Origin of the sequence: Acinetobacter sp. 18QD2AZ41W (assembly GCF_009829025.1) — a bacterium.
Classification (GTDB): domain Bacteria; phylum Pseudomonadota; class Gammaproteobacteria; order Pseudomonadales; family Moraxellaceae; genus Acinetobacter; species Acinetobacter pseudolwoffii.
In genome coordinates, this window is record NZ_WURP01000004.1 from 56,197 (window position 1) to 272,145 (window position 215,949).

A 215,949-nucleotide genomic window follows, 5' to 3' on the forward strand; every position below is an offset into this window, starting at 1 on the left:
ACAGGCGCAAGCCCTTGCCGGCGCTGTATTGGCCTATGCCGAAAATATTGAAGACCCATCTGTACTTTTACCTGTGGTTGAGCTGATCGCGCATAAACACGTGAGCTTAAACATTCAAGCGCCAGACTATAATATTGTGGGTGAAAACCTGCTGCATTCTATTAGTGAAGTATTAAGCATCCCGATGGAAGATCCATTAATTGATGCTTGGGCTACAGCTTATGGTCAATTGGCTGACTTGTTCATCAGCACTGAAAAAACGATCTATGAGCAGCATCAGCAAACCAAAGGTAGCTGGTTAGGCTGGCGCAATTTCAAAATTGCCCAAAAAGTAGTGGAAAGTGACGAGATTACTTCAATCTATCTACAACCGGTCGATGGTGGCGATTTACCGAAATATGAAGCCGGTCAATATATTTCAGTTCGTGTATTCGTAGAAGAACTTGGCTTAAAACAGCCGCGTCAATATACGCTTTCAACCAGCCCTCAAGCAGACTATTTGCGTATTTCAGTTAAACGTGAACCGGGCAATGGCACAGATCAAGTTGCAGGTTGGGTGTCTAACACTCTACATGGTTTGCCGGAAGGTTCAGAAATTGAAGTATCTGCACCAACAGGTAACTTCTACCTGATCGATCCAGCTAAACGTAATGTGTTTATCAGTGGTGGTGTTGGCCTGACGCCAATGATCGCGATGCTGAACCAGCTGGTGACTCTGGATATGCCACAACCTGTGACCTTTATCCATGCTTGCCGTAGCAAACAGGTTCATGCGATGCACCAGCATATTCATGACCTGAAAGCAAAATATCCGCGCTTAAGCACCCTTACTGCTTATGAATTTCCACATCAAGCTGACAAACTGGGTGAGGATTATGATGTAGCAGGTCGTCTGGATCTGAGTTCAGTTGATGCAGCGCTGTTACCAGTCAATGCCGATTACTACCTTTGCGGCCCAATGCCATTTATGGCAGAACAGCAAAAAGCACTCGTTGCCCGCGGTATTCCTGCTGAAAATATTCATAGTGAAGCATTTGGTACAGGTGGGGTTCACCACTAAGCCCTCGCTTCAAGCTGAATAGGTGGGGCTAGTCTGGTTATGCTAGACTAGCCTTTATCTATTTAATTCTTAAAGATATTAGTGCGATCATGCAATTAAACAAATTTACCGACTATGCTTTGCGTATTTTAATGTACATCTCCCAGCCGCGAGATACGCCGTATACGATTGCGGAAATTGCGCGAGATTTGTATGTGTCACAAAATCATTTAATGAAGATTGTGCATTTCATGTCGAAACAAGACTGGATTATTGCCACACGCGGTAAAGGCGGCGGCATCCGCTTAAATCCTACTACACTAAATCTAAAACTCGGTGAGATCGTGCGTAGCTTGCAGGGTGAAAATCATGTGATTGTCGAATGTAATACCCCACCCTGCGTACTGCGTAGCAATTGTGGTTTAAAAGGTATTCTCGACCATGCGCTGGAACAGTTTTACCAAAGCCTGAACCAATATATGCTGGCCGATGTGCTCACCCCATCTAACCAATCTCATTTTAGTACTGTTTCTCCAATCGGTTTAATTAACCTGATGGATTAAGTTGCAATAGCATTGCAAAGCAAAGTTCGCTTGCCTGTGCGACTTCCTTTATAATGTTTCTTTGTAGATCATTTATTGAAGTTGAGTTATGCACCACAGCAGAGGAAAATCCAAAAACAGTAAGACAGCCCATGCACCCAAGCAAAAGATCAGCTACGAGAAAAAAGTTGATTCTGCTATTACTGAATATTCTGTGCGCTCACTCAACTGGCTACGCAAAGCCGAATTTTTAATGAGTGCACCAAAACTCAGTCTTTGTGTAGAAGATACAGGCTATGAAATTGCTTTTGCCGGTCGCTCCAATGCCGGTAAATCCAGTGCGATTAATGCCCTGACCAACCAGAAACAGTTGGCACGTGCATCAAAAAGACCCGGCCGCACCCAGATGATTAACTTTTTTAGCTTGGGTAATCCAGATCAGCGTCTGGTCGATTTACCAGGCTATGGCTATGCTGCCGTACCAGAGGCGATGAAAATTGTTTGGCAAAAAGAACTGGAAAATTATCTGATTCATCGCAAAAGCTTACAGGGCTTGGTGCTGTTAATGGATATTCGTCATCCGCTACAACACTTTGATGTGATGATGCTGGAATGGGCTTATTCACGTCATTTGTTTGTGCATGTTCTTTTAACCAAATCAGATAAGCTGAATCGTGGCCCTGCCTCTAAAGCGCTTCAGGAAGTCAAAGCTGCATTGAAAAAAATGAAACTGGACTTCTCGATTCAATTGTTCTCCTCCATGAACAAAGAGGGACTTGAAGAACTGGCCAGCGTCATGGGCGGCCGTCTGAATTTCACTTTAGATCAATCAACTCAATTTGATTTGGACAGTATTCCGGAAGTATCGGCTCATGATCTAAATCAATTCGATGAACCAGTTGAACTCGACTCTGGGTCTGATGCAACTGCTATTGGTGAGGTTTCACCGCATGACTTAAATGAAGCTGAAGAACCGCTTGAATTACTTGAGCAGGATCAGTCAGAACTTAAAGCAGCAGATGAGCTAAACCAGAATAAACGCTCAGCTGAATAATCAAATGACAAAATATTTGATTGATTGATTTAAATTAAAAACCTCCGTTATGCCGCATAACGGAGGTTTTTTTCTAAGGTGATTTTCACCATATCAAGCTGGTCAAGTGATAGCAGCGCCGGATTGATCAGATTTACCTGTTTTTACATGAAGACTGCATTGTTTACTTAGTGATTAAATCCTGATTCATATTAGAATAAATCTTGATCAGCCTTAGATCAGGAACCCATTATGAAACCATCTATCTCTGTGATTACGCTGGCTGTTCAGGACATAGAGCAATCATTGCAATTTTATTGTGAGGGTTTAGGCTTTAAAAGCGACGGAATTATGGGGCAGGAATTTGAATATGGTGCGGTGGCGTTTATTCAACTGCAATCCGGTCTTAAGCTTGCCTTATGGCCGCAGCGCAGCCTTCAGCAAGATACCGGTCTTGAATTGAGCCCGATCTGCCCAACCCAAATGGCGCTGGGACATAATGTCTATAGTCCATTAGAGGTTGACCAGATCATGGTACTGGCTGAACGTGCGGGCGCTAAAATTATCAAAGCTGCACACACCACCTTTTATGGCGGATATGCTGGTTATTTTCAGGATCCCAATGGTCATCTCTGGGAAATTGTCTGGAATCCGGACTTAGATAAAGATTAAACCGGCGCTTCAGGTTCACGGGTATGCCGGTCTACCACCACACTGATCATCATATCGCCCTGCACATTCACCACGGTACGTACCGTATCCAGTAAACGGTCGATCGGCAATAAAATCGCAATCGCCTCGGCAGGCAATCCCACAGATTGCAACACCATAATCATGGTGACCATGCCAGCGCTTGGAATCCCAGGTGCGCCTAAGGATGCAATCATTGCCGTGGCACAGACCACCAGCTGTTGCCCTAAACTCAGATCCAGCCCCATTAAATTGGCAATAAACAAGGCGGCGGCTGCCTCATAAAGAGCTGTGCCATCCATATTCAGCTGTGTTCCCAGTGGAATCACAAAACCTGCCGTATGCGGACGTACGCCCAGATTTTCCTGCGCACATTTCATTGACAGTGGCATGGTGGCCGAACTGGAACTGGTGGCAAATGCGGTAATTAAAGCAGCGCGTGTGCCTTTAAAGAACGTGATCGGATCCATCTTGCCAAAAATCCACAGCAATAAAGGCAATACCACGATGCCATGGAAAATGGTGGTTCCGGTGACCACGGCCGCAAATTCAGCCAGACGACTGAGTACCGAAATATCCTCAGTCGCGATCAGCTTGGCCAATAAAGCAAAAATACCGAAAGGTGCCAGTTTCATCACCCAGCCAATCATCAACATCATGATTTCAAAAAACTGGTGACTCAACTTGCGCACGGTACGGAATTTATCTCCGCCTGCGACCAGTGCCACACCGACAAACAAGGCAAAGACCACCACTGCCAGGACATTGCCATCTGAAAATGCCTTAAACGGATTGATCAGGGTATTTTGGATAAAATTGGTAAAGAAAGAAGATGGCGTTAAGGTGTCCGGAGTCTGATGCTGCGCCATGGCATCCTGGAACATCAGTACATCGACACCCTTGCCGACATCAAACAGATGTGCACAGGCCAGACCTAAAATGAGTGCCAAAGTCGTTGTGGTCACACAGCACATCAGGGTGATTTTCCAGGTGCGATTCAGTTGTCCGCCTGCCTGTAGATTAGATACCCCGACCACAATCGACGTAAAAATTAGCGGAACCAACAGCATTTTTAATAAGCCGATAAAAACACTGCTGACGATGCCGATGCCGTATAAACTGACATCAAAAAATGAGGTCTGCGGAAATATTGTGAGTAAAAATCCAAACAGCACCCCCAATACGGCGGCAATTAAAATTTGCGTATTTAAGCTCATCTTTTCATGCATTTTAATATAGATCTTAAGCGGCACTATGCCATGCCGATTCTACAGAATCGAGTAATATTTTATAAACGCGTGCCTAGAACAAGATCTCAAATAATGATTGTTCTGCGGATTAAAAACAAAAAAACCGAATCTGGGATTCGGCTTTTTGAGCAAAAAATATAAAAATTATTGGGTTTCGATTTCACGTAAGCGGATCAGCCCTTCCTGCGTGGTACTACAGACCAGTTCGCCATTCTGCCACATCCGTCCAAAATTCAGACCACGCGAACTGGCACTCTGGGTGGCATCCATGTCATATAGCATCCATTCATCGGCACGAAATGGCTTATGGAAGTACATGGCATGGTCAATACTGGCACATTGCAGGCTTGGCGAAATATAGCTCAGACCATGTGGACGCAGTGCCGTGGTCATCAAGGTAAAGTCTGAATAGAAAGCAGCGATCGCCTGATGCAAGGAGATCTGATCGACTTCTGCAGCAATACGGTCATGCGTACGGATATAGTGCGCATAAGACGGTGCTTCAGGTTGAGGCTGGAATGGATTTTGCGGATTGACCGGACGAATTTCCACATGACGATCACGAGTGAAAGATGCACGGACATTTTCCGGAATAAACTCAATCATTTGTTTGATCAGTTCTGCTTCATTTTTCAGGCTTTCTGCCGGTGGATATTCAGGCTCTGAAATCTGGTAATTTAGCCCTTCTTCCTGATGTGCAAAAGACACCATACACATAAAAATAGTGCGACCATGCTGAATCGCACGTACTTGACGGCTGACAAAGCTCTTGCCGTCACGGATACGATCCACTTCATAAATAATCGGTGCGTTGACATCTCCGCCAAACAGAAAATAGGCATGTAACGAGTGTGCCGGACGGTCTGTGGTATAAGACGCAGCGCGGAGTGCCTGCCCTAAAACCTGCCCACCAAACACGCGCTTGCCCACCAGATTACGGCTGATTCCCCGAAAAATGTTTTCTTCTAACTTTTCCAAGCTGAGCAGCTCGACCAGTTCCTGTGTTAAGGCATTCATAAGCAACCTACGTAATATTGGAGATATCCCAAAAATGGAAAAACAGATCTAAATAATTAATCTGGAATATTCTGCCACAAAATCAGACCGAAACTCTAAAGATTGCATGACTGTTCTGTCATACTGATGTCATAAGTGACTAGGAAAAGCATCTGCTTTCACGCTAAAATTAGAGCACTTCTGTTGAAGTTGTTAAAAAAAGATATATGGTTTCGCTTTGGAAACCCGCAAAAATAAATCCCCTCAGAAGTCCTGTGGTTTTGGTCAGTAAAATTAGGAGCAGCTATGTCCAAGAATGGCTTTGGTCAAATGTATCGCAAGCTTTCAAGTAAGCTACTTGATCTTGTGGTTACCCCTCATGTTCTTGGGGAAGTACCAAGTGAAGTGACAGCTCCTGAACCTGATCAGACTGCAACAGAATCGCGAAAGCTGGTCTGCTACGTTTTACAGAACCATTCGCGTAGTAATGCGCTGGTCGTCGATGCAGAAACCCGCCGTTTAAAGTTGCCAGCTGCGCTCGATCCAATGCAACTGGGCAATAGTAAGGAAAAAGCTTCGCTGCTGTTTTTACAGCATCATGATGAAAATAACCTGCTCAGCTCACCGCCGCATGCGTTTCCGCCGCGCCTGTTACGCCTGATTGAAATCCTGGAACAACATCCTGAGCTGGATATCGAACTGGTACCAGTCACGGTGCTTTGGGGACGTGAACCTGAAAAAGAAGATTCCTGGTTCAAACTGCTATTTACCGATACCTGGTCTACGCCAAGCCGGGTCAAGCAACTGGTCAATATCGGTCTGCATGGCCGTCAGTCTTATTTAGAGTTTCACGAACCCCAGTCTTTACGTGCCATGATTGAGCATGCCAAAGAAACGCATCCAAATTCAGCGCCAGCAACTTATATTGTTAGCACTTTAAATGATTATCTGGATGGTCAGCGCGAAGTGATTCTCGGGCCCGACCTGTCCGATCGCCGTAATGTCATGCACAGTCTCATCAAATCGCCAGATGTACAGGCTGCGATTCGCAATGACAGTATTCGCAGTAAAATCTCGATGCTGGAATCTGAACGTCGTGCCATTGGTTATCTGAACGAAATTGTTTCCGATTATTCTCATTCGACTGTACGTTTTGCCGATAAAGCCCTGACCCGTTTATGGACACAGCTCTATGACGGCGTGGAAGTGCATAATTTCAGTACCGTGCGTGAACTGGCCAAAGATTATGAGATTGTCTATACCCCATGTCACCGCAGTCACATCGACTATTTGTTATTGTCTTATGTGATCTATCGTCGTGGCTTGATGGTGCCGTATATCGCTGCAGGCGATAACCTGAACATGCCTTTTGTCGGGCAGATTTTACGTGGTGGCGGTGCCTTCTTTATCCGCCGTACTTTCCGTGGCAATGCGCTCTATACCACAGTCTTTAAAGAATATTTATATAGCGTTCTGTCACGCAATACCCCACTGGAATACTTTATCGAAGGTGGTCGTTCACGTACTGGTCGTTTGCTACCACCTAAAACTGGGATGCTGGCGATGACCGTGCATGGTCATTTACGCGGCAAGGCCAAACCAATTGTCTTTGTACCGACCTATATCGGTTATGAACGCCTGATGGAAGGCGGCACTTATGTCGGTGAGATGAGCGGCAAGCCGAAAGAAGCCGAATCTATTTTTGGTATTGTCAAAACCCTGCGCAAAATTGAACGCATTTTCGGTAAAGTGCATCTGAATTTTGGTGAGCCGGTATTTCTGGATGACATCCTGAAACAGCATGGCGCAGAAAATATTAAAATTGAAAAGAACGATGATCCAATTCCACAAGCAGTTTCTGATGCAGTAAACAGCTCTGCGCAAGCGATTCTGGAAAATATCAACCGTGCAGTGGTGATCAATCCGGTATCGCTATTATCGTTGATCCTGCTGGCGACACCGAAACATACGCTGGATGAAGAAATCTGTATCAAGCAGCTGGATACTTATCGTACCCTGCTGGCGGCATTACCTTATGATGAGCGGATGGAAGTTACCCCGCTTTCAGGCAAAGAAATTATTGCCTATGCGATGAAGCTAAAACTGATCAAACGGGTAAAACATGTGCTGGGCGATATCATTGCCATTGAAGATAATCAGGCAGTTTTGCTGACTTATTTCCGCAACAATATCGTGCACTCCTTTGTGCTTCCGTCATTGATTGCAGCACTGGCTGAACACAATGGAACGATTCGCCGTGATGATGTCGTCAACATCAGCAGCACCCTGTACCCATTCCTAAAAGCAGAGCTGTTTTTAAAATGGCGTGAAGATGAGATTCAGGATCAAGTCAATGCGCATATTGATAACTTGATTTCTGCCAAACTGATCACGCAAGATGGTGAAAATCTGCTTGCTCCGGCACCCAATACTGAAGTCCATCATCAGCTCGAAGTTCTGGCTGCACCAGTGACTCAAAGTCTGGAACGTTATTACATGACTTTGGCACTGATTACCCAACGTGGTTCAGGCAATATTTCGACCCGTCAGGTTGAAGAATTGAGCTATCTGGTTGGTCAGCGTTTATCAGTTCTATACGAATTCAACTCGCCAGAATTCTTCGACAAAGCCCTGTTCCAGAGCTTTATTAAAGTCTTAACCCAAAAAGGTTATCTGTGTACCAATGACGACAATGCCATTGTTTTTGATGAGCAGCTGACCAACGTAGCGCAATATGCAGATCTGGTACTGGATGAAGTGAAATTACAGATGCTGCATCACATCACCGCCTTTACCGATGAAGAACTCAAAGAAGCACTTGATGCAGTTGCGGCTGAACAAGCCAAGAAACGTGCCAAGCGCAAAAAGAAGTAAAGCTTTTATTCTCTCTCCTTTCAGGAGATGGGAAGCACTGCTTCATAAGGGGGATGAGGGGGAATTTAAAATCCTTCCCCTTCTCCCCAGCTCTCTCCTACAAGGAACGGGAATTTAATCCTCCCTTTTTAAAGGGAGGTTAGGAGGGATTACTTTTCCTCATTAGTTCCAAATAATCCTCAAAACAATCTGTATGCTTTAATTCAAATCCTGTTTTTTGCATCCGAGTGGCATAGAGCTTTTTACCGGTGACCTGCTTGTTCTCAACTTCGAGTAAAGGCAGCCCCATCTGCTGCTGAAACCATTGCAAGACTTCATGTAAAAGCTGTGGCTGGTTATTGCTCATAATATAAGAAGACTCAGGATGTTCCACGTGAATCATCTGTGACAAGAAACGTGATAAATCTTCGATATGAATCCGGTTTGACCAGTGCAGATTTGGATAGCTGGTCGTAGATACTGCCATTTTTTGTAAGCGCTCTACCGATGTTCCATAAATCCCACTTGGGCGAATAATTGTACATTGCTCAGGATAAGCCGCTAAATAGGCCTGCTCCATCTGATACAGGATTTCTCCTTGTGCATCATTGGGCTGTAGAAGCGTTTCATCATTGACGTTTTCTCCAGCATTTTGCCCATAGACCCGTGTCGATGACACCACCACAATCCGTTGCACTGGATGCTGCTTCAAGGCAGTCACAATCGGCTGCACAGAATCCAGATAGGTCTGTTGATAACCATCGACAGCACTTTGTTTTGGGCTAAGCAATACATAGACCCAATCAATCGGTGTGACTGTCGTTAAATTCAGTTTATGCACATCTTGAATCAGATGAGTTGCAAAGGAATCTGTTTTGGGACTTGAGCTAATTGTGCTAATTTGATGACCTTGCTCAAATAGTTGTTTAGCAACACGCCGGGATGTTTTACCATAACCGATAAATAGAATATGCATTGAGCACCGAATCACGAATCTGGTTGAGGGGACATGGCTGCAGTCCATCAGTTACAAGGCGTTGGCAATGCCGCCGCTGCATTACTTGAAAAATTAAATATCTTCAATACTGATGATTTGCTTTTTCATCTACCACGTGACTATGAAGACCGTAGCACGATCATTCCCATGAATCAATTGAGCGTGGGGCGTAGCTATTTGCTCGAAGGTATCGTCAAAGGTGTGGATTTCCCGCCGGGTAAACGCAAGTCCATGGCTGTATTACTGGATGATGACTGCGGTAAAGTCACTTTGCGTTTTTATCATATTTATAAAGGCATCACCGATCGCTGCAAGCTCGGTCACCGTTTAAGAATTTTTGGTGAAGTCCGGGTCGGTGCGCGCGGTCTGGAAATGTATCATCCCGAACTGCAAGTCATTACTGAGGACACACCTTTACCTCAAACCCAGCTCACGGCGATTTACCCTGCGACTGAAGGCCTGACCCAACCCAAAATACGGGATTATATTCAGCAGGCCTTGGCTCAATACAGCGACCATCTGCCTGAACTACTGCCAGCAAAATTTAGCAATGGTTATGCACTGAAACAGGCACTGGAATATATCCATCACCCGCCAGTCAATGCCAATATGCTGCAACTAGCACAAGGCTCACATCCTGCACAGCAGCGCCTGATCTTTGAAGAACTGGTAGCGCATCAGATCAGTTTATTGACACGTCGGGCCTTTATTCAGCAAGTCGAAGCGCCTTCATTTGCGCCCAGTCAGACCTATGCCAAACAGCTCTTAGCCAGTCTGGCTTTTGAAATGACCGGTGCGCAAAAACGTGTATCCAGAGAAATCGTGCAGGATTTAAAAAGCAATAAACCGATGTTGCGTCTGGTGCAAGGCGATGTCGGCGCGGGTAAAACCCTGGTGGCTGGTGTCGCAGCTTGCCATGCACTGGAAGAAGGCTGGCAAGTTGCATTGATGGCACCGACCGAGATTCTGGCCGAGCAGCATTATCTGAATTTTAAACGCTGGTTTGAGCCTTTGGGCTTAAATGTGGCCTGGCTTTCCGGCAAGCAAAAAGGTAAAGCTCGCGCCGCAGCGGAACAGGTGATTCGGGATGGCAGCGCCCATCTGGTGATCGGAACGCATGCCCTGTTTCAGGAAAATGTCGAGTTTGCCAAACTGGGTCTGGTGATTATTGATGAACAGCACCGCTTTGGTGTGGATCAGCGCCTTGCACTCAGAAATAAAGGGCTAGATGGTATGTCTCCGCATCAACTGGTGATGACTGCGACTCCGATTCCCCGCACACTGGCCATGTCTGCCTATGGTGATCTGGATACCTCGGTGATTGACGAGCTGCCGCCGGGCCGTACCCCGATTCAGACCGTGACCATTCCATTAGATCGACGCGAAGAAGTCTTGCAACGGATTGCCAGCAACTGTGCTGAAGGTAAGCAGGCATATTGGGTGTGTACACTGGTAGAACAGTCCGAAACCCTGGATGCTCAGGCCGCAGAAGCGACCTTTGCCGAAATTCGCGAGCGCTTTCCTGCGCTGAATATCGGACTGGTACATGGCAAGATGAAAGCCGATGAAAAACAGGCGGTAATGCAGCAGTTTAAAAATAATGAATTACAGCTCCTGATTGCCACCACCGTGATCGAAGTCGGCGTCGATGTACCCAATGCCTCCATTATGGTGATTGAAAATGCCGAGCGTTTAGGCCTGTCACAGCTACATCAGCTACGTGGTCGGGTTGGCCGTGGTGCCAAAGCCAGTTTCTGCGCCCTGCTATACAAGCATCCACTATCGCAAAACGGTCAGGAACGCTTAAGAATCATGCGTGAAACCAATGATGGTTTTATGATTGCCGAGAAAGATCTGGAATTGCGTGGGCCGGGTGAATTACTGGGGACTAAACAAACCGGCGATATGAATTTCCGCGTGGCCAAACTTGAACGCGATGATCACCTGCTCAATCAGGCACATTATGTGGCGCAGCAAATTTTAAAAGATTATCCAGATCAGGCTGAGGCGTTATTACAACGCTGGCTACCGGAAGCACCGCGTTATGCCTATGTTTAAATTACTGGCACAGGGAATCTCCAAGCTGAATACGCTTCAGCCCTGCCAGTTGTGTCAGACTGATTATCAGAGCATTTATTCAGTCTGTCAGGATTGCTGGCAGCAGTTGCCGTGGATACATCAAACCATTCAGCGTCAGGAAATGCAGTTTCAGATTGCCTGCGATTATGCCTACCCAATGGATCGGTTGATTCAGCTGTTTAAATATGAACAGAAGCTGCATCTGCAAAATTTACTGGCCGGTACGCTGTTGAGTTTAGAGCTACCCAAAGTCAGTGCAATAGTCCCGATGCCGATCTCGACTGAACGCCTGGCCGAACGCGGTTATAATCAATCTCTGGTGCTGGCCAAGCATGTGGCGAAAAAATTGAATGTTCCCATCTGGCAACCTGTTAGCCGGCTGAAACAGCATTCACAAAAAGGCTTAAGCCGTCTGGAAAGAATCGAAGATATCCAGTCGCAATTTCAGATCAGTACACCGTCTAATATTCGTTACCGACGCGTACTGATTATTGATGATGTGGTGACAACCGGCAGTTCGATTCGGGCACTGAGCCAAACACTTGAACAATTGGGTTGTCAAAAAATTTATGCAGCCTGTCTGGCAGGCGCGCAAATCTAAAATTTAAGCTTGGGCGAGCAAATGTGACTTCACCCACGGAATCACAATTTCAGTCGTTAAGGGCGCCAGCAAGACCTCTTTTTCATCCAGATCAACCCATTTCATTTCAGCGATTTCTGCTTCAATTTTAGGTGCTTGATCGAGCCTTACCCAATAGACATAACTCACCAGTTGATGATCAGGTTCATTGGCAGTCTGGGTTTCAAAACGGCCAATGAATTGCTGAATCTGGGCTTGTGTGCCAATTTCTTCCTGAATTTCACGCAACATGGTGGCTTCCGGGGTTTCATTTGGCTCCAGCTTGCCACCGACCTGCATAAAGCAGGATGTTCCTTGCTTGCGAACCACCAGCAGTTGCTGCGCTTCATTTAAAATAATGGCTGCAGCCACCGTAATCACTTTCATTTATTTTCTACAATTGCGTATTCTAGATAACTTATTTTACAAGGTCGGTCTGATCAACCATACCCCATTTGGCTTCAGGCGGCTGATAACTTTCGAATTGGCGCAAAATATCGTCCAGATCATCACTGATAATCAACGCCTCAGTGAAACGTGATTTAGTAAAACCCTTCTCCGTGGTCATACGGATGAATTTAATCAGGTCATCATAAAAACCATCGGTATTGAGAAAAGCACAAGGCTTCTGATGAATTCCCAATTGTGCCCAGGTCCATTGTTCAGAAATCTCTTCCAGTGTTCCTGCACCACCGGGAATGGCAATAAATCCCTGAGCCAGTTCCGACATCCGGGTTTTACGCTCATGCATATTATCCACCACATACAGCTCGGTAATATGTGGATGTGCCAGCTCACGATTGACCAGCTGTCTTGGAATTACGCCAATCACCTTACCGCCCGCCGCCAAGGCACTATCAGCCACAATACCCATTAAGCCAGAACGACCTCCTCCATAAACCAGCGTTTGCTGTCGTGCCGCCAGAGTCTGACCGACTTTTTCGGCAACCTGCGTATAAAGAGGATCCGAGCCAAGCGCTGAACCACAAAAAATTGCGATAGAATTCATCATTTCATCCTCTAATTGACGCCATATTGTACGAAATCGCGGCAAGCGCGCTTTTTACCAAAATAACTGCTTAATATCAGTGTTTTTATTCAATTCCTTGTCTAAAATACACCCATTCCAATTCACATACTGCGCCCGGGAGAAAAGACAGCATGCTTGAAGCCTTTTACGCCACAGAGCGCGGTAGCTTAGAAGATATCACGATTAATGGTGATTTCGACCTGCATCCAGATTTAGTCTGGCTTGATCTGATTGCGCCTTCACAGGAAGAGCAGCAATGGATTCTAGATGCCTACGAGCAAAACTTACCGACCTTAAAATCGCTGGAAGATATTTCCTCGAGTGCCCGATTTTACCGTGATGATGACGGTATTTTGCATATCAGCACCTATTTTTTAACCAAGAATAAAAACTATCAGGTCGAAAACGAACACGAAGATGAATCCAGTATGTTGGCAACAGTACAAACCGTTGCATTCATTCTGCACAAGGATCGTCTGTTTACTTTGCGTGGTGAAAAACTGGTGGCTTTTCGCGCCTTTCGTGCTCGCGCGCGCCGCAATGATTATGAAATCGATTATAAAGATCCGACCTGGATTTTATTGGGCTTACTCGAAGCCAAGCTGGATGAGCTGGCCGATATTCTGGAAGATGTGCATAAAGATTTAGAGAAATATTCAACTGAAGTGTTGAATAACCGCCATCGTGAACAGATTCTGGATCTGGATGACATGATTACCCGCTTGGCGCAACTTGAAGATATGTTGGGTAAAGCGCAACTGTGTTTAATCGATTTACGCCGCGTCCTGACCTTCCTGTCGCGTCCACGCGCCTTGGGCAGTCATATTTATGATGCGGATATTCGAGAACTGAGTGAAGATGTGCGCTCGCTGGTCGAGCATGATGCTTTCTTGTTCCAGAAAGTACGTTTCCTGCTCGATACCACGTCCGGATTCATTAACACTGAGCAGAACGATACCATTCGTCGATTCTCGATTCTGCCGAGTATGCTTGCGCCACCAATGCTGATTGCCAGTATTTACGGTATGAACACCGAAGTGCTGCCCTTTGCACAAGGCACCATGAGTTTCATCATGGTCAGTATTATTTTAATTGGCTTCCTGATTGGCCCATTGATTTACTTTAGATGGAAGAAGTGGATCTAGAATCCCTCCTAACCTCCCTTTTGAAAAGGGAGAGATGTTTCCTGTCAGGGAGAGGTTTTTTTATTAGATATCCCTTTCTAAATCCCACTTGCTCTTTAGATTTAAAGCGAAGTGCAAGAAATGCCTGTATTTAATTCATATCTATTTACTCCCTCCTCAACTTCTCTTTAAAAAGTGAAGAAAATTCCCCTCCTTTTCCAAAGGAGGGGTTAGGGGAGGATTTTTAAAAACCCTCTCTCTAACTCTCTCCCTCAGGGAGAGAGGACGTGCAATCCATATTTAGATCTATTTGATTTTAATTATTTCTTAAAATTTAATCATAATAAAAAAAGCACCTTTCGATGCTTTTTTTTATTTACTGAATGATCTGTAAATCATCCTGTAAATGACAGGCCTGAATGATATTCATCATTTTAGCAGGGACAGCTTTAAACTGTAGTCCTTGCGCTTGAGGCGTCTGGCGCAACCAGCGCACCAATACTGCCAAAGCCAAAGTACTGCCACTTTCAAGCCCAGCCAGATTAACCACAAGTGGAAACTTGCTTTGTGACTGGATCACACGCAGACCATTTAAGTAATAGTCCTGTGCATTGTCATAGTCAATCTTGCCTGAAACCTGTAGTTCCTGATCATTGAATGTAATCACGGCTCACCTGTTTGATTATTTCTTGTCGATTGCAGCTTCTGCATCCGGTTTAAAGTTAGCAATTGCTTTATCAATATTACCGCCATTACGTTTTACCGTCGCAGCAAACTGGTTACGGAACTGCAAACCCAGGTCAATACCCGATACGTTGATATTGCGGATTTTCCATTGTGAACCCTTGTCCACCAGCTGGAATGCTACTGGAATTTTCTCGCCCTTGTTATTAAAGTCGATGGTCACGACAGGGTTTTTGCTGTTGCTGGCCTTGTAAGGACGCACGCTATAAGTCTGATTACTGAACTTGGCAAAGGCAGAACCATAGTTTTCAATTAAGGTTTCACGGAAATTCTTTTCAAACTGCGCACGCTGTGCCGCCGTACTATATTGGTTCGTGGCATATGTGCCCATCACAATACGTGTGAAAGATTGAGAATCAATATACGGATCCAGATTCTGGCGCACAATGCTTTTGACCAAAGCTGGATTTGATTGCAGTTTTGCATTGTCAGCTTTGAGGCGCTCAATTAAACCATCTGCTACTTTTTTAATAAAAGCAGGTGGTGCTTCAGACGGTGCAGCAAACACTGTACCAGCAACCATTGTTGAAAGAATGCTTACTGCAAGCGTTTGTTTTACTAAAGTCTTCACTGAATTCTCCTCAATCTATTATTCAACAAATGCAGGTTCTGCATCTGTTGTTTCTGAAACTGTCGTCTGTTCCGATGTAGTTTCTTGACTATCTGACGATTTGCCAGCACCACCGGTAATAAATTTCGTCACCAAATCTTCAATTTCCATAGTGCCTTGGGTATTGGCAATCTGATCGCCGCGTTGCAAATAGCTCAGACCACCACCTGGAATAATTTTCAGGTACTTTTCACCCAATAAGCCATTGGTCGCTACCATAATATAAGCATCTTCATCAATATTGGTGATGGATTTCATGTTAGCTAACAGTTGTTTTTCCATGTCTTTTTGTTGCGCAGGTGTCGCTGCTTCATAGTCCGAGCTGTAGCGTAACTCGTCCAGAGCTTCCTCTTGAACTTGCTTTAATTGTTCAGCATTAAACGAGGTCAATGAGCCATCTAGGGTCATATGTACGGTTGCCAGACGCGTTACAGGATCCAGGGTAATCTCATCGACCTGTCCCACTTTCACCCCGCTTAAAGCGACTTTGGCACGTGGCTTGATGCCATTCACATTTTCAAAAGTTGCCGTCATTTTATAGCTGTCGGAAATATTGCTGCCGACCAGACCACTGACACGCATCGCTAAAAAGAATAAGGCAATACCAAATAAAATAACAAAAATACCAACGGCCAGCTCACTAGTACGTGATTTCATTAAACACCTCCGAACATGACCGCAGTCAACACAAAATCAAAGCCTAAAACGCACAGTGAAGAATAGACGACTGTACGCGTTGTAGAAGTTGCAATACCTTCCGATGTTGGTACACAGGCATAGCCTTGATATACCGCAATCCAGGTACACATTAATGCGAATACAAAACTTTTAATAATAGTGCCATTCAAGACATCTTTATAGAATTGCACGCTGCTTTCCATGCCGCTCCAATAAGCGCCTTCATCAGCCCCCAAAAAGTCTACACCGACCATTTTGCCGCCCATAATTCCGACTGCGGCAAAGATCACCGAAAGCATAGGCAAGCTGAAAATCCCCGCCCAGAGACGTGGCGAAATCACCCGTTTTAAGGGATCCACCCCGATCATTTCCATACTGGACAATTGTTCAGTGGCTTTCATCAGACCAATTTCTGCGGTCAAAGCCGAACCGGCACGTCCTGCAAACAGCAAAGCCGCGACCACAGGTGCTAATTCACGCAGCAAGGTCAACGCCACCGCTGTACCAAGCATGGATTCACTGCCAAAGGTCGACAGAATACTGAACATCTGCAAGCCAAGCACGGCACCAATAAACAGACCAGAAACCACAATAATCAGCAGGGACAATACCCCGACCCGATACATCTGATAAACAAATAGTCTTAGCCCCAACCAGGTCGGCATGGAAAATAAGATCTGCAACAGCATCAGGGTTGCGACCCCAATCCCCAGTACACGTTCAATAACGCGTCTACCTAATGCGGTAATTGCATTCATGAACGTACCTCATCACTTAAATAAGCCCGGTGACTAAACTGATAATCGACTGGACCTTCCACCGAACCCGTCAGGAATTGCTGCACAAAAGTTGAAGGATGCACTTTTAGCTCTGCCGGTGTCCCCTCGCCCTGGATCTTGCCTTCTGCCACAATATAAATGTAATCAGCAATGGATAAGGTTTCTGTCACATCATGCGAGACAATAATCGTGGTCAGATCTAGTGCTTCACGCAATGAACGGATCAGGCGAGTCAATACCCCCATCACAATCGGATCTTGTCCGGCAAAGGGTTCATCGTACATGATCAGTTCAGGGTCCAGCGCAATCGCCCGGGCTAAAGCCACACGTCGGTTCATACCACCAGACAGTTCCGATGGCATCATTTGCTCTGCACCGCGCAAGCCGACGGATTCCAGTTTCAATGCCACGATTTCCTTAATTAGATGTTCTGGCAGTTTGGTATGGGCCCGAATTGGAAACGCGACATTTTCATACACGCTCATATCGGTAAACAAAGCACCGCTCTGAAATAGCATACCCATCCGTGCACGTGCTGAAAAAAGTTCGGAACGTGACATCGAGGCAATATCTTTGCCATCCAATAAGATCTGACCATGCTCAGGCGTCAGCTGCCCACCGATCAATCTTAATAAGGTAGTTTTACCAGTTCCGGATGGCCCCATAATGGCGGTAATCTGCCCACGACGAATATTTAAACTCACGTCGTCATAAATCACGCGCTCGCCTCGTTTGAAGCTCAAATTCTTGACTTCAATCAAAGACTGAGTATCTCGCGCTGTTTGATTTTTCATAGCTGAGTTTATTCCTGCATTTTTTCAGCATGCATACTATAAAGGAACGAAGTTCAAAATGTTAGCAGTTGAAAAAGGTGGGTGAATATCATAAAAAGATGACAATAATTGATTATTTCGTGTTTTTTATAATAAAAATATGTACTTAGGCTTAAAATGACTAGATTGATTAATTAAAAACACTGTATAAATAATAGATAATATTACATAAAATCAAAGTCAATGCGATATATGGCATATGCACCTCTATCAATTGAGATCGAGCAGCTAAACTTTTCATATTAATAATTATCATAACCCTGACAAAATATGAATTAGTAGACATTTTACGTTAAAAAGCAAAAAACTCAATGCATAAAAAAACCGGTATTTCTACCGGTTTTTTTATCTTCATCTAGCGACTCTATTAGTCGTTAAATTTACGACGTGGACGATCTTCACCACCGAACGAACGTTCACCACGTGGTTTGTCATCAAAGTTGCGACGTACTGGACGATCACCGAAATCACGTTTTGGACGATCATCACCGAATGAACGCGCTGGACGATCACCGAAACCACCTTCACGACGTGGAGCAGGACGATCACCAAAATCACGTTTTGGACGATCACCATAACCGCCTTCACGAGCTGGCTTGTAATCTACACGGTTGCCACGGTTGTCATCATTAGAGCGAGGACGGTCACCAAAACCACCTTCACGACGCGGAGCTGGACGATCACCGAAGTCACGCTTTGGACGGTCATCAAACGAACGTTGTGGACGGTCGCCAAAACCACCTTCACGACGCGGAGCTGGACGATCACCGAAGTCACGCTTTGGACGGTCATCGAACGAACGTTGTGGACGGTCGCCAAAACCACCTTCACGACGTGGCGCTGGACGATCACCGAAGTCACGACGTGGACGATCTTCGCCAAATGCCGGACGTTCGCCACGTGGTTTGTCATCGAAGCTACGACGTGGACGATCATCACCGCCTTCACGACGTTTGAAGTTGCTTTCGCCTTCAAAACGACGACCGCCACCGAAACCACCACGACCGCCATCACGACGACCGCCGTCACGGCCACGACCACGACCAGCGCCATCACGGCTACCACGTGCAGGAGGTGGAGATGGCTCAAGACCTTCAATTTCAGATACATTTAGACGCGCATCAAGGAAGTCTTCTAAAGCACGGATCTTGCCACGCTCACGGTAAGTTGCAAGTGTAATGGCTTTACCAGTACGACCGGCACGACCTGTACGACCAATACGGTGTACATAGTCTTCGTTCTTCATTGGAAGACCGAAGTTAATTACGTGTGAAATGGTTGGTACGTCAAGACCACGAGCAGCAACGTCAGTTGCAACTAAGATCTTCGCACGACCTTCACGGATGCTGCGTAAACGGCGGTTACGTACAGTTTGTGGCATAGCACCGTGTAGCGCTACAACTGATAGGCCTGCTTCAGCAAGTTCTTCAGCCAGCATATCTGTGTCTTCTTGAGTTGACGCAAATACAACTGCTTGATCAACGTCTTCTTCGTTCAACCAGTGAGTAAGAAGTTTTTTCTTGTGCTCGAAACCGTCAGTCCAATGCAAAGTCTGAGTAATATCAGTATTTGTAGAGTGACCAGTTTCAATCGAAATACGCAGTGGATCATTCATCATGCGTTCTGCAAGTGTAATGATACGTGGTGCAAACGTCGCAGAGAACATTAGAGTTTGTTTACGGTTTGCAGCCAACTCACCAATTGCTTCTAAGTCTTCAGAGAAACCGAGGTCAAGCATACGGTCAGCTTCATCGACGATTAACGCATCAACTTTATCAAGTTTGATTTGACGGCGATTCACCAAGTCAAGTAGACGACCTGGAGTTGCGACAACAACTTGCGCGCCTTTTAACTGTTGAATTTGCTTACCGAAAGGCATACCGCCCATGATTGCAGCAATACGAACACCTTTCATATGACGTACAAATGCAATTGCGTCTTGACATACCTGTTGTGCCAATTCACGAGTCGGTGAAATCACCAGAATATTCGGTTGAGTAACCGCTTTCATACGGTCTTTAAATGGTACTAATGTATCTTGGCTTGCCAACGCATTTAAGGTAGGAAGCAAGAAAGCAGCAGTTTTACCAGAACCTGTTTGGCTTGACACAAGAAGGTCTTTACCTTCAAGTGCAGCTGGAATCGCTTGTTCTTGTACAGGAGTTGGAGTAGTAAAGCCTAAAGCATCGAGAGCCTGGGTTAGAGATTCGTCGAGGGAAAAATCAGCAAAAGTTTTGCTCATAGAGAGTGTTCACCCTGAAGTGGGTGCTCCATTAAATAAATTACAATATGGACATCGGCAAAAAGCGGCACAGCAAATAGAGCTGAAAAATTTAGGATTCAGCAGCGATCCGAATAACGACGATGTGGATATAACGCACGTATATGATTACGGCCGCAAACCTGAAGGAATCGCTTAAGCGATTGGGGCGCGAAGGATATGTCCTCTCTATGGACAGAACGCGCATACAATGATTAGAAGATAGTGTTCAGGTAAAGAACGGAAAATTAAGTGCGTGGCAAGATTATAGCAGAATAATCAACAATGTCATTAAGTTTTCAAATAAATTTTCTTTATTTGTGATTTATATATGAATTTCATAGACTTAAATATGAATATAAAATGTAACGACTGGTATAAAAAGGCAATTTTTGCCAATTCACTTGATAGTTCCCGTATTCATGTGCGTTAAAAAACAGGCTTCTCCTCCCTGTTAACTATTTCACTGCTGCAAAAAAGGCATCCCGAAGGATGCCTTTTCTGAAAATTAGATATATTTCATCTAAACCCGATTATTTTGCTGCTTCACCCCAAGCAGGAACAACTGCTTGCATTAAAGGTTTAAGCATTTTCATTGAACAAGCCAAAACTTGACCATTTTCCATAGAGTCGCTACCACCACGTGCATCAACTACAGTACCGCCTGCTTCTTTCACGATCAATTCGCCCGCTGCGATATCCCAAGATTTTAAACCAAGTTCGAAGTAAGCATCAAAACGGCCTGCAGCAACATAGGCTAAATCCAATGCCGCAGAACCTGAACGACGATATTGCGCGCCAGCTTCAGTCACGTTTAACAAACTTTGAAAATGGTTCTTGGCATAAGATACAACTTCGCCATTACGTTTAGCACGGTAAGCGTGACCAACAGCCATAAAGGTATTTTCCAGACTGTCTTTGACATTCACACGAATACGACGCTGGTTCATCATGGCACCACGACCACGACTGGCAGAGAATAGCTCATCTTTCACCGGGTCATAAATCACCCCGTGTTGAGTAATGCCTTTGTGCTGAACTGCGATAGAGATACAGAAATGCGGGAAACCGTTAATGAAGTTTAAAGTACCATCCAGTGGATCGATCACCCAACACCAATCGGCGTCGTGACCATTACCTTCCTGATAGCCAAACTCTTCACCAAGGAAACTGTGATTTTTATAGCTTTTACGTAGGGTATCGATGGTCAACTGCTCCAAATAACGATCTACACGCGTTACTGGACCATCAATTCCTTTTTCTTCGACTTGTAGATCGAGTTTATGACGATTCTGATGCGCTTTTAAAAGCTCTTGACCAACTAACTGAGCCGCACGCGCAGCCATCACCACCATAGGTTCCATTGAACACCCACTACAAATTTAAAGAAACTGATAAAGAATAATGCATAAAAGCCCCGATATCTTAGCAAATATCAGGGCTTTTTTGGAGAAAATGTGTCTAAAATTTTTAAGAACTTATGACAAAACGCTTTGCCCCAAGGCTGACCAGGCTTGATTCATTGATTTTTCAATACCTTGCGCATCCAATCCGGCCTGCTGCAACATTTGTGCATGCGTGGCCTGAGCCATAAACGTGTCGTCTAAACCAAGATTCAGCAGCGGTTTCACAATCTGTGCTTCTGCCAGATATTCATTCACAGCACTACCCGCACCGCCCATCACGGCATGTTCTTCTACTGTCACAAACAGACTGGTGCTTGATGCCAGATCATCCAGCATTTGCGTATCAAGAGGTTTGATAAAACGCATGTTCACAACACGCACACCAATCTCATGTTTCACTGCAAAGGCTTCAGCGGCGTCGACTGCGGCCTGTACCCGGCTGCCAAAAGCCAGCACAGAAATATATTCGTCACACTGCGCATTAAAGCTGGCGACAATTTCCGCCTGACCGATTGGAATTTCAAGCATCTTTTGCTGGATATCCACCCCTAAGCCATTACCACGTGGATAACGCACAGCTGCCGGCCCAGGATATAAATACGCAGTATGCAGCATTTGACGACATTCATTTTCGTCTTTTGGTGCCATGATCACGATATTCGGGATCGTCCGCATATAGGCATAGTCATAGGCACCGGCATGGGTCGGGCCATCTTCACCGACCAGACCAGCACGATCAATACCGAAGGTCACATCCAGATTTTGTAAGGCCACATCGTGTACCAGCTGGTCATAACCACGTTGCAGGAAGGTCGAATAAATTGCCACGACCGGCTTTAAGCCTTCACAGGCCATGCCCGCAGCCAGCGTCACGGCATGCTGCTCTGCAATCGCGACATCGAAAAAACGTTCCGGATATTCTTTGGCAAACTGCACCATACCTGAGCCTTCGCACATGGCCGGTGTAATCGCGAGCAAGCGCGAGTCCTGTGCTGCTTCATCGCAGAGCCACTGTCCAAATACATCCGAATATTTCGGTGCAGTCTTGGCAGCGGTAATGGCATTAAGCTTGCTAATCGCGTGATATTTGATTTGATCCGATTCGGCCGGCGCAAAGCCCTTGCCCTTTTTAGTATAGATATGAATCAGACGTGGGCCTGTACGCTTTTTCAGCGCTTTAAATACATGCACCAGTTGTTTGACATCATGACCGTCATAAGGGCCGAAATAGTCAAAGCCGATGGCTTTAAACAGGTTATCTGCGGCATCAGTCGCGGCACAGTGCAAGCGTGAGTTATACAGCCACTCCGGATGCGGCTGTACGTAAGCTTCACCTTCCTCGGTAATATTAACGAATTCACCGCGCTCCCAGATCGCCGCCAGATGCTTGGCAAAACCGCCAGTACTGCAAGAAATCGACATGTCATTGTCGTTCAGCACCACCATCAGATCGGCATTGTGCGCAACGGCATCGTTCAAGGCTTCAAAGGCCATACCCGCCGTCATGGCGCCATCGCCAATAATCGATACCACTTCACATGGCTTGTTCTGGTAGCGACGTGCCAAGGCCATGCCCAGACCAGCAGAAATTGCCGTCGAAGAATGCCCTACCCCAAAGGTATCAAATTCAGATTCTTCACGTGCTGGAAAGGCTGCCAGACCATCTTTGGCTCGGATAGTAGTGAGCTGTTCACGACGGCCGGTCAATGCCTTATGCGGATAGGCCTGATGCCCCACATCCCAGATCAGACGGTCATGTGGAGTATTGAAGCAATAGTGCAGAGCCACCGTAAGTTCAATAACACCGAGGTTGGCACCAAAATGTCCACCACTTTGCCCGGCAGCATACAAAATGAATTGACGTAACTCATCTGCCACTTGCGCTAGCTGGCTTTGCTCGAGTAAACGTAGTTGCTCAGGATGATTGATCGTATCCAGCAACGGTGTTACAGGGCGTTGAGTAGGGATTTCTGTATACAGCATATTATGGCAAAGCCTTCTAAAGCCTGGCAAATCTAAAGCTAGGTCAATGGGGAGTACCCGATCATATAGCTGAATTGTAGCAGCTTCAATTCAGCTACGCTTCTAGCGATGCAATATTAAACAATGATCTCATCGGGGTGAAAAAATCGCAGGCTACGATTATCCTGAATAATCTTACTATTTATCAACTATTATCGTCTGCTTTCTACAAAAAAGAAAATCTAATACAGAATTTCGACTTTGCAATTCTACCAATGTTCAATCATTACGCTATACTTTAGCCACTTTCAGGATTTAACGGGTTCAGCTGTGCCAATCGAATTTGTCGCAACGTCAAGATTACCTACCGCTCACGGTGAATTTAAAATTACTGTATTTCAAGACCCTAAGACTGGCGAAGAACATGTCGCGCTATCTAAAGGACTTGAAGAAGTTTCTGACGAGCCAGTCGTGGTTCGTGTACATTCTGAATGTTTAACCGGTGATGCCTTTGCTTCACTGAAATGTGACTGTGGCCCGCAATTGCAGGCGACTTTAAAGCTGATCAATGAGTTAGGTCGCGGGGCGATTCTGTATTTGCGTCAGGAAGGACGCGGTATTGGCCTGACCAACAAGATTCGTGCCTATGCCCTGCAAGATCAGGGACATGATACGGTCGATGCCAATTTAATGCTGAACCTGCCGGCTGATGCACGTCAATATGACATGTGCAGCATTATGCTGGATCATTTGCAGGTCAAAGCGGTACGTCTGGTGACCAACAATCCTTTAAAAATTGAAGCTTTAAAAGCCCAAGGGATTAATGTGGTCGATCGGGTGCCCCTCACCGTCGGCTTAAATCCGTTTAATGAGCAATATCTCAAAACCAAACATGAACGTATGGCGCATCTTTATCAGAAGGATGATTTTTAAATCCTCCCCTTAATAAATCCCTCCAAACCTCCCTTTCTTGCGCTTCGACTTAAAGCAATGCTTAAGTCTTGCTCAGGGAGGCTTTTCCTTCTTTCAAAAAAAGGAGAAAACTCCCTCCTTTCTTAAAGGAGGGTTGGGATGGATTAAGTGTTAAATCGTCATCGAAAAAATCCGGTTCTCCGGCATGCGTCGCTTTAAACGTAAATCAAAAGCCATACAAATATTACGTACAAATGGTTTCCCTTTCTCCAAAATCGTGACTGATGAGTCTGTCATTTGAATCAAACCATCCTGTGCCATTTCTTTAAGCTGTTCCACCACCTGATCGATTTCAGGGAAAAATAGCTCGGGTTTTTCCCATGAGGTACTAAAGCTGCACATCAAATTCAGAATATGCTGACGAATAATCAAATCTTCCTGATTTAAGACATGTCCTTTAAATACCGGAATTTCATTGCGAGCTAAACAGGCATAATATTCTTCAATAGTTTTCACATTCTGGGCAAAGCTGTACCAGCTATCACTGATCGAAGAAATTCCTAAACCGATCATCACTTGAGTTTTAGAGGCGGTGTATCCCATAAAATTGCGGTGTAATGTTCCAGCTTGAAAGGACTGGTACATGCCATCTGTATCTAAAGCAAAATGATCCATGCCAATTTCATGATAGCCATGCGCCAGCAGTTTCTTTTTGGCCGCTTCATAACATTCACGTTTGATTGCATCTTTGGGTACATCAGCATCTTTAAAACCGCGCTGGCCATTGCCTTTAATCCAAGGCACATGTGCATAGCTATATAAAGCCAAACGATCCGGCAGAAGTGAATTGGTTTGCTCAATGGTATTTAAGACATCGTCCAGATGCTGAAAAGGCAGGCCAAACACCAGATCATGCGAAATCGACTCATAGCCAATTTCACGCGCCCATTCGGTTACCTGTTTGACATGTTCATAGGGCTGAATCCGGTGAATGGCTTTTTGCACGGTTTCATTATAATCCTGCACCCCATAACTGACCCGGCGAAAGCCCAGATCATACAAGCCTTGTAAATGCTCACGCGTGGTATTGTTCGGATGCCCTTCAAAACTGAATTCATGCACAGGCGCTATGTCTGCTTTGGCCAAAATACCTTGAATCAGTTGAGTCAAATGCTCAACAGAAAAGAAAGTCGGTGTTCCCCCGCCTAAATGAATTTCTTTAATGACCGGCTTATCTTTCAGCAACTCACAATACAAATCCCATTCTTTCAGCACTGCCTGAATATAGGGCTGTTCCATTTCATGTTTTTTCGTGACTCGCTTATGACACCCGCAAAAAGTGCACAGGCTTTCGCAAAATGGCAGATGGATATACAGGCTGATGCCTTCACTTTGATTGGATTCAGTAAAGGATTTTTTCAGCGTTTGCTTCCATTGTTCCAGTGAGAAATTCTGCTCTTCCCAATATGGAACGGTCGGATAACTGGTATAGCGGGGACCGGGAACATTATATTTTTGAATCAGGGAATTGACCTGTACCGACATGACACCCACCTATTACCATCGAGAAATGCTCAAACCCATGAGCGCTTGCAAGTTATTGTGCGGAGCTTGAAAAAAGAATTCAACCTAGCCATTTGGTCGGATTTAATACCCCATTCTGTCCATCAATACTCAAATTTAAAGCCTGGTTCAATCCACTACATTGCTAAATAGACCTTAATCTTTGACTGATTTTATGCTTTGATGTAGCTAGTTTTTTATTTCCCTACGAGGCTCTGATGCAGCATCCTACATCTGCGGATATTCAACGCGTTCGTGAATTTCTCCTCGACTTGCAGGCACGGATTTGTGCAGCACTGGAACAACAGGAGCGTGCTGGCGGCGGTACGGCCGAATTTATCATTGATGACTGGGAACGTCCTGAAGGTGGTGGTGGCCGTTCGCGTGTCTTGCAAAATGGTACCGTGATTGAGAAAGGCGGGGTGATGTTCTCCCATATCAATATTTCCAAACTGCCCGCTTCAGCCACTGAACGCCATCCCAATATTGCCGGTGCCAAGGCGCAAGCGATGGGTGTATCGCTGGTCATCCATCCGAAAAATCCGAATGTACCAACCTCACACGCCAACGTGCGTTTATTCGTTGCAGAAAAAGAAGGGCAAGATCCAATCTGGTGGTTTGGTGGCGGTTTCGACCTGACGCCGTTCTATCCAAATGATGAAGATGTCCTTTCGTGGCATCAGACGGCGCATGATCTGTGTGCGCCATTTGGTGAAGAGATTTATCCTGAACATAAACAATGGTGTGATGATTATTTCTATTTAAAACATCGTGATGAACAGCGTGGTGTCGGCGGGTTATTCTTTGATGATCTGAATCAGTGGGATTTTGATACCTGTTTCCAGTATATACAGGCCGTAGGCAATGGTTATCTAGAGGCGATTCTGCCGATTTTCCAGCGTAATCAGGATAAGCCTTATACCGAAGCACAACGCGAGTTCCAGTTGTATCGTCGTGGCCGTTATGTCGAATACAATCTGGTTTATGACCGCGGTACGCTATTTGGTTTGCAGACCGGCGGCCGAATTGAATCAATCTTGGTGAGCTTGCCTCCGCTGACCGGCTGGTCCTATCGTCCTGAATGGGATGAAGGCTCGCCGGAAAAGCGTTTGACCGATTACTATCTGAAACCCCATGACTGGCTCACAGAATTAAAATCAACTGCAATGAAATGATACAAACAGCCCTCAAATAGAGGGCTGTTTTAATCCATTATTCCTCTATACTGCTGCAGAGTAATCCCTGATTTGGTCGCGGCATCCTATCGCTACATCGATCACAATCCATTAGATGTCTAGTGAGAATAACAATGCATCATCTTCAATTAAATCTTCCTGTTTTTGCCTTTTGGCTTTTTCTGGCTCTCGCCATCAGTGCGATGAGTACCGCCGTTTTGAGTCATAATCTGCTTCTGGATGGCGCGGCTATTCTGGTGAGTATCCTGACTGTGGTCGGAGCTGTGCTTAGTATGGCGCTGGTATTTGCAGAACATATTATGGACATCTGCAGTTCCTAAACCGCACTTCCAGCCCCCTTATTTAAAACAGCGCAGGCTTTAGTCCCTGCGCTTTTTCACGTATATTGATGCTCATTTCAGCACATGGACATTGTGAAATGAGCAAACAATTTGCCGTGATTGGTAATCCGATTGAACAGTCACGCTCTCCAGAATTGCATCATGCTTTTGCAGCAAAAACCGGAATTGATCTAAATTACAGCAAACGTCTGGCTCCACTGGATGGCTTTGAGGCCAATATTCAGGAGTTTTTTGCCCATGGCGGAATCGGGATGAATGTCACCGTGCCGTTTAAAGAGCAGGCTTTTGCCCAGTGTCAGGTGCTCAGTGAGCGAGCCAAAATTGCCAAGGCAGTGAATACCCTGTGGATGAAAAATGGTATTTTGCATGGCGATAATACTGATGGTCAAGGTCTGGTCGATGCGATTCGTGCACTCAACTGGCCGCTGGAAAATACCAACATCCTGATTATCGGTGCAGGCGGCGCAACCCGTGGCGTGATCTATCCTCTCGCCCAGGCAGGCGCAAAAAAAATTGTGATTGCCAATCGCACCTTGGCACGCGCTGAACAACTGGTTGCGGATCTGCAGGATGCTGTAGCGCAGCTCGAATTACAGGCTATTTCACTAGAACATCTTGCAGGTGAGTTTGATCTGGTGATCAATGCCACTTCAGCCAGTCTCAGCGGTGATGCTTTGCTGCTTCCAGAAGCCTTACAGTTTAACTATGCCTATGAAATGGCCTATGGCAAGCCTTCCTCCTTCCTTGATCAGGCCAAAGCACGTGCTGTGCCAACATCTGAAGGCTTTGGCATGCTGGTCGGTCAGGCACTGGAATCTTTTTCTATCTGGAATGGCATCAAACCAGATTTAAAAGATTTTCTATAAATATCCAGTTATTTTGACCAGAGAATTCGGGTTGTAACAACAATCCGAATTGATCTTAACTCCATTATTAAAGACTAAAAATTCAGCTACTGGATTTAATGACATTTTTAACTTGAATTTTTTATTGATAACAATTGAGTACAATTCATACAAAAGTAGCACTAGACAATCTGGTGTTCAATTCATTAAAGTCCAATCAGATAAGAAGTTTTCAACCTTTCTGTACGCTGACAGCCAGAAGATGAAATCATCCGATTTTATTGGTTGGCTCTAAGACTCGATTCGCTTTTCTGACATTTTTATTTGCTTGCCTTATCAATGTTTTTTTATCTCAAATATGAATAATCAAAGAATCGATACAGATAATCCAAAACTATTTTAATCAGGATTAAACGCATGCCAGCATATAAAGCCCCTTTACACGACATTCGCTTCCTTATGAATGAAGTGCTCGATTACCCTGCGCACTACCAGAATTTGTCGAATGGTGAATATGCCGATACCGACACGGTAGACATGATCTTGGAAGGTGCAGCAGATTTCTGTGAAAATGTACTTTCACCTCTGAATGAAAGCGGTGATGCTGAAGGCTGTCATTTTGAAAATGGCGAAGTGAAAACGCCTAAGGGCTTTAAAGACGCTTATGATCAGTTCGTCCAAGGTGGCTGGCAAGGTCTGTCTTATCCTGAAGAGTTTGGTGGTCAAAACCTGCCAATGTCTTTAAACCTGATCAAATCAGAAATGATGGGAACTGCAAACTGGTCATTCCAGATGTATCCGGGTTTAAGCGTGGGCTGTATCAATACCATTATCCAGTACGGCACCGATGAGCAGAAGAATACCTATCTGCCGCATCTGGTTGCGGGTACTTGGGCTGGCACCATGTGTCTGACTGAGCCGCAATGTGGTACTGACTTGGGTCAGGTTAAAACCAAAGCCGAGCCGCAAGAAGATGGCACGTATGCCATTTCAGGAACCAAAATCTTTATTTCCGCAGGCGAGCACGATCTCACTGAAAATATCGTACATATCGTGCTGGCGCGCCTTCCGGATGCACCGCAAGGTACTAAAGGCATTTCACTGTTTATCGTACCGAAATTTATTGCTGCTGCCGATGGTGGCATCGGTGAGCGCAATCCAGTCAATTGCGGTTCGATTGAACATAAAATGGGGATTCGCGCCTCAGCAACAGCCGTGCTGAATTTCGACAAGGCCACGGGTTACTTGATTGGTGAACCGAATAAAGGCTTGCATGCCATGTTCACCTTCATGAACACTGCGCGTATTGGCACTGCGATTCAAGGCATCTGTCATGCGGAGTTATCCTTCCAAGGTGCTCTGCCGTATGCCAAAGAACGTATGTCGATGCGTGCCCTGTCTGGCAAAAAAGATCCGGAAAAAGTGGCGGATGCCATCATTCATCATGCCGATGTACGCCGTATGCTGTTGACGCAAAAAGCCATTGCCGAAGGTGGCCGTGCCATGATTTATCATGCTGCGCAAATTGCCGACAACATGAATGATGCTTTATTGCGTGGCGATACCGCTGCCTTTGAACAGCATGATGATCACTTAGGTTTCTATACCCCGATTCTAAAAGGCTTCCTGACTGAAATGGGCTATGAAGCATCGAATCACGGTATGCAAGTCTTTGGTGGTCATGGCTATATCAAAGAATGGGGCATGGAACAGATCGTGCGTGACTCACGTATTTCTACCCTTTACGAAGGAACGACAGGTGTACAGGCACTCGATCTGATCGGTCGTAAAGTACTGTTAACCTCGAAAGGCAAAGTGATTCGTGATTATACCGCTGAAATCCTGAAATTTTGTGGTCAGCATGCGCGTAATAAATATATGCGCCGCTTTGCTTGGGATCTCACCAAGCTATGTGCCCAGTGGAATGCATTAACTGTTCGAATCATGCTGGCAGCCCGTAAAGACCGCGACATCGTCTCTTCTGCTTCAGTCGATTTCCTGATGTTCTCGGGCTATGTGATGATGGCATACTTCTGGGCGCAGCAAGCCGCAGTTGCCTCAGCCAAACTGGCTTCTGGCGATGGCGCAGAAGTACCTGAGTTCTATAAAGCAAAAATCAAAACCGCTGATTTCTATTTCGAACGTATTCTGCCTCGTACCCAAGGTCATGCTGAAGCGATGGTGAATCCATCCAAAACTATGACCGCACTGGCACCAGAGCACTTTAGTTTTGATTACTAAGCTGTAAATTGAATTACAAAGAGCGCTTCGGCGCTCTTTTTATTGAGAGCTACCCTTTTAAACCCTAAAAACACTGGCCTGAATACAAAATATACAGGTTTAATTTTATATTTTTCAATAGCCTAATAAATTAGATAAATAAAACGCTTGTATATCTCAAAATAAGCGGTATGATAATCCCAACTAGAAAAATTCTTGTTTTGGTTAGTTTCTTTTAAGTATCGCAGTTTTAGTCATAAACCTTCGTATTACAGATCAAAAAGCTCCATCCTTTTTATTTTTCAAAGTTACAGTTAGTCATCTGAAATTTTGGCTATAAATTCATACGATTCAATAGGTTACATTATGTCTAATACAGTTAACGGTACAGTAAAATGGTTCAACGAAACTAAAGGTTTCGGTTTCATTCAACAAGAATCAGGTCCAGACGTTTTTGCTCATTTCAGCGAAATCACTGGTTCAGGTTTCAAAACTTTAGTTGAAGGCCAAAAGGTTTCTTTCAGCGTAGCTCAAGGTCAAAAAGGCCCTACAGCTGTAAATATCGTTGCTCTATAATTTAGAAGCAAGATATTGAAAAAAAGCACTCTTAGAGTGCTTTTTTTGTGCTTATAATTTCTCTTATTCAACTCTAGCTTTTAAAGCTTATTTGTTTGATTTAAAAACCGGTGTGCTCTATGCCAAGCTAAAAATTCCTGATCTGGTAAAATCTGCACAATAAAACCCCCCCATATAGATTTATGAAGGTCTTTGAAAAATGTTCAGAAAATAAAAATCAGTTAAAGAAATTCTTCCAGTACCGAATTTAAGAAGATATGCCCCTGCTCGGTACATGCAAGCCGGTTTCGGTCATCGATCATTAATTTTCTTTTACGTAAAGAGCTTAATAAATCTTGTAAAGTATCCAAACTTTGACCAGTACGCTCGATATAAAATTTAGCCTCTACGCCCTGATTTAAGCGTAGCGCATTCATCATAAACTCAAATGGCATCTCTTCAGCTTCAATACGCTTAAACTGCAAATGTTCAGCAGGTACTTTGGCTAAGTAATCCTTAGGTAAGCGGGTTTTCTGGAAACGATATACGCCATCAGGTTGAGTCACTTTGCCATGTGCACCCGCACCAATCGCCAGATAATCGCCGAATTGCCAATAATTCAGGTTATGCGCTGAAGGTAGTTCTTTACGCCAGGCAGAAACTTCATAATTGATAAAGCCTTGAGCTTTGAGATAAATTTCGCCCTGCTCCTGAATCTCTTCAAGTACATCATCTACCGGTAGAATAGGTTGGGTACGGAAAAATACCGTATTCGGTTCAATCGTCAGCTGATACCAGGAAATATGTGTCGCGCCATTTTCTACCGCAAGTTTTAAATCATGCAAGGCCTGATCTAAAGTCTGCTCAGGCAAGCCATGCATTAAATCGACATTAATTCGTTGAAAGCCTGCTTCACGCGCCAATCCAATCGCAGAAATCGCATCTTCATTGCTGTGAATCCGACCCAAGCGTTTAAGATGGTCAGTATTAAAACTCTGCACCCCAATCGACAAACGGTTAATGCCGGCCTGCAAATAACCTGCAAATGGGTCATGCTCTACCGTACCAGGATTTGCTTCCAGCGTAATTTCACAGCCTTCTGCAAAGGGAATAATGGCTTGCAACTGATCAAATAGCCATTGATAACCTTGAGCAGAAATCAGCGACGGCGTACCGCCACCAATAAATACAGTATGAATCTGGCGGCCTTGGGCAAAATCGACCTGCGTTTTAAAATCCTCAACCAAGGCATGTAAATATTCCTGTTCTAGTTCCAGTGATAATTCACCATCAGGAACAGCATGCGAATTAAAGTCACAATACGGACATTTGCGCACGCACCATGGCATATGAATATATAAAGACAATGGGATAACAGCAGGATTCAATTCAGCCAAAGAACTACTCAAAAACGACTACAAGATATAGCTGAATTTTAACATGACTCGACAGCAACACTGCTAAAATTAAAATGATCACCGGGTTATATCTAAAAACTCAAATAGAATTAGACAGTTAAAATTATGAAAATATCTTCTCAACTGATTATTTTACTTCCTTTAGTCTTTGCAATTGGTGTTTTGCTGACGCTTCAAACCGCAATTAACACGCAACTGAAAGAATATTTATATTCTCCTATGCAAGCTGCATTTTTTTCCTTTTTGATTGGTACAATAGTGCTCGCTGTGATTGTACTTTTTCAGTCCAATCCCAAACCCGGTGTACAGGAATTAATGAATGTTCCCTGGTATTTATGGCTTGGGGGCATCGTGGGTGTCTACGCGATTAGTATGAGCATTTATGCAGCCCCCAAACTTGGCTTTCTGGTGCTTAGCGGCCTGATTATTTTTGGTCAGATGGCCATGTCGATGCTGGTCGATCATCTGGGTTTATTGGGCAACGAAAAAATGCCGATTAACTGGCAACGTCTTTTAGGCGGCGGAGTAATTTTTATTGGTGTGCTTCTCACTTTACAACGCTAAACCCCTCTATTTAAGCACATGATCACGATGAGTAATTTTTGTGTCGAATGTTACACCGGTTACGACCTTTGGTTTTGAATTAAAAAAACTGTTTCATCTGATGTTACCTATTCTGGTAACCCAATTTTCCCAAGCAGGTTTGGGCCTGATTGATACCATTATGGCAGGTCATCTGTCTGCGACCGATCTTGCAGCAATTGCAGTCGGGGTGGGTCTATGGATTCCGGTGATGCTGCTGTTTAGCGGTATCATGATTGCCACGACACCCTTGGTGGCTGAAGCGAATGGCGCACGTACCCCTGAAAAAATTGCCACCATTGCCCGTCAGTCACTTTGGGTGGCCCTGATTCTGGGGATTATTGCTGGCCTGATTTTGCAGCTGTTGCCAGCGACTTTACCAATCTTAGGTGTACCGGAAAGCTTGCAGCCCAAAGCCGGTTTATTCCTGCATGCAATTGGTTTTGGTATGCCGGCAGTGACTATGTATGCCGCTTTACGTGGCTATTCAGAAGCGATTGGTCATCCACGTCCGGTGACCGTCATCAGCCTATTGGCACTGGTGTTGCTGGTTCCACTGAACTATGTATTTATGTATGGAATTGGCCCTGTTCCAGCCTTGGGTAGTGCCGGCTGTGGTTTTGCTACGGCAATTTTACAGTGGTTAATGGTCATTACTCTGGCACTGTATATTTTTAAGAATAAAGCCTATCAACGCACCCAGCCGTTTACTCATTGGGAAAAAATCAACCCGGAATGGATGAAACGCATCTTGCAGCTTGGCCTGCCGATCGGACTGGCGATTTTCTTTGAGGTTAGTATTTTTAGTACTGCGGCGATCGTGCTCAGCCCTTTGGGAGAAACCATTGTTGCGGCGCATCAGATTGCCATTTCAGTGACCTCACAGCTATTTATGATTCCAATGTCACTGGCGATTGCCCTGACCATTCGGGTCGGCACCTATTATGGCGAGCAGAACTGGCAGGCAATGCGTAAAGTGCAATATCTCGGCCTGATTACGGCCACTATTCTGGCAATCCTGACCATGATTTTGCTTTGGGCGTTCCGTAATGAAATCGTGGCGCTCTACACCTCGGATATGATCGTGACCCAAATCGCGGTCTATCTGATTCTGTTTGCGATTGCTTATCAACTGATGGATGGCTGGCAGATCAGTGCAGCAGGTTGTCTGCGTGGGATGCAGGACACCAAAGGCCCTATGTGGATCACCATGCTGGCTTACTGGGTGATTGCCTTCCCGGTCGGGGTGTATTTGTCCCGCTTTACCGACATGGGCGCAGCCGGTGTCTGGGTTGGCCTGATTGTGGGTCTGAGTGTGGCCTGTGTACTTTTATTAGCTCGTTTATATGGCAACAATAAACGTTTAAGTCTCGACCACTCAATGCGTTCAGCCGATTAATTCAAGCTGGAAAATGCGCTGCGATTCAGGATCCAGTGCATTTTTTAATCCTTTGGAAATCTCTGATTCGTCTATCACATCTTTGATCAGCAGCGGCTCTACAATCACCTCCGTGCCATTAAAGCGCATGGTGGGTGAATCATCTAGCTTAGATTATGTATTTAAGGTTTAAGTGATACGCCCACAAAAATGCACATCATCTTGAGCAATAAAATATCGATAGACTTTCATTGAATTTTCTTCATTACTGCGAGTTGTTTTATTTATACTTTTGGGACTAAAACAACCTTTAGTATGATTACGCAGCCTGACCTAAAACAATGATGTATTCAGGAATCTTGTTTTGGTTTAAGTACAGGGAAGGAAGAAAAATCTTCTGATAAATCAAAGATCATGCACTAAAGATGGAGAAGTTAAAGAAAATCACAACACAACCTCTACAATTAAATCTAGGCAATTGAATCTTTGTCACCTATGATCAAATACATCAAATAATTGTTGGTTTCAAGGAATCTCGCATGGCAAAAACGGCTAGCACACCCGGTCGTCGCTTTATGAAACTTGCCGGAATGACCGCAAGTATTGCAGGTAAAACCCTATCCAATTCAATTAAAAATTTAACTGCCGACGAAGAGCAAAAAAATACTGCGCGCAGCAAATTATTTCAGGATATTGGTATACAAATCGCGGATACCTTGGGAGAAATGAAAGGCGCGGTCATGAAAGTTGGTCAGATCGCCTCGCAATATAAAGATATTTTTCCACCCGAAGTTGCCAAAGCCATTGCCAAATTGCAACGTCAGGCACCGCCCATGCCATTTAAGGACATTCAGGCGCAAATTGAAAAGGAACTCGGCAAACCTTTACAGCAATTATTCCAACAGTTTGATGAACAGCCTTTTGCCGCTGCATCGATTGGTCAGGTACATAAAGCCACTTTACCCAATGGCCAGCAAGTGGTGGTCAAGGTGCAGTATCCGGGGGTCGATGAAGCCTGTGAAAGTGACCTGAAACAGGTACGTCTGGCGCTCCGTATGATGGGCGTTTTAAAGATTGACCGTAAACTTCAGGATCAGTTATTTAAAGAAATTCAGCATAGTCTGGACAATGAGCTCAACTATGAAATTGAAGCTCAGAACCTGGAAGTTGCCCGCGCTTTCCATGAGTCACTGGATCATAAAATTGTGATTCCACAGGTTTTTCATGAATATTCTTCACGGCATATTCTAACCTTGAGTCAGGAAATGGGAGAAAGTATTGAAACCGCCAGCACCTGGCCACAGGAAACCCGCAATGCCTTAGGGCGCCGTCTGCTGCGTGCGATTGGTCAGGAAATTTTTTATCTGAAACGCTTTCACTGTGACCCGCATCCGGGCAACTTTGCCTTTCGTGAAGATGGCTCTGTGATTGTTTATGATTATGGTGGCGTTAAGACTCTTTCGACTGAAGTGATTGGGCATTTCCGGGAACTTATTCATGCCGCACGCGAGAAGAATATTCCCGTGATCGAGCAACAGTTAGATGCGCTGCATTCCTTGACTGAAACCGGAAAATTCCCGACTGAATTGTATGAACAATGGCTGGAAGTTCTGATGCGTCCACTGGTCACCCATTATGATTTTGCTGAAAACTCGGCCCATCATGATGGCATGGAGTTGCTCAAACCTTCTCTAAAATATTGGGATGTGTTTAAGCCATCTCCAGATACGCTCATGGTGAACCGGACGATTTCAGGACAATACTGGAACCTGATTCATTTAAAAGTTCATGATGATCTGAGTGATGTATTTGAAGAACTGGTGCCGAGTCGAGGTTAATTTTGACCCCAAAGGCTTACACGCTGTAACTCTAGATAACTTGAAGTATTAAATGTTACATTATAACATTTCATTAAGAATCATGAGGGAATTATATATGCGTCCAGATATTCATCCAGCGTATCGTGAAGTGTTATTTCATGACACCAATGCCGATACTTATTTTGTGATTGGCAGCACAATGAACTCTAGCCAGACTAAAGAATATGAGGGGAAAACATATCCTTATGTCACGCTTGATATTTCAAGTGCTTCTCATCCCTTCTATACTGGCGAGCAGCGTCAAACCAGCAATGAAGGTCGCGTGGCAAGCTTTAATAAACGTTTTGGCCGCTTTAAACGTGGCTAAAACTAAAAACCGTCGATTATCTTGATCTTCAAATCGTGGTTTATGTCAGGAAATAACCTCCAGTTTCCTGACTTTTTTATGTCTGTTTCAGCTTTGAGCCAAAGCCAGTGAAGTCAAGTAAAAACCCAGCGCCAGAACGATAATTCCAACAATTACACTCGACAGCGCATACAATAGAGCTAAACCTACGGCGCCATGTTTCAAGAGCTGAAAGCTTTCCAGACCAAAACTGGAAAATGTGGTAAATCCGCCCAGTATCCCCACCATTAAAAACAGACGTGCTTCCTGTTGCAGCATTGGATATTTTTGGCTACAGGCAAAAAAGATCCCTGCACATAAGCAGCCCAGAATATTGACCCACCAGGTCGGCCAAGGAAATTGCATCTGTGGTTTTAGCAACCAGAGCCCTGCTGCATACCGTAAACTGGCACCCACTGCCCCGCCGATTGCCACCCAAAGCCAGCCCATATACGTTCCTATTCTATTTATTGATCCAGTTGATTTGATCCGAAATTTCAAATTAATTATGAATCATTTTCATGATTATCTTGAACTGAAAACCTATTAAATACCATGGAACTTCGCAAGAAAATTGCTATATTCATCGCATCGAATTTTTATTGATTGCAAAGGGAAAACAGCATGGCACAAGATTTATTGGCACAATTGGCCGCAGGTGAGGCAAAATTTGCAGATGTGATTGCCTATATCGAAGCGCGTTATACCCATACCCCGACTGCATTTAAAAATGGCCAGCAGAGCAATGCGACCACTGAAAACCAAGGCAGCGCCAAAGTTTTTGCCTTTGCACGACTCAATGGGCTGGATCAGGCCCAAACCTTAAGCCTGTTTGCCGAGCACTATGCAGCTGTACAAGCGACGCCTCAAGCCAGCGATCATCAGAATATCCGCCAGTTTATGCAAAATGGCTGGGATGGCATTGCATTTGAAGGTCAGGCTTTAACTGCTAAATAAGCAGTTTATCAGTATAAAAAACCGCTCATAAGAGCGGTTTTTTATAGGCATCTAAATAGCAAATTTTAATTTAGCTTTTCCCAACCTGTTCAATCCACTGAATTGAACTGACACGGAATACCTCACAGGCGCCATCACCGGTATCCGTCGGGGTCAATGAAGAAGTCCAGACCAGATCTTTATCACGCACTTCAACCAGCTCACCCTGCATACGCACCAGATCGCCACGTTTTACCTTTTTAATGGCCTTGGCAATTTCAGGATTGGCCGGAATGATATGCATATTGGACACCATCTGCTTGGCTTGTTCTACCGGCACGGGCACCCGATCCATTTTCCAGTTCAGATAACGGTCATATTGATTGACACTAATATGTCGGGCAATTTCAGGTTCAGCAAACAGGCCCCAACTCACCGCATAATCAATCGGAGAGAATTTGGCCTGCGGATCAGCGCTATAGACTTTGGAACCCAAAATACGGAAATCACCTTTAAAAGGCTGCAAGACGGAAATCGACTGTCCTTTGACCACAGGTGGCAAACCTTTGGCAATATTGTGATCGACCGAGCTATAGCTGGAAATAGGCAGCAACAAACCGGCCAACAAAGCATAATGTTTAAAGTGTTTGAACATCATTTTTAATCTAATCCTAATCGAGTTGATCAAACGTTTTAAGGATATCTTCCTTGATCTTACGTATTTTTTAATGAATAAACAGTTGAACTTGGTAACAAACTGGGTGTATTTAGTCAGCTTGGGCATTCCCGAATATTGTATTTTTCAGTTAAGCTAAAATACATTCAGATTAAATTAAAATAACCCAAATGCTGTATCAACTTTATCAACAACACATCTTTCCGCACCTTTTAAATCAGGTGATGCAAACGCCGTCCTTGATGGATTTACGCCGTGAATTGCTTTTGAACATTTCTGGTGAAGTACTGGAAATTGGTTTTGGTACAGGGCTGAATCTGCCTTTCTATCAAGAAGTAGATCTGGTCTATGCCGTAGAACCCAATCCGGCCATTTTCAAGCTGGCAGAACCGCGCATCCAGCAGGCTGCTTTTCAGGTTGAATATATTCAGGCCAGCGCAGAAGCATTGCCTTTTGCAGAACATAGTCTAGAACATGTGATCTCGACCTGGACACTGTGTAGTATTGCTGACCTCGGCCAAAGTTTGCGTGAGATTTATCGGGTGCTACAACCGGGTGGTTACTTGCATGTGGTCGAACATGTGCTGAATCGACAAAATTTAAATATCCAGCGCCTGCAGCATTTACTCACCCCGATTCAGAAGAAAGTCGCAGATGGCTGTCATTTAAACCGGGATATTGAAACTGCCTTACTGGAAACTGGTTTTGAAATTGAAGAATTGAATTATATCAATGCCGCAGGGATTCCGAAGATTGGCCAGCGTATGCTGCTGGCTCGACTGCGTAAACCGCAAGGCTAATTTATTTTCGTTTTGCCGTTAATGTTGCTGCAACTGAGTCACACGCAGCAACTGACAATGGGCATGATATTCCGAGCCTGTACCCACCTGAAATTCCTGTCCCGTGCTTCCTGAATGTACTGTGACCAGATCACCGCTGAGTGTAATCTTCTGCCCTGATTTTAGCCTGCGAATCTGATTGGCAATTTTCTCGTTGGCAGCGATCAGACTAAAATGCCGGATATGCGTGCTGAGAAATTCAGCTTCAGCCTGGCTGATTTGTTCCTCGATTTGATAACAGCGTTTTGCTTGATCAAATGCTAATGTTGCCTGCATGGCTGGCAGTGACTGGCTGAGCAACAGCACATCGATATTACTGACATAGGCCAGATCATTAAAATGTCCAACCATAGGGCTGGCCTGATGCAAGACACGACGATTCGGTTTAACGAAACGTTTATCATGCACAGTAAATGTAGCTGAAATGGGTTGAATCGGCTCTACCGAAAAGTTTTTCAAGACACCTCGTTCTTCCAGATGTGGGATCGCACGAAAAAACTCATTCCAGACCCACAGTCCCAGCATAAACAGCAGCGCAGTGATCAGTAATTTCTGCATAATTTCTTATTCTTTCCTTGGTTGTGCTCAATCATCGAAATCAATCCGGATGGTTTCAAAACGCACCCGCCCTTCCTGAACTGCACGGGCAATGGCTTGCTGGCCTTTGGTCAGACGTGCTCCGCCACTTTTAATGTCAATCAAAACCACTTCAATATCTTCAGCGTCGCCTTCGCCATCACGAAAATCGGTATAGCCATCAAAGACCACATAATCCACCGGATCACCCAGAAACTTAGCATCACTCGGCAGATATTGAAATTCCGGCATGATCGGCGCGAGCTGTTCCGCCATTTTTCCTTTGAGAACGGCACGGCTGGTATTCACGCTGCGTTTTTGCGCGGCAATGAGGGACTGCTGATGCTCCAGTTCCAGCTCGGCAATATATTGCTCATATTCGGCCTTGATCCGTCCATTACGCGTCTGACTTAAAATAATAGTGGTCAATACCACCCCGATACATGTGCCAATCAGCATGGCCATCCATATGGACATTCAATCTTCCTAATTTGCCTGATTTTTATAGCATCGCATTCGACTGAAGTTGAGGACTTCGGCCATTTGCATACTTGAAAAGAATGATATGCTAGGCCGGAACAGAATAAAATCACCTTGAGTCATGAAAACAATTTTAGTTGCGAATCAGAAAGGCGGTTGTGGTAAGACCATGACAGCTATTAGTTTGGCGTCAGCACTCGCACAAAAGGGTTATAAGGTGGCATTGGCCGATGCCGACAACCAGAAATCAACTTTGCAATGGCTCAAGCATCGTCCGGCACAGGCAGCACAGATCCAAAGTCTGGACTGGCGCAATAGCAAGTCCATTGGTGATGCACCGAAGCAGATCGAATACCTGATTATTGATGCACCAGGTGCTTTGACCGATGATCATGCCGAACAGCTGATCAGTGAAGCACATGCGATTATCATCCCGATCCAGCCTTCTTTTTTTGATATCGATTCGACCCGCCGTTTTCTCAAACATTTGCAGGACATCAAACGCATCCGTAAGGGCAAGGTTGAAATTTTACTTTTGGCCAATCGCACCAAAGCAAATGCAGCCAGCAATCAGGACATACAGCAGTTTTTTGACAAGATCGACCAGCAGCCGGTGGCCTGGATTTCAGAACGTGCACCTTATAGCCGTCTGGCTATGGAAGGTCTGTCAGTCTTTGATAAACCTCAAAAAATCTATCGGGAATTACAGGATCAATGGCAACCGGTGCTGAATGCCATTATCGATGATCCCAGTCAGTGGTTTTAAGCCAGTCCGCTGAATCCTAACACTGCTTTGGGAAAATAATCACGCTACTTACCAAGCCGTCATTTTCGATCGCTTTTTTTTCAGTTAATATGCCTGAACACGACCTAAAAAATGAGCCATTAAATTCAGTGCAACAGTACGCGCCTACATTACAAAAAGTCTTATTATTTGGATTGTTCTTTATCCTGATTTTTTTGAGTTTTCATATACTCAAATATTTCATCATCCCTGTAGTTTGGGCAGCGATTATCGCCTATATGACTTGGCCCTTGTATCAGTCGGTGTTACGCATGTGCGGCAATCGGCCAACGCTGAGTGCAACCGTGATGATTCTGGCCGTGATTCTGGTGTTTGGTCTGCCATTTATCTTCGCCATTTTTATGTTGCAGCATGAAGGTCGTAATCTGTATTTTGAATTGCAGCGACAGGTCTTTTCCGGTCATCTGGATGTACCGGATTTTATTCGTGGCCTTCCGATTGTCGGCAAGGAAATTAGCCGAACTTTAAATGAAATCAATACCGATCCAAACAGTATCGCGCTATCGATCTCGAGCTGGATTCAAGGTCATCTGAATTACGGCAAAGTGGTATTGAATGAAGTCAGTAAAAATATCTTTAAATTGTGTTTTGCGATACTTTCGCTGTTCTTTTTCTACCGTGATGGTCAGACCATTTTAAATCAGGTGCGTAAAGCTTTTGAGATGGTGGTCGGGCCACGTGTACATCATTATTTTTCTACCATTTCTGCCACTACACGTGCGGTGGTCTATGGCGTTGGTTTGACTGCAATTGCCCAGTCTTTATTGGCAGGTCTGAGTTATTTTGTCGCGGGTGTACCGAATCCGATGGTCTTGACCATTGTGACCTTTATTTTCGCCCTGATTCCTTTCGGCCCACCAGTGGCTTATAGTGCAGTATCACTGTGGCTCTTTTCACAGGGACAGACGATTGAGGCGATTGGGGTGATGGCTTGGGGCGTCTGTATTGTCAGTACGGCCGACAACGTAATTCGTCCACTGGTGATTTCTGGCGCAACACAAATTCCATTCCTGTTGATTATGTTTGGTGTTCTGGGCGGTATTGCCAGTTTTGGTCTGGTCGGCGTCTTCATTGGTCCAGTGATTCTTGCAGTCTTGCTGGCAATTTGGCGTGAATGGTTACATGAAAGTAATTTGAATGAACCCTTAATGATGCCTAAAGCCACCATGGCATATGACATCGATCCACAGACCGAAGACACACCGCCCAAAGCACCTTAAAGCACAGATTGAATCGACTTAAACAAAACAAAACATTTAAGTACTGATTCTATATAGAGCTTCTGATCTTGCTCTGTTTCAATAGATTTACAAAACAGAATAAAGATCAGGATGCCAATACCATGTCTTCATTGTTTAAAATTACCACACTTTGTGCGCTCAGTGCTGCACTTTTCACAGGTTGCGCCTCGACTTCTCCATCGAATGAACTGGTCAAAGCCGTGACTGTAAATGCAGTAACCGCTGAGGGGGTAGGTCAAGAGATTGGCACCGTATTACTCAGTGACAGTCCAGCCGGTCTGGTGATACGTACCAACCTGAAACAGCTCCCTGCCGGTGAGCGAGGTTTCCATATTCACGAAAATGGTTCATGTGCACCCGCCATGAAAGATGGCAAGATGGGTGCAGCACTGGCTGCCGGTAGTCATTACAATCCGAACCAGTCACCCAATCATGGTACGCCGGTGACCGGTCACCTCGGTGATTTGCCTGCATTAAAAGTCAATACTGACGGTACTGCCCGTGTCACCCTGCTTGCACCACGTTTGAAACTGGCAGATCTTCAGGGTCGTGCCATTATGGTTCATGCCGGCGGCGACAACTATTCTGACAACCCCTTACCATTAGGTGGTGGTGGTGACCGCATTGCATGCGGTGTGATCTAAACAGATTAGTGTAGATATAAAAAGAAAAAGACGGGCAATCTGCTCGTCTTTTTTCATGAAATTTTCTTTAGAGTTGGTATCTAAATAACTTTTTTGCTCTTGAAATAGATCAGTTTATTGTCGGAAAACTTAAAGTTTTTTTGCAGTTATGCCATCAATAATAGTATCGTGAAACTAAATAACCCACTGCTTTACTCGGTTATAACTCATTATAAATATTGAATATATTTTTATTTTTAAGATTTAATCTTCAATTTATATTGGGTACACTCAGGGTTAATTTAATTAAATCAGTATGTCTTATGAACATCAAAACTTTACGTCTGGTCGGTTTGTTTGAAGGGATTTCATTTCTGCTACTTTTATTTATCGCGATGCCCGTGAAATACATGATGGATAATCCGATCTTAGTGAAATATGTTGGTATGGGGCATGGCGTACTATTTGTGCTGTTTTTAGTGGTGTTATTTGCGGTCTGTGAAAAGCAAAAATGGTCGCTCAGCATGTTTTTGATGGGCCTGATCGCTTCAATTTTGCCATTTGGGCCATTTTTGTTTGATCTGAAATTAAAGAAACTAGAGCAGCCAGTCGCTGAGCTTCAATAGATATTAAAATCCTCTCTCCCTCTGAGAGAAAGTTAGAGAGAGGATATAGCCTTCCTTTATAAAAGGAGGAGCTTTAAAACTCCCCTCTCACCTTCCGCTCAGAAATAATCTGCTTTAAGCTCAGACGCGGCAAAGTAAACCACAATGCAATCAAAATGAAAGAGGCGATGCAATAGGCCCAAATGTCATAGGCTTCATAAGCCATTCGAACTGCTTCAATCACCACAAAAAAGCTCAGCATCAGGATAATCGAAACCGTAGCAGCCACCGTACCTTTGGACACTTCAGAAGACATCAGTGCAAAACGGTACAGCACCGAGAAACTTACGCCTTCACCAAGGCTGATACAGGTGGTGCCGATAATCAGGCAATGCACAAAATAATCTGGAATAAACAGACCGAGTATTAATAAGCCTGTACCAAACAGCATCAATGGCACACCCAAGAGTACAGTTTTCCCCAGCGGCATTTTATCGATGATTTTTAGCAAAACCAGATTACCGATAATCAAGCCGCCCAAAACCGGAAACTGCGCCAGACCATATTGCACGCTGCTGAATCCAAACTGCTCGACCAGAATTACAGGCGATAAGGCAATCCATAACATCAACGGCAGGCTGACCAAGGGCAAGGCCGCGGTCATAATTACAAAACGTTTATTTTTTAAAACCTGTTTAAAGTCATCCAGAATATAGCTAAACGGCTGCTTCGGAACACTGACTTTCAGGTTTGGCATTTTGGCTTTCAGACCAAACCAGCTTAAAAATGATAGAAATGCAATGCCGATAAAGCCCCAATGCCAGGAGATATGATCGATCATAAAGGCACCCAGCACCGGCCCGAGCAATGGCGCCAGTAAAGAAACATTGGCCATCAGTGCCATGACTTTAATGGCATCGCGTTCTTCAAAGCTTTCCTGAATGGCGGCATAACCTACGGCGGTAATAAAGGACAGTCCAAAGCCTTGTAAAAAGCGCAGGAATAAAAAGCTTTCGATATTGGGTGTCAATAAAATGGCCAAACAGCTAATTGTGAAAAATGCCACGCCGCCCAAGAGTACGGTTTTACGTCCAAGACGATCGGACAATGGCCCCAAAATCGCTGCAACAAATGCCCCACCCAACAGGAAAAAGGACATGGAGGATGGCGCCCATGAACTGCTTACCCCAAAATCACGGGTAATCGATAGCATGGCTGGTTGGATCAGGTCATTACAGATATAGACGGAAAATTCAAACAGAACCAGTGCCAGCGGGAACATGAGTGTGGCACGGGTCAGTTTTTGGGTTTGGATGTTTTGCATGGGAGTTTTTATTGTCACCCTGCTCGTTTAAGCAGGCTAAACTTTGTCTAAAATAGAAAGAGGAAATTTTAGCAGAGTCCTGTTTTTAAGTCCGTTCTCTTTTTTAATGACCTACTCAAAACAAATCAATGGAGGATACATTATTCATCTATATTCTAATAATTTATAAAAATCAAATAGACTCTACTGAGTTCCACTCTTGAAACCATTTTTCTTTTCTAGGATTTTCAAAATGAAGAATTTGTTCTACTAAGTCTATAATTAGTTGATCAATATCTTTTGCTATCGAAGATCCTAACTTTATTTTTGAAATACTTCCACTTTTTAATGGGTCACTACAGTCTAATCTAGAGTAATGATAGTTAGCCCTATCCATGATAAATTTATCAATATAATTAACATGTCCTTCTGTTGAAAAATGGTCTTGAGGAAAAAATTTTACTAAGCTCAGCCAACAGAATCTTAAAAACCAGATTAAGTCTTCATTACCTTTCATCATATTAAGAGCAATTTCGCTATCCCAATTGATATGACAGTTTAAATACACCTCTTTTCAAGTCAGGTAAAGAAAAAATAAAATTTTGATCTGCCTCTAATTCACTATCTTTCTCACGATACAATAATTTTTCTCGTAGGATTTTTTCTGATTTTCTTTTATCGTAATTGGTATAAAACCTATTTAGATAGAATAATAAGAGTGAAGCTAAAAATCCTCCAATCACGCCAATTGTAGCGGCTAATATATTTGAGTCCATCAACTCCCCCCTCTTCCCAAAAGCAAAAAGCGCATCACTAAGATACGCTTTTAACCAAATTCTGACTAAAGATCAAACACTATTATGGGCAGGCTGCTTTCTGGAAGTTTCTGGTATTTGAACCACGTGCACACTGATATAACTTTTCAGCATTCTGCATTTTCCAGCTTTTCTGTTCTTTTTTGAAATGATAAATGGTCTGAACTGATTTGACCGAATCATCCAACAAACCTGTTTCAGTCACTTTCACCTGCCCAACGGTGGGTGACTCCACATTATTAAAAAACTGACGAATCTCGACTGTTGCCAGTTCATTACGTAAATCAGGCCTCATTTTAAGTACCTGATCCAAAGGTGTATCCGAAGAAGACTGCACTTTTGCAATCACCTGCTGGGTAGTGGTACAACCCGACATCATCATACCCAGACCTAAAGCTGTAACCGCTAATAACCGTAACATATCGTTTAACCCAGATTATCCTTATTATACAAATTTATCATGCCGCGCTTTTCAGCTTAACGCTATTTAGACTATGTAACCCCATTTACACAGCATTGACATCCTCACCTCCCTGAAACGGAGGTGATTCCTACTACTAGACGCTTATGCCCAAGCGCAAGTATGTTCTTAGCTGCGTTTTCGTCCCTGTTATTGGAACTTCCGCATTCACACTCCCATACTCTTATTCGCAAATCTGCTCTACCTTTCGGACTGCTAGAAGTGATCTCACCACAGCACGAACAGATTTGGGTTGTGAATCTCTCACTTACTTCTTCAAACATTGCCCCTGCGTTCTCGCATTTATACTTGAGCATTGTTTTGAATGCTGAAAAACCTGTATCTAAAACAGATTTTGCCATTTTAGTTTTTACAAGTTTACCCGCACTCAGATCGCCAACAACAATCAGTGCATTCTCTCTCACAAGCATGGTGCTTGCCTTATGCAAATAGTCTTTACGACAATTAGCAATTTTAGCGTGTAATGCACGTACACGTTTTTTATTCTTGGCTCGTTGAGCAATACCTAATTTCTGTTCATATTTCCGATAGAACTTAGGATTTGAAATTACAGTACCATCAGAACAGGTGGCAACGTCTTTTAAACCGAGATCAATACCAATCGCTTTAGTTGCAGTAGGTTTATTTTGCTTAGATGAATCCACTACAAGGCATACATACCACCGTCCACGACTATCCTCAACGAATGAGCCTGTTCTCACGCTGTATTTACTTAATCCGTAACTATCCCATAACTTAAATTGATGCTTGCCGTACTGAACATATCCATCAGCGTATTTGATGGCTACTTTCTTGAAAGGAATCCAACCAAGTGATCTTCTCGCTGATTTCTTATTGCTCACACGCCATTTCAGCTTTGCTTTCTTGAACTGTTTTCTTCGAGTGATTAATTCTTCTGTAACAGCCTGAATGGTTTGGCTATGTAGATTGCATTCTTTCGATGCGCCTTTGGTGTATTTGGCAACATCATAAGCTGATAGAAATTCACCTTTTCTTTTTAGATGCTTAAACCCTAAATCATTGACATAATTCCAAACAAAGTTCACCTCAGATGCTAATTGATCTAGCACCTTGCAATGTTTGTCTTTTATGCGTAATTTAAGTGTTTTCATGTGGTTATATTAACAATTTTTTCTCTATACCCTATGTTGGGCAATTCTTAAAACGACATTTTATGTCGTGTCGCTTATATCTCTGCTCTGAAGGACAGAGTTTTACGCTTCATTTGATAAAAAAAGCGCAACTTGCGATGCGCTTTTGTAAACTTTTAAAATCCGACCGATTAAAGATCGAAGAGTTTACCCGGGTTCATGATGCCATTTGGATCAAACACTTTTTTCAGGGCTTTCATATATTCAATTTCTTCCGCCGAACGCGAATATTCAAGATATGGCTTCTTGGTCATGCCCACACCATGTTCCGCAGAAATTGAACCGTCATATTTTTTCACGGTATCAAAAACATACTTGTTTACTACCTGACATTTAGCGAAGAATTCATCCTTGCTTAAATCCGCTGGTTTCAAGATGTTCAAATGCAAGTTACCGTCACCGATATGACCGAACCAGCAAATTTCAAAGTCTGGATAGTTCTCTGCAACAATTGCATCAATTTCTTTAATGAACGCTGGAACATGCGTAATTAGAACTGAGATGTCATTTTTATATGGAATAAACGGCGCGATAGATTCAGAAATGTCTTCACGTAAACGCCATAAGCTTTCCACCTGATCCAGGCTTTGGCTCATTACGCCGTCCAGTACCCAACCTTGTTCCATACAATGCTCGAAGATTTTCATCGCCTTGTCCATAATCGGCTCAAACGGCGCTTCAAACTCAAGCAATACATAGAATGGGCATTCAGTTTCAAATGGACGTTGCACGTGACCATGTGCCAACACTTTTTGCATTGCCAGTTCACCAAAGAACTCAAATGCGGTTAAATCAATTTTCGCCTGGAAGGCATGCAATAACGGCATGATTGCATCAAAATCAGGTACACCCAGAACCATCACTTGCAGGTCTTGTGGTTGACGCTCAAGTTTGATTTCCGCTTCAGTCACCAGACCCAGCGTCCCTTCACCACCGATGAATAAATGTTGTAGTGCATAACCAGTTGCATTCTTGATCATGCCTTTGTTTAGACGCAGTACATCACCCTTACCCGTCACCACAGTCAGGCCAAGCACCCAGTTACGGGTCATGCCGTATTTAATCACTTTGATGCCGCCAGCATTGGTCCCGATGTTACCGCCAATTTGCGATGAACCAGCAGACGCAAAATCAACCGGATAGTACATGCCCTGCTCTTCAGCATAGTTCTGCAACTGTTCAGTCACCACGCCTGCCTGCACGCGAACCATCCGGTCTGCCGGGAAGAATTCCAGAATCTGGTTCATCTTGTCCATGCTCACCACAATCTCGCCATTGGCTGCAACTGCACCTGCAGACAGACCCGTACGACCGCCTGATGGGGTGACTGCAACATTAAACTGGTTTGCCAATTTTACGATGTCTTGAACCTGTTCAGTCGTCGAAGGAAAAACGATGACCGATGGGTTTGGATCAAAGTGTTTCGTATGATCACGACCCCAATTCTGGAGGCTGTCCGTATCGGTTTTAATACGGTTTTCACCCAAAATTGCCGTCAATTGGGTCAATAACTCAGGGGTTAAAGCGACTGGAGCATTCATCGTTTGCAGACCTAGCATGATTTAAACAAGAGAGACTTCGCTGGTTTATTTGCATATTTTTTAGGCATAAAAGCCTGTATACAAATCAGGCGAAACATGATGATTAAAGCACCAAAAATGGCAGCTTAAACAGCATGGCGCAATATTATAAGCTATTTTTTGGGGTTTCCCGCGAAAAATGACAATTTTGATAATATACCTTTGAAAATACAGATTTAATTCAACCAGAATTATAAGCATTGATCATATATCTGCTCAAAATACCTGAGGTGACTGTCATCAAGGAAATGTATAACCGCCCTTTTCCTGTGCTATTATACCGCGACTAAATTTGGCCTTTGTAGCGGAGCCGTAATGAGCCAACATCTATCTCTACCTAAAGATAAAATCCGTTTTCTATTGTTAGAAGGCGTTCACCAGAACGCAATCGATACATTGAATGCAGCTGGATATACCAACATCGATTATCGTAAAACAGCGCTCGAAGGCGAAGCGTTGAAAGAAGCGATTAAAGATGCTCACTTCGTCGGTATTCGTTCCCGTACTCAACTGACTGAAGAAGTATTTGAAGCTGCGAACAAACTGATTGCAGTAGGTTGTTTCTGTATCGGGACCAACCAGGTGAACCTTGATGCTGCGATGCGTCGCGGTATTCCGGTATTTAACGCCCCTTACTCAAATACCCGTTCGGTTGCTGAACTGGTATTGGCAGAAACTATTCTTCTTCTGCGCCGTGTACCTGAAAAATCAACAGATACACATGCAGGTGGCTGGAACAAATCGGCTGTCGGTTCATTCGAAACACGTGGTAAAACTTTAGGTATCGTAGGTTACGGTTCAATCGGTTCACAACTTTCTGTACTGGCGGAAAGCTTGGGTATGAAAGTAACCTATTATGATGCGGTGACCAAGTTACCTTTAGGTAATGCACGTCAGGTCGGCTCTATGGGCGAATTACTTGCCAATGCAGACGTAGTAACGTTACACGTTCCAGATCTGCCATCTACCCGTAATTTCTTTGGCAAAGAACAGTTTGCGCAAATGAAAGAAGGTTCAATCTTCCTGAATGCGGCACGTGGTACATGTGTCGTAATTGAAGATCTGGCAGATGCGATCAAGTCTGGTCACATTGCGGGTGCTGCGGTCGACGTATTCCCGAAAGAGCCGAAAGCCAATGGTGAAGAATTCGTTTCTCCACTACGTAACCTGCCAAACGTGATTCTGACTCCACACGTGGGTGGTTCGACCATGGAAGCGCAAGCCAACATTGGTCTGGAAGTAGCTGAGAAATTCGTGGCTTACTCTGATAAAGGTATGACTTTATCTGCAGTAAACTTCCCGGAAATTGCACTGCCATTGACTGAAGGTAAACACCGTTTACTGCACATTCATAAAAACATGCCGGGCGTTCTTTCTAAGATCAACAACCTGTTTGCTGAACACGGTATTAACATCTCTGGCCAGTCTTTAATGACCAAAGGTGATGTCGGTTACCTGGTGATGGACGTAGACGCGACTGCATCTAAAGAAGCACTCGATACCCTACATGAAGTTGAAGGAACAATCCGCGTACGCGTACTGTTCTAATTTAACGATATGCAAAAACCACAGCTTTCGGGCTGTGGTTTTTTGTTTTTTAAGGTTTTTATTTTTCAGCCTTTACTGTTCTTCCGCTCTTCGAGAAATCGAAACCTATTAAGTTATGCTGAATTTTAAAATTGCACCTATTGTACAAGCGCCACTGATTCTCCTGATCGCGATGATCAGTATGCAAAGCAGTGGCTCCTTTGCCAAATATCTGTTCGGTCAGTTTCCCATTCTGACCGTTTCAGCCATGCGTCTGCTTTTGGGTGCTGTAATTTTGGCATTGATTTTTAAAATTTGGCAAATTCATTTCAGACAGATCAAGTGGCCGGCCATTCTCAGTTATGGTCTGGCCCTGGCAGGTATGAACCTGCTGTTTTATCTGTCGATTGATCGCTTGCCGCTGGGCATTGCGGTTGCTTTTGAATTCATTGGCCCTTTAAGTGTGGCGCTGTTTTATGCGCGGCAAAAATTTGATTTTGTCTGGGTCGGATTGGCGATTTTAGGCCTGATTCTGCTGTTTCCCTTTGATCAGGCTGCACAGCCACTTGATCCGGTCGGGATTCTATTTGCCCTAAGTGCGGGTGCCTGTTGGGCGCTATACATCGTCGCTGGGCAAAAGCCTTCCGGGGTTTCCGGCAACCATACCGTGTGCTTGGGCATGTTGGTCGGGATGCTGGTACTGATGCCAATTGCACTTTTTGCTGGCATTCCTGCGCATACCATTGAACCCATCAGCCTGTTATATTTCATGGCTCTGGCTGTGCTGGCCAGCGCCCTGCCTTTTACCCTGGAAATGATTGCCCTGCGAAATTTAACCGCCTTGAGTTTTGGTACTTTGATGAGTCTGGAACCTGCAATCGCAGCACTCTCTGGTTTTATCTTCTTGGGTGAAACTTTATTGTGGACACAATGGCTGGCACTGACCACGATTATTAGTGCTTCAATTGGCTGTACGGTGACCAGTCAAAGACGAAAACATTGAATAAAAATAAAGGCGCTTAAGCGCCTTTATTTAAAATACCTTTATTAGAATCATTTTAACGTGGTGTTGCGTCTTTAATCGCCGTATTTAATACAGTGGCTGCTGTCACATTATAGCCATCACATGCAAAAGCAAGCTGATCATAAGTGTATTCTGTCCATTTGATCATTAAAGGACTGGCATCATTTTCCTTTAATTTGTCTAAAGCCACTTTTCGTGATTGGGCAACATAATCGTTGTGATCAATATGTTCTCCATGTTCCGAGAACGCACTGTTATAAATTCCTCCTTGATATTCGATCGCACCAAAATATTTGTAATATTGCATAGCAGTATCTTTATATTCTGCCTTTTTATATTTCAAGCCAGCCATGGTTTCATCTAGAATAATTTTTGCCAGCTCCTGGACAGACGTTTGTGCCTGCCAATCAGCCAGCGTGCGATAGTCAGTTTTTGTTTCCGGATCAAATTCAATATATTCTTCTTCCGGATGTTCAGCCTGAAGACGGAAACATTTAGATCCATTCGGGAATGTGCGCGCCTTCTGCAAATCAATAAAATTGGCTGCAAACTCATTATAATATTTACGGTCAGCGGCTGTCGTATTATCACTATTAAATAACACTCTGGTTGCAGCATCCTCATACATTTTCACCACAGCAATATTGGTACGTTCAGTTAATGCTTTTCCTGACAGGTCGTACCACTCTATATGCCGATGATTACTGATGTTGTTCTCCGGTAGGGTCACAGGACGACTCTTAAATTGAGTGGTCGTATTTTCCAGTACTTTTTCCAGCTTATAGCCGAATGCTGTACGGGTCCGATCTGCAGGGAACACCCCTTTAGCGGTGACATAAGTCGGGAACACCATGTTCTCCTCAATATTATATTCAGTATCCACGACACTGTTATCATCCGCATATAATATGCCGTCAGTAATTTTATTTTTATGACTGGCCAATAGAAGTTTTTTCGACTCCATGTCTGCTGCATCAGCATTCGGCAAGTTGAACTGATAGTTGTAGAATTCCGACACTGTGTCTGATGCTCCATCACCCGGGGTTCCAGGATTGTTCGGATTACCTGGATTGGTCGGAGCCGGTTGGCTAGGGACTGGTGTATTATTATCCGAATTATCAGAGCTACCACATGCTGCAAGCATACAGCCCAAAATGGCGCAAGAAAGTATTCGTAATTTCATTATTATCTACCTTATTATTTTCATTGTTATTTTAATGCTGCCCCGAATTGGGATCTAAGATATTTTAATAAATATAAAAATAAGATCAAATTAAAAATTGATTAATTTGTAACCACACCTGAGGTAAGTTTAATTTTGAATTTAAAACTTCACATATTTGATTGAGCTAAAGTGTAAATTGATTATCTCCAAACTTAAGTTGCATTCACAAAATATTGCTCTGGCCTACTCAGCAAAAATCAACCAGTTTGCTATAATTTCATTTCTTTCTATTTCTCATTTTCACCCGCTCTGGGTAGAAGCTGCTTCCATGCCAAACGCCCAACTTCTTGCCGTATTCTTCATGGTCTTGTCCATGACTTCGTACCAGATCAGTGCATCTTTTGCCAAACAGCTGTTTAGTGTACTGGATCCGATTACTGTCACCATTTTAAGACTCTGTTTTGCTGCAATCATTGTCTGCGTCATGTTCCGCTCTTGGAAAATAATTTCACGTTTGCCTTTTTTAAAATGGCGGGATTTACTCTGCTATAGCGCGGCTTTAGGGGTCATGAATATTTTATTCTATCTGTCACTTGGTCGTTTACCGCAGGGCATTGCGGTAGGTCTGGAGTTTATTGGCCCTTTGGGCCTGGCTTTGCTTTCGATTAAACATCGCAGCGATTATATCTGGGTATTACTGGCTATTTTGGGCATCGCGCTGATGGTGCCGTGGGGACAAGCTGCCAATCATCAGTTTGACCTGGTTGGTGCTGCCTGTGCCTTGGGGGCAGGTTTCTGCTGGGCGCTGTATATTTTCTTTGGCCAACGTGTAGTTCAGCAGAATATCGGCATGCATGCACTGACCATTGCCATCAGTATTTCAGCATTGTGTCTGCTGCCGATCGGGCTCTACAACAACGCGCCCGCATTGATTGATACACAACATTGGGGCAAGGCCATTGTGATTGCAATTCTGGCCACCGCGATTCCTTATGCCCTCGATTTAAAAGCCTTACAGCATTTAAACAAAATGAGTTATGGCACCCTGTCCAGCCTCTCTCCGGCTTTAGCAGCTTTGACCGGTTTTCTGTTATTGGGTGAGAAAATCACGGTACTGCAAGCGGTCGCTCTGGTGTGTATTATGCTGGCCTCTGTCGGTGTGACAGTACGTGCCGCGCGTCAAGGAGCTGCAGAGCGGAGTGCATAAAGCCTGATTGGGATCTGGGCAACTGACTCAATATTTTCATTCATTCTTGTGCTTTCTTCATTTGGAAGAAATACCTCAAAGAAATGAATCCGGATAAAAAGATGGCTGTAGCGCCATCTTTTTTATTTATTTGATGTGAAGTTAAAATTTAGCTTTGTACCAGCATATCTTTTTTCATGTCTTTATAACGTTGATATTCAGTCTTGTACTGCGCTGCTAAAGCGGTCTTTTGCTCTTCACCGAGAATTTTTCCTGCTTGCTGGAAGAAACCATGTTCCTCTTCTTTTAAGTGGTGATGCACTTTTTCGGAAAGCTTTTTGGCAATTGCAATCCAGCCCGGATTACTCAATTCTGTTGCAGTCAGCTCTTCAATCATCTCGTCCATTTCATGATGTTCAGCCAAGGCATGCCGAGTAATATTCAAGCCCGAATCAGTCATCATCAGGGGGATATAGAAATAACGGTCTTCAGCCGCTTCATGGGCAAATAATTCATTCTTGAGTTGTTTGAACAGCTCACGACGTTCTGCTGTATCCCCTGAAGTTTGTAGTAATTTTTCTGCAAGATCACGCTGAATTTCATGACTTTCTCTTAATGCTTCAAAAATGGTGGTCATCTAATTTTTCTCCTATTTTCGCCCTGCCTTTTTACATCATAGAAAGAAAATGGCATGGGTTCAGGAGGTTTTATAAGTACAAATTGTATAAAAAACTTTAATATTGAGAATGGTTTACATCTATTCTTATATAAAGAACATCTGATAGGCCATCCGGCAAATCAGTAAACTGAGCAGAATCAGGAATAAAATCCGGATAAAGCCACTGCCATATTTAAAGGCTAATTTGACACCCAGCAAGGAACCACAGATATTGGCCACCGCCATCATCGCCCCGACCATAAATAGCACATTGCCGCTAGGAATAAAGAAAGTTAACGCTGCCAGATTGGTGGTGAAATTGGCAATTTTAGATAAAGCTGAAGCATGTAAAAAATCGACACTTAAATAACGAATGAAAAAGAAAATAAAGAAACTGCCCGTACCCGGCCCGAAAATTCCGTCATAAAATCCGATGGCCAGACTGCCCAAAACTGCCAATACCAACATTTTTTTGGTGAGCTTTTGCTGAACATGCACCTGACCAAACTGCTTTTTCATCACGGTATAAATCGCGATGACAATCAGCATGATCAATACAAAAGGTTTGAGGATTTCGACCGGAATCAAGGTGACACTGGCCGCGCCAATAAACGAGCTGATGAAACTGCAAGCTGCAATCACGCCCAAGAGCAACCACGGCAGTTTTACCTGACGCAAATAGGAAAATGCCGCAGAGCCAGTACCAAAAATCGAGGCCAGTTTGTTGGTACCAAATACGGTAGCCGGCTGTAAATGCGGCAGACTGCCCATAATTGCCGGAATCTGGATCAGACCACCACCGCCTACAGCAGCATCAATTGCCCCTGCAAAAAATGCAAAGACAATCAGGCTGATGATGATCTCAATATCCATATTTCAGACCTTGCTTAGAGGTTTAAGACGCGTTTTGGCACCAGTCGTTTTTTATCACTAATTTCCGCCAGGCCTAAACATTTTTCACCATCAAAAACCAAGACCTGTTCAGCTGCATCGTGCTCGATATTACTTTCCATGCCACGGCTAAAATATTCTGCCCGCCCTTCTGGCACTTGGATTTGCGGGAAATGTTGCACCGGTGCATAAGCCGGCAACAACAACCTATCACGCTCGTCTTCATTCAAGCTTTCCAGATATTCAATGGTATAACTCGGGATCAAATCAAAATGACCGGTTTTAATGCGGTGTAAATAGGTCAGATGACCGTAAGTACCCAAGGCTTTGGCAATATCTTCACCGAGTACCCGGATATAAGTCCCTTTAGAGCAGGTAATATCCAGCGTGATGCTATTTTCAGTAAAGGATAAAAGCTCAATGGCCAGAATGCTAATCGGGCGCGCTTCACGTTCAATCTCGATGCCCTTACGTGCCAGTTCGTATAAAGGACGACCTTCTTTTTTCAGCGCCGAATACATCGGTGGCACTTGCTGGATATCACCGATAAACTGTGTCAAGGTTTCTTGAATCAACGCTTCCGAAAGTTCAGGAACCGCTTTTTCTAATAAGACTTCGCCTTCGACATCGCCGGTGGTGGTGCTATGTCCAAGAAAGACCGTCGTTTGATAACGCTTGACTGAATCTAATAAATAATGCGAAAACTTGGTCGCCTCACCTAAACATATCGGCAATAAACCCGAGGCCAGAGGATCCAGTGCCCCGGTATGGCCTGCTTTTTGCGCACGATACAACCAGCGAACTTTTTGCAATGCAGCATTAGAACTAATGCCCAAGGGTTTATTCAAAAGGAAGACACCACTAAGATGACGACGCTGAATTTTAGGAGATGATGCTTTCATGGCAAAAAATCAGACATTTTATAAATTGGCGCCATGGTAAGACCCTGTGCGATGATTTACAACTTTTCTATGGTATCTGATGATTTTTATGGCATATTGAGCCGAATCAAAACTCTAAAAATAATGAAACCGAAAAAACAGGTGCATAGGATATGCAGAAATACAAGATATGGATCATTCTGGCTCTGGTGGTGCTGTGCTTTATCACCCTGATGCTCTGGTTATCTCCTCAGAATGAATCACAGACAGAGACTATTGGCCAATCATCTCTTAGTGAACGCCGCGGCGAACCTGCCGCATTAAGTATGACCAGCCCTGCCAATGCAGCATTTTCCAGTGCCAGCCAGCAAGATACCGAAATCAATTGCCAGATGCAGCTGGATGCGAGTAACCGTCTGACCGTCAATGAACAGACTCGAAACTGTTTTGAATATTTTATTACCCAGTTTGGTGAAAAAAATCTGGCACAGATTCAACAGGATTTTAAAACTTACATTCGCCAGAATCATAAAGAACCCGCTCTCTCACAGATTCTGGATTTATGGGATCGCTATATTCAGTATCGTCAAGGTTTAGGCCAACTGACTGCACCGACAGGCCTCGATCAGGAAGATCCGGCCTATTACCGCAGCATCTATAGCAGCACCCAGAATTTGCGTAAACAATATTTTTCTAATTATGAAATTGAAGGTTTATTTGGTACCGAAGACACCTATCATGAATATACGCTTGACCGTATGGCCGTGCTGGCAGACAACAGCTTAAGCGAGTCTGAAAAAGCCCAGAAGCTCAAAAATCTGTTTGAACAATTACCACAAGACTGGCAGGAAAATCTGGAACAACTGAATAAACTCGAAGATTTACGCAAACTCAGCGCAGACATTAAAGCGCGTGGTGGCTCAAATGCAGAGATTCGTCAAATGCGATTAAACCTGGTCGGCCCTGAAGCTACGCAACGTCTGGAGCAACTGGATGGCGAACGTGCCAGCTGGAAATCCAGTGTCACGACGTATCTCAATGAACGGGATAGCATCATGCAAAGTGGCATGAGTGACAGCGCCAAACAGCAAGCCGTCGAGAAGCTGCGCCAGCAACGTTTTCAACAGCCGAATGACCAGCTGCGGGTCGAAACCTTTGAACAGATTCATGATCAAGGCGGCAAGTTGCCCTTTGCGAATTAAGCCTAAAAGCCATCACCTGTTGATGGCTTTTTTTATGATCCTCATATCGAAAGCTTTATGCCTTCATATCTCCCGCCCTAACTTTGTTTCTAAATATTTCTTGTTTACACAAAATAACCTCAATGAGTGTTTTGTATTTCAACAACTTAAAATTTAAATACAGCCGTAAATAAAACATATTCTTACAATGTAAATCTCTTCTCTCTGTCGTGTCCTAAAATGACATGGTTTTAGCGCGTTGAAGTGAAAAAATACCGCTACTCAAAAGAAAAATTGCTCAGCCATAGAAGGCCAAAACTGTATGGTCCAAAGTCTGATTTTGTGGCTTACAACACTCTAGAAAAGCAATGATTGCTTGAATAACGATAAAATTAAAAAGGGATGCTTATGCGTACTTTCAGCAAGACAGCACAGTTACTGACTGTGACTTTAGCAACAACTCTGGGATTAAGCTTTTCTGCACAGGCCCATGCCGCGGCAAGTGCGACACAGGTCATTGAAAAGGCCAGATCTGATTATGCCAAAACCAAATATCCTATTCTGATGGTACATGGCTGGCTAGGCTGGTCACGTATTGGCACCGACAGCATCGGGCTGGATTACTGGTATCAGATTCTGCCGGATATGGCACGCAATGGTTCTACCGTCTTTGCTGCCCAGTTGTCTCCGGCAAATAAAACAGCACATCGCGGTGAACAGCTGATCAGCCAGGTTGAAGATGTGATAGCAATCACCGGCAAACACAAAGTCAACCTGATTGGTCACTCTCATGGCGGGCCAACCGTGCTCTATGTCGCTGCCACTAAACCAGAATATCTGGCATCGATTACAGGCGTTGCTGGTACCTATCATGGTTCTAAAGTTGCTGACGATATTCAAAGCAATAGTTTAAGCCGCACCGCGTTTAATATTTTAGGTGACTATATTGTGGGACCTTTAATTGCACTCGCTCAGCTTAAACCTGAATTAGAAATCGATTTTGATGCATCCATGAAATCATTAACCCAAACAGAATCAAAAAACTTTAATGCAACTGTTGCAAAAGAAGCAGTCAAAGACGGCGTTTTAGCAGCAACTGAGAACTGTAATAAAAACCTCAAACCTAAAGATTCTAAAGGTATTTATTACTATTCATGGACAGGTGTAGCACAAGCCACCAATGCCTTAGACATCGATACGATTTTAATGCAGCTGGGCCCACTGTCTTATGGCAATAAAGATAATGATGGCATGGTGGCACGTTGTAGTGCGTATATGGGTAAAGTCATTAATGACAATTACAAACTGAATCATACCGATCTTGCCAATATGATGTTTGGCTTGAAAGGCCTATTTGCTCCAGATCCGGTGACGCTATACCGTCAGCATGCAAATCGCTTAAAGCTGCAAGGTTTATAAGTGGCGCTTGCCTTTATCAGGACTGATAAAGGCTTTGCTATATAACCGGTCATCATTTTCCGGATGACGGAGATAAAATAATGAAGATTATAAACCTGGTCGTCAGTCTATTCATTGGATTCAGCTGTTCCCTAGCTTATGCCAAGCAGAGTGCACTGCTGGAATACACTCCCAAATTCACTATATCCAGCTACGCCAAAACCCATTATCCGCTCATTTTTGTCCATGGCTTCGGTCTGGGCTTTAACCGGATTGGAACCGACAATCTCGGTTTAGATTATTGGTATCAGATCCCGCAAGATTTAGCCCGTCATGGTGCCCGGGTATTTTCCGCGGAATTATCTGCGGTTGCATCCAATGAACTGCGTGGTGAACAGTTGTTGCTACAAATTGATGAAGTTCTCGCTCTGACGGGTAAAGCTAAAGTCAATCTGATCGGACATAGTCAAGGTGGACCCACCATTCAATATATCGAAGCTGTTGCACCTGCCAAAGTGGCTTCACTGACCGCAATTGCAGGCGCAATGAAAGGCACACCTGTTTTTGTCAATGCCAGCCAGACACCTTTACTAGAACCGCTGATTCATGCCATTGGAACAATTCTGGGCTACAGCATGAATCTGGTAACAGCAAATCAATATCCGGTAAATATCACAGCGGCCTTAAGTGCCATGCATCCTGAAGACATTCGAGCCTTCAATATAAAATACGGTTCTGCTGCGATTCCTAAAGACTGTCAGACCCAAGGCATAAAGATCACAGCCAATGGCATTCATCATTACTCCTGGATGGGCAACCGGCAAACCACCAATCCTCTGGATATCATTGAATCGACTATTGTCAGTTTAGGCGGGACTTTCTTAAAAGGTGAAGCCAACGATGGCGCTCTACCTTTATGTAGTGGACGTTATGGTCAGATCATTCGTCAGGACTATGCCCACAATCATTTCGATGAAGTGAACCAGTTTTTCGGCATTTTAGGGCCTTTTGCCCAAGCCCCGATTGCACTCTATCGCCAACATGCCAACCGGCTCAAACTGCAAGGCTTATAAATCATTTACTGTTATCCATCAATCATAATTTTTAAATACAGCAACTTAAAACCTAACTCGCCCGTTTCGGATGGGTCATTTGGCAAAGCAGGATAAGAATCATCCTGTCAAAACAACAAAAATGAGGAAAATATATGAAATACGGCTTATTCATCACCAGTCTGCTGCTGGCTGGCACATGTGTCACGGCTCAGGCATCCACTCAAGCCAGTCAGGTCACAGCGAAAGCCAGCTCACACTATGCCAAGACCCAATATCCCATCGTGTTTGCACACGGGATGGCAGGCTTTATCCGGGTCGGTACAGATCAGTTTGGTCTGGATTACTGGTATCAGATTTTACCGGATCTGGCCCGCAATGGTGGCAATGTCTGGGCGACCCGAGTATCACCGTTTAACTCATCAGAAATTCGTGGTGAACAACTCTTAGAACAAGTGAAGGAAATTCGGGCGATTACAGGCGCATCTAAAGTCAATCTGATTGGTCATTCTCATGGTGGTCCCACGATTCGTTATGTCGCTGGTGTAGCGCCTCAACTGGTCGCCTCTCTGACTGCGGTCGGTGCGCCGCATAAAGGCTCACCAGTTGCAGATCTGATTCTTCAGGCAGAAGATACGCCACTACAAGGCCCTTTGGTCGGTGGGATTAATCTGGTGTCTAAAGCCATCACCTGGGCCCAAGGACTGGATCCAAACAGCTTCCCGCATGATTCTCTTGCAGGTGGTCGCAGTCTGACACTGGCAGGATCGGCACAATTTAATCAGAAATATCCGTTGGGAATGTCAAGTACGACCTGTGGCGAAGGTGCATATAAACAGAATAATATTTATAACTATTCATTTACCGGCACCGGCACAGTCACCAACATTCTCGATCCTGACTCTGCTTTGAAAGTCACCAGCCTGCTGATTGATGGTGGCAAGGACAATGATGGTCTGGTCTCTCGCTGTAGTGCCAAATTTGGTAAAACCATTCGTGATAACTACAACTGGAATCATCTGGATGAAGTCAATATGGTCTTGGGCCTGAAAAGCATCTTTGCCCCTGACCCAGTCGATGTGTATCGTCAACATGCCAATCGATTGAAACTGCAAGGCTTATAGTTCTTATATCAATATTAGGATATAAAAAATGCGCCCAAAGGCGCATTTTTAAACTCGAGATAAAACTTAACTTGAGCCTAAACTTAAGAAGCTTTAACTTTACGAGCTGGTAATTTTTCACGGATACGTGCAGCTTTACCAGACAATTCGCGTAGGTAGTAAAGTTTAGCGCGACGAACATCACCACGACGTTTCACTTCAACTTTAGCTACGATTGGAGAGTGAGTTTGGAATACACGCTCAACACCAACACCGCTAGAAATTTTACGTACTGTGAACGCAGAGTTCAAACCACGGTTTTTCTTCGCAATTACAACACCTTCAAAAGCCTGAAGACGCTCACGGTCGCCCTCTTTAACTTTTACAGAAACAATCACTGTATCACCTGGTGCGAAAGCAGGGATGTCTTGTTTCAATTGTGCATTTTCAATTACTTGAACTAAAGGATGCTTACCGCTCATGGGGTATCTCCAATAATGCGAGTCAGAAGAGGTCTGATCATCGCGGGGGCTAGAGGCTAAAGCGCATAGACCCGATTATCTTTCCCTTTAAAGTTGACCATCTCAACTTTAAAGAGCCTATTAAAGAATACTTAAACTCAATTTAAGTACCGTTTTCGAAGACAGCACCAATTTCTCAGCAATGTCTTACAAATCTTTCAGCCATTTTTTTTGCTGCTTGGTCAATTCTACTTGTTCGACCAGTTCAGGTCGACGTTCAAGTGTTCGCTGATAACGCTGCAAAAACCGCCATTTTTCAATGTTTGCATGATGACCTGATTTAAGTACCTCAGGCACATCCAAACCTTCAAACTGGTCAGGCTTGGTATATTGTGGGCAGTCTAACAGACCATCCACAAAGGAGTCTTGCACATGGGATTGTTCATCAGACATCGCCCCCGGAAGCCTCCGGATAATACTGTCTAATAAAACCATCGCTGGCAGTTCACCACCCGACAAAACATAATCACCAATTGACCATTCCTGATCAACATATTGCTGGATCAAACGTTCATCGACCCCCTCATAACGCCCACACAGTACAATCAATCCGTCATATTGAACGAAGTCTTGTACTGCAGTTTCGTTTAAGGTTTTTCCTTGCGGTGACATATACACCACAGGAACCTGAACTGCGCCTGCTTCATTTGCAAGCTCTTTGGCACGGTGGATTGCTTGTGCCAAAGGCTCCGCCATCATCACCATACCCGGACCACCACCGAATGGACGTTCATCCACCCGTTTGTAGTTGCCCGTCGCAAAATCGCGAGGATTAATGCAATGAATTTGCATCAAATCACGTTTTGCTGCGCGCCCGCTAATACCGTAGGCTGTAATCGCTTCAAACATTTCAGGAAAAAGCGTAATGACTGCAAAAAACATCGCAGACTCCCTTATTTCCAAAAAGTGTTAGTAGTCTACGCCCCAATTGACGTAAATACGACCAGCTTCAAGATCAACGCGTTGTACCACATCTTTATGCCATGGAATCATGCGCTCTTCGCCATCGATACTGTCGGCAGTTGCGCGAACCACCATCACATCATTGGCACCTGTTTCAAACAGTTCAAAAATTTGACCGAGATTCACTTCTTGATCCTCATCATTCAGACCTAACACTGTTAGACCCTTTAAATCAGACCAATAATATTCATCTACACCCGCTTGAGGTAGTTGCGATTTAGCAATCCAGACATTGGTGCCAACCAGTTGGTCTGCCCCAGTGCGATCACTCACACCTTTAAGCGAAACAACCAGGCCTTTACCATGTGGTTTCCAACGTTTTACATCGACAATTTGCCAACCTGCTTTGGTCTCAATGTACCAAGGCAGATAGTCAAATATGTTACTCATGGGTTCTGTATTGGAATAGACCCAGAGCCACCCATTTAATCCATATGCTGAACGTAGCTGTCCAATCTGAATACGATCTTCGGGAACATTCTGTGTTGGTATCATGGGCAATCTACTACCATATTAAACAGCAGTTGCAGCTTTTTTAGCTTGAGCAGCTAAAGAAGCAACGCGATCTGAAGGTTGAGCACCTTGAGAAACCCAGTGAGCAAAACGGTCAGCATCTAAACGAAGTTTTTCTGCTTTACCTTGAGCTGTCGGGTTGAAGAAACCGATACGTTCGATGAAACGACCGTCACGTGCATTGCGGCTATCAGTTACAACGATTTGATAGAACGGACGTTTTTTAGCACCACCGCGAGTAAGACGAATAACAACCATGATAGAACCTTATAGTTTTTACGGATTATCCCTGCACCGACCATCGATACATTTCAAACCCCTTTCATAGAGGGCAACATTTTACGCGAAGTTTTCTCTGAATGAAAGATCAAAAAGTGTTTAGGTAGAATTTTGGGTTTAGTTAGCGGCCGTCCCAGTTAGAGGTGGCTGAGGGAGTACAGGCTGTGCCGCCATTCTGATCTGAACCTTTGGTCCAGCAACGCTGTCCACGATGATTTAAAACAAGATGACCATCTGTACTTTGTGCACCTGTTGGCGTTGCTGTTAAAGTCCAAGTTCCCAAACCTTGATTAGATAATGCTATTGTATACAGTGCAATTCCCGTTGAAGGAAGTTGATTGGTAGCACCAATATCAGCTAAAGTTACGAAACTACCATCTGCTTTTTCAAAACTAAAACGAGCGATTTTATATTTCTGTAATTTACTAGCGATATCCACCATTGCACTTTGTGCATCAATCCTTTTCGCTTTACGCACATAGTCTTGGTAAGATGGGTAAGCAATTGCTGCTAAGATTGCAATAATAGCAACAACAATCATCAACTCAATCAGTGTAAATCCAGAGATTTTTTTTCTTACCATTCTTCTCTCCCGGTTACTAGTGTCCCACAACCAGTAAAACTCACATTCGCTTCGGTTTTATTTTTACAGCGAAGCCCCCCACTGCTCATCAAAAAAGTATAGTTTTTATTTGCAGTATGCTCTGCACGAATGACCCAATTTTGTCCGCTAGCTGAGCTAGCAGTTAATAATGGATTTAAAGCACTTCCATCTCTAATATCAAAGCTATACCCTTGAACTGAATTTGAACTTAAATTAAAACCTAAATAGTTAAAGTTCCTAGATTTCCATTTTTCAAGTTCACTGGCAATACGCTGCACTTCCTGTTGAGCCTGTGCAGCGTTCGCTTTACGAACGTACCCTTGATAACTTGGAATAGTGATTGCTGCAAAAATTGCAACAATCACTATCACTACCATCAGTTCAATTAAAGTAAAAGCTTTTTGGGTAGATAAAACAATTTTCATATCAACCTCTTACCTAATTAAACTATTTTTTTCGTACCAGCGTTGAGGAATTAAGCACATTTGGGTAGCTTGGCCAACGCCACCCGCACCAGTAGTAGTAACTAAAATTCGCCCGCCAGTATTGGCACAGTAGTTTGAGCTACTCGCTACTTTATCTTCATCGTCGGTACTACCGTTACCATCGTCACCATCGTCACCATCGTCACCATCGTTACATTCATCGCCTTCACACTTATTATCATTACCTGTTGTAATATTTTGAATCCCTATACCAATTGGCTTACCTCTGCTTCCTCCAGATTTACATTGTCCATAAGGTAAACAGAATGTAGTTAGAAAGCTTTCACCTTTTACCCCTGCCCCACAATCGCCAGATATACCAGGTTTACTACTATCAAATGTCGACACATATAAACGGTAGTTCATGGCCAAAGGTGTTCCAAACACTTTCTCACTTTGTAATTTATAATCATTACAACCTTTTTTTGTACCATCGCTACCAGCCACACAGTTATTAAATTGATAATACCAACCATTGGTAGAATACTGGGCAACTGGTGTCGTATCACTATAACGGTTATCTTCTGTTAATAGGACCAAATCTTTGATATTTTTAGTATTTAGACTACTTGTTGTATATAATTCTTTACGTGCTACATCTTTATCATAAAGATTATAAATTGCATCATACCTAACTCCCGTTGTACCTACGGTATAGTCTTGTAAAGGTTGACTACGGTTACCACTACCTATAGAAATGACTGCGAATGTTTTACCTTTTTCATTGTAGATTGAAAAACTTGGCATATCGTAAAAACGCGGGCGTTTACCGCTACTTGTTTCTGTATTTAGATCAAGGATACGTTGTACTCTTTTACCAAATACTCCAAGTGTCGTAGCTTTATTATTTAAATCCACACGAAAAACCTGACCGCCTAAATCACCAAAATATAAGTGGTCGACCAAATCATCTCCATCACGATCTACAGTACGAATTTCACTGACCACACTATATTTCAAGTTAGCATCTTTTAAACCGATTGTACCGCTACTGGTGCTTGTATCACTGGTCGTTGCATTAGCATTTGCCCACCAGAGTAAGTCTCCTGCTTTCCCTGTTCCTGTCCCCGTTTCGTTCTCGGCCCTAAACATAAATATGCCTGCACCTTTTTTGCTGTCGGTCTGGTCATAAGTATCAGTTTCGTAACCTCTATCATACCCCCCCCCTACAAACATCACTAGCGTACGTTTACCACCCCAATTTACATAAGCAACACTTGGTTTAGACCAACTTTCTCCCATACAACCAAGTGGATTACTATTACTACATGTTCCTGTCGGGTTTATATGAAAATTCAACTTAGGAGCATCTATATTTTGTAAATCCAGAGAGTAATAACTGCGCCCCCCCATACGTAGACCACCAAATGCAAGTTGCTTGCCTTTTTGATTTGTGCCTTTACCTGAACCTACAGTTAAATTACCAGAACTATCAATCACATATTCGGTATGCACAGTCCAAGGCCCATCTATACCATAATAAAGATGATTAACTCCCCCACTAGTTAATGTGTAATCTGTAAAACCTTTATATTGATTATCAACCATTTCATTTGGCACAAATGCAAACTTTTCTTGTCCAGTCTTGGCATCCACAACATGTAATAACCCTTGTGTTGTGCCAAACAATACATAATCTTCACGATTCGTTGAACCAATTTTTTTTGTTGTAGTGTTATAAGAGACTTTACCTTTATTGGTTACTAGTACAGGAAGAGAATGCATAATCGCACCTACCTGACGAAGTTCTGGTGCTGATGCCAAGGAAGTTGTCGTAATTGCATCAGGATGTGTTGCATCAACTCTATACCCCAATAAACTCATAAGATAACCACGATCAGGATCATCTTGATAAGTGGGATCCGTAAGATAATCCAAATTGACAGTACGTAATGTACTATTACTGCTTGTAAATGTCGCTGCTGTACCAGTTCCTGTACCTACGCGATTGGTGAGTAATTTACGTTGTAAAACATTATCTTCTGTACGCAGTTGCAGTTGTGACCACATACCACCTTTAGCAGCGAACTTTTTACTTCCAATCGTATTTTCATCAGCGTCCGCAATGGTCGTATTAGTATCTATACCATATGACCAAAAATCATAAACAGCGGATGTTAATTTACCGCTGGTGTCATAAGTAGGTAAAATCAATCGACCACGACTATCGTGAACATCTTGACTATCTTTACCTTTTAATTTCCCAGATGAACCTACAGTATATTTTTTTAAGTTACCCAACCAAAGACTATAGTTTTTATCAGGGGTAGGCTGGAACTGTTGATAATAAGCATCATCCTGTAAAACTACAGGATTAAGTGCATCTTTAGGAATAGTGGGTGAACCTGTGGTTACCGATGGAATCCCAGTACCCAAATTATCAATAAAATGATTTACACTCTTGACAATATCCTCTGAGTTACTACCTGAATACCACCCCCCTTCACCGATAATTCCCCAATATGCTGATTCCTCGACAGATGTTAAATCCGTTCTTTTTATCACATTACCATTAGTATCTCTTTTAAGGGTTCCATTTGGATTTTTTTGCAAAAATGGCTTAAGATTTTCTTCCTGTGATTCATCAGCTTTATAAGATGGTACATTATTGAAATCTTTTCCAAACCCTACGATTGCTGTCTTAAACTTCAGTTTCATTGGATTTTTATTAGGATCTAACAGAGTCGTTGCCATAGCCTGTACACAAGCATATGTACCATCCGCTGTAGTTGCCCCACAATTAAAAGCACTATTATCAATAGCATTTCTCATTAATGCTCGTGAACTACTATCATTGGATGCAGCACCATCCGTTAAAATATAAATTCCCTGTCCACTACATTTTTTTATATCGTCTTCTTGAGTTAATGATGCTGGTGCACGATACCGCCCTGAAGCATCGACTTTAGTTTCTTTAGCTGAATACTTAAATCCACTTCCAGTAATATCTGTTGTAGCCCAACCTTTAAAGCATTTGCCATCATACTTTGTATAACCACTACTACTTGAAGTCCTGGCTTTATTATCACTAGTTCTAATATAGTACGTACAATTTTCTAGAGTATATTCCTCAGGTACTTCCATTGGGTTAGTCGTATTCTCTGCACTAAATTTAGTACATTGATTACTGCTCCATTCAGTACACTCTCGATAATAAGTTGTCCCTGACCGAGTACTTTCAAAATAATAGATTCTATTGTCACCTGAACTGCTTTGAGTATTTTTTCCCATCATATATGCGATAGTTTCTGCATAGGAACGAGCTGTAGGAGTTGCACCTTTAGGCTCTAACTTCTTAACTGCATCTATAAGAATTTCCCTATGTTTTTTTGTGGTTGTACTATCGATTTGAACATCTGTATCCAACCGTCGTGCAGGTACCAGCACTGACCCTGTATCATAATAACCAGAACGTTGATTAAGCGTAATACGTTTGCCATCATTAGCCCCCAATGTCGACAATCCAATCACCTTATCATCAGATAACCGGGCGATTCCTTTACCTGGATTACCATGTAACAAATCCATCATGCCATCTTTAACTCGAGTAATACGATCATCTGCTACCCACTTACTGCTTTGCTCACACCATTGGCGACGATAAGATGGACCACCTGATATGACTGCCTGCACTAAATTTTTAGCTGTCATGGAGGAACTTAGCTCACAAGCAGCTCGAGCCGTATCGGTTGTTTCATGCTCATTTGTCATACTTCCAGAAATATCAATCATGAACATCAAAGTGATCGTACCTGACTTCGCTTCCTGATAAATATCAATATCACTGGCCCGAGTGATACTTGTCGCTATCATGCTGGTACAAACTGCTGCAATACCAGTCACAAGCAATTTCTGACCATAGGATTTTTTTTCTCTATTTTGAATTTGCTTCATCTTGCTATTCCCCATTTTATATAAAGTCTTGCGCAATCAAATATTCAGTGACTTGCGAGGTAAACGGTATATTCAAATTTGCCAAACAGTCTGTCACACTCTGTCTAAACTCAGAGTCAGAATCTACTGGTGTACCAGAAGGTATCGTGACTTCACTCATATGCTCACTTAAACATGTATCTATATCACTTGAACTAGCAGCACTTAATGTAGGCATAATTGAGACAGCAAATACTTTGACAGGTTTATTCTTTTCAAACTTCACTCCTTTTTCATCGGTGCCATATTGCATACCGTAAAAAGGATCATTATCTGACTGACTTGAAAATTTCACAGCGACTTGTGTCATGACTGCACGACGACCACTGGTAAAGAAGTTACTTGTTGTAGCAGCAACACTACAATAACCATCATTGCCTAATAAGTTGTTAGTAGGTTTCGTTTTAGTTTCTTCCCACGCCATTAAGCTGGCACGATTAATATCAAAAAAATCTGTTTGTTCTCCCAAAAAGCAAAAGACCAATTCTTTATCTTTATTGATTGCACCATTAATATAACCAAACATGCCGCTAGAGCTTAAACTCTGAATCAAATTTGCTTCCCTCTCGACATTAAAAAATGCTGCATCAGAGTTCTGCATTAATAACTGTTGTGCCTGGCTATTGGTTGCTACACGCAAAGAGATTAAGCCTTGTCTTATTGCTAATGTCCCAATGATAGTTATTGCCAATAGCATAATCATGACAACAATAAGCGTTGCCCCACGTTGTGATGAATAAAATTTCATTACCGCTCTCCAAACGTGTTACGCAATGCTATTGTCTGAGAAATAACCTCTCGAACATATTTTGGAGCATTTGCTACAGGTGTTTTTAGCTTGACATTCTGATCTAGTACTTGAAAAGCTTGATCATCTGAAACCATTGCATCCCCTCCAACAGACTGATTAGAACGCACCAATGCACCAAGTTGTAATGATAAAATACGGGGACGTGATCCTGCTGTAATATCCATATACTCATTGATAGACATATAACGATAGCTATTATTATTTTGTACACCTAGTTGAACTCTGAAATGGTCAACACGCTTCATAATGATTTGACCCGCACTTGCACCAAAATTTGCTGCACCCAAAACTTGAGATGGCGCTCCCCCTTCTACGCGCGTTACTCCAGTTTCTGCTAAAGCATAAAAGCCTGCTTCACAGGCTAAAGCCAAAGGCTGATTTGGTTCATTACCTGCATTTGTATCTGTTCTTAAAAAATAACGCTGTACCACCATTTGCCGACCAAAGGGCCTATTGCCGCCAGGGTTTTCTACTGGAAATCTTAGCTCTTGCCCTTCACAATCAAATCCTCCCACCCAATCATCATCATCCGTAGCAGGTGTCGTTTTATCATCCAAAATATATTGTGGTGTAAATTGAATGGTGAGTTGATCACTTAATATATCTGTACCTGTAGCATTCCCTTCTTCATCTTCACCAATTTGCTGTACATTAGACACTCCCGTCCATGCAGGTGCAGTTCCTGCTGTCATTCCATGACTTCTAGATAACACGTTTATACCTGCACTCCCTCCCTCAATTGTTTTATAGAGGTTACTTAAGGGAACAGCTGCAACAGCTGGCGTGGTAGGATTTGCTGGCACAGCAGGTGTTTGTGTCGCATTAACAGATGAAGTTAAAACTATTCCACCATATTCAGTTTCATCATTTACTTGGGCTGTTGTTGTATTTAAATTCGTTGACCGAATATCTTTCACAATATAGTTCAAACCAAAGTTGCCATTGTCCTGCAAGTCAGACATACCTGTTTGTAAAACATAACTTTTCTGCCCTGTAAGAAACAACATTGTGGCAGCGGCAGCAATTACTAAACCTAATGCAAGCGAAATCATTAACTCAAGCAATGTAAAGCCCGAGGCATAGCCCCATTGAGTACGTTCCGACAAAGTTTGCACATGCAATAAAGAGCGCTTAGTACCCTTATGTAAGGAGACGGTATTTAATGAGTACAGTTTAGTCATTAATACAACTCCATAATCAAACAAGTTGAGGTAGGGTTATAAGCTGTACTATTGGTGCAATCACCCTCCCCCTCCCCATCTGTGGCAGACGTATCATTCCACGCAACATAAACACAATTACGACCATCATTATTTCCCTGACAATCGATCACATTCATGGTCATTCCCACTGACCTTGCTTGAGTAGTTACTTGTGCCACATCAAAATCTGCAAGTTCTAATGGTGTACAATTTTCCGTAAAACAATCTCTAGTCGAAGACATCTGCCCATCTGGATCACCCATTTCTTGCATATAAGTACCAATAACCCCACGATTCACCCGGATTCGCTCACCCAAGTCTCTTGCAATATTAATAGCTTGAACACGATAGCTACTCTCTGCACTTGCTTCTACTGCACGATATTGCAAGGCCACAAAACCCAAAACACCGATTGCTAAAACCAACATTGCAACCAATACTTCTATTAAACCTACGCCATGTTGATAACTTGATTTTTTCATTAACATGTACCTTCCGTCACTTGTAATATACCCATTAAAGAGAGGCTAATATTTTTAGATTTATTACCACCACTTTCATTACAAATAATAAATGGCTGACCGCTAATATTTGTAGCAAAGTCTCTTACCCCTCCATTCAACTGAAAAGTAATTATGGTTGGAGAACTCGTTTTTAATATTGCCTCACCTTGAGGCGACCAATTCAGCTGAGTTGGCGTATCTGCATTTAGGGAGTTCAATACAACCACAACTTCTCTTCGTTCTAATACTGCTTTAGAGCGAGCATTATTTAATTGCCCAATTAATTCCTGAGTACTTCTATTTAAATTCTGTTTTTGTAATAAATCCCCAAAAGAGGGAGCAGCCATCGTCGCAATAATCGCCAACACTGCAATCGTCACCATCAACTCAATTAACGTAAATCCCTTATTCTTTTTCATCCCGCCCCCAAAGCAACAAAACTTTACCCTATTAAAAATAATATCTCACTTAATTACAAAACATACACACAACAGATAAAAGGTATAAAAAAACAGATAATTGCCAAAAAGCAATTATCTGTCAATTCCTAAAAAATTCAGAATGTTAAGTGCTTAACACTTTAGGCTTGAGTTACCGGAATACGTAACTCTTTGGGTAAACTAAATGTAATATTCTCTTCACGACCATCCAGCTCTTTAGATGCTTGGGCACCCCAATCCTGTAAACGCTGAATGACTTGTTTAATCAGAATTTCTGGTGCAGAGGCTCCGGCGGTTACTCCAATCTGGGCATTTTCTTCAAACCATTCCTGTTTGAGTTCATCTGCATTATCAACCAGATAAGCCGCTTTACCCATACGTTCTGCCAACTCACGCAGACGGTTGGAGTTTGATGAATTTGGCGAACCCACGACAAGCACCACATCACAACGCTCAGCCAGATCTCGTACTGCATCCTGGCGGTTTTGGGTGGCATAGCAAATATCATCTTTACGTGGTCCCTGAATCAGCGGGAATTTTTGGCGTAAAGCATCAATCACTTTTGCGGTATCATCAATCGACAAGGTTGTTTGAGTGACAAAAGCCACTTTTTCAGGATGATGCACAGTTAAGGCAGCAACATCGTCTTCATCTTCGACCAGATAAATTTCACCACCATTTTTCTTGTCATACTGACCCATGGTACCTTCGACTTCAGGGTGACCTTCATGACCAATCAGAATGGCTTCTACGCCTTCACGGGCATATTTGGTCACTTCGATATGCACCTTGGTCACCAACGGACAGGTCGCATCAAAAACCTTTAAACCACGGCGTTCGGCTTCAAGCTGTACCGCTTTTGAAACCCCATGTGCGCTAAAAATCACAATATTGTCATCGGGCACTTCATCGAGTTCATCAACAAAGATCGCACCGCGCTGACGCAGGTCATCGACTACAAATTTGTTATGTACCACTTCATGCCGTACATAAATCGGCGGATTAAAGCATTCTAGGGCACGGTTCACGATCGCAATGGCACGATCTACACCAGCACAAAAACCACGTGGGTTGGCTAAAACAATTTCCATAGAATCCTCAATACTCACACCATTTTTAGCGGTTCAATTGAAATAAATGTAAAACAATCGACTGGTAACTATTTAGTTTAAAGCCGGTCTACTCTAAAATAGAGAAGATATTTTATCATATCAGGAAAAATATCATGTCGGGTCTCTTGTTTGTCGTTTCTGCAGCGTCTGGAACAGGCAAAACATCCCTTGTTAAAGCCCTACTTGAGCGTGTCAATAACCTTCACGTTTCTGTGTCCCATACCACACGCGGTCAACGACCTGGCGAACTCGATGGCGTACACTATCATTTCTCCCAGAAAGACGATTTTTTAAATCTGGTCAATGAAGGTGGTTTTATTGAATACGCAGAAGTATTCGGTAATTACTACGGTACCGCGCAGGCGACTGTTAAAGAACAATTGGCCAAAGGCCATGATGTGCTGCTGGAAATTGACTGGCAAGGTGCACAACAAGTCCGTCGACTTTTTCCTGAATCTCAACAAATTTTTATCTTGCCACCAAGTCAGTTTGACCTGCGTGAACGTCTGTCTAACCGGGGTACCGACACAGTTGATGTGATTGAACATCGTCTGAGCTGTGCAGTGGAAGATATGCAGCAATATAGCAACTTTGACTATATTATTATCAATGATGACTTTAACAAGGCACTGCATGATCTCGAAGCGGTCATTATCGCCAACCGTTTAACCTTGTCGCAGCAAGCCAACCGTCATGAAAAACTGATTCAGCAACTGATCACACCCACTGAACAGTGATTAAAACTTGAGTCTATAGGCAAAGCCTTTTATACTGTGCAGTCTGTTAAAATTTATTATTCAAACGAGAATTCTTATGGCACGCGTCACCGTTGAAGATTGTTTAGACCATGTAGACAACCGCTTTGAGCTTGTACTAGTGGCAAGCAAGCGCGCGCGTCAATTGGCACGTCAAGGTATTGAACCAACTGTAGAATGGGACAATGACAAACCGACTGTTGTTGCTTTACGTGAAATCGCTGCAGGTCATGTATCCAAAGATATTTTGAAACAACGTGATCAGGACTATCAAACATCAAGTCTGGACCTTGCACTTTCTGCAAATAATCTAAACTTAGACGGTTTTTCTTTCCAATAAGATATCGTCACAAAAAAAGCCTAGTTTTAAACTAGGCTTTTTTTGTTATGTGACTTTTATATTTATGCCAGAACGGTTATAACATAAGGGTTAGCTATCGAACTTGAATCCGCTTTCTATTTGTTAAAGTAAAAAATTGGCAAGCGCTACAATTCATATTTATCAAAGCTTTCATGGTTTTATTTGTAAGAAACTCAGTTTTAAAGGTGTTTTATGCCAGGCCCACAGGTCAGTCAAGCCAAGCAACAGTTAGAGATGATGATCGACGCGTATTTAAATGAACGTGATGTCGAACGTGTGCTTGCGGCCTGTGATTATGCAGATATCGCGCATGACGGAATTGTGCGTAAAAGTGGTGAACCCTATATCCTGCATCCGATTGCGGTGAGCTGTATCTTGGCGCATATGCGTCTGGACACTGAAACCCTCATGGCTGCTTTATTGCATGATGTGATTGAAGATACCGACTTCAACAAGGATGATATCAGCGAGACTTTTGGTTTTACCGTGGCCGAGCTGGTCGATGGCGTGACCAAACTGAGTCATTCCAGCGATAAAGAATATAATAAAGCCGCGTCATTCCGAAAAATCCTGCAAGCCACCTTACAGGATCCACGTGTCATTATTGTGAAACTGGCCGACCGCTATCACAACATGACCACTTTGGAGGCGCTACGCCCGGACAAACGTGCGCGTATCGCCCGCGAAACCTTTGAAATTTTTGTGCCGATGGCACGTATTGTCGGCATGAATGAAATGGCCGACAATCTGGAACATCTGTGTTATCAGAATCTTGATCTGGACATGTATAACAACGTTCAGGCAGCGCTATTAGAAACCAAGCCAAAACGTTGTGAATATCAGGCGATCTGGGAACAAAAGCTGAATGACCTCTTAGAAGACTATAAAATTGAAGGTCGAATCAAAAAGAAAAATAACAATATTGAGCTGTTACGCCACTTTGTTAAAAATGATATTGACCTGCAAGAGCTGACCCATAGTCATGCCTTTGAAATTATTTTACAAAGCATTGCAGATTGTGACCGTCTGGCAGAAATTCTGACTCAAAGCTTTAAAATTCAAAGCTATGAAGATCATATTCGCCGTCCATTACCCGGTGGCAACCAGTCCTTGATGATGCGTTTAAAAGGTGAAAAAACCACGTTGTCGCTCACCATTCAAACCGAACTGATGCGTAAAGCCGCACGTTTTGGTGTGGTACTGGGTGAAAATGCCCCCCAAGCCTGTCGTTCTGCAATTCAGGCCTCGATGCAAAATCTAAACGTGTTGGTCGATGGTGAATGTGCCAAAACCACCTTTAGTGAATTACTGGATTATCTGCATCAGGAAAAAATTTGGGTATATACCCCGCATGGGCATTTACACGAATTGCCACAAGGTGCAACAGCGGTTGATTTTGCTTATGCGGCCAGCCTGTTCTTGGGTAACCATGCCATCGGGGCGAAAATTAACAATGAGACCAAACCACTCTCTACCCCGCTAGTCAGCGGCCAGGTGGTCGAAATCATTACCGATGTCCTGGCAACCCCCAACCCGGACTGGCTCAGTTTTATTAACACCCAGAAAGCCCGCCGAGCCATTCAGAATATCTTGCGCGATCAGGATCTGGACGAACAGCGTCTGGTGGGTCAACAGGCACTGAATCGTGCCCTAAAACTGTTTCATCGTTCGATCCGGGATCTGACCGAAGCGGACTGGAAAAACCTGCTGGAATGGCGCCATATTGCGACTCAAGAGCAGCTGTTTGAGCAGATTGCAGTCGGTGACTTATTGCCGCAACTGGTGGCCAATCATTTATTTGCCCAAGACCAGCATCAAAATATTGCCAGCTCAGGGCGCCTGATTCAGGGCACTGAAGGTGTAGATGTCAAATATGCACATTGCTGTAATCCGGTGCTGGGCGATCCGATTCAAGGTCATTTGACTCGTCGCGGCCTGATTGTGCACCGTTCACGCTGTCATAACCTGCTGCATGAACAGCATCAGCACCCTGAAAATATCATGCCCTTGCAGTGGACTGCCGACGATCTGGACGATATCAGCTTTAGCGCCTATCTCAGCATTGATCTGGCCATGGATGATGAGCAGATTTCTGACCTGATTTATCAATGTCGTAAAGCACATTCAGGGGTAGAGATGGTACGCACCCAGGATGAGCAAACCTATGTCAATATCGTGGTGCATAACCGCAAACAGATTGCCCAGATCATCCGGGACCTGCGTATGTATTTCGGTTTTCCAAGAATTACCCGTCTGACCCGGCCCGTCATTCTGAGCGAAGCATCTAAAGCGAGTTAATCATTTAAAACGATAATGCTGTTGTCGGCTGGATTGATCGAATATGATGTATGTTGATGATAAAAGGAGAAATTAATGTCCCGCCAAGTGATCCATACTGAAAATGCCCCTGCTGCGATTGGCACCTATTCGCAAGCCATTTTAGTCGGTGATACCTTATATCTATCTGGTCAAATTGGCTTAGATCCTTATAGTATGGAATTGGTTGAAGGCATTGAGGCACAGATTCGCCGTGTATTCGATAATTTAAAAGCCGTCTGCGAAGCGGCCGGTGGCTCTCTGGCAGACATCGCCAAACTGAATATTTATCTGACTGATTTATCGCACTTCCAGCTGGTGAACCAGATTATGGGTGAATATTTTGCCCAGCCTTATCCAGCACGTGCAGCACTCGGTGTTGCCAGCCTGCCAAAAGATGCTCTGGTCGAGATGGATGGCATTGTTATCATTCAGCAATAATTTTTAAAATTTATGTAACACCTAAGCTTCTATATTTCGTTTGCAATCATGAATCACTCAAGCAAAAACCCGAGCAATAATCGGATTTTTGCTTGAGTGATATTTTTTTATCTAAATCACCAATCACAATAAAAGCTATTTCAAATGATTTTTATTGACAAACGATAACAATTATCAATAATATTACTTATCTTATTTAAACACTGTGGTTGTGTCCTATGTACGTTTGTTTATGCCGTGGCATTACAGATCAAGACATTAAAGATGCTATTGCAAATGGCGCTGAAACGTATCGTGATGTGCGCGATATCTTGGACTTGGGAACCTGCTGTGGCCGCTGTGCACCAGAAGCCCGTATGATCATCAGTGATGAAGTTTCACAAATTGCGGCCCGTTTGGCTGTGGCCGCCTAAACCGAATAAAGATAATCATAAATCAATGATCTCAGATCATTCCTCCTCCCCCGCCTCTGACTCTGGCGGGTTTTTATTGCCGTTGATCTAAGCCTGGATCGATTTGATTGCGATTTTCATTTGCTGTTCCATAAATTACTCGCCATTGCCCCCTGACTTGCTTTAATATCATCATTAGAGCGCTTTCTTAGAAAGATAAAACAGGTTCAAATGGAGTTATGTGATGAAAGGCAATCGTGATGTGATTAATCAGCTCAATCAGGTGTTGTATCACCACCTAACTGCAATTAACCAGTATTTCCTGCATTCACGCATGTTTAATGACTGGGGCATTGAGAAACTGGGCTCGGCAGAATATAAAGAATCGATTGTGCAGATGAAGCATGCCGATAAAATTATTGAACGGATTTTATTTTTAGAAGGTCTGCCGAATCTGCAACATCTGGGCAAACTGTATATCGGCCAGCATACTCAAGAAGTGCTGCATTGTGATGTACGTAAAGTTAAAGAAAACATTGAGACCATTCAGAAAGCTGTGGCACTGGCTGAAACTGAAATGGATTATGTGACCCGTGATCTGGTACAGGAAATTCTGGAAAAAGAAGAAAATTATCTGGACTGGACCACGACGCAAATCGATCTGATTGAAAGTGTGGGTATCGAAAACTATATTCAAAGTCAGCTCTAAGCTTCGATTGAAAATCAAAAAGCCAGCAGATGCTGGCTTTTTTGTACTTATTAGCGCGGCATATCCCGAGTCACCTCTGCATAGCTGAGTTCAGTTTTCTGAATCGTATTTAAACGCTGAAGTTGATGCTGTGCTTCATCTACATAGCCGTTATAAGCCAATAAACGAATATATTTTAAAAAGTTGTATTTAGTTGGATAGCTCACCACCAGCTTTTCATATTGATGAATTTCATCTTCGCTCATCTTGCGATAAGGATTGACCCGAATCCAGGCAATCCGGTGATTAAATTCAGTCAACAGATAAATCGGCTTTTCATTAGTGATTTTTTCTGGCTGCATTTCATAGCGAATACTTTGTCCGAGTTTTGGCACCGCAACATCATAATCCCGGTAAATCACGAGCAATAAGATCAATCCAAGGCTGAAAGTCCGTTTCATCCATATCGAAGGCAAGGTAATGGTTTTAATTTTTGGATTCTGTGCCAAAATCGTCCCCAGAATAAAACCGACTGGTAACAGGAAATAGGCATAATGCTGTGGAAACTCAAACATGGCATGTGTCACAAATGCCCCAATCATCAAGATCCCGATGACAGACTCTGGAGTATTGACCCAGCGTTGTAGCTGATAACCCAAATAACCGAAATAGGCCAGAAATGGTAAACCAATGAGCAGTCCATTCCAGAGTAAAAAGTCCAGAATAAAATTATGCGCGCTACGAATCCAGACTGGACCTTGCACGGTATCGCTAATCGAGACAAAAGCGACACTGGTCTGATACCAGCCATAGCCCCACCATGGCTGTGACTGAATGGCGGCAAGCATTTGTTGCCAGATCGCGAGGCGTGACATATCACCGGTGGCACGCGATACCACATCACGGCTTTGCACGACATCCGCATCTATCGCTTGGGCAGCGAGCTGACTGAGTAATGGAAAAGCTACGATACAAGCAATAAAGAAGATGAACCAAGTGATGCTGTAATACCATTTTAGGCGAATAATCCCTTTATATTGATAGAACGCCAGATACAGTATGATCGCGATGGCAGCCACCCAAGCAGTACGCGACTGACTTAAAGCCACTCCCATAACAATCACTGCAGCGCAGGCAAATAGCCACTTGGTCTGGATTTTTTTCTTTTCATATAAGTAAAGGCAGCTCATCAAAGCCATGACCAAGAAAGTCGCCATATTATTCGGCTGGGCAAAGTTGGCATAAGGCCGCTGTGTACCACTGATATTCACCATGCCTGGCAGTACAGAATCTAAATTAGACCACTGACACAGCGCAATTAAACCCGTAATCGTCCCTGAAGCTAAAAATACATAACTCAAGTTGGTAAAGGTTTCTTCCCGATTATAGTTTCCGGTTGAAAGGTGATAACCGAGCACACTCCCCAGCCAAAAGCTAAAGACAAAAATAAAGCCCATCATGGCGATGCTAAAGAAAAATACTTGCCCCATAAGAAATTGAATTACGGGGATACAAGCAAGCATTAACAATGGCAGACTGATCGCAGGGATTTTAAGTTTTTCTTTTAAGCAAATTGCAGCTAACGCAAATAGCGCAAAAAAGGCATATAGCTCACCCGTATAAGTGACCCAGGGGCGATAGTGCACAGGCATAAGCCATGCAAGGGAGATCAGGATTGCTGCGATGAGGGCGAGCGTGAATTTCATGGAAATATCAGGCAGTAGAAGTTTGGCACATGATAAACAAAAAGCTGGTAATTTTGTAATTTCAACTTAAACTCTATTGATTTTTAATTCATCTCATTCTGCTCAACGGTATAAGCATTTAACGCATAAAAACTGACAATTTTTGTCAAATAGTTACATAAATTTACTTATACATTTTTTATATTTTTAAACTATTAAACAATCTATTGATTTCATAAGAAATTATTGGGTAATATAACTTGGCACACTTTGTGCAAACTATAAATTAGCTTACAAAGCTTATAAATAAATTAACAAAACATTTGTGGAGAATGTTATGAACGCTCAAAAAGGCTTTACGCTTATTGAATTAATGATTGTTGTTGCAATTATCGGCATTCTTGCTGCGATTGCGATTCCGCAATATCAAAAATATACAGCTCGTTCACAAATTACGGCTGCCTTAGCTGAAATTAGTCCAGCTAAAACTCAATTTGAACTTGCATTATCTGAAGGCAATGCTACGTCAATGGCTACTCCGGGTGCCTTAGGTCTACAAAATTCTACCAAAAATTGTTCAACAATCGCTGTTACTGCTACAGGCACTACTGGCACAATTACATGTACACTAGATGGATCTGCAACAATCAAAGGTGGTGAGTTAACTCTTGTACGTAGTGCAGATGTAGCAGCAGATGCATCAGGTAATGGAGCTAATATTGCTGGATGGGCTTGTACTATTAAAAACGCTGGTTCACCTGCGTCTACTATCAACTCAGGAATTGCTCCTAAAGGTTGTACAGTATCCTAATAAGAACTAAACATAGGCAAGGGCTATTTTAGCCCTTGTTTTATATATATATGTATAAATATATAAGCATCATCAGTTTAATCTTATTAGTTTTAGCTTGGGTATATCCATATCATTATGCTCCATGGTTTGTGGCTGAAAATGAATTTTTTATATTATTAATACCTTGCCTTCTACTCTTACCGTTCATAAGAAAGAAAGAATTTAAGATTAATGAATTTTTTATTTTCCCTTTAATCTTATTTTTTTTCTCCTTTATACAATATCTATTATTGGACTCCTATTTTCTAGAAGACTTTATTTTAGTAATCATTTATTTATTTTTTATTATATTAATACTAATAATTAGCGAAATCTACAAAAAGAAAGAATACATTATTCTAATATTAAAAACAATTATTTTTTTATGCTTAATCAATTCTATAATTATTATATTTCAATATTTTAATATTAATAGTATTTTTATTCTCGAACATACAGGCATTAATCGTTATTATGGAAATATTGGACAACCAAATCATTTATCCACATTTTTCATGATGGGAATAGCTTCAAGTATACTACTATTTAATAAAAAAATAATTAAAATACAATTATTATATATTATCTCCGTATATTTAATATTCTTTGTTTTTCTGACAGGTTCAAGAACAGGAATTCTTACATTATTATTCTTAGCTTTTTTAGGATTTATTTTCAAGAATAAACAAAGTATTAACTTTAACATGACTTTTTTTGGAACTTTAATTCTAATATATTTTTTATGTAATTACTTTTTTTCAAAAAACTCTAGAAATTCTGTAAAAAACTTCAGTGAAACAATAAATGATTCAAGATTAACATTATGGAGCGATAGTATTAGCTCAATTTTAGTCAATCCATGGGTCGGTTATGGTATAAATGGAGTTAGAACATCAAGATTATTTGGAAATCTAAATTTTAAAACACCTTACGTATCCTCTCATAATATATTTTTAGACTTATTTTTATGGTTCGGGGTTATTGGTGGGATAATTCTTAGTTTTTACTTAATCATTTTTTTTATAAAGGTAATTAAAGATAAGATCTATGGTTATGAAATACTGCTATTTTTAACACCATTTATCATACACTCTTTACTTGAATACCCATTCAGATATTTATATTTTTTAATATTTGTTATACCAGCATTATCCTTATCTAAAAATTTTAAAATCTATCAGATCAGAAGTTTTACTTTCCTCATTTTATTTTTAATTTACACTATTTCAATATCTATTTTCTACCTTGAATTTAAAAAATATTCACGCGAGGCATTGTTTGCGCAATCTCAAAAATGTGAGATTTCTGAAAATTTGGAAGCTCCCATCTTAATGGATTTAATGTATAATTATTCTAAGTTATATTGTAACACATTAACTGAGCCTGAAATGAGAGAAGTAATATATCGTTATGCTTATCCAATTCATATTCAATACTATATACAAAATGGTTTTTATGATAAAAATTTAAATAAAGTTTATCAAATCAATTTAAAAAAATAAGCATCTAGTATACTCTATGCTTATTTTCTATGTATACGACTATATAAAGAAGTTACTCAGTTTAAAATAAATAGATAACAAAATTCACCTATTTAGACTCTTTCATCAATTCTGACCATATAGTCCGTTAACAGTAAGCTTTCTGCCTCAACTCAAACTTTTCCAGCAATAGAGAATTACACTTTTCCAGCAATTTTTAATAGTCTCCCTTTAATTGCTTATCATCAGTTTTTAACCGCCTTGCTCTCGCTTTTAGCTTTTTCAACCCACTGTGAAGGCGAAAGCACATTTTGTCCCACTTACTGTGCATCCAGCTCAAGCTTCTACCAGTGCCGCTAGCGGCTCTTCTTAATCGAACCCCGCTTACGTCCAGCCTGAAGTGCCACAGCATCCTTATTAATTTAAATGATTTAAAAATTATCACCCCAGAATAATCGGTTTATTCCCTAATTCATTTTCCAAATCATCTATTTTCCGATCATAGTACTGATCTAATACTTCTCCAATCTGCTTCACCCCTTCAATGACACCTTCTTTAAACTTCTGCTGAGCCAGATTTTGAATGATGTTTTGACAGATTTCATCCCAGACCTGCTGGGTTGTCGCATTCTTAATTCCCCGATCAATCACAATTTCAACCTTGTGCTCGCACAGATTCAAATAGAGTAATACCCCACTATTATATTCAGTATCCCAAACCCCAATTTCAGCAAATAACTGTCGGGCACGACAGAGTGTATCTTGATAATAGGCAGATCGTGAAGGTAGACAGCCTTCAATCACCACCTGAATCTCCCCCACATGTCCATGCTCGGCTTCTTCCACCGCCACTGCAATCGCATGCTGATCCTGCTTGGAGAAAAAACGCTTGGTTGCCGGCATATAAAAGAAATGCTTGAGCCAGCGCTTAAAGCTCGGCTGCGCATGCTCTTCCAGCTTCGGCCGCGTGACAATTTCTGTCGTATCTGTCGTTGTTACCATGAGCCTGATGCTCCTCCCCCACCAAATCCACCACCGCCACCGCCGAAGCCGCCGCCGCCAAAACCACCACGACCACTACCGCCACGGCCACCACCTGCCATAAAGGCATGTAAAATCAGCTGCGCAAGCGAGGTGACCAGTAAGAAGAATACCCCGGCACCTATCATTAAGCTGGCGATTAAACCCATGCCGTTGACCAGACCGGCAGCTGTACCTGCAACTGCGGCAGTTGCAGCACTGAGTTTTCTGCCAAAAATCATGGAACCGACGACACCAGCCACAATAATAAACAGTACGCTACTGAACGTCGCCTTACTGGCTTTTTGTGCCTGATAAGCCTGTTCCTGACGCTCTTTTAGTTCATCAGCTGCCTGTGCTGCAATTTCAGGATCAAGATTTAAAATCCGTTCTATTTCAGCCAGTCCTGAGTCGATCCCCTGCGCATATTGAGCCTGTTTAAAATACGGCGTGATCTTGTCATTGATAATCCGGCCTGCCACGATGTCCGGCAGCACTCCTTCCAGACCATAACCGGTCAGGATCTGAATACGGCGATCATTAATGGCAATGGTCATCAATAAACCATTATCGCGTTTGGCTGAACCGAGCTGCCAGGCATCAGCCACGCGCATGGAATAATCAAAAATATCTTCCTGTCCCGTGGTCGGAATAATCACGACACCAATCTGGCCTTTACCGGCATTATGCAAGTTTAAAATGCGTTGATTAATCGCCTGTTTTTCAGCTGGACTAAGTAAATTCGTCTGATCAATCACCGGTTCATTCAGACTGGGTAAATCACGCTGAATCTGGCCTTCAACCATATCATTGACAATTTGTGGCTGCGGGACTGAGTCTACTTCAGTATCCGTTTGGGCTGTTTGAGAATTAGTCACAGCCGGCTTTTGTAATATTTCGCGCGCCACAATGACTTCTTCAGTATCCGTAGCTGTGGCGGTTTCTGCTGATACAGGCACTACCATCCCCATGGCCAACATGAGGAGCAACCCGGCACAGTATTTCAGCAGCATCTCAGACATCTGATTTCTCGCTTATTTACAAGTCAGTCATTATTCAAAGGAAACCGTTGGAGCTTTTTGGGCACTTTGCTCGGCACTAAAGTTTGGTTTTGTGTCCATACCAATCACTTTTGCGGTCATCACTTGCGGGAATTGACGCGCATAAGAGTTAAAATCCTGAACCGTGGTGATATAACGGTTACGTGCCACGGCGATTCTATTTTCAGTGCCTTCCAGTTGCACTTGTAAATCACGGAACTGCTCGTTGGCTTTCAGGTCTGGATAATTTTCAGTGACGGCCAAAAGACGCGACAAGGCACTAGTCATTTGTGACTGCGCTTCCTGATAACGCTGGAATAATTCAGGATCTTCCAGCACTTCTCGATCCACTTTTAAACCGGCGACATTGGCACGTGCCTGAGTCACTTCGGTTAATACCTGCTCTTCATGTGCGGCATAGCCTTTGACCACGTTGACCAGATTCGGTACCAAGTCGGCACGGCGCTGATACTGGTTTTGCACTTCAGACCATGAAGCAGTGACCGCCTCATCTTTCACCTGCAAAGTGTTATAGCCACATCCTGTGAGGGTCAAGGTACTGGCCAGCATCAGGGTTATTAAAGATTGTTTTAATAGACGCATGATGTTTATCCTCAATTATTTATTGATATTTATTTAATAAATTTGATTTTAAACAGTATTTTCTAAAGTTTTGTTACTTTTTATAATCTTTTTAATGCTTCACACTTTAAAATTAAAAATTATCGAAGATGAAAAAAACCCGCCGTAGCGGGTGTTCTTGAATGATTTGAGTTTATTCTTAACAGTTAAACATCCAGATAATCCAGAATTCCTTCTGCGGCCTGACGGCCTTCCCAGATCGCAGTAACCACCAGGTCAGAACCGCGCACCATGTCACCACCGGCAAAGATTTTTGGATTTGAAGTCTGGAACTTATATTGCTGCTGTTCAGCAGCAATAACACGCCCCGAACCATCCAGATTAATCTCGACATCGGTGAACCAATCTGCTGGACTAGTACGGAAACCGAAAGCAAGCAGGACTGCATCCGCCGGAAGAATTTCTTCTGAACCCGGAATCGGCTCTGGACTACGGCGACCACGGCTATCTGGCTCACCTAGCTGAGTAGTAATAAATTTCACGCCAGTCACTTTGCCATTTTCACCGACAATCTCGATTGGCTGACGGTTGAATTGAAATTCCACCCCTTCTTCACGCGCATTTTGTACTTCACGGCGTGAACCCGGCATGTTTTCTTCATCACGACGGTAAGCACAAGTGACTGTCTCAGCACCTTGACGAATCGAGGTCCGGTTACAATCCATCGCTGTATCACCACCGCCCAGCACAATGACTTTTTTGCCTTGTACGCTGATGTATTCAGCTGGCTCTTTTTCCCAGCCTTGGGTGCGGTTGACGTTGGCAATCAGGAAATCTAGCGCGTCATACACACCCTCCAGATCTTCACCGGCAAAACCACCTTTCATATAGGTATAGGTGCCCATGCCCATGAATACCGCATCATAATCGGCAAGTAACTGGTCAATCGTGACATCGGTGCCAATTTCAGTATTGAGACGGAATTCCACGCCCATGCCGGTGAAAATTTCACGGCGGCGTTTCATTACATCTTTTTCCATTTTAAATTCTGGAATACCAAATGTTAAAAGACCACCAATTTCCGGACGTTTGTCAAACACGACGGGTTTTACGCCGGCACGAACCAGAATATCCGCACAGCCAAGTCCGGCAGGACCTGCACCAATGATCGCGACTTTTTTATTGGTCCACTTCACATTGGACATATCCGGACGCCAGCCCAAAGCAAAGGCGGTGTCATTGATATATTTTTCAGCATTGCCAATGGTGACTGCACCGAAACCGTCGTTCAGGGTACAAGCCCCTTCACATAAACGGTCTTGCGGACAAACACGGCCACAGACTTCCGGCAAGGTATTGGTCTGGTGACACAGTTCCGCTGCCTGAAACAAACGTCCTTCAGCCACCAGTTTCAACCAGTTCGGAATGTAGTTATGTACCGGACATTTCCATTCGCAATACGGGTTACCACAACCGAGACAACGATGGGTCTGGTTCGCAGCAATTTCCGCAGTAAACGGTTTATAAATTTCCACAAATTCTGCTTTGCGGACATCAAGCTCTTTTTTCTCTGGATCTTGGCGTGCGACATCCAGAAATTGAAAGTCATTACTCAGGCGTTCTGCCATGTCTCTCTCCGTGGCTAGATGTAAGGGGTTCACAGTTGCCTTACATCTGGCTTTATATCTGTTCGTCGTGGAATTATTGTGGATCAGCTTGAGTTGTTTTTAACAGCGTTTGCAAGTTGGCTGCTTTCGGTTTTACCAACCAGAACTTGCGGCTGTAGAAATCAAACTCGTGGCGGATCTTGTACGCCCAAGCACTACCGGTTTCTTTAATATGTTCATCCAGGATACGGCCCAGGAAGGCTTTGTGCTCTTCCATCGCTTCGGTGGAAATACGATTCAGCTCAATCAGTTCGTGGTTATAATGATCAACGAAGTCATTATCCAGATCAAGTACATAAGCAAAACCACCAGTCATACCCGCACCGAAGTTGTGGCCTACTTTACCCAGCACAGTCACAATACCGCCGGTCATATATTCACAGCAGTGATCACCTGCGCCTTCAATCACGGCAAATGCACCCGAGTTACGCACCGCGAAACGCTCGCCTGCTGTACCCGCTGCATATAACTTACCGCCAGTCGCACCGTACAAACAGGTATTACCAATAATCGCGGTATTTTGCGTCTGGAATGGCGAACCTTTTGGCGGGAAGATCGAGATGCGACCACCGGCCATACCTTTACCGACATAGTCATTGGCATCACCTTCCAGACTGATATGCAGACCACCGGCATTCCAGACACCCAGCGACTGACCCGCAGTACCATTCAGATGGACTTTCACCGGATGGGCTTCCATGCTCAGGTTGCCATAACGTTTAGCAATTTCACCAGACAGGCGTGCACCAATCGAACGGTCACAGTTACCAATCGAGAAGTGATACTCACCGCCAGTTCCCGCTTCAATCGCAGGCAGAATCTCATCCACCATTTTCTCTGCCAGAATGCCTTTATCAAATGGTGCATTGCCTTGTACTTCGCAGTACTGTGCTTTACCTTCTGCAGCAGGATGTGATTCCAGTAATTTGCTTAAATCAAGATGTGCATGCTTGGCAGTTTCGCCTGGCAAGACTTCCAGCAGATCCGTACGGCCAATCAGGTCTTTCAGACTCGATACACCAAGTGCTGCCAGCCATTCACGGGTTTCTTCAGCAATAAAGGTGAAGAAGTTGATCAACATTTGTGGCTCGCCAATATAATGCTCTTGACGTAAATGGTCTTGCTGAGTTGCCACACCGGTTGCACAGTTATTCAGGTGACAGATACGCAGGTATTTACAACCCAAGGCAATCATTGGGGTTGAACCAAAGCCAAAGCTTTCTGCACCCAAAATTGCTGCTTTGACAACATCCAGACCGGTTTTCAGACCACCATCTGTCTGTACGCGAACTTTACCACGCAGGTCATTCACACGAAGGGCCTGATGCGCTTCAGAAAGACCCAGTTCCCACGGTGAACCTGCATGATGAATTGAAGAAAGTGGAGAAGCCGCTGTCCCGCCATCATAACCAGAAATGGTAATGAAATCGGCATACGCTTTCGCTACACCTGCCGCAATCGTACCGACACCCGGTTCAGAAACCAGCTTAACTGACACCATCGCCTGTGGGTTAACCTGTTTTAAATCAAAGATCAACTGTGATAAATCTTCAATTGAATAGATGTCATGATGCGGAGGTGGCGAAATCAGGGTAACGCCCGGCACAGAGTAACGTAAACGGGCAATGAGACCATTCACTTTACCACCCGGCAACTGACCACCTTCACCTGGTTTTGCACCTTGCGCGACTTTAATCTGGAGAACTTCTGCTGATGTTAAATAAGCAGGCGTTACACCAAAACGGCCCGATGCAATTTGTTTGATTTTCGAGTTACGGATGGTGCCATAACGCGCTGGATCTTCACCGCCCTCACCTGAATTTGAACGACCGCCAATTGTATTCATGGCAATCGCAATCGCTTCGTGTGCTTCAGGTGACAATGCGCCCAAAGACATACCCGCAGAGTCAAAGCGAGGCAGGATCTCTTCCACAGATTCCACTTGTTCGACTGGAATCGAGTTGTCTGTTTTCAGTTTAAATAAGTCACGGATCGTTGCGATCGGACGGTTGTTCACCAGTTCTGCATATTCTTTAAAATCTGCGTAGTTCCCAGAACGTACTGCTTTATGCAGTGAGTTGATCACGTCTGGGTTAAAGGCATGGTATTCCTTACCGAATACAAATTTCAGCAAACCGCCCTGATCGATTGGTTTACGGTTTTTCCAGGCAATATCCGCCAACTGTTTCTGATCATTTTCAAGGTCGACAAAAGTTGCACCCTGAATACGGCTTGGCACACCGATGAAGCATTTATCCACCACTTCATTGGATAAGCCTACTGCTTCAAACAGCTGACCACCACGGTAAGAGGCAACCGTAGAAATACCCATTTTCGATAGAACTTTGAGTAAGCCTTTTTCAATTCCCTTACGGAAATTGTTTTGTGCATAAATTGGATCACCTAGTAACTCGCCTTTAGCGACCAGATCATTGATCACGTCATAAGCCAGGTACGGGTAGATCGCAGTTGCACCAAAGCCTAGAAGAACTGCAAACTGATGTGGATCACGAGCAAAGCCGGTTTCAATAATCAAGTTGGCGTCAGTACGCAGACCGGTATTGATCAGGTGATGATGCACCGCACCGGTGATCATGAAGGCATTGGCAGGCAAGTAGCCTTCACGGATTTTCTTGTCTGAAAGCACCAGTAAGGTTTTACCATCACGAATGGCTTGCGCAGATTCTTCACAGATCCGTGCAATCGCTGCTTGTAGACCTTCAGTTTCAGCATAGTTCAGGTCGATATCTGCAATTTCATAACCGGCACGACCCAGCGTACGGATCTGATGCATTTTCGAATTAGAAAGCACAGGGCTGGAAATGATCAGACGATCGGCATGCTCAGGCCCTTGTTCAAAGACGTTTTGTTCACGACCTAAACAGGTTTCCAGTGACATCACAATCGATTCACGCAGTGGATCAATTGGCGGGTTGGTCACCTGCGCAAACTGCTGACGGAAATAATCCGACACATGGCGCACCTGACGTGACAATACTGCCATGGGCGTATCATCGCCCATCGATCCCACAGCTTCCTGACCACTTTCCGCGATTGGACGCAATAACTGGTCACGTTCTTCAAAGGTTACCATGAACATTTTCTGTGCCGCTTTCAGGCCATCGCCTTTTAAGCCTTGATCACATAAATATTCTTCCAGCTCGGGGCTACCTTGCAAACGCACAGAATTTTCACGTAACCATTCACGGTATGGACGCATACGTTTTAGATGATGATTCACATCTTGCGTATCCAGTACCTTGCCGGTTTGCGTATCGATCACCAGCATTTGGCCGGGGCCAACACGTCCTTTAGAAATCACATCTTCAGGTTGATAACCCCAGACCCCAATTTCCGACGCCAGCGTGATATAACCATTTTTGGTAATCACCCAACGTGCCGGACGCAGACCGTTACGATCCAGCATACAAATCGCATGACGGCCATCCTGAATCACCAGACCTGCCGGGCCATCCCAGGCTTCCATATGTTTTGAGTTAAATTCATAGAAAGCACGCAAGTCCGCATCAAGCGTTTCCACGTTCTGCCACGCAGGCGGAACCAGCATACGTAAGGCACGGAACAGATCCATACCACCACCGACCAGAATCTCCAGCATATTGTCCAGGCTTGAAGAATCCGAACCGGTACGATTCACAATCGGTTTTAGTTCAGTTAAACCCGGCAATAAGGGATTTTCAAATTTTGGCACACGCGCCATGGCCCAGTTACGGTTGGCCGTAATGGTGTTGATTTCACCATTGTGCGCCAGATAACGGAACGGCTGTGCCAACGGCCAGCGTGGCAAAGTATTGGTCGAGAAACGCTGATGGAACACCACGATATGTGATTCTAGACGTTCATCAGCCAGATCGGTATAAAAGTCTGCAATCGCTTCCGGCATCATCAAGCCTTTATAGCTGATGACCGTTGAACATAAAGTGGTGACATAGAAAGAGGTATCATTCAGCAGCAATTGTTCTGCGCGACGACGCGCCAGGAATAACTTACGGTTAAATTCAACCTCGGTCACGCCCATCGGGCAATTGACAATAATCTGTTCAAATGCCGGCATCGATTGCAAGGCAATTTCACCCAGTGCATCGACATGGGTTGGAATCACACGCCAAGCCAGAACAATGAGACCTTCAGCTTCAATTTCTTTGTTTAAAACCTGTTTGGCATGTGCAGCAAGCGCAGGATCAAGATTTAGGAACACCGAACCGACAGCAAAGACTTCACTTAAAGTTGTATCACTTAAGCGTTTTGCTTCTTCACGAAAGAACTTTTTCGGCATCGCCAACAGCAGGCCACAACCATCCCCAGTCTTACCATCCGCGGCAATACCACCACGGTGGGTCATACAACTCAGACTATGAATCGCGGTCTTGACGAGATCATGGCTTGCATCACCCTGCATATGGGCGATTAAACCGAAACCACAGTTATCTTTAAACTCATCCGGTTGGTATAAACCTTGAGCGGGAGCTACATTATTAGGCGATGGCATGTGCATAGCGTACCCTTCTTTTCACGAAGCCTTATAGGCTGTTAAACAATCTAAATTCTTCTCTGCGCTGCGTGTAATGGACTTTCGAAGACCGTCTTGCTAGAGCAAAATCTTTTCATCTTTATTTCTTCAGCCTAGTCCTTTTTCAGACCGAATGCATAAAAAATAAAGTTTATTTTGCTGATGAATAACATAAAAATCAGGAATAAATATGACATTCATAGGTTGTCATCGAATCATTTTTCGCGCTAAAACAGGGAGATTAATTCAATCCATGCACCAATAAAGCAAATTACATGCCAATAAATAGCACATAAATTAAAACTATACAGATGACAAAGCTTTAACAAAGATTACAGGGATACTGGTTATTTTTAATGTGTATTTTTTGCACCAAAAGCGCACATTTCTAATTAGGTCATTTTTTTGGTGCGCTATTTTAGAACGGATTAGTTAAAAGGATCACTAATCTCATTGTTTTGAGGACGGGAATTCCCCCCTTGGTTCGGTCGATTATTATTGTTTTGTGGTTGTGGTGCACCTTCTACAGCACTTTCGGATTTCTGTACATCGAGCACATTTCCAGCGGCATCACGACGCACAATTGTGGTACTGGTGGTCGCATCCGAACTACGCGGTTTAACCTCAGCCCGAGTTTGCTGTCTGAGTCGTACAGATTCATCTACCTTCGGTAAAGGTACGTTTTTCAAGCGAATCTCATACAGCTTTTGATTGCTTGCCAACTCCTCTGAACCCAGATTATTGACCAGACTGACATACTGCTGTATTGGCACCACTTCAGGCTTCACTGAAGCAGGCAAATTTAAATTCAATGTAGATAAGGCCTGATTGGCTTCGGCGGCGGTCTTATACTGACCATACAGCAGCACATATTGTTCTGGCTGATTTTCACCGGATATTCTTAGATAAATAAAATACTTACGATCTGGCTGTTTTTTAAGAAAGCTTTTTAGAATGGCTTCATTACTGACGCGAAATAATTCAATCGCATGCTGTTTTTTCGCCTCATTAACAAATTTGGTGCCGCGAAATTCTGGCTCATGAGTGGCATTTACAATGGTGCGCGTATTCAAATCGAGGGGTTTGACCTCGTCAAAAAGCGCACCAAGATGGGTCATTGTCGCTACTTTTTCCGGCTGAATTTGTAATTGAACTTTAGTTTCTGGCTTTTTTTCCACTTCAATTACCGCATCTGAATCAGTAATGGCCCAAAAGATCAAGGCTGCAAATAGACAGCATACACCACAGACCAGCCAGAAATAGTGCTGAACCTTTTGCCAAGGAGTGTGTAATGCTGTCATAAAAACTAAAACCTATGCCTGATTCGCTAAAATTGCCTGTTGCATTCGCTCAAGATCAAAATCCCGAGTAATCACAGCTTTGCCTAATTGTTGCAACAACACCAGACGCAATTGTCCATTCAAGACTTTTTTGTCATGGGCCATATATGCCAGGAAATCATCAAGAGGGATTTTAGGACAAACGATCGGAAGTTTGGCACGAGAAATGATTTTTTTTGTACGCTCCAGATCACTCTGAGAAATCCAGCCCATACGCTGTGATAAATCTGCCGCCATGACCATACCTGTTGCAACAGCCTCACCATGTAGCCAGACACCATACCCCAGATAAGATTCAATCGCATGTCCAAAAGTATGCCCCAGATTCAGTAGAGCACGTTCCCCTTGCTCTTTTTCATCATTGGCGACAATCCGGGCCTTGTGCGCACAGGAACGATAAACGGCCTCAGCCAGTAGTTTCTCATCACGACTGACCAGAGCATCCATGTTCTCTTCAAGCCAGAGCAGAAATGATTCATCACCGAGTAGCGCATATTTAATCACTTCAGCCAAACCGGCCGCAAGTTCACGATCGGGTAAAGTAGAAAGTTGCGACATATCGGCCAGCACCACTTGCGGTTGCTGAAATGCACCAATCATGTTTTTACCCAGTGGATGATTAATCCCGGTTTTTCCACCGACACTGGAATCGACTTGAGACAGTAAAGTCGTCGGTACCTGAATGAAGTACACGCCACGCTGGAAACATGCCGAAGCAAAACCGGCCATATCGCCAATCACACCACCACCGAGCGCAAGCACCGTACAGTCCCGGTTAAAACCAGCTTCAAGCAATGCATCAAAGATCAGATTCAGATGCTGGCTATCCTTATATTTTTCACCATCGGGCAAAATACAGGTCGCAACATGCTTGTCTAAAGCTGCAATCGCAGTTTGATAATGCTGCAAATAAAGTGGCGCAACCGTGGTATTGCTCACAATCATCACTTGCTTGCCATGAATATAGGGAGCCAATAAGGCCTGTGGATCAAGATCGCTCCCGATAAAAATAGGGTAACGACGTTCTCCGAGTTCTACATATAAGGTTTGCATGTTTGATTAACCACTTTATTCAATGTACTTAGTTCTTGGAAGTAATGAGATTGAGAATCCGCTGCGCCAGATCTCGTGCCGCACCCTGATTGGTCTCAATGATATGATGTGCCACTTCCCGATACAAGGGGTCACGAACTGCCAATAAATCACGTAACTTTTGTTCCGGATTTTCGACTTGGAGGAGTGGACGGTTTTTATCGCGATAGGTACGCTGCAGTTGAATTTCAACCGGCGTATAGAGATAAACGACGATCCCACGCTGTTTCAGATAGTTCCGATTCAAGACCTGAGTAATGGCACCACCGCCAGTGGCTAAAACTAAATGGGGGCGTGAAGTCAGTTCATTAATTACAGCAGTTTCACGGTCACGAAAACCCTGTTCCCCTTCTTTCTCAAAAATCCAGGGAATCGTCGCACCTGTTTTACGTTCAATTTCATGATCACTATCTAGAAATTCGCGTCCTAACAATTCTGCGAGATGTCGTCCTACTGTTGTTTTACCGGCCCCCATCGGCCCTACCAAATAAAGATTTGGTAGGGTTTCAAACTCTTTGCTTGGCAAGGAGTCACCTATTCGTTTTGTTAAATTCAAAATATATTAATGATTTCTTGAAACACTGTCATTAACAATTCGAGGTGTAACGAAAATCAGCAACTCACGCTTGTTATCCGATTTTAAATCTTTACGGAATAAACGCCCTACATAAGGAATATCCCCCAGGAATGGCACCTTGGTTTGTGCATTACGGGTTTCCTGCTCAAAAATCCCACCCAGGACCACTGTTTCACCATTATCCACCAGCACATTGGTATTGATCTGGTTTTTATTAATAGTCAATTGTCCGGTCGGCGTTGGGTTGCCTGGGGAGTCACTGGTAATATTCAGCTCCATCTGCACTTTCCCATCTGGAGTAATACTTGGCGTGACATCCAGACTCAAAGTCGCATCAATAAACTCAGTAGTGGATACAGCATTGGCCCCTCCACCTTCAGCAGATTGATACGGAATTTGTGAACCAGATGCAACCGTGGCTTTTTGCTTGTCTGCTGTGAGTACTTTTGGTGTTGAAATAACTTCACCATAGCCATCCGCTTGCAATGCAGACAGTTCAAGATCCAGCATAAAATCAGAGAGACTAATCAAACCAAAGGCAATACGGCTGGCGCCCGGACTGGTGACACCCAAGTCTACATTCAGGTTTTGTGGACGCTGAATTTCATAAGTATATCCGCCCAAATCACTTTCTTGCGGATCTCTAAGATCCCACAATGTCGTATCGCTACCACCGACCAGAAGGCTATTATTGTTGGTAATGCCTTGTGACAGAATCCCCCACTTCACCCCCATTTCTTTGGTGAAGTCAGTGGTGGCACGTACAATACGCGCCTCAACCATCACCTGCTTGACCTGTACATCGAGCAGATCCACCATATTCCGGATTTTATCGATAAAAGGCTGGGTATCATTCACAATAATGGTATTGGTTCGTGCATCAATAGACACTGAACCACGTGAACTTAATAAACTTTCTTTATCATCATTATTCGTGGTGTTACTTGAACCACCCGAACTAGATGCACCTTTATTTTGAGTGATCAGTTTTTCAATATCTGTAGCTTTAGCATAACTCAGCTGCATATATTCAGTCTGAATAGGGGCAAGTGCAACGCTCTGCTTCAAGGCTTTTGCCTCTTCCTCTTCTGCCTTAATCAATTCTGTCACTGGTGCAATCCAGATCACATTACCATTACGGCGTTTATCCAGGTTTTTGGTTTTCAGTACAATATCCAGTGCCTGATCCCAAGGCACTTCTTTTAGGCGCAAGGTAATATTGCCTTGGACACTATCTGCTGCCACCATATTGATATCGGTAAAATCAGCCAAAAGCTGTAGTACACGACGTACTTCAATATCCTGGAAATCGAGTGAAATTTTCTTGCCGCTATAAGCCACGGTCTTCGGACGTAGCGGACTCTTGGCTTCCGGACGTTTCAAACTAATGGTCAGCTTATTATCCGTTTGATAAGCCATATATTCATAACTTTCCCCGGACTGGATCGTAATCACGCCTGATCCATTTTGATTCACTGCATCCACACTCGACACAGGCGTCGCAAAATCATTCACATTCAGACGACGGGTCAAATGCGTCGGGATCTTCGTGCCTAAGGTTCGAACAATGATTTTAGTCCCCTGCTGCTGTACATCGACCGGGGTGTTGTTGCCTGCCAGGTCAATCACCACCTGACCTTCACCTTGAGCCCCACGCTGGAAACTGATATTGCTAATTCCCTGAGCTGACTGCTGTAATACCGGTTGAACTGTCGCGACTGGCGTGGCTGAGTTGATTTTCAGGATAAAGGTATTCCCTTCAACTCGCGTGGTAAAGGCACCAGCATCTGCCAGATTAACAGTCAAACGGGCACGTTGTGCATCCGAAGTCACATCGACCGAACTGGCTTCACGTGTTGCCACCGGAATATTGCTTTGCTTTAAGTTTTGTTGGGCCTGGTCAAAATCTAAAATTAGACGCGAAGGTGATTCTAATTGATAGGCTTGTGGCTGTGGTGGCAAACCATTGAACATCACCCGAATTTCAGTTCCTTGTCCAGGAAGCTGCATAGCTACGATATTGGTCACGGCTACCTGCGCGCTGGCTGCTTGCATCACCGCAATCGCAACAGCACCCATTGAAAACTGACGAAACACACGATTCATTGTATTAGCATCCCCAAAAATAAATTCTTTAATACTCTTATTCATTGTTATTCCCTAAAACTTATGGTGCCGGCCCAATCAGAACCAGACTTCGCGGACGCTCCACATATCCTTCACGGCCATCTGGAATAATCTCAATCAAATCGATCTGCGTTGGTGTAATACCACTCACACGACCATGATTAAGCCCCATATAGCTACCACGCTGTATCCGTTCAATCTCGCCATCCGGTGTCTGGATTAAAGCCAGAATCTGTCCGGCCTGATTACGCATGCTGCCTTTCATGCTTAAGGTTTCCAGAGGATAACTTTCCAGTGGTTGCAATTGACGTGATAAATTTGGATAAACCCGTTTTCCTGCCATAATCTTTAGCTCGGCAGCCAGAGAACTTGGCAGGAAAGGACTTTTGATCTGATGTGCTGCATAGTTGAAGGTTTCAACTGGCATAAAATCGGGTGCAGGTTCAATCGGCAAAGGTGGCTGGTTACGAATATTGGCCATTTCCTGATTGACTGCATCAATACGTGAATCACATCCCAGCAATACCAGTCCAAGCGCTAAAACTGAAGTAATTTTAATCCTATTCATTACTGCGCCCCCTGAGTCGTGCTCGTACCTGCTGAAGAAGCCTCGGCATTGCCCACATAACGATAGGTTTTGGCCTTGACCACATAATCAATCACCGGAATCTCAGACTTTTTCTCTTTATTCTCAGTACCGGTAATGGTGAAATCATGCAAGGTAACAATACGCGACAAACCTGCAATACTGCTGACAAAAGAGCCAAAAGCGTGATAATCCCCAGTCGCTTCAATCGCAATTGGCTGTTCAATAAAGAACTCTTGCTTAATTTCAGGTTCCAGACGGATATTTTTAAACTTCAGACCTGAATTGACACCGCTCAGGTTAATATCCTCAACCAGACCCGGAATTTCAGTTTCCTTCGGCAATTGTTCTAATTGCTGGTTAAAACGTGCTTCCATTTCCTGAAGCTGAATCTGATATTGTTGTAGATTACGTAATTTTGATTCCTTTTCACGAAACTCATTCAGCAGGTTTTGTTCCTGCGCACTGGCTTGTGAAATCGATTCAATCGTACTTCTGGTCAGGGCAAAATAAATCAGCATAAATACCAAGATAACAATAAAAATCCAGCAGCTAATCTTGACCGATAAAGGCCAGCTGCCATAATTATTAGGATCTAGAGTATTGAATTGCTGAAAAAATTTCTCAACTGTCATTTTATTTTTAGGTACAGCCACGGCATCCTGGCTGAACTCATCGAATTTTTCATTACTCATGATGATGCCCCCGGAGTGGTATTGGCTGCTTGCTGTTCTTCATTCAGTACCGGTTCAGCGATCTGATCCAGATCCACAGTCACGGTAAAGCTGCCATAAGACTCTTCAATACGTGGAATAATCGAGCTCGGTGCCTTTTCTTTGGATTCTTCAGCCACCAGGAAGGCATTCATAAAGGCGTTTCGGTACCAGGAGGAAGCTTCCAGATTACGCAGTAATTCTGCTACGGTATTTGGACTCTCGGCTCGACCTTCGATGCTAAATTTATCGCCAGTACGCTGAAACTTGCTGATGTACATATTGGCTGGTGTCACCCGTACAATTTCATCAATCAAATGTACTGCGATCGGACGTTGCGTTTGCAAACCCTGAATCAGCTTCATCCGCTCAACAATGGCATTACGTTGCTCTTGCAAACCTTCTAGCGCTTTTAACTGCACATCCAGATTCTGGTTGGTACTTTGAATCAGCTGATTGGCCTGTTCCTGATCCTGAAGCTTGTGATCATAATAAAACCAGGTTGAACCTGCCGCCGCCAGTCCTAAGAAAAGCGCCCCCACACAGATTGCCACGAATTCATTATTTCTTTTAATTCTTAGCTCATCACGCCAAGGAAGTAAGTTAATCTTTGCCATTAATCAAAACTCCTCAATGCCAAACCACATGCAACCATGAGTGATGACGCGTCATTTTCAATTTTTTTAATATCAATTTGAGGAGAAAAGCCCATTTGCAAAAATGGATTCGCGATCGTGACACGGTAACCGAGTTTTTGTTGTAATAATTTTGCCAGACCTGGAATATTGGCATTCCCGCCGGCCAATAAAATATGATCAATCTCATTAAACTGAGACGATGAAAAGAAGAATTGTAATGACCGCGCTGCCTGTTGCACCACGGCATCCAGGAACGGCTCTAGCACTTCAATATCATAGTCATCTGGCAAAGCACGGGTTTTTTTAGCACGCCCGGCTTCTTCAAAAGACAGACCATAACGGTTCTGAATTTCCTGAGTCAGCTGTTTGCCACCGAACACCTGCTCACGAGTATAAATAATTTTGTTGTTCTGCATGACTGATAAAGTCGTCATACTATGTCCAATGTCTAAAATACCGACAGTATTTACCCCCATCGGCAAAGTATCCGAAAACACTTTAAAAGCATTTTCCAGCGCAAAACTTTCTACATCCGCGATCTTGGGTGTCAGTCCGGCAATTTCCAAAACTTCAGAACGTGCTTCAATATTTTCAATGCGGGTTGCCACCAACAGCACATTGACCCGGTTTGGATTGGCAAGACGGTCAGGCAGAACTTCAAAGTCCAGACTGGCTTCATCGAGTGGGAACGGAATATACTGTTCTGCATCCTCACGAATCTGAACTTCACGCTCATCATTCGACATGTCTGCATCCATCTCGATAGTTTTGGTAATCACCATAGAGGTTGGAATGGCAAAAGCGGCATGATTCGACTGGGTGTTGGCCAAATTAATTGCACGCCCAAGGGCATCCGCGACTGCTTCCGGGTTTAAGACGTTTTTTTCAACAACACTGTTTTCCATTAATGGGACCAAAGCATAGCTCTCTACCCAGTAACGGCTACTTTTTACAGAAAGCTCCAAAACCTTAACAGAAGTCGAACTAATATCAACTCCTATTAACCCCTTATTTGGTTTACGATATAACCTGCGCACAATATAATTCCTATTATTTTTTTATCCCCAATTAAATCTAACTTACCAATCGATCCGATCTATAATTTTATATAGATACAATAACTCATCTAACAATATGTATATCTAAAGGATATACTGATCGGTAATTAGTTCGCCATTAGCTCTTATTAAAACTTACTTGTTATGAAAAAGCTATCTTGTTCAGGCCTTGTCCACCCATTTTTTTTGATCATTATCATTATCCTGATCTCAATTCCGATGGGTTTTTATGGCATGTATCTCTATATTGCCCCATCTTTGCCTGAAATGTCCACGCTTAAAAAGGCGCCTTTATTAAAGCCTTTACAAGTTTTTAGTTCAGATAATGAATTAATTGCTGAGTATGGTGGCAAGCTTTCTGTTCCCGTGAAATATGAACAAATTCCATCCGAGTTTATTCATGCTTTCCTCGCCGCTGAAGATTCCAGCTTTTTCGAGCATAGCGGAATCAGTTTTAAAAGCTTAGGCCGTGCAGTCAGTGAAAGTATCACCGGTTCGGATGTGCAGACCGGTGGTTCCACTATCACCATGCAGGTGGCGAAAAACTATTATCTCAGCCCCGAACGAACACTCAAGCGTAAACTGACTGAAATTTTTCTGGCCCGTAAGATTGAGCAAAGCCTAACCAAAGAAGAAATTCTGACACTCTATGTGAATAAAATCTTCTTGGGTAAGAATGCCTACGGGATCGCAGCAGCAGCCAAAATTTACTATAACAAGAGTTTAGAAGAGCTTTCGATTGCGCAAATGGCCATGATCTCTGGCCTGCCTAAAGCGCCTTCTCGATATAATCCGGTGGCCAATCCCAAACGTGCTCTCGAACGTCGCAACTGGATTTTAGGACGTATGCTGCAACTGGGTTATCTGAACCAGAGTCAGTATCAACAAGCGATTGCTGAACCCATCAATCTGGATATGCCTGACCGCAGTACCCGGAATAAATTCCCGTATGTCGGTGAGATGGTGCGTTCTGAACTGGTACAAAACTTTGGCGAACAGGCGGTAGATTCTGGCTACAAGGTCTATACCACCATCCATAGTGAACGCCAGACCTATGCAGAACAGGCGGTACAAGAGGGTCTGGAAGCTTATGACCGTCGACATGGCTGGCGTGGTGCTGAAGCACATGATCAACCGCTGGAAAATTTCCGTGCCTATGCCAACACCTACCCTGCTCAAGTAACCAAGGTTGGCAATTCCAGTTTTGAAGCGTTGATGCAGGATGGCACCACGGTAACTGTACCGTGGTCCGGTATGTCTTGGGCGCGCCCCTTTCGCAATGTCAACAGTGTAGGTGGTGCGCCGAGCAAAGCTTCCGAGATTGTCAAAGTCAAAGATATTATACGTTTACGACCGAATCAGAATAAAACCTCGTGGTCGCTGGTACAAATTCCAAATGTGCAAGGACAGTTGATTGCCATCAATCCAAATAATGGTGCAATTGAAGCCATTGTGGGCGGATACAACTTTTATCAGTCGAAATTTAACCGTGCAATCCAGGGCTGGCGTCAACCCGGCTCTACGATTAAGCCTTTTGTTTATGCACTGGCTTTAGAACGAGGCATGACACCGCATACCATGGTGAATGATGCGCCAATTACCATTGGCAAATGGACACCTCGTAATTCAGATGGTCGTTATCTGGGGATGATCCCGCTACGCCGCGCACTATATCTTTCGCGCAATACCGTTTCAGTGCGTTTATTACAGGCTGTCGGGATTGAACGTACCCGTCAGCTGTTTATGGATTTTGGTTTACAGGACAATCAGATTCCGCGTAACTATACCATTGCACTCGGCACGCCTCAGGTTCTGCCGATTCAGATGGCGACAGGTTATGCGACTTTTGCCAACGGCGGTTACCGGATCCAGCCACATTTCATTACCCGTATTGAAGATGCCTATGGCCATACCATTTTTGAGGCTCAGCCTGAATATGCCTGTATTTCATGTATCAATACCGAAGAAGAACCTGCTCAACCTGCCGACACCATGACCGCAGATGATGAAGCGATTGCAATCAACAATACAAGTCTAGAACAGAAACAGGCTGCACCCAAAGTCTCTGCTGAAGACAGTAATTATCGTCAGGCACAGCGTATTTTAAAATCCAGCTCTGCCTATGACATGGCCAATATTCTGCGTGATGTGATTCAGCACGGTACCGGCCGTGCGGCCTTAAGAATCGGGCGAAATGATATTGGGGGCAAAACCGGAACCACCAATGACGCCAAAGATGCCTGGTTCGCAGGGTTCAATGGCAAACTTGTTACCATCACCTGGGTCGGCTTTGACCAGCCTAAAACCTTGGGACGCCGTGAATATGGTGGTGTGGCAGCCTTACCGATCTGGACCGACTTTATGGGCAATGCCTTAAAAGGTCAGCCAGAAGCATGGGTGCGTTTAGACCGTAATGCCAAGGCACCAGTGAATCGAAGCAAGGTAGTTCAGGGTGATGAAGCGCAGAATGATCCGTCTTCACCACCAATGGCCACTGCACTTTACCGCCCGGCACCTGTGGTCGTCCCGAAACGGACAGAAACGGATTTCGAAGATCTGCCAGGACAGGAAATTGCTGTGCTAGATGCTGCTGAAACAACCGCTCCACCAGAACAGCCGCTTCAACCAAGCAAAGTGGACGCTTTAGAAAACCTGATTCAAGAAGTGCAATAACCACAACCGACAAACTGATATAAGAAAGCCCTCAACAATGAGGGCTTTCTTATCGGTGAATTTTTATTTTTTCTGAAACAGATAGATCTGATATTGCGCCAGCAATTTAAACTGATCCTGCTGTTCAAGTGCCAGACGGCGTTCAGGTTTGGCCTTGTAAGCATACGGCGTCATAGCAATCAGGTTTTTCAAATCTGTCTGTGGCAAAGTCATCGGGGCATCAATCACCTGCTCACTGAGCAGATCAAATTCATCTTGCAGTTGCTCAACAAACTTTTGCGGTTCGTGGGGTTTCACTTCTTCAAAAAGTGCCTCACGCATCGCATATAAATGCTGTGGCGCAGGTGTCACCACCATTAAATAACCTTCAGCTTTTAAAACCCGTAAAATTTCCTGTTTTGGGATCGGACTGAACAGGCTGGTACACATATCAATCGACCCATCCAGCACCGGTAAAGTCGCCCCGGTTCCTACGACCCAGGTGATATTTTTATTGAGCTTGGCCGCGACCTGAACGGCATTTTTGGCAATATCCACCCCGACGCATTGCAGCACTTCAGTCTGCATGGCATCAGTATAGTAGCCTTCACCACACCCAATATCTAAAAGATTTTCAATACGCAGCTCTCGCAGCTTCTCCACCACGGCCTGTTGCAAAGGCACATAATGACCCGCACTCAAAAATGCACGACGTGCCTGGACGGACTCAGGCGTATCCCCAGGATTTTTACTGTGTTTATGTTGCACCACATGCAGGTTCACATAGCCTTGCTTGGCCACATCGTAGCTATGATGATTCTCACATCGCCATGTTCTTTCATTTAAGCTCAACTGCTGGCGACAGACTGGGCACATGAGTAAATTCATCATTCTCTCCAAAACAAAAAAGCCGGCCTGCGCCGACTTTTTTCAATGCATCTCTTAGCGCAATTTTAAGGTCATTAGACCCAAAACCACCAGCATAATCGTAATAATCCAGAAACGAATGACGACTTGAGTTTCACGCCAGCCTTTCTTTTCATAATGATGATGCAGCGGTGCCATCAGGAACACGCGTTTATTGCGCATTCTTAATGAACCAATCTGCAAGAATACTGAAATCGCTTCGACCAAGAATACACCCGCCATAATCGCAAAGACGATTTCCTGACGTACCATCACGGCAATCGTACCCAACATCGCACCCAGCGATAAAGCACCGACATCACCCATAAACACTTGGGCAGGATGGGCGTTATACCACAGGAATGCCAGACCGGCACCAATCATCGCCGCACAGATCACCACCAGTTCAGAGGAGTATTTCACATAGGGAATATGCAGGTAATTGGCAAAACGCACGTCTCCGGCCAGATAGGCAAATACACCCAGACCTGCTGCAACCAGTACAATTGGCATAATCGCCAGACCATCCAGACCATCGGTGAGGTTTACCGCATTGGATGCACCATTGATCACAAAATAAGTGAAAATAATGAAGCCAATCCCCAGTGGAATAGCCGACAGCGGAATCGTCAAATCTTTAAAAAATGGAATCAAAAGATCCAGCATATTCGCGGTATGTACCGGATTGGTCTGCTGCTGTGCAATCACATACAGGGCAATACCGACTCCCAATGCACCGACCGAAGTCCAGAAGAATTTTTTCTTCGCAGGCAGACCGGCATTGTCTTTATAACGGATTTTAATCCAGTCATCCGCCCAACCCACGGCACCGAAAATGACCATCACCGCCAGTACAATCCAGACATAAGGATTGGAAAGATCCGCCCAAAGCAGGGTCGAAATACCGATTGAAAGCAGGATTAGTACGCCGCCCATGGTCGGTGTACCCATTTTCTTGGCATGGTTTTCAGGGGCATACGAGCTGACCGCCTGACCATATTTGAGTGCCTGAAGCTTGCGAATCATGATAGGACCCAGCACCAGACCAATGGTCAATGCCGTCAGGACACTGAGCAACGCACGTAAAGTTAAATAACGAACCACCTGAAACGTGCTGTCAAAGCCCGCCAAATGTTCAAAGAGCCATAACAGCATTTAGAGTTTCTCCATCAATGCAGCCATCAATGTTTCCATATGGGTATAACGCGACCCTTTAAACAGAAATGACATCGGCTGAGGTTGATGTGTTTCAATCAAATGAATTAAAAATGGCAATGCCTGCTCCTGATTCAGGAAAGCCTGCATTTTCTTGCCATATTGGGTACTACGTGCACCTTCCTGTGCGGCAGGTGCAAATTCACCCACAGCCACCACAAAGTTAATGCCTTTGACCGAGACCAGATCTCGACCCAGCTTATAATGTTCCATCGCAGCCGATGAACCGAGTTCACCGATATCACCGGTCACCATGACCCGAATGCCCTGCTGCTGTGCCAAAACTTCAGCTGCTGCACGCATTGAACCAGGATTGGCATTGTAGGTATCATCAATCAGCAAATACTGTTTGTGTTGAATAAAGTTCAAACGGCCTTTGGCACCCACAGCCTGCTCCAGACCGGTCACGATATCATCCAGACCAATCCCGATTGCCAAAGCAAAGGCAGCCGCTGCTGTGGCATTTTCAACATTATGCTCACCGGCAAAGGGCAGCTGAACTGTTTTCGAAGCTTGTGGTGTATTCAAGGTAAAGGTAGAAGATTGCGCATCGAGCACGACATCGCTGGCATACACTTCACCGCCGGCACCAAAACTTAAGCTTTGTTCAGTTTTGACCGCCTGACGAATGGTTTCAGTAAAATCATCTGCGGCAGGAATAATCGAGGTTTCTGTAATATGCGCGTAAATTTCAGATTTGGCAGTACAAATGCCATCACGGCCGCCGAATTCACCCAAATGCGCAGTGCCGATATTAATGATCCCGGCTACATGGGGCTGTACCATGTTTGAGGTGTACTCAATTTCGCCCTGATGACTTGCACCCAGCTCCATCACTGCATACTGATGTTCGGGACGTAATTCGAGCAACATCACCGGTACGCCGAGGTCATTATTCAGGTTGCCACGCGTGATCAGTGTCGGCGCAAGACGAGACAAGATGCTCCCCAGCATTTCCTTGGTGGTGGTCTTGCCACTGCTGCCGGTCAAGGCAATGACTTTGAGCTGAGGATTCTGCTGACGACGGTATGCGCCCAACCGCCCTAGTGCCAAACGGGTATCGTCTACGACAAGCTGGCAGATATCAATATCGAGCGGTCGACTGACGATCGCAATCTGACAACCGCTTGCTGCTACTTGTGCCACAAAATCATGGGCATCAAAGCGCTCACCTTGCAGCGCAAGGAAAGCATCCCCTTGTTCAGCATCACGCGAATCGGTCAGAATACGTTTGATGGCGTCTGCCGGTTTTTTATTATTGAGCCAATTGCCTTGAGTCGCTTGTTCAAGCTGTTCTGCTGTCCAAGGTGCAAGTGGCACGGTACTGGTTGTTGAGGTATGCATATCTGAATCCTAATACGCTGGATAAGCTGAATCTGCGCTGTGATGCTGGGCATCAATCGCGGCTTGCACTTCGACCACATCATCAAACCAGTGACGTACACCATCAATTTCCTGATAATTTTCGTGACCTTTGCCTGCAATCACCACGATGTCCCCTGCCTGCGCGTGTTTAACGGCAAACTTGATCGCTTCACGACGGTCATGAATTTCATGGTAGCTTTTGCCTAAAAAGTCGATGCCATTTTTCATATCGGCAAAAATTTGTGCAGGATCTTCGGTTCGCGGGTTATCGGAAGTCAAGACCGTAATATCCGAACCTTCTAATGCTGCTTGGGTCATGAGTGGACGCTTGCCGCGGTCACGATCGCCGCCACAGCCAAAGACGGCCCAGAGATTTTGTGAAACATGACGTTTTAAAGTGATGAGAACCTGAGTCAAGGCATCAGGTGTATGCGCATAATCCACTACAAATAGGCGCTCGCCATCACGCAGCACCTGCATCCGGCCTGGTGCACCTTTGAGCTGTGGCACAGTCGCAATCAAGCTGCTTAAATCAAATCCGGCCTGCTCTGCCATGATCAGACTGGCGACCAGATTTTCAATATTAAAATGTCCAAGCAGCGGACTGTTCACAACATATTCAGCAGAAGCCGTTTTCAGCTTAAAGGCTGCACCTGAAATGCTGTATTGAATATCCTGAACCTGATAATCCGCAGCTTGACGGGTTGAATAGGTCAAAATTTCTGGCTGTGAGGGATTGTTGCGCGCTGCATCAATCATGATATGAGCATGCGCATCATCCAGGTTGATGACAGCCACTTTTAAACTTTCAAATTTAAATAAAGCAGATTTGGCTTCTGCATAGGCTTGCAGCGTCCCGTGATAATCCAGATGATCGCGACTTAAATTACTATAGCCCGCAATCTCGATATCACAGCCATTCAAGCGACCTTGCTCCAGACCATGCGAACTGGCTTCAATCGAGGCAAATTTAGCACCGGCTTGAGCATAAACATGCAAAGCATTTTGCAATTGCAAAGCATCGAGCGTGGTATGCGACGAGGCTTCCAGATTTGGCAAAATCCCGTTACCTGTAGTCCCCATCACTGCACAAGCTTTGCTTTGCAACATGAACAGTTCCGCAACCAAACGTGAAATCGTGGTTTTACCATTGGTGCCGGTCACTGCAAGAATACCTGCAGCCTGAACAGGTTGGCTGGCTTGTAAGTATTGTTTTTGCCACTGTCCCATCAAATGTCGGACATCAGCAACCACCAGATTGGGTGAGATATCCAATTCGATTTCAGAAATCACCGCTAAGGCACCCTGCTCTAAAGCTTTTTGTGCAAATACTTCCGTTTTTTCTGGTTGTGACAGACTGGTCAAGGCAATAAAAATTTGCCCTGCCTTAACTTTACGGCTATCCAGTTCGAAACCCTGAAAGGCTTGGGTCATCCATTCAGCAGTATCCTGAACGGCGTAGAGATCTTTAAATGTAATAGACATTGATCACCTATTTACTGGACTTTGGGAGATTCTAAAGGTTTGTCCAGAGGGACATTCAGCAGACGCAAGGATTCCTGCATCACGCGTGCAAATACCGGTGCCGATACCGTACCGCCGTAATAGGTGCCTTGCGGATTTTCGACCACCACCACCATGGCAATACGCGGATCACTCACGGGCGCTACGCCAGCAAACAAAGCCCGGTATTCATTGGTAGAATAGCCTTTACGATCGGCACGCAGTTTATGCGCAGTACCGGTTTTCCCTGCCACACGATAACCCGGAATTGTCGCGCGCGTGGCGGTACCGCCAGGCAGAGTTGCTACTTCCAGCATAAGCAAGACCTGATCTGCAATATTGGCATCAATCATTTGCTCACCCTGCGGCTGTTCTTCCAGCTTGTACAGGCTCAGCGGCATTCTCACACCCTTATTGGCCAGCATGGCATAGGCATCCGCCATTTGCAGTACAGTAGCATTCAGGCCATAACCATAGGACATGGTTGCCACTTCTGACACATTCCATTTACTTGGTGGCAAGATCAGACCGGCACTTTCACCCGGGAATCTTACTGCTGAGCGTGAGCCAAAACCCAAGCGTTTATAGAAAGTAGGTAGAGTTTCATACGGCAAAGACAAGGCCAGTTTGGCGACACCCACGTTCGAAGATTTCTGGATAATACCGCCCAGTGTTAACTGACCATAGTTATGCGTATCACGAATGGTGTGATTGCCAATTCGCATACTGCCCGGTGTGGTGTTGACCACAGAATTGGCCGTATATTTACCACTTTCCAGAGCCATTGCCACGGTGAAGGGCTTCATGGTCGAACCCGGCTCGAAGGAATCCACCGCACCACGGTTACGCATGGCATCCTTGTTCAGCAGACCATTTTTATCATTCGGGTTATATGATGGCCAAGATGACAAGGCCAGAATTTCTCCGGTTTTTACATCGACCGCAATCGCAGTCGCAGAACGGGCATTATTGGCCACACCTGCCGCAGTCAGTTCACGGTACATAATATATTGCAGACGCGAGTCGATACTCAGGGTGATATTCTCGCCCGGCTCGACTTCTTTAATCACTTCCGGCTCTTTAACCCGGTTGCCTTTTTTATCCCGGATAATCTGCTGCTCACCATCTTCACCTGCCAGACGGGTATTGAGCTGCATTTCCAGACCTTCAATCCCGGTGCCTTCACTATTGGTCAGACCAATAATCTGTGAATTGGGCTGTGGCTGCGGATAATAACGTTTGTAGTTTTTCTCGGTATACACGCCTTGAAAATTACGCTTCATGATCAGTTCAGCCTGTTGTGGCGGAACTTCTTTTTTCAGGATCAGATAACGAGAACGCGGGCGTTCTTGCATTTTTTTGCGTAGTTCTGCCCGATCCATACCGACTGCATCGGCCAGTTCATCCAGATTCAGGTTTTTATCCGGCAACTGGCGTTTCAGCTTGCGGCTATCTGGCTCTTTTTCTAGTGCCAGTATGGTCTCGTCATAGAGTTTTTTATTGTCAAAATAGTCACGTGGATCAATCACGATTTTCATGATCGGCGTACTGATCGCTAGCGGCACCCCATTACGGTCATAAATTACGCCACGCATGGCCTTGATGGTATTGGTTCTTAAAATATTGGCATTGGCTTTATTTTGCAAAAAATCCTTATTGATAATCTGCACATAGAAGGCACGGCAAATCAGTGTAATAAAACACAGCAACACCACCGCCCACATGATATAGAAACGATTGATATACACATTTGAGGCGTTTTTGTCGGTAACTGATTGTTTTTTACGTACCGCTTGCTTCTTTCTTTTGTCTATCATGTCCGAGCGCTAGCCTTATTTTTTCTCATCTGAAGTTTGTGGTAAAGAAATGACGACACTTTGTGAAACCGGGGGAGAATACATGCGCAGCTGGGTGACAGCACGTGTGCCAATCTGCGCAGTTGCACCAAAAGTTTGCTGTTCAATTAACAAACGACCCCAATCTGCATTCAGGTCATCACGCTCACGCAGATAAGTGCTCAGTTTTCTAGTGTCCTGACGATATTCAAACACCTGAAATACCACAAAGACTGCACTGATGAAGACCATCAGTATCAAGACGAGATAGATGCAGGCTTGTTTAAGCCACAACTTTTCTGTTTTTTTATCAACCACTTCAGTTTTCATGATGTGCCTATTAAGCTAAACGTTCTGCGACCCGGAGCCATGCACTACGTGAACGAGGATTGGCTTTGACTTCTTCGTCACTGGCTTTTACGCGGGATACCTTCTTTAAACGTCGTGTATCTTTTTGCTGCCCCGGCATTCCCCAGCCAAAATCTTCGTCTAATGTAGATTCTTTTTGAATAAACTGTTTGATCAAACGGTCTTCCAGAGAGTGAAAGCTAATTACGGCCAAACGTGCCTCAGGTTTTAAAACCTCAACTGCTTGAGGCAAGAAGACTTCAATATCTTCTAATTCTTTATTAATAGCAATACGAATCGCCTGGAAAGTACGCGTCGCAGCATGCTTATTTTTTTCCCATTTTGGATGCGCGACTTTCACAATTTCCGCAAGTTGAGCCGTGGTCTCAATCTGCCCTGCCGCCTTGATGGCTTTGGCAATCCGGCGACTATAACGCTCTTCACCGTATTTAAAAATGATATTGGCCAGTGCTTCTTCTTCAATTTCAAGCAGCCATTCTGCTGCAGTTGGACCTTGAGAATTGTCCATGCGCATGTCCAGCGGGCCATCTTTCATGAAACTGAAACCACGTTCGGCCTGATCCAGCTGCGGCGAAGACACGCCTAAATCTGCCATCACCCCATCCACGGTCTCAATCCCAAGCTCAGCCAGTGCGTCTTTCAGATCGGCAAAGCTGGCATGAATAATTTTAAAACGTGGATCTTCCTGTTCTAAGATTGCTGCCGTCTCTAGGGCCTGAGGATCTTTATCAAAGCCATACACACGTGCATGTTCATCTAATTTTGATAACAATAAACGAGTATGTCCGCCACGACCAAAAGTACCGTCTACATAAATTCCCGTATTGCGACCTGCCAACAAGGCATCAATCGTTTCGTGAAGTAATACAGAAATATGTGACATAAAAACTCAATCAATAGGGCGAAAAATTTAACTGCACATTATCACCCTGTTTCAGTAAAGCTCCAAACGACTTTTTGTAGATAAATATTACTTTCCATAGAGAAAACCGTTTTTATTTGAGTGTCGTCAATAAAAAAGCCTCCGCAAGGGAGGCCTGTTTATCTGTAATTCGTCGTCAAATCAGCAGATTAACGTTTTGAGTTATAAATCTGATCAAAAATCGCGCCATTCACAAAATGGGTTTTCTGTGCATTGGCCCAGCCGCCAAACACTTCATCAATGGTAAAGGTTTTGATTTTCGGGAATTGTGCTGAATATTTGGCTAATACTTTCTCATTGCGCGGACGGTAGAAATGTTTGGCTGCCATTTCCTGACCCAATGGAGAATACAGGTAGTTGACATAACCTGTTGCCAACCATTTATTGCCATTTTTATCCACAGTACGATCGACAATGGCCACCGATGGCTCGGTCAAAATCGTAATTGACGGATAAATAATATCGAACTTGTCTTTACCCAAAGTCTTTTGGGTAACCAGTGCTTCATTTTCCCAAGTCAGCAATACATCACCAATGCCACGCTCAGCAAACGTGGTCATCGAAGCACGTGCTGCTGAGTCCATCACTTTGACATTTTTATAGAGTTTACCGACAAAGTCCTGTGCTTTGGCTTTATTACCCCCCGGCTGTTTCTCGGCATAGCCCCAGGCAGACAGGTATACCCAACGTGGCAAGCCACCGGTTTTCGGGTTGGGGGTAATAATTTCTACGCCTGGCTTGGTCAGATCACTCCAGTCCTTGATGCCCTTCGGATTGCCCTTGCGCACCATAAACACGATGGTTGAGGTATAAGGTGCAGAATTATGCGGAAACTCTTTTTGCCAGCCGGGTTGAATCTGACCAGATTTCACGATTTCTTCGATGTCATTGGCCAGCGCCAAAGTCACCACATCGCCTTTTAGGCCATCGACCACCGAACGTGCCTGCTTGCCCGAACCACCATGTGACTGTTTAAAGTTCACATCCAGACCGGTCCGGTTTTTCCAGTAAGCACCAAATGATTTATTGAATTCATCATAGAATTCACGGGTTGCATCATAAGACACGTTTAGAAATTGACGATCAGCCGCCTGTGAGACAGTCGCTGTCAAGCCTAGACCTGTAGCCAATAAGGCAACGCTAAATAAGGATTTTAATTGATTTTTCATGAGCGCACGGGAGTTTATCTTGTATAGATATAACTATATGAAATAAAATCATTTATCGCAATTCAACCTACAACATCACAACACGATATAATCAAAGGTTTTTTGCTCTTAATCATCTGTTTTTAAAAACAAAATATAGCCAGTCATTTCACTTATTTCGAATATATAGAATTTTATGCATTAAATATAAAAAAAACGGATAACGCTTTATCGGTTTTCTTCATTCAATTTAGATTCAAGCTTGTTATCGCTTTTCATTATAAATCTGGTCATAAATCGCCCCATTCACAAAATGGGTTTTTTGCGCTTTTTCCCAGCCACCAAAGACTTTATCAATGGTGAAGGTCTGAATTTTCGGAAATTGGGCGGAATATTTGGCAGCCACTTTGGCATCGCGTGGACGGAAGAAATATTTCGCAGCCAACTCCTGCCCTTTCGGGGAATACAAATAATTCAAATAGCCTTTCGCCAGATTGGCATTGCCATTTTTATTCACATTTTTATCAACGATTGCCACCGATGGCTCGGCCAGAATTGAAATAGAGGGATAGATGATATCGTACTTGTCCTTACCTAGACCTTGCGTTGCCAGCAAGGCTTCATTTTCCCAAGATAATAGTACATCGCCAATACCGCGCTCGGCAAAAGTCGTCAGTGAACCACGGGCACCGGAATCCAACACTTTGACATTTTGATAAAGCTTTTTGACCAGATCTCGGGCTTTGGCATCATTGCCACCGGGCTGTTTCAGCGCATAGCCCCAAGCAGACAGATAGATCCAACGTGGCGCTCCACCAGTTTTCGGGTTAGGCGTAATAATCTCGACACCCGGTTTGGTCAGATCATTCCAGTCCTTGATTTGCTTGGGATTAGCCTTACGCACCAAAAAAACGATTGTCGATGTATACGGTGCTGAATTATTTGAAAACTCTTTTTGCCAGCCTTTCTCGATTAAACCGGCATTGACGATTTCCTCAATGTCATTGGCCAAAGCCAAAGTCACCACATCGGCCTGCAAACCATCGACGACCGAACGTGCCTGCTTGCCTGAACCGCCATGTGACTGTTTAAAATTGATTGTCTGTCCGGTTTCCTGCTTCCAGAACTGGCCAAACTCCTGATTATATTCTTGGTAAAATTCACGGGTCGGATCATAAGAGACATTCAGGAAATCTTTGGCCATTACATTTTGCATGGTGGTTGCAGTAAATATTGTCAAGATTGCGGTTGCTATTATTTTTTTCATGTTATGTGACTCATTATTGAGATAACCACACTGTATAAATAAAAAATAAATATAACAATCATGTGTTTATAATAATATTGATGATCTATTTCTGATTTTGAGATATCTGCTAACAATTAAACCTGGATACATATTCTGCTAAAAAATTAATCTCCTGCTACAATATAAGACAGTTCTTCACGTTCTCTTCACAGTTGTCTGTTAAAAATAGGCCGCCAAAAGAGAGAATTACGATTTTTAGTAATTTTCCATAGATGTTATATTAATTTTTTGTAAAAAATGTGACTTGGTTCTACTTCTTTATAATCAACTGTGATTAAATTGTAGACGGAGTATTAAAAAAACATTTTTAACAGAATAAAACCAACCAGAAGCAAGGAGGAAGTTTGGATATGAAATTTAAATTATTCACAGCTAGCATCCTAAGTCTGATCATGCTGTTTTCGATTCAACTGGGTCATGCCGTCGTTGTGAAGACAGATTTGCAGAAGGCCTCAGTCACTACTGTTGAAAGCAAGACATCGCCGATTGAAAAAGCAATTCAACAACAAAAAAGCGAAAAAACCCTGCATACAGACGATAATCTTAAAGTCTTAACTGCGCTGAAAGTCGCACCTTCACAAAATTTCTTTGCAGCACAAAATTATCGCTTTACCCGCTTCGTACAAAGCATATTTTCTAGCGATCATTCTTAATCAGTTTTAACCAACTCGAATAACAGCAGGATTTAAAGCCACATCACTGAATGTTGAATAAAGCATTAAGTGATGTGGCTTTTTCGCTATAATAGAACCAAATTTATATTCTAGATTATATCCGGCTATGACTGTTCGTACTCGTATTGCACCTTCTCCTACAGGTTTTCCTCATGTAGGTACTGCCTATATTGCCTTGTTTAACTTATGTTTTGCTAAACAGCATGGGGGTGAATTCATCCTTCGTATTGAAGATACCGACCAACTGCGCTCAACACCTGAATCTGAAAAAATGATCCTGGATTCATTGCGCTGGCTCGGTCTCAACTGGTCTGAAGGTCCAGATGTGGGTGGCCCACATGCACCGTACCGCCAGTCAGAACGTATGGATATTTATAAAAACTATGCGCTGGAACTGGTTGAAAAAGGTCATGCCTTCTACTGTTTCGCCACTGCCGAAGAACTGGATCAAATGCGTGCTGAACAGCAAGCACGTGGTGAATCTCCACGTTATGACGGTCGAGGCTTAAACCTTTCTCAAGAAGAGGTCGAGCGTCGTTTGGCTGCTGGCGAAGCACATGTGATTCGCATGAAAGTACCGACTGAAGGTATTTGTAAATTTAATGACATGCTGCGTGGTGAAGTCGAGATTCCATGGGCGCAGGTCGACATGCAGATTCTGCTGAAAACTGACGGCTTACCAACTTATCATTTGGCCAACGTGGTGGATGACCATTTAATGCAAATCACGCATGTGATTCGTGGTGAAGAATGGATTCCGTCTGCACCGAAGCATCAGTTGCTGTACCAGTATTTCGGTTGGGAGATGCCGGTACTGTGTCACATGCCACTGCTACGCAACCCGGACAAATCAAAATTGTCTAAGCGTAAAAACCCAACTTCAATCAACTATTACAAAGATATCGGTGTACTGCCTGAAGCCTTGTTGAACTACTTGGGTCGTATGGGCTGGTCAATGCCAGATGAAAGTGAAAAATTCACATTGGCAGAAATGATTGAACATTTTGATATCAAACGCGTATCACTCGGTGGTCCAATCTTTGATGTTGAAAAACTCAACTGGCTCAATGGTCAATGGATCAAAGCCCTTTCTCCTGCTGAATTGCTCGATACGCTGCTGGCATGGAAAGCAGACCGTGCCAAATTAGAAGAAATTGCAGCTGCGATTCAACCACGTATCAACTTGCTGTCTGAAGCAGTGAACTGGTCTGCGCATTACTTCAACCACTTCCCGACACTGACTCAGGAGCAGTTTGTCAGCAAAAAACTGTCTGACGAACAGGTACGTCAGAGCTTGCAGTTTGCCATTTGGCGTTTAGAAAGCCTGTTCACCTGGAACAACGACACGGTCAGCCAAACCTTGATGGATTTGGCAGCACAAATGGAAATTAAACTGCGTGACTTCATGCCGGCCTTTTTTATTGCCATTGCCGGTTCAACTGCGTCTACCCCGGTGATGCAGACTATGGTCACCATTGGCCCTGATTTGACCTTCGCACGTTTACGTCATGCGCTGGAAATTGTCGGTGGCCCAAGCAAAAAAGAGCTGAAAGTCTGGGAAAAACTCAATGAAAGCTTAAAATTGCCGAAAAATGAAGCGGTTGATCAAGCTTAATCAATTTTTTTGTTGACGTGTGAGCGCGATATCCCTAATATAGCGCTCACACAGACTGGGGTCATAGCTCAGTTGGTAGAGCGCTACAATGGCATTGTAGAGGTCAGGAGTTCGATCCTCCTTGACTCCACCAAATCAAGTCTTGCTTTAGCTGTGTAATGCCTCAATTGTCCCTATCGTCTAGAGGCCTAGGACATCGCCCTTTCACGGCGGTAACCGGGGTTCGAATCCCCGTAGGGACGCCATATTCAAGATTACTTTTGAAGTGGTCTTTTAAAAAACCCAAGCATTATGACTTGGGTTTTTTATTGCCTGTATATTTTATGTTGGGCAATATTTCGGTTTCTTCGCATCTTCCGATAAAATAATCAGTAATTTAGAATTTTGGAGTTGTAATGCAATATCGTTGCCCTAAGTGTCAAAGCCCGAAAATCATGCCGGTGGCCCAGCCAGGTCAAGCAGCTCCACGTCCGGTGGTTCCTAAAAGCCTGATGTTTCTGGTGCCCGCCCTATTCCTATTATTATTGCTGGTGATCATCAGTATCGCGATGTGGATCTTTGGTGATGGTGCAGGTACAACTTTACAGACTGCAACCGTCATCGTCTTTATTCTTTCTTTGATTGCAGGCTTTATATTCTATAAAGATTTGCCTGATTTTAAAATTTCCATGCAGGCCTTCATGCAGACCCAAAAGAAATGGAAATGTCGCGAATGTAATCATGAGTGGGAAATCTAAGTCATTACCCACCACCCTATAAGCACAAAAACCAGCCCGAAGGCTGGTTTTTTATTTTAAAATCAGGGATTAAACACCAATTTTACGGTATTTTTGACGCTTCGCAACCAGATCATCACCATCGCGCTTACGGCGATATTCTTCAAACTCAGCATAGTTACCGGTGAAGAATTCAGGTGTTTCGCCTTCAAATGACAAAATGTGCGTTGCAATACGGTCCAGGAACCAACGGTCATGCGAGATCACCATCACAGTACCCGGGAACACCAGAATGGCATCCTCAAGCGCACGTAAGGTTTCGATATCCAGGTCGTTTGACGGTTCATCGAGCAAGATTACGTTTGCGCCCATTTGCAGGATTTTAGCCAGTTGTAAACGGTTACGCTCACCACCTGACAATTGACCGACACGTTTTTGCTGATCTTGGCCTTTAAAGTTAAAACGACCGATATATGCACGAGATGCAATTTCGTATTCGCCAATCTTCAAGATGTCTAAACCGCCAGAAACTTCTTCCCAAACCGTTTTGTTGTCATCAAGCGTGTCACGAATCTGACCCACATAAGCCACTTTCACCGACTCACCCAGTACCACAGAACCGGTATCCGGTTGTTGTTCACCGGTCATCATGCGGAACAGTGTGGTTTTACCTGCACCGTTCTCACCGACGATACCCACGATCGCAGCAGGCGGTACAACGAATGATAAATCTTTATACAGGGTACGATCACCAAACGATTTGCTGATGCCTTCAACTTCTACAACCTTGTTGCCTAGACGTGGGCCAGGTGGAATGTAGATTTCAGAGGTTTCGTTACGCTGTTGGAATTCACGCGAGTTAAGCTCTTCAAAACGCTCCATACGCGCTTTGTTTTTCTTTTGCTGGCCTTTGGCATTTGAGCGAACCCATTCAAGTTCTTTTTTCAATGCTTTAGCAAAAGATTCTTCTTGCTTGTTCTCTTGCTCTAGACGCGCATTTTTCTGCTCTAACCAAGAAGAGTAGTTACCTTGGTATGGAATGCCCATGCCACGGTCAAGCTCAAGAATCCACTCAGCCACGTTATCCAAGAAATAACGGTCATGCGTAATCGCAACGATGGTACCCGGGAAGTCTTTCAAGAAACGTTCTAACCAGGCAACAGATGATGCATCTAAATGGTTCGTCGGTTCGTCAAGAAGCAACATGTCTGGCTTAGACAAGAGCAAACGGCACAGTGCCACACGGCGGCGTTCACCACCTGAAAGCAGTTTAACATCGGCATCCCACGCTGGAAGGTTCAGTGCAGCAGCTGCCTGATCCATCTGATTGGCAAGGTTATGTGCATCCCATGCATGGATAATGGCTTCGAGCTTTTCTTGCTCTTTTGCAAGTGCATCAAAGTCAGCATCTTCTGCTGCATATTCTGCAAATACTTCGTCAAGACGTGCCAAAGCATCCAGCGGCTCACGCAGACCATCTTCAACGTTGCCACGCACGTCTTTAGTTTCATCTAAAGGCGGCTCTTGCTCGAGATAACCGATTTTAGTACCTGGTTGTGCACGTGCTTCACCAGAGAAATCTTTATCTACGCCCGCCATAATACGAAGCAAGGTCGATTTACCTGCACCGTTTAGACCAAGCACACCAATTTTTGCGCCCGGGAAAAATGATAAGGAGATATCTTTCAGGATTTCGCGTTTCGGCGGCACCATCTTAGACACTCGGTTCATCGTATAAATATATTGGGCCACGTAGGACTCCTCAACTGAAAAACCAAATGGGGTTAAAACAACCACCCCAGCTCAAAAAAGAGCGAAAAAATAATCGGCTATTATACGCAGAAAGCTGCGAAAACATAAGCCATTGCCATGAACTTCAATGCATTGTTACAAGTTTATTTATGGTGATTTTTCAAACAGCTGATTTAAGTCAAATAAGTGCGTCGAATCCCAATTTATATATGATTATTTCATCTATCTATTTCAGTAAAATTGCACTTTTACTTATATATGAAAATGTTACACTCAAGTCATAAACTTAAACACAAGAAGATCAGTCATAATGAGTTATAAAGCAGAAACCCTTGCGATTCATGCAGGTTATAGCCCTGAAGCCACCACCAAAGCAGTTGCAGTGCCAATTTACCAAACTACGTCTTATGCCTTTGACAATACTCAACATGGGGCCGATTTGTTCGATTTAAAGGTACAGGGCAATATCTATACCCGGATCATGAACCCGACCACGGCGGTGTTAGAGCAACGTATCGCCGCACTTGAAGGCGGGATTGGCGCACTTGCTTTAGCGTCTGGTATGGCTGCAATTACCTATGCGATTCAGACCATTGCTGAAGCCGGTGACAATATTGCATCCGTATCTACGCTCTATGGCGGCACCTATAACCTGTTCGCACACACCCTGCCGAAGCAAGGTATTGACGTGCGTTTCTTTGATTATGAAAAACCGGAAAGCTTGCGTAGTTTAATTGATGACAAGACCAAACTGGTCTTTGTGGAATCCATTGGTAATCCACTGGGTAATATTATTGATCTGGAAGAGATTGCAAAAATCGCGCATGAGTACGGTGTGCCTGTGGTCGTGGACAACACGGTGGCAACGCCAGTGCTACAAAAATCTTTTGATTTTGGTGCCGACATTATCGTGCATTCATTGACCAAATATATCGGCGGTCATGGCAATTCGATTGGTGGCATCATTGTCGATAGCGGTAAATTCCCGTGGGGTAAATATCCTGAACGCTTTCCCGCGCTGAATACCCCCGATCCAAGTTATCATGGCGTAAACTATGTCGAAGTTCTCGGTGAAGCGGCTTATATCGCTCGAGCGCGTGTGGTGCCACTACGCAATACTGGGGCCGCGATCAGCCCGCAGAATGTGTTTCTGATCCTGCAAGGTTTGGAAACTTTAAGTCTGCGTATGGAGCGTCATACTGAAAATGCGCTTAAAATTGCGGAATATTTACAGCAGCATCCTAAAGTAAAATGGGTCAATTACGCTGGTCTGAAAGATCATCCACAACATGCCTTGGCACAAAAATATGTGAAAGGTAAACCATCTGCGATTCTAACCTTTGGCGTAGAGCATGGTCTTGAAGGCGGCACACGTTTTATTGATGCGCTGCAACTGTTTACCCGTCTGGTCAATATCGGCGATGCCAAAAGTCTCGCTTGTCATCCGGCGACCACCACACATCGCCAACTCAATGCCGAGGAGTTAAAATCAGCAGGTGTCAGTGAAGATATGGTGCGACTCTCGATTGGGATTGAACATATTGATGACCTGATCGCGGATCTGGAACAGGCGTTAGCGACCGTTTAAAGGCGTGTTTCATCTGACTCAAAACTCCACTCTTTCTGGTGGAGTTTTTTTATTTATATTCTAAAACAGCCACTTGCTTTGCTTTTTATTTTCATGGTAAAAGTTAAATGAAATAGCGAACACAAATAGAGCAATTACTCTAATTTTTATTTTAATTTCAATAGTTTAATTTATAGATTTTCTTGAAGAATTGGTTATCATATCTTGACTCACCTTCGCTCTCATCTTCTGTTAGAGCGCCATAGACCTTTAATAAAAATAATTTGAACGCTGACTTCAAATTAGGGATAACAAACGTGAAAACTAGACTACACAAACAACTGGAAAAACGTGTTGCAGGTAAAACCGTCCTGATTACCGGCGCATCCAGCGGTATTGGTTTAACGACGGCACATCAACTGGCCGATGCAGGTGCCCATGTTTTACTGGTGGCCCGTACTCAAGAAACCCTAGAACAAGTAAAAGCAGACATTGAAGCCAAAGGCGGCAAAGCCTCAATCTTTCCATGCGATTTAAACAATATGGAGGCGATTGATGAGGTCTCCAAACAGATCATTGCCTCAGTCGATCATATTGATATTCTGATCAATAATGCGGGTCGTTCGATTCGCCGCGCCGTGCATGAATCGGTCGACCGCTTCCATGATTTTGAACGGACCATGCAGCTGAACTATTTCGGCGCCGTGCGTCTGGTCATGAATATCCTGCCACAAATGATGATCCGTCGCGCGGGTCATATCATTAACATCAGTTCGATTGGCGTACTGGCCAATGCCACCCGTTTTTCGGCCTATGTTGCTTCAAAAGCTGCGCTGGATGCTTTTAGTCGCTGCCTGTCTGCAGAAGTACATTCGCATAAAATCGCAATCACCTCGATCTATATGCCTTTGGTACGCACTCCGATGATTGCACCAACCAAAATTTATAAATACGTCCCGACACTTTCTCCGGAACAGGCGGCTGACCTGATTGCCTATGCCATCGTGAAACGCCCGAAGAAAGTTGCGACCGGTTTGGGTCGTCTGGCCTCGATTACTTATTCGATTGCCCCGGATATCAACAATGTTCTGATGTCGATTGGTTATAACCTGTTCCCAAGTTCAAGTGCCTCTGTGGGTCAACCACAAAAATTAAATTTGGTGCAAAAAGCATATGCACGGCTGTTCCCGGGCGAACACTGGTAATTTTTACTGGGATAATTTCCTGAAAATACGAGCCGCCGACCGGGCGGCTTTTTTGATGTCTCAGTTTTAAATCTCTAGGTGAAAGCAAGCTCATCTGGATCACACACGACATAGCCTGTCTTTATCGACACAGATTTTTGCCGCAAATGCTGCGAGATCACGTACACTATCTGCGGATATTTCCTATCCGTATTTTTATATTTTGATTGAAATGATGGAAACCCTTATGAACAACGCGCAATGGCTCGATGAAGTAAAATTTAACGAACAAGGATTAGTCCCTGCCATTGCCCAGCATCATCAAACTGGTCGTGTCTTGATGGTGGCCTGGATGAATCGTGAAGCGCTGGCACTGACGGCTGAGAAAAACCAAGCCGTGTATTTCTCCCGTTCACGCAGCAAATTATGGCATAAGGGCGAAGAATCAGGACATTTTCAAACCGTACATGAAATCCGTCTGGACTGTGATGCCGATGTAATTGTGCTGCAAATTGAACAGCATGGCGGCATTGCCTGCCATACCGGCCGTGAATCCTGTTTCTATCGCAAACTCACGCCAAATGGCTGGGAAATTGTCGATGCACAACTGAAAGATCCGGCTGCAATTTATGGTGAAAAATCTGCCAATCCGCATACGCAAGCGATGAATGCTTCAAGCGCCCAGTCTGAACAGGTTGAAGTCTTGTCTTATCTGGGCCAGATGATGGCAGAGCGTAAGCAGGCCGATCCGGATTCCTCTTATGTGGCCAAGCTCTATCACAAAGGCCTGAACAAGATTTTAGAAAAAGTCGGTGAAGAAAGCTTTGAAACTGTGCTGGCTGCCAAAGATTTCAACGCTCAGGTCTCTCAAGACAATAAAAATGATCTGATCTATGAAGTTGCTGATCTGTGGTTCCATACCATTGTGATGCTGGGTTATTTCGATATCGAACCGCAACTGGTCTTGAATGAGCTGGCACGTCGTCAGGGCTTATCCGGTCTGGTTGAAAAAGCCAGCCGTCAGCATTAAATGATGAATATGCCTGTGTCTGATCTGCAAAAACCCAAGGCCACTTATGAGCAGGCCACTGCCATCGATAATGCCCGTCTGGGTAATTCCTTTAAAGTGATTGCCTATGCCGGCACAGGTAAAACCACCACACTACAAATGATCAGTGATGCCATGCCTGAACGGCGTGGCATGTATCTGGCTTTCAACAAAGCCATTGCCAGTGAAGCGCAAGCCAAATTTCATCGCGGCGTAGATTGCCGCACTTTTCACTCGCTGGCATTTCGCAGTGTTCCACGTGGAATCACCGACAAGCTGCGTCTGCCCCGTTTAAGCCCAAGCTTTATTGCCAAAGAATACCATCTGGAACCGATGACCATGCGCCGTATGATGGGTGGGCGTTATGAAAAATATGTCTTGATGCCTTCGCGTCTGGCGAGTTTAGTCGCCAATGCAGTTGGCTATTTCTGTTCGACCAGTTCGCAATATCCTGCTCCGCGGCATATTCAGGCACCGAGCTGGTTGCATCCAGATGATATTGAGATCCTGCAAAAGAAACTTTATCCGGCCGTAGAACGGCGCTGGCTAGAATCAATCGATCCCAATCATCAGGCCGGGATTGGCCATGATATTTACCTGAAACTCTGGGCGCTGTCTGAACCGAATATTCCGGCCGATTATGTGCTGTTTGATGAAGCGCAGGATGCCGACCCACTCATGCTCGGAATTTTGCTGAAACAGCGGAATACTCAGGTGATTTATGTCGGTGACGCGCATCAGCAGATTTATGCCTGGCGCGGTGCGGTGAATGCCATGCAGCAACTGCCTTTACCCGAATCACGCCTGACCACATCGTTTCGTTTCGGCCGTGAAATCGCGTTAAATGCCAATGCCATTTTAGGTGCACTGAATGAAACCGTGCCTTTGCTTGGCAATCCGTTGTTAGATTCTAAAGTCGTGAATAAACCGCATACCAAAATGCGGGATGCGATTCTGTGCCGGACCAATGCCCGAGCTATGGAGTTGTTATTAGCAGGTTTAGTTCGTGGCGATAAAGTCAGCCTGCAAGCCGATCATGTCAAACTGAATCGTTTTGTCGATGCGGCTGCCATGTTGAAACAGGGCAAACGTGTGGTCGATGTGCCGGAACTGGCCTGGTTTAATTCCTGGCATGATGTGCATGAATACTGTGAAACCAATGAAGGTAGCGACATCAAACCGCTGGTTAAACTGGTCGATGAACATGGCACCGATCCATTGAAAAAAGCCCTGGCCAAAATCACCCCGATTGGACAGGCGGACTATATTATTTCCACTGCCCATAAGGCCAAAGGTCTGGAGTGGGAACGGGTGCATATTGAAGATGACTATCAGTTTAAGCTGAATGAAAAAGATCATAAAATTAGTGATGAAGAGCTACGTTTACTTTACGTGGCCTGTACACGTGCTAAAGTAAGCTTAAATATTCATCACATTTATGACCTGATTCAACAACTGAAGATCAAGATGCCGCAGTCGCTTCGTCAAGCCGTCGGTTAAGGTATGGATGTAAAATCATGGTACAGGTGACCTATGCACATCGAAGCGCTTCAACTGAAACACACCCTGCATTTTCCAGAGATTCAGCTTCAGCTTGATTATTCACAATATCCGCTTACCTTAATTTTGGGCAATCAGGGTACTGGCAAAACCACTTTGTTACGCTGTGCTTATCAGGCGCTGACCTGGTTTGCAGCGCGTTATCGCGATAGCCGGGCTGCCGGTCTGGTGATGCCTGATCAGGACATCATGCAACACCGGCTGCAATCCAAAATTGATATCCGGGTTGGCTTTCCCGAAGAGGTTTCAGCGCTTACAGAATCCAGCCAGACTGAAGCTGCACAGCAACAGAGCTGTTCCTGGCAAGTCTATAAGACTTTAAATAGTCAGGGACTCGGCTTTAGCAAAGCAGAAACTGCGCAACTGGACAGCATGCTTGGGCTTTATCAGAAAGCCCGATTCAATGATCCTCTGCTCGGCTTGCCGCTGATTGCCTATTATCCTGCCGACCGCTTTGTCAATGACGTCAATCTGATCAGCAAAAACAATCCGGCTATTTTCCATACAGCGCATGCTTACGACATTAGCGCGATTCCGTTTACGACCTTTGCCCGTTTCTTTGAATGGTTGCGTGAAGTCAGTGATATTGAAAATGCGCAAAGCGCCAAGATCATGGATCAGATTTTAGCACGTGCCTTGCAGCAACCTGAAGATATTCGGGGAGATGAACTGGCGCGGCAGATTGAAAAAGCGCAAGCACAGCTCCATACCCCGCATTTAACGGCCTTAAAAAATGCCTTGTCGCAGGTATTGCCTGACATCAGCCAGATTGAGTTAAAATACCAGCCCAAGCTGCAACTGATGCTGACCTATCAGGACAAGCGTTTTACTTTTCAGCAGCTTCCCAATAGCATCCGCACCTGGATTGCGCTGGTGGGCGATATTGTACGGCGTCTTTGTCTGCTCAATCCGAACAGTTTATTTCCATGTCAGGAAGGTACAGGAGTGTTGTTGATTGATGCCATTGATCATCAGCTGGATCAGGATCTGGCAGCAGAGATTCTGCCGCGTCTGCATCAGGCATTTCCTAATTTGCAAATTATTGCCACCGGCAACCGACCTGAGTTACTGGAACAGGCACAGGCCTTTCAGTGTTTAAGACTCGAAAATAAACAGTTGCATCCAATTCATCTTGAAAGCATGAAAATCCAGTTTGATCAGATCTATGCCGAAATGGGTCTACATACTGATCCAGACGCAATTCCTGCCGAAGAAGCGCTAATAGAAACCGTCACCGAACCGACTACACCGCTTGCTGTATTACAGCGGATTCAGCAACAGTTGAATCCTGAACAGCAGCAGGAATTGTTACGTTTACTTGCTCAGGATCAGCCGACGCTACCGCAATCGCTCTAAGTAACGTTGAAAAACAGTAATGATCGTTTCAATGAATATCGAGATTTATCCAGACCATTTTAGTGCTGTCTTTTTGCAATTGTAAAACTGCATTTAGTCATATTTACAATCAATGCTTGCAATTTAATCTTAATTTTCGGTCACTTCTGGATGATCTGTTTAAGCATCCACCCCACGCCAAAAGCCTGCTCGCGTATAATTTATAAGTTCGACATAAAAACGTTGATGTTGTTGTTATCCTGTAATATGATCGGTTTTATTTGCGAATTTCATTGTAAAATCGGAATTTGCTATCGTTTATAAGTTGCGCAATACAACTATTTTTATATTCTTTTGAATATTCTTTTGGCTTTCAAGATTGAGAAGTTTGGGTTGCTCCTTGTAATCCTGTAGTCCTTGAAAGATGAAGATTCACCCTAGGTTGGTCACAACCTAAATCACGACAATGGATACGAGTGTGCTGCCGATTATTATATTGTTACCGTTAGTATTAGGCACAACCCTTGTCTCGTGGCTGAAGCAATTTTCGCGCGGGGTAACGGCTTTAGGGGCAATTGGTGTCAGCCTCAGCAGTTTCTTATTATTATTGAGTCAGGCGCCTGCCATCTTTGATGGTGCCGTGATTACCCAGACCTGGTCCTGGCTGCCCCAGCTCGGGATCGATTTCAGTTTCCGTCTGGATTCTCTGGCCCTGCTGTTTGCCTTGCTGATCAGTGGCATAGGCACCCTGATCTATATTTATGCCTATTATTATCTCAATCCTAAAAATTCGCTGAGCAAACTTTATTTCTTGCTGATGCTGTTTATGGCAGCCATGCTCGGAATTTCATTGTCAAATAACTTGCTGATCCTGCTGGTTTTCTGGGAACTCACCAGTATTTCATCATTTTTACTGGTGGGCTATTGGAGCAATTACGAAGCCGCACAGCGCGGCTCACGTATGGCCTTGACCATTACCGGCATGGGTGGCTTGGCCATGCTTGGTGGCTTCATCCTGCTGGGTCAAATTACCGGCACTTATCAGATTGATCAAATCCTGACGATGACTGAACAGATCCAGTCACATGCGCTATTTGTTCCCACTTTGTTGCTGATTTTACTCGGTGCCTTTACCAAAAGTGCGCAGTTCCCCTTCCATTTCTGGTTACCCAATGCCATGGCAGCACCGACACCGGTCTCTGCCTATTTACACTCGGCCACCATGGTCAAAGCCGGCCTGTTTCTGGTCGCACGTTTACTCCCGATTTTTGCTGGCGCGGCACTGTTTCATAATATTGTGACCTTTGTCGGTCTGTTTACCCTGTGCATGGCCGCCTTTTTTGCCATTTTTAAGGAAGATCTGAAAGGCCTGTTGGCCTATTCAACCATCAGTCATCTGGGTCTGATCATGTGTCTGCTCGGGATTGGTTCTCCACTGGCAGTCGCAGCGGCAATTTTCCATATTATTAACCACGCGACCTTTAAAGCGGCCCTGTTTATGATTGCCGGTATTATCGATCATGAATCTGGCACCCGTGATTTACGTAAGCTTTCCGGTCTGTGGCAACTGCTGCCCTTTACTGCAACGCTGACCATGATCACTGCGGCCTCTATGGCCGGTGTTCCATTGACCAATGGTTTCCTCTCCAAAGAGATGTTCTTTACTGAGCTGGTGGCCAATTTAAGCGGGCCAGTGCTGGTCGGTTCAGCCATTGTGGCAACATTGGCCGGAATTTTTGCAGTCACTTATTCGATTCGTCTGGTGCATGGGGTATTTTTCGACGGTCCACTGGGCAAGCAAGTCCCGAATAAAAATGCGCATGAGCCACCATTTGGCATGCGTGCACCCGCCACTTTACTGGCATTTTTATGTATTTTAGTGGGCCTATTGCCAGCACTTTTGGTCGAAAAAATCGTGAATAGTACCACGCAGGCAACGACTCAAAATTTTGCTTTTGAAGGTACGCATCTGGCCCTCTGGCATGGGTTTAATCTGCCATTATTAATGAGTGTGATTGCTTTGGCCGGTGGTGCGGTGTTTTACTTTTCTCTGGCCAAAGGTGGTGCCTTACGTGAAATTGATCTGGATCCAAAACTGGGCCGCTTACAGGGTCGGATCCTGTTTGACCTGTTCCTGAAAAATCTGCTGTTAAATTCACGTCGTTTCCGCCGTGCCACTGAAACTGGCAAATTACAAAGCTATTTATTGTGGATTGTGATCTTTACCATCGGCCTGGTTGGTTTCCCATTGTTATCCAATGGTATCGGTAGCGGTACGCGTGAGCTGACCCATGCCCCTGCCCTGGCCATTGTCTTGTGGATGTTGCTGTTCTCTGCCTGCTGGATGCTGCTATGGTTCCATCATGAACGGATTAAAGCGGTACTGATCAGTGGTGCAGTAGGTCTGGTGGTGACCATGGTCTTTATTGGCTTCTCGGCACCTGACCTGGCATTGACCCAAATTACGGTCGATGTAGTAACCACCGTCTTGTTATTAATGAGTTTATCTCTGCTACCGCAGCTAACCCCTTATGAATCCAGTCCAACCCGGCGCTGGCGTGATGCGATCATTGCGCTAGGCGGCGGTCTCGGTATTGCCACCATCGCCTGGCTGATCATGACCCGTGATCATAATTCTATTTCATGGTTCTTCCTGCAGCAGTCAATTCCACTCGGCGGCGGCACCAATGTGGTCAATGTGATTCTGGTCGACTTCCGTGGTTTCGATACCTTCGGCGAAATTACTGTACTCGGGATTGCCGCGATTGGTGTGCTTAGCCTGATGGATGGCATGCGTGCGCATGGCACCACCATGACCCAAGGTTTGACCTATCGATTTAATCCCTCCCCCTTGATGTTACGTATCACGGCATCATGGATTTTACCTGTAGCTCTGGTAGTCAGCCTGTATATCTTTATGCGTGGCCATAACCTGCCGGGCGGTGGATTCATTGCCGGATTAGTCACCTCACTGGCCTTAATTATTCAATATATTGCAGTGGGACAGGATAAAACTGAACAGTTGCTGGGTGCCAAATCTGGTCGTCTTTATGAAATCTGGATTGGCGTGGGTTTAACCATTGCCGGTTTGACCGGGGTTGCAGCCTGGTTCTGGTCACGCCCATTCCTGACCAGCGCACATATCTATGTTTCGCCACCCGTGATTGGAGAAATGCATCTGGCTTCGGCGGCGCTGTTTGATGTCGGTGTCTATGTCACTGTAGTCGGTGCGACCATGCTGATGATTTCTGTCCTGGGCGATTCACGTCACTCCAGTATGACTGGCCCAGTACCAAGAGGATAATAGAATGATGAGTTTAGAATTTTTATTAGCCTCCGCCATTGGTCTACTCGCCGCCACCGGAATCTATCTGATTCTGCGTGCGCGTACTTTTCCGGTGGTGCTGGGCTTGGCCATGATTGGTTATGCGGTCAACCTGTTTTTATTTGCCATGGGGCGGATCCAGATGAATTCGCCTGCCGTATTGACCGAGGCCTCCAGAGTCACCGATCCCCTTCCGCAGGCACTGGTGCTGACCGCCATCGTGATTGGCTTTGCCACCACTGCCTTTATTGTTCAGCTGGCACTGCGTAGCCGTTATGAATCAGGAACAGACCACGTTGATTCAAAAGAAGAAACACCTCAGATTGACCCACGTGAGGATGAGCCTTAATGACTGATCTTCTTCACTTCTGGTCTCAACATACGCCAATTTTCAGTATTCTTTTACCGGCCATTACCGCTTTTAGTCTGGTACTTTTAGGCAATCCGGGTTCTGGCTCCCTGACCACAGACTGGCGTCAGCCTTGGCGTCGTGGTATCAGCCATATCTCGGGTATCTTGGGTCTGATCATTGCGGTCAGTTATTTAATTGACAGCAGTCAGGGTCAAGTCAGTGTATATACACTGGGCGAATGGGCCGCACCTTTTGGGATCGTGCTGGTGCTGGACCAACTCTCTGCCATGATGCTGGTGTTGACCTATGCCCTGGCAGTACCGGTGGTCTGGTATGCCAGTAAAGAATGGGATACCCGTGGCCGTTATTTCCATACCATGGTGCATTTCCTGCTGATGGGCCTGACCGGCGCCTTCCTGACTGGTGACTTATTCAACCTGTTCGTATTCTTTGAAATCTTGCTGATGGCGTCCTATGTGCTGCTATTGCATGGACAGGGCAAGGCGCGTTTCCAGCTGGGAATTCATTACGTCACCATTAACCTGCTGGCTTCTGCGCTGTTCCTGATTGGACTCGGCATGATTTATGGCAGTGTCGGCAGTCTGAACATGGCCGATGTGGCGCGCTTAATGCCTACCTTGGCAGCAGATCAGCATAAACTGGCCGTTGCCGGTGGACTCATGCTATTCGTGGTCTTCGGGATTAAGGCGGCAATGCTGCCGGTGGGCTTCTGGTTACCCAAAACCTATGCCGTAGCCACCACCCCTGTTGCCGCACTCTTTACCATTATGACCAAAGTCGGGATCTATGCGATTTTGCGAATCAATGGAACTGTTTTTGATGATGAATACAGCCATCAGATTCTGATGAACTGTCTACTGGTGATCGGTCTGATTACTTCAGTCTATGGTGTCATTTGTGCGATTGGTACAGAACGCCTGCGCCGTTTTGTCGGCTTTATGGTGCTGTCTTCAGTCGGCACGATTCTGGTGGCGATTGGCATGAATACGACTGCAGCCTGGGCCGGCGCCCTGTACTATATGGTACACAGTACCCTGATTGCTGCAGCATTTTATATCCTGTCTGGCTGGATTACCTCACAGCGCGGTGAGTTCAAAGATCATTTTAAAATCGCACCGCTGATGAAACAGAACAAGCTGGTTTCGATTATCTATTTCATCATTGCCTTGATGATGGCCGGTCTGCCACCGTTCAGCGGCTTCTTTGGCAAAGTCTTTATTTTGCAGGCTTCTGCCAATTCAGAGCATCAGATGATCATTATCCTGACCATTCTGCTGGTGAGTTTCCTCAGTATTCTGGCTTTTACTCGAGTCGGCTTTATGCTGTTCTGGCGCTCGACCAAACCTGAAGATGATTTGAATTCTGACGATTTCCACAAATATGAAGCTTTACCCAGTAAGGCACCTGCACGTAATGATCACACGATCTATTTGCTACTTGCCGGCTTAACAGCTTATGTTGTATTTGCTGGACCGATCTATCAATATAACTATCAGACGGCAGAACAGATTAAAAACAATCCGGTCTATGAAGCTGCCCTGTTAAAACGTGATGCAGAAGGTCAATTTATTAGTGTGCAACCCTTTGATCCAAGTTATTTGCCAGAAACCAAATATGGTGGCGAGGTGGTGGATCCAAATGCACATCTGATTCCTTATATGATTTCAGAAGCCACTTTGGAAGGTGAAAATATTTCTGAATTCAAACAACGTCAGATTGACCAGCAGCATATTGAACAAACCCAACATGATGATAATCAACTTAAACCGGCGGAGGGACCTTAATGGCTGAATCATTCCTGCAACGTTGGTTCCCGCACCCGTTGGTTTCTGTAATCGTGGGACTCAGCTGGACTTTACTGTCACATAGCACAGAAGCCGGAACCTTGCTGGTGGCCCTGCTTCTGGCGATTGTCATTCCCAAAATGGTCGCGCCGTTTATTGACTATACCCCGAATATCCAGTGGTGGCCTGCGCTGCGTCTGTTCTTTGTCGTGGTCTGGGACATTGTGGTGGCCAATCTTAAAGTTGCAAAACTGGTCTTGGGGCCGACCAAAAACCTACATCCCAAATGGTTCCGTGTGCCTCTGGAAACCGAGCATGAAGAAGTCAACACCTTACTGGCCATGATTATTACCACTACACCGGGCACAGTCACTGCCGGTATTGATCAGGATCGTGGTGATATTCTGGTGCATGCTTTAAGCACGGATGATGAAGCAGCTGAAATCGAGCTGATCAAACAACGTTATGAACAGCCCTTGCTTAAAATTTTCAGCGCACAGACAGGAGAAAAAATATGACGATTCTGCCTTATGCATTAATGATTTGCCTGGGTGCAGTCACTGTCTCGATGTTACTCTGCCTGATCCGACTCATTACCGGCCCTTCTATCGTTGACCGCCTCTTGGCACTCGATACCCTGTTCCTGAATGCCACCTGTCTGATTGTCATTTTGGGAATTTACTGGAGTAGCACTTTTCTGTTTGAAGAGGCCTTACTGGTGGCGATGCTCGGCTTTGTCTCTACAGCAGCTTTGGCGCGTTATTTCACCACTGGCCATGTCATCGACTAGGAGTTTTTAAATGCCGTTAATTTTAGAAATACTAGTTTCGATTTTTTTATTGATTGGTGCTTTCTTCATGCTGGTCGGTGGGATCGGGATGGTGCGCCTGCCCGATCTGTTTATGCGGCTGCATGCACCAACCAAATCCAGTACCTTGGGCTTGGGCAGTTTTCTGATTGCCGCGATTATTTTTTCTGCCATGTACGGCCGTTTCGGTTTTGCTGAAGTGCTGATTACCCTATTTGCCTTTATCACTGCGCCAGTATCGGCCAATCTGATGGCGCAGGCAGCATTGCATTTACGTTTACGCTCACTAAGTGGTGAGGTTCCAGAAACACTGGAGCGTCCCCTGCCTTGGCAACGTTCACGTCGCCGTGCTTTTTATGAGAAAAAAATGAATCATAAAAATGATGATCTCACTTGATTTGGACTATTTTTAGATAGGTCGATTCACTTCTAATGTTTAAAGTTTCAATAAAGCCAGCAATAAAAAAGCCACCCGAAGGTGGCTTTTTTATTGTCCTAAGACTTATTCATCATCTTTTTTTGCTTCAGCTTCAGGTAAATCCTTCACAGCTTCAGCAATTAGACCAAACATATAGTTACCATAGGCATTGGTCTTGTCGTAATGGAAACGTAGACGAGGTGTAATACGGGTTTTGATACGACGGCTCAGTTCGTGACGCAGGAAACCAGAGGCTTTGTTTAACACCTCTAAAGTTTCTTTATTCGCCGCTTCACTTTGTTCATCGCCCAGCTCACGTCCCATAACAGTGACATAAACTTCCGCATATCCCAAGTCCGGGCTCACCTTCACGGCAGAGATGGTCACCAGACCACCTAAGCGTGGATCTTTCAGCTCCTGACGGATCAGTTCTGACAACTCGCGTTGTACTGTATCCGCCATACGCTTCAGACGTTGACTACCCGCCATTAAAGACTCCGTTTAATCAGTTGAACATCGTACACTTCGATCTTATCCAGTGCTTTGATGTCTTTATAACCTTTCACCGCAAGACCACATTCCATACCGGCACGAACTTCTTCAACCACTTCTTTATAGCGACGAAGAGATTCAAGCTCGCCCTGGAATACCACCACGTCATCACGGAGTACGCGAATCGGTTTGTTACGATGCAATACGCCTTCAAGAACCATACAGCCCGCAGCCGCACCGAATTTACTTGAGTGGAATACTTCACGTACTTGTGCAACACCCAGAATCGTTTCACGATGTTCAGGTGCCAGCTTACCGCTCATTGCTGCTTTCACATCATCAATCAATTGATAGATAATTGAGTAGTAACGAATGTCGATGCTGTCTGCATCGGCTTTTTGACGCGCAGTGTTGTCCGCACGAACGTTAAAGCCAAGTAGAACTGCTTCTGAAGATTCAGCCAGTGTTACGTCAGACTCGGTGATTGCACCAACGCCCGAACCAATAATACGTACTTTCACTTCATCCGTTGCAAGTTCAGCAAGTGCAACATGCAAGGCTTCCAGTGTACCGCGTACGTCAGTTTTCAGCACCACGTTCACGATAGGCACATCTTTCTTGCCCATAGACGCCATGATGTTTTCAAGACGCATTGCAGATTGACGCTCAAGACGTTTTTGACGTTCACGATCCATACGTGCATCGGCAACTTCACGTGCTTTTTTCTCATCGCTAACAACAAGAACTTCGTCACCTGCCATTGGCGCTTCTGGAAGACCCAAAATTTCCACTGGAATTGAAGGACCTGCAGATTTGATACGCTGACCATTTTCATCGGTCATTGCACGAACGCGACCATAAGATGAACCAGCAAGAACCAGGTCACCCACTTTCAAGGTACCGTTTTGAACCAGAATAGACGTTACCGCACCACGGCTGTTGTCTACACGTGCTTCAATCACCACACCTTGTGCAGCACCTTCTTCCGATGCTTTCAATTCAAGCAATTCAGCCTGGATCGAAATCAGGTCTAGAAGTTCATCGATACCTTGACCAGAATGCGCCGAAACCATGGCAACCGGTACATCACCGCCCCATTGTTCAGGTACGATCTGTTTGGTGGTCAATTCGTTCAATACGCGATCTGGATCAGCAGATTCTTTATCCATCTTGTTGATTGCAACAATGATTGGTGTACCTGCAGCACGTGCATGGTCGATTGCTTCTGCAGTTTGTGGCATAACACCATCATCTGCTGCAACAACCAGTACAACGATATCCGTTGCTTTGGCACCACGTGAACGCATTGCAGTAAACGCTGCGTGTCCCGGAGTATCAAGGAAGGTAATAATACCTTTGTCGGTTGTAACGTGGTAAGCACCAATATGCTGGGTAATACCGCCTGCTTCGCCTTGCGCCACTTTGGCACGGCGGATACGGTCAAGAAGCGATGTTTTACCATGGTCAACATGGCCCATGATGGTAACCACTGGTGCGCGCGTTGTTTGTGCACCACGTGCTTCTTCAGCCGCTTCAAGCAGGTTATCTTCAGCTTGCGTATCAGAAACCAATACCGGGTTATGACCCATTTCTTCTACGATTAATGCTGCAATTTCCTGATCAATGGCTTGGTTCTGAGTAACCAGCTCACCCATTTTCATGAGAGATTTAATAACTTCACGAACCTTGATCGCCATTTTCGCAGCCAAATCAGCCACAACAATGGTTTCACCAATTTCAACATCGTAAACCTGTTTCTTCACAGGTTTTTCGAAGCCGTGCTTGTTGCCCTGGCTGGTTTTCAAACCGCGTTTAGGCTGTTTGCTGAAGCTCTGCTCTTCCTGACCACGACGTCCACCTTTTTTCGGTGCACGTGCAGCTGGGGTATTGGTACCACGTTTAATCTCGCGGTCTTCTTTGGCAAATGAGTCTTCATATGCCTGACCCACCAGACCGGCAGCAAGCGGAGAATCGTCTACGACACGAATCGTTGCTGTTGTATCTTCAGCGGTGTACTTAGACGCCATCTGACGCATTTGTTCAAGCGTACGTTGCTGCGCTTCTTCAGCCGCTTTACGACGTGCTGCTTCTTCAGTCGCTTTTAATTGCGCTGCCTGAGCTTCACGTGCTTTTTTCTGTTCAGCCGTTTCAGTTTGTTTAACAACCTGTTTTACAATCGGCTTGTTGGTCGATTTGCGTTTTACCACGACTGCCGCTTTAGAAACTTCTTGCTTGTCGCTGGTTTGTTTTGCAGCAGCACGCATCGCTTCTAGAGCTTTACTCGCGTTATTTACGCCAGTTTTCGGAGCTTCAGCAGAAGAAGCAGCTTGTGCTGTATTCTGCTCAGGCGCAGCTTTGGCCTGTTGTTCAGCCTTGGCTTTCGCCAATGCTTCTGCTTTGATCTGTTCTGGATCAGGCTTAACAAATGTATGCTTCTTGCGAACTTCTACATTAATCGTTTTCGCCTTACCTGAAGTACTCGCAACTTTTGCAGTACTGGTTGTTTTACGTTTCAACGTGATTTGCCCTGCTTGGCTTTCTGAACCTTGTGATTTCTTCACATGGCTCATCAAGCTATCTTGTTGTTCGGTGGTAATAATATCGTCAGCTTTACGCTGTGGTAAACCTGCCTCACGAACCTGCTCTAGGAGCTTCTCAACTGGACGACCCACGCTGAGGGCTAACTCTTTAATCGACTTGTCCGTCATATACTACCTCCTAGTTAAACCATGATTCGCGCGCTTTCATAATGAGTTGACCGGCTTTCTCAGCACCCAAACCTTCAATATCTTCGATATCGTCGGTCGCCTGATCTGCCAAATCGTCAACTGTTACCACACCACGAGCTGCTAGAGCTTGCGCGATCTCTGCTGTCATGCCTTCCATTGCAACAAGTTCTTCACTTGGCGCTTGTATATTCTCTTGCTGTTGTAATGCATCAGCAAGTGCAATTTCTTTCGCACGGCTTTGCAATAATTCAACCAGTTCAGCATCAAGTTCGATTTCATCAAACGTTTCTGCAGGGACATAAGCAATTTCTTCAAGCGAGGTGAAGCCCATTTCTACCAGTGCCATCGCCAAATCTTCCGCGATATCCAGACGTGTTACAAACATGTCCAGATACTGTTGCGCTTCGTTTTGTTGACGGGCGTAGTATTCCTCTTCCAGCATCATGTCCAGCTTGTAGCCAGTCAATTCTGATGCCAGACGAACGTTCTGACCTTGTGAACCAATCGCACGAGCCAATTGATCACTCGTTGCAAAGATGATGTCTGCAGTACGGGCATCTTCATCGATGACAATACTCGATACATCTGCTGGTTCCAGTGCGCTGGCGATGTACTGGGCAGGGTCGTCAGACCATACCACGACATCGATACGCTCACCGTTCAATTCTTGTTGAACAGCCTGGATACGTGTACCACGCATACCAATACATGCACCAACCGGATCAATACGGTGATCATTTGTTTTTACTGCAATTTTAGCACGCACGCCTGGTTGACGAGCTGCTGCTTTAATTTCAATAATTTCTTCAGAAATCTCAGGGATCTCTTTCTTCATCAATGCGATCAGCATATCCGGCTTGGCACGTGACAACTGGAGTTGCGCACCACGACCTTCACGGTTCACATTGAACAGAATCGCATTCATACGTTGCTTCGGACGAAGAATTTCTTTCGGAATCATTTCTTCACGTGCAAGGTATGCTTCAGCATTATCACCCAAGTCAATGATAAAACCATCTTTGGTTTGTTTCTTCACTTCACCATAGATCAGCTCGCCGACTTTAGATTCGTAAGCATCGGCCACAAGTGCGCGTTCTGCTTCACGGATCTTCTGTACAATCACTTGCTTGGCAATTTGTGCTGCAATACGACCGAAATCAATCGATTCTACTTCGAGTTCACGAATATCACCAATTGACCATTGTGCAGGATCAAGATCAGAAATCGCATCCTGACACGCTGGCATTTCATGATCTTCGTCAGCGACTACTTCCCACTGACGAAAAGTACGGTAGTCACCTGTTTTGCGATCAATTTCCACACGTAAACGTGCTTCTTCAGAGCGAGTTCCTTCGTAGAATTTTTTCTTGGTCGCCGCAACTAAAGCTTGCTCAAGCGCTTCGAAAATTGCTTCACGAGGTACACCCTTTTCGTTACTAACCGTTTCAACGACGGTCAGAATTTCACGTGCCATACGTCACCTATTCGTTAAATTTTTATTTATTCAATTAATCTTGGAAGACCAAATTTGCTTTATCGATATTGTGACTGTCGATCTCCAATACCTGTTGCTTTTCTACTTCAACTTGAATCATTTCATTGTCTAAGTCGACTGCAACCAGTTTGGCCTGGAATTTACGACGGTTATCTACTGCACTAATCAGACGTAATGCTACGCTATGACCAATATAGCCTGACATCTGTTCGAGCTGGAAGAATGGACGATCCCAGCCTGGAGAAGACACTTCAAGTGAATATTCACCCGAGATCGGATCATGAACATCCAGCATGGCGCCGACTTGCTGCGTTACACGCACACAATCCTGAACACCAATACCACGCCCCTGTTCCTCTTCACCGTCTTCATTAACGGCCGGTTCAGCGCTTGCATCGACCGGTTTGTCGATGTAGATACGTAATAACGAACGTTTACCCTGTGGCAGGAACTCAATCCCCCAAAGGTTTACATTACAGGCTTCAACTGCCGGTGCAATCAAGTCCTGAAGTGCTTGAGTTTTATTTGATAGCTTCATTTACTCTCGTCATCTGGTGCGATTTTATGATCTATTTGACCACTACAAACCAATACAAACTATAGTAGTAGTGAAACATGGAGACGTGACCAAATAATGTCGACACTACACGATAGCCAATAAAAAAGGGCGTAAATCGCCCCAATTAAGCACAATAGCGATTTTCTTCAAATCCCACTGTGCAAAAAGGCCCACCTTGTTGTGAGCCTCTTTTTAGAAACTTGGTAGCGGGAGCTGGATTTGAACCAACGACCTTCGGGTTATGAGCCCGACGAGCTACCAGACTGCTCCATCCCGCATCAACGTGCAAAAATTATATACAAAAGATGAGAGCTTTTCAATCAAAACTGCATCATTCTGCATATTTGTCATCTGTCACTGAAAAAATGGTAGCGGGAGCTGGATTTGAACCAACGACCTTCGGGTTATGAGCCCGACGAGCTACCAGACTGCTCCATCCCGCATCAGCGTACAAATAACATTCAGCTTAAAAAAACTTAAACTGCTTTTAAAGTTTGCATCTTTAAAAGATTGGTAGCGGGAGCTGGATTTGAACCAACGACCTTCGGGTTATGAGCCCGACGAGCTACCAGACTGCTCCATCCCGCAACAACATGCAAATTATATTCAGCTTAAAAAAACTTAAACTGCTTTAAAAGTTTGCGTCTTTAAAAAGGATTGATTGGTAGCGGGAGCTGGATTTGAACCAACGACCTTCGGGTTATGAGCCCGACGAGCTACCAGACTGCTCCATCCCGCATCAACAGAAGTTTTTTCAGCTGCATACACCAACTTAAATTTCTGGATTATAAGTTGGTGCGGAAGGGGGGACTTGAACCCCCACGCCCGAAAGCACTACCACCTCAAGGTAGCGTGTCTACCAATTCCACCACCACCGCAGCTGTGACGCATTCTAGTCGCATCACTGAAAAAAAGAAAGGACTAATTAAAACTATTCGGTCGTTTCTGGTGCAGTTGGTGAAGTTTCATTCGATTGCACAGGCATGGTCGGCGCAGATTGAACCGTTCCCAAACTATAGGCATTTGTGCTGTCTTTCTTGGCCAAAACAGCCAGAGTCAAACTGGTCACAAAAAATAGCGCCGTTAAAATAGCAGTCAAACGGGTCATAAAATTGCCGGAACCCGATGCCCCGAATACTGTCGCCGCACCACCGCCACCGAAAGAGGCACCAGCATCTGCACCTTTACCATGCTGAACCAAAATCAAGACAATCATCAAAACAGCTAAGATAATATGTACTACCAGCACAAAAGTTTGCATGCTGAACTCCTAATTATTGTGTATTTGCAAATGCGTGAGCAATTTTATGGAACGACTCAGCATTGAGTGATGCACCACCGACCAGTGCTCCATTGATATCCGGGCAGGCTGCTAACTCTACTGCATTTTCCGGCTTGACACTACCACCATATAAAATCGCCATGGTTGCACCATAGCCGGTGATCTGGCTCAAACCTTGACGGATTTGTGCATGCATGGCTTGCGCATCTTCAGGAGAGGCGGTTTTACCGGTACCAATTGCCCAGATCGGTTCATAAGCAATCACGATATTTTTCCATTGCTCAGCGTCCACTACCGCTGCAATATCACAAATCTGTTGCAATACGACCGCTTCCGCCTGCCCTGCTTCACGTTGTTCCAGGCTTTCACCCACACAGTAAATCACCGTTAAACCGGCAGTTAATGCATACTTGATTTTGGCATTCAGAACTTCTGCGTTTTCTGCGAAAACTTCACGACGCTCGGAATGACCAATCAGTACATAATGAATCTGGCTGTCTTGCAATAATTCAGCGCTCACTTCACCGGTATAAGCCCCCGTTCCTGAAATACGTGAAACATCTTGTGCTACAGTGTAAACAGGACGAGTCGCAGATGACAGTTCCGCCTGAATCTGGGTCAGGGCAAGAGCAATCGGGGCTACACCGACATGACATTTATCTGCGGCGATTGGTGCAGTTTCCAGTAAATTTTTAATACCGTGCACCAGTGTTAATGCATCTGCCTGCAGCGGATTCATTTTCCAGTTACCTATTACCCAAGGGGTAATCGTCGAAACTGACATAATTAACCTATTTTATTTACATATTTCGAATTGGGCACATTCTACACGGAATTGGAAAATTTAAAGAATAGTTTTCTTATCACTTATTCTAGGTTTAGACTATTCAAAATGGTTGTTTTTTGTTATCACTTAAAAAAATGGGAACTTCTTCTAACCAGTTCAAAGTTTTACTGGATATGAGGAAGGTAGCAGCACTCTTAGCTATGGTATTTTTACGTAACAAACGTATAATTTTAATATAGCAATTAAAAAAATTTGATTTATAGGCATTTATAGCATGACAGCATTACAGGGGTCGCCAAGATTTACCGGATTTATTCGTCGTTTGGTCGAGGAAGGCGTCATCTCGGCTGAAGATATGCGCAGTGCTTTGGCACATGCCAAGCAAGAAAAAATAGATATTGTGGCGGAGCTGATTAACCAGCAACAGCTCTCCCCAACCGTTATTGCTGAAACGATTTCAGTCGAATTTGGTGAGCCGCTGTTTGATATCAGTGCCTATGATCCTGCGCAAATTTTGCGGGATATCATTGATGAGAAGCTGATTACCAAGCATCGCATCCTGCCAATTTTTAAAAATTCCAGTATTTTATATATTGCCATCAGTAATCCGACCAATATTGAAGCGATTGATGCCGTTCGCTTTTCAACCAAGCTCAATATTGAAACCATTATTGTTGAACACAATAAACTGGAAAAACTGATCGAGCAGAATTTTACCGAAGAAAGCACTTTTGAGTTTGATGAAGACTTTGATCTGGATGTAGATTTCGATTCATCTGATCCGAGTAAAGAAGAAGATGAAAAAGACAAAGGTGAAGAAGAAGCACCGATTGTCAAATATATCAATAAATTATTAATCGATGCGATTCGTATGGGTGCTTCGGATCTGCATTTTGAACCTTATGAAAAAATCTACCGGGTTCGTTATCGGGTCGATGGGGTATTACGCCAAATTGCAACACCGCCGCTGCAGTTGGCAACCCGCCTGTCTTCACGTTTAAAAGTCATGTCGCAAATGGACATTTCTGAAAAACGTGTTCCTCAGGATGGCCGTATCAAGCTGAAACTCTCAAAGAACAAAGCCATTGATTTCCGTGTCAACTCATTACCGACCCTGTTTGGCGAAAAACTGGTACTGCGTATTCTAGATCCATCTAGCGCGATGCTGGGGATCGATGCACTCGGTTATGAACCGGAACAAAAAGAACTGTTTATGCAGGCGCTGGATAAACCGCAAGGCATGCTGCTGATTACCGGGCCAACGGGTTCTGGTAAAACGGTTTCACTTTATACCGGTTTGAACATCCTGAATCGTGAAGATACCAATATTTCCACCGCGGAAGATCCGGTCGAGATCAACCTGCAAGGAATTAACCAGGTCAACGTCAACAATAAAGTCGGCCTGACCTTCTCTGCTGCCTTGAAGTCATTCTTACGCCAAGATCCAGATATCGTGATGGTCGGTGAGATCCGGGATCTGGAAACTGCAGAAATTGCCATTAAAGCGGCACAGACCGGTCATATGGTGATGTCAACGCTGCATACCAACAGTGCGCCTGAGACCCTGACCCGTTTGCGCAATATGGGCGTGCCGTCTTTTAATATTGCCACTTCAGTGAATCTGGTTATTGCACAACGACTGGCACGTCGCCTGTGTTCACAATGTAAAAAACCTGCCGACATTCCACAGCAGAGTTTATTGGAAATGGGTTTTACCGAAGCAGATCTCCAGCAACCAGAGTTCCAGATCTATGAGCCGGTGGGTTGCAATGAGTGTCGCGAAGGCTATAAGGGTCGTGTAGGTGTTTATGAGGTCATGAAAGTGACGCCTGAAATTTCTAGAATTATTATGGAAGATGGCAATGCACTTGAAATTGCCGATGCTTCTGCCCGTGCAGGTTTTAACAATTTACGCCGATCAGGTTTAATCAAGGTGATGCAGGGGGTGACTTCCTTACAGGAAGTCAATCGTGTCACCAGCGAATGATCGTGCGCTGATCTAAAATAAGGATAAAGGTATGGCAGCAGTAAAGAAAGGCCAGATGATGCCGATCTTCAGCTATGAAGGAATTGATCGTAAAGGGGCAAAGATCAAGGGGGAATTGCCGGCGCGCAACATGGCACTGGCCAAAGTGACGCTCAGAAAACAGGGCATCAGCATCAAGACCATTCGGGAAAAGAAAAAAAACATTCTCGAAGGCTTAATGAAAAAACGTGTCAGCACACTGGATATTACGATTTTTACCCGACAGCTCGCGACCATGATGAAAGCCGGCGTACCTTTAGTACAAGGCTTTGAAATTGTTGCAGAGGGTCTGGAGAATCCAGCCATGCGTGAAGTCGTTCTGGGGATTAAAGGTGAGGTGGAAGGTGGTAATACCTTTGCCGGTGCACTGCGTAAATACCCGCAATACTTCGATAAACTATTTTGTTCACTGGTCGAATCGGGTGAACAATCCGGTGCGCTAGAAACCATGCTGGATCGGGTTGCGATCTACAAGGAAAAAAGTGAACTGCTCAAGCAAAAAATTAAAAAAGCCATGAAGTACCCGGCTGCGGTGGTCGTGGTCGCGCTGATTGTCACGATTATTCTAATGGTAAAAGTGGTCCCGGTTTTCCAGGATTTATTCTCTTCATTTGGTGCTGACTTACCGGCTTTTACCAAAATGGTGGTCAATATGTCGGAATGGATGCAAAAATATTGGTTCCTGCTCATTATTGCCATTGGGGCCATCATTACGGCTTTTCTGGAAGCAAAAAAACGCAGTAAAAAATTCCGCGATTTTCTGGATAAAGCAGCACTTAAAGCACCGATTTTCGGTGATCTGGTGTATAAAGCGATTATTGCCCGTTATAGCCGTACCTTGGCCACCACTTTTGCAGCCGGTGTACCCTTGATTGATGCACTGGAATCCACTGCTGGCGCAACCAATAACGTGGTGTATGAAGATGCCGTCATGAAAATCCGCGAAGATGTTGCCACTGGTCAGCAATTACAGTTTGCCATGCGGGTGACCAACAAGTTTCCATCTATGGCCGTGCAAATGGTCGCCATTGGTGAGGAATCCGGTGCGTTAGATGCCATGCTGGATAAAGTTGCTACCCATTATGAAAATGAAGTCGACAATGCCGTAGACGGTCTCACTTCCATGATGGAGCCCTTGATCATGGCTGTTCTCGGTGTACTTGTCGGTGGTCTGGTGATTGCCATGTACCTTCCAATCTTCCAAATGGGTTCTGTGGTTTAATGCAAGATCTTATTCAATATTTCATTCAAAACCCAACAGCGCTGTATAGCGCAGTTGGGCTTTTTAGTCTCTGCATTGGTAGTTTCTTAAATGTGGTGATTTATCGCACTCCCAAGATGATGGAGCAGGAATGGCGTACCGATTGCCAAATGTTCCTGCATCCGGAACAGCCAATTATTGATGAGACCAAATTAAGTTTAAGCAAACCCGATTCGACTTGCCCCAAATGTCATCAGCCAATCCGCTGGTACCAGAATATTCCCGTCATCAGCTGGCTGGTCTTGCGCGGCAAGTGCGGCAACTGTCAAAATCCCATCAGTATCCGCTATCCATTTATTGAGCTTCTGACCGCGGCCTGTGCGCTGATGGTGGTGGCTGTTTTTGGTCCGACTGTCCAGATGTTATTTGGCCTGATTCTGACTTATGTCTTAATTGCACTGACCTTTATTGATTTTGACACCCAGTTATTGCCGGACCGTTATACCCTACCCCTGGCCGCGCTGGGTCTGGGCGTCAATAGTTATGCCCTCTATACCTCACCGAGTTCTGCCATCTGGGGCTATATCATTGGCTTCCTGTGTTTGTGGGTGGTGTATTATGTCTTTAAAATTGTCACTGGCAAGGAAGGTATGGGCTATGGCGATTTTAAATTGCTTGCCGCCTTGGGTGCCTGGATGGGGCCTTTGCTATTACCATTAATTGTGCTCCTTTCTTCTTTAGTGGGTGCGATTATCGGGATTATCCTGCTGAAAGTCCGTAAGGAAAATCAGCCTTTTGCCTTTGGTCCCTATATCGCGATTGCCGGCTGGATTGCTTTTCTGTGGGGCGAGCAGATTATGAAAGTGTATTTAGGTCAATAAAGTGAAATTTATACTCGGATTAACCGGCGGGATTGGCAGTGGCAAGTCTGCGGCCAGTCAATGGTTTGAAGCACAAGGCATTGTCGTTGTGGATGCCGATGTGGTGGCGCGTGAAGTGGTCGAGATTGGCCAGCCTGCACTCGCCCAGATTCAGCAGGCTTTTGGGGATTGGGTACTGCTTGAAGATGGTTCACTGAATCGCCGTGCCTTGCGCGAATATATTTTCCAGTCTCCTGAAGCACGTAAAACCCTGGAAAATATTACTCATCCAGCAATTCGCACTTCGATTATTCAGCAGTTAGATGCTGCGCAAAGTTCCTATGCCATTCTGGTTTCACCGCTCCTGTTTGAGACCAATCAACATGAGCTCACTCAGCATCGCTTACTGATTGATGCCACAATCGAATTGCAAATTGAACGTGCCTCACAACGTGATGGTCAAAATATTGAGCAAATCCGAAACATTATTGCCGCACAAATGTCACGTGAACAGAAACAGGCCATGGCTGATGATATTGTGCTGAATGATGGTCATCTGGATCATCTTTATGCCCATCTCCGCCCATTGCATGAAAAATATTTAAACATGGCAGCTGCCTGAGGTATAAAAAAAGCAGTCCGATTAAGACTGCTTTTTCTGTGCTGCAAGTTGTGCTTCTAAACTATCTTTACGGCCAATCCAGCGCCAAGGCTGTAAGGCCCCAATTGCCATCCCCACCAAGCCACAGATCATCGCCAGGCTCAGCGCTTCATTTAATAAAGGCACCGCCAGAATCGCAGCAATAAATGGTGCAAGATTGGTAATGCTACCGGCTTTAAATGCACCGAGACGCTTGATTGCTTCGACATAGCTTAAAGTGGCAATAATTACCACAAAAACCCCATGAAAGATGGTTTGAAACAATAAGTGCTGGGGTTCTGGCACACTCAAATTTTTGGGTAAAAACAGCAGATAAACAGGTACGTAAACCACTGCTGACCAGATCGCGACACCGCTCATTGCCTGCCATGCAGTTAACTGATATTTCCGCAATAACACGGTAAAAATTGCCCAGAGTATTGCACTGATAAAAAATAGCCCATCCCCTGCCCCGAATGCCACTCCGGTTTCCTGATACATCAACAGACTCATGATACAGAGCACCGCAATCATAATAATCAGGCTGGCCCAGGTATGCTTATCAAAAGCCTGCCCCATCAGGAAAAAAGCCATGATGGCAGTACAAATCGGAATACAGCCATTCAAGAAAATCGCGGCATGGGCGGTAGGCGCATAATGAAAGGCGCTATAGGCAAACAGACAGTAAATTACTCCGCCAATCATGGCCAGAATAAAGGGTTCTTTTTTCAGTAAAAAAGCCGCCTCCTTGCGATAGAGCAAGATCGGCATCAGAATCAGAAAAGCCAGAGAAAACCGCAGAGCCACGATATCCCAGGCACTGATGTTCCAAAGCGCATTCAGACGGGCGGTTAAAGTAAAACCGCCCCAGATACACATAGTCGTCAGTAGAAAGACATAGCCCTGTGTACGATCTGACAATGCCATCATCAATTACAGGTTACGCTGACGGCAAGCTTCATACAGTGCCATACCGGTCGCAACACTGACATTCAGGCTTTGTAGATTACCCGCCATCGGGATATACACCGTCTGATCGCATTGGCTTTGTGTAATTGGACGTAGACCGGTATCTTCCGCACCCATCACCACACAGACGCCAGTACCGGTGAAATCAAACTCCTGAATCGGCAGCGCTTTTTCATCCAGCATGGTACCGACGACTCGCACATTAAAGTCTTCTTTGATTTGCCCCAAGGTACGCGCCAGATTGGTCACCTGAATAAATTTGACTTTGTCAGCACCACCGGCAGCCACTTTACGTGCAGTCGGAGTCAAGCTTGCAGAACGATCACGTGGTGCAATCACCGCCTCAACACCCATCGCAGCGGCGGTACGCACACATGCTCCGAGGTTGTGTGGATCGGTAATATGATCAAGGGCCAATAACAAGGCTTGCGGATTTGCGCTCAATAATGTCTCAAGATCTTTTTCATTCAAGACCGGATGGGCACGAACGGCTGCTACAACACCCTGATGAAAGGGTTGACCGGCCAATTTTTCCAGTTTGTCACGGCTGGCTTGCTGCACACTGATGCCAAACGGTTCAGCCAGTTCCAGTACACGTTTTAAACGCTGATCATCGCGTCCTTTGAGAGTGAATAATGTCAAGACACGTTCAGGCTCAAGCTCTAACAATGACTCCACTGAATGTACGCCATAAAAATATTCAGGTTTTGCCATGAACGACCTCTAAATTAAATTTATATATAAAAGAAAAATCCCGTAAAGCTGACTTCACAGGATTTCTATAGAATGATTAGTTTAACCGATTCGCACTGAAATTTCTTGCCCGGTTTGCACTGATCTTGCGCTGTACTTAACCTTCAAAATGGCAGACATAGTCCAGCACATCATCGGTTTCGATTTTAAAACGGCTATTACCCGGCACATAGAAGGACTGGCCTGCACGGAACAGCTCACTTTCTTCGCTATCTCCGATCTGAACACGACATTCACCTGAAACAATTTCCATGCGCTCAGGCACATGCGTTTCAAAGGTTAAGGCATTTTCTGATGGTAAAATGACCCCCAAAGTCTTTTTGGTGCCATCTTCAAATTGAACAATATGGCTGATACATAAACCGCCGAAATATACATTTGATTTTTTAAGTACAGATACATGATCAAACTGAGCTGACATGCGATTTCTCCAGATAAAGCATTTTGTAATATTTTGATTGCTGTAGTTTAAATGTGCACTCTCAACTAATCAATCGAAGTTTGTCGGCAGCGGTGAAATATTCTATCTCGCCTGAATGCCTGTTGCGAAAGGGGTATTCTGGCCGCTTGTTTACTGGCTTGATGGTATATTCAGCCCGCCAGATTTGGTTTCTAGCTTAAACTTTGACAATGTCAAAACTATGAAAACAAGCAGTGAATTTGCCGGCTTTTGAGTCAGCTTCTTTCGAAAATACAGTGAAATAAGCATATATGAATCGCTAAAATTTAAGATAGAATGAAATTGATTCATCCTGATTTATAATCACAGCCGTGTTGTGACCCCAATCCAACATCAGGCTATTTCACTCAAACTTTTCGCAGCCCGGATGCGTTTATGCTGACACATTTAACTCTGATCAATTTTGCTTTAGCTGAGCACCTTGCTATTGATATTGATAAAGGTTTTAACGTTTTAACCGGTGAAACCGGTGCAGGTAAATCCCTCTTGTTAGATGCCTTGTCTGCCTGTCTGGGTGAGCGAACCGATACCAATTATGTGCGTTATGGTTCCGAAAAAGCCGATGTGACTGCAAGCTTTAGCTATCAGGAACATAGTCCTGAAGCCGCGTGGTTAAAAGAACATGAGCTGGATGATGAATCAGGTGAAATCCATTTACGCCGGGTAATTTTTGCCACCGGTCGCAGCAAAGCCTGGATCAATGGACGACCGAGCAGCCTGTCCGAACTAAAAGAAATTGGACGTTTACTGGTACAACTCTATAGCCAGCACAGTCAGCAACAATTACTGGAACCGCCTTATCCGAAGCATTGGCTGGATCGCTATTATCACTTTTATGCGCCGGCGCAAGCGGTACGGGATGCCTACAGTACCTGGCAGAAAAATATCCGCCAGCATCAGGCAGCACTGGATGCACAAGCCACCCGTAAACAGCGTATCGAAACCCTTGAGCTGCAACTGGAAGAACTGGAAGACGTCGTTCAGACTGACTATCAGGAGATTGAGCAGGAATTTGACCGGCTTTCCCATCATGAAGCGATCATGCAGGATTGTGTCTATAGCCTGAATGTACTCGATGAGGCTGAACAGAACATGACCCAGGAACTCGCATCAATTATGCGTCGGGTCGAATCGCATGCCGGTCGTAGTGAGCAGCTTTCCGGAATTTATAATTCCTTATTAAATGCACAAAGCGAACTTGAAGATGCTGCGGCGAATTTACGTCAGTTTATGGATCGTCAGAGTTTTGACCCGGAACGCATGGAAGAACTGAATTCAACTTTAGAGGTTTTCCACCGTCTGGCTCGTAAATATCGTACTCAACCGGAATTGCTCAAGGCAGAATATGAAACCTGGCAAACCGAATTAGAACAGCTGCATCAACTGGAAGACCCGGAAACACTGGCTGAACAGGTTGCAGTCTCTTATCAGGATTTTCTGGAGAAAGCCCAACATCTGGATCAGATTCGCCGTGAAGCCGCAGCACCTCTGGCCAAGCAGCTCACAGAACAGGTTAAACAACTGGCACTACCAGAAGCCCATTTCGAGTTTAAGTTTGAAGTTTTGGAACAGCCATCGAGTGAAGGCCTCAGCTTTATTCAACTCCTATTTACTGCCAATAAAGGCATTCCGGCACAACCCTTAGCTCGCGTGGCATCAGGTGGTGAGCTGTCGCGTATTGCACTGGTGATGCAGGTCATGAATGCAGAAAAAACCGAAGCCGAAGTACTGGTCTTTGACGAAATTGATGTCGGGATCAGTGGCGGTACAGCAGAGATTGTCGGGCGTTTATTGGCAGGTTTGGCCCAACATGTGCAGATTCTGTGTATTACCCATCAGGCACAAGTGGCCGCACAATCCGATCAGCATTTACTCGTGAAAAAGCAGCAAACCGACCCGGCCAGCAGCACCATTCTGAGTTTGCAAGAAGATGCACGTATTGATGAACTCGCGCGCATGACCGGTGGTGTTGAGATCAGTGAAACGACTTTACAACATGCCCGTCAGTTACGTCAGTTGAAATTTCAGCAGGTTTAAATATCACAATCCAGACAAATAAAAGTTGGTAAATCCATAAAGCTCGAGTAACGTAGCGGTTAGGATCATACGATTTCTTTGCGAAGAAATTGATTTTAAGGAGAACTGCTCAGGTGACCAAACAGTTTCTGACACATCGTTGTCTGATTGCGCCGCCACATGCGGATGATGATTTTTTTGCCCAGACGGTGATCTATCTGGCTCGCCATGATGAAGATGGTGCACAAGGCATCATCATCAATCGCCCTGCCGGTATTCAAATTAAAGAATTGCTGAATGATCTTGATATTGAAGCAGACAATGTCAATCCACATGAAGTCTTGCAAGGTGGCCCTTTACGCCCTGAGGCCGGCTTTGTGCTGCATACCGGTCAGCCGACCTGGCATTCCTCTATTGCGGTGGGTGAAAATGTCTGTATCACCACCTCCAAAGATATTCTGGATGCAATTGCGCATAATGAAGGTGTGGGTCGCTATCAGATCGCACTCGGCTATGCCAGTTGGGGCAAACACCAGCTAGAAGAGGAAATTGCCCGCGGTGACTGGCTGATTTGTGATTCTGATATGGATCTGATTTTTAACTTACCTTATAACGACCGTTGGGATGCTGCCTATAAAAAGATGGGCGTCGACCGCAACTGGTTATCTTCCGAGATTGGACATGCCTGATGTAAACACGCCACAAACCATTATGGCGTTTGATTTTGGTACACAAAAAATGGGAATGTCTGTTGGACAATCCCTGATTGCAAGTGCCAGTCCCCTACCTTTATTTCCCATGAAAGACGGTATTCCGAACTGGGATGAACTGCTCAAAATAGTAAAAAGCCATCAACCGAATCTATTTCTGGTCGGTTTGCCACTGAATATGGATGATAGTGAATCGGAGCTTTCGACACGGGCACGTAAATTTGCGCGCCGTTTACGGCACCAGACCAATATTGCAACCTTGATGGTCGATGAGCGTCTGACCACCCGTGAAGCACGCGATGAACTGGATCATTATCAGGCGCAAGGTCGCGGCAAAAAGTTGTCTGCGGACAGTATCGCCGCAGCCTTATTGATTGAAAGCTGGTATCGCCATCCTGCCGGAATCACCCCTTAAACTGCTGGTGAAATTTTAAAAAAAGCATCCTTTGGGATGCTTTTTTATGCCTAAAAACATGATTTAAGGATAAAAATAACGAAAGGTCAGATTAATTCTGGGTGTCAAAACTTTGCTACTTTTACCAATGCTGTGTTTCCAGTACTGCTGGGTCTGGCCGCGCATTACAATCAGTTGGCCACTGTGTAACAGTAACTCGACTTTATCCCCGTGAGTTTTATGTTTAAAACTCATTTTACGGATCGCGCCCAGACTCAGAGAAGCAATGACATTTTCCCGAGAACTTCCTGTATATAAGGCAGGCTCATCATCGCTATGCCAGCCCAAGCCTTGTGAACCATCTTCATATAAATTGGCCAGACAGGAATTAAAGGGATGACCCACCAGCTGTTCAATATGCTGCTTTAAACGCAATAATCCCGGGGTCCACAACTGAGCTTGCTTGAGCGTCCCCGAATAGCGATATTGATAGTGCGCATCGCCATACCAGACCACCTTGCGTGCTGTGACATAGTGCTTGCCGAACAACCGTACTTCATCATGTTGCCAGGCCAACTGGCTCAGAAAATACTGCAAATACTGCTGGCTTTGTGCCTGCTCCAGAATCAGACCATAGTCCTCCACCACCCCATCAAAGGGTAAGATATTCGTTTCAGGTTGGGGCACAAATAAATCTAAAGTCATCTCAATTAGACCGAGTATCTTACTGAAAATACTGACATTGACTTTGAAAAAGTACAACCGAATTTCACAAATGACTACAAGATTTGCTCTTGTGACTTGTCCTGTTCCTGCCTAAACTGAATTTAACTTTCACAATAAAAATAATCCTTTATGAACTTATGGCAGCTGTTTCAGAAACTTCGTCCTTTTGTTCAGCCCTATCGGGTGCTGGTCATTGCCACGCTGATTTTGACCCTGATCGGTTCCTTTACCGCACAGGTCAATGCGCTAACCCTGCAATATGCAGTCGATAGTATCAATGCGCTGCTGGAACAAGGTCAGGGACTGGAGCAAGGCTGGCATATTCTGATTACGATTTCAGCGATCTTGCTCGGTAAAGAGATTATCAATGCCTTTGTCCAGTTCGGCCAGAAGTTTTATGGAGAAAAGCTACGGATTTTTGTTTCTCAGGATCTGGCCCAAGGAATTATTGAAAAATTCTTAAAATATCGTCTGGAATTTTTTAATCAGGAAAATAATCAGGCCGGAAAATTACAGACCCGAATTGATCGTGGTATCGGCTCACTGACCCGTCTGGTACAGATCTTCTTTATTGATATTTTACCGTTATTTACCAGCGCGATTGTGGCTTTGGGCCTGATGTACTATGCCAATATATATGTCGGTCTGGTGGCCACCTCCATTGTCCCGATCTATTTCTGGCTGACCTATAAACAGGCACAAAAGCTCGGTGGTTGGCGCCGCAGTTTAAGAGATGGCCGCGAGAAAAAGAGTCAGGGTATTCTCAGTATTATTAATTCAATTACCGTGATCAAATCCTTTAACCGGGAAGCGATTGAGTCGGAAAAGCAGTTAGGATTGCAACGCGAACTGACCGACAACCAGATGAAAACCCGTCAGACCAGTTTCCTGTTTGATGGTCTGAAAACGTTCCTTGAACAGATCGGCATTGTGCTGATTATTATTCTGACCTCTTATTTTGTGCTGGATGGCCAGATGAGTATCGGCATGATCATGTTTCATGTGCTGCTGTTTAATAATGTCTCCGCCCCGATTCGCTCACTGCACCGGATTTATGATGAAGTGAATGATGCCATGATCTATTCAGAAAGCTTCTTTAAGATTCTGGAAGCGGATCAGGAAATTGAACAAAGTGGTCAACAAAAACCGCAAGTGACTGGTAAATTTGAACTGACTGGGGTGAATTTTTATTATCCGAATGGCCATCATGCCCTGAAAGATATTGAGATGGAAATTCGTCCGAATAAGATCACGGCTTTGGTCGGCTTATCCGGTGCGGGGAAATCTACCCTGATCAGCCTGCTGGATAAATTTTATGAGCCGCAACAAGGCCAGATTAAACTGGATGGCATTGACCTGAAAGACTATGACACCCAATTTTTGCGTGATCATATTGGTCTGGTGTTGCAGAAAAATCATATTTTTCAAGGCACCATTTTTGAGAATATCCGTTATGGCAAAACTACAGCTTCAATGGACGATGTCATTGAGGCGGCAGAAAAAGCCTCGATTCATGCGCAGATTTTACAGTTACCGGATGGCTATGATAGTGATGCCCTCATGCTGTCTGGCGGACAGCAGCAACGCATTGCCTTGGCGCGGATGTTCCTGAAAAATCCACCGATTATTTTTCTGGATGAACCGACGGCGAGTCTGGATGCCATCGCCACCGAACAGATCAAGCAAAGTCTGGATCAAATCAAGCAAGGCCGTACCGTGATCATCATTTCACATAGCCTGTCGCAAATTATTGACGCGGATTATACCTATGTGATGAAAGAGGGAAGGATTGCCGAACATGGTGAGCACGCTCAGCTTTATCATCAGCAAGGCGTGTATAAGGAAATTTTTGATGCCATGGCCAAGAGCCTGAATATTGAAAAAATCGCCAAGACTTTTGAGGATGATGCCGAGGAAGAAACCCATGGTTAGGGCTTCTTCCAAGCCAATAAAAAAACCTCCGAGCGGGAGGTCTTTTATTGAGAGATAATTGTTTTTAACGCTGAACTTTTTGCTCAATTTCTTCGACGCTGGTATGACGTACGTCAAAACCTTTGACCATATAGATCACCTGTTCAGAAATATTCCGGGCATGGTCGCCAATTCTTTCGAGTGAACGAAGCACCCATAGCACATTGATAACACGACTAATATGTCGCGGATCTTCAATCATATAGGTCATGAGAGTACGCGTTGCTGACTGGTATTCACGGTCGATATCCGCATCTGCCAACATCACTTTCAAGGCCTGATCTACATCCAGACGTGCAAAAGCATCCAGTGCATCATGAATCATCACCCGAACCTGGTTGCCAATATGCCGGGTTTCCATATAACCGCGCGGCGAGCTACCCTCTTCGCTCAGGCTTTGTGCAATCCGGCCTATTTTAGACGCTTCATCACCAATACGCTCAAGATCGGTATTGGCCTTGGACATGGCAAGTACCATCCGTAAATCAATCGCAGCAGGATGACGGCGTGCCAGAATCAGGGTCAGTGCTTCATCAATGTCTCTTTCCATCTGATTGACAACATTGTCCTGAAACTGCACATCAATCGCCATGGCGACATCGGTATCCAGTAAGGCATGAATGGCGTTGGCCACCTGCTGTTCCACCAGTCCGCCCATGGTCATGAATTTGGTATTGACGTCCTGCAACTCTTCATTAAATTGCGAAGAAATGTGATGACTTAACACAGGATTATTTGGACACAAGGAAGTCTACTCCTGAAACGGCATATAGCGATGATCAATAATAAAGCACATTAAAGCATATTTATGATGAAAGTTTGATGACAATCGTAGCGTCATCTGGGCTGAGGTGAATCATATTCGATCAGCCAGGCATTCAGCTCTGCCAGCTCCTTTTCGGTCAGCTGCCCGACTGAAGCCTGTAACTGGAGTACATGCAGCAGATAATCATATTTGGCATTCAGATAATCCGTTTTGGCAGAAAAAGCATTGCGCTGGGCCAGCAACACATCGACCATGGTCTTTAAGCCCTCCTGATATTGGGCTCTGGAGGCTTGTGAAACCATTTCCGAAGATTCCATCGCCGCTTTACGCGCATTCAGTTTGGCCTGATCGGTTTCTACCTGCATGAAGGACTGCTTCACATCGGTATTGGCTTTGCGGATCGCAGCGTCTAATTGGGCTGCACTTTTTTGTACATTGACCCCAGCCTGACGAATACTTTTCTGGGTACGGCCACCACTAAATAGGTTCCAGTTGACTTCCACCCCAATCTGGTCGAAATCACCATTGCTGGACATAATCGTTTCTGGTGTCTGTTTCAGATAGCCATAGGTGCCGACCGCTTCAACCTGCGGATAGAGGGCGGCCTGCTCAACCCGTTTGGCATCTTCAGAATAGCGCTTTTGCAGACGCGCTTGCAGAATATTCAGATTTTGGCTTTGTGCTAATTCGGTCCAGGACTGCATATCACTTGGAACCGGTTTCTGGAACTGGAAATCGTTGCGTAATACCGCCAGATTTTCCTGATAAGGGCCGATTAACTGTGCCAGCTGTTCTTGGGCCAGTACCAGCTGAACTTGAGTCGAAATCCGGTTGGCTTGGGCACTTTGATACTGGGCATTGGCTTCACTGACCTCACTACGCGCCACCAAACCTTCTTTCAGCTTAGCATTCATCATGCGTAACTGTTCAGACAGCGCCTGCTCTTCCTGTAAATAAGCCGTAGTCAAAGACTGCTGCCGCAACACATTAAAATAGGCTTCGGCCACCTGTAAAATATGCTGCTGTTTTTGCAGACGCAGATTGACTTCACTGAGTTCGACCGAGGTCTTGACCTGCTTATAACCTTGCCAGGCATCCCAGCGAAATAAAGGTTGGCGTGCGGTTAAGGCCACCTGACGGCTGGTTGTACTGGAACTTTGCAACTCACCAAATTCAGCAGGCAAACCTTCAGACTCTGAGTTGTTGACGGACTGGTTTTTACGGGTCACATTTCCAGATAAAGTCACGGTCGGCAGCAAATTTCCGCTGGCAATCCCCAGATTGAGCTGATCAGATTGGTACTGCAACACATTCGCCTGCCAATTTGGATCATTTTGCTGGGCGCGTGCATACGCTTCTTGTAAATCCAGGGCAAAAATCGCCGGACTAATTAATAGCAATAAACCGGCCATGACACTGAGTTTTAATTTCATTTTATAGTGTTAACCCCTAACAGCCATTCAGATCAAAAAATTCTGGCGCTTTAAGCTAAGCCATACTAAAGAGATTTTTTGCATTTTTGCGTATGATTTTTATTAACTTTTTAATATAACTCTCGGGTTTTATCCACGATTAATTCAATTTTCAAGATCTATACCCGCAATGTAACAAAGCAATTCACAATACTAAACATAGTATTTTTATTTGATCTATACAATATATCTCCCAGCAAGGCCGTTATTTTCTGAATTCACCTATACAGAGTCCTGAAACATAGTGTTAATGCCATTCCCGTCGATATTCAAAGCCTGTCTAATTTCCGGCAGCCTGCTGTTTCTGGCAGGCTGTCAGCAGCCGTCAGAACCACAGATCGAGGTTGAACAGACTGAGACCAATCAGAAGCAAAGTCCAGTCAATGACTTTAGCCTGATGTGCAAGAATATTGAAAAAAATATGTCCCAGATTAATGACCAGCGCACCACTTTTGCGCTGGAACAGGTTAATCAGGATCTTAAAGTGTGTCTGCCCCTGATGGAATTGGCGGAGCAGAAGCATCTGATGCTGCGTTCTACTGAAATGTATCAGCGCTTTTTAGCCGTCGACCGTACTGAGTTCCAGCAACGCGCCTTTGAACAGTATGCGCTGGAAATGGCCCAGCATCCGACCATTCAGCAAGCCCATTTTCAGCAGCTCACCTCACGTGACCAGTACCTGTTAAAACACAAAGGTCAGGCTTATGTCGAACTGCTGGATCTTGGCGATGGCAACTTACATTATCGTCGTAGTCCGGAATATCTGGCCCGCATTTTTGCGCCTTATTTACCCGACGCTGAAAAAGTTTTTATTGAACATCTGGCTGAACAGAATATGCAGCCGGTACTGGTGGAAAAACGTCTGCAAATTGAGGCGGCTGACATTGCAGCTCGCAGTCTGCTTTGGGAAGATTATCTCAAGACTTATCCTGAGAGCAGTTATAAGCGGGATGCCGAATACCTGCTGAAACAATATACCTATTTTTTGTTTAGAGGCACCGAAGCATCTCCCGTTTCTGAGGACTATCGTGACCGTTATGCAGTCGATACCAGTCATCTGGAAACCATTATTGGTCTATCCAGCGGTCAGAAATCAACGCTTTCGACCCAGGCTCGCCAATTTCTGGAGTTTCTGGACATGAATCCGCAACAGCGCCAGCAAGCCTTGCCTGCCGACTATCGCAACCGCTCGGACGCTGAACAGATTCTGTATTATGCCAAGATCAGCCCACCCTCACAAAAATATGATAAAGACTGTTTTATGGATGCATTCTGTATCTAGCTAGAAATATTTGGCTTGAGTCCAGCTTCCCCTGCCTGAAGAGATCATCGCTAAAGTTGAGAGATTTAGACCTGTTTATTCGGCATAAACTGAGCTAAGCTTTAGCCTCGCTTGACGGAGCGCGAGTAATCCCTCGCTGAGATCATGTGATTCCTTTTATCTTTATCAGGAATTGAGCATGGGTACCGTTGAACCTGATCAGGTTAATACCTGCGTAGGAATCAAGCCAGCTAAAAACCCAGCCCCTGCTTTATCTGCTCAGGATAAATCTGCCCGCGTTTTTGGTCGTGCTTGATTCGTTGATGTCATTCATAAGGATCATAGCCATGAACCAGTTAACGAATCTTTCTTCTGAAACTTCTCTCTCCGCTCATGAACAGGAAGCACGTGATTTAACGCGCATTCTACCCGCTTCACGTAAAGTCTATCTGCCAGGCTCGCGTCCTGATATTCAGGTACCGATGCGGGAAATTTCCCTCAGTGAAACCCCGACCGGCTTGGGCGGTGAATATAATCCGCCCTTGATGGTTTATGACACGTCTGGTGTCTATACCGACCCCAATGTGACGATTGACCTGAATAAAGGCCTGCCCAATATCCGTGACAGCTGGATTGAACAGCGTAACGATACGGAAATGCTGGACGATTTAAGCTCTGAATTTGGCCGACAACGTTTACGTGATATCCGTACTGCGGCCATCCGTTTCGCGCATATTCAAAAACCGCGCAAAGCCAAACGCGGCCAGAACATCACCCAGATGCACTATGCCAAACAAGGCATGATTACGCCAGAAATGGAATATATCGCCATTCGTGAAAACCTGCGTCAACTGGAGGGTGTCGATATGCGCCAGCATCCGGGACAAAATTTCGGCGCTAAAAACCTGACTGAAATCACCCCGGAGTTTGTACGGCAGGAAGTCGCTGCCGGCCGCGCGATTATTCCGGCCAATATCAATCATCCGGAACTGGAACCGATGATCATCGGACGCAATTTTCTGGTGAAAATCAATGCCAATATTGGTAACTCGGCTTTGGGTTCTTCGATTGAAGAAGAAGTCTCAAAAATGACTTGGGCCACACGTTGGGGCGCAGATACGATTATGGATCTCTCAACCGGGCAGAACATCCATGAAACCCGGGAATGGATTATCCGCAATTCTCCCGTGCCAATTGGCACCGTACCGATCTATCAGGCCTTGGAAAAAGTCAACGGCGTAGCCGAAGACCTGACTTGGGAAATCTTTAAAGATACCCTGATTGAACAGGCGGAACAGGGCGTGGATTATTTCACTATTCATGCCGGTGTGCTTTTAAGATATGTACCGCTCACGGCGAATCGCTTAACCGGCATTGTCTCGCGTGGCGGTTCGATCATGGCACAGTGGTGTCTGGCGCATCATCAGGAAAACTTCCTGTATACCCATTTCGATGAAATCTGCGAGATCATGAAAGCCTACGATGTGTCTTTCAGTCTTGGCGATGGTCTGCGTCCCGGCTGTGTACAGGATGCCAATGACGAAGCGCAGTTTGCCGAACTTCGAACCTTGGGCGAGCTGACCCACCGCGCCTGGGAGCATGATGTTCAGGTGATGATTGAAGGCCCGGGCCATGTCCCGATGCATATGATCAAGGAAAATATGGACCTGCAACTGGAAGTCTGTAAGGAAGCGCCATTTTATACCTTGGGGCCTTTAACCACGGATATTGCACCGGGTTATGACCACATTACTTCAGCGATTGGTGCCGCAATGATTGGCTGGTATGGCACTGCCATGCTGTGCTATGTCACCCCGAAAGAGCATCTGGGTTTGCCAAATAAGAAAGATGTCAAAGACGGCATTATTACCTACAAGATTGCAGCACATGCAGCCGATCTGGCCAAAGGGCATCCGGGGGCACAGGCCCGGGACAATGCGCTGTCCAAGGCACGTTTTGAATTCCGCTGGGAAGACCAGTTTAATTTGAGTCTGGATCCGGATACAGCCCGTAGCATGCATGATGAAACCATGCCCAAAGCAGCACATAAATCTGCACATTTCTGTTCCATGTGTGGACCGAAGTTCTGTTCAATGAAGATTAGCCAGAATGTTCGAGACTATGCCAATCAGCAGGCCAAGCCTGATCAGCCGGCAAGCTCTCAGGCCGAAATTGAAGCAGGTATGGATCAGATGAAAGCCAGCTTCCATAAGTCTGGCCAAAATCTGTACCACAAACTATAAAACTTTAAAAAAAACAGTTGTCTTCAAAAAAAACTCAGATAGGATGAAAATAAATCAATTCATTCTATCTGAGCATATGAATATTATTAAACAGGCCTCTTATAATAAAAAAGACTTTCGCATAGAGGCACGTGAGTTCTTGTACCGAGGATTTATTCAGGTGGAAAAAGTCAGCCTGCGACACCGTTTATTCCAGCAGGACAGCTCGACGCCTATTTTGCAACGCGAGCTGATTCACCGGCCAGAAGCAGCGGGTGTGCTGATCTATAACCATCAACAGCAGAAATTCGGCCTGATTGAACAGTTCCGGATTGGCGGACTGGACGATGTCGATTCACCGTGGCAACTCGAAGTGATTGCTGGCGTTCTGGATGGCGATGAAGCGCCTGAACAGTGTATCCGCCGGGAAGCACTCGAGGAATCAGGCTGTAGCTTGAATCAGTTACAGCATATTTTCAGCTTCTATCCTTCAGCGGGCGCTTGTTCCGAGTTGTTTCATCTATATGTCGCCGAAACTGAACTGCCTGAACATGGCGGGATTTTTGGCATGCCGGATGAAGGTGAAAATATCCAGCTGCATATTCTGGATTATGCAGATATTTCCGCACTACTCAGCAATGGGCGCTTAAGGAATGCACCGGTCATTATGGCCTTGCAATGGTTGCAACAACATATTCATACTGCAGGGATATGTCTAAGGGGAAAGACATGAGTTTTTCGCAGTCAAATACAACCGAACAGCCCGACTGGACCATTATCCAGATTTCTGATACCCATTTGATGGATCGGGAAGAGCTGGAATTTGCCCGGATGAATCCGGAGCAGAGTTTTCATGAAGTGATGCAGCAGATTCAGCAGCGCTTTCCCAAAATGGATGCGCTGATTCATACCGGTGATCTGGCCCAGGTGCCGGTGGAACGAACTTATCAGCGTTATTTAGACTTTATCCAGTCCTTAAACGTGCCGCATTATCAGATTCCGGGTAATCATGATGACACCCGGATCTTTCCGTTTCATCAGAATGCCAATCAGGTACATGCAATTCATTTTGGTAGCTGGACCATGATTTTGTTGAATAGTGCGGTTCAAGGCAAGGTTGATGGCTGGGTGGAACAAGCTCAGCTTGATCAATTGAACCAATTATTGCTTGAGTTTAAGCATCAGCATGTCATCATCGCTTGTCATCATCACCCTTTTGCGATGAAATCGCACTGGATTGACCAGCACCGGCTTAAAAATGCCGAAGATCTGAAAGATGTCCTGGCACGGCACCAGAATATAAAGCTGGTCTTGTTTGGTCATGTGCATCAGGATTCCTGTAATGAATGGCATGGTATCTATTTTTTATCCACGCCATCGACCAGTGTGCAGTTCAAACCTAAAAGCCAGGATTTCGCGCTAGATCAGGCGGCGCCCGGTTATCGTGTATTACATTTGAAACAAAATGGTGAGTTTGATACCTATATTGAACGGGTGGCATTGAGTCAGCAAAATATTAATACTGAAATTTCAGGTTATTAACTTTTCAATTTGTTTTTTTTGCATTACTTTATTGCAACCAAAGGAAATGTGATATGCATAGTCCAGACATCAAAGACTATCAATAAGCATAAAAAGTCTATATGATGACGGCCCCCACAGGAGGATAATCCTTCTACAGGGTGGATAAAAATTGCATATCACCATATTTTTTGCGTAGCAATCATACGCATATGATGAGGAATGCCCTAAATGGCGAATGACAACCAAAATCAAGTCTTAGACAATCAAACTGATGTTGTAGAAGAGAAAGCTGCAAAGCGCGTACGCAAATCTAAGCCTAAAACGACTGACGGTGGTTCTACTGCTAGCTTATTTGGTATTGAACCTTATCAACCTAAAAAAAATGAAGAATACATGTCTGAAGGTCAGCTTCAGCATTTCCGCCAAATTTTGCTGGCCTGGAAAGCCGAGTTGATGTCAGAAGTGGATCGTACGCTGAATACGATGCAAGATGAGAATACTGCCCTGCCTGATGTCAACGATCGTGCCACTCAGGAAGAAGAATTTGCCATTGAGCTGCGTACCCGTGACCGTGAACGTAAACTGATCCGTAAAATCGAACAGTCAATCGAAGCGATCCAGAATGATGACTATGGTTTCTGTGAAACTTGTGGCATCGAAATTGGTTTGCGTCGTTTAGAAGCTCGTCCAACGGCTACTTTATGTATTGACTGCAAAACGCTGGCGGAAATCAAAGAGAAGCAAAATAACGGTTAATGATGCTGTTGAATAATCCTCCCCTAACCCCTCCTTTAAAAAAGGAGGGGGACAATAGGATGGCTTATGTGGGTCGGTTCGCGCCATCGCCAACCGGCCCTTTGCATTTTGGCTCCCTCATTACCGCAGTTGCCAGTTATTGCGATGCCAAAGCCAACCACGGCACATGGCTGGTTCGGGTGGAAGATACCGATATTCCGCGTATTTATCCGGGCAGTGAAGAGCATATTTTGCGTGCCATGGACGCCTTTCAGCTTGAGCCAGACGGCGAAATCATTTTCCAGAAAGACCGTTTAGATATTTATGCAGATGTGATCGAACAATTACGTCAGCAGGGTCTGGTTTATGCCTGTCAATGTACCCGTAAAATGCTCGGTTCCAATCATATCTATCAGGATACCTGCCGTGACCTAGCTCTGGCATTCGACAATCAAGCGATCCGTTTAAAAGTCGAAGATATCGAAATCTGTTTTGAAGATCAATTACAAGGTCGACACTGCTCAAAGCTGAAGAAAGATCTGGGAGACTTTGTCTTAAAACGTCGTGACGGGATTATTAATTATCAGCTGGCGGTAGTGGTCGATGACTATCTGCAAGGCATGACCCATGTGGTACGTGGTGCTGACCTGCTGGACAATACCGAACGGCAAATCTATCTGGGGCAGTTGCTCGGTTATCCGCGTCTGAATTATATGCATCTACCCCTGGCGATGAATGATCAGGGACAAAAACTCTCAAAACAGAATCTGGCCCAAGCACTGGATTTAAGTCAGGCCCCACAACTCTTAAAACAGGCACTTAATGCTTTGCATCAGGCTGAAGTTGATCTGGATACGCCACAACGCATGCTGCAACAGGCGGTTGCGCAATGGAACATTGAACGGATTCCACATACAACAGCGCTACAAGGTTGTTATCAATAAAAACCTGTTTTGGCTTAAGCTAGAATTCTAGAATTAAAATCAGAGAGGAAAAGCAGATGTTTTTTATTTTTGGATTCGGCCCTAAAACCAAAACTATTGAAAAGAGCCAGTTCCTGTGTCCAGTCTGCCGAACCCGTACAGGCTATGAGCTGAAACAGCAACGTCATTATTTTTCTTTGTTTTTTATTCCATTGATTCCACTTTCCAAGCCTAAAACTGCTTTTGTGACCTGTTCCAATTGCGGAACTGCAATGCCGAGCACAGTGCTTGACCATGCTCAGCCGGAGCCCGGGTCCAACTCCAATCTAGAAGCTTGATTCTTCCCGGCTTGGATTGACCTGCCGAGTGGTCGAATCAATTTTCAGCACTAAACTGATCATCACCGCACAGATAATCAATGATGAACCCCCATAACTAATAAATGGCAGGGTCAAACCTTTGGTCGGTAACACGCCCATATTCATACCGGCATTCACCAGAATCTGTAACAGGAAAATGATACAGATCCCATAGGCCAGATAGCCGGCGCGTAGATATTGATGTTGCAAGGCACGATGTCCGATCCGGATACAGCAGACCAGCATGGTAAAAGACAGGATCAGGATGGTCGCAATACCTAAAAAGCCAAATTCCTCACCTAAAATCGCCAGCATAAAATCAGTATGCGCTTCAGGCAGATAAGACATTTTCTGAATGCTGTGCCCCAATCCAACCCCGGCCCACTCACCACGGCCGAAGGCCATTAGTGCATTCGAGAGCTGATAACCGCTACCCAGTGGATCTTCCCATGGATTTGAAAAAGACATCAAACGCTGCAAGCGATAAGGCTCTAATAAAATCGCTGCGGCAAATGCACCGACCAAGGTCATAAAGGCCACACCAAACTGAATCCACGGCGCACCCGCGAGGAAAAACACGCCAAGCATGGTCAAGGTAATCACCACGGTTGCCCCCAAGTCCGGCTCAAGAATAATCAAACCGACGGTCACACCCATAATCGCACTTAAACGAACCAAACCTTTAATATTGTTCCGGACTTCTTCCGCACGGCGTACCACATAGTCCGCGGTAAAAATCGCCATCATCACTTTCGCCACTTCCGAGGCCTGCAAGGTAAATCCGGCCACCCGAATCCAGCGCTTGGAACCATTGACCTCAGTCCCGACCACCAGCACGGCCACCAACAGTACAATGGTAATAATCCACAAAAAGAAGGTGTTATTAAACCAGACCTTTAAGGGAATTTTATAGGTTAGATAGGCGGCTACTGCTGCCACAAAAATCGAAATGCCATGGCGGCTAATATAATGAAAGGCATTTTCATGCATACGTTCAGCATAAGGCATCGAGGCCGATGCCACCATGATCGAACCAATACACAGTAAAGCCAATACACAGAAAATTAGTACATTCCGTGGATTTAGCTCAGCGGGGAGCTTGGGTACCCACTGGCTATAAAATTGGTTTAGTTTATTGATCGTAGTCTGAGCAAACCCAGCCATATCACGAATCCTTGTTATTCTTAATTGAGTTCATTCACATACGCAACAAACTTGCGACCACGCTCAGGATAACCCGAGAACATATCAAAACTTGCGCATGCAGGAGACAATAGCACGACATCATCTGCCTGGGTGTGCTTTTGGCAGATTTCTACGGCCTGCTGCAAACTCTCTGCATGAACCAGCTCAGTCGTGCCCCTAATCGCTGCTTCGATGATCGGACGGTCTTCACCAATCAGCACTGCAATCTTGGCATATTTACTCAATGATTCACGCAAAGCCTTAAAGTCCTGTCCTTTGCCCTGTCCACCGAGAATAATCGCAACTTTGCCACCTTGGGCTTCAATCGCCATACCGAGACCATCGAGAGCCGCCAAGGTTGCACCGATGTTGGTGCCTTTGGAGTCGTTATAATAACGTACGCCCTGCACTGCTTTGACAAATTCGCAGCGATGTTCCAGACCTTTGAAGGTTTTTAAAGTGTTTAGCATGCTGTCCAATGGCAAACCAATCGCTTCACCGAGTGCCAGACAAGCCAGGGCATTGGCAACATTATGCGTGCCCTGCATATACATCTCGGTACTTTTTAACAGACGTTCACGACCACGCGCCAACCAGATGCCACCATCGGTATCTTTAAGAATCCCGTACTGGTTCATATCGGGTGCATTCAGGCCAAAACTTTGCATCGGCGTCACATCTGGCACCAAAGGACGGGTCAAAGAATCATCCCGGTTATACACCACTTTTTTCACACCCTGAAAAATCCGGTGCTTGGCGGTGTGATAGCCCATCATATCGCCATGCCGATCCAGATGATCTTCACTCATGTTCAGTACCACCGCCACTTCAGCCGCCAGATTTGAAGTAGTTTCCAGCTGAAAACTGGATAATTCTAAGATATATAACTCAGGATCATCTTTGGTTAAATCCAGTGCAGGACGTCCCAGATTGCCACCGACCGCGACTTTTTTGCCAGCATCGGCTGCCATTAAGCCAATCAAAGTGGTCACTGTACTTTTGGCATTGGAACCGGTAATCGCGACAATGGGCTTATCCGTAGCACGGCGTAAAATCTGGATTTCACTCACCACAGGAATACCCTGCGCCATCGCCGCCTGAATTTCTGGCAATTTTGGATCCAGTCCCGGACTGATCACGATTTCTTCTGCAGACAGCAACAGCTCGGCATCAAACTGGCCGAAACTGGTCTGGACTTCGGCCGGAATCTGGTCATGTCCCGGGGGGGTGGCTCTAGAATCCGTTACTGCAACGCGGTAGCCCTGGTCATGTAAGAAATTGACTGCTGCAACACCTGATATTCCGAGTCCTGCAACGACTTTTAACCCACCACGTTGTATTAACATTTTCGCCCCATATTTTGGTCTATTTTGAAACTGACGAAATGGTAGCACTTTGCTGTTTTGAATGCCTTTTCTGATTGAGCTTTCTGCATATTTTTTTGTGTCCATGCGTAAAAAAACCGTCATGCTCATGACGGTTTTTAAAATTACAGCCAAAAAGGAACTTATTTCCATTTGACCGCTTGCTGGGCCGGCTTTTCCTGTGCACTTTGCTCCGACACCGGACAGGCACAGTTGCCACCACAGCCTGCAGCCATACCCGGTTGCAGCCATTTGGCCAGACGCGTCCAGCCTTTTGCTGCGCAGGCATCAGACAGCTTCTGGAAGACTGAGTGAGAGGTGTTCGGAAACACCTTTTTAAATACCACCAGCGCACTCCACAGCACCAGTGCCGCCACAATCAGAATTTCAATCATCTCAATCTCCCATGCATATACTCAGGCAAGCTCAACGGGCCGAGGCCAACCTGAGATTAGCCCAAATAATATGAAGCAATTTGATAAGTCAGGAATGACATGAAATATGCCAAGCCAAACAGGTAAACCGTCATGATACTGACCGTTTTCCAGGAACCAGTTTCACGTTTGACTGTCGCCAAAGTTGCCAGACAATGCGGTGCATAAATAAACCACACCAGTAAAGACAGACCTGTCGCCACTGACCAGCCCAGATCACCACCACTACTGATGAGTGAAGAGAGACCTTCGGACATTGCATCGTCATCTACGGCAGACAGTGCATAGACAGTGCCCAATGCAGCAACCACCACTTCACGTGCTGCCATGGCTGGAATCAAGGCAATACAGATCTGCCAGTTAAAACCGAGCGGTGCAAAGATTGGCTGCATCAGATGACCGAGCATACCTGCCAGTGAATAATCAATCGCCGGCAAAGTCGCACCTTCTGGGGGTTGCGGGAAGGTACACAGGAACCAGAGTACAATCGATAAGGCAAAGATGATACCGCCGACCCGCTTCAAGAAGATTTTGCCGCGATCCAGCAAGCCGATCCAGACATTTTTCAGATCCGGGAAACGGTAGCTTGGCAGCTCCATCAACAGCATGTGCTGGGATTTATCTTTATGGAAAAATTTCAGTACAAAAGACACCGCCAGAGCACTGACAATACCCGCCATATACAGGCCAAATAACACCAGACCTTGCAGGTTCATAAAACCCCAGACAGTTTGCTGTGGAATGAAAGCTGCAATCAGCAAGGCATATACCGGCAAACGTGCTGAACAGGTCATCAGCGGTGCCACAAAAATCGTGGTTAAACGATCTCGCGGATCACTGATGGTACGCGATGCCATGATGCCCGGAATGGCACAGGCAAAGCTGGACAATAACGGAATAAAGGCACGGCCTGACAGGCCCGCTTTAAACATCAGCTTATCGAGCAAGAAGGCTGCTCGTGGTAAATAACCTGATTCTTCCAAGACTAGAATAAAGAAGAACAGAATCAGAATCTGTGGCAGGAATACCACCACCCCGCCGGCACCAGCAATAATCCCGTCCACCACCAGACTATTCAGTAAAGGATGAGCAATATATTCACCGAGGAATTCACCGAGCCAACCAAAGAAGGTTTCGATGCCATCCATAAACGGCGCAGCCCAGGCAAATACCGCTTGGAAAATCACGAACATCATTACAGCCAGGCTGAGTAGACCCAGTACCGGATGTAAAAAAATTCTGTCGAGAAAATCAGTACGTTTGTCTTCCTGATCGACGAAATTGACCACGTCGTTCAGAATGACTTCTACCTGCTGATGCGGGTCACCCTTTAAGCCACTCAGTTCAGTCTGCGGTACCGAGAATTTTCCCTGATCCAGGGCATTCTTCAGGTTTTCAATCCCTGAACTGCGTACCGCTACAGTTTCCACCACGGGCACGCCGAGACGTTCAGACAGCTTCTGGGTATTGATTTGCATCCCACGACGGCGTGCTTCATCCATCATGTTGAGTACAACCAGAATCGGACGACCCAAAGCAATCATTTCTAGGACCAGACCCAGATGCAGTTTCAGGTTAGTGGCATCTACTACACATAAGAATGCATCCTGCTGCTGTTCTTCTGCGATTTTACCTTGCACCACATTACGGGTGATTTCTTCATCCGGACTGGTCGCATCCAGACTATAAGTTCCTGGCAAATCCAGTACCCGCACAGCTTTGCCTGAAGCAAGCTGAAACGTACCGACTTTACGTTCAACCGTGACCCCCGCATAGTTACCAACTTTTTGGCGTGTTCCGGTTAAATGGTTGAATAATGAAGTTTTACCGCAGTTAGGGTTACCGACAAGGGCAATACGTAATGTATCACTCATGCCGACACCGCCTGTTCGATTTCAATTTTGGCTGCTTCTGATTTACGCAAAGCAAAACGGGTAAATCCAACTTGAATCAAAATGGGATCTCCACCAAAAATACCTTTCGTAATCACCTGTACCTTCGTACCCGGCACAAAGCCTAGAGTTTCCAAACGACTCGCGACGACATCGTGTAGAGCACTTTCACCATCAGTTGTTCGACTCACTTTTCGAATGATGGCAATTTGTTTTGCTTTTAAATCAGACAAACGCACCGTGAAATTCCTGAACTATTTTGTACAGTATACAAACAAATGAGAATAATTAACAAATAAGATTGATTACATGCTGAATTAGTTTTTATATCACATCGACAGTCTGGTGAAATTAAACTACAGTGGAGAATACCTATTAAATTCATCGCTTTTTCAGATCAGATCCTTTCACCCTATGCTGAATAAAAAACCCCGTATTCCCGCCCCGGTTCAAATTCCTGAAGCCTTGAGCTATTTACAGGGTTTTCGTGATTATCTGATTGCGCAAACGGTTAGTCCACACACCCGAAATGCCTATTTATCTGATTTGCTGCAATGTGCAGAATGTCTGAGCAAGCCTTTGCCAGAATGGACCCATGACGATATTTCCGATGTATTGATTGCACTGACCAAACAGCAAAAAAGCCCACGCTCAATTGCCCGCTGTCTGTCAGCCTTGCGTTCATTTTATAAATTTCTGCGTGAACAGAAGCTGCGTAGTGATAATCCGGTGGCAGCGCATAAAACCCCGAAGCTTGGCCGTGCCTTGCCCAAAGATTTGTCTGAAGCCGATGTTGAGGCCTTGATTGATGCCCCCGATATCAATACTGCTTTAGGCCTGCGTGACCGTGCCATGTTTGAAGTGCTGTATGCTTGCGGTTTACGTGTCACTGAACTGATTAACTTACGTCTGGAACTGATTAACTTAAAACAGGGCTATTTACGCATCGTCGGTAAAGGCAATAAAGAACGGCTGGTACCGATGGGACACATGGCCTGTGAATGGGTGGAAAAATATCTGAATGAAGCCCGTCCACAACTGTATAAGACCTCAACCGATTATCTGTTTTTGACTCAGCATGGCGGCATCATGAGCCGGCAAAATTTCTGGTATGCGATTAAACGCTATGCTTTACAGGCCGGGATTGCATCCGAGCTGTCACCGCACACCTTGCGGCATGCCTTTGCGACGCATCTGCTCAATCATGGCGCAGATTTACGTGTGGTACAGATGCTGCTTGGACATAGTGACCTGTCGACCACCCAGATTTATACCCATGTCGCGCAAGTGCGGATGCAGCAGCTGCATGCAGCGCATCATCCACGGGCTTAAAACATCTACATATGGAATAAACTGAGAAGTTTGACGTGTTTGTATTTTTTTTTGTTATGCTAATGCTCTGTTTTTAGTCCAAGAAGAAAAGGGTTATTTATGACATTTGCCCGCTCAAAAGTTTTTATGGCTTGTACACTTGCTGCTGGTTTGGGGCTTAGCGCATGTTCCAATTCCGATAACAACACTAAAAAGCAAGATACACTGACTGCAAGTGCACCAGCAACGGGAGAAGCCTCTACCCTGACCGAACGCAATGCACAACAGCGTCTGGTCTCTACCTTGGAAAAGCATTTCAAAACTGCGGGGATCAGTGCCAAAATTACCGATATTAAAACCACCGAAGTACCGAACCTGTTCTGGGTCAGTCTGGAAGGTATGTCTGCGGTCTATGTCACCAGCGATGGTAAATACCTGATTCAGGGCGACGTGATCCGACTCGGTGATAAACAGCTGCATAATGTCAGTGAAAACCTGCAAGCCGGAATCAACAACAAACTCTTTGCCGAACTGAAAGCAGAAGATCTGCTGATCTATCCGGCCAAAGGCAAGGCCAAGCATGTGGTCTATGTCTTTACCGATGTCAGCTGTCCGTATTGCCATAAATTCCATGAACAAATGGATGAAATGAATAGTAAAGGTATTGAAGTTCGTTATATCGCCTGGCCGCGTGGTGAACAGCATATGCCGGCCATGGAAGCAATCTGGTGTAGTGCTGACCGTCATAGTGCTTTTGATCAGGCCATTGCCGGCGCACAAATTAGTGCAGAGAAATGTGAAAATCCTGTTCAAGATCAATATCACATGGGCCTGAATATGGGCGTCAATGGCACCCCTGCCATTTATAGTTCGGAAGGGGTTTACCTCGGCGGATATCTGTCTAGCGCTGAATTATTGAAGCGACTTAAATAACTCATTTTAATACGTTATTTAACTTTATTTTATACATAAAGATATTCTGAAATGACCCTAGAGTCATGGCGTTTTTTTAGCTATGATCTAGGTTCTCGTAAAAAACTGTTTATTTGGAGTGTGACGTGAAACCAGTTCGTCTGGCTATCCTCGGTCTTGGTACTGTAGGTGGTGGTGCCTTGAAACTATTAAAAGAAAATGCTGCTGAGATTAAACGTCGCACCGGTCGTGAAATTGAAATTACCTATGTAGGCACCCGTCGTCCACGTCCTGATCTGGACCTACCTGCATCAGTGAAACAAAGTGCAGACTTGATGGACATCGTGCGTCAACCTGACGTAGACGTGGTGGTCGAAGTCATGGGCGGGATTCATCCTGCTTTTGAAATTATTATGGAAGCCATGAAACATGGCAAGCATATTGTCACTGCCAACAAGGCGCTATTGGCTGAACATGGGAATGAGCTGTTTAAAGCGGCTGAAGACAACGCCGTGCAGATTGCCTATGAAGCGGCAGTGGCTGGCGGTATTCCCATTATTAAAGTGATTCGTGAAGGTCTGGCGGCCAACAAGATTGAATGGCTGGCGGGCATCATCAATGGTACGGGGAACTTCATTCTCAGCGAAATGCGTGAAAAAGGCCGTACTTTTGAAGACGTACTCAAAGAAGCACAAGAACTCGGATATGCCGAAGCCGATCCAACCTTTGACGTGGAAGGTATTGATGCTGCACATAAGCTGACCATTCTGGCTTCATGTGCCTTTGGTATTCCGCTACAGTTTGACAAAGTCTTTACTGAAGGCATTGGCAAAGTCACTGCACAAGATGTGAAATATGCAGAAGACCTCGGTTTCCGTATCAAACACCTGGGAATTGCACGCCGCACCGATGCCGGGATTGAACTCCGTGTTCATCCAACCCTGATTCCTGAAGAAGAACTGATTGCCAACGTCAATGGCGTGAAAAATGCCGTACTGGTACAAGCCAATGCGGTTGGCCCAACGCTCTACTACGGCGCAGGTGCGGGTGCAGGCCCAACGGCTTCTGCTGTGGTCGCAGACGTGGTGGATATTGTCCGTGATATCATTTATACCGAAGACGGTGCCGGAACCATTCCGCAACTGGCCTTTGAAGCCCTGACCGATTTACCGATCTTGAGTCGTGAACAAATGACCACCGGCTATTACATCCGTATTAATGCCGAAGATCAAATGGGCGTGCTTGCCGATGTCACCACGATCCTCAGTCGTGCCGGAATCAGTATTGATGCCATCATGCAGCAACCTCGCTTAAAAGACCTTATTCCGATCGTGATTCTGACCGATCCTATCGTCGAATCAAAAATGGATGCAGCGCTCTCACAAATTCAAGCATTACCCGTCATTCATGGCGAAATTGTACGAATTCGTTTAGAATCGCTTGATAATTAATCGGGTTAAGGGGAGTATTTCCTCTTGCCAAGCTCTACACACAATTGGAACATCATCATGTCGAATGCCAATCGTTATACTGGTTTAGTTGACCGCTATCGCGACCGTTTACCAGTGTCTGCAACTACTCGTGCGATCTCTTTGGGTGAGGGTAATACTCCACTGATCAAGCTTGAGAATATTCCACGCATTATTGGTAAAGATGTTGAAATTTATGTGAAGTACGAGGGCTTAAACCCGACTGGTTCATTTAAAGACCGCGGTATGACTATGGCGGTGACCAAAGCCGTTGAAGAAGGCTCTAAAGCCATCATCTGTGCATCCACTGGTAATACTTCTGCTGCTGCGGCTGCATACGCTGCTCGTGCCGGTATCAAAGCATTTGTACTCATCCCGGAAGGCAAAATTGCCATGGGTAAAATGGCCCAAGCGATGATGTATGGTGCAATCACCATGCAAATTCGTGGTAACTTCGATGACGGCATGCGTCTGGTGAAGGAAGTTGCTGATCAGGCACCGGTAACGATTGTAAACTCAATCAACCCGTACCGCCTGCAGGGTCAAAAAACCATTGCTTACGAGATCGTTGAAGCTTTAGGTCGTGCCCCGGATTACCACTGCCTGCCAGTGGGTAACGCAGGTAATATCACTGCACACTGGATGGGCTATACCGAAGCGGTGGCCAATCAGTCGAAAGAAGAATTTGAGCAAGTGATTTACGATGCTGAAACCGATGCTTTCACTGGTCCTAAACCGGCTGGCTTGCCAATCATGGCCGGTTACCAAGCGTCTGGTGCTGCTCCGTTCCTGCGTGGTGGTCCAGTAGAAAATCCGGAAACTGTTGCAACTGCAATTCGTATTGGTAATCCGCAAAGCTTCAATCATGCCAAAGCTGTCGTTCGTGATTCAAACGGCTGGTTTGATGAACTGACGGATGCTGAGATTCTTGAAGCGCAACGTCTGCTGTCGATGTATGAAGGTGTATTCGTAGAACCTGCATCTGCTGCGTCTGTTGGCGGTGCAATCCGTGATATCAAAGCAGGTAAAATCGCTGAAGGTTCAGTAATCGTATGTACCGTAACCGGTAATGGTCTAAAAGATCCAGATACCGCGATCAAACAATGTGCCGATGCGGTGATGCTGTCTATCGACGCAACCATGGCTCAGGTAAAAGACTCTATTCTGTCGAACATGTAATTTCAGCCAGAATAAAAAACCCTGCATTTGCAGGGTTTTTTATGAGCGCAGAGATTAGATTCGTTTTGGTTGCTGGCTCACCCAGCTCATCAAACGGGTCGCATCATTGGTACGCGCCTGTGAGCTATTTGCACCTAACAGTACCACTGCCACCGGACGGTTATTCAGGGTCGTATGCATCACCACACAGCGCCCTGCTTCATTAATAAAACCGGTTTTAGAAATATTGATATTCCAGCCGCCGTTACGCACCAGTGCATTGGTATTATTCGATTTCAGTACACGATAACCCAAGTTAAAGTCATAGCTTGGTGTGGTCGAGAATTGACGAATCAAACCATATTGAGAAGCGGTATTCACTAAAATACCCAAATCACGTGCTGATGCCACATTTCCAGGGTGTAAGCCGGTTGATTCCATAAAGCGGGATGAATTCATGCCTAAGGCCTTGGCCTTACTGTTCATCGCTGCAATAAATGCACTGCGACCACCTGGATACGTTCGCGCCAAGGCTGCAGCTGCCGGGTTTTCAGACTTCATTAGAGCAAACAATAAAGCTTCGGCACGGTTCATGCTATCGCCAGCACGTAAGGTCGAGCTTGAGCTTTTACAACCTGCGCAAGAGAAATCAGCCTGTTGCAGCGTGATTTTTTCTGACATGTTTAAACGTGCATCGGAAATCACCACTGCTGTCATTAATTTGGTAATAGATGCAATCGGCAAAGCGGTATTGGTGTTTTTGCTAAACAGCACCTCACCGGTTTGCGCATCCATAACCAATGCAGCACGGGCATTTACAGAGGGTTGATTGCTATAACTGTTTGTATCAAAAATCTGTGTTGTTTTTGCTGGTTGCTGAACACTGACCGACTGCTGGGTGCTCGGTACACTCTGACGCAAGGTCGTGGTCACGGTGGCTGAACCGGGTGGCGAAGGCTCATCAGCAGCCACACGGAAATCATCACTCATCAGCTGATTGACTTCCTCAGAAGACCAACTAATGCTGGATCCGCCCTCTGTCGTGCCAGAATTCATAATGATTTCAGCAAAACTTGTCGCACTCATGCTGACTAACACGGACAGGCCCAATACATGCCTTAAAGACTTGTTTATTTTCTTCACTATTTCTTCACTCAACTAACAGAGGTAAGATTGATTTGCGTATTACCTCTAATATGCCTTACATTTAAACACATTGCAGAACATTTTTTGATCTTGACACTGTGTGATAAGTTTCAGATTTTATCTTGCGAATAGGATTGCTAATTTTGTACTTTCATTGCAAGCTTATTTTGCTTTATGTAACAAAAAAATGATTTTTTTAACAGAGGGAGAGCGTAGGTGATCACAGTTTTAGTTGTGGACGACCATGAATTAGTACGTACTGGAATTTGCAGAATGCTGGAAGACCATGCGGAGGTTCAGGTGATTGGACAGGCTGAATCTGGTGAAGAAGCGATTTCTCTGGTTCGTCAGCATCATCCGAATGTGGTTTTACTGGATGTGAATATGCCGGGCATTGGTGGCGTAGAAACCACGCGTCGTCTGCTTCAGAGCGCCCCTGAAACCAAAGTACTGGCTGTCAGCGGTCTGGCAGAAGAACCCTATCCTTCGCTGTTATTAAAAGCCGGAGCCAAAGGTTATATTACCAAAGGGGCGCCGATTTCAGAAATGGTTCGCGCCATCAATAAAGTCATGCAAGGCGGTAAATATTTTAGTGCCGACATTGCAGAACAGTTAGCGAGTTCTTACCTTTCTGATACACAGCAATCGCCTTTTGATGCACTGTCAGAACGTGAAATGCAAGTGGCGATGATGGTGGTGAACTGTATCAGCGCTCAGGAAATTGCTGACAAGCTCTTTGTCAGCGTCAAAACCGTAAATACTTATCGTTATCGTATTTTTGAAAAACTGAATATTGATAGTGATGTCAAACTGACGCATCTGGCCATGCGCTATGGACTCATTAAACCCTAGCCTTTAACGAGTTCCGGTGCATATGGCACAACCATCTAGTTACTCTGCTCTCAACCGATATCATCTTGGTATCTGGTATAGCGCTTATCGCCTGCTGATCAGCACTGGCCTGCTGCTTATTTTTCTACTGACCTACCCCGAACTGACCAGCGACTACCAATATCCGCAGCTGTATTATTATGCGCTGGGAATCTGGGTAGCAATCAATACGGTACAGCTGTTCGCGTTGAAGTGGATCAGACGTCTGATCCAGCCGCAGCTGATCATGATTTTCTTTGTTGATGTCTGCCTATTAAGTTTGCTGACCTTGGCCAGCAATGGTCCGAATCTGCAAATCGGGCTGCTGTTCGTGATTACCATTTTTTCTGCATCTTTATTATTAGATGCAAAAAAAGCATTGGTCTTCACCCTGATTGCCGTCATTAGCATTATCTATCAGCATTTTATCGGCAGTATTTTTGCATTTTCCTCACTTAGCAATATCAGTAATAGCGCCCTGCTGGCCTTTTTGTTTTTTGTCGTCTATGGCACCGGGCAAATTGCCGTGCGCCGTTTTCAGATTCTGGAAAACCTGAACTTCTCTCAATCGCTGGAACTTCATCGCTTACAGAATATTAACCGTTATATTCTGGAGCAAATTGAAACCGGTTATCTGGTTCTGGATGAAAATTATCATGTGGTACTCAGTAATCCTGCTGCCTGTCATCTGCTTGGGATTGAATCCAAATACGGTCTGGAAAAATTTACCTTATACCAGTCACAGCCGGATTTATTTGAACTGATCCATTTTGAAACGCTGGAAAATGGTGAACGCTTTCAGTTTGAATCCCAGCAAAGTCGCTATAACATTCATGTCCAGGTACAAAAGCTGATTGTACCGCATCAAACCCTAACGCTACTGGTATTACAGGATGCCAAAAAACTCAATCAGCAAGTGCAACAACTCAAACTTGCCGCACTGGGGCAGCTTTCGGCCAGTATTGCGCATGAAATTCGTAATCCATTGGCAGCTATTGTGCAGGCCAATGATTTATACCTTGACTCTGACAATGAACAACAACAAGTACTCAACCAGATGATTGGCCGGCAGGCGACCCGGATTGACCGGATTATTCAGGACACACTGAATATGGTCAAAAATAAAGAAACCCATCCGGTGCCGATTCATCTCAATGAATTTATCCCGTTATTTATCCAGGAAGATCTGGCTGATATTCGTGATCAGATTCAATTTAATATTGATGTCTCGCTGGCGATTCAGTTTGATGAGGCACAATTCCGGCAAATCCTGATTAATCTGATTCGCAACGCCATCCGTCACAATTCAGCAGATGCCAATTACATTCAGCTGAATATACATCCCTATGAACATCGGGTCTGGATTGATATCCGGGATTTCGGCTCAGGTGTAGCCATACACGACCAGGCCCTATTATTTCAACCTTTTTTCAGCACCTCGATTAGTGGAACCGGATTAGGACTGTACTTATCACATAGTTTTTGTGAAGCAAATCAGGCACAATTAAACTATATACAACAAGAACAGGGCGCATGCTTTCGCATTAGCTGCCAACGTATTACGGTATAAAGGGGTTTAAGGGAAATGAGTGTGGAACAACAGCCACTGGTGCTCTTGGTGGATGATGAAGAAGATTTATGCACCCTCATGCAAATGTCGTTGCTGCGGATGGGGATTCGTACGCACATCGCACATTGTCTGCAAGATGCTAAAAAATGTCTTGCAGATCATCAATATGATGCCTGTTTAACTGACCTGAACTTGCCCGATGGCAATGGTTTGGAGTTACTGGAGTGGATTGGCCATCTCTACCCTGCACTTCCGGTCGCGGTTCTGACCGCCTATGGCAACATGGAAATCGCGATTGCTGCACTCAAGGCCGGTGCCTTTGACTTTGTCAGCAAACCGATCAATCAGAAACATCTGGAACAGCTGCTACAAAAAGCACTGAATAAACCGGTGGATTATTCCCATAATAATCCAAATGATGCTTTAGAACATAAAATGCTGATTGGGCAATCGATACCGATTCAGCACTTACGTATTACCTTACAAAAAATTGCCCGCTCACAGGCACCGGTTTTTATTACTGGCGAATCGGGAACTGGCAAGGAAGTGGTGGCCAATCTGGTCCATCGCCTGAGCAACCGTAATGAAGGCCCTTTTATTGCAATTAACTGTGGTGCGATTCCCACTGAACTGATGGAAAGCGAACTGTTTGGGCATAAGAAAGGCAGCTTTACTGGCGCCGCTCAGGACAAACAGGGGCTGATTCAATCGGCACATGGCGGCAGCCTGTTTCTGGATGAAATTGCCGAATTACCACTTGCTATGCAGGTCAAACTGTTACGTGCCGTACAGGAAAAACGTATTCGTCCCCTCGGTTCAGATACTGAAATTGATGTGGATTTCCGCGTCATCAGTGCCACGCATCAGGATCTGGAAGCCTTGGTACAACAAGGCAAATTCCGTCAGGATTTATATTTCCGTATTCATGTGATGGATCTGACTTTACCGCCGCTGCGTGAACGGAGTCAGGATATTCTCTTGCTGGCCGAACATTTTATTCAGAAGATTTGCCAGGAATGGGGCATTGCCAATAAAAAACTGACAGAACGCAGTAAAGAATTTTTATTGGAACAATATTATCCGGGTAATGTTCGTGAATTGCGTAATATTATGGAACGTGCAATTACCTTGAGTGATGAAGAACGGATTGATCTTCAGCACCTGCAAAGTGCACCGTTACGTCAGGCTCTTAACAGCGCTCAGGAGATGAATACGCTCACGAGCGAGATCATTGCGACTGACACCCTGATTGCCCCGAGAAAGCTCCCTGAAGAAGGCCTAGAGCTATATTTAGAAAAGATTGAAAAAGAAGTTCTACTCAATGCGCTGAATCTAACGCACTGGAACCGCACACTGGCCGCGAAAAAGCTCGGTATGTCATTCCGCTCCCTACGCTATCGTTTGAAAAAGTTCGGACTGGATACTGAGGAAGACGAATAATTATTTTTGCAGGAGCAGCAGGTCTGTGACGTGTTCCAGATAGCTCTCCTCACGCATTTCCTGCTTAAACGGATAACTGAAATGTGGCTGCACGCCCCGCCCTTCAATCATCTGACCACTCGGACTGAAGTATTGTGCCACTGTCATTTGTAAAGCAGAACCATTACTCAGTGGAAATAGCTTTTGTACCACACCTTTGCCATAGCTTTGCTCACCGACCACCCAAGCCCGGCTATGTTCTTTCAATGCTGCCGTAAAGACTTCAGCTGCCGAAGCTGAACGGTTATTAATCAGAACGCCCACTTTCAGATTCTGAAATTCAAAACTTGGCAGCGCCTGAAATTGCTGATTGCCTTCCGAACGGCTTTGGGTCGAGACAATCACACCCTGATTCAAAAATAAATCGGCCGATTCTACTGCGGCAGAAAGTAAGCCACCCGGGTTATTGCGTAGATCAAACATCACCGCTTTTAAGCGTCTGTCAGAATAGCTTTCAATCAGGCGCTTGATTTCATTGGCTGTATCTTGCTGGAAAACTTTGACCTGCAATACCAGTACCTGATTATTGTGCAGACTGGATTTAATTTCAGTATCGAGCTTGGTATTCCTTACCAGACGAACCACCGGACTTTGCGGGGAAAGCTGTATGCTCAGCGTAGAGCCGACCGCCCCGCTCAATAACTGTCGCACCTGCTCCTGATTCAGGCTACTCAGTACCTGATCATCAATTTTATAGACCGTGACACCATTACGCAGTCCCTGCTTGGCAGAGTCGGCATCGGCGCTCAATCCCTGCACCATCCATTGCTTCATCTGCGAGTTAAATTGCAGATCGAAATCAATGCTGGCCAGATCACCTTCAGTATATTCACGTAGCTGCTTATAATCTTCAGGAGACAAATAACGCGAATAGCGGTCTAAGCCACTGACCAGCCCTTGGATTGCCTGTTGGAACAAGGCGTCGTCATTTTTGTCTTGAATATAATTGTCTTTGACGATGCCGTAAATTTGTACAAATTCTTGAATGGATGCCACAGGAATTTCAGTATAAACCTGACTATCCATTTCCATATCATCGAATACCGGCTCTTTTGAGCCCGCACCCCAGGCCGAATGACTCAAACACATCAGTAAGCATGGTATAACGACAGACTTCCAATGTGTTGTTGCCATTTTTTACCTTTCTTTAAAATCTTATCGAAAATTATTGATTCAGTTCAATCAGGTTGCGACCTTGCATTTCCGCAGGGACTGGAACTTGCATCAGACTTAATAAGGTCGGTGCGACATCTGCCAATACGCCACCTTCTGCGATCGTGGCCTGAGTTGGACCTACATAAATAAATGGAACCAATTCAGTGGTATGTTGAGTATGCACCTGACCACTGTGATAGTCCTGCATCTGCTCTACATTACCATGATCGGCAGTGATAAGCATATGACCTTTTTGCGCCATCACCGCCTCATAAACCCGGCCTAAGCAGGTATCGACCGCTTCAACCGCTTTCACTGCGGCATCAAAAACACCGGTATGACCGACCATATCACCATTGGCATAGTTCACCACCAGCAGGTCAAATTCGCCTGAATTGATCGCAGCGACCAGCTCATCAGTCACTTCATAAGCACTCATTTCCGGTTTGATGTCATAAGTTGCTACATTTGGCGATGGAATCAGGATACGTTTTTCACCCGGATATTCATCTTCACGACCGCCACTAAAGAAGAACGTCACGTGTGCATATTTTTCAGTTTCAGCAATACGCAATTGGGTTTTACCCAGATTTGATAGGTATTCACCAATCGAGTTGACCAACGCTTCTGGCATATAGGCCACAGGCGCATCAATCGTTGCTTGGTAACGCGTCAACATCACAAACTTGGCTAAGTTCGGCACCACTTTACGTGCAAATCCAGCAAAATCTTTTTCTACAAATGCGCGAGTCAATTCACGGGCACGATCGGCACGGAAGTTCATGAAGACCACGCTGTCGCCATCCTGAATTTTTGCCAGCTCACCAATGCGGGTGGCTTTGACAAATTCATCCGACTCATCTGCGGCATAAGCCTGTTCCAGACCTTGAACTGCGGTGGCAGCTGTACGGGCCGCTTCGCCTTCAGTCAATAAACGATAGGCCTGTTCGACGCGATCCCAACGGTTGTCACGATCCATCGCGAAGTAACGACCAATCATGCTGGCAATACGACCTTGACCTGGATATTGTGCAAACAGCGCATCCAGTTTTTCCAATGACGGCTGGGCACTTCGTGGCGGCGTATCACGACCATCCAGGAAAGCATGCAAATAAACTTTGACACCACGTTTGAGTGCCAGTTCAGCCATCGCAACAATATGGTCTTCATGCGAATGCACACCGCCTTGAGATAAAAGGCCGAGCAAATGCACTGCACCACCTGAAGCTTTGGCTTTTTCAACCGCATCGACGAGTACTTCATGATTGAAGAAATCACCGGTACGAATGTCTTTGGTAATCCGGGTAAAATCCTGATACAGCACACGACCTGCACCGAGGTTCATATGTCCGACTTCCGAGTTCCCCATCTGGCCATCTGGCAGACCAACATCTTCGCCTGAACCCGAGATCAAACCATGCGGATGCTTGTCCTGCATTGCAGTTAAATTTGGTCGTTTAGCTGCTAAAAACGCGTTGTCTTCGACCGCTTCGCGATGACCCACACCATCCATAATCACCAAAACGTGAGGGATTTTGCCAGCAGTTGCATCCGTCATAATGAAATACTCTGTTCGTCTACGAATTAATCGCTCTATTTTAGCGAAGTTTGCAAAAAGAGGCCATGACCAGAGTATGGTTTAAGCCACTCATCGCGATTGATTTGTTCTATTTTCCTGGGTCTTAGCGTGCCCGATGCAGCAGGTAACCCCCAATACCGAACATGATCAGAATCGGAATAAAGACAAACCATGCCGGAGATGGTGCATAGACCAGACTGGCATAACCGAGGAAATCCTGCAGATAGAAAAAGCCCAGACCGGCAAATAAGGCAATCACCAGACGAAAACCCATGGATTGCTGACGCAGCGGCCCAAAAATAAATGAACAGGCAATCACCACCAGTGCAATCAGGGCAAAAGGAGAACCGAGTTTCTGCCAGAAAGCCAGTTGATAGGTTTTTGGCACCTGACTATATTCATGCATATAACTTGTGAAACTGACCAGTTGGCTCGGTGACAAGTCTTCAGGATCGATGGTGACCATATGCACATATTTTGGCTGTAATGCCAGTGCCAAAGGTTGCTGTTCCTGCTTGATCAGGGTAGCACTACCATTTTGCAGAATATCGAACTGCTCGGTATTGCTTAATGTCCAGGAGCCATCTGTGACGAATTCGCCCTGATCCGCTTGCAAGGTGCCGCGTAAGCGATAATTTTCATCAAAATCCAGCATCTGCACATTTTTCAGCTGACCTTGCGAATTGGCATAATCAATATAAATAAAGCGCTGCCCTTCCCGTGTCCAGTAACCCCGCACTTCGCCCAGTTGCGCGGCTTTACTCGAACTTTTTACGCTCTTGGCCTGTTCATTGGTATAAGGAATCACCCACTCGCTCAAGGCAAATGACAAGACCACCAGCAGTAATGCTGAACGGATCACCCAGCCAACAATCCGCCACAGACTGATCCCGATCGAGCGCATCACAATCAGTTCACTATTTGAGGCTAATGTGCCCAAACCTAAAACCGCACCGATCAGCGCCGAGATCGGCAGAATTTCATAAAGATAATTCGGAGCACCCCAGAGCACATATTTCAAGGCATCCCAGGCGCCATAACCTTCTTTTAGTGAACCCAGCTCACCCAGATAAGTAAATAACACCTGTAAACCCGCCAACACAGCGGTTGCACCCAGCATCGCCAGCGCAGTGGTTTGGGTCACATGTTTTGCAACTATACGACGTGCCAACATTATTAAGACCTCACTCGCTGAATCTGTTTCTTGATTTTCGGGGCCAAATTCTGTTTACGTGAGAACAAGGCACCCGCAATCGCATAAGCAATCAGGATCAATGGATAAGCCCAGATCCCCATTTCCTCTTTACTGATCCGGGTTTTCACGGCCATTAACGCCACAATCAGACTGGCAAAAATCATGAGCGCCGGAAATAACTTGAGATAACGACCTTGGCGTGGACTCACTTCAGACAAGGCCACGGCCAGAATCAAAGCAATCAGAATCGCAAATGGTACAAATACCCGCCAGCCTAATTCACTGGCCACCACAGGATCCTGACGGTTCTGCCACAATTGCGAGGTTGGCAGGGCTTCAACTTCAGCACTGGCAAACTGTGCTTCCTCATCATTTTCTAAACGCAGACGATAGCTTGCAAATTCAGCCTGGGTATATTGCGGAGTGCCCGGATAAATTTCATAACGGCGACCTTGAACCAGATCGACCACATTGGCCGCATCATTTGGCACCTCGATGCGGGTGGCTTCTTGGGCCAGAATCATCACATCCGGTTTACCGGGTTTTTCTGCCCGCTGATAGAAGAAAATATCTTTTAAGTTTTTACGGTCTTCAGACAGATCACCGGCATAAATGGTATAGGGGCCAGAGGAAATAAATTCTTTGGGTCGTACCAGATCAAAGCCGGTGCGTACCGCCTGACTGGTGGTCAGCGCTTCAAACTGGCGGATTCCCCATGGCGCTGCCCAGAGCATCAAGCCGGCTTGGGCAATGAGAAACACCAAGGTCATCGGCACCAGAAGGCGCGCCAATTGATGCCGGCTGACACCACTGCCATTCATCACCGCCATTTCATGGTCGACATATAAACGGCCAAATACCAGCATCAGGCCAATAAAGAAACCGAGCGGAAGAATTAAGGTCAAAAACTCAGGCAAACGGTAGCCAATGATGCTAAATAAAATGCCTGCATCCAGACGGCCTTGCGCTGCGACACCAAAATACTTGATCAGTCGGCCACCCATCATGATCAAGGTCAATAAGGCAATCACCACCAAGGATGTCGAGACAACTTGCTTGACCAGATAACGCCGAATAATCAAATTAATTCTTCCAAAATAAGGTCTATAAAACGAGTGCTAGTTTACCCGAATAGCAAAAATATAAAACCTAGACGGCCCTACCCATTGAAACTCTATTCAGATAAATGGTTCAATGACTGAATGATTTACAAATCTAGACAGGCGTGAAAACAGAATATGAAACTTACAATTAATACGTCATTCCCAGAGAATGGATCAAGTCAATCTTTGTTGATTTTAGTTGACTCAGAACAACTTCAAAATACCACCTCAACCTATCAAATCAACAATTTAGACAGATTAATTGAAGCATCTCAGTTCAAAGCAGCTTTGGCTGAAAGTCTGAGCCTGATTGGCCAAGTCAGCCAGTCCAGCCATGCAGCACTGATCGGTTTAGGCAAAGTCGCTGAATTGCAACCAGCAAAACTCGCAAAAATTGCCCAGACTATTATTCAGGCCACTCAAAAAAAATTCAAACAGATTTCTGTAGACCTGACACAACTTCCACAAGAATTGCATTATCTGTTTGCTCTGGCTTTGACTCAAGCCAGCTATGGTTATGATGAATATAAGTCGAAAAAGAATGAATTTGTACTTGAACAGATCGACCTGATTGCCACGCATAGCGTTTTAACGACAGAAGAGCTGCAACTGGTTCAAGCAGTACAGAGCGGGCAAAACCTGGCACGTGATCTGGGCAACCGTCCGGGCAATATCTGTTTCCCGGAATATCTGGCAGATCAGGCCATCGCCTTGGCTGCTGAATATCCGGATTTACTGAAAGTCACGGTACTGGATGAACAACAGATGGCAGATTTAGGCATGGGTGCCTTCCTTGCAGTCAGCCAGGGTTCAGAGCGTCCGGGTCGTATTATCAGCATTGAATATCAATCAGAGCGTAGTGAAGCGCCAGTGGTACTGGTCGGTAAAGGCATTACCTTTGATACCGGTGGTATTTCACTCAAACCTGGCGCAGGTATGGATGAAATGAAATACGACATGTGCGGTGCAGCCTCTGTACTGGGTACCATGCGTGCATTGTGTGAGTCCCGCTTAGCTCTGCATGTGGTAGGAACCATTGCCGCAGCAGAAAATATGCCTTCTGGTAAAGCCACTCGTCCAGGTGATATCGTCACGACGATGAGCGGTCAAACGGTTGAAATCCTGAATACCGATGCCGAAGGTCGTCTGGTGTTATGTGACACCCTGACCTATGTGAAACGTTTCAACCCTGCTCTGGTGATTGATATTGCGACCTTGACCGGTGCATGTGTGGTGGCTTTGGGTTCCGTGCTGACAGGTCTGTTCACACCAGATGATAAATTGGCAGCAGAACTGGAAACTGCCGGCCAGCATTCATTTGACCGGGTATGGCGTATGCCGGTCATAGATGACTATCAGGAACAACTCGATTCACCATTTGCCGATATTGGCAATATCGGTGGCCCAAAAGCTGGTTCTGTCACTGCAGCCTGCTTCTTGCAACGTTTTACCCGTGAATATCGCTGGGCACATCTGGATGTTGCAGGTACAGCATGGAACTCAGGTGCCAATAAAGGCGCAACTGGGCGTCCAGTGCCATTATTGATGCAGTTCCTGGCCAACCGCGTTCAAACGAATGGCTAAGGTCAGCTTTTATTTATTTGAAAAAAGTCCTGAACGACAAGTCGAAAGTGCTTGTCGTTTATGCCGCAAGATTCTGCGCCAGCCGGCGCGGATCTGGTTACTATGTGCCGATGCAGCCTTGCAGCAGCAGCTGGATGAACGCCTGTGGAGCTTTGATCCCGCGAGTTTCATTCCGCATGGCATTGATCAGCCTGAGGCGAGCGTGTGTATTTCGGCAACATTGCCTGAACAGTCCGACTGGATTATTTTCAATTTTAATCCGGAAGCACTTGAACCTTACGCAAAATTTAGTCACATTATTGAGATCATTGAAAACCATGAAACGGCTAAACAGCTGGGTCGTGAAAAATTCAAACAATATCGTCGTTTAGGTATTGAGCCCAACACCCATAAGCTTTAACCGATATCACCCACAAGGAGAGGCATGTGGCATTAAATGTAGGTCCAGATTTTAAACAGCGCTGGTTAAATGTGCCGGAAGCTGTACGTCAGACCTTTATCGATGACCTCTCTCGGATCTGTGACATTTTAAAGCCTGAAACCTCTTTAGAAGAATGGCAGATTCGTGATCAGCGCTTACAGCAGGAATCTGAACGCAAGATTGAAGAAGCCTATGCGCAGCGCAAGGCTGAATTGATTGAGGCTGCACGTATTCGCAGACAGCTGGCACTCGAACAGGCTCTGGCCGATAAACGTGCCGCAGAGCAGGCTGCGATTGCACAGCTATATCAGGATGAACAGCGTAAATTTGCTGAGCAGACCCAAGCCCTCGCTGACATAAACCTCAGTCTAGAGACAGAAATGCAGCACTATGTTGCCCGTTATCAGAAAAATCCTGAGCATAGTTTTGACTTTGCCCAAGGTCGTATCCAGATTCAAGACCACACCATTTTATCCGAATTAGAGAGTGTGCGTTTGCGTCTGGAACTTGAGGCAGAAACGGTGATTGAACAGACCATCAATGCACTAAGAGAACAAATGCGTGTGGCGGCCCAAGAAGAAATCGACTACATACTGAAAAATTCAGAATTTTCCGGGCAAGTGAGACCTGATTAAAAATTCCAACTCATATAAAAAGCCCGCTCATTCGGTAATGCTGATCAGTTAAGGAGTTTAGAAATAGATGCTTTAACTGTTTAGCCGTTCACGATGGAGCCTTAAGGTTTTACATCAAACATCTGTAAATTATTGGTTAATTTGGTTTTGCCCAAATGAGAAGCGGAGCTTCGCAAGGAGGACATCTTGCGGTGCAATTCACCGCATGCCTCAGACAGTTGCGGATGACTTTTCCACCCATCAAATATAATCATGAATTTAAAAAAGAAAATGCCAGTCAATTGCTTAACTAACTGGCATCCGGCTGATTCGGATTTTTAATTTGATCTTTTAGAGCACATCGGCCAGCATAAAGGCAGCATTTCCAAGCAAATAGCCAATACTTAATAAAGTACCAATCCAGAGAATACCACCCGTAATATTATAAAAGCTGAATGTGGCAAAACTCATATGGGCTGAACCGGCAGCAAAAGGGCCAAATGAACGAACAAAAGGAATAAAACGCGCAATCAGAATGGTTTTACCGCCATGTTTCATAAAATAGTGATTGGTTTTCACCATATATTCTGGCTTGAAATAGCGTGAATGCCGATTAAAATATTTTAGGCCCAGCACTTTTCCAGTGTAATAATTCACGGTGTAGCCGAGTACCGATGCAGTAAAGAGCAGTAATCCCATCGAATGCAGGGTCAATATATCGCTGCTGGCACATAAAGCTCCTACAGCCAGCAATAAACTGTCACCGGGCAGAAAAAAGAAAAATACTGAGCCGGTTTCCGCAAAAATCACCAGAAACAGGATCGCGTAGATCCATACCCCATATTGATCAAGCAATAGCGGTAATGACTGTTCCAAGTTGAGTAAAAAATCGAGCATTCGACCCGTCCACCAAGGCAATATTTGCAAGTTGAACTACTGATTATCCCGAAAAATAAAAAAACAGTCTAATTTTTCAATCAGACTGTTCAGTAATTCAGCATTTTTCTTATTTTAAGAAACCATTTTCGGCAAGGAAGTCCATGCTGATTTTGGATTGCTGGGTCGTTTCAGCGGCTTTATCACCGAGCAATAAACGCTCGATATAGCGTGCCAGTACATCGACTTCCAGATTGACTTTACTGCCCGCTTTCCAGGTGCCAATGTTGGTACGCTCGGCAGTATGCGGAATCAGGTTCAGGCTAATCACATTACCGCGCAAATGATTAATGGTCAGGCTAATACCATCGACTGTGACCGAGCCTTTTTCAGCCAGATATCTGGCAATTTCAGCAGGCGCAGTCACTTCATAATAAATCGAACGTGCATCTTCACGCACCAGGGTGATTTCACCCACTGCATCGACATGACCTGACACAATATGCCCGCCAAAGCGTGTGGTCGGCAGCATGGCTTTTTCGACATTGACAGGTTGGCCGGCTTTCCAGGTACCGAGCGTGGTCCGGTTCAGACTTTCACGAGATACATCAGCTGCATACCAGTTCTCGCCCCAGTCAATTACCGTCAGGCAGATACCATTGGTGGCAATAGAATCGCCCAGATGTACATCCGACATGTCCAGATCAGTCTGGATGCGTAAACGTATATCACCACCGACACTTTGCAGACTGTCGACTTTGCCTAGACTTTCGATAATACCTGTAAACATTTTATTTCCTTTTCTATGCTTTACCACAGTGCCAACTGGGTACTGACACCAGTAGTATCGACGCCACCCAATTCAGCATAATGATGGAGCTGACTCAGCAATTGGCGGATTGGTGGGCCAGATTTGGCATGGGTATCGGTAATCACAATAAATTCCAGTACACGTGCACGCTCAGACTGACGCTGTTTGCTGACCCGATAACGTGGTACATCCTGAGTCAGCAAGGTCACCCGGCCACGTTTCAAGTTGGCCTGCAATAAATCGGTGGCACTGATATTGCCGTCGGTTGAATAACTGGTCAGGATAAAACGTGCATTAATGGTCGCCAACAAGTTTTCATAGGCTTCTTTGGCATATTTGGAAGAGTTGTACTGGCTCGGACGCTCTTTGCGCCATGCCCGGTCAATCCCGCTCTTGAAGCCCTTGGTATCTGGCGTCGGTAAATCGGCCTGATCCCATAAGGTCAAAGCATTCAGGACATGGTAATTACTGCTATAGGCATGCTGATTATACGGTGGATCCAGATAAGCCACATCTACTTCAAAACCGCTCATCTGATTGGCCAGATGCTGGGCATCGACACACCACATTTCGGCAGCCATACCTTTCTTCTGATCCGACTCGCAAAAGCGGCTTGGGGTCAGCCACAGTAAAGATTCAATCCGTTCCAGCGCCGTTTGGGTTTTTCCGCCCCAGCCGTGGTGGAAACTCTTGAAAACGCCCGAGGTATTGCTGACAAAACTGGCTGAATACAGTAATGGTGCCAGCAAGGCAGACATCTCTACATCGTCAATGGCACCTTGGGCCTGCCAAGCTGCAATCTGCTGACGAATCGCATCAATACGCATGCCGTTACGACGTTTAAAGAACAAACGGTCACGGGCGGGATCATAAATTTCATCATTGCGCGGACACAGGTTATGCGTGACCCAGCCTTTCACTTCCGGCAGACGGTTCAGATAATCAATGGCTTTCTGATAGCCACCCAATTCTTTAAACGCCGGTGCTTCAGTACAGGCCAGCACCGCATGATTCAATGCATGGCTATAGGGTTCCCAGTCATTGGCAATCACGCGATAACCATTTTGACGGGCTAAGCGTGATACCACACCAGAACCAGCAAAAAAATCAGCAAAAATCGGCGCACGGCCATCTTCACGCTTCAGAGTTCCTGTAATTTCAAGTGCTTCCAGAATCAAATGTAATAAACGGCGTTTGTTGCCCAGATAAGGAACCAGCTGATGGAAAAGATATTCATCGGTGGTACGTGCCGCATGGCGACGTTTATGATAAACCGTAGACTCTGAACTCATAGTGTCTCTTGAAAAGGAATTAACCTGAAGCGCACGTCATCACCCAAGCGGGTCACATCGCGCAGCTTAAATCGGAGTTGTTCTGCCATAAGGCTGAATTCTGCATTAAACATAGTACGTGCAGACTGACCCAATAAGGTCGGTGCAACGTAACTGATCAGTTCATCAACCAATTGTTCTTGTAAAAATGCCGTAGATAAGGTCGCCCCTGCTTCCACCAAGACATCATAAATCTGATGCTGCTCAGCCAGCTGGGACAATAATTGTTTTAAAGGCTGTACCGGCAATTGTAACACACCCAGATCGGCCAGCTCTTGCCGAAAAGGTCCCATCACCAACACGGTGTCGGCTTGCGCTAGAATTTTCGCCGTTAATGGCAAACGCCCCTGACGATCCAAAATGATACGCTTGGGCTGTACTACTGTTTCAATATCTTCAATGCCATCGAGTTGCCGCACATTCAGCTGACAGTCATCGGCCAGAACTGTTTCAATCCCAGTGATGACTGCACCGGAAATGGCCCGCCAATACTGCACGTCCTGACGCGCCTCGGCTCCGGTAATCCATTTCGATTCACCGGATGCCATCGCCGTACGGCCATCCAGACTGGATGCAATTTTAAGTCGCACATACGGCATGCCGGTCGCCATGGCTTTCAGGAAACCTTGATTCAGCTGATGCGCTTGTTCCTGACCAATCCCGACTTCAACATCGATACCGGCATCTTTTAAAATCTGTACACCCTTGCCCGCCACCAGCGGATTTGGATCAGGACAGGCCACGACCACTTTAGCCACACCAGCTTCAACCAGACCCTTGGCACATGGCGGCGTTCGCCCATAATGCGCACACGGCTCCAAAGTGACATACGCGGTTGCACCACGTGCCTGCTCACTAGCCTGACGCAGCGCGAATACTTCAGCATGCGGCTGCCCTGCTTGAGGATGAAAACCCTCACCGATAATGACGCCATCTTTGACAATGACACAGCCGACATTCGGATTGGGCTTGGTCGAGTATTGACCTTGCTGGGCAAGCTGAATTGCGCGGCGCATCCAGACTTGATCTTGATTCAGTTCAGACATGCTTATTCTTGTGATTCTCGCTGTTGCATCTGTTCAATTTGATGACGAAAAGCTTCAACATCCTGGAAATCCTGATAAACCGAAGCGAAACGCACATAGGCCACGTGATCGAGTGCGAATAAAGACTGCATGACAATTTCACCGATGGTACGCGATTTCACATCACGCTCACCCAAACGGCGAATCTGTAACTGGATATCGCTCAAAACTGTTTCAATCTGCTCTTGGGTTACCGGACGTTTCTGCAAGGCATGCATCAGGGAACGACGTAATTTGGCTTCATCAAAGGGTTCATTCTTGCCATCCGATTTAATCACGCGCGGCATCACCACTTCATAACTTTCAAAAGTCGTAAAACGTTCATTACAACTGACACATTCACGGCGACGACGAATCTGACAGCCTTCAGCTGCCAGGCGTGAATCAATCACTTTACTGTCGGCAGTATTGCAAAATGGGCAATGCATAGCGGTTTAATTGAACAAATCCAGATGGATTCCGAGTGTAGCAAAAATTGCAAACTTTGTAGAGTCTTACGCAACATATAGAAAAAAAACAGCCCATTTGGGCTGTTTTGCACTATATATTGATTATTGTGTGTTTATTATTATTCGACACGTTCACCATGCTGGCTCAAATCCAGACCCATGCGCTCATCATCAGATGCGACACGGATACCAATGATCAAGTCAATCACTTTCAGGATGATGAAGGTCATGATGGCAGAGTAAGCGATGGTCGCAAGTACACCTTCAACTTGAACCCAAAGCTGGCTCATCATGTTGGCTGGCGCAGCATCCCCCATAATGAATTCGCTGGCAAAAAAAGCGGTCAAAATTGCACCGACCACACCACCTACACCATGTAGGCCAAACGCATCTAAAGAATCATCGGCTTTCAAGGCACGTTTCAGCGCAGTAATCCCCCAGAAACACACCACACCACCGATCAGACCCATCGCCAATGCACCACCGACAGTCACAAAACCTGCGGCTGGCGTAATCACCACCAGACCAGCAACTGCACCCGATACGCCGCCTAATACAGATGCTTTGCCACGTGCCAGTTTTTCAGTAATCAGCCAAGAGAGCGCTGCCGCTGCCGCTGCCACCTGAGTCACCACCAGCGCATAACCTGCAGAGCCGTTCGCACCCAAGGCAGAACCACCGTTGAAACCGAACCAGCCCACCCAAAGTAAAGATGCACCCACCACAGTAAGGGTCAAGTTGTGTGGCGCCATCGATTCACGGCCCAGGCCCATACGTTTGCCCAGCATATACGCTGCTACCAGACCGGCAACACCCGAGTTGATGTGAACCACTGTACCACCAGCAAAATCGAGCGCACCGTCATTACCCAACCAGCCGCCGCCCCAGACCCAGTGAGTAATCGGCGCATAGACAATCACCACCCAAAGTGCAATGAAAGCAACGAAAGCACCAAATTTCATCCGTTCTGCGATCGAACCACTAATAATTGCAACGGTAATGATGGCAAAAGTCATTTGGAAAATCACAAACAGAATTTCAGGAATGGTGCCTGAAAGCGCCTCTGTGGTAATACCGGCCAACATAAATTTGTCCAAGCTACCAATGAAGGCATTCCCTTCCCCGAAGGCCAGGGTATAACCGATAATCACCCAGACAATGCTGACGACTGCAGCGGCAATAAAGCTATGCGCCATGGTCGCCAGGACGTTTTTCTTACGGACCATACCGCCATAAAAGAGTGCTAGACCCGGAATGGTCATGAGTAAAACTAATGCGGTGGACGTTAAAACCCAGGCAGTATCACCTGTATCTAATGTTGCTTCTTCTGCAGGTACTGCTGTTTCAACTGGCGCTGCTTCAGCAATTGCTGCTGGAGTATCTGCCGTATTATTCAGTGTGGTTTCGCCTGTTTCTTCAACAAGCACAATGTCTTCTGCGGGTGGTGTTGCTGTTGCAGCATTTTCAGCCCATGCAACAGAACCACCAAAAAGTGCGCCGGCCATGCCGAACGCAAGTAGCATTTTTTTCATTCGTATCCCCCAACCAAGTTTTTGTGAGTTCTTAGGTACTCAGCAAACTTCGTGCCAAGTTAAACAGCGTCTGCACCTGTTTCACCTGTACGAATACGGATGACTTGTTCTAAGTTCGTCACGAAAATTTTTCCGTCACCAATTTTTCCAGTGCTAGCAACACGCGTAATAGATTCAATGACGGAGTCAACCATGTCATCGCTAATCGCGATTTCAATTTTGACTTTCGGCAGGAAATCTACAACGTATTCAGCACCACGATAGAGTTCAGTATGGCCTTTTTGACGACCAAAGCCTTTCACTTCAGTTACAGTGATGCCTTGAACACCAATTTCAGACAATGCTTCACGAACATCATCCAATTTAAAAGGTTTTACGATTGCAGTTACGAGCTTCATGTTTGTTTTCCTTCGGCTTATTTCACCAGTAAGGTTTTACGTTCAAATTTCATGCCAAGATTCCTAAGGTCGGGGGAAATTAGAAAGCCCGGCATGCGGTTTATTTATACCTTATTTTATACTTATAAAGGTTTTGAATCTTTAAAAAACCGACATTTTTTATGTGGATTTTTACAATATCTCTTATCGATTAAGCCTATATTTTGTCTGAAATACTAGGGTCTGTATTCGAGCAATGCTAAACTGTCGCTTCCTTTCGATGGCGATGGATCAGACAATGATTGAAACCCTATTACAAGCAATTTTGCAGCAAGTTGAACAACCTAAGAAAGATCTGGAACAGAATATTCGTGCTCTATTAAATGAAGCTGTGACAAAAATGGATCTGGTGTCCAAAGAAGAAATTGAACGTCAACGTACTGCCCTCGATAATGCCAATCATCGCCTCAATGATTTGCTGAAACAGGTTGAAGCCTTAGAAGATAAAATTTCGAATAAAAAATAAGCACAAGTACAGTGCACAAAAGACCTAAGACCGATAAAAATAATGCACTAAATTGGAACAATAATAATGTCTTTTGCCAAAATTTATACACGAGGCTTGCTTGGCCTGCACGCGCCTTTAATTGAAGTCGAAGTTCATGTCAGTTCCGGCATGCCTTCACTCACGATTGTGGGGCTTCCTGAAGCCGCAGTCCGGGAAAGTAAAGACCGGGTGCGTTCTGCCATTTTAAATAGTGGCTTTCAGTTTCCGACCAAACGCCTGACCATTAATCTGGCTCCAGCAGATCTACCGAAAGATGGTTCGCGTCTGGATTTACCGATTGCTTTAGGTATTTTGGTCGCCTCCGGACAGCTTCCGGAAAACTGCACCGATGATCTTGAGTTTATTGGAGAATTGGCTCTCGATGGTCAACTTCGCCCAGTCACAGGGATCCTGAGCATTGCGATTGCCTGTCAACATGATCAGCATCAACTGATGCTGCCGGGTCCGAATGCACAAGAAGCCTGCCAACTCCCGGACTTTAAGGTCTTTGCTGCCAATCATCTAAAAGAGGTCTGTGAGCATCTTGCTCAGACGCAGTGCTTAGCAGAAATACAAACCATCCCAGTCGATACCAACCATTTTTATAAATGTGATCTTGCCGATGTCAAAGGCCAATTGCGGCCACGGCGTGCACTGGAAATTGCAGCAGCGGGTGGCCATTCCCTGCTGTTTCGAGGACCACCGGGGACAGGAAAAACCTTACTCGCATCTCGATTAGCCAGTATTTTACCGCCTTTAAAAACCCAGGAAAATCTGGAAGTTGCCAGTATTTATTCAGTCGCCAATGCCAATCATCCTTTTGGCCAGCGGCCGTTTCGAGCCCCGCATCATACTGCTTCTGCTGTTGCATTGGTCGGTGGCGGCTCACACCCCAAACCGGGTGAAATTACGCTGGCGCATTTGGGCGTGTTATTTCTGGATGAATTGCCTGAATTTGATCGAAAGGTACTGGAAGTTTTGCGCCAGCCTCTTGAAGCCAAAGAAATTGTGATTTCACGTGCATCACGTCAGATCACTTTTCCAGCCAATTTTCAGCTGGTGGCTGCCATGAATCCTTGCCCATGCGGTTATGCCTTTAATCAGGATATTCGCTGCCAGTGTTCGCCTGACAGTATCAAGCGCTATCAGAACCGGATTTCAGGGCCGCTGCTGGATCGGATTGATTTACATATTGATGTACCGCCCCTACAGGCGCATGAGTTACAGGATAATCGGCCGACAGAGGACTCTGAAACGGTCAGACAACGCGTGATAGCAGCTTATGAGATTCAGATGCAACGGCAAAATAGCTTGAATATGAGTTTGAGTCCAAAACAGTTAGAACATTATGCTGGCTTGGATCAGACTGCCCAGAATATGCTTGAACTGGCTCAACAAAAACTGAATTTATCCGCACGTGGCTATCATCGGGTATTACGGGTGGCACGTACCATTGCTGATTTAAATCAAAGCACAGAAATCCAGAGTCAGCATCTGTCTGAAGCTTTGTCTTATCGGGGACAGCAACAGATCTAAATCAACAGATAAAAAGCGACCTGAGGTCGCTTTTTATCTGGAGGAAATTAGAAGCTGTAAGCCAACCCGAAGACCACTTTATTATTTTGTTTTACATCATTACGATCATAACCACCCAGAATATAATTCATGCTTGCCGTTACGCCTGTATCGGCAAGCGGCTTGCTTAAACCGATATCAAAATGACGGAAGCCAAAGCTTTCAGTTGAGTCAGGAATATAATCACCACTTTCTTTATAAATATACAAACCCAGTGCGGTATCCAGGCTAAAATCATGAGGTAAGGCATAGCTATAGCTGCCTTTGAGGTAGGTATCGCCAGTATTGCCCCAAGCGGTATCTTCCAAAAGTGTTTGAGCGCTTATACCGAAATCTTTGTAGCTCAGACCTAACATGGTTTCAAAGCCATTCGAGTCTGTATTTCCGACATCATAGTAATAATAGTAAGTTAGACCGATGGTATAAGCCAAATCTTCATTGATTGAACCGTTATAACCTGCATAAAAGTTATTTTCGAATTCGCTACCATTATCGCTGCCATAATCTAGGGTTGAACCCCACCATCCTGCATAAAAACCAGAGGCATGGTTATAATCGAGTCCACCTTGTAATGTCGCGCCTTTATTTTCAGGTACATTGGTGATACCACGCAAGTTATAGCTCGAAAGTACGCTAATATTTCCAGAGAATGTATGTTCCGATGCAGGTTCAGCTGCAAAAGTGAAAGTAGATGCAGCACCCAGCACAGCAACGGATAAGGCTTTTAAAATTAGTTTCATTATATGGCTCCCCAAGACCGTCCTCAGACGTTTTTATGATCATTTATTGCACTCGGGATAAACTTTGCAAAAGCTATGCCAATCGAGAAAGAAATACAAATGAGCTAAAAATAGAAAAATACTTTCCACTTTAAGCATTTGATTTAAAATTAAAAAATAGAATATTTAAAATACCTTTACGCTGGATAATTCATTCTCAAAATGTTTTTCAATACTCTCTTATTGTTTTTTTAAACAATATATATTTATTTACATATTGCCTCTTTTTAACCCCATTTCCATATTGATTAAAATTTATGCTAAAAAACAGTGCATCATCACCACTCTTGATCTTGTTGTAGAATTTTAACTTTAAAAAAGTAAATAGACTGAACAGTTCTAGGATGAAGATGCTTAAGCTCATTATTTTGATATTTAAATATACTATTGTTTTTAATAAATTTTTTATGATAGATAAAAAAATACGCCACTCAATATTCAATCAGATTCTTATGTAATCTGTAAAAAATCTTAACTTTAGTGGAATATGCTCAATAAAAAATGACATTTTTTCAGCAATTCTTATACAATTCCTAAAAATTCCGATCAATTTGTATAAGGCTCTCTCCCCAATGCAAAATTCAAAAAAATTAACATTGGCAGTTTTAATCCAGGCTGCTTTGGTTTCTACCGCTTTCGCTAGCGAGCAAAGCGAGTCTAAAGGTTTTGTAGAAGACGCTGAAGGTACTGTATTGTTCCGCACGGGCTATTTGCATCGCGATAAAACAAACTACAATGACAATCAAACTGGTGAACGCAAAGTTGTTAATGATACAAGTTCAGCTGCTCAAACAGCGATTGTTAAATTAGACTCAGGTTTCACACAAGGTACCATCGGTTTTGGTGTTGGTATTATTGGTGATGCTTCATTTAAGTTAGGTAATAATAATAATGCTGGTAATGGGATGATTCCTCGTGAAGCTGGTTTTAATGACCAAGGGGAATATAAAAAAGGCATTGGTGATACTTACGATCACTGGGCGCGTGGTGGTGCTTATGTGAAGGCTCGTATATCTAATACAACTGCTGTATACGGTACTCAAATTTTAGATATTCCAGTATTGGCTTCAAATACAGCACGTTTAGTTCCTGAATACTTTGAAGGCCTATTAGTTACTAGCAATGAAATTGACAACCTGTCATTAACAGCTGGTAAATTCACTAAAAACCAATATTCTGATCAGATTGAAACTGATGGACGTAATTTAGATCGTGCCGTTGTATGGGGTGCAAAATATAAATTTAGTGATGCCTTAAATGCTTCTTATTATGGTGTAGACGTTAAAGATCGTTTAGATCGTCATTATGTTAATGCAAACTATACCTATACTTTATCAGAAGATAGTAGCTTAACTCATGATTTCAGTGGCTATCATACTGAATGGGATAGAGAAGGTAGTACATATTCTGAAACTACAGATAATCTCTCTGACCGCCAGAACTCTATTTGGGCAGTCTCTACTACCTATAATAAAGATGTCCATAACGTAATGCTGGCTTACCAACAAAATACAGGTAATACCGGTTATGACTATGGGGAAAATGCAGATGGCGCACAATCTATTTACATGCCAAACTCATACTTATCTGATTTCGTTGGTAATGATGAAAAGTCTGTAGGTTTACAGTATAACTATAGCTTTAAAAACCATGGTCTGCCTGGTCTGAACTGGACTTCTGCATTTGTGTATGGTTGGGATATCAATGTAAACAACTCAGATAAAGAGGGTCAAGAACGTGAGTTCTTTAACCAGGTAAAATACACAGTTCAGTCTGGTTTTGCAAAAGATGCAAGCTTACGTCTTCGTCATTCTTACTACCGCGCAAGTGATAACTACCAAGCTGGCAACTATATTGGTGATACTAATGAATGGCGTATCTGGTTAGACATTCCTGTGAAATTATTCTAATTCACTCGAAGTTCAAGCCATAAAAAAAACCTGCACAATGTGCAGGTTTTTTCAATTTAAGCTTTAAAAATTTAAAGACTTAAACTCACAAGCAAAGCAATTATTTGTTTGCTTCTGCATATGCAGCAATTGAGTCGAGTACTTCCTGTTTCGCAACATCAGCACCTTCCCAACCACTTAACTTAACCCATTTTCCAGGCTCTAAATCTTTGTAGTGCTGGAAGAAATGTTCAATCTGGCTAATCAACAATGGCGGAAGATCAGTATATTCCTGAATATCTTTGTAGATTGGAGTCAGTTTGTCGTGTGGAACTGCAACCAGTTTCGCATCAACACCGCCATCATCTTCCATGTTCAGTTTACCCACTGGACGGCAACGGATCACAGAACCTGGCTCTACTGGGTGTGGCGTCACAACCAATACATCAAGTGGATCACCATCAAGAGATAGTGTATTTGGCACATAACCATAGTTTGCTGGGTAGAACATTGCTGTACCCATGAAACGGTCTACGAATAATGCATCAGAATCTTTATCAATTTCGTATTTGATCGGTGCTGCGTTTGCAGGGATTTCGATAATGACATAGATGTCGTTTGGCGCATCTTTACCCGCTGGGATATTGCTGTAGCTCATAGCATCACTCTTTAACAAGTTATATCTTTTAAAAACCGCGACAATTATAACGGTTTTTCAAGAAATTTTTGGATTTTAAAATATCGAACTGTAAATATGTCTGGCAACGTCGAGGCGACTTAGACCATCTTGATAATCAAAAGCAGCAAAGCTACCGGACACAAGATTGAAAGCAGCCAGACAATTGAGCGTAAGGTCGCCCAATTGGCCAGATAGCAAATACCATATAGCACACGAAAAACCAGATAGGCTATCCCGAAGGTCATGACCAGGGTTTGAGGAACCACCATATATTCAGCCATTAAAATAGCGGCAATAAACAATGGTAAACTTTCAAAACTATTTTGTTGAACCGCATTGGCACGGCTCGAGAGCCCGGTTGATTTTGCTAAAAACTCTCGTGGGTTCTGATTGTCTTTTGCGCTAAAGCCTGCCGATTTCTTTGCAATCAAAGTAAATACATAAGGCAAAAGACAAGCGGCTAAAATGAGATAAATCACCCCACTAATGCTGTGCATCTGTTTTTTCTCATGAAAATTTTATATCTATCATAGCATGGTGTTTCGTGAATAAATTTTGTTAAATAGAGTGTTTTTTATTACTTAAGAAGGATTCACTATGGTCGCGCCTGAGCAAAATGAAATGTTCGATGTCCTCGATAAACAGCGCCAGCATCAACGTCAAGTGGATCGCGTATTAAAAATCGTGCTGCCGATTGTGGCTTTTTTGATGGCCGTGATTTGTGCCAATATGAATATCTGGTCGCCGATCTTTAGCTTTGCCATTTTATGGATTGCCTTTTATGCCGTCGGCATCAAGCGCATGCCAATCTGGCACTGGGTGGTAGCCATTTTGGTCTATTGTGTGGTCGACAATATTCTGAGTTATGGCAACTTTAACCAGACAGGATTTACCCGCCAATTTGGCACCATGTTTATTTTTCTGGGAGTAGTCGGTGTAGGACGTCCTTATTTTGACCGCTGGCTCATGAAAAAATAAAAACCTGCAAATAAAAAAAGCGCCATCAGGCGCTTTTTTTAATATCGAGTTTAAGCTGTTTTACGTAAATCTTTACGCAGGATTTTACCCACGTTCGATTTCGGTAATTCGTCCATAAACTCCACATAGCGTGGACGTTTATAACCGGTCAGATTTTCTTTAGCGAAGGCCAAGACTTCTTCTGTGGTCAAAGACGGATCTTTTTTCACAACAAACAGTTTCGGTACTTCACCAGATTTTTCATCTGGCACACCAATCGCAGCCACTTCCAGTACTTTTGGATGGGTTGCAACAACTTCTTCAATCTCAGATGGATACACGTTAAAACCAGACACTAAAATCATGTCTTTTTTACGGTCTACGATTTTCACATAACCACGTGAATCCATGACACCGATATCACCAGTACGGAAGAAGCCATTAACCATGACTTTTTCAGTTTCGTCTGGGCGGTTCCAGTAGCCTTTCATGACCTGAGGACCACGGATTGAAATTTCACCTTGCTCACCCAGTGCAACTTCATTGCCGTCATCATCCAGAATCGCCACTTCAGTTAATGGCAATGGAATACCGATGGTGCCACTGAATTCTTCAGAAGCAGGCGGGTTTGCCGTTGCAACCGGAGAGGTTTCAGACAAGCCATAACCTTCAACAATATTGGTTCCAGTGAGCTTTTTCCACGCTGCTGCTGTAGAAGGAAGTACCGCCATACCGCCGCCCATCGCCATTTTCAATTTGCTATGATCAAGCTGTTTGAACTCTTCATTGTTCACCAGCGCATTGAATAGTGTATTCACTGCCGGGAAGAAAGTCGGCTGGTATTTACGTAGTTCCTTCATCACTGCAGGAAGATCACGCGGATTCGGAATCAGGACGTTGGCCTGACCTTTATACATGCCATAAAGTGCGCACACCATGAATGCAAAGATATGATAAAGCGGCAAGGCACAGAAAATACGGTCATCTGGCTGGCCATCTTGTGCACCAAACTTACTCTGGAAGATCCCGTCACACTGCAACATGTTCGCAACCAGGTTACGATGTGTCAGTTCAGCCCCTTTCGATACGCCGGTAGTACCACCAGTATATTGTAGAACCGCGGTATCGCTCAGGCTCAACTCAGGACGTTTGTAATTGCTCGGGCTAATTTTATTTAATGCCGTATTGAATTTCACGTGGCCTGGAATGTCCCAAGCTGGAATCTGCTTACGCACAGAACGCAAGACAAAGTTCACCAGAGTTCCTTTCAAAGCACCCAGCATATCGCCTACAGAAGCAATAACCACATGTTTTACCGGGGTTTTACCCAGAATCGCTTGGTAAACAGAGGCAAAGTTCTCAATAATCACCAGGACTTCAGAACCTGAGTCATTAAGTTGATGCTCAAGTTCACGCGAAGTATAAAGTGGATTGACGTTGACCAGTACCAACCCTGCGCGGAAAACCCCAAGTGCCACGACCGGATACTGAAGAACGTTTGGCATCATCACCGCCACACGTGAACCTTTTGCCAACCCCAAGCTTTGTAAATACGTTGCAAACTTACGGCTCGCCTCTTCCAGATCATTGAAAGTCATGGCCTTATCCATAAAGATAAAGGCATCACGCGAACCAAATTTTTGGAAATTACGTTCAAAAACATCGACTAGAGAAGTATTCTCTGCCGGTAATTCTACTGTTTCCGGAATCCCTGTCTTTTGGTATTCAGCCAACCAAATTTTTTCCATAATGCCCATCTCTCCAATCATAATCCTTAGTGTTTTCAACTGTTTTTTTCAATATCACACGCCATTTTTAGACTTGTATATGTGCAATATTGCATCCATCTTGTTGAATCGTTGTTCATATATAACGTATTTTACAGGATGGATGCTAGTCTTATCTTTGAATCAACAGTTTATTTGCTTTTTGATATCCGCGTGGTAAAAGCTGTCCTTTTGCACCGCGCTTGCCGATATATTTCTGCAAATCATCCCCTTTTAATTTTAACTGCTGTTGTCCTGCAAGCACTTGAATTATTTCATCAAGCTTCAATATTGTCATGGACAAAATTTGATCAACACCTTCAAGTTGTATCAATTTATTTCCTTTACCTTTGTTCAATACAGGCAATTCTGCTAAATCGACAATCAACAGGCGTCCTGCTGAACTGAGCAGTGCAACATGCGTGGCATCTTCAAGTGGCTGCAGGCTCATGACTTGCGCCCCATCGGATAAGTTCAGGAAGGCCTTCCCTGCTTTGGCATTGGTATCCAGCTGTTTGGCCTGCGTTTTAAAACCATAACCCTTGTCACTCAGCGCCAGGACTTCCGTCTCATCCTCTGCAACAAAGACCTGTTTAAAACCGATGCCGCTGGCAGGTGATAATTTTGAACTTAAAGGTTCACCCAGACCACGCGCCGACGGCAGGTTATTGATTGGCAAGGCATAACTACGTCCCGATTCATCCAATACATAGACACGCTGATTGGATTTGCCCTGTGCATGACTGAGATATTGATCACCGGCACGGAAATTCAGATTTTCAGCGTCAACATCATGGCCTTTGGCACAGCGAATCCAGCCGGCTTCTGACAAAATCACAGTCACAGGATCGGCTGGTAACATTTCATTTTCATTAATCGCAGCAGCTTCGGCACGTTGCACCAGTGGCGAACGGCGATCATCGCCAAATTTCTTGGCATCATCTTTCAGTTCATTGATGATCAGCGCTTTTAAAGATTCCGGATTGGCCAGCTGTTCACGAATCACCGCAGCCTTCGCTTCCAGCTCGTCCTGCTCACGGCGCATTTCCATTTCTTCAAGCTTGGCCAAATGACGCAATTTCAGCTCCAGAATGGCTTCGGCCTGAATCTCATCAATGCCAAAGCGTTCCATTAACACGGGCTTGGGCTGATCTTGTTCACGAATAATCTGAATCACTTCATCGATACTCAAGTAGGCAATGATCAGCCCCCCCAGAATATGCAGGCGTTTTTCGATTTTGTTCAGATGATATTGCAGACGACGGGTCACCGTGTTTTTACGGATCTCGATCCATTCCAGTAAAATGCGACGAATCGATTTCACCTGTGGACGGCCATCAGCACCAATCATATTCATGTTGACACGGTAGCTCGATTCCAGATCAGTGGTGGCAAATAAATGACTCATCACCGCTTCGGCATCAATCCGGTTAGAACGCAATACAATCACTAAACGGGTTGGATTGGCATGATCCGATTCATCCCGTACATCGCTGACCAAAGGCAGTTTCTTGGCCTGCATCTGGTCGGCAATCTGGGTGATGATTTTGGAGCCTGAGACCTGATATGGCAGTTCGGTAATCACAATCTCATTTTTATCGACGGTATAGACCGCGCGCATACGATAACTACCACGACCTGTGACCTGAATTTTTAACAGTTCAGCCGGTGGGGTAATAATTTCTGCTTTGGTCGGCAAGTCCGGCGCAGGAATATATTCTGAGATTTTTTCATCGGTCAGATTCGGGTTACGAATCAGGGCAATGGTGCCTTTAATCACTTCACGCAGGTTATGCGGCGGAATGTCGGTGGCCATACCGACGGCGATTCCCGTTGTACCATTTAAGAGAATATTCGGTACACGTGCCGGCAAGTTCACCGGCTCTTTCATCGAACCGTCAAAGTTGTCCTGCCAGTCACAGGTACCCTGACCCAGTTCAGACAGTAACAGTTCACTGTACTGAGACAGTTTGGCTTCGGTATAACGCATTGCGGCAAAAGACTTCGGATCATCGGGTGAGCCCCAGTTGCCCTGTCCTTCAATAAACGGATAACGATAGCTAAACGGCTGTGCCATCAGCACCATGGCTTCATAACAGGCCAAGTCACCATGCGGATGATATTTACCCAGTACGTCACCGACGGTACGTGCAGATTTCTTTGGTTTGCTGGTCCATTTCAGGCCCAGCTCACTCATGGCATAGACAATACGGCGCTGTACCGGTTTCAGGCCATCACTGATGTGCGGTAATGCCCGATCCATAATCACGTACATGGCGTAATTCAGATAAGCTTGTTCGGTAAATTCTGCTACGGAGCGGTTTTCTGTCGCATGATGCGCAAGGCTTGTCATAACAACCTATAGTCCTAAATAATTCATTTTTGTATCAATGTTTCTTATGCTATGTCGCGGCTGGGGATGACACAAGAGCATCAAATGCCTCAGCGCGACAATTTGTGTCTTATGGCCTAAAAATATCCACTTTATAGACCCTAAGCAACTAAAAATTCATCAAGTTTATAAGCCCATCGACTCAAGGGTCTTGCCTTTGGTTTCTTCACCCAAAACCAGAATCACGATTGCAACGGCAACCAGAACCGCAGTAAACATGGTGAAGACATAACTGAAACCATTTGGCATGCCCATCAGATGGGTGACAGCAAAAGGTGCTGCGATGCCCCCAATTCGGCCTACTGCGCCAGCCCAGCCTGAACCAAAAGCACGGATATTGGTTGGATATTGTTCTGGTGTATAGGTATAAAGCACGCCCCAAGCACCCAGATTAAAGAAGGACATCAGACAGCCCCAGATCACAATTTCGGTGACACTGCCCGACTGGCCAAAGAAATATGCCGAGATGGCACACATGCCGATGAAACCTGCCAAGGTCGGTTTACGACCGAGTTTTTCGACCAGCCATGCTGCCACCAGATAACCGGGCAACTGCGCTAAAATCATAATCAGCACGTATTCAAAGGACTGGACGATGCTATAGCCTTCTTTGACCAGCAAACTTGGCAACCAGGTAAAGATGCCATAATAAGAAAATATAATACCGAACCAGATCAGCCACAGCATGAGGGTACGACGCGCAAAGATACCCGACCACAACTGGGTAAATGAAATATACTGTTTCTCTGCGACCGGCTTCACTTCAAAGATTTCATAAACTTCAACGCCGCATTGACGCTCGATCTTTTTCACCAGTGCCGAAGCTTCTTCTACACGGCCACGGTTAATCAGAAATGGAATAGATTCCGGCACCATTTTCCAGATCACAATCGCATATAGCGCAGGCAGACCACCGATCAGGAAAGCGGTTTGCCAGCCAAAATCCGGAATGACAAAGCGCGATACCAGAGCCGCAACCAACCAGCCCAGTCCCCAGAAGCTTTCCAGCAATACGATAAAACGGCCACGCACATGCGCAGGAATATATTCACTGACCAGCGTCACTGCCACGGGTAACTGTCCACCCAGACCTAAACCGACGATAAAACGAAACACCAACAACCAGGTCAAATTCGGTGCAAAAGCGCAGGCCGCTGTAGCCAAGCTATAAATCACCAGTGTCACAGCGAATACGGTTTTACGGCCGAAACGGTCTGCCAGACCACCTGAACAGATTGCACCGATTGCCATACCAACAAAACCAATCGACACTACCCAGCTTTTTTGATCCGCAGTCATCTGCCAGTCTTCAGCCATTTTTGCCAGAATAAACGAAATCAATCCGGTATCCATGGCATCAAACATCCAACCGAGTCCAATCACCACCAGCAAGGTGTAATGAAACCGACCAATCGGTAAGCGTTGTATGCGAGAAACTAAATCCATAACAAAAATCTCTGATCAGGTGGAACGGGAGATGCTGCTTTCTCAACAGGTAGGCTGCTTTGTATTTTTTATACTATGAATTAAGCTGAATGCGGCTATTTTTTATAGCCGCATTCATGACGATTACAAATCAGGATTCGTCTTTGGAAGATGCCGAATGTTCATCATCTTCTTTATAAATGAATTTTGGCATTTCCAGTCCAAAATAGATGGCGATCAAACGCAAGCTAAAGCCGAAAATCAGGGTGGAAAGAATGGTCAGGTCCTGCGACAAGCCGTAATGGCTACAGAGCCAGTAAAAGATCACTGAAACAAAAGCAATACTGGCATACAGTTCACGACGGAAAACCAAAGGTACATCATTACATAGGATGTCACGCAAGATCCCGCCGGATACACCGGTCAAGACACCTGCAACGGCACTCACCACAAAACCATGTCCCATTTCCAGAGCAATCTGGCAGCCAATAATGGTAAAACCAATCAGACCCAAAGCATCCAGTACCAGGAAGACATTACGTAACTGGCGCATCCATTTTGCAATCAGGATGGTGACGAAAGCAGCGCAACAGGTCAGCACCAGATATTCGGGGTGTTTGACCCAGGTTAAAGGATAATGTCCCAGCAGAACATCACGAACCGACCCACCACCCAGTGCCGTAACACAGGCAATGATCATGACACCAAACCAGTCCATGCTGCGCCGGCCAGCGGACAGTGCCCCGGTCATCGCTTCAGCGGTAATTGCAATAATATAGATGACGGTCAGTAACATCGCCCTGCTTCCACCTGAGGCTTTGAGATGGCGCTTATTCTAAGCTAAATCTATGTGAAAGTTATAAAAATCCCGCACAACATTGCTTAAATTTTTTCCCCGAGCCACAAATGCAAACCTGTTTCATGCTGAGTTTCTGCTCCGTGGTCGGGTCCAGAAAATACCAGTGGCCTTCAAATTTTACAAAATGCGAAGCTTCATGATGCACGTGTGCCTGCTTGCCAGCATGAAAATACGCCTTAAACTCGACTAAGGCATGATTTTTATCTAATTTTTCATTGGCTTGAATAATCTCAAGCTTTAACCACTGATTGGCTTTGCTCCAATCGCTAATGGCTTGCAGGTCCAGTGCCTGCTGCTGACCCAGCGCAGTCGTGGTTTTGATGTAATCGATTTCATGCTTGGCAAAGGCACTATAACGGGAACGCATCAGTTGCTGCGCAGTCTCTGCGACCTGTTGTCCAGTATGTAAGAGCTGACAGCAGCTATGATATTCACCTTGTCCGCATGGACATGCTTCTGACATTTCAGTTCCATAAAAATAGCCCGACAATGCGGGCTATTTTAGCAAACTTTACCAACCCAACGCTGACTATAATTTAGTCCTGCGCAGGAAGCTGCGGAATGATATGCACTTTATCAATCTTATGACCGTCCATGGTCACCACCTCAAAGATATGCCCGTCTGCTTCAAACTTTTCACCGCTGTGCGGTAAACGTGCCATATGGAATAACACATAGCCAGATAAGGTCGAATATTCTTCAGTTTCATTGACCAGATCACGATCCAGCAGCAAGGAAACGTGACGAATATCGGTGGAACCGTCCAGAATCAGGCTGCCATCATCCAGACTTTCTGCTGCCACTTGCAGCTCATCTTCATCTGGAAATTCACCGGCAATCGCTTCAAGAATATCAATCGGCGTGGCAATCCCTTCAATTGAGCCATATTCATTCAGCACAATCGCCATCTGTAAGGGAGCTTGACGCAACTGATCCATCACCATCAGTACCTGAGCATTTTCATGTACGATGACTGGCTCACGTAAATGCTTTTCAAAGTCCAGCACCCCAGTTTCAATATATTCATTCAGGACTTTATGGGTCAGCACCACACCGGCAATATTGTCCAGTTCGCCGCGAGCGATGATCAAACGCGAATGGCTCATCTGCAACAATTGTGCTTTGATGCTGTCGGCATCATTGTCCAGATCGATCCATTCCAGTTCGGGACGCGGCGTCATCACCGATTTTACCGGACGTTCAGACAGACCCAAAACTCCCTGCACCATGACACTGTGATAGATGCCGTTGTCATCATTAAAGACTTCATCAGCAAAGGCACGGGTTGCCAGAACATCTTCCGGCTCCGAAGAATCATTGTCCTGAGCAGGTTTACCACCGAGCATCCGCATCACTGCAGAAGCAGTTCGGTAACGCATATCCGTGGTGGTCACCATTTTTTCCTGATTGCGTTTCATGGTCTGATTAATAAACTCGACAATGACAGAGAAGCCAATTGCTGCGTATAAGTAACCTTTCGGAATATGGAAACCAAAGCCTTCTACCACCAGCGAGAAACCGATCATCATCAGGAAGCCAAGACACAGAATCACCACGGTCGGATGCTTATTGACGAAATCCATCAAGGCTTTGGATGCCCATAGCATAATCCCGATGGCAATAATCACGGCAATCATCATCACGGACAGGTCTTTGACCATACCCACCGCAGTAATCACGCTGTCGAGCGAGAATACCGCATCCAGTACCACAATCTGGACAATCACCATCCAGAATACCGCATGGACCGGATTTTCTTCCTTGATCACAGGTTTGGCTTCCAGACGCTCATGCAGTTCCATGGTGCCTTTGAACAGCAGGAATACCCCACCAAACAATAGAATCAGATCCCGGCCCGAGAAAGCATGATCAAAGATCTGGAACAGTGGATCGGTGAGCGTTACGACCCAGGCAATCGAAGCCAGCAAGATCAAACGCATCACCAGGGCCAGCATTAAGCCCACAACCCGTGCAGTATTACGTTGTTCTGGTGGCAGTTTTTCCGCCAGAATGGCAATAAAAACCAGATTGTCGATCCCGAGTACAATCTCAAGAACAATTAATGTGAGTAAACCGACCCAGGCTGAGGGGTCAGACATCCATTCAAAGATCATACGCTTGGCTCCTGAAACTCAGGACTGCTGTACTGAATGAACTGAGGCTGAAATGAAACAGCATAATATTTTTGATATTGAATAATATCAATTATTTGATGGCGATTTATAGCGTTACACGGCCAACGACCACTACCCATTTTCGTTCTATTGTTGTGAAACCAATTTTCAGTATATCAAGATCAAATCTAAATTCACCTGTTTTCATGGCTGTTTGTCGATGAATTTCGCTTGCCTGTTTATGGTGAAATGGTACCTGCTCACAGAATTGTCATATTTATTAATTAAGCTGTAGTCACAAGAAAGAAAAATGATAAGGTGAAGAAAAGAAATGCAAAGCGTAATTCAAATGACAGATTATTTTAAAGACAACTCCCCAAAAACAACACGCCCTTTAGTGGCTCTCTATTGTGGTTCACGTGCCGGCAACAAACCGATTTATTTAGAAAAGGCGATTCAACTCTCGCAAGGACTGGCAGAACATGGTTTCGGGCTGGTCTATGGTGGCGCCAGTATTGGCCTGATGGGACAGGTCGCGGATGCCATGATCCAGCATGGTGGTGAAGCCGTTGGGGTGATTCCCGAGTTTATGCTGGACTATGAAATTGCCCATAACCAGCTGACCGAATTACATGTGGTGACCAGCATGCATCAACGCAAAGCCATGATGGCGGATCGGGCCTGTGCCTTTGTAGCCTTGCCGGGCGGTCTGGGTACCTTTGAGGAAATTCTGGAAATTGCCACCTGGGGCCAGCTGAACCAGCACCAGAAACCCATGATGCTATATAACGTTAACGGTTTTTATGATGCCTTGATTATGCAGCTGGACCGTGCCGTTGAAGACGGGTTTTTGCCTCCCCAGCATCGCGCCAAACTAATTGTTTGCGAAGATGAAAATGAAATTTATAGCTCATTAACCAATTTGGGCCATCCACAAAGATTTGTGGTTTAAAGCATTCAAAGTAAAAAAGCGAGCACTGGGCTCGCTTTTTTTATGGATTATGGCTGCTAGTTATTGACCATAATTCGTCACAAAATCATAGAACACCGGCAATGTGGTCGCCAGAATCACAGACATGGCCAGACCGAACATTAGTTTCATCGCATCTGCACTGACATTACGTGACGTACGATGTTTATTGACTTCATCCAGAATCATCGACATGGCAAATTCACGACCTGCGAGTAACCCAAGGAACACCCAGGTGGTACTCATTGGAATATTGCTCCATTCTTTAAAGATCAACAGGATAATGGCATACAGGAAGTCGATAATCGTCGCAGCACGAATGTCGGTCACGCCGGTTTTGGTGTCGACAATGTTCTGGATGGCTCCGCCACGTTGATACAGAATCACGCCCAGCAACACCACGAATACCGTAATCGCAAACATCAGGAATTCAAACGGCACCTGACGTGGTACATACACGAAGATGTTGGCCAGATCCTGAATCAGCCATTGGCTCCACAGGAAACCGGTAGAGACCCACTGCAAGCCCATCCAGACCTTGGAGTGCTCCTGATGACGTGTCTTGGCAAAATGGCGTGCCAGCTGCTTGACCACAAAACGATAGATGACAATCGCTACAATAAAGGCAACGGCATAGCCCATCATCGATTTGACCATCATCGAGCCTAAGCTGGCAGGAGAGAAAATCGTAAGCACCAGGAAGGTGGTACTGACTGGAATCCCGTATTTGGTCAGTAGTAACAGGAGAATTGGCGGCACAATGTACAGCCAGGTAATGCCACCTTCAGGGAAAGGAATCGTTTCTAAACGACCGTATGAGGCATCACCCACCCCAGATGCATACCAACCATAGACCAATACGACAATTAAAATTGAGCTGATATAAATCCACAACACCCACCATGGGCGATGTGAATTCGAAGAAATAAATGTCCCTAGGGTTTGAGGTACATCATTTCCGACAATAGAGTAAGCGGCTAAACAAAAGCCGATCACCATCAAAATCTCGATTGTCATAAAAACAAACCTATACGCGAGGAGATTTCAGCATTGCTGAAAAGTTGGCCCAAGATTATGACGGTTTTATTTCATTTTAATGACAACACTGTCATATATATGCCGGTCTTACAAAAAAGAGCAGCGAAGTGCTCTGAATCTAGCAGCTTTTAGCGGCTCTAGATCGACTTGATAAATCATAGGGCGACTCCCTGATGTCATTGCTCCCTTATGCCCAGAACATGACTTTACCATGACCGATTTCTTGCAGTTCCTTGACACACGACGCTATAAAAGTTGACACGCTTTATATACGACAGACTCGGCTGTTTCCTTTAAACTATTAAAAATTTTAAGCTTTCCATAATTATGAATGCCACGCCTACGCATCAAGCCTTAGATCCCGAATTCAGACTGCTGGTCTTGTTGGTATCGATCGGATTTTTTATGCAGGGGCTGGATACCACCATTATTAATACAGCTCTGCCCGCGATTGCACATAACTTACAGGCCGATCCTTTACGCATGCACAGTGTTGTGGTGGCTTATGTCTTGTCTGTGGCAGCCTGTATTCCCTTGAGTGGCTGGCTGGCAGACCGTTTCGGCGTCAGAAATATCTATTTTGCTGCAATTATTATTTTCTCTTTGGCCTCTTTGGGCTGTGCCTGGTCAGATAGTCTGAATGAATTACTGGCTTATCGCATCTTGCAAGGAATGGGTGGCGCCTTACTGCTCCCCGTCGGCCGTTTGGCCATGCTCAAGATCATTCCCCGTACCCAGTTTCTGGCCGCCATGAGCCTAATGAGTCTGGCCGGCCTGATTGGCCCCCTGATTGGTCCAACTCTTGGGGGCTGGATGGTGGAATATCTGTCCTGGCAATGGATTTTCCTGATCAATCTGCCGATTGGCTTACTGGGAGCGCTGATTACTTTTAGGGCCATGCCGAATGTCATTGAACCGCTGGTCGCTCGCTTTGATTATTGGGGCTTTGTCTTGCTGGTTGTGGCCATGGTGGGACTCTGTCTGGGAATTGAAAATTTTGCCAGTCCACAAAATTCGCTGTGGTGGAGTCTAAGCCTGATTCTGGCCGGAATCTTGGCGGCCTTGATGTATGCCTATCATTCGCATACGCATAGCAATGCCCTGTTCCGCAGTCGGCTCTTTAAAAATAAAATTTATGCGATTGGCATTCTGGGGAATTTTTTTGCCCGTCTTGGCGGTAACTCGATTCCATTTTTACTCCCCCTTATGTTGCAAGTCGCCTTTGGTTTTGAGCCCTTTATTACCGGTCTATTGATGATTCCAACCGTACTCGGCTCTCTGGCGTCTAAACCGATTATCCGAAAAATCATTCAGCGTTTTGGTTATCGTCGGGTTTTGCTGGTCAATACCTTATTGGTGGGTCTGTGTATTGCCAGTTTTGCCCTGACCACGGCGGACACCCCGATCTGGCTGCGTGCAATTCATTTCTTTATCTTCGGCATTTTAAATTCCCTACAATTTGTATCGATGAATACCCTGACTTTAAAGGACTTAAGCCAGCAGGATGCCAGTAGCGGCAACAGTTTCCTGTCGATGATCATGATGCTGTCAATGAGTATTGGGGTGGCGCTGGCAGGCACCCTGGTCAACATGCTGAGTGCCTATTACGGCGCTGACAATCTGGTGGCTGCTTTTCATGTGTCACTGATCTGTTTGGGCGGTATCAATATTATTGCGGCTTATATTTTCTGGCATATTCCTAAAAACACCCCTGTTTAATACGATATATTAACGCCAGGCGAATGCAGCCTTTAAGCTCAGGTTTAGATACAGGTAAGAACTGAAAATGCAAAAAAATCTGGCTCTGAACAGATTCAAACAGCCGCTTTTCATCGGGCTTGGCATTCTGATCGCCGTGATGATTATCGCCATGATTTATCTTTGCCTGATTAAAGCCCCTTCTGCGCATGCAGCAGATTATCCGATCCAGGGTTTCGATGTATCACACCATCAACAAGAAATTCAATGGCAGCAGATTTCGCCGGAAAAATACCGTTTTGTCTATCTGAAAGCCACAGAAGGTGGTGACTTTAAAGATACGCGTTTTCAAGAGAACTGGCTCAAGGCGCGGGAACGCGGCTTTCTGGTCGGTGCCTATCATTTCTATCGGCTTTGTCGCGATGGCAGCATTCAGGCACAGAACTTTATCGACTCCGTCCCCAAGCAAGCCAATGCTTTACCGCCGGTGATTGATCTGGAATATGACAGCAATTGCATCAATACCTATTCCAAAGAGCAGCTTCTAAACGAAATCCAGATCATGCACGATGCCCTGCAAAAGCATTATGGCAAACAGCCAATTTTCTATATTTCTAAAGCATTTTATAATATTGTACTGGCAGGATATTTTCCCGAAGTGCCACTCTGGGTACGCGAGTATAAGGGTCTGCCCGATTTAAACAACCAGCCCAAATGGACCTTCTGGCAACATAGCAATCAGGGTAAAATTCCCGGCATTAGTACAACTGTGGATCTGAATGTGTTCTATGGCTCAGAACAGCAGTGGCTGGATTTTCTGAAAATGAATGCAATTGCAGTACCATCATCTACTCATCAGGCCAAATAAAATCGATCGCTTGAAAACAAGCGCTTTATAAAAGTAGAAAAATAAGGAAATAAAAATCTTGAAATGGATTAAAGGTATTTTACTCAGTCTGGTGATTGTTCTGCTGCTCATAGCGGGTGCGCTGGCTTATCTACTGCAACCTTCAGGCAAGCTCAGTGACTTTCAGAACTGGCAGCCGCAAAGCAGTTCCTCTCGTTCTGGACTAAACGTTAAATTTTTCGGTGTTTCCACCCTGTTGCTGGATGATGGTCAGGATCAGATCCTGATAGATGGTTTCTTTAGCCGGCCGTCGTTGTCGCAAGTGATTAGCGGTCCAATTCAGAGTGATAGCGTGCTATTAAGGCAGCTAATTCAAGAGCATGAACTGCACCGGGCCAAAGCCATTCTGGTCAGTCACTCGCATTATGATCATGTTCTGGATCTACCGGCTTTACTGGAAATGCTTCCTGAAACCGCTGTCATCGGTTCACCCACTAGCCTGAATATCGCCCGGGCAAATCCCAAAGTAAGTCCGCAGCAGTTACACTCCGTCACGCCTAGGCAAATACAGCACGTCAACAAATTTCAAGTAACCGCAATTCCTTCACAACATACGCCAGCCACAGCGGTAAATGATGACCTAGGCGAAGAGTTATTCCAACCTTTAGCCCTGCCGGCCAAATTTTCCGAATTTAAGGAAGGCGGCAGTTTTGATTACCTGATTGAGCATTCAGGACACAAGATTCTGGTCAAGGCCAGTACCGGATTTATCCCGGATCAATTTAAAAACCTGCAGGTCGATACGTTATTTTTGGGTATTGCCCAGCTCTCCAGACAATCCAATGACTATCAGCGGCACTATCTGGCTGAAACCCTGCAAACGCTCAAACCCAAAGTGGTCATCCCGATACATTGGGATGATTTTTTCCAGCCTTTAAGCCAGCCGCTACAATTTTTACCCCGTCTTGCCGATGACACGCCAAAAAGTTTGAATCTTCTGATTCAGGCCGCCGAGGCACAAGGAACAAAAGTCGTTCTGCTCAGCGGACCGCAACCCTATTTACTCAACTCAGCCGTCGCTTCCCAATCCGATTAAAGCCCCTTAAGATAGCGGCTATGCGCAAAATTATTCATATCGATATGGATGCGTTTTATGCCTCGGTCGAGCTGCGTGAACGTCCAGAACTCAGACACCTGCCTGTGGTGATTGCCTCGCATCATCCCCGGGCGGTGGTTGTGGCTGCCTCCTATCCGGCACGCGAATATGGTCTATGTTCTGCCATGTCGATGGGACAGGCGCGCAAGCTCTGTCCGCAGGTCATCGTAATTGAGCCGGACTTTGCCAAATACCGTCAAGTTTCTGCACAGATCCATCAAATTTTCCAGCAATATACCGCCCTGATTGAGCCTTTATCGCTAGATGAAGCCTTTCTGGATGTCACAGAAAATTTACAACAGATTCCGAGTGCTACCGAGGTCGCCGTGCGGATTCGGGAGGATATTGTTCAAGTGACTGGACTGACTGCTTCTGCCGGCGTGGCACCGAATAAATTTCTGGCCAAAATTGCCTCGGACTGGCACAAACCGAATGGCATCTGTGTGATCAAGCCCTCACAGGTGCAGCGTTTTATTCAGAATCTGCCGCTGAAGAAAATTCCCGGGGTGGGTAAAGTCACCCAGGAAAAACTGAAAAGCCTGAATCTGGATACCTTGGGTGACTTACAACAGATGGATGAAGCCATTCTGATTCAGCATTTTGGTAAATATGGCCGGCGGCTGTTTTTATATGCGCAAGGCATTGATGAACGACCAGTCGAAGTAGAACGGGAACGTCAGCAGATTTCCAAAGAGACCACCTTTGATGATGATCTTTATTTAAATCAGTGCCATTCTTATTGGGAAGCTTTAGTTGCACAACTGTGGCAAAGCTTGCAAAAAAAACAACTTTCGGCTCGCGGCGTGACGGTCAAATTAAAGCTCAAGAATTTTCAGGTGATGCAACACAGTAAAAGTTTTAAGCAGCTCTTGCGCAGTCCGCAAGAATTAGCACAAGCCTTGGACTTACTATTGGATGATCTGCATATCGCGCCGCAGATGCAATTCCGGCTGATCGGTGTCGGCGTCTATCAACTCAGCGCCCCCGAGACTGAAACCCAATTATTACTGCTCTAAACGACTTTTGTTCATGTTTTGAACATCAGTTTAAAAATACAGCAACTTTATTTTTATATTTTGATTTTTTAGAGTACTCTATCTGCGCAATGCATTATCCATGTATATGCTGAGATGCTGAAAATCACCTTTACTTTCAGCATGCTGTCCTGTGATTGGCGTGACGATCAAATCCGAATATTACAGGGCAACTCTGATGTAACTCATGGACTTCCTTCCTGCATGTCTTCTGTAAATCTTTCTGTGGTTCAAGAACAATACGCGTAAAGCTGCGCTGTCTAGTTTTGTGGGTGCTATTGTCGATTGGTATGATTTTCTCCTTTACGGCATTGTTACAACCTTAATTTTTAAAGATCAGTTTCCACAGCATTGGTGAGAATATGGACACTCTGGCGGCATTGGCCACTTTTGGTGTTGGCTTTCTGTTTTGCCCTTAGATGGCATAGTCTTTGGTCACGTTGGTCACTAGCTTGGCCATAAGAAAATGCAGGTCTTAACCGTCGTCCTGATGGGAATTTCTAGCAATTACTTGGGCATGGACAAACAGTTCTTCTGGAATATCACCTTGATGGTCGGTGCAATCCGCTGTTTCAGCATTCCGTTTTTTGCCTGACGGGTGGATACATTTCATCATCAAAAAATGTGTGGCTAGAATAGTTTGATTGGTGCGCTCTCGGCCTTTTCATTCTTTATGGCACTCGATGCACAAAACACCTGAATGATCATTGTCGACATAATTTTACTGGCAAATGTTGCATACGACAGGGTGGTCAGGGCTCATCAACCGATTTTCACTTCCCTGTTCGGTACCGAATATCGCTACAGCGGTGCCGGCGTTGGCTATCAGATGGGCAGTATTATTGGTGGTGGTTTTACCCCATTTATTGCAGCAGTACGGGTGATTTGGGCAGACGGTTCATGGCATTATATTGCCCTCTATCTGGCAGTGGGTTGCTTGCTGACCGCACTGGTCGCAGCCCTGGTGCCCAAAACGCAGGATGAATAATATGACAGTGGAACGCTTACATATCTCGAAACGCTTTTCAGAAATTGCCATTGCAGGCAATCTGGTACATCTTGCCGGGCAACTGGCCACAGATGTTGAGCTGGATATCAAAGGTCAAACCCAACAAACTTTAGATATTATCGACCAGTTTCTGGCAGATGCCGGTACAGACAAAAGTCACATCATGTCGGTGACCATCTATTTAAAAGACATTGAAAAAGATTATGCGGCATTTAATGAAATCTGGGATGCATGGGTGGCTGATATCGAAGCATTACCTCGTACCTGTGTCGAGGCAAAACTTTATGATCCACGGGTTTTGGTTGAAATGACAGTCGTGGCCGTCAAACCAGAATAATGTGGCAAAATCGATATGCATAAAAAAGCATGCTCATGGCATGCTTTTTTATTTTAACCTACTGCTTTGATTTTACTGCGCTCTAAATCTGAATATAAATAATACTTTTTCAGATCATTGCTGACCGTATATTTGGGCATTTTCTTCATTTGCGCTTGCTCCTGCAGAAAATCTTGCCGCAACTGGTAATATTCCGGCACATCATCGTAGCGAATCACCCGATAACCGGCCATACTCAACAAGGCATCCTGAAAACCAGTCTGCTGTGGACGCTTCAAGATTAAAGGATCATCCACAGCCACAATGGCTATAATCTGATGCTGTTGATCCATAATCACAAAATCTGCAGTCAGGTTGCGATATTTATGTCGCGTCCGGTTAAATTTGGTGGTCATTAAGGCATCATAGGACACATGGGCCAAAATAATATATTCAGGTAATACTTCCTTCAAACGCGTGAAGGTCAATTGCTCATTCAGGTTAAAAATAGCACGCTGCTTTAACGCGCTGTCTTGTGGTTTGGAATTATTTCCGAGCGTTTTCCATGCCATGAGCACGACACAGAAGAGCAGGAAACTCCCAATCATAATATAGGTGGTCATGCCTCAATCCTTGCATTCTTATCATCATTTTTGTTTTATTGTGGTGCAGTATAAACTCACACTTTATTTTAAATAGGTCTTACAACTAATCTGCTTAGATACCCATACAACCGGTATCAAAACCTGATTCTGCGTTACCTAAAATGACATCTTTCCCTATGTCAATGAAAGTGGATTTAAGGTACTGATAATGCACTCTAAAACATCCCTAGAATTGATCGCAATACAAATCTGCCCAACTGTAGAACAATTCCGATAAAGTGTTATTTTTATATCACTTTTAAGCCAGACTTAATGTAAATAATACATCCTTTTACATTTTTCAGTCCTCGTTTCAAGCTACGTTACTTTACCTAAGTGCTAAAAAAAGACACCGAAGTGTCTTTTCTATTAACTCAATTATGCACGTGATTTAGGCTTTGCTTTCGGCTTTGATCCACCAAATGGTTTTTTGGCATCCCCTGTTTCACGCGGCGGTAGGCCTGTGTGCTGGGTCAGGATTTGACCACGCTCAGGACGCTTCTTGGTATTTGAAGGACGGGACTGAGCTTGTGCAGCCTTGCCACGATTTCCCTGCTCACCGGTACGTTTCTGCGAATCACCCGCCACTGTCGAGTTTTTCTTGCGCGCAGACTGGTATTGACCTTCTGCACTGCCAGCAGGCTGATAAGTCGGAATCAAATGCTGTTTGGAGTTACCAATCAAATCCTGACGACCCATTTCTCTCAGAGCTTCACGCAACAACGGCCAGTTGTTTGAATCATGGTAACGCAAGAAAGCTTTGTGCAGACGACGACGTTTATCACCTTTGACAATATCTACTTGCTCAGTATAACGTGCCACTTTGGCAAGCGGGTTTTTACCGGTGTAATACATGGTGGTAGCCGTTGCCATCGGTGATGGATAAAAGGTCTGTACTTGGTCAGCACGGAAACCGTTCTTCTTCAACCAAATCGCAAGATTCATCATGTCGTAATCGGTAGTCCCCGGATGCGCTGCGATGAAATAAGGAATCAGATACTGTTCCTTGCCGGCTTCCTTACTATAACGTTCAAACATCTGTTTGAAACGATCATAGGTTCCGATTCCCGGCTTCATCATTTTATTGAGTGGGCCTTTTTCGGTATGTTCCGGTGCAATTTTTAAATAACCACCGACGTGATGGGTTACCAATTCTTTGACATATTCAGGGTTTAAAACCGCTAAGTCATAACGTAAACCAGAACCAATCAAGATCTTCTTAATACCCGGTAATGAACGTGCTTTACGGTATAACTGGGTCAATGGTGCATGATCGGTATGCAGGTTCTGACAAACGCCCGGGAAGACACACGACGGTTTACGGCAGTTCTTTTCAATCTCTGGATCTTTACAGGCCAGACGGTACATGTTGGCTGTCGGGCCACCTAGGTCTGAAATAATCCCGGTAAAGCCCGGCGCCGTATCACGGATTTTTTCCACTTCACGCAGAATTGACTCTTCAGAACGGTTCTGGATAATACGACCCTCATGTTCTGTAATCGAACAGAAGGTACAGCCACCAAAACAGCCACGCATGATGTTCACAGAGAACTTGATCATGTCAAACGCTGGAAAACGCGCTTCACCATAAGCAGGATGTGGCAAACGTGCATAAGGCAGGTCAAACACATAGTCCATTTCTTCCGTGGTCAACGGAATTGGTGGCGCATTTAGCCAGACATCACGTTCACCATGCTTTTGTACCATGGCACGGGCATTGCCCGGATTGGTTTCTAAATGCAAAATTCGGTTGGCATGGGCATAAAGCACCGGATCTGCAGCCACTTCTTCAAATGCAGGCAAGCGAATTACGGCCAGTTCACGCGGTGGTAATTTATGTTTAATTGCTTTTGAAGCGGGTTGTAATTGCACGATTTGCGTATCAGGATCTAGCTCATCGCCGGCCCGCACAATCGGATTGGCGACAGGCTCTTTCTGGAAACCTTGATATTGAGTCAGACTATCTTTGTCTTTTTCAATTTCACAACCTTCCAGATCTTCAGTCATCACATAAGGGTTAATGATTGGATCGACACGGCCAATCGCATCAACATCATTCGAGGCAATTTCGACAAACTTTGCTTTCGATGCACGGTTATGTTTATTGACAATGAACGCAGTACCGCGAACATCGGTAATCTCGTGAATTTTTTCGCCACGCGCCAGACGATGCATAATTTCGGTAATTGAGCGTTCGCCATTGCCGTACATCAAAAGATCGGCTTTTGAGTCCATCAACACTGAACGACGGACTTTATCTGACCAGTAATCATAATGTGCAATACGACGCAGAGAAGCTTCAATTCCACCTAATAATACAGGCACATCTGGATATGCTTCACGGACACGCTGACAATATACAGTTGCTGCACGGTCTGGACGTTTATTTGGCTGATTATCTGGGGAATAGGCATCATCCGAGCGGATTTTACGGTCGGCGGTATAACGGTTGATCATGGAATCCATGTTCCCTGCCGTTACCCCCCAAGCAATATTCGGTTTACCCAGAACGCGGAACGCATCCACGTTGGTCCAGTCTGGCTGTGCAATAATACCGACACGAAAGCCTTGGGCTTCTAATACCCGGCCAATAATACCTGAACAGAAAGACGGATGATCAATATAGGCATCGCCACAGACCAGAATAAAGTCACAGCTGTCCCAGCCGAGTTGATCCATTTCCTCGCGTGACATCGGCAAAAAAGGCGCAGGGTCAAAACAAGACGCCCAATATTTGTCGTAATCAAACAACGCTTTTGGCGCAGTCTGCATGGTATAAGCAGTAGACATGGCTAGCAATTCTCGGCTGGCAGATGATAGGAGATCTAAAATAAGATCAAAGATGAAAGCCGATCATTTTACCATGAATTAGACCCAGCTTGCTTGATTATAATTTATACAAAATCAGGAACTAAGCGAATCAAGGCCTGGTCATCATCAGAATTGAAAGCAAAATGATCCGCAAGATAAATACACAGGGTTTATTTTATAGAGAAAAATCTAAATACGATGTTCTAATCTGAGCGGAGCTTGAAACTGAATGCCAGACCACTCAGCAACAGTAGTGTAATAAATGCAGTTAATCCACTCCAACCATAATTTTCCCAGACCAGTCCACTCGAACTGCCCAACACACTAGAACCGAGGTAATAACAGAATAAATATAGCGAAGAACCGACTGCCCGATATTGTAGCGACTGGATCGACACCCAGCTACTTGCAGTAGAGTGCGCCGCAAAAAATGAAAAAGTGAAGATTAGTAATCCGATAAAGACCAGAGCCAGCTGGTTGAGCAGCATGAGCGTTAATCCAAGGAGCATCATCAGCATCATGACGACCAATGTCTTGAATTTACCGTAATGCCGACCCCAATGTGCTGCTCGGGGGGAGCTATAAATACCAGCCAAATATGTCACCGAAATTAAACCAATCCAGGCCTGTGATAATTCAAAAGGTGCCTGAAGCAAACGATAGCTGAGATAGTTAAATATCGAGACAAAACAGCCCATCAGGATAAAACCTTGCAGAAATAAAATCTGAAGTTTCGGATCGGCCAGATTATGCCTGAATGAGTTTTTGAATCGATTAAACTTGATCGGATAAGCCTTAAAATGTTGCGATACCGGCAACAGATAATAAAATAATCCTGCAATACAGATATTTAAAATACCAATTATCAGAGTAGCAGATTGCCAGGAGATAAAATCCACCAGAACTCCGGCAATTAAACGCCCGCCCATACCGCCAATTGCTGTGCCAGAAATATATAAGCCCATAGCAAAACCGATATCTTTTTCGGCAATTTCTTCCCCGATATAAGTCATGGCCACTGCCGCCACACCACTGACACAGAGACCAATTAAGATCCGAATCAATAAAAATACCGACCAAAGAGATAGTATCGAACTGAGCATTAACAAAATTGCAATCAGTGCCAGGGAGCAGACCATCACCGGTTTACGTCCAAAACGGTCTGAAATCAGTCCGGTAAATAGCAAACCAATGGCTAAGGCAAGGGTAGAAAGTGATAAGGGAAAACTACTTTGAGTCGGACTGACCTGAAAATAATCTGCCAAAATGGGCATCATCGGCTGTAGGCAATACAAAGATGAGAAAATGGCAAAGCCGGCAAGAAATAAGGAAAAAAGTACTGCTTTAAACGCAGGAGAACCATATTCAATATGGCTTGAAGATGAATTTAAGGGCATATCAGCTCCATAGACTCCGCTAGTATATGCCTATTATTTTGATGAGCGCCGGGTTTTTAAGCGATATCCTGCTCAATTTTACTCATTTCCCTACTTTTCTTTTTCCCGCACATAAAGAAACACCCCCTGCTGATGCAGGGGGTGTTTCGAATAATGAGCTGGCGATGACTTACTCTCACATGGGTAACCCCACACTACCATCAGCGCAAAGAGGTTTCACTTCTGA

Annotated in this window: 197 protein-coding genes, 7 tRNA genes, 3 pseudogenes and 1 riboswitch (1 of these 208 only partly in view); of the genes and pseudogenes, 93 read left to right on the top strand and 114 right to left on the bottom strand. The window is 44.8% G+C overall.

All coding sequences use genetic code 11. From position 1 onward, the window contains the following. The 4 genes from hmpA to GVV58_RS07825 form a co-directional block, all read left to right on the top strand. Positions 1-1,060: the 3' portion of an NO-inducible flavohemoprotein gene (hmpA, locus tag GVV58_RS07810; protein ID WP_074383583.1), read on the top strand. The gene continues 152 nt to the left of window position 1, outside the view; only the last 1,060 of its 1,212 coding nucleotides appear in the window; its start codon lies off the left edge, out of view; its stop codon occupies positions 1,058-1,060. Positions 1,061-1,149: 89 nt separating this feature from the next. Beyond that, positions 1,150-1,602, top strand: a complete 453-nt coding sequence (locus GVV58_RS07815) for an Rrf2 family transcriptional regulator (protein ID WP_159516281.1) — start codon at positions 1,150-1,152, stop codon at positions 1,600-1,602. Between the two features lie 88 nt (positions 1,603-1,690). Further along, complete coding sequence (gene yihA, locus GVV58_RS07820; RefSeq protein ID WP_005168732.1) at positions 1,691-2,635, top strand: ribosome biogenesis GTP-binding protein YihA/YsxC; 945 nt, start codon at positions 1,691-1,693, stop codon at positions 2,633-2,635. Between the two features lie 231 nt (positions 2,636-2,866). After that, entirely contained in the window at positions 2,867-3,286 is a 420-nt protein-coding gene (locus GVV58_RS07825; protein WP_005168733.1) for a VOC family protein, read from the top strand. Here the strand turns inward: GVV58_RS07825 and GVV58_RS07830 are convergent. Both GVV58_RS07830 and GVV58_RS07835 read right to left on the bottom strand, forming a co-directional pair. Next, positions 3,283-4,521: a dicarboxylate/amino acid:cation symporter gene (locus GVV58_RS07830; protein WP_034608350.1), complete on the bottom strand. Its 1,239-nt coding sequence runs from the start codon at positions 4,519-4,521 to the stop codon at positions 3,283-3,285. The genes GVV58_RS07825 and GVV58_RS07830 overlap by 4 nt on opposite strands. A 177-nt stretch (positions 4,522-4,698) precedes the next feature. Further along, positions 4,699-5,571: an acyl-CoA thioesterase II gene (locus GVV58_RS07835; protein WP_153566944.1), complete on the bottom strand. Its 873-nt coding sequence runs from the start codon at positions 5,569-5,571 to the stop codon at positions 4,699-4,701. 285 nt (positions 5,572-5,856) lie between these two features. Here GVV58_RS07835 and plsB point away from each other — a divergent pair, with 285 nt between their 5' ends. Beyond that, complete coding sequence (gene plsB, locus GVV58_RS07840) at positions 5,857-8,424, top strand: glycerol-3-phosphate 1-O-acyltransferase PlsB (protein WP_100329356.1); 2,568 nt, start codon at positions 5,857-5,859, stop codon at positions 8,422-8,424. A gap of 139 nt (positions 8,425-8,563) precedes the next feature. On the opposite strand, the gene GVV58_RS07845 is transcribed toward plsB, so the two are convergent. Beyond that, positions 8,564-9,379: an NAD(P)H-binding protein gene (locus tag GVV58_RS07845; protein WP_159516282.1), complete on the bottom strand. Its 816-nt coding sequence runs from the start codon at positions 9,377-9,379 to the stop codon at positions 8,564-8,566. Positions 9,380-9,412: 33 nt separating this feature from the next. Here GVV58_RS07845 and recG point away from each other — a divergent pair, with 33 nt between their 5' ends. Together recG and GVV58_RS07855 are read left to right on the top strand one after the other, a co-directional pair. Beyond that, entirely contained in the window at positions 9,413-11,458 is a 2,046-nt protein-coding gene (gene recG / locus GVV58_RS07850; protein WP_159516283.1) for an ATP-dependent DNA helicase RecG, read from the top strand. After that, positions 11,445-12,080 carry a phosphoribosyltransferase family protein gene (locus tag GVV58_RS07855; protein ID WP_100357825.1) on the top strand — a complete coding sequence of 212 codons (636 nt, stop codon included), beginning with the start codon at positions 11,445-11,447 and terminating at the stop codon, positions 12,078-12,080. The genes recG and GVV58_RS07855 overlap by 14 nt, the downstream gene beginning before the upstream one ends. 3 nt (positions 12,081-12,083) lie before the next feature. On the opposite strand, the gene GVV58_RS07860 is transcribed toward GVV58_RS07855, so the two are convergent. Next, on the bottom strand, positions 12,084-12,485 hold the full coding sequence (locus GVV58_RS07860; RefSeq protein ID WP_005094183.1) for an NUDIX domain-containing protein: 402 nt from the start codon (positions 12,483-12,485) through the stop codon (positions 12,084-12,086). Positions 12,486-12,516: 31 nt separating this feature from the next. After that, on the bottom strand, positions 12,517-13,107 hold the full coding sequence (locus GVV58_RS07865; protein ID WP_005094184.1) for a TIGR00730 family Rossman fold protein: 591 nt from the start codon (positions 13,105-13,107) through the stop codon (positions 12,517-12,519). Positions 13,108-13,259: 152 nt separating this feature from the next. Between GVV58_RS07865 and GVV58_RS07870 the strand changes: the two genes are divergently transcribed. After that, entirely contained in the window at positions 13,260-14,273 is a 1,014-nt protein-coding gene (locus GVV58_RS07870) for a CorA family divalent cation transporter (protein WP_005168743.1), read from the top strand. A gap of 355 nt (positions 14,274-14,628) precedes the next feature. On the opposite strand, the gene GVV58_RS07875 is transcribed toward GVV58_RS07870, so the two are convergent. The 8 genes from GVV58_RS07875 to dxs form a co-directional block, all read right to left on the bottom strand. After that, positions 14,629-14,919: an STAS domain-containing protein gene (locus GVV58_RS07875; protein ID WP_159516284.1), complete on the bottom strand. Its 291-nt coding sequence runs from the start codon at positions 14,917-14,919 to the stop codon at positions 14,629-14,631. Between the two features lie 15 nt (positions 14,920-14,934). Further along, on the bottom strand, positions 14,935-15,567 hold the full coding sequence (locus GVV58_RS07880; protein ID WP_005094187.1) for an ABC transporter substrate-binding protein: 633 nt from the start codon (positions 15,565-15,567) through the stop codon (positions 14,935-14,937). Between the two features lie 18 nt (positions 15,568-15,585). Beyond that, entirely contained in the window at positions 15,586-16,263 is a 678-nt protein-coding gene (locus GVV58_RS07885) for an outer membrane lipid asymmetry maintenance protein MlaD (protein WP_100329362.1), read from the bottom strand. After that, on the bottom strand, positions 16,263-17,042 hold the full coding sequence (gene mlaE, locus GVV58_RS07890; RefSeq protein WP_159516285.1) for a lipid asymmetry maintenance ABC transporter permease subunit MlaE: 780 nt from the start codon (positions 17,040-17,042) through the stop codon (positions 16,263-16,265). Before mlaE ends, GVV58_RS07885 begins: the two co-directional genes overlap by 1 nt. Next, positions 17,039-17,857, bottom strand: a complete 819-nt coding sequence (locus tag GVV58_RS07895) for an ABC transporter ATP-binding protein (RefSeq protein ID WP_159516286.1) — start codon at positions 17,855-17,857, stop codon at positions 17,039-17,041. The genes mlaE and GVV58_RS07895 overlap by 4 nt, the downstream gene beginning before the upstream one ends. 406 nt (positions 17,858-18,263) lie before the next feature. Further along, positions 18,264-20,138 (bottom strand): DEAD/DEAH box helicase, encoded by a 1,875-nt coding sequence (locus GVV58_RS07900; protein ID WP_074383591.1) that lies wholly within the window; start codon positions 20,136-20,138, stop codon positions 18,264-18,266. A 551-nt stretch (positions 20,139-20,689) separates the two neighbouring features. After that, a complete protein-coding gene (locus tag GVV58_RS07905; RefSeq protein WP_159516287.1) occupies positions 20,690-21,520 on the bottom strand; it encodes an inositol monophosphatase family protein in 831 nt (276 codons plus the stop codon). 114 nt (positions 21,521-21,634) lie between these two features. Beyond that, entirely contained in the window at positions 21,635-23,545 is a 1,911-nt protein-coding gene (gene dxs, locus GVV58_RS07910; protein ID WP_074383592.1) for a 1-deoxy-D-xylulose-5-phosphate synthase, read from the bottom strand. 309 nt (positions 23,546-23,854) lie between these two features. Here dxs and ribA point away from each other — a divergent pair, with 309 nt between their 5' ends. Next, complete coding sequence (gene ribA, locus GVV58_RS07915) at positions 23,855-24,457, top strand: GTP cyclohydrolase II (protein WP_005094196.1); 603 nt, start codon at positions 23,855-23,857, stop codon at positions 24,455-24,457. 150 nt (positions 24,458-24,607) lie between these two features. On the opposite strand, the gene hemN is transcribed toward ribA, so the two are convergent. Next, the gene (gene hemN, locus GVV58_RS07920; RefSeq protein ID WP_005094198.1) at positions 24,608-25,981 is read right to left on the bottom strand and encodes an oxygen-independent coproporphyrinogen III oxidase; all 1,374 of its coding nucleotides are present in this window, start codon (positions 25,979-25,981) and stop codon (positions 24,608-24,610) included. Positions 25,982-26,217: 236 nt separating this feature from the next. On the opposite strand from hemN, the gene hemF reads away from it, so the two are divergent. The 5 genes from hemF to GVV58_RS07945 all read left to right on the top strand — a co-directional run bounded on the left by hemF (position 26,218) and on the right by GVV58_RS07945 (position 31,177). Beyond that, entirely contained in the window at positions 26,218-27,174 is a 957-nt protein-coding gene (gene hemF / locus GVV58_RS07925) for an oxygen-dependent coproporphyrinogen oxidase (protein WP_005094200.1), read from the top strand. 134 nt (positions 27,175-27,308) lie between these two features. Next, the gene (locus tag GVV58_RS07930; RefSeq protein ID WP_005094202.1) at positions 27,309-27,515 is read left to right on the top strand and encodes a hypothetical protein; all 207 of its coding nucleotides are present in this window, start codon (positions 27,309-27,311) and stop codon (positions 27,513-27,515) included. Positions 27,516-27,613: 98 nt separating this feature from the next. Further along, positions 27,614-28,402 (top strand): shikimate dehydrogenase, encoded by a 789-nt coding sequence (gene aroE, locus GVV58_RS07935; RefSeq protein ID WP_005094203.1) that lies wholly within the window; start codon positions 27,614-27,616, stop codon positions 28,400-28,402. A gap of 396 nt (positions 28,403-28,798) precedes the next feature. Then, positions 28,799-30,622, top strand: coding sequence for an acyl-CoA dehydrogenase C-terminal domain-containing protein (locus GVV58_RS07940; RefSeq protein ID WP_005168756.1), 1,824 nt, complete (start codon positions 28,799-28,801; stop codon positions 30,620-30,622). Between the two features lie 345 nt (positions 30,623-30,967). Beyond that, complete coding sequence (locus GVV58_RS07945; RefSeq protein ID WP_004281542.1) at positions 30,968-31,177, top strand: cold-shock protein; 210 nt, start codon at positions 30,968-30,970, stop codon at positions 31,175-31,177. Positions 31,178-31,398: 221 nt separating this feature from the next. Here GVV58_RS07945 and hemW read toward each other — a convergent pair whose 3' ends face one another. Then, complete coding sequence (hemW, locus tag GVV58_RS07950) at positions 31,399-32,553, bottom strand: radical SAM family heme chaperone HemW (protein ID WP_159516288.1); 1,155 nt, start codon at positions 32,551-32,553, stop codon at positions 31,399-31,401. Positions 32,554-32,679: 126 nt separating this feature from the next. Here hemW and GVV58_RS07955 point away from each other — a divergent pair, with 126 nt between their 5' ends. After that, entirely contained in the window at positions 32,680-33,138 is a 459-nt protein-coding gene (locus GVV58_RS07955; protein ID WP_005094208.1) for a DMT family transporter, read from the top strand. 40 nt (positions 33,139-33,178) lie between these two features. Next, positions 33,179-34,555, top strand: coding sequence for an MATE family efflux transporter (locus tag GVV58_RS07960; protein WP_074383596.1), 1,377 nt, complete (start codon positions 33,179-33,181; stop codon positions 34,553-34,555). On the opposite strand, the pseudogene GVV58_RS15640 reads toward GVV58_RS07960, so the two are convergent. Then, a pseudogene (locus GVV58_RS15640) lies at positions 34,544-34,786 on the bottom strand (DUF1737 domain-containing protein). The gene GVV58_RS07960 and the pseudogene GVV58_RS15640 overlap by 12 nt on opposite strands. A gap of 287 nt (positions 34,787-35,073) precedes the next feature. On the opposite strand from GVV58_RS15640, the gene GVV58_RS07965 reads away from it, so the two are divergent. Beyond that, positions 35,074-36,372 (top strand): AarF/UbiB family protein, encoded by a 1,299-nt coding sequence (locus GVV58_RS07965; protein WP_005094220.1) that lies wholly within the window; start codon positions 35,074-35,076, stop codon positions 36,370-36,372. A gap of 97 nt (positions 36,373-36,469) precedes the next feature. Next, positions 36,470-36,721 carry a type B 50S ribosomal protein L31 gene (locus GVV58_RS07970; RefSeq protein WP_005094222.1) on the top strand — a complete coding sequence of 84 codons (252 nt, stop codon included), beginning with the start codon at positions 36,470-36,472 and terminating at the stop codon, positions 36,719-36,721. 87 nt (positions 36,722-36,808) lie between these two features. On the opposite strand, the gene crcB is transcribed toward GVV58_RS07970, so the two are convergent. Next, entirely contained in the window at positions 36,809-37,189 is a 381-nt protein-coding gene (gene crcB / locus GVV58_RS07975; RefSeq protein WP_004281556.1) for a fluoride efflux transporter CrcB, read from the bottom strand. Positions 37,190-37,363: 174 nt separating this feature from the next. Here crcB and GVV58_RS07980 point away from each other — a divergent pair, with 174 nt between their 5' ends. Beyond that, positions 37,364-37,696 carry a HopJ type III effector protein gene (locus GVV58_RS07980; RefSeq protein ID WP_159516289.1) on the top strand — a complete coding sequence of 111 codons (333 nt, stop codon included), beginning with the start codon at positions 37,364-37,366 and terminating at the stop codon, positions 37,694-37,696. Positions 37,697-37,766: 70 nt separating this feature from the next. Here the strand turns inward: GVV58_RS07980 and GVV58_RS07985 are convergent, their stop codons facing one another. Then, a complete protein-coding gene (locus GVV58_RS07985) occupies positions 37,767-38,330 on the bottom strand; it encodes a hypothetical protein (protein ID WP_034608360.1) in 564 nt (187 codons plus the stop codon). A 191-nt stretch (positions 38,331-38,521) separates the two neighbouring features. Between GVV58_RS07985 and GVV58_RS07990 the strand changes: the two genes are divergently transcribed. Next, the gene (locus tag GVV58_RS07990; protein ID WP_159516290.1) at positions 38,522-39,151 is read left to right on the top strand and encodes a class I SAM-dependent methyltransferase; all 630 of its coding nucleotides are present in this window, start codon (positions 38,522-38,524) and stop codon (positions 39,149-39,151) included. 18 nt (positions 39,152-39,169) lie between these two features. Here the strand turns inward: GVV58_RS07990 and GVV58_RS07995 are convergent, their stop codons facing one another. Both GVV58_RS07995 and GVV58_RS08000 read right to left on the bottom strand, forming a co-directional pair. Then, positions 39,170-39,748: a hypothetical protein gene (locus tag GVV58_RS07995; RefSeq protein ID WP_100357833.1), complete on the bottom strand. Its 579-nt coding sequence runs from the start codon at positions 39,746-39,748 to the stop codon at positions 39,170-39,172. A 27-nt stretch (positions 39,749-39,775) separates the two neighbouring features. Further along, complete coding sequence (locus tag GVV58_RS08000; protein WP_159516291.1) at positions 39,776-40,243, bottom strand: Holliday junction resolvase-like protein; 468 nt, start codon at positions 40,241-40,243, stop codon at positions 39,776-39,778. 124 nt (positions 40,244-40,367) lie between these two features. Between GVV58_RS08000 and GVV58_RS08005 the strand changes: the two genes are divergently transcribed. The 4 genes from GVV58_RS08005 to GVV58_RS08020 all read left to right on the top strand — a co-directional run bounded on the left by GVV58_RS08005 (position 40,368) and on the right by GVV58_RS08020 (position 43,541). Next, positions 40,368-41,012, top strand: coding sequence for a ParA family protein (locus tag GVV58_RS08005; protein WP_159516292.1), 645 nt, complete (start codon positions 40,368-40,370; stop codon positions 41,010-41,012). 128 nt (positions 41,013-41,140) lie between these two features. Continuing rightward, complete coding sequence (locus tag GVV58_RS08010) at positions 41,141-42,271, top strand: AI-2E family transporter (protein ID WP_171502636.1); 1,131 nt, start codon at positions 41,141-41,143, stop codon at positions 42,269-42,271. Positions 42,272-42,393: 122 nt separating this feature from the next. Next, a complete protein-coding gene (sodC, locus tag GVV58_RS08015; RefSeq protein ID WP_159516294.1) occupies positions 42,394-42,936 on the top strand; it encodes a superoxide dismutase family protein in 543 nt (180 codons plus the stop codon). A gap of 302 nt (positions 42,937-43,238) precedes the next feature. Then, a complete protein-coding gene (locus tag GVV58_RS08020) occupies positions 43,239-43,541 on the top strand; it encodes a DUF3817 domain-containing protein (RefSeq protein WP_005094233.1) in 303 nt (100 codons plus the stop codon). A gap of 73 nt (positions 43,542-43,614) precedes the next feature. Here the strand turns inward: GVV58_RS08020 and GVV58_RS08025 are convergent, their stop codons facing one another. From GVV58_RS08025 to GVV58_RS08045, 6 genes are all read right to left on the bottom strand, one after another. Beyond that, on the bottom strand, positions 43,615-44,844 hold the full coding sequence (locus tag GVV58_RS08025; RefSeq protein WP_005168783.1) for an MFS transporter: 1,230 nt from the start codon (positions 44,842-44,844) through the stop codon (positions 43,615-43,617). A gap of 172 nt (positions 44,845-45,016) precedes the next feature. Further along, a complete protein-coding gene (locus GVV58_RS15645; RefSeq protein ID WP_252721262.1) occupies positions 45,017-45,343 on the bottom strand; it encodes a hypothetical protein in 327 nt (108 codons plus the stop codon). Between the two features lie 16 nt (positions 45,344-45,359). Next, positions 45,360-45,599, bottom strand: a complete 240-nt coding sequence (locus GVV58_RS15650; RefSeq protein WP_005094237.1) for a hypothetical protein — start codon at positions 45,597-45,599, stop codon at positions 45,360-45,362. Positions 45,600-45,681: 82 nt separating this feature from the next. Next, the gene (locus GVV58_RS08035; RefSeq protein ID WP_005094245.1) at positions 45,682-46,059 is read right to left on the bottom strand and encodes a hypothetical protein; all 378 of its coding nucleotides are present in this window, start codon (positions 46,057-46,059) and stop codon (positions 45,682-45,684) included. A 104-nt stretch (positions 46,060-46,163) separates the two neighbouring features. Further along, positions 46,164-47,231 carry an RNA-guided endonuclease TnpB family protein gene (locus GVV58_RS08040; protein ID WP_159516295.1) on the bottom strand — a complete coding sequence of 356 codons (1,068 nt, stop codon included), beginning with the start codon at positions 47,229-47,231 and terminating at the stop codon, positions 46,164-46,166. 170 nt (positions 47,232-47,401) lie between these two features. Continuing rightward, on the bottom strand, positions 47,402-48,811 hold the full coding sequence (locus GVV58_RS08045) for an FAD-binding oxidoreductase (protein WP_159516296.1): 1,410 nt from the start codon (positions 48,809-48,811) through the stop codon (positions 47,402-47,404). 354 nt (positions 48,812-49,165) lie between these two features. On the opposite strand from GVV58_RS08045, the gene serA reads away from it, so the two are divergent. Together serA and GVV58_RS08055 are read left to right on the top strand one after the other, a co-directional pair. Beyond that, positions 49,166-50,398 (top strand): phosphoglycerate dehydrogenase, encoded by a 1,233-nt coding sequence (gene serA / locus GVV58_RS08050; RefSeq protein WP_074383602.1) that lies wholly within the window; start codon positions 49,166-49,168, stop codon positions 50,396-50,398. 115 nt (positions 50,399-50,513) lie between these two features. Continuing rightward, positions 50,514-51,380, top strand: a complete 867-nt coding sequence (locus GVV58_RS08055; RefSeq protein WP_159516297.1) for an EamA family transporter — start codon at positions 50,514-50,516, stop codon at positions 51,378-51,380. Positions 51,381-51,435: 55 nt separating this feature from the next. On the opposite strand, the gene GVV58_RS08060 is transcribed toward GVV58_RS08055, so the two are convergent. Beyond that, positions 51,436-52,584 carry a hypothetical protein gene (locus GVV58_RS08060; protein WP_159516298.1) on the bottom strand — a complete coding sequence of 383 codons (1,149 nt, stop codon included), beginning with the start codon at positions 52,582-52,584 and terminating at the stop codon, positions 51,436-51,438. Between the two features lie 310 nt (positions 52,585-52,894). On the opposite strand from GVV58_RS08060, the gene GVV58_RS08065 reads away from it, so the two are divergent. Further along, positions 52,895-53,773 carry an EamA family transporter gene (locus GVV58_RS08065; RefSeq protein ID WP_159516299.1) on the top strand — a complete coding sequence of 293 codons (879 nt, stop codon included), beginning with the start codon at positions 52,895-52,897 and terminating at the stop codon, positions 53,771-53,773. 148 nt (positions 53,774-53,921) lie between these two features. On the opposite strand, the gene GVV58_RS08070 is transcribed toward GVV58_RS08065, so the two are convergent. The 3 genes from GVV58_RS08070 to truB all read right to left on the bottom strand — a co-directional run bounded on the left by GVV58_RS08070 (position 53,922) and on the right by truB (position 56,203). Further along, the gene (locus GVV58_RS08070; RefSeq protein WP_074383606.1) at positions 53,922-54,389 is read right to left on the bottom strand and encodes a hemerythrin domain-containing protein; all 468 of its coding nucleotides are present in this window, start codon (positions 54,387-54,389) and stop codon (positions 53,922-53,924) included. 126 nt (positions 54,390-54,515) lie between these two features. Continuing rightward, on the bottom strand, positions 54,516-55,283 hold the full coding sequence (locus GVV58_RS08075) for a TSUP family transporter (RefSeq protein ID WP_159516300.1): 768 nt from the start codon (positions 55,281-55,283) through the stop codon (positions 54,516-54,518). Between the two features lie 14 nt (positions 55,284-55,297). Then, a complete protein-coding gene (gene truB, locus GVV58_RS08080) occupies positions 55,298-56,203 on the bottom strand; it encodes a tRNA pseudouridine(55) synthase TruB (protein ID WP_100329377.1) in 906 nt (301 codons plus the stop codon). A 152-nt stretch (positions 56,204-56,355) separates the two neighbouring features. Here truB and GVV58_RS08085 point away from each other — a divergent pair, with 152 nt between their 5' ends. The 4 genes from GVV58_RS08085 to GVV58_RS08100 all read left to right on the top strand — a co-directional run bounded on the left by GVV58_RS08085 (position 56,356) and on the right by GVV58_RS08100 (position 60,937). After that, complete coding sequence (locus tag GVV58_RS08085; RefSeq protein WP_159516301.1) at positions 56,356-57,384, top strand: lipase secretion chaperone; 1,029 nt, start codon at positions 56,356-56,358, stop codon at positions 57,382-57,384. 387 nt (positions 57,385-57,771) lie between these two features. Further along, the gene (locus GVV58_RS08090) at positions 57,772-58,782 is read left to right on the top strand and encodes a triacylglycerol lipase (RefSeq protein WP_159516302.1); all 1,011 of its coding nucleotides are present in this window, start codon (positions 57,772-57,774) and stop codon (positions 58,780-58,782) included. Positions 58,783-58,862: 80 nt separating this feature from the next. Further along, the gene (locus GVV58_RS08095; protein ID WP_159516303.1) at positions 58,863-59,834 is read left to right on the top strand and encodes a triacylglycerol lipase; all 972 of its coding nucleotides are present in this window, start codon (positions 58,863-58,865) and stop codon (positions 59,832-59,834) included. A 134-nt stretch (positions 59,835-59,968) separates the two neighbouring features. Beyond that, complete coding sequence (locus tag GVV58_RS08100) at positions 59,969-60,937, top strand: triacylglycerol lipase (protein WP_074383612.1); 969 nt, start codon at positions 59,969-59,971, stop codon at positions 60,935-60,937. A gap of 83 nt (positions 60,938-61,020) precedes the next feature. Here GVV58_RS08100 and rplS read toward each other — a convergent pair whose 3' ends face one another. The 12 genes from rplS to ispH form a co-directional block, all read right to left on the bottom strand. After that, a complete protein-coding gene (rplS, locus tag GVV58_RS08105; protein WP_005094271.1) occupies positions 61,021-61,398 on the bottom strand; it encodes a 50S ribosomal protein L19 in 378 nt (125 codons plus the stop codon). Between the two features lie 186 nt (positions 61,399-61,584). After that, entirely contained in the window at positions 61,585-62,319 is a 735-nt protein-coding gene (gene trmD / locus GVV58_RS08110; protein ID WP_004644986.1) for a tRNA (guanosine(37)-N1)-methyltransferase TrmD, read from the bottom strand. 27 nt (positions 62,320-62,346) lie between these two features. Further along, entirely contained in the window at positions 62,347-62,895 is a 549-nt protein-coding gene (gene rimM, locus GVV58_RS08115; RefSeq protein WP_159516304.1) for a ribosome maturation factor RimM, read from the bottom strand. An 18-nt stretch (positions 62,896-62,913) separates the two neighbouring features. Then, entirely contained in the window at positions 62,914-63,171 is a 258-nt protein-coding gene (gene rpsP / locus GVV58_RS08120) for a 30S ribosomal protein S16 (protein ID WP_005094274.1), read from the bottom strand. Positions 63,172-63,313: 142 nt separating this feature from the next. Continuing rightward, complete coding sequence (locus GVV58_RS08125) at positions 63,314-63,775, bottom strand: type IV pilin protein (RefSeq protein ID WP_159516305.1); 462 nt, start codon at positions 63,773-63,775, stop codon at positions 63,314-63,316. Continuing rightward, positions 63,769-64,221 (bottom strand): type IV pilin protein, encoded by a 453-nt coding sequence (locus tag GVV58_RS08130; protein ID WP_159516306.1) that lies wholly within the window; start codon positions 64,219-64,221, stop codon positions 63,769-63,771. The genes GVV58_RS08125 and GVV58_RS08130 overlap by 7 nt, the downstream gene beginning before the upstream one ends. 9 nt (positions 64,222-64,230) lie before the next feature. Next, entirely contained in the window at positions 64,231-68,175 is a 3,945-nt protein-coding gene (locus GVV58_RS08135; protein ID WP_159516307.1) for a pilus assembly protein PilY, read from the bottom strand. Between the two features lie 16 nt (positions 68,176-68,191). After that, complete coding sequence (locus GVV58_RS08140; protein WP_159516308.1) at positions 68,192-68,962, bottom strand: PilX N-terminal domain-containing pilus assembly protein; 771 nt, start codon at positions 68,960-68,962, stop codon at positions 68,192-68,194. After that, a complete protein-coding gene (locus GVV58_RS08145) occupies positions 68,962-70,206 on the bottom strand; it encodes a PilW family protein (RefSeq protein WP_159516309.1) in 1,245 nt (414 codons plus the stop codon). The genes GVV58_RS08140 and GVV58_RS08145 overlap by 1 nt, the downstream gene beginning before the upstream one ends. Then, positions 70,206-70,709 carry a type IV pilus modification protein PilV gene (gene pilV, locus GVV58_RS08150; protein WP_171502640.1) on the bottom strand — a complete coding sequence of 168 codons (504 nt, stop codon included), beginning with the start codon at positions 70,707-70,709 and terminating at the stop codon, positions 70,206-70,208. The genes GVV58_RS08145 and pilV overlap by 1 nt, the downstream gene beginning before the upstream one ends. After that, entirely contained in the window at positions 70,709-71,149 is a 441-nt protein-coding gene (locus GVV58_RS08155) for a prepilin-type N-terminal cleavage/methylation domain-containing protein (protein WP_159516311.1), read from the bottom strand. Before GVV58_RS08155 ends, pilV begins: the two co-directional genes overlap by 1 nt. A gap of 161 nt (positions 71,150-71,310) precedes the next feature. Then, complete coding sequence (ispH, locus tag GVV58_RS08160; RefSeq protein ID WP_159516312.1) at positions 71,311-72,261, bottom strand: 4-hydroxy-3-methylbut-2-enyl diphosphate reductase; 951 nt, start codon at positions 72,259-72,261, stop codon at positions 71,311-71,313. A gap of 134 nt (positions 72,262-72,395) precedes the next feature. Here ispH and gmk point away from each other — a divergent pair, with 134 nt between their 5' ends. The 6 genes from gmk to bfr all read left to right on the top strand — a co-directional run bounded on the left by gmk (position 72,396) and on the right by bfr (position 77,256). Beyond that, positions 72,396-73,019 carry a guanylate kinase gene (gmk, locus tag GVV58_RS08165; RefSeq protein WP_005094292.1) on the top strand — a complete coding sequence of 208 codons (624 nt, stop codon included), beginning with the start codon at positions 72,396-72,398 and terminating at the stop codon, positions 73,017-73,019. A gap of 76 nt (positions 73,020-73,095) precedes the next feature. Beyond that, positions 73,096-73,377, top strand: coding sequence for a DNA-directed RNA polymerase subunit omega (gene rpoZ, locus GVV58_RS08170; protein ID WP_004650579.1), 282 nt, complete (start codon positions 73,096-73,098; stop codon positions 73,375-73,377). A 213-nt stretch (positions 73,378-73,590) separates the two neighbouring features. Further along, a complete protein-coding gene (locus GVV58_RS08175; RefSeq protein WP_159516313.1) occupies positions 73,591-75,696 on the top strand; it encodes an HD domain-containing protein in 2,106 nt (701 codons plus the stop codon). A gap of 75 nt (positions 75,697-75,771) precedes the next feature. Further along, positions 75,772-76,155: a RidA family protein gene (locus GVV58_RS08180; RefSeq protein ID WP_074383622.1), complete on the top strand. Its 384-nt coding sequence runs from the start codon at positions 75,772-75,774 to the stop codon at positions 76,153-76,155. 218 nt (positions 76,156-76,373) lie between these two features. After that, positions 76,374-76,568 (top strand): bacterioferritin-associated ferredoxin, encoded by a 195-nt coding sequence (locus GVV58_RS08185; RefSeq protein ID WP_004732422.1) that lies wholly within the window; start codon positions 76,374-76,376, stop codon positions 76,566-76,568. Positions 76,569-76,791: 223 nt separating this feature from the next. After that, complete coding sequence (gene bfr / locus GVV58_RS08190) at positions 76,792-77,256, top strand: bacterioferritin (protein ID WP_004896252.1); 465 nt, start codon at positions 76,792-76,794, stop codon at positions 77,254-77,256. Positions 77,257-77,306: 50 nt separating this feature from the next. Here bfr and GVV58_RS08195 read toward each other — a convergent pair whose 3' ends face one another. Further along, positions 77,307-78,941 (bottom strand): O-antigen ligase family protein, encoded by a 1,635-nt coding sequence (locus GVV58_RS08195; protein ID WP_159516314.1) that lies wholly within the window; start codon positions 78,939-78,941, stop codon positions 77,307-77,309. A 316-nt stretch (positions 78,942-79,257) separates the two neighbouring features. On the opposite strand from GVV58_RS08195, the gene GVV58_RS08200 reads away from it, so the two are divergent. Continuing rightward, on the top strand, positions 79,258-79,731 hold the full coding sequence (locus GVV58_RS08200; protein WP_159516315.1) for a pilin: 474 nt from the start codon (positions 79,258-79,260) through the stop codon (positions 79,729-79,731). A gap of 50 nt (positions 79,732-79,781) precedes the next feature. After that, complete coding sequence (locus GVV58_RS08205) at positions 79,782-81,254, top strand: pilin glycosylation ligase domain-containing protein (protein ID WP_159516316.1); 1,473 nt, start codon at positions 79,782-79,784, stop codon at positions 81,252-81,254. 127 nt (positions 81,255-81,381) lie between these two features. Here GVV58_RS08205 and GVV58_RS15655 read toward each other — a convergent pair. From GVV58_RS15655 to GVV58_RS08270, 14 genes and pseudogenes are all read right to left on the bottom strand, one after another. Beyond that, positions 81,382-81,655: pseudogene (locus tag GVV58_RS15655) on the bottom strand (hypothetical protein); the annotation flags it as partial. Between the two features lie 19 nt (positions 81,656-81,674). Beyond that, positions 81,675-82,235: a TPM domain-containing protein gene (locus GVV58_RS08210; RefSeq protein WP_159516317.1), complete on the bottom strand. Its 561-nt coding sequence runs from the start codon at positions 82,233-82,235 to the stop codon at positions 81,675-81,677. Next, the gene (locus GVV58_RS08215; RefSeq protein WP_159516318.1) at positions 82,229-83,275 is read right to left on the bottom strand and encodes a TPM domain-containing protein; all 1,047 of its coding nucleotides are present in this window, start codon (positions 83,273-83,275) and stop codon (positions 82,229-82,231) included. The genes GVV58_RS08210 and GVV58_RS08215 overlap by 7 nt, the downstream gene beginning before the upstream one ends. 30 nt (positions 83,276-83,305) lie before the next feature. After that, on the bottom strand, positions 83,306-83,896 hold the full coding sequence (locus GVV58_RS08220; RefSeq protein ID WP_159516319.1) for a LemA family protein: 591 nt from the start codon (positions 83,894-83,896) through the stop codon (positions 83,306-83,308). 185 nt (positions 83,897-84,081) lie between these two features. Then, positions 84,082-85,503 carry an FAD-dependent oxidoreductase gene (locus tag GVV58_RS08225; RefSeq protein WP_159516320.1) on the bottom strand — a complete coding sequence of 474 codons (1,422 nt, stop codon included), beginning with the start codon at positions 85,501-85,503 and terminating at the stop codon, positions 84,082-84,084. Between the two features lie 73 nt (positions 85,504-85,576). Beyond that, complete coding sequence (gltB, locus tag GVV58_RS08230; protein ID WP_171502637.1) at positions 85,577-90,052, bottom strand: glutamate synthase large subunit; 4,476 nt, start codon at positions 90,050-90,052, stop codon at positions 85,577-85,579. A gap of 449 nt (positions 90,053-90,501) precedes the next feature. Next, positions 90,502-91,374 (bottom strand): hypothetical protein, encoded by an 873-nt coding sequence (locus GVV58_RS08235; protein ID WP_159516322.1) that lies wholly within the window; start codon positions 91,372-91,374, stop codon positions 90,502-90,504. A 12-nt stretch (positions 91,375-91,386) separates the two neighbouring features. Continuing rightward, positions 91,387-92,466 (bottom strand): 3-dehydroquinate synthase, encoded by a 1,080-nt coding sequence (gene aroB / locus GVV58_RS08240; RefSeq protein ID WP_005168879.1) that lies wholly within the window; start codon positions 92,464-92,466, stop codon positions 91,387-91,389. A 28-nt stretch (positions 92,467-92,494) separates the two neighbouring features. After that, on the bottom strand, positions 92,495-93,031 hold the full coding sequence (gene aroK, locus GVV58_RS08245; protein WP_005168882.1) for a shikimate kinase AroK: 537 nt from the start codon (positions 93,029-93,031) through the stop codon (positions 92,495-92,497). A 36-nt stretch (positions 93,032-93,067) separates the two neighbouring features. After that, the gene (locus tag GVV58_RS08250; RefSeq protein WP_159516323.1) at positions 93,068-95,233 is read right to left on the bottom strand and encodes a type IV pilus secretin PilQ family protein; all 2,166 of its coding nucleotides are present in this window, start codon (positions 95,231-95,233) and stop codon (positions 93,068-93,070) included. 16 nt (positions 95,234-95,249) lie between these two features. After that, positions 95,250-95,777 carry a pilus assembly protein PilP gene (locus GVV58_RS08255; protein WP_005094322.1) on the bottom strand — a complete coding sequence of 176 codons (528 nt, stop codon included), beginning with the start codon at positions 95,775-95,777 and terminating at the stop codon, positions 95,250-95,252. Continuing rightward, complete coding sequence (locus GVV58_RS08260; RefSeq protein ID WP_005094323.1) at positions 95,777-96,490, bottom strand: type 4a pilus biogenesis protein PilO; 714 nt, start codon at positions 96,488-96,490, stop codon at positions 95,777-95,779. The genes GVV58_RS08255 and GVV58_RS08260 overlap by 1 nt, the downstream gene beginning before the upstream one ends. After that, a complete protein-coding gene (locus GVV58_RS08265) occupies positions 96,487-97,125 on the bottom strand; it encodes a PilN domain-containing protein (protein WP_159516324.1) in 639 nt (212 codons plus the stop codon). The genes GVV58_RS08260 and GVV58_RS08265 overlap by 4 nt, the downstream gene beginning before the upstream one ends. After that, positions 97,125-98,183 (bottom strand): pilus assembly protein PilM, encoded by a 1,059-nt coding sequence (locus GVV58_RS08270; RefSeq protein WP_005168888.1) that lies wholly within the window; start codon positions 98,181-98,183, stop codon positions 97,125-97,127. The genes GVV58_RS08265 and GVV58_RS08270 overlap by 1 nt, the downstream gene beginning before the upstream one ends. A 165-nt stretch (positions 98,184-98,348) precedes the next feature. Between GVV58_RS08270 and ponA the strand changes: the two genes are divergently transcribed. Then, positions 98,349-100,877, top strand: coding sequence for a penicillin-binding protein PBP1a (ponA, locus tag GVV58_RS08275; RefSeq protein ID WP_159516325.1), 2,529 nt, complete (start codon positions 98,349-98,351; stop codon positions 100,875-100,877). A 63-nt stretch (positions 100,878-100,940) separates the two neighbouring features. Here ponA and GVV58_RS08280 read toward each other — a convergent pair whose 3' ends face one another. The 9 genes from GVV58_RS08280 to GVV58_RS08320 form a co-directional block, all read right to left on the bottom strand. Further along, positions 100,941-101,744 carry a putative RNA methyltransferase gene (locus tag GVV58_RS08280; protein ID WP_159516326.1) on the bottom strand — a complete coding sequence of 268 codons (804 nt, stop codon included), beginning with the start codon at positions 101,742-101,744 and terminating at the stop codon, positions 100,941-100,943. Positions 101,745-101,798: 54 nt separating this feature from the next. Further along, positions 101,799-102,917, bottom strand: a complete 1,119-nt coding sequence (gene mraY, locus GVV58_RS08285) for a phospho-N-acetylmuramoyl-pentapeptide-transferase (protein WP_005094334.1) — start codon at positions 102,915-102,917, stop codon at positions 101,799-101,801. Beyond that, positions 102,918-104,321, bottom strand: a complete 1,404-nt coding sequence (murF, locus tag GVV58_RS08290) for a UDP-N-acetylmuramoyl-tripeptide--D-alanyl-D-alanine ligase (protein ID WP_159516327.1) — start codon at positions 104,319-104,321, stop codon at positions 102,918-102,920. 9 nt (positions 104,322-104,330) lie between these two features. Continuing rightward, complete coding sequence (locus tag GVV58_RS08295) at positions 104,331-105,827, bottom strand: UDP-N-acetylmuramoyl-L-alanyl-D-glutamate--2,6-diaminopimelate ligase (RefSeq protein WP_159516328.1); 1,497 nt, start codon at positions 105,825-105,827, stop codon at positions 104,331-104,333. A gap of 11 nt (positions 105,828-105,838) precedes the next feature. Continuing rightward, positions 105,839-107,662, bottom strand: coding sequence for a penicillin-binding protein PBP3 (gene ftsI, locus GVV58_RS08300; protein WP_074383637.1), 1,824 nt, complete (start codon positions 107,660-107,662; stop codon positions 105,839-105,841). Between the two features lie 15 nt (positions 107,663-107,677). Continuing rightward, positions 107,678-108,010, bottom strand: coding sequence for a cell division protein FtsL (ftsL, locus tag GVV58_RS08305; RefSeq protein WP_005094344.1), 333 nt, complete (start codon positions 108,008-108,010; stop codon positions 107,678-107,680). 10 nt (positions 108,011-108,020) lie between these two features. Continuing rightward, positions 108,021-108,932 carry a 16S rRNA (cytosine(1402)-N(4))-methyltransferase RsmH gene (rsmH, locus tag GVV58_RS08310; protein WP_159138846.1) on the bottom strand — a complete coding sequence of 304 codons (912 nt, stop codon included), beginning with the start codon at positions 108,930-108,932 and terminating at the stop codon, positions 108,021-108,023. Between the two features lie 188 nt (positions 108,933-109,120). Then, positions 109,121-110,140, bottom strand: coding sequence for a sulfate ABC transporter substrate-binding protein (locus GVV58_RS08315; RefSeq protein WP_159516329.1), 1,020 nt, complete (start codon positions 110,138-110,140; stop codon positions 109,121-109,123). Positions 110,141-110,384: 244 nt separating this feature from the next. After that, complete coding sequence (locus GVV58_RS08320; RefSeq protein WP_100357760.1) at positions 110,385-111,386, bottom strand: sulfate ABC transporter substrate-binding protein; 1,002 nt, start codon at positions 111,384-111,386, stop codon at positions 110,385-110,387. Between the two features lie 392 nt (positions 111,387-111,778). Here GVV58_RS08320 and GVV58_RS08325 point away from each other — a divergent pair, with 392 nt between their 5' ends. The 5 genes from GVV58_RS08325 to GVV58_RS08345 all read left to right on the top strand — a co-directional run bounded on the left by GVV58_RS08325 (position 111,779) and on the right by GVV58_RS08345 (position 114,454). Next, positions 111,779-112,081, top strand: coding sequence for a hypothetical protein (locus GVV58_RS08325; protein ID WP_005094351.1), 303 nt, complete (start codon positions 111,779-111,781; stop codon positions 112,079-112,081). Between the two features lie 127 nt (positions 112,082-112,208). Then, positions 112,209-113,717 (top strand): glutamate--tRNA ligase, encoded by a 1,509-nt coding sequence (gltX, locus tag GVV58_RS08330; RefSeq protein WP_005168912.1) that lies wholly within the window; start codon positions 112,209-112,211, stop codon positions 113,715-113,717. A gap of 57 nt (positions 113,718-113,774) precedes the next feature. Then, positions 113,775-113,850, top strand: a tRNA-Ala gene (locus GVV58_RS08335). A gap of 36 nt (positions 113,851-113,886) precedes the next feature. Then, positions 113,887-113,962: transfer RNA gene (locus tag GVV58_RS08340), tRNA-Glu, on the top strand. A 150-nt stretch (positions 113,963-114,112) separates the two neighbouring features. Next, complete coding sequence (locus tag GVV58_RS08345; protein ID WP_074383638.1) at positions 114,113-114,454, top strand: hypothetical protein; 342 nt, start codon at positions 114,113-114,115, stop codon at positions 114,452-114,454. Between the two features lie 69 nt (positions 114,455-114,523). Here GVV58_RS08345 and ettA read toward each other — a convergent pair whose 3' ends face one another. After that, positions 114,524-116,185, bottom strand: coding sequence for an energy-dependent translational throttle protein EttA (ettA, locus tag GVV58_RS08350; protein ID WP_005168915.1), 1,662 nt, complete (start codon positions 116,183-116,185; stop codon positions 114,524-114,526). 310 nt (positions 116,186-116,495) lie between these two features. Here ettA and GVV58_RS08355 point away from each other — a divergent pair, with 310 nt between their 5' ends. The 11 genes from GVV58_RS08355 (at position 116,496) to GVV58_RS08405 (ending at position 129,566) form a co-directional block, all read left to right on the top strand. Further along, positions 116,496-117,773, top strand: a complete 1,278-nt coding sequence (locus GVV58_RS08355; protein ID WP_005168919.1) for an aminotransferase class I/II-fold pyridoxal phosphate-dependent enzyme — start codon at positions 116,496-116,498, stop codon at positions 117,771-117,773. 296 nt (positions 117,774-118,069) lie between these two features. After that, positions 118,070-118,957, top strand: a complete 888-nt coding sequence (locus tag GVV58_RS08360) for an SDR family NAD(P)-dependent oxidoreductase (protein ID WP_005265513.1) — start codon at positions 118,070-118,072, stop codon at positions 118,955-118,957. Positions 118,958-119,183: 226 nt separating this feature from the next. Further along, positions 119,184-119,966: a bifunctional phosphoribosyl-AMP cyclohydrolase/phosphoribosyl-ATP diphosphatase HisIE gene (gene hisIE / locus GVV58_RS08365; protein ID WP_100355220.1), complete on the top strand. Its 783-nt coding sequence runs from the start codon at positions 119,184-119,186 to the stop codon at positions 119,964-119,966. A 15-nt stretch (positions 119,967-119,981) separates the two neighbouring features. Further along, complete coding sequence (locus GVV58_RS08370) at positions 119,982-121,484, top strand: UvrD-helicase domain-containing protein (RefSeq protein ID WP_100329450.1); 1,503 nt, start codon at positions 119,982-119,984, stop codon at positions 121,482-121,484. A 33-nt stretch (positions 121,485-121,517) separates the two neighbouring features. Then, positions 121,518-122,900: an AAA family ATPase gene (locus GVV58_RS08375; protein WP_159516330.1), complete on the top strand. Its 1,383-nt coding sequence runs from the start codon at positions 121,518-121,520 to the stop codon at positions 122,898-122,900. Positions 122,901-123,345: 445 nt separating this feature from the next. Further along, positions 123,346-126,183, top strand: a complete 2,838-nt coding sequence (locus GVV58_RS08380; protein ID WP_159516331.1) for a monovalent cation/H+ antiporter subunit A — start codon at positions 123,346-123,348, stop codon at positions 126,181-126,183. 4 nt (positions 126,184-126,187) lie between these two features. After that, a complete protein-coding gene (locus GVV58_RS08385; protein WP_005168933.1) occupies positions 126,188-126,553 on the top strand; it encodes a Na+/H+ antiporter subunit C in 366 nt (121 codons plus the stop codon). After that, complete coding sequence (locus GVV58_RS08390; protein ID WP_005094371.1) at positions 126,553-128,361, top strand: monovalent cation/H+ antiporter subunit D; 1,809 nt, start codon at positions 126,553-126,555, stop codon at positions 128,359-128,361. Before GVV58_RS08385 ends, GVV58_RS08390 begins: the two co-directional genes overlap by 1 nt. Further along, the gene (locus GVV58_RS08395) at positions 128,361-128,879 is read left to right on the top strand and encodes a Na+/H+ antiporter subunit E (protein WP_159516332.1); all 519 of its coding nucleotides are present in this window, start codon (positions 128,361-128,363) and stop codon (positions 128,877-128,879) included. The genes GVV58_RS08390 and GVV58_RS08395 overlap by 1 nt, the downstream gene beginning before the upstream one ends. Then, complete coding sequence (locus GVV58_RS08400) at positions 128,876-129,151, top strand: monovalent cation/H+ antiporter subunit F (RefSeq protein ID WP_005094376.1); 276 nt, start codon at positions 128,876-128,878, stop codon at positions 129,149-129,151. Before GVV58_RS08395 ends, GVV58_RS08400 begins: the two co-directional genes overlap by 4 nt. A 10-nt stretch (positions 129,152-129,161) precedes the next feature. Then, positions 129,162-129,566, top strand: a complete 405-nt coding sequence (locus tag GVV58_RS08405; protein WP_005094378.1) for a Na+/H+ antiporter subunit G — start codon at positions 129,162-129,164, stop codon at positions 129,564-129,566. 105 nt (positions 129,567-129,671) lie between these two features. Here GVV58_RS08405 and GVV58_RS08410 read toward each other — a convergent pair whose 3' ends face one another. The 11 genes from GVV58_RS08410 to tpiA form a co-directional block, all read right to left on the bottom strand. After that, positions 129,672-130,076, bottom strand: coding sequence for a ribosome-binding factor A (locus tag GVV58_RS08410; RefSeq protein WP_005094380.1), 405 nt, complete (start codon positions 130,074-130,076; stop codon positions 129,672-129,674). Continuing rightward, a complete protein-coding gene (gene infB, locus GVV58_RS08415; protein WP_005094383.1) occupies positions 130,076-132,787 on the bottom strand; it encodes a translation initiation factor IF-2 in 2,712 nt (903 codons plus the stop codon). Before infB ends, GVV58_RS08410 begins: the two co-directional genes overlap by 1 nt. A 10-nt stretch (positions 132,788-132,797) precedes the next feature. After that, the gene (nusA, locus tag GVV58_RS08420; RefSeq protein WP_005094384.1) at positions 132,798-134,282 is read right to left on the bottom strand and encodes a transcription termination factor NusA; all 1,485 of its coding nucleotides are present in this window, start codon (positions 134,280-134,282) and stop codon (positions 132,798-132,800) included. 34 nt (positions 134,283-134,316) lie between these two features. Beyond that, on the bottom strand, positions 134,317-134,841 hold the full coding sequence (gene rimP, locus GVV58_RS08425; protein WP_005094386.1) for a ribosome maturation factor RimP: 525 nt from the start codon (positions 134,839-134,841) through the stop codon (positions 134,317-134,319). 222 nt (positions 134,842-135,063) lie between these two features. Next, positions 135,064-135,140: transfer RNA gene (locus tag GVV58_RS08430), tRNA-Met, on the bottom strand. Between the two features lie 88 nt (positions 135,141-135,228). Beyond that, a tRNA-Met gene (locus GVV58_RS08435) sits at positions 135,229-135,305 on the bottom strand. 68 nt (positions 135,306-135,373) lie between these two features. Beyond that, positions 135,374-135,450: transfer RNA gene (locus GVV58_RS08440), tRNA-Met, on the bottom strand. A 74-nt stretch (positions 135,451-135,524) separates the two neighbouring features. Further along, positions 135,525-135,601, bottom strand: a tRNA-Met gene (locus GVV58_RS08445). Between the two features lie 54 nt (positions 135,602-135,655). Further along, positions 135,656-135,740 (bottom strand) — tRNA-Leu (locus GVV58_RS08450). Positions 135,741-135,793: 53 nt separating this feature from the next. Further along, positions 135,794-136,123, bottom strand: a complete 330-nt coding sequence (gene secG, locus GVV58_RS08455; protein ID WP_005094388.1) for a preprotein translocase subunit SecG — start codon at positions 136,121-136,123, stop codon at positions 135,794-135,796. Between the two features lie 13 nt (positions 136,124-136,136). After that, complete coding sequence (tpiA, locus tag GVV58_RS08460) at positions 136,137-136,928, bottom strand: triose-phosphate isomerase (RefSeq protein ID WP_159516333.1); 792 nt, start codon at positions 136,926-136,928, stop codon at positions 136,137-136,139. A 277-nt stretch (positions 136,929-137,205) separates the two neighbouring features. Here tpiA and pilB point away from each other — a divergent pair, with 277 nt between their 5' ends. From pilB to coaE, 4 genes are read left to right on the top strand one after another with little or no spacing between them, the layout of a single operon-like run. After that, positions 137,206-138,918, top strand: a complete 1,713-nt coding sequence (gene pilB / locus GVV58_RS08465; protein ID WP_005094394.1) for a type IV-A pilus assembly ATPase PilB — start codon at positions 137,206-137,208, stop codon at positions 138,916-138,918. 31 nt (positions 138,919-138,949) lie between these two features. Next, positions 138,950-140,179: a type II secretion system F family protein gene (locus tag GVV58_RS08470; RefSeq protein ID WP_100329414.1), complete on the top strand. Its 1,230-nt coding sequence runs from the start codon at positions 138,950-138,952 to the stop codon at positions 140,177-140,179. Next, positions 140,179-141,039, top strand: a complete 861-nt coding sequence (locus tag GVV58_RS15740; RefSeq protein WP_074383650.1) for an A24 family peptidase — start codon at positions 140,179-140,181, stop codon at positions 141,037-141,039. The genes GVV58_RS08470 and GVV58_RS15740 overlap by 1 nt, the downstream gene beginning before the upstream one ends. Position 141,040: 1 nt before the next feature. Beyond that, entirely contained in the window at positions 141,041-141,640 is a 600-nt protein-coding gene (gene coaE / locus GVV58_RS08480; RefSeq protein WP_074383651.1) for a dephospho-CoA kinase, read from the top strand. 21 nt (positions 141,641-141,661) lie between these two features. Here the strand turns inward: coaE and GVV58_RS08485 are convergent, their stop codons facing one another. The 3 genes from GVV58_RS08485 to GVV58_RS08495 form a co-directional block, all read right to left on the bottom strand. After that, positions 141,662-142,588 (bottom strand): DMT family transporter, encoded by a 927-nt coding sequence (locus GVV58_RS08485; RefSeq protein WP_035337472.1) that lies wholly within the window; start codon positions 142,586-142,588, stop codon positions 141,662-141,664. A 3-nt stretch (positions 142,589-142,591) separates the two neighbouring features. Continuing rightward, positions 142,592-143,341 (bottom strand): 23S rRNA (guanosine(2251)-2'-O)-methyltransferase RlmB, encoded by a 750-nt coding sequence (rlmB, locus tag GVV58_RS08490; RefSeq protein WP_005168959.1) that lies wholly within the window; start codon positions 143,339-143,341, stop codon positions 142,592-142,594. Between the two features lie 136 nt (positions 143,342-143,477). Next, positions 143,478-143,801: a pyrimidine/purine nucleoside phosphorylase gene (locus GVV58_RS08495; RefSeq protein ID WP_004281089.1), complete on the bottom strand. Its 324-nt coding sequence runs from the start codon at positions 143,799-143,801 to the stop codon at positions 143,478-143,480. Positions 143,802-144,215: 414 nt separating this feature from the next. On the opposite strand from GVV58_RS08495, the gene recN reads away from it, so the two are divergent. From recN to ruvX, 3 genes are all read left to right on the top strand, one after another. Continuing rightward, positions 144,216-145,877, top strand: coding sequence for a DNA repair protein RecN (gene recN, locus GVV58_RS08500; protein ID WP_159516334.1), 1,662 nt, complete (start codon positions 144,216-144,218; stop codon positions 145,875-145,877). Between the two features lie 113 nt (positions 145,878-145,990). Next, positions 145,991-146,545: a YqgE/AlgH family protein gene (locus tag GVV58_RS08505; protein ID WP_159516335.1), complete on the top strand. Its 555-nt coding sequence runs from the start codon at positions 145,991-145,993 to the stop codon at positions 146,543-146,545. Then, positions 146,538-146,981, top strand: coding sequence for a Holliday junction resolvase RuvX (ruvX, locus tag GVV58_RS08510; protein ID WP_005094407.1), 444 nt, complete (start codon positions 146,538-146,540; stop codon positions 146,979-146,981). Before GVV58_RS08505 ends, ruvX begins: the two co-directional genes overlap by 8 nt. A gap of 63 nt (positions 146,982-147,044) precedes the next feature. On the opposite strand, the gene GVV58_RS08515 is transcribed toward ruvX, so the two are convergent. Beyond that, the gene (locus GVV58_RS08515; protein ID WP_159516336.1) at positions 147,045-147,665 is read right to left on the bottom strand and encodes an alpha-ketoglutarate-dependent dioxygenase AlkB; all 621 of its coding nucleotides are present in this window, start codon (positions 147,663-147,665) and stop codon (positions 147,045-147,047) included. Positions 147,666-147,815: 150 nt separating this feature from the next. Here GVV58_RS08515 and GVV58_RS08520 point away from each other — a divergent pair, with 150 nt between their 5' ends. Beyond that, on the top strand, positions 147,816-149,618 hold the full coding sequence (locus GVV58_RS08520) for an ABC transporter ATP-binding protein (RefSeq protein WP_159516337.1): 1,803 nt from the start codon (positions 147,816-147,818) through the stop codon (positions 149,616-149,618). Between the two features lie 64 nt (positions 149,619-149,682). Here the strand turns inward: GVV58_RS08520 and phoU are convergent, their stop codons facing one another. Together phoU and GVV58_RS08530 are read right to left on the bottom strand one after the other, a co-directional pair. Beyond that, the gene (gene phoU / locus GVV58_RS08525; RefSeq protein WP_005094412.1) at positions 149,683-150,402 is read right to left on the bottom strand and encodes a phosphate signaling complex protein PhoU; all 720 of its coding nucleotides are present in this window, start codon (positions 150,400-150,402) and stop codon (positions 149,683-149,685) included. Between the two features lie 92 nt (positions 150,403-150,494). Next, the gene (locus GVV58_RS08530) at positions 150,495-151,856 is read right to left on the bottom strand and encodes a TolC family outer membrane protein (protein WP_159516338.1); all 1,362 of its coding nucleotides are present in this window, start codon (positions 151,854-151,856) and stop codon (positions 150,495-150,497) included. A gap of 289 nt (positions 151,857-152,145) precedes the next feature. Here GVV58_RS08530 and GVV58_RS08535 point away from each other — a divergent pair, with 289 nt between their 5' ends. From GVV58_RS08535 to GVV58_RS08565, 7 genes are all read left to right on the top strand, one after another. Then, positions 152,146-153,177 (top strand): hypothetical protein, encoded by a 1,032-nt coding sequence (locus GVV58_RS08535; protein ID WP_005094417.1) that lies wholly within the window; start codon positions 152,146-152,148, stop codon positions 153,175-153,177. A 105-nt stretch (positions 153,178-153,282) separates the two neighbouring features. Further along, a riboswitch (TPP riboswitch) is annotated at positions 153,283-153,415 on the top strand. Between the two features lie 88 nt (positions 153,416-153,503). Then, positions 153,504-155,399 (top strand): phosphomethylpyrimidine synthase ThiC, encoded by a 1,896-nt coding sequence (gene thiC, locus GVV58_RS08540; protein ID WP_100329422.1) that lies wholly within the window; start codon positions 153,504-153,506, stop codon positions 155,397-155,399. 76 nt (positions 155,400-155,475) lie between these two features. Beyond that, the gene (locus tag GVV58_RS08545; RefSeq protein ID WP_159516339.1) at positions 155,476-156,111 is read left to right on the top strand and encodes an NUDIX domain-containing protein; all 636 of its coding nucleotides are present in this window, start codon (positions 155,476-155,478) and stop codon (positions 156,109-156,111) included. Beyond that, entirely contained in the window at positions 156,108-156,920 is an 813-nt protein-coding gene (gene cpdA / locus GVV58_RS08550; protein ID WP_159516340.1) for a 3',5'-cyclic-AMP phosphodiesterase, read from the top strand. The genes GVV58_RS08545 and cpdA overlap by 4 nt, the downstream gene beginning before the upstream one ends. A gap of 210 nt (positions 156,921-157,130) precedes the next feature. Next, positions 157,131-157,658: an RNA polymerase-binding protein DksA gene (dksA, locus tag GVV58_RS08555; protein WP_004281072.1), complete on the top strand. Its 528-nt coding sequence runs from the start codon at positions 157,131-157,133 to the stop codon at positions 157,656-157,658. A 2-nt stretch (positions 157,659-157,660) separates the two neighbouring features. Next, positions 157,661-158,581: a tRNA glutamyl-Q(34) synthetase GluQRS gene (gene gluQRS / locus GVV58_RS08560; RefSeq protein ID WP_225553535.1), complete on the top strand. Its 921-nt coding sequence runs from the start codon at positions 157,661-157,663 to the stop codon at positions 158,579-158,581. A 56-nt stretch (positions 158,582-158,637) separates the two neighbouring features. Further along, positions 158,638-158,898 carry a zinc ribbon domain-containing protein gene (locus GVV58_RS08565; RefSeq protein ID WP_005094432.1) on the top strand — a complete coding sequence of 87 codons (261 nt, stop codon included), beginning with the start codon at positions 158,638-158,640 and terminating at the stop codon, positions 158,896-158,898. Here the strand turns inward: GVV58_RS08565 and ftsW are convergent. The 5 genes from ftsW to GVV58_RS08590 form a co-directional block, all read right to left on the bottom strand. Next, a complete protein-coding gene (gene ftsW, locus GVV58_RS08570) occupies positions 158,887-160,083 on the bottom strand; it encodes a putative lipid II flippase FtsW (protein WP_005094435.1) in 1,197 nt (398 codons plus the stop codon). The two genes, GVV58_RS08565 and ftsW, sit on opposite strands and share 12 nt — an antisense overlap. Before the next feature lie 20 nt (positions 160,084-160,103). After that, positions 160,104-161,450 (bottom strand): UDP-N-acetylmuramoyl-L-alanine--D-glutamate ligase, encoded by a 1,347-nt coding sequence (gene murD, locus GVV58_RS08575; protein WP_159516341.1) that lies wholly within the window; start codon positions 161,448-161,450, stop codon positions 160,104-160,106. A 161-nt stretch (positions 161,451-161,611) separates the two neighbouring features. Then, positions 161,612-161,863, bottom strand: a complete 252-nt coding sequence (locus GVV58_RS08580) for a DUF6587 family protein (protein ID WP_005094438.1) — start codon at positions 161,861-161,863, stop codon at positions 161,612-161,614. Between the two features lie 56 nt (positions 161,864-161,919). Next, positions 161,920-163,776, bottom strand: a complete 1,857-nt coding sequence (locus tag GVV58_RS08585; RefSeq protein WP_005094440.1) for a ferrous iron transporter B — start codon at positions 163,774-163,776, stop codon at positions 161,920-161,922. Further along, entirely contained in the window at positions 163,773-164,033 is a 261-nt protein-coding gene (locus tag GVV58_RS08590) for a FeoA family protein (protein WP_004281065.1), read from the bottom strand. Before GVV58_RS08590 ends, GVV58_RS08585 begins: the two co-directional genes overlap by 4 nt. A 175-nt stretch (positions 164,034-164,208) precedes the next feature. On the opposite strand from GVV58_RS08590, the gene xerD reads away from it, so the two are divergent. The 4 genes from xerD to thrC all read left to right on the top strand — a co-directional run bounded on the left by xerD (position 164,209) and on the right by thrC (position 168,665). After that, positions 164,209-165,126: a site-specific tyrosine recombinase XerD gene (xerD, locus tag GVV58_RS08595; RefSeq protein ID WP_005094442.1), complete on the top strand. Its 918-nt coding sequence runs from the start codon at positions 164,209-164,211 to the stop codon at positions 165,124-165,126. A gap of 99 nt (positions 165,127-165,225) precedes the next feature. Continuing rightward, positions 165,226-166,038: a DsbC family protein gene (locus GVV58_RS08600; RefSeq protein ID WP_005169007.1), complete on the top strand. Its 813-nt coding sequence runs from the start codon at positions 165,226-165,228 to the stop codon at positions 166,036-166,038. Between the two features lie 125 nt (positions 166,039-166,163). After that, entirely contained in the window at positions 166,164-167,468 is a 1,305-nt protein-coding gene (locus GVV58_RS08605) for a homoserine dehydrogenase (RefSeq protein WP_005094444.1), read from the top strand. A gap of 57 nt (positions 167,469-167,525) precedes the next feature. After that, positions 167,526-168,665: a threonine synthase gene (gene thrC / locus GVV58_RS08610; protein WP_005094446.1), complete on the top strand. Its 1,140-nt coding sequence runs from the start codon at positions 167,526-167,528 to the stop codon at positions 168,663-168,665. Positions 168,666-168,719: 54 nt separating this feature from the next. On the opposite strand, the gene GVV58_RS08615 is transcribed toward thrC, so the two are convergent. Beyond that, complete coding sequence (locus tag GVV58_RS08615; protein WP_141667085.1) at positions 168,720-169,787, bottom strand: serine hydrolase; 1,068 nt, start codon at positions 169,785-169,787, stop codon at positions 168,720-168,722. Positions 169,788-170,006: 219 nt separating this feature from the next. On the opposite strand from GVV58_RS08615, the gene GVV58_RS08620 reads away from it, so the two are divergent. The 3 genes from GVV58_RS08620 to GVV58_RS08630 are packed head-to-tail and all read left to right on the top strand — an operon-like array spanning position 170,007 to position 173,670. Further along, positions 170,007-170,642 (top strand): response regulator, encoded by a 636-nt coding sequence (locus GVV58_RS08620; RefSeq protein WP_005108454.1) that lies wholly within the window; start codon positions 170,007-170,009, stop codon positions 170,640-170,642. A gap of 22 nt (positions 170,643-170,664) precedes the next feature. Further along, positions 170,665-172,230: an ATP-binding protein gene (locus GVV58_RS08625; RefSeq protein ID WP_159516342.1), complete on the top strand. Its 1,566-nt coding sequence runs from the start codon at positions 170,665-170,667 to the stop codon at positions 172,228-172,230. A 15-nt stretch (positions 172,231-172,245) separates the two neighbouring features. Continuing rightward, complete coding sequence (locus GVV58_RS08630; RefSeq protein WP_005169020.1) at positions 172,246-173,670, top strand: sigma-54 dependent transcriptional regulator; 1,425 nt, start codon at positions 172,246-172,248, stop codon at positions 173,668-173,670. Here the strand turns inward: GVV58_RS08630 and GVV58_RS08635 are convergent, their stop codons facing one another. From GVV58_RS08635 to lptF, 4 genes are all read right to left on the bottom strand, one after another. Beyond that, positions 173,671-174,843 carry a S41 family peptidase gene (locus GVV58_RS08635; RefSeq protein WP_159516343.1) on the bottom strand — a complete coding sequence of 391 codons (1,173 nt, stop codon included), beginning with the start codon at positions 174,841-174,843 and terminating at the stop codon, positions 173,671-173,673. Positions 174,844-174,874: 31 nt separating this feature from the next. Next, on the bottom strand, positions 174,875-176,422 hold the full coding sequence (gene gpmI, locus GVV58_RS08640; RefSeq protein ID WP_005169025.1) for a 2,3-bisphosphoglycerate-independent phosphoglycerate mutase: 1,548 nt from the start codon (positions 176,420-176,422) through the stop codon (positions 174,875-174,877). A gap of 124 nt (positions 176,423-176,546) precedes the next feature. Next, complete coding sequence (lptG, locus tag GVV58_RS08645) at positions 176,547-177,617, bottom strand: LPS export ABC transporter permease LptG (RefSeq protein WP_100355203.1); 1,071 nt, start codon at positions 177,615-177,617, stop codon at positions 176,547-176,549. Positions 177,618-177,619: 2 nt separating this feature from the next. Then, the gene (lptF, locus tag GVV58_RS08650) at positions 177,620-178,720 is read right to left on the bottom strand and encodes an LPS export ABC transporter permease LptF (protein WP_005094462.1); all 1,101 of its coding nucleotides are present in this window, start codon (positions 178,718-178,720) and stop codon (positions 177,620-177,622) included. A gap of 156 nt (positions 178,721-178,876) precedes the next feature. Here lptF and GVV58_RS08655 point away from each other — a divergent pair, with 156 nt between their 5' ends. The 3 genes from GVV58_RS08655 to GVV58_RS08665 are packed head-to-tail and all read left to right on the top strand — an operon-like array spanning position 178,877 to position 181,381. Continuing rightward, positions 178,877-180,325 carry a leucyl aminopeptidase gene (locus tag GVV58_RS08655; protein ID WP_159516344.1) on the top strand — a complete coding sequence of 483 codons (1,449 nt, stop codon included), beginning with the start codon at positions 178,877-178,879 and terminating at the stop codon, positions 180,323-180,325. Further along, on the top strand, positions 180,318-180,725 hold the full coding sequence (locus GVV58_RS08660; RefSeq protein WP_005169032.1) for a DNA polymerase III subunit chi: 408 nt from the start codon (positions 180,318-180,320) through the stop codon (positions 180,723-180,725). Before GVV58_RS08655 ends, GVV58_RS08660 begins: the two co-directional genes overlap by 8 nt. Before the next feature lie 26 nt (positions 180,726-180,751). Beyond that, entirely contained in the window at positions 180,752-181,381 is a 630-nt protein-coding gene (locus GVV58_RS08665; protein ID WP_159516345.1) for a hypothetical protein, read from the top strand. A gap of 330 nt (positions 181,382-181,711) precedes the next feature. Here GVV58_RS08665 and GVV58_RS08670 read toward each other — a convergent pair whose 3' ends face one another. The 7 genes from GVV58_RS08670 to glnK form a co-directional block, all read right to left on the bottom strand. Next, positions 181,712-182,257, bottom strand: a complete 546-nt coding sequence (locus GVV58_RS08670) for a VTT domain-containing protein (protein ID WP_005094471.1) — start codon at positions 182,255-182,257, stop codon at positions 181,712-181,714. Positions 182,258-182,366: 109 nt separating this feature from the next. Continuing rightward, positions 182,367-183,026, bottom strand: a complete 660-nt coding sequence (locus GVV58_RS08675) for a riboflavin synthase (protein WP_159516346.1) — start codon at positions 183,024-183,026, stop codon at positions 182,367-182,369. A 20-nt stretch (positions 183,027-183,046) separates the two neighbouring features. Beyond that, the gene (locus GVV58_RS08680) at positions 183,047-184,339 is read right to left on the bottom strand and encodes a DNA adenine methylase (protein WP_159516347.1); all 1,293 of its coding nucleotides are present in this window, start codon (positions 184,337-184,339) and stop codon (positions 183,047-183,049) included. Beyond that, positions 184,336-185,424 (bottom strand): bifunctional diaminohydroxyphosphoribosylaminopyrimidine deaminase/5-amino-6-(5-phosphoribosylamino)uracil reductase RibD, encoded by a 1,089-nt coding sequence (gene ribD / locus GVV58_RS08685; protein ID WP_005169044.1) that lies wholly within the window; start codon positions 185,422-185,424, stop codon positions 184,336-184,338. The genes GVV58_RS08680 and ribD overlap by 4 nt, the downstream gene beginning before the upstream one ends. Positions 185,425-185,426: 2 nt before the next feature. Next, complete coding sequence (gene nrdR / locus GVV58_RS08690; RefSeq protein ID WP_005094481.1) at positions 185,427-185,891, bottom strand: transcriptional regulator NrdR; 465 nt, start codon at positions 185,889-185,891, stop codon at positions 185,427-185,429. Between the two features lie 140 nt (positions 185,892-186,031). After that, positions 186,032-187,444 carry an ammonium transporter gene (locus GVV58_RS08695; protein WP_159516348.1) on the bottom strand — a complete coding sequence of 471 codons (1,413 nt, stop codon included), beginning with the start codon at positions 187,442-187,444 and terminating at the stop codon, positions 186,032-186,034. Positions 187,445-187,503: 59 nt separating this feature from the next. Beyond that, entirely contained in the window at positions 187,504-187,842 is a 339-nt protein-coding gene (gene glnK / locus GVV58_RS08700) for a P-II family nitrogen regulator (RefSeq protein WP_005094485.1), read from the bottom strand. Positions 187,843-188,119: 277 nt separating this feature from the next. Between glnK and GVV58_RS08705 the strand changes: the two genes are divergently transcribed. Both GVV58_RS08705 and GVV58_RS08710 read left to right on the top strand, forming a co-directional pair. Then, entirely contained in the window at positions 188,120-188,347 is a 228-nt protein-coding gene (locus tag GVV58_RS08705; RefSeq protein ID WP_005094487.1) for an accessory factor UbiK family protein, read from the top strand. 66 nt (positions 188,348-188,413) lie between these two features. Next, positions 188,414-189,904: a YifB family Mg chelatase-like AAA ATPase gene (locus tag GVV58_RS08710; protein ID WP_005094488.1), complete on the top strand. Its 1,491-nt coding sequence runs from the start codon at positions 188,414-188,416 to the stop codon at positions 189,902-189,904. A gap of 47 nt (positions 189,905-189,951) precedes the next feature. On the opposite strand, the gene GVV58_RS08715 is transcribed toward GVV58_RS08710, so the two are convergent. Next, complete coding sequence (locus GVV58_RS08715; protein WP_159516349.1) at positions 189,952-190,683, bottom strand: TorF family putative porin; 732 nt, start codon at positions 190,681-190,683, stop codon at positions 189,952-189,954. A 611-nt stretch (positions 190,684-191,294) separates the two neighbouring features. Between GVV58_RS08715 and GVV58_RS08720 the strand changes: the two genes are divergently transcribed. After that, positions 191,295-192,632 (top strand): OprD family outer membrane porin, encoded by a 1,338-nt coding sequence (locus tag GVV58_RS08720; RefSeq protein WP_159516350.1) that lies wholly within the window; start codon positions 191,295-191,297, stop codon positions 192,630-192,632. A gap of 100 nt (positions 192,633-192,732) precedes the next feature. Here GVV58_RS08720 and ppa read toward each other — a convergent pair whose 3' ends face one another. Together ppa and GVV58_RS08730 are read right to left on the bottom strand one after the other, a co-directional pair. Further along, a complete protein-coding gene (gene ppa / locus GVV58_RS08725) occupies positions 192,733-193,269 on the bottom strand; it encodes an inorganic diphosphatase (RefSeq protein WP_074383675.1) in 537 nt (178 codons plus the stop codon). Positions 193,270-193,388: 119 nt separating this feature from the next. Beyond that, complete coding sequence (locus GVV58_RS08730) at positions 193,389-193,787, bottom strand: MAPEG family protein (RefSeq protein ID WP_159516351.1); 399 nt, start codon at positions 193,785-193,787, stop codon at positions 193,389-193,391. 100 nt (positions 193,788-193,887) lie between these two features. Between GVV58_RS08730 and GVV58_RS08735 the strand changes: the two genes are divergently transcribed. Next, positions 193,888-194,268 carry a hypothetical protein gene (locus GVV58_RS08735; RefSeq protein ID WP_074383676.1) on the top strand — a complete coding sequence of 127 codons (381 nt, stop codon included), beginning with the start codon at positions 193,888-193,890 and terminating at the stop codon, positions 194,266-194,268. A gap of 50 nt (positions 194,269-194,318) precedes the next feature. Here the strand turns inward: GVV58_RS08735 and GVV58_RS08740 are convergent, their stop codons facing one another. The 6 genes from GVV58_RS08740 to GVV58_RS08765 form a co-directional block, all read right to left on the bottom strand. Then, complete coding sequence (locus GVV58_RS08740; protein WP_005094498.1) at positions 194,319-195,995, bottom strand: long-chain-fatty-acid--CoA ligase; 1,677 nt, start codon at positions 195,993-195,995, stop codon at positions 194,319-194,321. A 151-nt stretch (positions 195,996-196,146) separates the two neighbouring features. Continuing rightward, positions 196,147-198,366, bottom strand: a complete 2,220-nt coding sequence (gene parC / locus GVV58_RS08745) for a DNA topoisomerase IV subunit A (protein WP_159516352.1) — start codon at positions 198,364-198,366, stop codon at positions 196,147-196,149. Between the two features lie 165 nt (positions 198,367-198,531). Continuing rightward, positions 198,532-199,851, bottom strand: coding sequence for an MFS transporter (locus GVV58_RS08750; RefSeq protein ID WP_005108434.1), 1,320 nt, complete (start codon positions 199,849-199,851; stop codon positions 198,532-198,534). A 130-nt stretch (positions 199,852-199,981) separates the two neighbouring features. Next, positions 199,982-200,626, bottom strand: coding sequence for a trimeric intracellular cation channel family protein (locus GVV58_RS08755; protein ID WP_005108433.1), 645 nt, complete (start codon positions 200,624-200,626; stop codon positions 199,982-199,984). 61 nt (positions 200,627-200,687) lie between these two features. Continuing rightward, positions 200,688-201,152: a YchJ family protein gene (locus tag GVV58_RS08760; protein ID WP_159516353.1), complete on the bottom strand. Its 465-nt coding sequence runs from the start codon at positions 201,150-201,152 to the stop codon at positions 200,688-200,690. 73 nt (positions 201,153-201,225) lie between these two features. Next, complete coding sequence (locus GVV58_RS08765) at positions 201,226-202,803, bottom strand: TerC family protein (protein ID WP_159516354.1); 1,578 nt, start codon at positions 202,801-202,803, stop codon at positions 201,226-201,228. A 331-nt stretch (positions 202,804-203,134) separates the two neighbouring features. On the opposite strand from GVV58_RS08765, the gene GVV58_RS08770 reads away from it, so the two are divergent. Next, entirely contained in the window at positions 203,135-203,755 is a 621-nt protein-coding gene (locus tag GVV58_RS08770) for a TIGR00730 family Rossman fold protein (RefSeq protein WP_074383679.1), read from the top strand. Positions 203,756-203,815: 60 nt separating this feature from the next. Here the strand turns inward: GVV58_RS08770 and GVV58_RS08775 are convergent, their stop codons facing one another. Continuing rightward, positions 203,816-204,790 (bottom strand): hypothetical protein, encoded by a 975-nt coding sequence (locus GVV58_RS08775; protein ID WP_159516355.1) that lies wholly within the window; start codon positions 204,788-204,790, stop codon positions 203,816-203,818. A gap of 348 nt (positions 204,791-205,138) precedes the next feature. Between GVV58_RS08775 and mdtD the strand changes: the two genes are divergently transcribed. From mdtD to GVV58_RS08805, 6 genes and pseudogenes are all read left to right on the top strand, one after another. Next, entirely contained in the window at positions 205,139-206,530 is a 1,392-nt protein-coding gene (gene mdtD, locus GVV58_RS08780; protein ID WP_159516356.1) for a multidrug transporter subunit MdtD, read from the top strand. Between the two features lie 67 nt (positions 206,531-206,597). Next, on the top strand, positions 206,598-207,377 hold the full coding sequence (locus GVV58_RS08785) for a GH25 family lysozyme (RefSeq protein ID WP_159516357.1): 780 nt from the start codon (positions 206,598-206,600) through the stop codon (positions 207,375-207,377). Positions 207,378-207,435: 58 nt separating this feature from the next. Next, complete coding sequence (locus tag GVV58_RS08790) at positions 207,436-208,452, top strand: MBL fold metallo-hydrolase (protein ID WP_159516358.1); 1,017 nt, start codon at positions 207,436-207,438, stop codon at positions 208,450-208,452. 20 nt (positions 208,453-208,472) lie between these two features. Further along, complete coding sequence (dinB, locus tag GVV58_RS08795; protein WP_159516359.1) at positions 208,473-209,528, top strand: DNA polymerase IV; 1,056 nt, start codon at positions 208,473-208,475, stop codon at positions 209,526-209,528. Between the two features lie 222 nt (positions 209,529-209,750). Next, positions 209,751-210,534 (top strand): annotated as a pseudogene (locus tag GVV58_RS08800) (hypothetical protein). Position 210,535: 1 nt separating this feature from the next. Further along, positions 210,536-210,892 (top strand): RidA family protein, encoded by a 357-nt coding sequence (locus tag GVV58_RS08805; RefSeq protein WP_005094519.1) that lies wholly within the window; start codon positions 210,536-210,538, stop codon positions 210,890-210,892. 53 nt (positions 210,893-210,945) lie between these two features. On the opposite strand, the gene GVV58_RS08810 is transcribed toward GVV58_RS08805, so the two are convergent. From GVV58_RS08810 to GVV58_RS08820, 3 genes are all read right to left on the bottom strand, one after another. Next, a complete protein-coding gene (locus GVV58_RS08810) occupies positions 210,946-211,494 on the bottom strand; it encodes a hypothetical protein (RefSeq protein ID WP_100329445.1) in 549 nt (182 codons plus the stop codon). Between the two features lie 399 nt (positions 211,495-211,893). Next, the gene (locus tag GVV58_RS08815) at positions 211,894-214,305 is read right to left on the bottom strand and encodes a YgiQ family radical SAM protein (protein WP_005169087.1); all 2,412 of its coding nucleotides are present in this window, start codon (positions 214,303-214,305) and stop codon (positions 211,894-211,896) included. Between the two features lie 224 nt (positions 214,306-214,529). Continuing rightward, positions 214,530-215,723 (bottom strand): MFS transporter, encoded by a 1,194-nt coding sequence (locus GVV58_RS08820; protein WP_159516360.1) that lies wholly within the window; start codon positions 215,721-215,723, stop codon positions 214,530-214,532. Positions 215,724-215,749: 26 nt separating this feature from the next. Here GVV58_RS08820 and GVV58_RS15535 point away from each other — a divergent pair. After that, on the top strand, positions 215,750-215,949 hold a 200-nt coding region (locus tag GVV58_RS15535; protein WP_216070545.1), incomplete at its 3' end, for a hypothetical protein.

Excerpts from the sequence above, each read along its gene's own strand:
- GVV58_RS08255 (WP_005094322.1), bottom strand. The coding sequence starts at position 95,777 with ATGAATAGGATTAAAATTACTTCAGTTTTAGCGCTTGGACTGGTATTG.
- nrdR (WP_005094481.1), bottom strand. The coding sequence starts at position 185,891 with ATGCATTGCCCATTTTGCAATACTGCCGACAGTAAAGTGATTGATTCA.
- GVV58_RS07860 (WP_005094183.1), bottom strand. The coding sequence starts at position 12,485 with ATGAAAGTGATTACGGTGGCTGCAGCCATTATTTTAAATGAAGCGCAG.
- GVV58_RS08135 (WP_159516307.1), bottom strand. The coding sequence starts at position 68,175 with ATGAAGCAAATTCAAAATAGAGAAAAAAAATCCTATGGTCAGAAATTG.
- GVV58_RS08470 (WP_100329414.1), top strand. The coding sequence starts at position 138,950 with ATGGCAGCAGTAAAGAAAGGCCAGATGATGCCGATCTTCAGCTATGAA.
- gmk (WP_005094292.1), top strand. The coding sequence starts at position 72,396 with ATGTCGGGTCTCTTGTTTGTCGTTTCTGCAGCGTCTGGAACAGGCAAA.
- ponA (WP_159516325.1), top strand. The coding sequence starts at position 98,349 with ATGAAAAAGCTATCTTGTTCAGGCCTTGTCCACCCATTTTTTTTGATC.
- murD (WP_159516341.1), bottom strand. The coding sequence starts at position 161,450 with ATGTTAATACAACGTGGTGGGTTAAAAGTCGTTGCAGGACTCGGAATA.
- GVV58_RS08220 (WP_159516319.1), bottom strand. The coding sequence starts at position 83,896 with ATGCGTCTATTAAAACAATCTTTAATAACCCTGATGCTGGCCAGTACC.
- gpmI (WP_005169025.1), bottom strand. The coding sequence starts at position 176,422 with ATGACGGATGCAACTGCTGGCAAAATCCCTCACGTTTTGGTGATTATG.
- ftsL (WP_005094344.1), bottom strand. The coding sequence starts at position 108,010 with ATGAAAACTGAAGTGGTTGATAAAAAAACAGAAAAGTTGTGGCTTAAA.
- GVV58_RS08025 (WP_005168783.1), bottom strand. The coding sequence starts at position 44,844 with ATGCAAAACATCCAAACCCAAAAACTGACCCGTGCCACACTCATGTTC.
- GVV58_RS07870 (WP_005168743.1), top strand. The coding sequence starts at position 13,260 with ATGCTTGAAGCCTTTTACGCCACAGAGCGCGGTAGCTTAGAAGATATC.
- mraY (WP_005094334.1), bottom strand. The coding sequence starts at position 102,917 with ATGCTGTTATGGCTCTTTGAACATTTGGCGGGCTTTGACAGCACGTTT.
- rlmB (WP_005168959.1), bottom strand. The coding sequence starts at position 143,341 with ATGGCAAAACCTGAATATTTTTATGGCGTACATTCAGTGGAGTCATTG.
- GVV58_RS08680 (WP_159516347.1), bottom strand. The coding sequence starts at position 184,339 with ATGAGTTCAGAGTCTACGGTTTATCATAAACGTCGCCATGCGGCACGT.
- GVV58_RS08040 (WP_159516295.1), bottom strand. The coding sequence starts at position 47,231 with ATGAAAACACTTAAATTACGCATAAAAGACAAACATTGCAAGGTGCTA.
- GVV58_RS08785 (WP_159516357.1), top strand. The coding sequence starts at position 206,598 with ATGCAAAAAAATCTGGCTCTGAACAGATTCAAACAGCCGCTTTTCATC.
- gltX (WP_005168912.1), top strand. The coding sequence starts at position 112,209 with ATGACTGTTCGTACTCGTATTGCACCTTCTCCTACAGGTTTTCCTCAT.
- GVV58_RS08075 (WP_159516300.1), bottom strand. The coding sequence starts at position 55,283 with ATGGATATTGAGATCATCATCAGCCTGATTGTCTTTGCATTTTTTGCA.
- GVV58_RS08125 (WP_159516305.1), bottom strand. The coding sequence starts at position 63,775 with ATGGTAAGAAAAAAAATCTCTGGATTTACACTGATTGAGTTGATGATT.
- GVV58_RS08585 (WP_005094440.1), bottom strand. The coding sequence starts at position 163,776 with ATGAGTGATACATTACGTATTGCCCTTGTCGGTAACCCTAACTGCGGT.
- GVV58_RS08530 (WP_159516338.1), bottom strand. The coding sequence starts at position 151,856 with ATGAAATTAAAACTCAGTGTCATGGCCGGTTTATTGCTATTAATTAGT.
- mdtD (WP_159516356.1), top strand. The coding sequence starts at position 205,139 with ATGAATGCCACGCCTACGCATCAAGCCTTAGATCCCGAATTCAGACTG.
- murF (WP_159516327.1), bottom strand. The coding sequence starts at position 104,321 with ATGCATACCTCAACAACCAGTACCGTGCCACTTGCACCTTGGACAGCA.
- GVV58_RS07970 (WP_005094222.1), top strand. The coding sequence starts at position 36,470 with ATGCGTCCAGATATTCATCCAGCGTATCGTGAAGTGTTATTTCATGAC.
- GVV58_RS08045 (WP_159516296.1), bottom strand. The coding sequence starts at position 48,811 with ATGAATGCTCCAGTCGCTTTAACCCCTGAGTTATTGACCCAATTGACG.
- thiC (WP_100329422.1), top strand. The coding sequence starts at position 153,504 with ATGAACCAGTTAACGAATCTTTCTTCTGAAACTTCTCTCTCCGCTCAT.
- GVV58_RS08770 (WP_074383679.1), top strand. The coding sequence starts at position 203,135 with ATGCAAAGCGTAATTCAAATGACAGATTATTTTAAAGACAACTCCCCA.
- GVV58_RS07905 (WP_159516287.1), bottom strand. The coding sequence starts at position 21,520 with ATGGAACCTATGGTGGTGATGGCTGCGCGTGCGGCTCAGTTAGTTGGT.
- GVV58_RS07945 (WP_004281542.1), top strand. The coding sequence starts at position 30,968 with ATGTCTAATACAGTTAACGGTACAGTAAAATGGTTCAACGAAACTAAA.
- dksA (WP_004281072.1), top strand. The coding sequence starts at position 157,131 with ATGGCGAATGACAACCAAAATCAAGTCTTAGACAATCAAACTGATGTT.
- GVV58_RS07835 (WP_153566944.1), bottom strand. The coding sequence starts at position 5,571 with ATGAATGCCTTAACACAGGAACTGGTCGAGCTGCTCAGCTTGGAAAAG.
- GVV58_RS08295 (WP_159516328.1), bottom strand. The coding sequence starts at position 105,827 with ATGTCTATTACATTTAAAGATCTCTACGCCGTTCAGGATACTGCTGAA.
- sodC (WP_159516294.1), top strand. The coding sequence starts at position 42,394 with ATGTCTTCATTGTTTAAAATTACCACACTTTGTGCGCTCAGTGCTGCA.
- GVV58_RS08140 (WP_159516308.1), bottom strand. The coding sequence starts at position 68,962 with ATGAAATTTTATTCATCACAACGTGGGGCAACGCTTATTGTTGTCATG.
- GVV58_RS08765 (WP_159516354.1), bottom strand. The coding sequence starts at position 202,803 with ATGATCTTTGAATGGATGTCTGACCCCTCAGCCTGGGTCGGTTTACTC.
- plsB (WP_100329356.1), top strand. The coding sequence starts at position 5,857 with ATGTCCAAGAATGGCTTTGGTCAAATGTATCGCAAGCTTTCAAGTAAG.
- GVV58_RS08225 (WP_159516320.1), bottom strand. The coding sequence starts at position 85,503 with ATGGCAGAACGCCTGAGTAATGACTTTCAATTTCTGGATGTCGCACGC.
- GVV58_RS07865 (WP_005094184.1), bottom strand. The coding sequence starts at position 13,107 with ATGAATTCTATCGCAATTTTTTGTGGTTCAGCGCTTGGCTCGGATCCT.
- GVV58_RS08100 (WP_074383612.1), top strand. The coding sequence starts at position 59,969 with ATGAAATACGGCTTATTCATCACCAGTCTGCTGCTGGCTGGCACATGT.
- GVV58_RS08325 (WP_005094351.1), top strand. The coding sequence starts at position 111,779 with ATGAAATTTAAATTATTCACAGCTAGCATCCTAAGTCTGATCATGCTG.
- GVV58_RS08090 (WP_159516302.1), top strand. The coding sequence starts at position 57,772 with ATGCGTACTTTCAGCAAGACAGCACAGTTACTGACTGTGACTTTAGCA.
- ppa (WP_074383675.1), bottom strand. The coding sequence starts at position 193,269 with ATGAGCTACAGCAATATCCCAGCGGGTAAAGATGCGCCAAACGACATC.
- tpiA (WP_159516333.1), bottom strand. The coding sequence starts at position 136,928 with ATGTCAGTTTCGACGATTACCCCTTGGGTAATAGGTAACTGGAAAATG.
- trmD (WP_004644986.1), bottom strand. The coding sequence starts at position 62,319 with ATGTTTTTTGCAGTCATTACGCTTTTTCCTGAAATGTTTGAAGCGATT.
- GVV58_RS08095 (WP_159516303.1), top strand. The coding sequence starts at position 58,863 with ATGAAGATTATAAACCTGGTCGTCAGTCTATTCATTGGATTCAGCTGT.
- GVV58_RS08775 (WP_159516355.1), bottom strand. The coding sequence starts at position 204,790 with ATGACAATCGAGATTTTGATGGTGATCGGCTTTTGTTTAGCCGCTTAC.
- bfr (WP_004896252.1), top strand. The coding sequence starts at position 76,792 with ATGAAAGGCAATCGTGATGTGATTAATCAGCTCAATCAGGTGTTGTAT.
- GVV58_RS08000 (WP_159516291.1), bottom strand. The coding sequence starts at position 40,243 with ATGTCCATATGGATGGCCATGCTGATTGGCACATGTATCGGGGTGGTA.
- pilV (WP_171502640.1), bottom strand. The coding sequence starts at position 70,709 with ATGAAAAAATCAAGTTATCAACATGGCGTAGGTTTAATAGAAGTATTG.
- GVV58_RS08235 (WP_159516322.1), bottom strand. The coding sequence starts at position 91,374 with ATGACAGCATTACACACTCCTTGGCAAAAGGTTCAGCACTATTTCTGG.
- GVV58_RS08495 (WP_004281089.1), bottom strand. The coding sequence starts at position 143,801 with ATGTCAGCTCAGTTTGATCATGTATCTGTACTTAAAAAATCAAATGTA.
- GVV58_RS08065 (WP_159516299.1), top strand. The coding sequence starts at position 52,895 with ATGCCAAACGCCCAACTTCTTGCCGTATTCTTCATGGTCTTGTCCATG.
- GVV58_RS08385 (WP_005168933.1), top strand. The coding sequence starts at position 126,188 with ATGATGAGTTTAGAATTTTTATTAGCCTCCGCCATTGGTCTACTCGCC.
- aroE (WP_005094203.1), top strand. The coding sequence starts at position 27,614 with ATGAGCAAACAATTTGCCGTGATTGGTAATCCGATTGAACAGTCACGC.
- pilB (WP_005094394.1), top strand. The coding sequence starts at position 137,206 with ATGACAGCATTACAGGGGTCGCCAAGATTTACCGGATTTATTCGTCGT.
- ribD (WP_005169044.1), bottom strand. The coding sequence starts at position 185,424 with ATGTCTGAACTGAATCAAGATCAAGTCTGGATGCGCCGCGCAATTCAG.
- rpoZ (WP_004650579.1), top strand. The coding sequence starts at position 73,096 with ATGGCACGCGTCACCGTTGAAGATTGTTTAGACCATGTAGACAACCGC.
- ftsW (WP_005094435.1), bottom strand. The coding sequence starts at position 160,083 with ATGGCTGGGTTTGCTCAGACTACGATCAATAAACTAAACCAATTTTAT.
- GVV58_RS07955 (WP_005094208.1), top strand. The coding sequence starts at position 32,680 with ATGAAAATATCTTCTCAACTGATTATTTTACTTCCTTTAGTCTTTGCA.
- GVV58_RS08145 (WP_159516309.1), bottom strand. The coding sequence starts at position 70,206 with ATGACTAAACTGTACTCATTAAATACCGTCTCCTTACATAAGGGTACT.
- GVV58_RS08760 (WP_159516353.1), bottom strand. The coding sequence starts at position 201,152 with ATGTCAGAAGCATGTCCATGCGGACAAGGTGAATATCATAGCTGCTGT.
- gltB (WP_171502637.1), bottom strand. The coding sequence starts at position 90,052 with ATGCCATCGCCTAATAATGTAGCTCCCGCTCAAGGTTTATACCAACCG.
- thrC (WP_005094446.1), top strand. The coding sequence starts at position 167,526 with ATGTCGAATGCCAATCGTTATACTGGTTTAGTTGACCGCTATCGCGAC.
- GVV58_RS08805 (WP_005094519.1), top strand. The coding sequence starts at position 210,536 with ATGACAGTGGAACGCTTACATATCTCGAAACGCTTTTCAGAAATTGCC.
- GVV58_RS08320 (WP_100357760.1), bottom strand. The coding sequence starts at position 111,386 with ATGAAAAAAATAATAGCAACCGCAATCTTGACAATATTTACTGCAACC.
- GVV58_RS07990 (WP_159516290.1), top strand. The coding sequence starts at position 38,522 with ATGCTGTATCAACTTTATCAACAACACATCTTTCCGCACCTTTTAAAT.
- GVV58_RS08390 (WP_005094371.1), top strand. The coding sequence starts at position 126,553 with ATGACTGATCTTCTTCACTTCTGGTCTCAACATACGCCAATTTTCAGT.
- GVV58_RS08055 (WP_159516297.1), top strand. The coding sequence starts at position 50,514 with ATGCTGAATTTTAAAATTGCACCTATTGTACAAGCGCCACTGATTCTC.
- GVV58_RS08750 (WP_005108434.1), bottom strand. The coding sequence starts at position 199,851 with ATGGATTTAGTTTCTCGCATACAACGCTTACCGATTGGTCGGTTTCAT.
- GVV58_RS08035 (WP_005094245.1), bottom strand. The coding sequence starts at position 46,059 with ATGTTACGGTTATTAGCGGTTACAGCTTTAGGTCTGGGTATGATGATG.
- yihA (WP_005168732.1), top strand. The coding sequence starts at position 1,691 with ATGCACCACAGCAGAGGAAAATCCAAAAACAGTAAGACAGCCCATGCA.
- GVV58_RS08395 (WP_159516332.1), top strand. The coding sequence starts at position 128,361 with ATGGCTGAATCATTCCTGCAACGTTGGTTCCCGCACCCGTTGGTTTCT.
- parC (WP_159516352.1), bottom strand. The coding sequence starts at position 198,366 with ATGACAAGCCTTGCGCATCATGCGACAGAAAACCGCTCCGTAGCAGAA.
- GVV58_RS08815 (WP_005169087.1), bottom strand. The coding sequence starts at position 214,305 with ATGTCTACTGCTTATACCATGCAGACTGCGCCAAAAGCGTTGTTTGAT.
- GVV58_RS08485 (WP_035337472.1), bottom strand. The coding sequence starts at position 142,588 with ATGATGGCATTGTCAGATCGTACACAGGGCTATGTCTTTCTACTGACG.
- xerD (WP_005094442.1), top strand. The coding sequence starts at position 164,209 with ATGCTGAATAAAAAACCCCGTATTCCCGCCCCGGTTCAAATTCCTGAA.
- rpsP (WP_005094274.1), bottom strand. The coding sequence starts at position 63,171 with ATGGTTGTTATTCGTCTTACTCGCGGTGGTGCTAAAAAACGTCCGTTC.
- GVV58_RS15650 (WP_005094237.1), bottom strand. The coding sequence starts at position 45,599 with ATGGACTCAAATATATTAGCCGCTACAATTGGCGTGATTGGAGGATTT.
- crcB (WP_004281556.1), bottom strand. The coding sequence starts at position 37,189 with ATGGGCTGGCTTTGGGTGGCAATCGGCGGGGCAGTGGGTGCCAGTTTA.
- GVV58_RS08405 (WP_005094378.1), top strand. The coding sequence starts at position 129,162 with ATGCCGTTAATTTTAGAAATACTAGTTTCGATTTTTTTATTGATTGGT.
- GVV58_RS08155 (WP_159516311.1), bottom strand. The coding sequence starts at position 71,149 with ATGAAAAAGAATAAGGGATTTACGTTAATTGAGTTGATGGTGACGATT.
- secG (WP_005094388.1), bottom strand. The coding sequence starts at position 136,123 with ATGCAAACTTTTGTGCTGGTAGTACATATTATCTTAGCTGTTTTGATG.
- gluQRS (WP_225553535.1), top strand. The coding sequence starts at position 157,661 with ATGCTGTTGAATAATCCTCCCCTAACCCCTCCTTTAAAAAAGGAGGGG.
- GVV58_RS07885 (WP_100329362.1), bottom strand. The coding sequence starts at position 16,263 with ATGAAATCACGTACTAGTGAGCTGGCCGTTGGTATTTTTGTTATTTTA.
- ispH (WP_159516312.1), bottom strand. The coding sequence starts at position 72,261 with ATGGAAATTGTTTTAGCCAACCCACGTGGTTTTTGTGCTGGTGTAGAT.
- recN (WP_159516334.1), top strand. The coding sequence starts at position 144,216 with ATGCTGACACATTTAACTCTGATCAATTTTGCTTTAGCTGAGCACCTT.
- GVV58_RS07930 (WP_005094202.1), top strand. The coding sequence starts at position 27,309 with ATGCATCATCTTCAATTAAATCTTCCTGTTTTTGCCTTTTGGCTTTTT.
- GVV58_RS08710 (WP_005094488.1), top strand. The coding sequence starts at position 188,414 with ATGTCTTTTGCCAAAATTTATACACGAGGCTTGCTTGGCCTGCACGCG.
- lptG (WP_100355203.1), bottom strand. The coding sequence starts at position 177,617 with ATGTTGGCACGTCGTATAGTTGCAAAACATGTGACCCAAACCACTGCG.
- GVV58_RS08730 (WP_159516351.1), bottom strand. The coding sequence starts at position 193,787 with ATGCACAGCATTAGTGGGGTGATTTATCTCATTTTAGCCGCTTGTCTT.
- GVV58_RS08205 (WP_159516316.1), top strand. The coding sequence starts at position 79,782 with ATGTATAAATATATAAGCATCATCAGTTTAATCTTATTAGTTTTAGCT.
- GVV58_RS15645 (WP_252721262.1), bottom strand. The coding sequence starts at position 45,343 with ATGATGAAAGGTAATGAAGACTTAATCTGGTTTTTAAGATTCTGTTGG.
- GVV58_RS08630 (WP_005169020.1), top strand. The coding sequence starts at position 172,246 with ATGAGTGTGGAACAACAGCCACTGGTGCTCTTGGTGGATGATGAAGAA.
- GVV58_RS08185 (WP_004732422.1), top strand. The coding sequence starts at position 76,374 with ATGTACGTTTGTTTATGCCGTGGCATTACAGATCAAGACATTAAAGAT.
- GVV58_RS08580 (WP_005094438.1), bottom strand. The coding sequence starts at position 161,863 with ATGATTGAAATTCTGATTGTGGCGGCACTGGTGCTGTGGAGTGCGCTG.
- GVV58_RS08600 (WP_005169007.1), top strand. The coding sequence starts at position 165,226 with ATGACATTTGCCCGCTCAAAAGTTTTTATGGCTTGTACACTTGCTGCT.
- GVV58_RS15740 (WP_074383650.1), top strand. The coding sequence starts at position 140,179 with ATGCAAGATCTTATTCAATATTTCATTCAAAACCCAACAGCGCTGTAT.
- hemF (WP_005094200.1), top strand. The coding sequence starts at position 26,218 with ATGCAGCATCCTACATCTGCGGATATTCAACGCGTTCGTGAATTTCTC.
- GVV58_RS08175 (WP_159516313.1), top strand. The coding sequence starts at position 73,591 with ATGCCAGGCCCACAGGTCAGTCAAGCCAAGCAACAGTTAGAGATGATG.
- GVV58_RS08695 (WP_159516348.1), bottom strand. The coding sequence starts at position 187,444 with ATGAAAAAAATGCTACTTGCGTTCGGCATGGCCGGCGCACTTTTTGGT.
- GVV58_RS08060 (WP_159516298.1), bottom strand. The coding sequence starts at position 52,584 with ATGAAATTACGAATACTTTCTTGCGCCATTTTGGGCTGTATGCTTGCA.
- GVV58_RS07965 (WP_005094220.1), top strand. The coding sequence starts at position 35,074 with ATGGCAAAAACGGCTAGCACACCCGGTCGTCGCTTTATGAAACTTGCC.
- GVV58_RS07855 (WP_100357825.1), top strand. The coding sequence starts at position 11,445 with ATGCCTATGTTTAAATTACTGGCACAGGGAATCTCCAAGCTGAATACG.
- hisIE (WP_100355220.1), top strand. The coding sequence starts at position 119,184 with ATGAACAACGCGCAATGGCTCGATGAAGTAAAATTTAACGAACAAGGA.
- GVV58_RS08660 (WP_005169032.1), top strand. The coding sequence starts at position 180,318 with ATGGCTAAGGTCAGCTTTTATTTATTTGAAAAAAGTCCTGAACGACAA.
- GVV58_RS08085 (WP_159516301.1), top strand. The coding sequence starts at position 56,356 with ATGCAGAAATACAAGATATGGATCATTCTGGCTCTGGTGGTGCTGTGC.
- truB (WP_100329377.1), bottom strand. The coding sequence starts at position 56,203 with ATGAAAGCATCATCTCCTAAAATTCAGCGTCGTCATCTTAGTGGTGTC.
- GVV58_RS07940 (WP_005168756.1), top strand. The coding sequence starts at position 28,799 with ATGCCAGCATATAAAGCCCCTTTACACGACATTCGCTTCCTTATGAAT.
- GVV58_RS07830 (WP_034608350.1), bottom strand. The coding sequence starts at position 4,521 with ATGAGCTTAAATACGCAAATTTTAATTGCCGCCGTATTGGGGGTGCTG.
- GVV58_RS08635 (WP_159516343.1), bottom strand. The coding sequence starts at position 174,843 with ATGGCAACAACACATTGGAAGTCTGTCGTTATACCATGCTTACTGATG.
- GVV58_RS08535 (WP_005094417.1), top strand. The coding sequence starts at position 152,146 with ATGCCATTCCCGTCGATATTCAAAGCCTGTCTAATTTCCGGCAGCCTG.
- dxs (WP_074383592.1), bottom strand. The coding sequence starts at position 23,545 with ATGCTGTATACAGAAATCCCTACTCAACGCCCTGTAACACCGTTGCTG.
- GVV58_RS07825 (WP_005168733.1), top strand. The coding sequence starts at position 2,867 with ATGAAACCATCTATCTCTGTGATTACGCTGGCTGTTCAGGACATAGAG.
- GVV58_RS08410 (WP_005094380.1), bottom strand. The coding sequence starts at position 130,076 with ATGGCGGGTAGTCAACGTCTGAAGCGTATGGCGGATACAGTACAACGC.
- GVV58_RS07900 (WP_074383591.1), bottom strand. The coding sequence starts at position 20,138 with ATGAGCAAAACTTTTGCTGATTTTTCCCTCGACGAATCTCTAACCCAG.
- GVV58_RS08280 (WP_159516326.1), bottom strand. The coding sequence starts at position 101,744 with ATGAATTTACTCATGTGCCCAGTCTGTCGCCAGCAGTTGAGCTTAAAT.
- GVV58_RS08195 (WP_159516314.1), bottom strand. The coding sequence starts at position 78,941 with ATGAAATTCACGCTCGCCCTCATCGCAGCAATCCTGATCTCCCTTGCA.
- GVV58_RS08070 (WP_074383606.1), bottom strand. The coding sequence starts at position 54,389 with ATGACCACCATTTTTGAAGCATTAAGAGAAAGTCATGAAATTCAGCGT.
- ftsI (WP_074383637.1), bottom strand. The coding sequence starts at position 107,662 with ATGATAGACAAAAGAAAGAAGCAAGCGGTACGTAAAAAACAATCAGTT.
- GVV58_RS08520 (WP_159516337.1), top strand. The coding sequence starts at position 147,816 with ATGAACTTATGGCAGCTGTTTCAGAAACTTCGTCCTTTTGTTCAGCCC.
- GVV58_RS08705 (WP_005094487.1), top strand. The coding sequence starts at position 188,120 with ATGATTGAAACCCTATTACAAGCAATTTTGCAGCAAGTTGAACAACCT.
- GVV58_RS08820 (WP_159516360.1), bottom strand. The coding sequence starts at position 215,723 with ATGCCCTTAAATTCATCTTCAAGCCATATTGAATATGGTTCTCCTGCG.
- GVV58_RS08545 (WP_159516339.1), top strand. The coding sequence starts at position 155,476 with ATGAATATTATTAAACAGGCCTCTTATAATAAAAAAGACTTTCGCATA.
- rimM (WP_159516304.1), bottom strand. The coding sequence starts at position 62,895 with ATGATACCAACACAGAATGTTCCCGAAGATCGTATTCAGATTGGACAG.
- GVV58_RS08740 (WP_005094498.1), bottom strand. The coding sequence starts at position 195,995 with ATGGAAAAAATTTGGTTGGCTGAATACCAAAAGACAGGGATTCCGGAA.
- GVV58_RS08250 (WP_159516323.1), bottom strand. The coding sequence starts at position 95,233 with ATGAATAAGAGTATTAAAGAATTTATTTTTGGGGATGCTAATACAATG.
- nusA (WP_005094384.1), bottom strand. The coding sequence starts at position 134,282 with ATGGCACGTGAAATTCTGACCGTCGTTGAAACGGTTAGTAACGAAAAG.
- GVV58_RS08755 (WP_005108433.1), bottom strand. The coding sequence starts at position 200,626 with ATGTTACTGACCGTCATCTATATTATTGCAATTACCGCTGAAGCGATG.
- aroB (WP_005168879.1), bottom strand. The coding sequence starts at position 92,466 with ATGCAAACCTTATATGTAGAACTCGGAGAACGTCGTTACCCTATTTTT.
- GVV58_RS08625 (WP_159516342.1), top strand. The coding sequence starts at position 170,665 with ATGGCACAACCATCTAGTTACTCTGCTCTCAACCGATATCATCTTGGT.
- GVV58_RS07815 (WP_159516281.1), top strand. The coding sequence starts at position 1,150 with ATGCAATTAAACAAATTTACCGACTATGCTTTGCGTATTTTAATGTAC.
- GVV58_RS07845 (WP_159516282.1), bottom strand. The coding sequence starts at position 9,379 with ATGCATATTCTATTTATCGGTTATGGTAAAACATCCCGGCGTGTTGCT.
- GVV58_RS08675 (WP_159516346.1), bottom strand. The coding sequence starts at position 183,026 with ATGTTTACAGGTATTATCGAAAGTCTAGGCAAAGTCGACAGTCTGCAA.
- recG (WP_159516283.1), top strand. The coding sequence starts at position 9,413 with ATGGCTGCAGTCCATCAGTTACAAGGCGTTGGCAATGCCGCCGCTGCA.
- GVV58_RS08655 (WP_159516344.1), top strand. The coding sequence starts at position 178,877 with ATGAAACTTACAATTAATACGTCATTCCCAGAGAATGGATCAAGTCAA.
- GVV58_RS07895 (WP_159516286.1), bottom strand. The coding sequence starts at position 17,857 with ATGAAAAATCAAACAGCGCGAGATACTCAGTCTTTGATTGAAGTCAAG.
- GVV58_RS08715 (WP_159516349.1), bottom strand. The coding sequence starts at position 190,683 with ATGAAACTAATTTTAAAAGCCTTATCCGTTGCTGTGCTGGGTGCTGCA.
- GVV58_RS08345 (WP_074383638.1), top strand. The coding sequence starts at position 114,113 with ATGCAATATCGTTGCCCTAAGTGTCAAAGCCCGAAAATCATGCCGGTG.
- GVV58_RS08380 (WP_159516331.1), top strand. The coding sequence starts at position 123,346 with ATGGATACGAGTGTGCTGCCGATTATTATATTGTTACCGTTAGTATTA.
- GVV58_RS08735 (WP_074383676.1), top strand. The coding sequence starts at position 193,888 with ATGGTCGCGCCTGAGCAAAATGAAATGTTCGATGTCCTCGATAAACAG.
- ruvX (WP_005094407.1), top strand. The coding sequence starts at position 146,538 with ATGCCTGATGTAAACACGCCACAAACCATTATGGCGTTTGATTTTGGT.
- GVV58_RS08515 (WP_159516336.1), bottom strand. The coding sequence starts at position 147,665 with ATGACTTTAGATTTATTTGTGCCCCAACCTGAAACGAATATCTTACCC.
- cpdA (WP_159516340.1), top strand. The coding sequence starts at position 156,108 with ATGAGTTTTTCGCAGTCAAATACAACCGAACAGCCCGACTGGACCATT.
- GVV58_RS08020 (WP_005094233.1), top strand. The coding sequence starts at position 43,239 with ATGAACATCAAAACTTTACGTCTGGTCGGTTTGTTTGAAGGGATTTCA.
- GVV58_RS08355 (WP_005168919.1), top strand. The coding sequence starts at position 116,496 with ATGAGTTATAAAGCAGAAACCCTTGCGATTCATGCAGGTTATAGCCCT.
- rimP (WP_005094386.1), bottom strand. The coding sequence starts at position 134,841 with ATGAAGCTATCAAATAAAACTCAAGCACTTCAGGACTTGATTGCACCG.
- GVV58_RS08260 (WP_005094323.1), bottom strand. The coding sequence starts at position 96,490 with ATGAGTAATGAAAAATTCGATGAGTTCAGCCAGGATGCCGTGGCTGTA.
- GVV58_RS08720 (WP_159516350.1), top strand. The coding sequence starts at position 191,295 with ATGCAAAATTCAAAAAAATTAACATTGGCAGTTTTAATCCAGGCTGCT.
- GVV58_RS07980 (WP_159516289.1), top strand. The coding sequence starts at position 37,364 with ATGGCACAAGATTTATTGGCACAATTGGCCGCAGGTGAGGCAAAATTT.
- glnK (WP_005094485.1), bottom strand. The coding sequence starts at position 187,842 with ATGAAGCTCGTAACTGCAATCGTAAAACCTTTTAAATTGGATGATGTT.
- GVV58_RS08565 (WP_005094432.1), top strand. The coding sequence starts at position 158,638 with ATGTTTTTTATTTTTGGATTCGGCCCTAAAACCAAAACTATTGAAAAG.
- GVV58_RS08810 (WP_100329445.1), bottom strand. The coding sequence starts at position 211,494 with ATGACCACCTATATTATGATTGGGAGTTTCCTGCTCTTCTGTGTCGTG.
- dinB (WP_159516359.1), top strand. The coding sequence starts at position 208,473 with ATGCGCAAAATTATTCATATCGATATGGATGCGTTTTATGCCTCGGTC.
- GVV58_RS07985 (WP_034608360.1), bottom strand. The coding sequence starts at position 38,330 with ATGTTCAAACACTTTAAACATTATGCTTTGTTGGCCGGTTTGTTGCTG.
- GVV58_RS08315 (WP_159516329.1), bottom strand. The coding sequence starts at position 110,140 with ATGAAAAATCAATTAAAATCCTTATTTAGCGTTGCCTTATTGGCTACA.
- GVV58_RS08670 (WP_005094471.1), bottom strand. The coding sequence starts at position 182,257 with ATGCTCGATTTTTTACTCAACTTGGAACAGTCATTACCGCTATTGCTT.
- GVV58_RS08215 (WP_159516318.1), bottom strand. The coding sequence starts at position 83,275 with ATGTCTGAGATGCTGCTGAAATACTGTGCCGGGTTGCTCCTCATGTTG.
- GVV58_RS08200 (WP_159516315.1), top strand. The coding sequence starts at position 79,258 with ATGAACGCTCAAAAAGGCTTTACGCTTATTGAATTAATGATTGTTGTT.
- GVV58_RS08180 (WP_074383622.1), top strand. The coding sequence starts at position 75,772 with ATGTCCCGCCAAGTGATCCATACTGAAAATGCCCCTGCTGCGATTGGC.
- GVV58_RS08130 (WP_159516306.1), bottom strand. The coding sequence starts at position 64,221 with ATGAAAATTGTTTTATCTACCCAAAAAGCTTTTACTTTAATTGAACTG.
- rplS (WP_005094271.1), bottom strand. The coding sequence starts at position 61,398 with ATGAGCGGTAAGCATCCTTTAGTTCAAGTAATTGAAAATGCACAATTG.
- rsmH (WP_159138846.1), bottom strand. The coding sequence starts at position 108,932 with ATGTCACATATTTCTGTATTACTTCACGAAACGATTGATGCCTTGTTG.
- hemN (WP_005094198.1), bottom strand. The coding sequence starts at position 25,981 with ATGTCGGTACAGGTCAATTCCCTGATTCAAAAATATAATGTTCCCGGT.
- GVV58_RS08265 (WP_159516324.1), bottom strand. The coding sequence starts at position 97,125 with ATGGCAAAGATTAACTTACTTCCTTGGCGTGATGAGCTAAGAATTAAA.
- serA (WP_074383602.1), top strand. The coding sequence starts at position 49,166 with ATGAGCCAACATCTATCTCTACCTAAAGATAAAATCCGTTTTCTATTG.
- GVV58_RS08400 (WP_005094376.1), top strand. The coding sequence starts at position 128,876 with ATGACGATTCTGCCTTATGCATTAATGATTTGCCTGGGTGCAGTCACT.
- GVV58_RS08005 (WP_159516292.1), top strand. The coding sequence starts at position 40,368 with ATGAAAACAATTTTAGTTGCGAATCAGAAAGGCGGTTGTGGTAAGACC.
- mlaE (WP_159516285.1), bottom strand. The coding sequence starts at position 17,042 with ATGAATGCAATTACCGCATTAGGTAGACGCGTTATTGAACGTGTACTG.
- GVV58_RS07995 (WP_100357833.1), bottom strand. The coding sequence starts at position 39,748 with ATGCAGAAATTACTGATCACTGCGCTGCTGTTTATGCTGGGACTGTGG.
- infB (WP_005094383.1), bottom strand. The coding sequence starts at position 132,787 with ATGACGGACAAGTCGATTAAAGAGTTAGCCCTCAGCGTGGGTCGTCCA.
- GVV58_RS08210 (WP_159516317.1), bottom strand. The coding sequence starts at position 82,235 with ATGGTAACAACGACAGATACGACAGAAATTGTCACGCGGCCGAAGCTG.
- GVV58_RS08375 (WP_159516330.1), top strand. The coding sequence starts at position 121,518 with ATGCACATCGAAGCGCTTCAACTGAAACACACCCTGCATTTTCCAGAG.